Raw genomic sequence first — 230,686 nt, 5'->3', positions numbered from 1 at the left:
GGATAAAGTTCATAGGCAAGAGTTCCGTCCGGTAACCTTAAGTTAATTACATCATATGCCGCATTTGCCGCACGCTCCCAACGAGCACGTTCAGGCGATGCATAGCGTTGCAACTCGGTTGTATTAGCTATTGGTGATTCATTAAACAAGGGACTGGCAGCGTAAAGCAGAACTCTGGCTTTCAACCCTAAAGCGGCTCCTTTCGTTAAACGTCCATAATCATTGTCCGGATAACGTAAAGGCAGTCCTGCAGCAGCCTCGTCACATAAACGAACAATATATTCCACACACTCCTCAAAGGTATTACGAGGAATATTGATATCACCTCCTTCAAATAGTGCATCCATAATAGAAATTCCTCCATAACGCTTCAACATCTCATAATGTAGTATTGCCTTATGCAATTTGGCTTCGCCAATATACTGTGCCATTCTTGCTTCCGACAAAGTCTCGCAATAATGAATGTATTCCAAAACAATGTTTGTCTTACGTATCAACTGATAAGTCTCCGCCCAACGTGCGTCTTTATTACCTCCCGATCCAGAATGAAAAGTAGCACGTGTAAAACTATTAACCTCTGTATTAGTACTTATAGGAGAAAGTACTCCCAAATCTGTTACACAATCGAAGAAACTATTTTGGTTAGCAGAACCTCCGCCAAACCGATTATATCCTCCTAAGCCTGTATTCAGTCCAACATACAGCTCATTTACAAACATCTCTACCTTTATACTATCCTTAAAGGCTATCTCCGGTGGCATTCTCTCTAATGGGACCTCGTTTATTGCATCATAACAAGAGGATAATAATGCCAAACCAGCAAATAATATCATTATCTGTTTTTTCATATTCATAACTATTAAAATTGAAGACTCAAACCAAAGCTTGACACTTTTTGTACCGGATAATTACATGCCCCTGGTTGGCTCTCCGGGTCAATAACACGCATATTATGCCAAGTAAAAAGGTTGTATCCTGTATAAAAAATACGTGCCTTTGAGATTTTGACTTTCCGAGTCCAGTTCTGCGGAAGCGTATAACCGATTTCCAAAGTTTTCAATCGAAGGAAGTTTCCATTGTCTTGCCAAAAATCCGAATCCAAACGATTATGAGTTCCTCCTAATAGAGATAAACGAGGGTATTTAGCTGTGCGCCAAGTTGAAGGATCTTGCGGATTATAACGATTTTCCAAATGGTACTTCTGCACACTACCGCCTCCCCATTCATTTCCATTTCCAGCTTCATTCTTAAAAGCCATAATATTAAGGTCACCATATGTATAGTCTCTATTAGCTACTCCCGTAAACAGAGCCTTTACATCAAACCCTTTATAAGCAGCACCAACAAAAAAACCATAACTCCATTCTGCCAAATTTGCATCTCCAATTTTACGCTGGTCCTGTTCATTAATAACACCATCACCATTCAAATCACGATACTTTATATCACCCGCATATGCAGCTCCAGAATCTGTCTTTGGACTATTCAGACGATCCTGTTCATCAAGATAAAGCCCATCCGAGACATAACCAAATAAATCATTTATAGAGTTTCCTGTTCGTTTTTGGTAATCATATGGATATGGTTGTTCATCGTTAAATAGAATCGTATTATCAATAAAACTAAAATTACCCCCTACTGTCCAGTAAAAATCTCCCCTTCTATCAGCGTAAGCAATACGTGCCTCATATCCTTTGTTTTCCGTTTTTCCGATATTTTCCAAAGGACCTCCAAAGCCATACCCCGAAAGAGTAGATACAGTATAACGAGTCGTTAATATCTGTGATGTTTTTTCCTTAAAATAATTAAATCCTAAACTTATACGATCTTTCCATAAACGAATATCAGTACCAAGATTTAATTTCAATGACTCTTCCCAAGTTACATTAGGATTGAACACACTATTTTCTCCCCATCCACCAACATTAGATCCATTTACACCAAAATGATAGCGGCTTGAACCTTTATTGGACATGGTAGGTAAATAATAAAAATAAGGGAGTCCATCATCAGTAGCTGTCAATCCATATGAACCATAAAATTTCACAAAACTCAGCAAATCATTTCCAATAGTATTTTTCACGAAAGGTTCTTCCGACAAAACCCACCCCAATGAAACTGCAGGGAAAAAGCCATAACGGTTCTCCTTTGGTAATTGTTCCGTCCCCTGATATCCGAACGAGAACTCAGCCAAGTAACGAGAATCAAAAGCATAAGACGCACGTCCAAATAGTCCTTGATGATAATTAGCCATTCGTTGCGTATCCGTAGTCTGCTGATTACGATTAAAAGTCAATAATCCTGAAACATCATGTTTCTTTCCAAATATACGCGCATAATTCACTCCTGCCTCTACATCAAAGATTCTAACTTTACTGTCACCGAAAGAATTATTATTTACTTGCTTACCAGGTTCACCCCACGTAGTGAATAAATCTTCACCAGTAGCCACATCTTTACCAGTATACTCATATACCATATATGCTTTGCTACGATCAATTGTGTTATCAAAACGAGCATCGAAGGCTAATGAAGCATATACACTTAAGCCCTTGGTAATAAAGTCCAGTTTTTGATTTGCCTTCATTGAAGCTTCCATGGTACTGTGAATATATTTTGAATATCCACTATGATTCAAAATACCATAAGGATTCTTGCGATAATCATTTGTACCCGCAACCTTATCTGGACCATAATTCAACGGGAAAATATTAGCAGGAAGCGAATAAAGCGTCTTAAACAGCGCGTCCGCACTCATTGACCCCCCTGGGTTATTCCTCAATTGTTGCCGTCCGAAAAGATCAACAGACAATAACAAGTCTTTAGTCAATGACACATCGACATTAGAACGAACCGAGTATGCCTGAAAGTTTGCATTCGTATTATAAGTGTTCAAACCGGCAGTCTTATACAAGCCATCATTATGAAGATAAGAGAAATTTACAAAATATTTAGCTTTAGAACTTCCTCCCTGAATACTTAAATTATATCGTTGAGCAATTGTCTGCTTTTTCATGAGTTCACCAATCCAGTCTACATTCGGATGAGTATAAGGAGATTCGCCACTCATATACAAATCAAAGTCTTCTTGCTTATATACCGGCTCTGCCCCCGGATTGTCATTAAGAAAAGCTTCATTATACAATTGTGCATAATGATACGAGTCTAGATATTCCGGCATTTGTGTCGGTTTTGAAATACTCAATTGCGCATTGAAACGTATAACCGGCTTTCCCTCTTTACCACGGCGAGTAGTAGCCATAAATGCTCCATTAGCCCCCCTAAGTCCCAAAATAGAAAGAGAGCCTGCATCCTTGTATACCGAAATAGATTCTATTTCATGTGGATCGAGCAGAGAGAAAGAGCGCAAATGTCCATCCACATATGCAACAGGAGAACCACTGCGCCAAGAACGCTGCCCACGCACGTACAAACTAGCGTTATCCGCTCCGGGCAAACCAGTAGTTTGAATTGTTTGAACCCCCATCATCAAACCGGCAATTGCTGCATTTTGAAACATGACCGGAACATTTTCTATTTGTTCCCCACGCACTGTTTCTACAGCCGTTACTAGCCGAGACTCTTTCTGTGTACCATACATTAAGTTTATGGTTCTATCTTCATACTTTTCTACGGCTTTAAAAAGAGTCAGACTCAAGTCCCTTTTTTTCCCTACTTGAACAGTGGCCTTTTCATATTCATCTAATGTAAATATGAGACTTGATTCTTCATCAGGTACGGCAATCGTAAATCGCCCTTCTTTATCCGTAAGAACAAACCCTAAATTTTCTTTCACATCTACCAACACATCTTGTAATGCTTCACCTTTAGGGTCAACGACTTTACCTCTTATTATTATTTGCTTCTTTTTCTGTGCAAATACATCCGAGGCATAAAAGCTACAATTACAAAAAACAACAAAACAAAGCAATTTTAAAAAAACAGTTTGTTTTGACAATAAGTGAAACTTAATACAGTTTTTCATCATCTATAAGGCTAAATTATTGTTTTTTTATTCCAAAAAAAAGATAGCTATGCTGTGGAGCCAGCTCATAATGAGAGACCGATTTCATATACAAAGGCAAGACATATCGTTTTGCCGGATCTAAATTGGTCGTATGAAAAACGACTTGCAGATCCCCCCTAGTAGTATTTTCCTTTATTACTGCAACCATATCCGCCGGAGTAATTTCATAACTATCTTCAGGGAGTAATTCATAATCAGCCAAAGAAAGATCTTTCGCTTGGAGTCTCCTTAACGAATCAGTTGCCAAACCAATAGAGACTTTCACATCTTGAGGTACAGGAATACTTCCCCCACAATACGCCCCAATAACAAAGGTCGTATCTTTCTCATAATTAAAGTCAGCAACAAAAAAGTCGTTTTTTTCTGCCCGCGTGGCTAGCGGGAAATAGATCTTTGCATACTGCATCTGCTCATCATCATTACAACTGATAAACAGTAGTGCGCACAGCACAAATATGACCGTGTTAATCCTCATAATACAAGTTAACCATTTATAATTAATAATCGAATTATTTCACAAGCACAAAAGTATGGTATTTGATTATTTGAGAATGAAATAAACATCCCAATAAATAGAAAATATGTCTCAAAAAGCATCTATAAGATATAAAGAAAGCTACGTGTAGCACTACACGTAGCCTTCCCGTAAGTCATTATTAATTTTTATATATAATTCGAGACTTTTATTTCGCCTTTGTCGGCCTTGGTCCTAAATATGAACGTTTCATTCCTCCAAAATCCAATACAACTTTCTGCAATACAGTACCGGCGTCACCACACAAAACTTTTACTGTATGTTTTCCCGGTTTATTAATATGCAATGTCGTTTTATTAATACGGCAATTTTTCAAAGCGCTCTCATACCAAATTTGCGCATACTCGAAAGAAGAAGTCGAGGGGTTCATTACTGGACCATCATCAATACATACACCATATCGTGTTTCAATATTAGTAGCTTCATGACCTGCATAACCCTTATCAGCAGCCAATGTAAAGGTTGGCAACACATAAGTATATACATCCACCGATCCTTGCCCGAAAGTATAGAAGTCATATTCAACTCTCGGTACAATACTACTTCCTGTTCTTTGCATAGGTGCAATAGGATTACCTAATTGAACAGAAGCATTTTCAAAGCCTAAATTAGGAATTGTCATAATCTTAATAGCGTCATTCTCTACCTTTCTATGATAATCAGCCGCATTTATTGAGACATATCCATTATGTTCGACAAACAAAGTATCCATTTCTGCTACTGAAGGAGAAACAGGATTAAAAACAGAGACATATATATTTTCTTTTCCCACACCATCAGCAACGACCTCAATCAGACCAGAGATACGTTCTCCCGACGGCACCTTTGCCCAATCTACAGAAACCCATATCCGATCTTCAAAAGCCGTACTTCCTTTTTCCTTATTTACTTGTATCCAATTTTCTGAGGTTTTAATATTCCAGTTCAATAAGCCCTTACCTTTATTAAAGACATCAAAGAAATACGATTGACGTAAATAAGTATTAAACGCAGGCAACATATGAAAACTACTTTTTCCTTTCAACACATCTTCCTCTTCTATCCACACTCCTAAAGAAGGAGTATCGGACAATGTTACCGTCTCCAACTTAGGTAACTCAAAATAGGAAGCAGCAAATCCTTGACGTGTTGTCATTATATGATTCCATTTTCCATTCAACAAAGAATTATACCCTTTAGTAATCGTTTGCAAACTATCATAATAAACCTTTACCTGATTTTTTAATTCATTTGCCGCTGCTCTTTGTTGCAAAGCATACCATCTATTTTTCTGCCCATTCAGGATCATTTTATTCATCAGTTCACAACCTTTCACCGGATAATAAAGCAATTGATAAAAACCTGCTTTCTGTTCTTCCGGCAGTTCACTCAAAATACGCTCAACCTTTGCCCCAATACGGTCATAAGCAGCTAATCGTGAATCCGCTTCCTGATAGTTGACAAATGAAAAATCCGTATCTGTATTACGTTCTTTTCCATGCCTATTAGTTGACCACTGATATCCCCATCCCATAAACTCGGGCTTACGAGAAAATGCCTGGTGATAAAACGTATTCGTTATATCTACAAAATCATTATAATATTTATTACCAAACATATTGGACAACCAGCGAGCCTGATAAAGAGAAACATTATCATAACTAAATGAATTAATATCATAGGCCATTGTCAAGAACAGATCCATAGAAGATTCGCATGATTTTATATCCCCGACATTCAACAACCAAATCCTGTCAGCCGTTGCATCATAAGCCTTGCGAAGCTCTTCATACATCAATGCCGGCGGAGTAGTACTCATCCACAGATAATCGTGAGGCTTACCCAAATAAGAAACATGATAATAAACTCCAGCACGCCCTGAACGCTTTTGCTCGCGAGGACTACTTAAACGCTTCATATATCCATAATTATCATCCGGCCAGATGATAGTTACATCCTCCGGCAAATCCAAACCGGCACTATATACATCCAACACCTCTTTATAAGGAGTGAAAGCTTGCGGAATTTCATTAGCAGGCTTTTTAATAACATCAACCAAAAGCTGACGCTGATCTTTTAAAGCCTCACCCAACATCTTCACACGCTCCTTCATATCATTACTTCCTCCCATCGCTTTATCGTGAAGTCCGCGTAAAGCAAGCGTATAGACATTCTCATAAGGAGAATTTTCTGTAACACGCTGCTTTAACACCCTGTTAAGTGTTTCTTTGTTATTAACATAATCCCACTCTCCCATTGTTTTCTTATCCCATTCACTAGCATTATTAAACAATAATGGTTCACAGTGTACAGACCCCATAACAATAGCAAAGCTGTCGGCAACCAGTTTATTTTCTGGTATTTTATTAAATGCAGTAGAAGCCTCGTGCATTGCCGGACATAAATAATTAGCTTTCAAACGCAAAAGAAGTTCACAAACCTTGGCATACGTTTTAGGACCAATATTTCCACGTTCTTTTTCAAATGTATTCTTTGCCCAACGTAATAACCCCCAGTCTTCATCATTAATAAAAATACCACGATACTTCACCGTAGGTTCATTAGAGACTATTTTATTTACTTTAAGATTTAGTTCTGCATGTCTGGCTACAGGAGCATCCGCCCACCAATACCAAGGAGAAACACCTATTATCTCAGATATAGAAAACAATCCATAAGCAGTACCACGACGATCACTACCAGCAATAACTAAAGCCTTATTTACTCCAGGGAAAGGATTACGAACGACTTCTATCAAATAACTCTCCCATCGATTTTCTAATGCCTTGACATCTAATTTATTTTTAGCAACTAATTTGTCTATTAATTCATTATGTCCAAGTGTTCCTACAATGATACTATTCGAAGCTAACTTATTTTTTGTAACTTCTACTTGTATTTTCTTTCCAGTCACTAATTGCACATCATTTGCAAACAAATTAGCAGTTTTTTTTACCACTTCAAAGTCTTGTTCATCAAAATAAAGATGGGCATTACTTTTCCGATTTATTATGCTAAATTCGTTAGTTTTTCTGCTACCTTCAGTCAAGACTACTTGACCAAAGGTAACAGGCATACAAACTATTGCAGCTAACCCCCATAATATCAATCTCAATTTTGTCATATTTCTTCTAATTCCTTTTAATTTATTCTAGTCGATTCAGGCCCCATATACGATTTCTTCAATCCACCGAAATCAACTACAATTTTTTGCAACATCATTCCGGGATGGCCACAATAAATCTTCACTGTATGTTTACCTGGTTTATCAATAAAATGAGTTGTCTTATTGATTCTACAGTTTCTTAGCACACTCTGAATCCACAGAGTACTATAATAAGGCGCACCTGCCTCCGGCAAATATACAGGACTATTATCCACCATTACACCATAACGTGAACCATGTTCATTATCCAATGGGAAAATAGGTAACATATAAGTATATACATCTACAGGACCAGTTTGGAAAGAATAGAAGTCATATTCCAGTACTGGGAACTTGTTACCACGCACTGGAGCAACATAATTAGACGTGAGCAACAACCCGTCATAATAAGGTGTTTTCGCAAAAGGATCTCCCAAACGAACAACCTTATTGTCGAATCCAAGCCCATCTACTATATCGAACTTAATTTCACCAATTTCCTGCTTTCTATGAAACTTTGCAGCATCAATGGATACATAACCGTTATTCTCGACATATAATCCTTTCAAATCTTCAACTGAAGGACCAGCCGGATTAAACACAGACACATATACCGTTTTCTTTTCATTATTATCTGTATAAATATCTACAAATCCAGAACCGTTTTCACCAACTGGAGCTTTACTCCAATCTACGGAAACCGTAATTCGATCCTCATAAAGTGTTTTCCCAGCTTTTTTATCAATCAGAATCCAAGGCGCAGAAGGAGTAGCCTTCCATTCCAAACTTCCCACCCCTTTATTAAAGACATCAATATAATGAGCATCCGGAAGATATTTATTGAAGCAAGGTATTGTATGAAAGTTCACTACACCTTTCTTATTATCCTCCCCTTCACAAGATACACCTAATGTAGGGACAGATTCTAATGTCACTGAATCAACCTTTGCACGCCCGAAAGAACGAGCTCCACCATGAATCAAAGACATCATACCTTTCCATTTACCATTTAATAATGAATTGTATTGTTCTGTTATCAAGACCAAGCTATCTCCATACACTTTAACTTTATCTCTCATCAAATTAGCAGTCGCTCTTTGTTGAGCAGCATAAAGACGATTCTTCTGCCCGCCTAATGTCATCTGATTCACTAAAGCAGCTCCTTTAACATTATAATATACCAATTGGAAAAATGCCGGTACTGCCTCTTTATCCAGTTCTTTCAATATTCTCTCTGCTTTTGCGGCAATACGTTTATAGGCAGCTAATCTCCTGTCAACCTCCTTGTAATTCTGAATAGAAAATTCCGTATCCGTACTCCGTTCCATATATTCAGGTTTCCGGGCAAAGGCCAACTGAAAATAAGTTTGCTGGATATCAGTCAGATCTTCCCTATATTTTTCACCGAATATACGGCAAAGGAAATCGACACTATGTGCATTAATATTATCATAGTTAAAGCTTTCAATATCATAGGCCATATCCATGAATAAATTTATATGATATTCCGCCGGCTTAATATCACCCACATTCACAACCCAAAGTCTGTCAGCAGTAGAACGATAGGCCTTTTCCAACTCCTCATACATCAGTGTAGGAGGAGTAGAAGCTATCCAAAGATAATGTTTTGGAGGTCCCCAATATGAAACATGATAATAAACCCCTGAACGCCCCGAACGTTTACGTTCTTTTGAATTGCTAAGACGCTTCATATATCCAAAGTCATCTTCTGACCATACCAAAGTAACATCATCAGGCAAACTCATTCCATGATCATACGTTTCCAATACTTCTTTATAGGGAGTAAATGCCTGCGGAATTTGATCAGCCGGTTTATTAATTTCGCTAGACAAAATCTCGCGTTGGTCATCAAAAGCTTTTTCCAGTACACGTGCTTGTTCTTCCAATGTCAAATTACCGGCCATCACCGCATCATGAATTCCACGCATAGCCAGGGTGTACACATTCTCAAATTTACCATTCTCATTCACCCGCTTACGCAAGACCTTATTAATACCGTCCCGGTTAGTCACATAGTTCCATTCTCCCATTGTTTTCCGATCCCATTCCGAAGCATTATTAAACAATAATGGTTCACAATGCACTGACCCCATGACAATTGCAAAACTATCCGCTACTAATTTATTATCCGGATAATGATTGAATGCTTTCGTGCATGAATGCATGGCCGGACACAAATAATTAGCTTTCAAGCGAAGCAACAACTCACAAATCTTCGCATAAGTTTTTGGTCCTATATCTCCGACCTCCGGTTCAAAATTCTTAGAGGCCCACGGTTTTAACCCCCAATCCTCATCATTAATAAAGATTCCCCTATATCTGACAGAAGGAGTCTTAGACGAAAAGGTACTAACATTCAAGCATAAAGATTTCTTTTTGTTCACCGGAACATCCGCCCACCAGTACCAGGGAGATACTCCTATGGTTTCAGAGATAGAGAACAATCCATAGGCTGTTCCCCGGCGGTCAGAACCGGCTACTACCAATGCCTTTTTTATTCCCGGGAAAGGATTATCTATTAAATCAATCACATATTGTTCCCAGCCATTACGAATTCTACTAATGTCAATCTTCTTATTCGCCACTAAACGATCTATTGCTTTATTCTTTCCCAAAGTTCCGGCCAGAATAATATACTCTTGTTTAGACGGCAAATCAGATACCAATTTCAATTTTTTATTAGTGACTCGATTTACATCTTCCACCAACAGCCCTGCCGTTCTTCTGACCACTTCCGCATCTGCTTCATCATAACAAACCACTGCTTTAGCAGCAGAAGTAACGATTGGAAAACTTTTTTTGTCCTGCTGTTTATCTGACAGAGTTACCTGTGAATAACCAGTAGTTACAAGACAGAACAACAATAAAAATAAGGTTGCTTTCTTCATTATTTCAAATCTATCTGAGTTTATAAATGTTTTCATGTTATTAGTACTATTGGGAGTTTGTTCCATGTTACAAATGTAGGGAATTCGAGCATTCCAAGATAAAATAAATATCCCAATTAATAAAACAAACGTCCCATACACATTCCTCTAGAATATATATATATAGCTATTCACACAGGTCATATACCATGTATTGAGTGATTATTCTTCTTACCCAAAGCTTCTGCCAGAGCATCAAGCATTCCGTATCCGAAACGATTGTCCGGTAACAAGTAATGTCCTTCAGTCCATTCGTTAAAACAGGCAATAGTCAAAATTGGTGGTACATCTTTATGTTTGTTCAAATAGGCAAAAGCCGACTGTACTAATGCCTTAAAAGATGCCGGGTTCTCACCTTCCAAAATCACACAAGCAGGCCATTTATCCCGATTAGGCTTATCAGGCCGTGCTAATGGCGGGATATATCGAGGAGTGGAATCCCACCCCGGAGAAAGAGAAGGCAAGTAAGGAATCTCAAAATCATGATGATGTTTCGGCCACAACTTAAAAGCTACATCCGCAGCCGCTATTCCATAGTCCGGTAATTCTACATCTTTAGGCTGATAATTATCAGCAACCCATGTAAAAGGATTGTAAGAGCCTGCTGTACTATAGCCCACATATTTAGAATTAGGAGAATAAAATCCTGAAGAATGAAAATGCAAGCCTTTATGTCCCAGCTTCCTGGCAAATTCTGTTAATTCTGCAAATAATTGTTTAGTCTGAGCCACTCCTATCTTCTTCTCCAAACGGTTAGGATCCCAAATACAAATCACGGGTTTTCCATCTATTCTCCAATAATTTTCCAAATGACAATACCTGGATATAATATATGATAAGCTTTGCCAACACTCTTTCAAAGAACTATCCGCAGGTGCAAAACTGGGTGGATAAGCATTATGCCCATTCGTCATTGAAGTAGGGTATAGCACATACCAGGGATGATTGGTCCACATACATGCAAACTTCACGTCATTCCTGTTGGAAGCACGTAAAAAGCCATTCTCCAATGCTTCATGCAGACAAGGTTCATTACCGTACCAATACCAGTCCCAGATAAGCACATCAATTCCACTCTGTTTACATAAATCATTATATTTCTCCCAAGTCTCCGGTTTACTTTCATCGAGTTCACCCAACAATGGCCCCCTAGGCTGAGCATGCCCCGGATACCATGGGCGAGCACTCCTTACAAGATTATATTCTGTCCATCCCGGCCCATAAATTTTATCATGTATGGCAGAAGCATGATAATTAGGGAATGTATAGCATGCTACTGTCAGATTTTGAGGTTTATCCAATAAAGTCACATCGCCTACCAACGTATTCAGGTCTTCTGGCAGCCGAGTCACTGTCGCTTTTTGTTTAGGCGTTGAAATAGTTCTTTCCTCTAAGACTTCTGTTGCATGTAACATTTCCGTACCCACAACAGAAGCAGCCATTACAGCCGCCCCCTTAGCTCCTGCAGATTTTAAAAACGTCCTTCTATCCATAATTATAAGATGATTTTACAGTTATTAAAAGAGAGTTATTCTACTCAATTACAACAATAGGAATATTCAGAAGGAACGCAAGTTTTTTTAGTTCCGAAACTTTATGTCCTACCCCAATCGCACAATGATGTGATGGTCCCGCCTTGCTCCACATATCCATAAAACGACGAGCTCCGCATGGAAAGCGATAACGGCTGTTAGTATTACCGATATGTAAAGTTTCTCCTTGTACAGATTCTCCTTCTGCCGCTAACAAGAAGACTCCGTCTTTTCCTTCACAAACGGATAATAACGTAACATTTCCCGGCTTTACAGTCATTTGAATGGACAATCCTTTTCCCGGCTTACCATGATACAACGGAAGTGGCACCAGCTTTACCTTTTCTTCGGCAATGGCAAAGTGCGCCGGCCCATCATGCCCCAGCATAACAATGTCATCATTAAAGTCCATGGCATAAAATTCAGAGAAAGAGCCGCCAGCTTTCAATAATGACATTATTTTCATCGCTTGTGCGTTCTTTACTTCACATTCTCCTGCAACAGGTATTCCATACCCTGTCAGTAGAGTGTTACCCGCAATAACCGAAGTGACAATATTCTCATAATCATTTCCATTGAAACCCTCATAATAATAAGCCATCGCTCCCAATCGATGAGTTTCCACCAGCTTATCCAAAGCAACAGAAGTACGTGCCGCCCTTACTAGTTCGTCCGACTCACACGACGTTTCTACATCAAATTTATCATAAAACTCATTCAACTTACGTTTCAAATCAACATCCGTCACTTCATCCCTATAAGCTTTTAATTCGCACATTTCCAACAATTCCACATGCGTTCCGAATATTGCGCTTTGTTGCATTACATCGGTATAAACGTCCAGCATTCCACAATAATAATGTCCTAAAATCCCCAGGCGATTCTTACGCATTCCATCTACCGCACGTGCAGCATCTACCCAGGAAGCAATCTCTTTCCATGCCAATTGGTCAGACAAATACCCTGTTATGATATCATATCTAATGCCTGATCGGTTAAATACACTTGCAAACTCCGGAACAGAACAAGCCTGGCAATGAGCTAACCATTCTCCAGTCATCTTTCCCCGATCGCCCATCGAATTGACTTTCTGATAATCAATAGCGGGAACAGGCTGCATATTCAACATGATTACAGGCTTCCCGACTTGTTGTGCAACAGGCAAAACTGTAGACGAAAGAGCATAAGTAGAAATAAACAAAAATACAAATTCGACATCTGCCTGTTTGAGTAATAATGCACTTTCCCCTGCTTTTTGTGGGGAGTCCACTATTCCTACGTTAACTACTTCTACATCCATCTGCTCAATACCCGCACATATTTCCTCCTGATAAGCCAATAAACGGGGAAGAAGTCCCTCAAACTGTCCCCAATATGTATCCAACCCAACTCCCAAAAGCCCTATTCTCACTTTATTCTGCATCATAATTCTGTTTTTTAGTTACGATACAAACTTAGGAACTATTCTACAAAAGAACTTTCAATTATTGCCAGAACAATATAACTATTTGCTACAAAATTCGTCCCGATATTCAACAGGAGATCTCCCCGTCTGTTTTCTAAAGCGGGCAGAGAAATAAGCAGGCGATTCAAAGTTTAGTTGATAAGCTATTTCTTTTATAGGAATAGCTGTAGTAGTTAATAATTCAATAGCTTTTTGTATTCTAAGATTCTGGAGATACTGTACCGGAGCACAATGCATTCGCTCTTTAAACAATTTACGGAAAAGAGAATATCCCATTCCCGTTTTTTCCGCTATCTCTTGCATAGAAACGGATTGGTCTATTAATTCCCGCATAAGTACACAAGCATAATCTATTTTAGAAGAAAAATCGTCGGTTTCTACCCGACGATTCTTATCAATGCTACACATCAATGCTACCAAATAAGTTACCAGCCCACCAAGCACCTGTTGATATAAACTCAGCTCCTCATTGGCTATATTAATAGCTTTTCTAAACAAAAAAACAATCTCATCATTAATGCCTACTCTAAAAACAGGACTTTTTCGCGAACAGTACTCATTTCTCATCCAATTATCAACTTCGGAACCGCAAAACCCAATCCAGTAATGGCTCCAACCCGTTTGATAATTTGGATAATACGTGTGCCATTCTCCTGGAAACAGCACAAATATCATCCCCCGTTTAATCGCAAATACGCCCCCACTCCCCGTTTCAAGTACTCCTTCCCCGTCTGTGACATATATTAACTGATATTCTTTCAAAACACGCCCTTTATCAGGATTAAAATAATAGCCGGCAGAGTGATTATACGTAGGATAAAAAGTATTAGGAGGAATCTCTTCAAACCCCACAGAGGAAATATTCCTATCTAATCCCAAACTATTATTCACAAAATATTTAATAGAAGTTCGTTCCATAATATCCGATATTTATCCAACGAAATCTTTTGGTGATACTCCAAACTGCTTTTGAAAGCACTTAGAAAAATAAGACGGAGAATTAAATCCTACCGTATAGCAAATTTCATTAATCCGATTTTCTCCTTCTTTTAGCAATTGGGCAGCTTTTTTCAAGCGTTCCAAACGAAGATACTCATTCGGGCTTAAGTCCAAAACACCTTTTATCTTACGATAAAAGTTAGAACGACTCATATTCATACCATCCGCCATATTTTCCATACAGAAATCCGGATTACTGAGATTCATTTGAATCACTTCATTCAATCTTTGTATAAACTCCTCGTCAGCCTTAGTTAATGCCATTGTATTAGCTGCCACAAAAGGAGATTGCGTAAATGCCTGCCGCAGTTTTTCCCGATTCTGAATTAAATTAGAAGCACAAGCATGTAAATATTCTACAGAAAAAGGTTTTTCAATATAGGCATCCGCACCTAACTCCATCCCTTCGATTTTTGACTGAATATTCGTTTTGGCTGTCAACAGAATCACCGGAATATGACTATAAGTCAAATCAGATTTTATCTTCTTACATAGTTCAAAACCATCCATAACTGGCATAACAACATCACTAATCACCAGACTTACATAATGCCCATCTAATATCTCTAATGCCTCAGAGCCATTAGTAGCAGTCAAGACAGCATAGCTATCCGCCAATTGCCGAGCCACAAAAGCAAGCATATCAGGATTATCTTCTACAATCAACACTGTCGACCTATCTTCCCTATCTTCAGCTTGTTCTGTATGTGCCTCTATTACAGATTCGACTCCGACAGTTACTTCAGAAGCTAATTTAATCGTCGTGTTTTGGACTACTGGAAGTGTCAGATAAAAACAATTCACCTCTTCCCCTTCCAACATGGCCAAGCTTCCCTGGTGCAACTCTGCCAATGAACGAGATAAAGCCAATCCAATACCAGTGCCAGTAGTAACTCTGCCGTCATCTTTTTCATTAAAGCGCACAAATGGCTTAAATATCTCTTCCTTCATTTCATCCGGAATAATCACTCCATCGTTTATTGTACGAAGATGGAATACCTTTTGCTCTTCACTATCATCGATCTCCAAAAAGATATGCACGTAAGTTTCCGCATACTTTACTGCATTATTAAGCAAATTACTTACAATCTTAGTAAACGCCTCTCTATTAATATGTGCATAAAAATCCTGTGCAGGCACATTTAGTAGAAATTTCAAACCTTTCTGCTTAGCCAAAGAAGTAAAACGCCTGTGGGTTTCCTTTAGTACCTCTGTGATATTGCATTCAATAAAATTCAATCGAAACTCCTGACTCTCCGTTTTCCGGAAATCCAATAGCTGATTCGTCAGGTTTAACAAACGTTCCGTATTCTGTTTCATAATATCCAGATCTTCACGCGTCTCCTGATCAACTTCTTTCTTTAAAATAATATTTTCCAATGGTCCTTTTATCAAAGTCAAAGGAGTGCGTATTTCATGAGCTACATTCGTAAAAAAGTCAATTTTTGCATGGTATACTTCCCTTTCTTTCTCCTGTTCAAATTTCTCCATTTGCCGACGATGCTTTCTATTACTCCGCCGTTTAAAATAAAGGAATGTATAGACAGAGCAACCAACAATCAACAGTGCATAAACAAAATAAGCCCAAATAGAAAAATAAAAAGGAGGAAGAATATGGATGCTCAAGGTTATCCCTTCTTCATTCCATACCCCGTCGCTATTGGAAACTTTCACCCGGAAAGTGTAGTTACCATACCGCAGGTTGGAGTAAGTGACGATGGGGCTTTCACCAACCGTCAACCAGTCTGCATCAAAGCCGTCCAACTTATACATAATCTTGCTCATCTTGGGAGCTTGAAAATCCAATGCAGCCAAACGGAAAGAGAATGAGTTCTGATTGGACTGAAGCACAAGTTCGTCGGAAAAGGTGATGCTCTTCTCCAACGGAGAACCCGGTTCGCCTACATATACATCTTTACCAAAGAGCAGAAAATCCGTAATTACGATAGACGGAAGCGACTTGTTCTCTGAAAAATTCTTGGGATTGAAAGCTACAAAGCCGTCGATACTTCCCAGATAAATCGTACCGTCTTCCGTCTCGAAGCTTGAACGATAATTAAACTGGTCGCCCAGCAGACCGTTGGAAGTGGTATATACTTTTATCGCTCCGGTAGTGGGTTGGAAACATACCAGACCATTATTGGTTGTCAGCCAGAAAAGTCCGTCCTTGTCTTCTACAATTTGGTAAACGACATCATTCGGCAATCCGTCAGCCAGATTATAGCTAGTGAAGGTTTCCGTTTCCGGATGGAACCGGCAGAAGCCACCACCCTGCGTTGTCAGCCAGACCTGTCGATGGGAATCTTCGAAGATACTTACCACTTTATCATAAGGAAGGCTCTTCGGATTATTGTCATCATGCAGATAATTCTTCCATCTTTTCTCACTTACATTATAACAGTAAGCACCGTTTGCATAAGTTGCCAGCCAAAGATTCCCGCCGGAATCCTCCTTTATATCATATACAAATTTACCGTTCAACTCCGGTATGCGGTCGAAATCATCAGTCTGTTTGTTGTAACGCAACAGGCCAAATAATGTGCCTAAATAAATATCTCCCGTCGTTGTCCGGCAAATGGAGAAGACACTGTTGTCTATCAATGAACGGGGCGAATCTGTTTTCTGATAGGTTTTCACAATCGCTCCCGTGCGTGTGTCTACCACTTTTACTCCTTTGGAGAAAGTGCCTACCCAAAGGTAGTCATTGACCAGACATAGCCCGTGCACATTGGTGAAAGCATTGCTCGGGGTGAAGAAAGAGAAAGTCTTGGTCTTCGGGTTAAAGCGGTTCAAGCCACCGTCTTCCGTGCCAATCCACAAGATTCCCTGATTATCCTGGCAGAATTCACGTACCCGCTTTCCATGCAGCCCGTTTTCTGTCCCCTTCGGATAATATTTCTCAAAATTCGTATAGAAACGGGGGTAATAGTTTACGCCGCCGAAATAAGAACCAATCCAGATGCCACCTTCACGATCTTTGCACAGCGAATAAATAGCATTATCGGACAAGGAGTAAGGGTCATTGATCGAACTGCGCAAATGAACATATTTTCCCAACCTGAGATTATAAATATAAAGCCCTGATTCGGAAGCGATCCACAATTCATTGTCAGAGGCAACAAGCAGTTCCCGACAAAAGACCGACTCCCCATGTTCATCTGCCAGGAGCAAATCGTGCAATTTGTTTGAAGTCAGATTCAGTTCCTTTACTCCACCTTTCAAGGAACCCACATACAGGCAGTTATATGCTCCTTTCACAAGGCTTATCACTACGTCGTTCGCATAAGTTTCTTTATTCTCAGTAGGGGAAAGATAAGGATGGAGTGTCTTCAGCCGGTCTTTCGAATAGAAAAGTCCGTCACCATAACAACCTATCCAAAGGGTTCCGCTATTGTCGAAAACGAACGTCTGCACATTGGTGGTGAGGAAAGAGAAATCTTTTAAGGTATAATTCTGAAGTTGCCTTTTCTCCAAATCATAGCAAAAGAGTCCTTGAGATTCAACCGCTACCCAAACGCATCCTTGATTGTCTCCTGATATTGCGGTTACAGTATGTTCTATCCTTGTACTCTCTGCACTCAGTTCCGTAAAATGCCGGAAAAAGTCTTTCTCCGGATCGTAGATATAGAGCCCTACGTCCGTACCTACCCAGATATTTCCTTTCGCATCTTCATAAAGCGCAGTGATGAAGTTATTTCCGATACTCCGTTGGCTACGGTCGTCGTGTTTGAATTTGCGAAATGATAATCCGTCATAGCGGTTCAGTCCGTCTTTCGTACCGAACCACATAAAACCTTGCTTGTCCTGCAAGATTGCATTGACGGTATTCTGGGATAATCCGTTCTGTACGCTTAAGTTCTTGAAATAATAATGATCATCTGCTACTTGCGCACAGCAGAGTATCGGATAAAAAATGAGACAGATTAAAAGTATCAGGACTTTCTTCATAATACGTGTTTTCTAGCTTTCCGTTTGAGTTACCAAATGTAGGCAAAATTACAACAGAAAGATAGAAAATACGTCTCAATGAATGAAAGAATCGTCCTATTTCTCTATTCTGATACGGGCATCGACAGCTACAACAGCCTTTTCAGTTGCCAGAAGCGGGTTTATATCCATTTCTTTGATTTCTGTCGCAAAGCGGAGCAAGGTAGAAAGACGGACTATAATTTCCGCGAATTTATCCTCATTCACTCCTTTCTGTCCACGTGTCCCCTGTATGATTTTATAGGTGCGCAGCGAGTGAATCATCGAATAAGCTTCTTCGTAAGAAAGCGGAGCCAAACCGGAAGAAACGTCTTTCAGCACTTCCACAAAGATACCGCCCAATCCACAAAGTACCACATGCCCGAACTTCTCTTCGTACTTCGCACCGATAAAGAGTTCCGTTCCCCGCAGCATCGGTTGTACCATGATTGCCTTCGCGTCAGCAATCTGCATCATACGTTCAAATTCCAAAGCCAAGTGTTGCTCGCTTTTGATATTCAACACCACTCCGCCAACGTCTGATTTATGCACGGGGCCGACAACTTTAACCACTACCGGGAATCCGCATCGACGTCCGAAAGCCACTACTTCTTCCTTGTTATCCGAGACGAACTCGTCTACAATCGGAATGCCGGCTGCATGAAGCAAGGCCTGTACATGGTGAGGTTCGATATACCCATCTTCCGGAATAGAATCAATAACCCGACGAATCCTCGGAACATCGACTCCGAACAGTTCAATCTCAGGAGCGGCAGGTTTAGGGGCATTAACGATACGCGAAAGAGCTGTTCCCAATGTTACTTCATCCGCAAAATTCACGTGTCCTTTCGCCAAAAATGCCGCAACTTCGGCTCCGGCTGTATTGATGGAAGGAAGAATCGGGAAAATCGGTTTGCTGCACACTTGCATCTTCTCATGGAGTACGTCGTACATCTCAAACATGGTGACCAGTCCCGGTGTTCCGAAGATAGCCATCATGGCATCTATATTTTCAAATTTCTCTTCGCAGTAATCAATGCAGAGACGCAGATGTTCGGGAGTTCCCGTAGCGAGAATATCAATCGGATTTCCAACGGCAGCACCCGGAAAGAGTTGTACTTTCAAATCTTCTAACAACTCGCCTTCCAGTTTCGGAACGTTCAACCCGCCTTTGCTTAGTGCATCCGTCAACATCACTCCCGGCCCTCCGGCATGCGTGATAATGGCAAAATTCTTTCCTTTCAGTTCAGGCAGAGTAAATACACAGCCAACCGTAGTCAATTCCTCACGGGAGAAACAGCGTACAATCCCCGCTTTACGGAACAAAGCCTCAACTGCTGAATCCGAACTGGCAATAGCTCCCGTATGTGACGAAGCCGCCCGACTTCCGCTTTCAGAACTTCCCGCCTTTATCGCTGCAATTTTGCATCCTTTCCTTATCAGCGAAGAAGCATGAAACAATAGCCTGTCAGGATTCTGGATACTTTCAATATAGAGTAGTTTGATATGGGAGTCTTTTTCCGGATTGAAGTTTTCATCCATGAATTGCAGTACATCTTCCACACCAATTTGCTTGGCATTTCCCACCGACCAGACGGAATTGAACTGCAAACCTTTCGTTACGGCACTTTCCAAGATGAATACCGCCGTAGCCCCGGAACTGGATACCAAATCTACGCCTTTCGGATTCAAATTGGGAATCGGCTGGCTGAATACGCTGTGATGCCATGTGTTCATTAGGCCGATACAATTAGGGCCAATCAATGAAGCTCCATATTTATTGACTGTTTCCAGAATCCGTTCTTCCAGTAATGCTCCCTCATGGGTTTCCTCGCCAAATCCGGCAGAAAGTATGATAAACGCACGAGTTTGTTTTGTACCAGCCAATGTTTCCACAATATCGGGACACATCACGGCAGGCACAGCCAATACTGCCAAGTCCGTATCAGGCAGTTCTTTCACGTCTGCAAAGGCAGGCACTCCCTGTACTTCCTTCTCTTTCGGGTTTACTGCCCGAAGTTCTCCCTGATAACCTCCGTTTATCAAATTCTTCAATATTGCGCCACCCGGCTTATGTACATTATTCGATGCCCCTACTACAACAATGCTTTCGGGACGAAGCAACTGGGTTGTTATCATATCATGCTCTTGTTTTCGTTTAACTCAGGTACAAATATATTCTTTCTTATGAGAAAAAAGAAAGAAAAAGGGGAGAAATATATGCGAAAATATAGGATAAGAGAAAGAAAGATTAGAAAATCTGATTAATTATGCTGACTTATTGATTAATTAAAGAACTACTCTAATATAAATTGGTGATTAGTCAACTTTAATCAGGGTAATACAGTACAGCCACTATCACCAGGTTATCAAGCGTGTTCTTCACATCACCTATGGAGAGAGACGAGTAAGCGGCGATCTCTTTGGCGAGTTGGGTGGTTGTCACGTTGGCCGTGTATATCACACAGGGATGAAATAGTTTCTTTTTGTTCTTGTCTTCCAGAACCGACTGGAAGGGTTTGTACAATACTGGCATAATTGTAATAGTTTTTTATGTTGATAAATTAGTTTAGTTTTGTCCTCAAGCTTAATGACACTGCAAAGATAAGGGCTTTATTCAGACTGACCCAATCATTTTTTCAAAGTGCGTTCATAAATTAATTAATCACCACAGAAAGTGTTGTAGCCCATTGTTCGATAGTTGCAGGTTCGTAATATCTTCCTGCATCAAGGCTTTCCTTCTTTTCAAAATTCTCTCCTCCTTCGTCCCCTCCTTGAGGAGGGTTAGGGAGGTGGTTTATTTTGTTTTTGTTTGTTTTACTTTGTTTTGTGTACTCAATGTTACAATTTTGAGCTGTATTGTTACAGAATCGACACTTCATGTAACATCATACGCAGTTTTATTAACAGTATCCCGGTTTTTGATTACCGAATCCAAAGTGCATCAACTTCCGTGTTCTTGTTATGAAAAATATGGAAATATCGCCGGCAAGTTGGATGTATAGATGTTGGAAACAGCCTATATAGTTGCTGAAGATTGGATATATAGATGCTGGAAATAGCCCATATAGTTGCTGTAAGCAGGACATATAGATGCTGAAAACGGCCTATATAACTGCTACAAATCGGGCAATAACTCCTCATGGCTATCCGGCAAGTTTCTCTCCGCATCCGGCAAGCATTTGAGAACGTACAATAATGTAAACTTTCACTACAAAAAAGCATTAAGTCACATTGATTTCTTTTTACCTGTTTTTTATTCCGAACGTTTCTGTTTCATTCCGCGACCACTTCGTCATGAAATAATCTGTGTAAATCCGTATAATCTGTGGTGAAAAATCAATATCTTTGCACATTGCAAAGCTGAGAGCAACAAAATCAGCAAAGCTGAAAACAATAAAATCACACTATACAATGGAAAAGAAATTCAAGAGAACCACCGTCACATCGGCATTGCCGTATGCGAACGGGCCTGTCCACATCGGTCACTTGGCCGGTGTATATGTACCGGCAGATATCTATGTGCGTTATCTGCGTCTGAAGAAAGAAGATGTATTATTCATCGGCGGTTCGGACGAACACGGGGTGCCCATCACTATCCGCGCAAAAAAAGAAGGAATCACTCCGCAAGATGTAGTAGACCGTTACCATACGCTGATAAAGGAATCATTCAAAGAGTTCGGTATCTCATTCGACGTATACAGCCGCACCACTTCACAGACGCATCACGACTTGGCTTCGGATTTCTTCAAGACATTGTATGACAAGGGAGAATTTATCGAAAAAACTTCCGAACAATATTACGACGAGGAAGCAAAGACATTCCTTGCCGACCGTTATATCACCGGAGAATGTCCGCACTGCCACTCGGAAGGAGCCTACGGCGACCAATGCGAGAAATGCGGAACCTCACTCTCGCCGACAGACCTTATCAATCCGAAAAGCGCCATCAGCGGCAGCAAGCCGGTGATGAAAGAAACCAAGCACTGGTATCTCCCTCTCGACAAGCACGAAAGCTGGCTGCGCAAATGGATTCTCGAAGACCATAAAGAATGGCGTCCGAACGTGTACGGCCAATGCAAGAGCTGGCTCGACATGGGACTGCAACCACGTGCCGTAAGCCGTGACCTCGACTGGGGTATCCCTGTTCCCGTGGAAGGGGCGGAAGGAAAGGTGCTTTACGTATGGTTTGACGCTCCTATCGGATACATCTCCAACACGAAAGAACTTCTTCCCGATAGCTGGGAGACATGGTGGAAAGACCCTGAAACCCGTCTGCTGCACTTTATCGGAAAAGACAATATCGTGTTCCATTGCATCGTGTTCCCCGCCATGCTGAAAGCGGAAGGCAGCTATATCCTGCCGGACAATGTGCCAAGCAACGAGTTCCTGAACCTGGAAGGAGACAAAATCTCCACTTCACGCAACTGGGCTGTATGGTTGCACGAATATCTGGTGGATTTTCCGGGCAAACAAGATGTGCTCCGCTATGTACTGACCGCCAATGCCCCGGAAACAAAAGATAACGACTTCACCTGGAAGGATTTCCAGGCACGTAATAATAACGAACTGGTTGCCGTATACGGTAACTTCGTGAATCGCGCCATGGTACTGACTCAGAAATACTTCGACGGGTGCGTGCCCGCACAGGGCGAGTTGACCGACTACGACAAGGAGACACTGAAAGAATTTGCCGACGTAAAAGCGGAAGTGGAAAAGCTGCTCGACGTATTCAAATTCCGTGACGCACAGAAAGAAGCGATGAACCTGGCACGTATTGGCAATAAATACCTTGCCGACACCGAACCGTGGAAACTGGCAAAAACAGACATGGAACGTGTGGGAACCATCCTGAACATCTCCTTGCAACTGGTTGCCAATCTTGCCATCGCTTTCGACCCGTTCCTGCCGTTCAGTTCGGAGAGACTCCGTAAAATGCTGAACATGGATACTTTCGAATGGTCTGAACTGGGAAGAGACAATCTGCTTCCCGTAGGTCACCAGTTGAACAAGCCGGAATTGTTGTTCGAGAAAATCGAAGATGCCACTATCGAAGCGCAGGTACAGAAGTTGCTCGATACGAAGAAGGCCAACGAAGAAGCCAACTACAAAGCCAATCCGATTCGCCCGAACATCGAATTCGATGATTTCACGAAACTGGATATCCGTGTAGGCACTATCCTCGAATGTCAGAAAGTTCCGAAAGCTGATAAACTGCTGCAATTCAAGATTGACGACGGACTGGAAACACGTACCATCGTGTCGGGCATTGCCAAACATTACCAACCGGAAGAACTGGTAGGCAAACAGGTTTGCTTCATCGCCAACCTTGCTCCGCGCAAGCTGAAAGGCATCGTCAGCGAAGGCATGATTCTGAGTGCCGAGAATAACGACGGCAGCCTGGCAGTTATCATGCCGGGACGTGAAGTGAAGCCGGGTAGCGAAGTAAAATAACAACCAACATAATCAGAGAATACATGAAAAGCTATCCATGCGCGTAGCCTTTTCATGTATTCTTTGCTAATAATGATATGAGCGAGGGACAATCACTAAAAGAGAAAACAGCAAAAGGATTATTCTGGGGCGGGTTCAGTAACGGCATACAGCAGTTGCTTAATTTACTTTTCGGGATTTGCCTGTCCCGCCTTCTCAATGCCTCTGATTATGGAATGGTGGGAATGCTCACCATCTTCTCATTGATAGCGGGTTCACTGCAAGAAAGTGGTTTTGTCGCAGCACTAACTAATAAAAAGGAAATCACTCATCAAGATTACAATGCTGTATTCTGGTTCAGTAGCGGATTAAGCCTTTGCCTATATACCTTATTATTCTTCTGCGCCCCTCTTATTGCCGACTTTTACCAAATTCCGGAACTGACCGCATTGGCCCGTTTCTCGTTTCTAGGTTTCTTCATTGCCAGCCTGGGGACCTCACAAAGCGCGTATCTGTTCCGCAATTTACAAGTAAAACAAAAAACAACAGCCTCTCTCATCGGACTGATTATATCCGGTATCATCGGAATCCTAATGGCCTACTGCGGCTTTTCATATTGGGGAATAGCCACACAAAGCCTAGTCTACGTAAGTGTGACTACAGCCTATTTTTGGCATTACTCACCGTGGCGTCCTACCCTGCATATAGAATTATCACCCTTGAAAGAGATGTTCTCTTTCAGTGCCAAATTATTAATAACCAATATATTCAACAATATCAACAACAACTTATTTTCCATCATCCTAGGAAAATTCTACTCAGAGAAAGAGGTAGGTTATTTCAATCAGGCCAACAAGTGGAACATGATGGGATATTCTTTTATTGCCGGAATGATAAGCAATATAGCGCAGCCCACATTTGTGCAAGTGTCCGAAAACAGAGACCGCCAGTTACGTATTTTCCGTAAAATGCTTCGATTCACAGCCTTCGTCTCCTTTCCACTCATGCTGGGATTATCATTAATTGCTCCCGATCTTATCATTATCGCCATTACGGATAAATGGGCAGAGAGTGCCCGAATACTGCAAATCATAAGCATTGGAGGAGCTTTCGTCCCCATTACCACATTATACACCAATCTGATAATCAGCAAAGGGAAATCCAACATTTACATGTGGAACACGATATGCCTGGGACTACTGCAACTGTTTTCAATGCTTATGCTTTATCCTTATGGCATCCATACTATGATTGTCTTCTATATAATCATTAATACTGGCTGGCTCCTCATTTGGCAGTACTTTGCATGGCGCGAAATACGAATCACACTGTTGATGACCATCAAAGATGTTTTCCCATTTTTCATCATTGCCCTGAGCAGCATGCTGCTAACTTATCTATTCACTCAGAATATCAACAATATCTACTTCGCATTAATAGCCAAAATCAGTATTGCGGCCATCTTATATATAGGGGTCATGTGGGGAAGCAACTCCGTCACCTTCAAAGAATGTCTGAACTATTTATTAAAAAAAGTATAATCATATGATAAGAATCAGTATAATCATACCTTTATACAATAAGGAGCCATATATCAAAAGATGTATTCAGTCCATCCTTGACCAGACATACCAGTCGTTCGAAATCATCATCATCAATGATGGAAGCACCGATAGGAGCATTGAAATAGCAAAAGAATTCAATGATAAAAGAATCCGGATTTTCAATCAAAACAATGCCGGCGTATCAGCCGCACGCAACCGGGGAATCAGAGAGGCACAATATCCGTATATAGCTTTCCTGGATGCAGACGATGAATGGGCTCCCCCGCACCTGGAACAAATACATACACTGATGCTCAAATATCCGGCATATAATGTTTACGGCACATTCTACAAAAACATTGAAAAGGGAACAGCCAGCAGCCCCGTCCTCAAAGGTATCCGCTTGCAGAAAAATGAAGGTATCATCACCAATTACTTCCGGATATGTGCCTTAGGAGAATCACCAATTCACATTGGTTCCATCGTTGCCAAAAAAGACATATTCAATGATTTTGTTTCATTTCCCACAGGAATCACATCAGGAGAAGATATCTATACATTAGCCTGTATGATGCTTGACAATGACCTCGTCTATTCCAAATCGCCAAGCTATATCCGGCATATGACGCCAAATGACCGTATAGCCCCGAGAAATAACCCTATAGACAGAAAATTCGATCTGCTTATAAAGATAGCTCCGCACAAGAAATACATTCGGCAGTTTGTTGCTTCATGGCATAGACGAAGAATGGTAGCGGGCATTGAGAAAAAAGATATGCGCCTATTTCTGAAACATCTCATTAAGTCATTAACTATATATCCGTTTCAAAGAAAAGTATACACAACAAGCCTGATTATGTTCTATCGTTCAATCTCCAGGTCAGTCACTAATAAACAGAAATAAGTATAAAGAAGCGGAAAGCACTTTATACGCGTACTTTCCTTCATCCGCTTTATTTGTGCATATGCTATACACGTATTTCAAACTATAATCACTACTTTTGTACAGTCTTAAAAAATAAATGCATGAAAAGGAACATAGCTATTATACTGGCAGGCGGAGTAGGCAGCCGATTGGGACTGTCGACACCTAAACAATTTTTCAAGGTAGCAGGCAAAATGGTAGTGGAACATACTATCGACGCATTCGAAGGCAATCCGCATATAGACGAAATAGCCATTGTCTCCAACCCTTTCTATATCTCCGACATCGAATCCATCATTATCAAGAACGGATGGAAGAAAGTGAAGAAAATACTCAAAGGAGGAGAAGAAAGATACCATTCCAGCCTGTCGGCCATCAACGCTTACGAGGGAGAAGACGTTAATCTGATCTTCCACGACGCCGTACGCCCTCTGGTCAGCCAACGGATTATCAACGACGTAATTGAAGCACTGAAAACTTATAAAGCCATTGACGTGGCGATGCCGGCTACGGACACGATCATAGAAACCGAGGGGGATTTCATCCGGAGCATCCCTGACCGCAGCAAGCTGAAACGCGGTCAGACCCCACAGGCATTCCATATAGAAAGCATCCGCCGGGCATACGAGAATGCCCTGAAAGACCCGCATTTCAAAGTGACCGACGACTGCGGTGTGGTCGTGAAGTACCTGCCCGAAGTGCCCGTCTACGTCGTAACGGGTGAAGAAAGTAATATGAAGCTGACCTACAAGGAAGATACTTACCTGCTGGACAAGTTTTTCCAATTACGCAAAAGCGAGTTGAGCAACCTTCCCCGCGAAGAATCACAACTCAACAATAAAGTGGCGGTCATCTTTTGCGGAAGCTACGGTATCGGAGCGGATATCGCCCGCATCTTGCAGGAAAAAGGAGCACAAGTGTTCTGTTTCTCCCGCAATCTGAACGGAACGGATGTAGGCTGCAAAGAACAAGTGGCGGATGCGCTCAAGAACGTATATCGGCAGACGGAGCGGATAGACTACATCATCAATACTGCCGGCGTACTGAACAAAGAGCCGTTGGTCAGCAGTGACTACCGGACCATCAGCAATGCGGTGAACACCAACTACATGGGAACAATCAACGTGGCACTCGAAGCCTATCCTTACCTGAAAGAGAGCAAGGGGAAGCTGATATTCTTCACTTCCAGTTCCTACACAAGGGGCAGGGCTTTCTACAGCATCTACTCGTCCACGAAAGCCGCAATTGTAAACTTCGTACAAGCCATCGCACAAGAGTGGGAATCGTTCGGCATCAGTGTCAACTGCATCAACCCCGAACGAACCAAAACCCCGATGCGCGTCCACAATTTCGGGATCGAACCGGAAGACAGCCTGCTCTCTTCCGAAAAAGTGGCTATGGCTACCGTACAGTCGCTGCTCACCGAATTTACCGGTCAGGTGATTGACATTAAAAGAAATGAATTATGAGCAATCCGTACTTATCCGCCTACGTAGCGCAAAACCTGCGCGCCTGCCAATTGAAGCAGCTTTCCATCCTCGAAGAGGTAGACCGTATCTGCCGGAAGCACCAGATAAGCTATTGGCTGGATGGCGGCACGCTTCTCGGAGCTGTACGCCACGGCGGATTTATCCCCTGGGACGATGACATTGATTTGGGAATGCTCCTGCCCGACCTGCAACGGTTCATCAAAGTGGCCCCCGCCGAACTGTCCGAATCTTTATTCCTGCAGACTCCGGAAAGCGACCCGCTGAACAAAGAGCCTATCATCAAGATACGTGACTTGAACTCACTTTACATAGAAGCGGGAGATACATTCGACGTCAGTTATGAGAAAGGGCTTTTCCTGGATATTTTCCCGTTTATCCCTTACCCAAGCATTCCGCGGTCGTGGGTGAAGAAGCTGTGCAAAGGCATATCCACCAGTTATTCCATCCTGCACGCACGTCATTATTACAGTTTGCGCTCGTTTGTCGAATTCTTCTATTTCGGCGCAAAGAATATTGCGTACAGAAGTATATGGGGCCTTTTATGCCTGCTCTACAAAAAAGACACTTACCTGTCCAACGTATTGATAAACAACGGTTACGGCATCATGCACCGTAATGACTCCGTATTCCCCCTTTCGGAAATCACCTTCGAAGGGAAAACGTTCATGGCTCCGGCCGATCCGGATGCCTATCTGAAAGATTTATACAGGAACTATATGGACATCCCGCCCAAGGAGAAGCAGATGGTCCATGCCATTTATATTCATCCGGAATTAACAAAGAAACCATGAAACCCGCCCTCGTAGATGTCGCAGTATTGATACTGTTCTTCAACCGCCCGCAACAGTTGTCGCAAGTGTTCGGGCAAGTAAGGAAAGCACGTCCGTCCCGGCTGTTCCTCTATCAGGACGGAGCGCGGGACGAGCGCGACCTGCCGGGGATAGAAGCCTGCCGTGAAATCGTGTCGCAGATAGACTGGGAGTGCGAGGTGGAGCATCTTTATCAGGAAAAGAATTTCGGCTGTGACCCTTCGGAATACCTTTCGCAGAAATGGGCTTTTTCGAAAATCGACAAGTGCATCGTACTGGAAGACGACGATGTGCCGTCCGTCTCCTTTTTCCGCTTTTGCAAGGAGATGCTGGACAAATACGAGCATGATACGCGTATCAGCATGATTGCCGGATTCAATCCTGAAGAAATCACGAAAGATATCCCTTATGATTATTTCTTCACCACTACCTTCTCCATATGGGGGTGGGCGAGCTGGCGGCGTGTAGTCGACCAATGGGACGAGTTTTACAGTTTCCTGGACGACTCTTTCAATATGAAGCAGCTTGAGCAGCTTATCAAGGAACACAAGTTCCGGAGTGACTTTATCTATATGTGCCGGCGCCATCGTGAGCACCAGAAGGCTTATTATGAAACGATTTTCCATGCTTCCATCCTGTTCAACTCAGGGTTGAGCATCGTGCCTACACGCAATATGATTAATAACTTGGGGGCGACGGCAGATTCCACCCATTTCGCCGGTTCGGTTCATACGCTGCCCGAAGGATACCGGCGTATCTTTACGATGAACCGCTACGAAACGGATTTCCCGCTGAAACATCCCCGCTACGTCATCGAGAATGTAGCATACAAGGAAAGCGTCTACCGCATCATGGGATGGGATCATCCGTGGATCAAGATAGGACGTTCGTTCGAAGAACTGTTCCTCAACCTGAAATACGGCAATTTCTCTATCATTACGAAAGCTGTCAAAAACCGGATAAACAAATGGCTGAAAAGAAACAAGCATCATTAAACAACCTGCTTACCATCTATTTTTATCATACCCGCCTCACACGGGAAAGTTACGAGGAATGGAAAGAGTATAAATTCCCCGGACATATTCTGTACGGACTCCCTTTACTGGAGAATCACGGGATACGCTCCGTGATGCACAAATACAAATTCTTCCCCAGCCGCCTGAAGCTCATGCTTTATACAGCCAAAGAGATTCTGTTCTGCAAAGAAAAATACGATGTACTCTACGCCACTTCCTTCCGGGGGATAGAGCCCGTCATCTTCCTTCGCGCCCTGGGGCTTTATCGCAAGCCGATTGTTATCTGGCATCATACGGCAGTTGTCACCAGTCCCAAACTCTGGCGCGAACAGATTTCCCGGCTTTTCTATAAAGGTATAGACAAGATGTTCCTGTTCAGCCAAAAGCTGATTCAGGATTCACTGAAAACACAGAAAGCTCCACTCCGCAAACTAAAGCTCATACATTGGGGGCCGGATCTTCCTTTTTATGACCATCTGCTTGCGGAAATGCCGAACCGGAAACCCGAAGGATTCATCTCTACTGGCAAGGAGAACCGGGATGTGGCCACGCTTCTTCAGGCATTCTCCCCGACAAAAGAGGAACTGGATTTATATATCGCCGTCTCATGCGGAAATATCAATTACAAAAATAGAATCGACCGCTATTCATTGCCCAGTTCCATCCATATTCACTACACGGACGGAGTGATTCCCTACGAACTGGGCAAACTCGTGGCACGCAAAAGCTGTATTGTCATCTGCTGCCTGGATTTCCCGTATACGGTAGGACTGACCACGCTTGTAGAAGCATTCGCCCTCGGCATCCCCGTGATCTGCTCGCGCAATCCCAACTTTGAAATAGACATCGACAAAGAAGGAATAGGAATCACCGTAGAATACAACGACGTGCAAGGTTGGACAGACGCCATCCTCTACATCGCCAACCATCCCGAAGAAGCACGCCGCATGGGTGAAAAAGCCCGCAAACTGGCGGAAGAACGCTTTAACCTCGAGATCTTTTCGCGTGAAATAGCAGAAAGCTTACTGGAAATATCCGACATTTCCTCTAAAAACCGTAACTTTGCATAAACTTTTATGCCCATGAGAGTCCTGATTATAAATACATCCGAGCGAATCGGCGGAGCAGCCATCGCGGCGAGCCGGCTAATGGAATCACTGAAAAACAACGGTATCAAGGCCAAAATGCTGGTACGCGACAAGCAGACTGACCAAATCAGTGTGGTCAGCCTGAAAGGGAACTGGCTGCAAGTATGGAAATTCATGTGGGAACGCATCGTTATCTGGAGTGCCAACCGTTTCCGCCGTTACCACCTGTTTGACGTGGACATTGCCAATACGGGGACGGATATTACATCACTCCCTGAATTTCGCCAGGCCGACGTTATCCACTTGCACTGGATTAACCAGGGAATGCTCTCATTGAGTGACATACGGAAGATACTCGTATCCGGCAAACCCGTAGTGTGGACGATGCATGATATGTGGCCGTGTACGGGCATCTGCCATTACGCACGGGAATGCACCAACTATCAGCAGGAATGCCACAACTGCCCGTACATCTATAAAAACGGGTGGCAGAAGGACTTGTCTTACCGCACTTTCCACAAGAAACAAAAGCTATACAGCCAGGCTCCCATTCATTTCGTCACTTGCAGCCGCTGGCTGAAAGAACAGGCTAAATCCAGTGCGCTGTTTGAAGGGAAAAGTGTCACTAATATCCCGAATGCCATCAATACCAATCTGTTCAAGCCAATGGACAAGCAGAAAGCACGGGCTAAGTTCATGTTGCCGGAAGACAAGAAGCTGATTCTATTCGGCTCGCTGAAGATTACCGACAAACGCAAAGGGGTGGATTATCTCATTGCAGCCTGCAAGCTACTGGCAGAGAAGCATCCCGAATGGAAAGATTCACTGGGAGTCGTCGTATTCGGCAATCAGTCGCAGCAACTGCAAGAAATGCTTCCTTTCCGCGTCTATCCGCTCCCTTATATGAAGAATGAGCACGAGATAGTAGATATCTACAATGCCGTAGACCTCTTCGCCATCCCATCCCTGGAAGAGAATCTTCCAAACATGATTATGGAAGCGATGGCTTGCGGAGTGCCCTGCGTAGGATTCAACGTAGGCGGTATCCCCGAAATGATTGACCATCTGCACAACGGCTACGTAGCCCGATATAAATCTTCGGAAGATTTAGCCAACGGCATATACTGGATTTTGACAGAGCCGGAATATGACGAACTTTCCGCACAAGCCCGCCGCAAGGTAGTGGCCAACTACTCGGAAAGCATTATCGCCAAGAAATATACAGATGTCTACAACAAAATAACGGGAAAATATGCATAGCGTCCACCCTACTCCCAAGTTCTCGATTATCACGGTGACATACAACGCTGAAAAGGTACTGGAAGACACGATTCAAAGTGTCATCTCGCAAACGTACCATCACGTGGAATATATCATCGTAGACGGAGCTTCCAAGGATGGGACTTTAGCCATTATCGACCGCTACCGTGAGCGGATACACACCGTAGTGAGCGAGCCGGACAAAGGATTATATGACGCCATGAACAAAGGAATCGCCCTTGCCGGCGGTGATTACCTCTGCTTCCTGAATGCAGGCGACTGCTTTCACGAAGACGATACGCTGCAACAGATGGTGCACAGCATCAATGGCAACGAACTTCCCGACGTACTCTACGGAGAAACCGCCATTGTAGACAAGGACAGACACTTCCTGCGCATGCGCCGGCTGGCCGCCCCGGAAACACTGACCTGGAAAAGTTTCAAGCAGGGAATGCTGGTCTGCCATCAGGCTTTCTTCCCCCGCCACACACTGGTGGAACCCTACAATCTGAACTATCGCTTTTCCGCCGACTTCGACTGGTGCATCCGCATCATGAAGAAAGCGCGTACACTCCACAATACCCACTTGACGATTATCGACTATCTGGACGAAGGAATGACTACCCGCAACCGGAAAGCGTCTCTCAAAGAAAGATTCCGTATCATGGCTGCACACTACGGGCTGATTGGCACTGTGGTACGTCATGCCTGGTTTGTCCTGCGTTAGTAACCCGACACTGATTATGACCTATTCAAAAGAGAAGAAGTACAAAGACTTTGAAGCATTGTTCCGGGCGAACTATACCCGGCTGTATTTCTATGCGTTCAACCTGGTCGGCGACCAGGAATGTGCAGAGGATATAGTGGGCGACACCTTCAGCTATTTATGGGAAAACTATGATACGGTAGTGGGAGACGTTTCGCCACTGCCTTTATTATATTCCCTCGTCCGCAACAGTTGCATCGACCACCTGCGCCACTGCGACGTGAAGAGCAGATATGCTTCCAATATCTCGCAAAACGCCGAACAGTGGGAAGAAAACAGTGACGACGAAGAACATCAGGAACGTATCTCCCAAGTGATGTCCGCCATCAACCAACTCCCGCCGCAGACCCGCAAGGTCTTTGAAGCCTGCTTTCTCCACGGAAAGAAATATAAAGAAGTGGCGGAAGAAATGGGCATCACGGTCAACACTGTGAAAACACTCATATCCAGAGCCTTATCTTTCGTCAGATACAAAACCGGGAAATAGTAATTGCACACGGAGACAAAAAAAGAGTTTTTATTGTCACCCATTTCTTATAGCACAACGTAATAATATATAGAATATGAAAACTGAAGAGCAACACATGCAGGAGCAAGATTACGAATATGCCTTACGGGCATTGGACGACCGGAAATTCCGCCGGTCGGAAGAGTTCATTGCCTGGCTCGAAGAGGAATCCCACCACACCCTGTTCCGTGAAATGATGGACAGCCGGGAAGCCTTGATGAACCTGAGCCCGCAGATGGCGCCGGATGTGGAGAAAGCCTGGAAACGGGTAGACCCGCATCACCAGACGTCCTCATTCAGAAAGTATTATTTATGGGCGGCAAGTGCGGCAGCTATCGCCTTGCTCGCCATAGGTTATTCATTCTTCTCTACCACAGAAGAAAATCCGTATACAGAAGTGGCGGTTGTTTTCCCCGCTTCTGAAAGAGTGCAGAGCATAGAACTACAAACCGGTGACGGACAGATTGTGCCTATCACCAGTGAAGCAAACAAACATTTATTAGCGAAGACAGGGGCTCAACTGGAAAATGAGTCCCTAAGATACCGACACGCCACCGAAGCGGAAGAGCCGGTGACTACACATATATTAAGCACGCCGAGAGGTAAGAACTTCAAAATCGTACTGGAAGACGGAACGGAAGTCTGGCTGAACGCGGAAAGCAAGCTGCACTATCCCAACCGGTTTGCCGGCAAAGAACGGAGAGTGGAACTGGAAGGGGAAGCATTTTTCCATGTGGCCAAAGACGCCGCCCGTCCTTTCATCGTAAAAAGCGGAACTGCGGAAACACGTGTACTGGGAACCGAATTCAACTTCCGATCTTACCCGCATGAAAGCAGGCATGTCACACTGGTATCGGGCAGCGTCATCGTATCCGACACCCAAAAGGAGAATGAATTGCAGCTTCATCCCGGCGAGGATGCTCCTCTGGATGAAAACGACTTGATGCTCATCCCGCGCAAGGTAGACATCAACGAGTACGTATCCTGGAAAGAAGATTTATTCTGTTTCAGGGAAGCGCAGCTCGTTGAAATCATGAAAGCTATCGGACGCTGGTACAACCTGTCTGTCGTTTTCACGGACGAAGCATCCATGCACTATCATTTCAATTTCTGGGCGGAACGTACAGACCGGCCGGAACAAGTTCTCAAGCTTCTCAATCAGGTAGGAAAAGTGAAGGCTACCCTCGAGGGTAACCGGATTACGATAAGTAAACTATAAAAAAGAGAACGATGAAAATGAAAAGATTTTATGGACTTTGTTTTTTCTTGCCAGTTGTTTCTATGGCTGTGGCGCAAGTGCCCTACCAGATTGAAGGAACCTGGGAGAACGGAGCCGGAAAAACGGTTTATCTGCAGAAATACATCACGGCCGACAGCCTGCAAGCAGTCGACTCGGTAAAAGTTACCCCCGATTTTTCTTTCTCACTGAAAGGAAAGGTAAAAGAGGAACAACGGATGGCTATCAGTTGCAGCCCCAAGAATAAAGCCGAAATCTTTGTCAGCACAACCCCTCTTCAAGTTACTATCGAGGAGAAAACAACCACCGACAAGAAAGGGAAAACACGCAACACCACTCATATAGAAGTCAAAGGTGACCGCGAACAAGAAGTCCTGAAATCGGGGCAGACGCTCTCCACCACCGCTTCTTTCTTCCAACTGGGGAAGATGATAACACTGTCACAAGCATTGAACTCAAAAGATACGACGGCCATTGATTCGGCCAAATACAAAGTAGCCATGATAGACAGCCTGATTGCAAGGTCGGTGCAGAACTATATGGATACTACCCGCAATGACGTTGCTTCCACCTATTTCTTCGAGCGTTATCTAATGACGAACCAAACACTGGACGAGGTGCTTTCTTTCTACGACAAGCTGACAGACCGGGTAAAGAAATCGGCTCCGGGGGTGGTTTTGAAGCAAAAGATAGAAGATATGCAACAGGTCAACATAGGCGGTATCGCACCCAATTTTGAACTGACCACTCCCGAAGGGAAGAAACTTTCCCTGCATGAGCTCCGCGGACACATTGTATTGTTGGACTTCTGGGCGTCCTGGTGCGGCCCCTGCCTGGCGGAAGTGCCCAACTTGAAAGCAATCTACGAGAAATATCACAGCAAAGGACTGGAGATTCTCGGCGTGTCGCTGGACGAGAAAGAAGCTGCCTGGAAAGGTGCCATCGAGAGAAAAGGACTGACCTGGAAGCACGTATCCTCACTGAAAGGATGGAAATGCCCCATAGCGCAAATGTTCAAGGTGACGGGCATCCCCCGCATGTACATCATTGACGCACAAGGAAAAATCATAGCGCAAGACCTGCGCGGAGAAAAACTTTCCCAAAAGATGGATGAGCTTTTCGCAAAATAGTTTTTTAACTCTGTGATACCGTAAACTGTCATATAGCCACACAAACATGGCTGTATGGCAGTTTTAGTCTATTAACACCTTTCATTTTGCTACACAATTCAAGTGTTTACCTGTTGCATAATTATTCGGAAAGTATAAATTAAAACCAATTGCCCGCATTTTCTCAAAAAAAGTTTCTTTTCTGTCACCCATTCCCCAAGATAAAACGTAATAAACATATAGAAGGCTTAAAAAAGCTTACGAGAGGGTTTAAACAGGAGTAAAAGAACAAAGTTTGTCAAACACTAAATGCATAATCATGGTGAATATTTGGACTAATTCCTTCAAAAGGAGCAGAATGAATCACTTTGCGGTTAAAATGTTCTGGCTATTCTTAGCCTTAACAATGTTCAGCGCCAATATCCGGGGACAACAAAGTGAAAAGAGAATCTCACTTGAGTTCAAGAATGAGCGGCTTGCCAATGCTTTCAAGAAAATTGAAGAGGCAAGCGGATATAAGTTTATCTTTAACCATGAAGATATCTTTGCCTATGGCGTCACGGGGAGTATCAAGAACAAGACAATCAGCGAAATGCTGGATGAAGTAATCGGCAAAAAGCCGTTGGTATATAAGATAGACGGCAATTTTATTACAATTGCCCTGAAACCCGGAAGTCCGGAAGCCGAAGCAAAAGCCAGGCTATGCCAGTTGGACGGCATCGTCATAGACGAGAACAGACAGCCGCTTCCCGGAGCGCATGTCATCATAGAGGGGACGAAATGGGTGACAACCACTGACATAAACGGAGCGTACAACTTTTTAATTGAGAACAACGCAACCTACACACTCCGGTTTTCTTATCTGGGAATGCAGACAAGGCAGGTCAAAGTATCTGTCGAAAAGGGGCTTGGCAATAAGAAAGTATCTCCTGTCATCCTGAAAGAGAGCGATGCCGCCTTGAATGAGGTTGTCATCACAGGTTATCAGGTGATGGATCGCCGGGAGTCTGCCAGTGCCGTCTCATCCATAAAAGCCGCGAACATCATGGTGCAGGGAGTCAGTTCCATCGACCAGATGCTTCAGGGCACTATACCGGGCATGGCGGTAATGAATACTTCGGGTGAGCCTAGTGCCACTCCTAAAATCCGTATTCGTGGTAATGCTACCATCAACGGTAATAAATCGCCGGTATGGGTGGTGGACGGAGTGATCTTGGAACAGGACGTGCCTTTCACCGCTTCGGATATCAATAGTGAAGATGCCGAATATCTGATAGGTAATGCCATCTCGGGAGTAAATCCGCAGGATATTGAAAGTATCACCGTATTGAAAGATGCGTCGGCAACTGCCATTTACGGTGTGAAAGCCGCCAATGGGGTGATTGTGGTAACTACCAAGAAAGGAAAAGCAGGACGTCCCGTCATTACTTATAATGGTAATGTCACACTGAACACCCGTCCTTCCTATTCCAATTATCATCAGATGAATTCGCAGGAGCGTATCGCTTTCTCCAAACAACTGGTCGATGCCGGATACAACTTCGGACGTACGCCGTATGGCCCGACATACGAGGGCGCTTATGAAGCATTGATGAACAAAGACATGACTTTGGACGAGTTCAAATCGGAAGTCGGCGCCATGCAGACAAGGAATACGGACTGGTTCAAGCATCTGTTCCGCAACAGCATCACGCATACGCACAACGTCAGCGTGTCCGGTGGTACGGAGAAAATGACTTATTACATCTCTGCCGGTTATCAGAATATCGAAGGCGCGGCGAAAGGTTCGGATACTGAAAAGATCAGTACGCTGGCCAAGATGACGATGGATATTAACAAGCACATCAGCTTTACCGCCAAAGTCGACTTTACCAACACGGCCAATAACGGATACAGTTCTTCTGTCAATCCTTTCAACTATGCATATAGCAAGTCAAGAACCATTCCTGCTTTCAACAATGACGGTTCATACTATATGACGTATGAGAAAGCCGGAAACACCGGCACAAAGTCTATCGGCTACAATATCCTCAAAGAACTGGACAATACCGGAAAGTCATCGCAACTGGATGATTTCAACGCCTTGCTCCAACTGGATGTGAATATCATCAGCGGACTGAAATATACAGGCACTTTCTCTTACCACAATACCAATACGGCACAAAGGGACTGGGCTACCGAACAGTCTTACAACATAAGCGATATCAGAGGATGGGATTATGGCATGTACACTCCCTATGATACGGATATCTACAATGCATCCGCACTTCCCTACGGTGGTATGCTGTATCAGTCCAATCTACGTAAGACGGGTTATACCATTAGGAATCAGGTAAGTTACACCGGAATATTCGGCGGATACCATCATATCAACATCATGGCAGGTACGGAAGCGCGGCGGAACGCTTACAAAGGCGTAGGAATCACGGGGTACGGCTGGACACCGGAATTCGGTGAGAAGTTCAATCCGGTGATAACCGAGCTATTCACCAGGCAGTATATACAGACGGGAAAGACACTTCCTGCCAATACCAACTCCTTCACACAGGTTGCCTCTTTCTACGGAGTGGCTTCCTACTCTTATGACAACCGGTATATCCTGAACACCAATATCCGGTCGGACGGTTCCAACAAATTCGGCAGTAACCCCAAATACCGCTGGTTGCCTACCTACTCGTTTGCGGTGAAATGGAACTTGATGAACGAAGCATTCCTGAAAGATGTTTCCCTAGTAGATAATCTGGCTCTCAGGGGGTCTTACGGTATTCAGGGAAATATACACGAAGATTCATCGCCCTATCTGATAATCACGACCGGAGACAGGGTGGAGAATATTCCGACTTCAAGTATCCGCCTATTGCCCAACCCCGACTTGAGATGGGAGAAAACACGTTCGTGGAACGCCGCCATTGACTTCTCCTTGCTCGAAGGACGGATAAGAGGTGGAGTCGATGTCTACGGCAAGAAAACATCCGACTTAATTATGAGTAAAACGGTAGCCTCATCCAACGGAAGGACGCTGCTATATTATAACGCGGGAGAAATGACCAACAAGGGGGTGGAAGGCTTTGTCAACGTCGGACTTTTAAAGAGGAAAGACTGGGAGTGGAGAGTCGGCATGAACTTCAGCCGCAACATCAACAAAATCACTTATGCCAACCCTGAAGATTTAAGCGACGTTGAAATTGTCGAAAAGATGTTGAGCGGCAGTCTGGCAATAGAAGGAGCCCCTATCGGTTCGCTTTATGCTTATGAGTTTGCCGGCATCAATCAGGACAACGGCTATGCCATGTTCTATACAAGGGATGGAAGAGAGTCGATCCGGGGCTCAAAGACGGACATGAGACTGGTGCGCTGCGGATCCATCTTCCCCAAACTGACCGGCGGATTCGACACGCAACTTCGTTATAAGGATTTCTCTTTATCCATGAATTTCACGTATAGCATCGGAAGCGTGGCACGGATTCCCAATTATTACGCAGATAATACACATTACATAGATCCGTTGAGCAACCTTTCCACCGACTGGCTGAAGTGTTGGAACAACCCCGGCGACCAGACCATCTACCCGGCACCGTATAACAGCACCGCATTGACCAACTACTTCGGGACGGAAGCGGGAGCCGCCTACGATACTTATGACGCAACAATAAAAGGAAAAACGATTTATCCATACGAAATGTATAATTACAGCAATATCAGGGTGGCGAAGGCTGATTTCCTCAAACTGAAACTCGTTTCGCTCAGTTATAATTTCCCCAAGAAGATGTTGCAACCGTTGAATGTCAACAGCCTGATGCTGCGTTTTCAAGCAACCAACTTATTCACTATCGCGGACAAGAAGTGGAATGGACTGGATCCGGAGACAAACGGAGCCAATATCCCCGCTTTACCGACGTTCAGTTTAGGAGTAAATGTATCATTTTAACATCAAACAGCTAGAAATCATGAACAAGAAACTTATACACATAGCATCTTTCATGGCTATCCTGTCGCTCTTTTCATGCGACGACTATCTGAAAGAGGACTCGGCAGACTTGCTGATACCCGAATCCGTAACCGACTTCACCCCGCTGCTCCTGGGAGAAGGATACCCCGACAAATTCGGTTCGCAAATCTCTTTCGTCAACTTAATGACGGATGATGTGGAAATGGGGCCTCTCTACTATGACGCCGAACAAAAAAACGACAGGTATTGCACCACCTGGCGCGAAGGCATAGATGCCAAGGCAGGATATGGTGAAGCCGCTTTTGTATGGCAGAGTGATTTCTCGGAGAATATCAGAGACGGTTTCTGGAGCGGACGTTACAGCAATATCCTGGGATGCAACACTATCATCAATGCCTTGCCTGAGATGACTTATGCGGAGACGGAAGAAGGACTTTACCGGGCTTTGGCGGCACAGGCGTACGCACTGCGCGCTTACCATTACTTCTGCCTGATAAACACATATGCCCTTCCCTATTCGACAGCCAACCTTGACAAACCGGGTGTCGTGATAAAGACCAGCCCCGAAATACAAATTGCTCCGCAACCGAGAGCTACTATCAGGGAAGTGTATGCATTAATCAATGACGACATAAAGAAAGCCCAGGAATATATGGCGGGAGCGGTATTCCAGTGCGAAAAGTACAACGGCCGGAAACCGGAAATCACTTCTGCTGCCATCTACTTCCTGGCAGCACGAATCGCCTTGTTCCAACAGGATTGGGATGGGGTAATCTCGGCAGCGGAGAAGTTTCTGGCCAAGAATTCTTCTATCTACGACTTGAATACTGAGGACGCAACGTTATTCGGATATGTTTCATCTGTAGAGAAGAACAGTTTTTGCGTCAACAATCAGGAACTGGACGAAGTGGTCTTCGGATTCGGGCGGAGTGACGGTGGTTATGATTACCTTGCGCCGAACAACCCTGTACTCATGTACTACGAATATGGTTTCCACACTTCGTGGACAGGGGAAAATTCTTTAATCGGGCTGTATGACGAGGACGACTTGCGGCTTCAGGCTTATTTCCAAAGAAGATATAATAAATCCGGCAGCACGCGCAATCCGACTTATTATGCGGGACAATATCACCCTCATAAATACGACCAGAGATCGGGTACAAACTATTCCAGTCAAGCCTGGAGAACTCCTGAGCTTTACCTGAACCTGGCAGAAGCATATGCACAGAAAGCAAGCGGTGTCAGCAATGATGCCATCGGGTTGCTCAACCAACTGCGGGTAAAGAAATACAAATCGGGAAGCCCGGATGCCGAAAAGCAAGTCTCGGACTTCGCGACAAAAGACGATTTGATTCAATTCATCTGGCAGGAACGCCGCAGGGAGTTATGTTTTGAAGAAATCATGCGTTTTTGGGATATGCGCCGCCAAGGGATGCCGGCTGTGGAACATCGGCTTTTCAGTTCGCCCAAAGAGTACTCGGCATATCGTCTGAAAGCGGAAAGTCCGAACTATGTGCTTCCTATTCCCGAAGATGAGACTAATTATAACAATGCTATTGAGAACAACCAGCGGGAAGTTATCGCTTCTTCTTCGCAGGGAACACTTGAATAATACAACCATTAAAAAAGTACTATTATGATAAAGAATATACTATATGCATGGTGCATCGTCATGACGGTAGCTATAACCGCCTGCTCCGAGGATTCGCTGACTCCTATCGACGAGCTCAACAGCACGATCTATGATCCGGAAAACACGGGAAATGAAGCGATTGATAACCAGATTAATGCGTTCTACAAGAAATACAGCAGCAAAATATTGTATGATTTTCCGGCAAGCGACCTGTATTTCGGATGGAGCAACAGTGATATCAAGTGGTATGTCCCCGTGAAGCAGGAAGGAAGCGAAACGTATATCAAACGCATGGTTTCCTTTCTGGAGAACGATGCGTTAAATGAATATCCGCCTGCATTTGCAAAGAAGTTTCTCCCATACAGAATCTTCCTGGTAGACTCCGTATGTGACAATAAGGAATATCTGAAAAGCAAACTGGTGGATGTACTGGAGTTGAAGACACACGGCATAGTTATCGCCCATGTAAGCAAAGACATGGATGACCTGGACGAGGATGACTGGCAGGGAATGAAGTCTTCCATCAACACGGCATTATTAAATTCCATTTATACCGCCGTAGGCGTGGAGCCGACAGATTTTAATGCTTCCAGTGAGGCTTATTTTATGATAGATGTTCTTGAGGATCCGCTAGGAGAATTTACGGATTTGGAGTATTCATGCTATTCGGCGACAGTTATCAACGCCAATCCTGTCTATTTTGAGGATGAACTGTACTACATTATGAAGCCCAGCAACAACGAAGACTTCGGCTATTATGTATCTTTCATCATGAAAACACCCAAGACCCAAATAGACAGGGTATTCGAGCGTTTTCCGAAAGTAAAGAACCGGGCTTCACTAGCTTATAAGTTCATGTTGGAAAGAGCCGGAACCGACCTGATAGAATTTCAGAGGAGCACTTGTCCGGATGACCCGCTTCCGCTCGATTATTTCTCCAGATAAGTATAGACATCAATGATAAACCCAATAAATATGTATATGAAAAGTTGGATTATAAATACCATAATCGCCATCTGCCTGGCAACGGGAATGGGATTTGCCCAGGTTCCCTATCAAATCGAAGGGAAATGGGCTACCGGAATAGGGAAAAAGGTCTATTTGAGTAACTTCCCTGCGGATACCCCCGAAGCGGTAACGATTGATTCGACCATCGTAGCCCCGGACGGAAGTTACAAGTTGTCGGGGAAACTGGACAAGATGCAACTCTTGTCCCTCACCCATGAGGGTAGCAAAGGCTTCCGACCGCTGATGGGTGACGGCAAACCCGCGAATATCCTCATAAGGGATATGGAGTACTCTTATAAAAAACCGGCAGCCGCTTATGAAATAATAGGGGATTCAATAGAGCATAAGGCTTCTGAAGCTATCCTGGCATACTGGGGGCATGATTTTATACGCAAGATGAGCGAAGGTATGTTTGCCGCCGGTATAGAGAAGAGTGCCAAAGAGAACAACCTGTCGAAGAAAGCTGAATGTGAGGAGAAGCTCAAGGCCGTTCTACAGGAGAGGGAGAACGAAAAGAATGATTTTCTAAGCCGGTATGGGAATTGTCTCGCCGCACCTTACTTCATTGTGATGAATCTGCTGAAAGGCATTCCTGTGGATGAGACGGAAGCATTCTACAACGGTATGGGAGAAAAGGCGAAAAAGACGCCGAAGGGAATCGAACTGAAGGAAAGCATTGCAAAGATGAAGGCTTTGGCACCGGGAGCGAAAGCGCCGGATTTTACGTTACCGACTGTGACAGGAGAGGAATTTTCGCTTGCAAGCCTGCAAGGGCATATCGTCATCCTTGATTTCTGGGCTTCATGGTGTGCGCCTTGTATTGCAGAAATGCCTACCGTCAAGGAAATCTATGCGAAATACAAAGATAAAGGGTTAAAGGTAGTAGGTATCTCTATGGATAACTCAAAAGCGGCATGGATGAAATCCATTGATAAAATACAGATACCGTGGCTTCATGTTTCATCCCTCAAAGGTATGAAAAGATGCCCGGTCGCGGAACTTTATCAGGTGTATGCCATTCCTAAATTATATATCATAGACAAGGAAGGAAAAATCGTAGACAAGGACTTGCGCGGAGAGGATTTGAAGAAAAAGGTGGACGGGCTTTTCGCCCGTCAGTAGAAGCGGGGTCAATGTCCATCCGGCACATAAAGCATCACCTGATCCAGTACCACTCCTTCATCCAATGCCTTAATCACCAGTTGGTGGGATTTCTTCCCGGACACAGGAAGCGTTATCTTCCGGATAGCCTGATTACGTAATACATTCTCCTTCCATTCTTCACTGCGCCCTTTCGTTTCATAAGAAACCACCTGAGGCGCCGCATTGTCCAATGATATGGAGAAACGTAATTGTTCTCCGCGCACAGGATGATTCGGTAGCAAACGAATATCGACTTCTACCGAATCCGCTTTCCAGTTATCAAAAGAGAAAGTCAGCGCATCGTTCATACGGATACCTGTCGCACGGCCTTCATAACCCAGACCTTCATAGTCCGAGTTTTTATCCGGCTTATTCTTGCCGTCCAGTCCGTTCCACTTATGGATAGCGGTTCGTTCTTCCACCATCGGAGAAGTAGCTGTTGCTCTCTCCACCCGGTTGAATACAGGAAGTTTGCGGGGTTTGAAATCCATCATCCGGTTCCATTTACCATCTTCCAAAGAATTATAATGCTGTGTCAACACGGCAATGCTGTCATAAGCCGCATCACTCTTTTCCCAATCTGCCTTTCCGTGACGGGCAAGTTGGGCATACAATAGTTTCCGGTTCATCTGCGCGGCAGCCTGTACCGGATATTTCACCAGTTCGAAATAGGCACTTTGTCTATTGGCCGGTACTTTCGTTGCCGCCCGTTCTACAGTTTCCGACAGTTCATTATAGGAGCGTAAACGCCCGTTTATCTCTTTCTCGTTCCACGGCAAATCCTTGACAATACGATAGGCGGGATCTTTTTCTTCTTCCCGCGTGTTCCCCATAAATTCCGGTTTGCGGATGTGAGCCAGTCGATAATGTTCCTGCATTGCGGGCAATACGGCCTTTGCGCATGAAGTGCCAAATTCCCGTGTCAGCCAGTGTTTCAGGTGGTTAGTCACACCTTCCGCAGTAACCGCATTCAGGTTCCACGCCATATCCATAAATAGTTCAATCTGATATTCGGCAGGCTTGATGTCTCCCACATTCAGTATCCACATCTTCTGTATGCCTTCATCATAAGCCAGTTTCATCTGCTGATAAATCAGCGAAGGGCTCATTGTGCCCAGCCAAAGATGGTCGTGCGGGCGTCCCCAATAGGAGACGTGATAATAAATTCCGTTGCCCCCTTTACGCGCGCGTTCTTCTGCCGTAGGGAAATGACGGATATAACCGTAATTATCATCACACCACATCAATGTAACGTCATCGGGCACCTGCAATCCGGCATGATAAATATCGAGTACTTCTTTATAGGGAATAAAGACTTGCGGAACTTTGGTAATATCTTTATTGACATATTTCTCAATCAACCCGCGCTGGTCTACAAATACGCGGTCTATCACCGCCTTCTGCTCTTCCACCGTTTTGGCTCCCTGCATCTTGCCATCGTGTACGCCACGCATTCCCAACGTATAGAGTATTTCCTGACCTGCAACCTCTTTCACACGGTCTTCCCAAAATTTATAAACGGCGGCACTGTTGTTTACATAGTCGTATGCGCCCTCTCCTCTCCGTTTCCACTCACCGGCGGCATTACAAGCCATCGGTTCGCAGTGGGAAGCTCCTATAAATATCCCGTATTTCTTCGCGGCTTCCCGATTGCCTTTGGTCAGAAAGAAAGGAAGCGTACATTCGTGCATAGCCGGCCAATAGGTGTTGGCACGCAAGCGAAGCAGCAGTTCAAAGATACGTTCGTTTGTACGCGGCCCGATTTCACCTTTTACAGTCGAAGGTTCGTAAGTCCTGCTGCTCCATGGCATCAGTCCCCAATCTTCGTCATTGATAAAAATACCGCGATATTCTACTGAAGGCGACTGGAAGTTCCGGAACTTTCGGGAAAGCTTGAAGAGTTTCTTCTTCTCCGGAGTTACATCCGCCCACCATTCCCAGGGAGATACTCCCAACAAACGGGAGATTTCGAGTATGCCATAGGCCGTACCGTGCTTGTCGCTGCCTGCCACTATCAGTTTCCCTTCCGGAGAGACTGCAAGCAGAAAAGCCTGTTTCTTACCTTTCAGTACAGAAACATCTATACCGGCTCGTTCGATAAGTTCACTCTGTCCCAGTGTTCCTGCTATAATCGTTCCCATTTTCTCATTCACCCGGGTTGTCGCCGATAACACAGTCTGAATGTCACGACCCAGCATTTCTAATGCGGTACGTACTACTAACTCTTCCGAGGGGCTGCAAGCTATCTCAACCTTTTGACCGGAAGTTAAAATAAAATCTTTCTGCTTGCCTTGGATTGGCAAGGCAGCTACCCAGAAAATAACAAAGGAAAACAGGAATATATGTCTCATTGGTTCTATTATTTATAGAATGCAAAATTAAGGATTTGATAGAGAAACACTATGTATCTGCGTACAATCTCATAGAATTCTGTCCGGTTTCTTTTAGAATCCTACCGGCAGTGTAAGTAACTGGTACATTAATGTACGTGCCATCCGTATCTGTCCTTTCGTATTGGGGTGCAAACGGTCATACCCCGCATCATAAAAGTAAACCAACTGTTCTTCCACCATCGGATTCAGTCCTGTCACCGCATTAAAGTCTATCACAGATACTCCCCATACATTTCCGGCTTCCTTAACCGCTTGCACATAAGCATCCACATATTCACCACAGCTATTCTGATAGTTTTCGTCCGGCTGCACATTCGTTTCTCCAAAATCCGCCAACGAGCGATGCAACGGAGTCAACAGCACAATCTGCTTATCCGGAAAAAGCTGTTTCAACCGTTTCATTCCGATATTGATGCGCCCCTTATACGTATTTCCATCCATTACAGGAGTGCGTTTCTTACGTGTTTCCATCTTTTTAGTCTCGCCACGAGCCGCCATCACCCGTTCTTCCGTTTCCGTAAACCATTCTCCGATAGGAACACCCGCATTAAAATCATTCGTACCCATGAAAACAATGATTGCATCCACTTCCCCGCCATGTTCTTTCTTCAACTGTTCCGCCTGACGAGGCACGTCATTCCATTGCCTGCCGCTTATGCCATATACATAAGGAGTAATCCCCAACCATTCCTGCAAGAAATCCCAGTATTTCTTAATCTTATCGCCATAGCAATTCGGGTCTGTGATAGAATCTCCTATATATCCTACTCTCTTCCCCTGCCACGGATGCTGAACCCATCCGTTATTATTTTCACCAGAGTTTACGACTTTAGAAGACTGACTCTGTCCAAGTACAAAACAAGAACAGAAAAATAGAACTGTACATGTGAGTAATAGCTTGCTTTTCATTGGTATTTATCTATTAAATGAGACATTTGTATTCAATATCCGGCAAATGTAACTCAAAAAAATATAGTTTCAAGCAATTTTATTACATATCCTACTCAAAAACGAGCAAATATCCATCATCATAGCTCGCTGCTCTTGCCATTATGGCGGGGCGAACACTCAATAACCATTACGTCTTATTTGGCTTGTATTATTCCCAATCTCCATATTCCCTTCTCTTTATGAGTAATATATTCTGCTTCATTACTCAGTAAGACTCTAGCAAAGCCCGAAGTTCAATCCGTATTACTTCGACAGTAACCTTACAAAGCCGGCTTATAAACAGATTTATTTGACGATTCTTGCTAAAATGCACGTTCACAGTATTTTTCTTCCAAGAATCTATGGACGTTTATTCCTAAAAACATATCTTTGTCACGAACTAAAAGAAGAAATTGGATGTTTAACTCATTTTCATATCGTAAGGATTCCGTTCTGTAAATAATCTGTAAGCCTTCCTCTCATTACAGATTATCCCTTATGTTTTCTGACATATTCATGTCGGAGTTATCTTTTATATTTGAATTTTTAAACAACTTGTATGGTCAAATACTCATAAAGCATCATTGTATGCCTCCATTTGCCATATACCTAAAACATTAAAAACAATGAGTAACGAATTAAAGTCAATCCACGATTTCGATTTCACAATGATATGTAATTACTTCAAGTTATTGGAACGTCAAGGTCCCGGAAGCCCCGAAGTCACACAAAAAGCCGTAAGTTTTATCAACGAGCTGTCAGACGAGGCCAAAATAGCCGATATTGGTTGTGGCACAGGCGGACAGACAATGACACTGGCCAACTATACAAAAGGACAGATTACAGGTATTGACCTTTTTCCCGATTTTATCGAGATATTCAACAGGAATGCAGCTAAATTACATTGCGATGACAGAGTAAAAGGCATTGTCGGTTCAATGGATAATCTGCCGTTTCAAGATGAGGAACTCGATCTAATCTGGTCAGAAGGCGCTATCTATAATATAGGATTCGAACGCGGAATGAATGAATGGAACAGATTCCTTAAAAAGAACGGATTCATCGCTGTAACGGAAGCATCCTGGTTTACTCCGGAACGCCCTGCCGAGATAGAAGACTTCTGGATGGCCAATTATCCGGAAATCGATACGATTCCGAATAAAATAGCACAAATGGAGAAAGCAGGATATACGCTGACAGCCCATTTCATTTTACCGGAAAACTGTTGGACCGAGCATTTCTATGCTCCCCAGTTCCCGGCCCAGGAAGCTTTCCTGAAAGAATATTCGGGAAATGCCGCGGCTGCAGACCTCATTGCCGGACAACGGTACGAAGAGAGCCTATATTATAAGTACAAGAAATACTATGGCTACGTATTCTATATAGGACAAAAAAGATAATTAACATCTGCCGGAGAAGTTAGCAAGATAGGATAACTCTCCGGCACTTATTATCCTTTACTTTGCAAAAAGATATGGAAACGAAAGAACTAAATAGGCAAGAATACCAATTACGGATTGATAAAGTCACAGACTATATCCATAATCATATAGACCAGCCGCTCTCTTTACAGAAAATGGCCGGTATCGCATGCTTTTCGCCTTTCCATTTTCACCGTGTCTTTGTATTTCTGACAGGTGAGACGCCTACGGATTACATCAAACGCATCCGGATTGAAAAAGCAGCCCTATTATTAAAACAAGACAAGGAACTTTCCGCCACCGAAATTGCCCGCCTTTGCGGCTTTAGCAGCCTTTCACTTTTAAGCCGCAATTTCAGGCAACATTTCGACATGACTATCCGGGAGTTCCGTTCACTATAATAAAACTCTAAAAAGACATGGAAAATAAGATTCTGATTTTTCGAACTTCTATCACCAGAAGATGTGACATCAAACGGATAGGAAAGCTTTTGGCCCAATACCCCCAAATAGATAAATGGAACGTGGACTTTGAAGACTGGGAGAAAATATTAAGGATAGAGTGCAGCGGAATCACTGCACTCGAAATCACGGAAACTCTCCGGAACAATCATATTTTTGCCATCGAGCTGGAATAAAGTCGAATTGGAATAAAGAAAAGAAGGTTTCAAACTCCCAACAATTGTTTCAGTTCCGACACTCCCTCGGAAGCCCCTTTCTGAATCACATGTATCGAGCGGGAAGTATGTGTATCTACCGGTTTCGGATCAATCAGATACACCTCTGCCCCTCTCGGTACATAATGAAGCAACCCTGCTGCCGGATATACATTGAGCGAAGTTCCGATTATCACAAAGATATCCGCCTTCTCCACATACCGGATAGCCGTTTCAATCTCCGGTACAGCCTCGCCGAACCATACGATAAAAGGTCGCAGTTGAGTCCCGTCTCCGGCTTTATCTCCCATCTTCACTTCATATTCTTCAGGCTTCAATTCCTTTATATAATGGGGATTATACGGATCTCTACTCGAACAAACTTTAGTCAGTTCGCCATGCAGATGGATGGTATGGCTACTTCCGGCACGTTCGTGCAGGTTATCTACATTCTGCGTCACTATTGTCACTTTGAAGTCCTTTTCCAGTTCCGCCAACAATTCATGCCCGCGGTTCGGCTTCACTTCCAGCAACTGTTTCCGGCGTTCATTATAGAAATTAATCACCAAAGCCGGATCACGCTGATACCCTTCGGGAGTAGCCACCTGCTCCACAGGATATTTATCCCACAAACCACCTGCATCCCTGAACGTACTGATTCCACTCTCGGCACTCATACCTGCCCCCGTCAAAATTACCAGATTCTTCATATTTGTTCCTCCTTCTGTTCGTTTTAAGATATACAAATGTAATCAGAATCATCGGAACAAAAGAATAAATTCTCCAAAGAAAAAGAGCTATCTTTCACGGATATAAGAATTTTTAAATACCAAATGCTAAATCATTCAAATAAAACACGTACTTTTGCGATTCATAAATTTGCAATTGATTGGAAGCTAAAACTATGAAGGTGATGCCTTTCAATCGCCAACAAAAAACATTATATGGATAAATTCAGTTACTCTATTGGCCTGGGAATCGGTCAAAACTTATCAAGCATGGGGATTGGGAATCTCTCGGTAGAAGACTTTGCACAGGCAATCAAAGATGTATTGGAAGGCAACCAGACGGCTATCAGCCATCAGGAAGCCCGCGAAATAGTAAACAAGTATTTCGAAGAACTCGAAGCTAAGATGGGTGCTGTCGCCATCGAACAGGGAAAAGCTTTCCTCGAAGAAAACAAGAAAAAAGCAGGTATAGTGACTTTACCCAGCGGATTACAATACGAAATTATCAACGAAGGTACAGGCAAAAAGCCCAAAGCTACCGATCAGGTAAGATGTCATTACGAAGGTACGCTGATTGACGGCACACTGTTCGACAGTTCTATCCAACGTGGTGAACCTGCTGTATTCGGTGTTAACCAAGTAATCCCGGGATGGGTGGAAGCACTGCAACTGATGTCTGAAGGCGCTAAGTGGAAACTGTATATTCCGTCAGAACTGGGTTATGGCGCAAGAGGTGCAGGAGAAATGATTCCTCCTCACAGCACACTGGTATTTGAAGTAGAATTACTCGAAGTATTATAAATAAAAAATTTCAAAGCAAAATGAAAAAAGTTAGTATTTTTATGGCAATCGCCGCTGCTGCAAGCCTTGCTTCTTGTACAGCTCAGTCTCCTAAAGCAAATCTGAAAACAGATCTCGACTCACTGTCTTATTCTATCGGTATGGCTCAGACTCAAGGTCTGAAAGGTTATCTGACAGGTCGTCTGGATGTAGATACTGCATACATGGCAGATTTCATCAAAGGTTTGAACGAAGGTGCAAACAAGACCAGCAAGAAAGACATCGCTTACATGGCAGGTCTGCAAATCGGTCAGCAAATCAGCAACCAGATGATGAAAGGTATCAACCAGGAATTGTTCGCAGGTGACTCTACCAAGACTATCAGCAAAGACAACTTCATGGCCGGTTTCATCGCAGGTACTTTGGAAAAAGGCGGCATGATGACTATGGACGAGGCTCAGACTTATACTCGTACAGCTATGGAAACTATCAAAGCAAAAGCTCTGGAAGAAAAATATGCTGACTACAAAGCTGAAAACGAAAAGTTCCTTGCTGAAAACAAAACTAAAGAAGGTGTAAAAACAACTCCGAGCGGTCTGCAATACAAAGTTATCACTGAAGGTAAGGGTGAAATTCCTGCTGACACTTGCAAAGTGAAAGTGAACTACAAAGGTACTTTGATTGACGGAACTGAATTTGACAGCTCTTACAAACGTAACGAACCGGCTACTTTCCGTGCCAACCAGGTAATCAAAGGTTGGACAGAAGCCCTGACTATGATGCCTGTAGGTTCTAAATGGGAACTTTACATCCCTCAAGACCTTGCTTATGGCGCAAGAGAATCAGGCAACCAAATCAAACCGTTCTCTACTTTGATTTTCGAAGTTGAATTGGTAAGCATCGAAAAAGATAAGAAATAAGAAAGTTTCTTTCTAAATAGAAAAAGGAAAGAGGTGCAAAGCGTTTGCCCCTCTTTTTTTTGCTTTTTCCTATTTTTTTTCTCGGAAAAGAAGAATAATTAAAATAAATCTCTATATTTGCTTACTATTTGATAACAACTGGAAATTATAATTTATTATTATGGAAAGAATAGACAACCTCGACAGGCAGATCCTAGAGATTATCTCCCAGAATGCCCGCATCCCTTTTAAAGACGTAGCAGCCGAATGTGGAGTGTCACGTGCAGCCATTCACCAACGTGTGCAAAGACTGATTGACCTAGGTGTCATTGTAGGCTCAGGTTACCATGTTAATCCGAAATCCCTTGGCTACAGAACTTGTACCTATGTCGGTATCAAGCTGGAAAAAGGCTCTATGTACAAATCTGTTGTGGCAGAACTTCAAAAAATTCCCGAAATTGTGGAATGTCACTTCACCACAGGCCCGTACACCATGCTGACCAAGTTATACGCATGTGACAACGAGCACCTGATGGATTTGCTGAACAACAAAATGCAAGAGATACCGGGCGTAGTAGCTACCGAGACGTTGATTTCTCTGGAGCAGAGCATCAAGAAAGAAATTCCTATTCGCGTAGAGAAATAAGCGTATCATGGAATTTCTAAATGAATATCACCTTGCAGGATTATCCATCGGAATTTGCACCTTTTTGATTATCGGCCTTTTTCACCCTGTCGTGGTAAAGGCCGAATATTATTGGGGCACAAAATGCTGGTGGATATTTCTGATACTTGGCATAGCCGGAGTCATTGCCTCATTAAGCATTGATAATGTGATACTGTCTTCCTTGCTTGGTGTCTTCGCTTTCTCTTCCTTTTGGACGATCAAAGAGGTCTTTGAACAGGAAGAACGGGTAAAAAAAGGCTGGTTTCCCAAGAACCCGAAACGGAAATATAAGTTTTGAGAACAAAGAATAGCAGTTTTTTATCGAAAGGATTTGCATAATTCGACAGAAAATACTACTTTTGTCACCGCATCCAACAAATGGATACATCGGACTTGTAGCTCAGTTGGTTAGAGCAACAGACTCATAATCTGGAGGTCCCTGGTTCAAGCCCAGGCTGGTCCACAAACTAAGAGGCTCATTCCTAAGGGAATAGAGCCTCTTTTAGTTTGTAGAACCTCACAGATATAAGTCTGTTGCTTGGGTAATATTAGCCTTAATTTAGGTAGTTGTTGACCTATTGTTGACCCCAAATTAATAGGTTAAAATGCTAACAATTAAAGCAGAAGTCCAACAGGACAAACAGAGGAGTGATAAGACATACAATGTCAAGGTAAGGTTTACAATGAATAGAAAGGTAAGAAGATTATCTACAAACCTATTCATAACACCTAAAGAACTTACTAAAGACTTCAAATTCAAGGAAGGTACTCCTATTAAGAAGGAGATTGATAATCTGGTAGTATACTACAAAGAACGGTGTAACAAACTTCAAATAGACCAGAATAATTACACATTAGAGGACATATTGGAGTTATTAAACCATGAACATGAGAAGAACCAAGTAATAGATTTCATTAAATTCAGTCATGAATGGATAGCCTCAACTACAATCAAAGGTGCACCCAATTATACAACTGCCATTAATGCTTTAGTGCGTTTCATAGGTAAGGAGGAGTTGGATATTAATCTAATTACTCTTGACTTCTTAGAAGACTTCAAATCATTCTTGAATAAAGAACGTGAGATACGGACTAAAAGATTAATGCAGCAAGGCAAACGTGTACCTTCCAATCGTTCACTCTCCCTTTATTTGATAAGTATCAAGAAGTTGTTCAATGAAGCCAAGAAGAGGTATAATAAGAAGGATAAGAATTTAATCTTAATTCCCAACTCACCCTTCATAGAACTTGAAATACCCAAACAAGAAGCTACCCGTAAAAGAGCTATATCCGCAGATATTATAAAGAAGGTATGGAAGTTACCATATAAGGACATGAAGAAGGGTTACAAAGCTACGTGCCGTTATAATTTGGCTAAGGATTGCTTCATTCTCTCATTCTGCCTTATGGGTATGAACTCAGCAGATTTATACAATGCCACTGAAATGAAAGGTAATACAATTACATATAATCGTACAAAGACTAAAGACCGCAGACTGGATAAAGCTCAAATGAAGGTTGATATACCTAAATTAGCCCAACCTCTCATTGAGAAGTATAAGGATAAAACAGGTAAACGCCTCTTCAATTTCTATCAATATTACGTTGACGAGAAAGGTTTTAATAAAGCCATAAACTATGGTTTAAAGGAGATTGGAAGATTATTGGAGATTGATGACTTGGAATATTATGCAGCGCGCCACTCATGGGCTACCATAGCACTCAATAAAGTGGGAATTGACAAATATACAGTCCATGCAGCGTTAAACCACGTTGATGAAACAATGAGGGTAACGGACATCTACATTGAGCGGGATTTCGCCAACGAGAACAGGGCTAATGCGAAGGTCGTGAAGTACGTATTTGGTAGGATGTAATTACATTCTGTAGTAATTTGTAATGCTGTTCTATTGTGTAATGGAGCAGCATTATTTATCTTTACAGCATAATATTGAGAAGCGATATGAGAGATTACATACTACCAATTCCAGAATTAAAGAAGATAGAACCCATACTCACGGAATACTTTGGCTATAAGCGTGCCATGTTTGAGAATGAGTTGTCAGCTACTTACTACCATAAATATCCCAACGGAATCAGTGAAGATATTTGTAAGAACTACATGACAGACTATTCATTTCTAAATACTATCGCAGTAGATAACGGAGTATTTGATTATAAACGGTATGCTCCCAAATCTACTTCTATCAGTAAGGCGTTTAATCCAAGTAGCTTCATTATGGATTCAGAACACAATATACTTATCACCCTGCCAAGTGATAATTTATTGGAACGGCTGACTGATTTATTACAGAAGCATGGTGAAACTGATAATGACGGAGTAATTGGAATAAGTATGCTTGTTGTAGCTGCCATATATGAGAAGTATAAGAATGGTGAACTTTACACAGAAGTTGTCATATCAGAGAACACACTACCTTATCTGAAACAAGTTCGTCCAGAGATGTTAAAGCTATATGAGTTGCTGAATACCAAGAGATACTCACCTTCCAAGAAGAAGGAACTAAGGGTATTCAGTCCTATAACCATTGATAACGGAGTTAAGAAGATTACTCTTGATAACTCTTGCTATTGGCTGACTGATTTATTGGATAACTACCTTCACATCTATTTAGGAGTAAACAGTTTGGAAGAAGCCCAACAGGAATTGAAGGAAGTATATTCACAGAAGAAGGGCAGGAAAGCCAATAATGCAGCCCATAATCTAATCATGTATGGTACATTCCACCTGTTACAAAGATATTCCTCAATAAAGACCAAGAGTGAACAGATACGCATGACTTTAGACTACATGGAATTATTATTTGAAGCAGGCAGTTTCAATAATGATGAGAACTACACCAATGCAACAATAGCCTATTTGGTGAAACAAGGCTATAAACCGCAATGGAAGACCAAACAGACAGAAGACTACAACTTCTCACCCAATAATCAATCTACAGAACATCTCTGGTAATTAATAATCCACCAATCCTTACAGACTACCATGTAATCACGTGGTAGTTATTTTTATGTCTTTAAATTAGCTAATTCGCTGATATTCTTACATCTAAAGAATACACTTCAAATCGCCTTCTATTCTTTATAACACACCTTCTGACTATTCCTCACCTTTGCAATGTAATCAGAAACGATAAGGCGCCAAGTTGAAGATTGCACCAACTTAATTATTAATTTAAATTTAAACAATTATGAAGAAGATTTATTTGACAATTAAAATTGTAGCCAATAATGAAGTAAGAAACGTAGCTTTCGCTAAGGGTATTAACCGTGCCATCAACTTGGGTAATGTAGAGAAGATATTAGCCATGATGAAGGTCAAGGGTTATAGAAAGGCAGAAATGGTACAGGTCGTTAAGGCAGAAGATGTAATCACAACAGGTGACATTCGTCTGGTTGACATAAACGGACAGGATATAAATCCAGAGGATGCAGCCAAATACTTCCTTGTATTGGACGGTCAGCACAGAACCATTGCCGCATCCCTCTATAATGAATGGGCAGCGGAGAACGGAGAGGAAGCAATAAATGTACCCGCCATTGAAGTTGAACTGCAAGGGAATGAAACTATTGCAGAATACATCAACGAGATTAATATTACCAAGAAGGAATGGACTACCCCAGACTATGTGCGTGGTGCAGCCAATATTAACCCAGACAATGAATTTCTGCAACGGTACAACGAATTAATAAAGAGCGAGAAGAACCCAGACGGTTATCCAATCTCAACACTGAACCTTATCTTTTGTGGCAATAATAACGCCATATCAAAGTCTGACTTCTCTTTATTATGCTCTGGTAAGGATGAGAAGGGGAAGAAGGTGAAGAAGCCTATCATTCCAGCCTATAACATGGAGACAGGTAACAAGTTCATCCAAATCTGCAAGGATAAAGGCTTTGATGACAAGGATATTGCCAAGAGATACTTAAGTAACCAATTCAATAATATCAAGACAATTACAGGAGACGTCAAGGAAGCTGTCAAGATATTCCAGTCCATTACACAGAACGACAAGGCGGCAATGTTCAATACACACGGAAATCTGGACGAGAATTTAGTAATGGAACAGTTTGAGAAGATAAGAGAACGGTACAATCGCCCTACTACTGTCATCTCAATTAAAGACGGCAAGGAAGTGACCGCCAATGATGACACAGAGGACATTCCTTATCTGGAAGCGGAAGAAGTCTAACCATGTAAAGAGCCTATGTGACAGGTAGGCTCTTCTACTCCAGATTCTTCCAGAGTGGTGAATTTCCATTATATAATAATACGGGTTACCCTAATAAATGAAGCTGAGAGTAACTTAAAGTCTGATTATTGAGGTGACAGGTAGCTGTTTTCCAATCACCAAGCAGAAGTGGGGATAAAGTTGGAATCTCCAAAGAGTGGTGAATTATCCCTATATAAAACGGTCAGTTACCCCAATATTCAGAGTTTAGGATTATTTAAAGTCCAATAATTAGGGGCATAGGTAACATATTTAAAATCACAAAAGATAACTTATGGTAAAGTTAGAAATTCAAGAGCGGGACGGCTTCCTCATTATGAAGGACTTCCCAAAGAACTGTATCTTCAACAAGGTGAAGACAGGATGTGGTGCTACTACGATAGCACTTACCAATGACGAGAATTATATAATTGCCGTACCTACGACGGAGTTAGTAATTAATAAATGTTATCCACCTAAGGATAAGAATGGTAAGGACATTACTTGGAAGAGGTCACAGATTCAAGCAGGCGTAAGTCCTACTAATGACAAACTGTTCGGCTTGTATGGCAGTTTCAATAAAACAGTGCAAGCCAAGTTAAGGAAGTTTCTTGATAAGGACGGAGTGAAGAAGATAATCTGCACTTATGACAAGGTTGACAAGTTGATTCCTGTTATCAATCCACTGGAATTTAAAATACTTGTGGATGAGTACCACAACCTGTTAAAACAGTACGGGTTTAGGACAATGGTGATAAATCAAATCATAGAGAACTTCAAATGTTTCAAATCCCATTGCTTCCTGACCGCAACCCCTATCCCAGAACTGTTCAAGCCCAAAGTCTTTGCTGAAATGACAGAGTACGTGGCTGACTGGAAGACAGTGGATAAGATTACAGTCTACCCCTATCCATGTAAAAGCGCAAGCAGTACGGCTGCCAAGATTATAAGGCATTATAAAGACAACGGTCATTTTGTACTGGACGGGATTAAGAGTGAGGAAGCTTACTTCTTTGTTAATAGCGTAAGAGAGATTAAGGAGATACTTGAAGAAGCCAGACTGACTAATGATGATTGCAGAATTATATGTGCGGATGACGAGAAGAACCATTACAAACTGGAAGGCTTTGAAATCTCCAGTTCAACAGCTCCCGCCAAACGGTTTACATTTGTAACCTGTAAGGCGTTTGAAGGAGTGGATTATTATTCTGAAACGGCAATATGCTTCATTGTCAGCAACGGTTACAACAAGCATACCCTAATCAGCATTGATATGGATATTCCCCAGATTGCAGGACGTATCAGAACCAAATCCAATCCGTTCAGAAACAAGATAGTCCATATCTTTAATCCAAAGGTTATGAACTACTACCTTCCATTTGCTGAAATGAAGCAGAAGATAGCTAAGGAACTTGCAGCGGCAGAGGAACGGATACAGGTATTGAATGAGAGCAAGTTAGGGGAAGCTGCAAGGAAACAGCAGGACGATGAACTTAAGAAATTGGGGGCTGATACATATATCATCAAGAAGGGTGACAGGTATGAAGTCAATGACATGGTTGCCCAGTTAAAACTCTACCAACACTGGACTACACGTATAGTGTACAGGTCGGCAGAAGCATTGCAGGAAGGCTACAGACAGTTGGGCATGGCAATAGTCCAGACGTATGAATGGAACATTGCAGACGAGAATATTATCAAAGGCATACTTACCACTCCCCAATTCAGAGACAGGCTCAAACGCTTCTGTGACTTGAAGGAGAAATCCGCTCTGACTGATAACGAGCGGCAGGAGTTGGAAAGCCTTATGAAGAGAGACCCAATATTAGAACAGGGATATCAGCAGCTTGGATTAAGCCAACTAAGGAGAACAAGAACCAAGAAGGCTATCAAGGCTTTGATTGAATAAGAATAAAACTCCAGACCACTAATACGGTTTGGAGTTTCTTATTATATACCCCAACCCAAGAATAGGGTACTCTAAATTCATACCCCCGCTCTTAAGATTTAGGTCGTGTTTCTATTTGAACTTTATGCAGTGATAGAGTGAAATATTTGATTTGTCAGTGAACAGGCTGACATATATCAGATGTATATCATGCGCTAAGCTTTATTGTTACTCCTAACGTCCCCCTTACCCATTATTGGAGAAATGAAAGGATAACATGAATCGCTATTCAGCCCACAAACGCTTTGAACTTCTGAAATGTGCGGACTTATCAATGATTTGTATATGTCTACATATAAAGATGCACAAAGATAAGTGAATGAATAGAACTTCATGTTAAGCCCTCATTTTGTCCTCAAATGCAGTATTTACTAATCATATTAACTTAATAATTTATCAGATTATGGAATCAACATTACAGATTATGCCAGTGCAGAGAATTAGTAGAAACTTTGGTGAATTTGCAGAAGAAGCGGTAATAATTGAAGAGCCAATTATCAAACAGAAACGCCCGTTATTTATTGAAGCCAATACGATTGAAGCCAGTTTGGAACATCTACGGAATGATTGCATTATCCCTGTATTTGCCAAAGATAACGAAGCTACATTATCTCATGTGGCTTTTATCGAAGCGGTACAGGATGCAACCAATACATTCTTTAGCGGTGAACAAATTGAATTGCCAGATATTCGTGTAAGCCATGTAATCAAAGGCAGGATTCCTGAAGCCATACATAAGCCCGCCAATCAGTTATTAGAGAGTGACAAGACTATCTATTACGAGAGGTGCGCTTTTGTTATTGAAGTTCCTACTATCTATGAGACAGTACACGGTAACAGGCTAACACTTACTATTGGCGGTGTCAGAGCTTATAACCACACCAATCTTTATTCAAAGAAGGGTGCGGAGCGGTTTAAAGTGTTTATTGGCTTTACTTGTAAGGTTTGCACAAATCTATGTGTATCTACAGACGGTTATCTTAGTTGCTTGGAAGTTACCAATACAAGGGATTTATATCAAGCGGTATTGGAGATGTTCCACAAATACGATGCAGCCAAACACATACATTTGATGCAGTCTTTAGGCAATACCAGTATGACAGAGCATCAGTTCTGCCAGTTACTTGGAAGAATGAGACTTTATCAGTCATTACCACAAGGCTATCAAAAGGATATTCCTAAAATGTTGCTTACTGATACACAGGTTAACAATGTGGCTAAAGCGTATATCAATGACGAGAACTTTGGCAGCTTGGGAAATGACTTGTCCATGTGGAAGTTCTACAACTTGCTCACAGGTGCAAATAAGAGTAGCTATATAGATTCATTCTTGGATAGAGCCTATAATGCTACAGAACTTGCAACGGGGATATGTTCCGCTTTACACGGTGATGACAAATACCAATGGTTTCTTAGTTAGTGGTATTACACACAGTATTTAACAGGGACATCCATATAATAAGGGTGTCCCTTATTTTATTCATTACTTAATTAATAATTAAAGATTTATGTTAGTAGCATTATTCGCTGTTATATTTTGGACTATTATGTTCTTTATTGCATGTGCAGTTTCGCCTATTGTATTCTTCTTCATGATTATTTGGACTATATATCAATATTTCAAATTATTATGTTGAGGTAGTACATGAAGTACTAATAAGGGTATCTATATACTATATATAGGTACTCTTTATTAGCTATAGCCAGTAGTATAATATTCACTTTGATAATTAGTGAATGTTTAGCTAATAATCAGTAAGTTAGATATTCCAGTTTAAAATTAATATTCACTTATATTAGTTTCACTATAAATCAGAACGTTATGTCACTTAAATATTCAAGTACAACAGCAGATTATCTGCAATGGAGCGAAGCAATGAACCTAATAAGAAAATTGGCAAGGGATAGTAATTATAAGATGTCACTTCTTATTGCTTTAGGTTGCTTCACAGGTTTAAGAATTTCTGATATTCTTGCTTTAAGGTGGAATCAGATATTAGATGCAGAAGAATTTACCATTACAGAGATTAAGACAGGGAAGCAAAGGACAATTAGGATTAACATGCAGCTACAACAACATATTAGGGATTGTTATGAGCATATAAATCCAGTTGGCATAAATGCGCCTGTATTGATAAGTCAGAAGGGGACAGTGTACACAGTTCAGAGAATCAATGTCATGTTGAAGGAGATTAAGAAGAAGTACAGGTTGCATATAGGCAATTTCAGTTGTCATTCTCTTAGGAAGACCTTTGGCAGACAGGTTTATAACATGAATAACGATAATTCGGAGCTTGCACTTGTCAAGTTCATGGAACTATTCAATCATTCCAGTGTGTCAATTACTAAGAGATACTTGGGATTAAGGCAAGAGGAATTACTTAATACCTATGATTGTCTTAGCTTCTGATAATTGGGTTGGTATGGAAGTTCAGAATTTCTACTTATATGGGGATTTGGCAAGTTTCATACCAACCTTGAATTATTGAGTAGAGACAGCTCTCAACATTTAATAAACAATAGTTCTTGCAAATATAAACATCTTTCGTAACTTTGTGGCAGTTTCAGATACCTAATGTGTTAGGGCTGAAGGGACATAGTTAACGAAGAGCGTTTAAAATATTATCTTGTACTGGAATCTCGACAATTCTATTACCCAAGATAGTAGGCAAGAACGCTCACGTCAATGTTATATATTCGCTTCAATAGGTGAACTATATATCATATGGCGTGGGCTATTGTTTATTATTGGGTAAGGGCAGTCGAGAGCCTCAGTACAGTAATATTCGATAGTTCCCACGCTTCTTGTATGTAGTAGCCAACTATAGGGAACAGGTTGGCATAAATACAGGTATATAAGAAACAGACAGTCTATTTTACTACTCAACAGTTCTTTGTCAAAGAAGTGTGCAACTCCGTGTTGTGTTCCTCACACTTATATCTCAATTATTAACGCTCTCTATTAGGAACGTAGAAGCACAAACAGATTATTACAATGAAGATATTCAGATTAATTGGTATGCTTCTCTTAGGAAGTAGTACTCTATTCTCTTGTAGTAATAATGAGGATGAACTACCACCTAAAGAACAGGAGCAGACTAACCAAGAAACCTACACTATCTCATTCAATTTGGGCGGAGAATTTATCTCCACTTCTGAAACTCCTTTAAGCAGAACAGAAGTTGCGCCAAAGAAGATATATGGGATTAATGTGTACTATAAGAAGGACGGAGATACGAATTATCAGAATTATGCTTATGGACTGTTTGATAATATTGAAGATATGACTATTTCTTTAATTGGTGGATATAAATATAAGTTTGAATGTTCTATGGTAAAGAATGATACTGATACGTTATATCACGATATTGAAACATATTATGCTCCATTCCATACATGGTGTATCAATCATAAATATGAAGGTAGAATTTTAGAAAATAAGTTCAATATTTCTACAACAAATCAGATTACGCCAATGCAAGGATTAAAGGAAGGAACAACGAGTGTTGAAGGTAGATGGGAATACGAATCCTTTAATTATCCTAAAACAGATAGATTCTATGGCGAGCTAATCGATTATACTCCTACTAAAGACGGAGTTGCTAATATAGATTTAAAGCGTACAGCCTTTGGAATTAAATTTATAGTAAACCCACCTGTAGACGGAACATTATTTATTAATAATATTTATACAAATAACGGTTCTATAAATTCTGATATTAAACTATCAGCAGACGATAACATATTGGAATATTCTTCCATGTACACCTTCTATGAGGTTTATAAATGTTGGCAAGTAGAGAAGTACAGCAAAGATTTTACCATACAACTAACATGGGAGCGGGCTAATGGAGCTACCCAAACGTTTGAGAAGATAATTACTGCCAAACGTAATGTATTGACTACTATTAATATAAATGTGAATGGTGGTACTACAGATTCTTCTTTAGGAGTTAAAGAGGATGATACTCCAATGGGAAACGAGAATGTTGATATGAATTTCAACGGTGGTGATTTAGACGATAATGAAGTGAACCCTAATATATAATTTATTAATTAACTAAAACAATTCAAAGATGAAGACATTAAGATTTATTGGTATGGCTATAGTAGCCATTATTATGAGTGTAAATTTCGTTGCTTGTAGCGATGACGATGATGACATTGATGTAAGTCAGTTAGAGGGAACTTGGGGATTGGTGCGTAATGCAGGTTGGGATGAATCTGATGGAGATAAAGACTCTTGGGATGACACTCATACCCCTAATCCTCCCTGTTGTGGTGATTGCTACAAACTGATTATTAAGAAGATATCAGATAATATATATTCTGTAGACTCGTATTATTATGATTATGACCGTTCTCATAACCTTTCTTTGACTTATGATGGTAATCAAACCATATCAATAAATGGTAATACTGTAACGATAAATAAGACTAACACCGCTTCTGGCTTCTTTGAATCTGATGAGAATACTACTATAGAATATTTAACATCAGACAAATTGGCACTTCGCTTTAAGAATGAGAATACAGAAACAGAGAAATATAATTATGTAATGGAGTTCGTCAGAATGGAATAGAGGTACCATTATGAATTAATAAAGGCAGCATTTGAAGTAACATCCACTTGCTGCCTTATTAATTACCTCCTTCTCTTCTTAACTAATTTATGCTTATTCTTCTTAGCTGAATTTGAGAATAGTTGTTCTAACATTTCCCTTGTAATAGGTAAGTATGTTACTTCTGTGAGTTTGGTTTCTTTAATCTCTTGTGGTAAATAGTGAATTGTGTTATTCCTCTTTGGTGTTACTTGCATATTTGTGTAGCAATAAATAGGTTGGTAATTGATTTATCTACAGTAAAGGTACTAAGAAGCAGTGGAAGAATATAATACATGGAGCGAAGTTTTAAATATAGCATAGCAGGTACACATATAAATAAAATTCTGCATTTGGGTATAATAAGAAACAGTGATTTAATTCTTGATATGAGGAATTATTATTAACTTTGCAGGGTAAGTTCAATGTTGACCTATTGTTGACCTCTGGACTTACATAGAGATAATTAATGTGTTGACAATCTGCCTTATACAAGGTTAGTATTAGAGTCTCATAATCTGGAGGTCCCTGGTTCAAGCCCAGGCTGGTCCACGAAAAGAGGTTGTGTCAAAACGCTGACACAGCCTTTTTTTATGCGCAAAGCCCAGACTTTCTCAAGCCCGGGCTTTGTTATTACCCAAAGTTTTCGTATCTTTAGGTATAAAGTTTTTCGTTATGGCAAAGTTACATTTTCGTCCTTACATTCCCAACCAAACCGTTCTTTTTCCACAAAGAATTGATGAAAACATAGCTGCGACCGACCCAGTCCGCATCGTGAATGCTGTTATTGACAATCTCAATCTTGAGAGTTTCAAGAAGCTTTATAAGGAAACGGGCCGTTGTCCTTATCATCCTAAAATGATGCTTAAGGTGATAATCTACGCCTACATGAATAATATCTATTCTTGCCGTAAAATAGAGAAGCACCTCCTTCGTGACATTCATTATATTTGGCTTGCCGGTAATGAGCATCCGGATTTTATCACGATCAACCGTTTTCGTAACCGTGTAAAGGAGGAAATAAATAATGTATTTACCCAGTTGGTTCTTGTCCTTGCCGATAAAGGTTTCATCAGCCTTGATGTAGAGTATATCGACGGCACCAAGATTGAATCCAAAGCCAACAAATATACTTTTGTCTGGCGCAAGACAGTCGAACGGAACCGTACGATACTAATGGATAAAATCCGTATTCTCTTGGAGCAGGTGGATCAAGCCATTGCACAGGAGAACTCTATAAAAGACACATCCGTGGAGTTTACTCCCTGCAGGCTCTCTGACATAGTGGATGAACTTAAAGAAGCCCTGGAACGCCAGCCTGCAACAAAGGATAAGGAAGAAAAGAAAGCCCTGCGCAAAAAGAAGAAGCAGGTCATGGAACTTGAAGGGTATCGTGACAAGCTGATAGAATACAACAATCACCTTGATACCCTTGGAGAACGTAACTCCTATTCCAAAACCGATCCTGGTGCCACATTCATGCGCATGAAAGAAGATGCCATGAAGAACGGGCAGACCAAACCCGGATATAATCTGCAAATAGGTACTGAAAACCAATTCATCACAGACTTCCGTCTGTTTCCCAACCCTACCGATACACTGACCCTCATACCTTTTTTCCACTCTTTCCAGTACCGCTATAACCGTTTACCGAATATCTGTGTGGCAGACTCCGGTTACGGTTCGGAAGAAAATTACCGGTTCATGCAGGAGAATGGGATAGAAGCCTTCATCAAGTACAATTACTTCCATAAAGAACAGCGTCCTCGTTATACTCCCAACCCGTTCCATGCCGAAAGTCTCCATTACAATGCCCAAGAGGATTATTACGTTTGTCCTATGGGACAGCACATGAACCGTATAGGAACCAAACGTGACAAGACAGCGAGCGGATACATCATCGAAAGTGCCCGGTATAAAGCAAAAAGATGCGAAGGTTGCCCTTTGCGTGGCAGTTGTTTTAAAGCTCGGGGGAACCGTATTATAGAAGTCAACCACCGATTAAATCAATACAAACGGCAGGCACGGGAAAGGTTGCTCTCAGAAGAAGGTATCAAGCATAGAGGCAGGAGGTGTATAGAACCAGAGGCTGTGTTTGGACAAATGAAATACAACATGGCATACAGAAGATTCCGGCATGTGGGAGAAGACAAGGTTACAATGGACTTTGCTTTCTTTGCTATAGCCTTTAATATCAAAAAAATGTGTGCTAAACTGATAAAAGAAGGAAAGGGGCTCATTACAGTTGCCAAATATATGTTTATGGGACTATTTATAACCCGATATAATTGGAATATAGCAACTTGTTGCCAAATGCATGAGGAAAAAGCAGCATAGCCAAAAGAAAATATAGCAGAACTGTAAAATATAAAAGAGGTTGTGCCAACGTTTTGACACAACCTCTTTTCTTTATGCAATCCTATTCAATTCTTTTTTACCCTAATACCTATTAATATTGACTGAAAAGCTATAGTTAAAGTTTAACGGAAGTCTTTCAAATCTTCCTGCAATTTCTGGCGAGTAAAGAAGATACGGCTCTTTACTGTTCCCAATGGAAGATTCAGTTTATCTGCAATCTCTCGATATTTGAATCCGGCTACATGCATAGCAAACGGTACTCTATATTCTTTAGGCAAAGCGTTGACTACACGGCGCATCTCTTTTAGGTCATAAGCACTTTCTGTACTTTCATATGCGGAGTCCTGCGGCAGGTTGATATGATAAAGATTATCAGTCTGATCAACAAATGTCTGATCGCGTACAACCTTACGATAATTATTAATAAAGATGTTACGCATGATCGTGTACATCCATCCTTTAAAATTTGTGTCAGGGGTATATTTATCTTCGTTGTCCAATGCCTTTAATGAGGTTTCTTGTAACAGATCGTTTGCTTCTTCACGATCGGTCGTCAGTTTATATGCGAAACGAAGTAATTCTTCCTGTACTCCTACCAGGTCTTTTTTGAAGCTTAAACTTTTCATATGCGTTACTTTTAATGTGTAAATACTCGTCGTAATAATTTTGATGGTGCAAGTTTACGGGATTTCAACAGAAGTGACAGGTTAAGAACAAACATTGTTTAGGGGAAAATCTATCAGCGGATAGTTTTTAGGTCATTTTAGATAGATTTTAGGTGGTATTTGGGTTGTTTCGAAATAAAAAAAATCCCATTTTGATGTCACACCTGACTCAAAATGGGATAACACAAACAAAACAAACAATATTAGCGATTTTCACAAACAGCTGTACCTTATATTTTAAAATTCATAAGACTTATTTAGATTATGTCGCCAAAACATTTTTATAGGAACAAAAGTATTACTTTATTGCAATATGAGACACAGGATTTAAGAATAGTTATAAAGAATAATTGTTTTATGTGTAAATAATGGTATCAGGATATAAAGAATTATTTTTAATACCTGTTTATAACAATCCATAACAGGCTCATTTCTTGAAAGTTTCTTCTTTTTCAGCGTTTGAGTAAGATAATTCCCGCATAACTTCTTTCCTTACAAGAAATAAATTTCTATATTTGGGCAATAAGCAACCAAATACCTATTTATTCAACTATGGCTGATACAATCTCTTATCAATATGCCGCTCCTTCCGCATTGCAACGCTCTGCCGACCAGGACGAACTATTCCTCGCCAAATACAGCGAAATTGAGAAAAAAGACGCTCCCTGTTTCTTCTGGGGGAAGTTGACACAACCTTATATGACAGCACGCTGTCTCATAGCCTTATCCAACGTAGTGCAGTCCAGTTTTAATCTGACACCTGCCCAACTTTCGATGCTGAAAGACCCGATTGTGACGGCAGGCAACAACCGTCTGCGCTTTGAAGGCTTTTCCAACTGTGCAGGCGTATATGCCAGAGTCGATGTGCTCCCCGATGGACACGACGGGGAATTTCTGGAGAATGGAACGACGAATGTAGACTTCAATGCAGGGATGATTTCCGCTTTAGGGAGTATCGGCAGGCAAGAGAAAGTGGTGATGTCAGTCGGCCCGAAAGAAGTGGGACTATATAATAAAGGTGAGAAAGTGATAGAACGCAAAGTCCCTCTCCCCGTGAAATGGATAAAGGGACTGACTACGGTACAAATCTATCAATCCGCAGCCGAACGGCTCTATTCTTTCAACCGCATACAGACTTTGCAACTCTTTCAGACTCTCCCGAAAAGTACCGTAAAATGCGACTATTATTTAGTAGTCCGTGGTCAAAAACCCGCCTTTTCACCGGTGAAAAGTCTGAATTCCGTATGTATCGGCGGACTTCATCGCTTGCGGTTGCTTGAGCCTTTACTTCCGTTCGCTGACGAGTTAAGAGTCTTTGTCCACCCCACCATGCAATCGACCACCTGGCAACTCTATTTCGGCCCGGTTCGTTTCAGCCTTTCTCTCTCGCGGGAATGCTGGCGTGGTTTCTCCGGAGAAGGAGCCGCTTTGGATGCCCTGCTCGAAGACATTCCGGAAAGATGGATAGAAGCCATGGACAAATACAGCTATGCCAATCAACAGTTCAATTCTACTCTTTTTGCTATTGAGGAACATATCGACCTGGATAGGGTGGATTCCCTTTCGGCACGATTGGCGGCTATGGGACTGCTGGGGTTCGATTTGGATGAAAACAGTTTCTTTTATCGCCGTCTGCCTTTCAAGACCGAACGGATTATGAGTCTCAATCCCCGAATGATAGCTGCGGAGAAACTCCTGGAAGAAGGGAAAGTCGAAGTTATATCCAATGACGGAAACCGGGTGGAAGCCCGTGTCGCAGGCAGCGGCGGAGTAAGACATACCGTCATTTTAGACAGAGAGAACGAAAAAGAGCGTTGTACTTGTACCTGGTTCAGCAGTAACCAAGGCGAACGGGGAGCTTGCAAACACATCTTAGCAGTAAAGAAATCAACACAATGGAAGAATTAAAACATGAATTGGAGAAGCTGTCCAAGGCTTACAAAGATACTCCGGAGAAAGAAGAAAAGGTATTGATTCCTTTTATCAAGAAATTATTGGAACTCCCGATGAAAGAGCGGCGCAAGTTACTACCCGTCATACGGGACTTACAATGGATAAAAGGCAAGTTTTCAGGTTTCAGCAGTCAGACGTTTTGCAGCCATGACAGGGCGCGTTTCCTGGCGGCCGTCCAATTCGTATGTGCCAACAAGAAAGAAATGGATATGGCATACGATATAAACTTCGACCTGATATGCAAACTACTTCCACTCTATTGCCCCATCTGGCTCACAGACTTTATCAACGATGACAAAAGCTGGAACAATTTTGGCCTTGGCTACGAAGAGCTCATATCACTCATGGATATGGGGTATCTCAAGGAACTCGCTCCGAGCCACATTGCACACGTACTCCCCGGATGTATCCGTACAGCAACCGACGACCCAAAAAAGAAAGATTCTTTCGACAGCAACTTATTACTCAAACGGGACATCATACTGAAAGAGCATATATGGACTATTTTTGAATACGACTCATCTGTCAGTTATCAGGATGACAGTGCCAAAAGTGCCTACAAAGAAGGCACTACGCCACAGGACGAAAGTATCAGCACCGCCCTCTACCGCTTTTCCCTTGACGGACATATAGACAGAAACCGACTACTGAAAGCTACGCTCGCCACATTCCACCGAGGTTTCAAGAAAGACATGGCAGGATGGTTTGCCGGATTCTTCGAGACATTGCAGCCTACTACCGAAGAGCTGTTATCCCTACAAGAGGAGATGATGCAAGTATTCACCTCTTCCTATACCAAACCGATAAATGTAATGCTGCAACAATTCAAGAAGATTGCGGCTGAGGACAGATTCTGTTATCAGGAGTTCGTAGAACGGGCAACCACGCTCTTCTTCTCCAGCCCCAAGAACTCGCTATCCACCATTTACGCCATCTTCGAAAAAATAGCCGCACAGCATCCTGAAATGGGAGAAACATGCTGCATCACCCTCTGCCAGTTGTTCCTGAAGAAAGACGAAAGCCTGCAAAAGAAAGCCGCCGGATTTATCGCAAAATATGGTGACGCTTCCTCATCCGTTCTTCAAGAAACGCTGCAAGCTTATCAACCGGAAATGTTTCAAAGTGCGCAAACAACTATCGCCACTTTCAATGCACAATCCACAGAAAACGCACAATCCATAAACAAAACAAACAACACAGAAACAGCCTACATAGAAGCTGTAAATACAGAAACAACCACAACAGCCGCAGATTTCCTTTCCGAGGAACCATCTACGGAAACCATCCGTATTTGCCGGGAAGACAACCGTATCCCCTTTCCTGCCAACAAAGAAGATTTCCTGTTCCAGCTCAGCCGCTTGTTCGACATGGAAGAGAGCTGGGAGACGGACACCACGATTGCGGCCATCATCGCTTTCCATCCCCAACTGGACGAAGAAGATTTCAGCCGGATGGAGCCCATATTCCAACGGGCAGCGAACATCGTAGCCAGCAGTTGGATGCCCTACGAAGACCTTCTTGCTACTTTCCTGCTGGAATACCAACGTTTATGGGCACAGGCAGACACTACTCCCCAGGGATTCCTGCGCAATATGTTCACCCGCCTGGAAGAAAAGCTAAAAGGAATAGATTCAAACAGGGGCGCTTATGACGAACGCGCCTTCAAACGGCTTGCCGACTGGAAACCGGGTTACAGTAACGCAACCTGCTTTATCCCTTTCAAAAAGCTATGGATAGACGTCATCTGCCGAATCAAAGGCGGCAATACGCTTCCCCTGCTTTCTGCTCCGACCCACACTCCGGCATACATACAGGCTACAGAACTTATACAGCGGCTTGCCGCCTATCAGAAAGCAGGCACAAAGCCCAATACATGGGATTTCCAACTGGCTATCGCCCGCTGTGCCATGGAAGACAAAGAAGAAGCCATCGCCACTGCCCGGCAATTATTGAAAGACGAGTACCTGCATCTTTTCCTCTTCCTGCTGAATGAAGACACTCAACCCGAGCCGCCCTACAACCATCAGCCCGCGTGGATAACGGCCGGACTAGTAAAAAGCCCGGAAACAGAATTCAAAGCATTCAAATCCTTCTCCTGCAACACATTGTCCCACAATTATCTGTCAGGGGATTACGGATGGAAAGAACCGAAAGAGAATGCATACGAGACAGACAAACACTTGCAACTGGAGTTCTACAAATGGCACGAATATGCTGAGCGAAACAGCCATCAATTATGGCAGGAACATCTGATTATCAACAGTAAATACAACATGGATGATTCCCGCTACATGGAACCGCTGCTATGCTGCTTTCCCAACCGTCCGGAGCCGTTAATCGCACAAATCATCACCTGCTATATGTCTTTCGGCACTCCACAGGAAGACAGCAAACGCAGCATTGCCCACGCTCTGCGCATGCTTCTCTCCTTCCATTGCCCGCTCAGGGAAATGAGTTTGCTGTTACTAGGCGGCTCACTGCTCTTTGCTGACAAAACAGTCCGTTCCTATGCAGCAGAATTATGGGTGGAAGGGCTCACTGCCGGAAGAATAAACAACCGCCGTGTAGGAGAAATCCTCGCCCGCCTTGTCTGCATGGAACTTGCACCGCTGAAACGCTTCACCACACAAGTGTACGAAAGCATGTACAAGCGAAGCAACTTCCACAACCGCCAACTGGAAGAACTGCTCACCGTATTTATCTGTGGATTGCCCGACAAACCCGTCACCGGACTCAAACAGCTACTCGAACTCCACCTCGAACTGCTGTCCAACAACCACAGTAAAGTTACGGACGAACAACTCCGCCAACGCCTGCAGGAGTGGACGGCAAGCAGCAACCTGAAGAAAGTAATAACCACACTGAACAACCTCTAAAAATCCCTACGATTATGACCATAGAAGAACGCCTCAACGAAATAGTAGAAAAACAACAGGGTGATGCCATCATCCCCTTTCTGCAAGGATTAACGCAGGAAGAACGAAGAAGTCTCGTCCCCTGCCTCAACAAACAGGAAGAGCATTATAATAAGTTTGTCCAGCTAGAGCCAAACACATACGGTACACGCGCCACTCCCGAACAACATCGTATCCTCAACCTTACCGCCTTCGTCATCTATTCTCAGAAAGAATATAGTAAATACTATTGGGGGATAAATGTCGAACGACTGAATGAATTGATTTCGTGGCACATCCCTTCCTGGCTGAATACCTTCTTCAAAGAAGGTGAAGGAAAAGATTCCCGCGGCTTCTATAATATGGATTATGAGATACTAATGGACTGGTTGGAACAGGGAATTCTCACTGTCAGCCCAACACCACAGACCATAGTAGGCTATCTGGTGAACTATATTAACAACACCAGCATATTGCAAAAACGGGAAATTACATTGAAAGAGCACATTTGGTACCTCTTTGAATACGACTGCGGCCAAAACTGGATGGATAGCCGAAATGGCGGTTCCCCCTACTATCCCTACAGATACCTCATCGAAAATGGACTGCTGAACCGTATGCGCGTACTGAAAGAATCCCTGCTTGCCGTCAACCGGAACATGAATAAAAACCTGTGCAGTTGGTTTGCCGGCATGTTCGAAGCACTCACTCCCAGCGTAGAGGAACAATTGGAGTTACAACCGGAACTATTTGCCGTCCTGTCGTGCCCCCACAGCCGTCCGACAAATATCATACTCAAATTGCTAAAGAACCTGTGCAGTCACCCCCAATTCCCGACAGAAGAATTTCTGAACCAGACTTCCGTCCTGTTTGCTTCGGACGTAAAGGCAGTCCATCAAAATACGTTGGCCATCCTCAACAAGCTGGCGAAAGAAAGAAAAGAATACTGCGACGCCATCTGCTGTGCCGCCGCACAAGGGCTAATGAGCCGTGAAGAATCTATCCAAAGTAAAATAGTAAAACTGATTCAGACCTACGGAGACACAGAATCGGCAACATTGAAAGAAGCCCTTTCCGTTTATGTAGATACCATGTTGACCGGCATCAAACAAGAATTGAAACCTTATCTGGAAGGTAGCTCCTCTGACATCACCCCGGCAAACCCGACAACCAACAATGCTTCCTTTATCAGTGAATCCTATGAGCCTATCCCGCCCATCATCAGCGAAGAGAACCGGATACCGGAAATCACCTCTACCGAAGACCTGATATTTTTAGCCAGCCAAGTGTTGGAAGTAAACGAAGTGTATCACTTCGAACAATTTATCAGTTCGCTGATACAATGGGACGACCAACTGGAAGCCGGGCAAGTCCCCCAATGGACGCCCATTTTTCAACGTGCCTATAAACTAATTCTAAGCGGTGGGAATTCCCGCACCGGTATATTGGACGATATGATGGCAACCTTCCTTGTCGACTATTCAAAGCTACTAATCAGACGCTTCCCTGAAGAAGGGAAAGAGCTGAAAGTCCTGCACGAGAAAATGGTGCAGAAAGATGAAGTACAACGAGGACATTGGGGATTCTGCAATTTACAATCGCTTACCATCCGAAAAAAAAGAAATAAACAAATAGAGCACCGCGTGCACAGGCAATTACTATGTCATACCTTAGATATGCTTGAAAGCAACAAGCCCCGCCTGCCGTTGCTTTCCACGCCTACGCATATACCCATGTTTATCGACCCGGCAATCCTCATACAAAGATTGAAGCAATATCAACAGGCAGATGTCGAGCCTAATAGTCAGGATATGCAAATAGCACTGTCGCGTACGGTACTGGATGAAACCACCGCTCAACTACTCTCCACCATCACTCAGGAACTGGAAGGAGAATACCGGAATCTGCTTCTCTTCCTGTTCGGAGAGAAAGAGTCTGCTCCCCAGTCCCCCTTTACGCATCCGGCATGGTGGATGACAGCAGGACTTATCAAATCACCGGAAACGGCCTATCCCGAATTTAAGGACTTCCCCTACAACGAAAGTCCACGTGAATTTCTGACTGGAAACTTCGCATGGAAAACGTATCTGGAATCTCATTCATATATAGATTACACCAAGAAAGTGGTAGAATGGACTTCCTCTACAATCAGTATTCATCTTCCGGAAGGACAGAACGTCCGAATCATCAACAAAGGGAAATATAACGAGAGAGCAGAGTATCACCCGCGCACTCCACATCCGTTGCTTGTAGAAATATATTATCCTCAGGGACAGTATTTCGACGAAATATCAAAAGATTTGCCGCGTCTGTTATGGCTGGCACCCAATACGCCGGAGCCATTATTAGCATGGTGCATCTGCCAAGCGATATACGACCCGATGTTAAATGAAGTAAGAGAGGTCAACGTGACCCGGACTACGATAGCAACATTCCACCAGTTCAGGCACACATGGCACGAGATATCTTATCTTCTGGAAGCCACTTGCATGTTGGTAGCAGACAAAACCAGTCGTGCCTATGCTGCCGAAATATGGATAGAACGTGCAAACACAGGATGCATGGACAGCTCACGCATAGGCAGGATTCTAGGCTCGCACCAATGCACTGGATGGGGCCCTCTGAAAAGATTAACCGACCTGATACAGCAACAGATGATGAACGTCAGTCCGCTACACAACCGGGAATTGGAGAAACTGCTTGTCGCACTACTCGCCGAACTTCCTGAAAAGCCTGTCAAGGATTTAAAGAAGCTATTGGAAATCTATGCGGAAATACTTTCTATCAATAACAGCAAAGCGGAAGATGAACGTGTCTTGCGTCTGCTGAATGTATGGAAAGGAGTAGCCAACCTGAAAAAAGCAGTTCAGAATATCAAATGCTAAAAGCAAAAAAGAGTACCTTTGCCATCGAAAAAACAAAAGTACAATGAGATTTCTGAAACACTGTCTGCCTGCTTTTTGTGTTCTGCTGATGTGGTGTTCCTGTATTTCCGGGACAAAGGAAGGAAAGGATTCCACAAAAGCAGGGACTGAATATATAGATACCGTACAAGTCTGTGAAGCCGTCCTTCCCGCCCCGCAACCGGAGAAAAGTCCGATGGCTCGCTATATGGACTCTTTAGGACTGGTAGACGTGACCGAACTTGACAGCAGTCTTGCCGTGAAGCTGATGTACACACAAGCGGATAATTTCACAGGAGAGGTTCTTTACGATGATTTATCGGAAGCCTATCTGCACCCGGATGCGGCACACGCTCTTGTAAAAGCACAAAGAGCATTGAAAAAGCTGCATCCGTCGTATAGTCTCCTTATTTATGATGCCGCACGCCCGATGTCCGTACAAAAAAAGATGTGGAATGTAGTGAAGGGAACAGCTAAATGCAAATACGTCTCCAATCCGAACCGTGGCGGTGGGCTCCACAATTACGGACTGGCAGTAGATATCAGTATCCAGGACTCTTTAGGCCAACCACTGCCCATGGGAACGAAAGTAGACCACCTGGGTGCAGAAGCTCATATCACACAGGAAAGCGAACTGGTACGTAACGGAAAAATGAGTGAAACAGAACGGCAGAACCGGATACTGCTGCGAAAAGTAATGAAAGAAGCCGGATTCCGTGCATTGCCCAGTGAATGGTGGCACTTCAACTTTTGCAGCCGGGACGTAGCCAGACAGAAATATAAATTAATACCATAAACCGCTACTTAACGATTCATCGTACTATCACAATAACGTAATAACACCCTTATGGAAATCTCCCCCGAAACTCAACAATTCATCCGCGAACACCTATCGGACAATGTACGCACCCTGGCTCTGCAAGCTAAAAAATATCCGGATGTGGATATGCCGACTGCCATCACTCAAATTGCAGGACGACAGACCGCCGCCGAAAAAATCCCATCGTGGAAGGAGATAGAAGATATATGGTATCCGAAACATTTGTCATTGGAACAATGCTCTTCGGAAATCACCGCCCGCTACAAGGCAAGTCTCCTGCAAGGCGAATCCCTGACTGACCTTACCGCAGGATTCGGAATAGACTGTTCTTTCCTTGCTGACGGATTCAAATCAGCCACCTACGTAGAACGTCAGAAAGAACTTTGCGAAATAGCGGCACATAACTTTCCCATACTCAACCTGAACCATATTACCGTCAGAAATGAAGACGGCGTAGCCTACCTGCAAACAATGTCTCCCGTAGACTGCATCTTCCTCGACCCCGCCCGCCGCAACGAGCATGGCGGCAAAACCGTAGCCATCTCCGACTGCGAACCGGACGTAGCCGAGCTGGAAGAACTTTTACTAAGCAAAGCCAACCGGGTAATGGTCAAACTCTCCCCCATGCTCGACCTTTCATTGGCATTGAAAGAACTGCGACATACACAAGAAGTCCATATTCTGTCCGTCAATAACGAATGTAAAGAACTGCTGCTATTACTCGGACAAGAGCCGCCGGCAGAAGTCCCAATCCACTGCGTGAACCTCTCCACAAAAGGAGAACAGGAAGAACAACACTTCGTATTCACCCGTGAACAGGAGCAGCGCAGTGAATGTACCTACACGGATACATTAGAGAACTACCTGTATGAGCCGAATGCATCCCTTCTGAAAGCCGGCGCTTTTCGCAGTATCGCCGCAAGCTATCCGGTAAAGAAACTGCATCCCAACAGCCATCTTTATACTTCCGATACGCTGATTAGCGGCTTTCCCGGAAGAATCTTCCGTATCGTCAACCAATGTAGTTTTAATAAGAAAGAAATAAAAGAAAGCCTGGCAGACCTTAAGAAAGCGAACCTCACCGTCCGCAACTTTCCGGCTACCGTGGCTGAACTACGCAAACGCATCAACCTGGCAGAAGGGGGAGATACCTACCTATTTGCCAGCACATTAAATAATGGGCAAAAAATTCTGCTCCGATGTGAGAAAGCTTGAGATATTTACTACTTTTGTAACAAACTAACTATCTGAACTAATTTCACATGAATCAAGCACAACTAAAAACGGTTTTAATAATAATCGTGCTAGCCGCCTGCCATGGTACACTTTTCTCGCAGAGAAATTTCGAGAGACATGAATTCTCCTTCCATGCCGGATACGGTAATATGTTCAAAGGAACTCCCACACTGACCATGAGTACCCACAGTTACCAACGCAAGCTTGCACAAGGTGTCACCTGGGACGGACAGTACCACTTCCGCCCTCTCAAACGTTTCATCTTCGGGGCAGTCTATACCGGATTCTCTTCCAAAGGCAGCCATCCCGAAGGAAAAGACCATTTATTGATTCATTTCATCAGTCCCCAAATCGGAATGTGCAACGCCAATACCAGGCATTGGCAGATTCGTGGGGGAGTAGGACCCGGCGTACTCTTTTTACGGAACAACAGCGAGGTATTCGGCAAAACACGGAGAGTGAAAGCCAGAAGTATCGGTTTTCTAATCAACAGCAATGCCACCTACAAACTGACTTCCAACCTGGGACTCGGAGTAGGAGTGCAATACCTGTTCAGCGGACTTGTCAGGATGAAAACTCATTATCACGGAGAAACGACCATCGTCAGATTTGATGAAAACCATGACGCCAATCTTTCCCGCCTGAATCTCACTGCGGGATTATCTTATTATTTTTAACCTTAACTTCAATGAAAATGAAAAAATATATACTCATTCTTTTCTCTATTGTCAGCCTTTGGAGCTGTACGGAAGACAACACTGTCGATATCACAGTAATGCCGCCTGCCACAACCACAGGTGCCAACACATTCGGATGCCTTGTAGACGGCTGGATTTATGTGGGCGGACGATATCTGGGCTGGGCCCCTTCACCGCTATGGACGCACGATTCGTTCTTCTATTACAAAAACGAAGAAGAGGATAAACTATCCGTTTCAGTCAGGACAAAGGAAGACGGTTTCTGCATAAAATTCACAATCTTAGCTCCCAAAGAAGGAGAAGAGTCCGTCATCACCAATGTAAAAGCCGGAGAGGAAGAACTGGAAGACGGGACAGCCTTTATAAGCCGCTTTGACACAAGCGCGAAAATAATCAGCGCGACATTCGGCAATGGCAGCCGTCTGACCAACGGACGTTTTGATATTCATTACGCCACACCCGACAGTAATGAATATCAGTAAACACACACAACATCAGGTGTCTCTCTCCTGTAATGGAAGAGACTCCTTTATGGCTTTTCAGTAGTCTCCCCTTGTCCCGCCTTATTCACAGGATTACCATTTCTCCAATCATCCTTAGGCATTGTCGTCGCATTTCCGTCCCGTACAGCCATGTAATGCGGTGACATGATTTCAATTCCCGCTTCATTGAATTTATCCTGTATATTCTGATGCAAGTCCGAATAAATTTGCGCCATCTTATCCGCCTCTTTGATATAGGCATTAATCTGATAGACCGGATACCAGTCACTCAAAGACGTTTCCAACACAAAGGGGCGCGGGTCGCCCACCACTCCGGGAGTATTCAACGCAGCATCAATCAATATCTGATTGACTTGCCGCCACGGAATGTCATATCCGATAGACACTTCCGAATGGATAATGAGTCCGTACTCGCGTGCCGAAGTGCTGTAATTCACGGTATGCGAAGACATGATAAACGAGTTGGGGACAGTGACCACCTCATTTTTCGGTGTACGGATGCGGGTGACAAGCGGTGTTTTCTCAATAATATCTCCGGTAGTATCGTTCAATTTAATCCGGTCGCCCATCTTGAACGGACGCATATAGGTAATCACCAGTCCGGCAATGATATTACCGATAACCGTGCTTGAACCGAGCGAAACAATCAATCCGACAAAAACGGAGATTCCCTGGAACACACCTGAACTAGCCCCCGGCAGATAAGGGTAAATCATCGCAATCATAAACGCATAAAGCAAGAAACGGATGATATGGAAAGTCGGCATCGCCCAGTCCGGATAGAAACCGTTGATTTTGAGACGTCCAGCTTCCACTTCACGCGCCAGATAAAGTACCAGACGCACCAGATACTTCACCGCATACCAAATAACAATAATAGTAAACAACTTGGGAATATAATCCACGATACCTATAAAAATATTCTTAATCGGATTCCATATATATCCCAGCAAGCGATATGCCAGCCCTTCTGTCTGCGGAAATATGATAAAGATAAGAGGTACGGTAAACAACAGTTGCAACGCCATCAGGATATACCGCCCTACACTAGCGAGAAAGACCAGCAGATTGGCTTGCTTCTGTGTATCAAGCAATTCATATCCTTGAATGGAGACAGGCTTTATCTTCGTATCCTTCAACCGCAGGATTCGTGCTTTCACTTTACGGAACAACCAGTTTGTGAGACGGAAAAGTAAATACTGTCCGACAATCACCAGTACGAAATAAAGAATCCGCTTTACCATCCGCCAGATGCTATGTTCAGCCTTCATCTCATGCAGTTTGGAGACAACATTCTCCCGTCTCTCTTTGGCAAGGGAGTCACGGGAAACACCTTCCCACAATGCATCCTGGTCTGTGAGTGAAAGCAGCACCTTATTGCCGTACATCAAATCGGAGACAATATCCGAATGGTCGATAGAAACGGAATCGGGACGGAGATTGAAGCGTTTTCCCAGTTCCTCAACTGCCGCACCTGTCATTTGCGCCCGTTGCTGGGGAGTATATCCGCCACGTTTGGTAAAAAGATAGAATAAGGTATCGCCATCCGCCACTACAGGTATTCCCTTCGTGAACTGGCGCAAAGAATCAATGCGCTGTCGTTGCTGTGCGTATTTCACGGAATCGGCGGTAGCCATCTGGAGTTTCATTTGCTCCATCTCCATACGCATATTCGCTTCATTGAGCCGGGCTTCTTCCAATGTCTTTTGCAAATTTGCCACATAAGCCGAGTCTGAATCCCGCTTCAAGGCGGGATGTGTCTCGGCTATGGTATCTCCGGCAAATATCTTTTTAACAGCTTGTTCCAACTGTGCCTGCGCCCCCATTGCAAAGGAAGACACCAGCAACACCAGTACTAATCTTTTTATTCTATTTATTTCCATATCCTTTTATTCTCAGATAGTGAATGAAGGTTAATCTATTTTTTAATTAAAACAGAGCAAACATACGGATTGTTTTTGACATATCAACTCCCAAAATGATTATCTTTGCCACCAAACGGAAAAAATTATGAATATATTGTTTCTTATAGGAGGACTTATCCTCATTCTTTTAGGAGCTAACGGATTGACGGACGGCTCGGCTTCAGTAGCCAAACGCTTCCGCATCCCGCCCATCGTCATCGGACTTACCATTGTCGCATTCGGTACTTCCGCCCCGGAACTGACAGTCAGTGTCGCTTCCGCCCTCAAAGGCAGCGCGGACATTTCCATAGGCAATGTGGTGGGTAGTAATATCTTCAATACATTGATGATTGTAGGTTGCACCGCCCTGTTTGCCCCGATTGTCATCACCCGGAATACGCTAAGAAAGGAAATACCGCTCTGCATCCTTTCTTCTGTCGTCCTGTTGGTCTGTGCCAATGATGTCTTTCTTGACAAGGCTTCGGAAAACATCCTGAACAGAGTAGACGGTTTATTATTGCTTTGTTTTTTCGCCATCTTCATGGGATATACCTTCGCCATTGCCCGTACTCCTTCCACGCCTGTGGCAGGTGATGCGCAGCATCCCGCTCCCCCTACCGAAGAGGACGACATCAAATTGCTTCCCTGGTGGAAATCCGTTCTTTATATTCTTGGCGGGCTCGCCGCACTTATTTATGGCGGACAACTATTCGTCAATGGAGCCACCGGTATCGCCCGCAATCTGGGTGTAAGTGAATCCATTATCGGCCTGACACTGGTAGCCGCAGGAACTTCCCTGCCTGAACTTGCCACGTCCATCGTAGCGGCACTGAAGAAGAATCCCGAAATTGCCATCGGAAATGCTATCGGCAGCAATCTCTTTAATATCTTCTTCGTACTGGGATGCAGCGCCAGCATTACCCCGCTCCGCCTAAGCGGAATCACCAACTTCGACTTATTCACGCTGGTAGGTTCATGTGTCCTGCTTTGGTTCTTCGGGCTGTTCTTTGCCAAACGGACGATTACGCGGATAGAGGGAAGTATCATGGTACTTTGCTATGTGGCATATACAGCGGTGCTGATTTATAATACATAAAATTAGAAAAGCTTCCGGCATGACTACCGGAAGCTTTTTCATTCATACTAACAAATTTAAAACGAACCTTATTCCACCTCAACATCAGTTAAGACATTCACGCCATATTTTCCATCTTCAGACACCCACCAGGTAGTATCGCCATTTGCGCAACGGATAGCATACCGAGGATTATATTTCAGCCTGTCCGACTCATCCGGTATCCACAAACCCAGTTTATACTCTCCGGGCACAACTGAATCCGGCAAATCAAGGGATAAACCGATGGAATGTGTCAATGATGTATAGGTAGTATCACCCGGTTGATACGGTTGCCAGTCCAACGGATTGGCTTCAGTCAGAAATTCCGTAACTTTTCCTTGATTATCAATCAATACAAAATAAACAGGGTGTTCTCCAAATACAGTAGCAAAGCCTCTGTTTACCAAGTTCAGTTTCAACAGGTTTTCTTTTCCGGCTTGCAGTTGGTTCGGTAACTGAAGAGATTGCAACTCAATACGATAACCCAAATGGTCACGTATATAATCGAACATATTACGCTCCACTTTCGTTCCGTCCTGCTTTTGGAAATAACTGTCCGACACAGGCATATGGTGCTGACGAAGGGAATCTTCCGTTATCATCGTTTTCTTCCAGACTATCATGGAATATTCGGGTGGATTATTCTCGTCAAATCTGTTATTGGGATGCTGCTCCTTATAATTATGGATAATGCTCAAGGAAGTATAATGCTGAAGGAACAGGCGTCTTGCCGCTTGCAGACCGTCAATAATCCATCCGGCAGAAGGGCTGTCAGGGTCTGCACCTACGCTCCAGAATCCCCAGGGGAGTTCTCCGTCCACTACGAGATAAGGCGATTCCGCCACAATCTGGTCGAACTTGGCAGTTCCTTCGTGCATATCGGCATCCCATCTGTCGGGACGTATGACAATAAAGTCATCGTGGAACGAAAGCCGTTTATATAATTCCGGTTTATCCTTCAGCAGGTTCTTGAATTCAGGAAGCCTCACTTGTACGTTTCTTTCTTCGGGGACTACTGAAAGTAGCTTTTCCAATACCGCAGCCTTTGTCTCTTCCGAGTTTTCCAATCCTTGGATAGAGCTATGCCATTCGCCCCATGCACCAATCATTCCGGCTTGCACTACCAAAATCAAGTCTTTATTCTTCTCCAAAAAAGGTTTCAACTGCTCCAAATGTTCCAGTATCTGTTCTCCGGTCGGCCCTGCGGCAGCCCTTCCCATAAAATCCCTTTCATAGGCAAAACGCAACACAGCTTTCTTTCCCTGCTTCTGTAATTCGTCAAAGTACGTCTGCATGGTTTGGAAATTCTCTTCTGACAGTTTCTCTCCTATCAGATAAGTAAGATAGAAATAACTTTGGGCAAGCGAGACACTATCCGCCACATACTTTTCCGACAGCTCCAGCAACTCTTTTGTAGGAGTATCTTTCTCATGCAGCACATCTACCGCCGTCTCCAGCCGGAATCCCCTTCCGGGATTATAGAGTCCGTTTTCACCATGCGTGTCATCTACACAGATTCCGCGAAACTCGACCGTCCGCCGGGAATCACCGCAACCGCTTGCCATCAAGGCAAACAAAGCAGCCATCACACTGCCATACATCCAATTCTTCTTCATAGTAATATTTCGTTTGCCGGCAAATATATAACAAATAGGGATATAACGCCCCGTTGCAAGTCATTTCGCACAGTAAAGTATCAGTTTCGGATAAAAAAAGCAAAAGTATTAGATAATGCTAAGATTGTATTTGTCCCGCCGACGGAATTGCCCTACCTTTGCCTTTGTCTCAAAAAAAAATTGTCTCAATAAAGAAAGTAATACATGAAAAAACAGAATTGGCTACTCTTGCTTATCATTCTCCTGCTTCCGGCAGAAAGTATCATTGCTAAAAAGAAAGCGGAAAAAAGCGACAGGGAAATCTGGTGTGAAGTAATGTACCGAATGGCAGTTCCTGTACTAAGCAACATGAGCGAAGGCCGGTTGAAACAGAACATGCTTGTAGAACTAAGCCCGACGTGGGATGGCCGCAATAAGGATGTCACTTATATGGAATGTTTCGGACGGCTGATGGCGGGACTGGCTCCCTGGTTATCATTGCCGGATGACAACACAGCCGAAGGAATCCAACGCAAACAGCTTCGGGAATGGGCTTTGAGCAGTTATAAACATGCTGTCGACCCTTCTTCAGCGGATTATCTGCTATGGCGTCAGGAAGGACAGACATTGGTCGATGCAGCCTATATCGCAGAGAGTTTTCTAAGGGGCTACGATGCCCTATGGCTTCCTTTGGACAGCCTGACCAAGCAGCGTTATATCAATGAATTTATCCAACTCAGACGAGTTGACCCGTCATACAGCAACTGGTTATTGTTCAGCGCAACTGTCGAATCGTTTCTTCGAAAAGCAGGTGCGCCCAGCGACACCTATCGTATCAGCTCCTCTTTACGGAAGATAGAAGAATGGTACGTAGGTGACGGCTGGTATTCCGACGGCCCCCACTTTGCGTTCGACTATTACAATAGTTTCGTGATACACCCCATGTATATAGAAGCCTTGGAGATATTCACCGAAGCCGGCAAACATAAAAAGATATGGAATATGCCCGGCTGCAATTACCACACAGCGATAGCACGGGCACAACGCTTCGGAATGATTCTCGAACGGCTTATCTCCCCGGAAGGAACACTGCCCGTCGTCGGACGTTCCATCACTTATCGCACAGGTTCTTTGCAGACGTTGGCATTACTAGCATGGCGAAACTGGCTTCCCGAAGAACTGTCAAACGGGCAAGTACGTGCCGGCATGACAGCCGTCATCAAACGTATGTTTGGAAACAACCGCAATTTCAACGAAAAAGATTTCCTCACGCTAGGCTTCAACGGTTCGCAACCCGGCATCTCGGATTATTACACCAATAATGGAAGCTTATATATGGCTTCACTCGCTTTCCTGCCATTAGGTCTTCCCGCAGACGATCCCTTCTGGACAGATGCTTCACAGCCCTGGACTTCGAAAAAGGCATGGGATGGAGAGGACTTTCCGAGAGACCACTCTTATCATGAAGAGTAAAAAATAATCAGTTTCAAGAAAGAATCGTTTAATAACAGCCAACTCTTGACTTTTCCTTTTTTATTTCGTATCTTTGAAGAAATAAAAAAGAAGAAAAACAAGATGAATCATACAAATATCAAGACATAACGAAGTATCATCAAACATATATTTCCATATATAAAGGAAGTCGAACGGGAGAAAATCAGCACTGATTTTCTCCCGTTTTGTATATATAATTCACAAACAATCAAGAAATTCATCAAAAATAGTTTTTAATAAACTCGGATACCGTTTATAATAAACCCCTCAACTATTTATTAAAAACAACACTCGGGTTTATTATAAAACCGTAAAGATATTATCACTAGGAAGAAAGAGACTTATTCATATATGAACAAGTAGGATCATAGAATAGTTAATATTGCATACAAATGGAGCATAATATTTTCCTTACAACACCGTCTTTTGAAAAAAAAGTATTAGTATCTGCTAATATTATATTTGCCTCTCTTTCAAAATAGTCCTACCTTTGCCTGTCAACAGCTACACGCTCTCGCCAAACAAACGAATAAAACATTAACCATTTAAATAAAAGTATCATGAATAAACAGATTTCATTAACACTACTTGCTACATTTGCCTTACTCTTCAGTCTCACTTTCTCTTGCAATGCCAAAGGAAAAGACAAAGCCAAACATGTTGTCCTCATCGGTCTGGACGGCTGGGGCGCATACAGTCTTCCGAAAGCGGATATGCCCAACGTAAAAAAACTGATGGAAGACGGCTCTTATACATTAAAGAAACGTTCGGCACTTCCTTCTTCAAGCGCCATCAACTGGGCATCCATGTTTATGGGAGCCGGGCCGGAACTTCACGGATATACCGAATGGGGCTCCAAAACACCCGAACTTCCGTCGCGTGTATTAAACAAGAACGGCATCTTCCCGACCGTATTCCAACTATTGCGTGACGCCCGTCCGGAAGCAGAAATCGGTTGTCTGTACGAATGGGAAGGAATCAAATATTTAGTGGACACCCTTTCTATGAGTTATCATTATCATGTGGCCGATTACAGCAAGACTCCTACAGAATTGGGTGACATGGCATCCGCTTATATCAAGGAGAAGCATCCGGCTCTCGTTGCCATTTGTTATGACAGTCCCGACCATACCGGCCATACCGAGGGACATGACACTCCTGCATATTATGAGAAACTCAAAGAACTGGATACATACGTGGGCCAAATTGTCCAAGCAGTAAAAGACGCAGGAATCCTTGATGATACTATTTTCATATTGACTGCCGATCATGGTGGCATCAACAAAGGACATGGTGGAAAGACGATGCAGGAGATGGAAACTCCGTTCATCATTTCCGGCAAGAATATCAAGAAAGGGCTTCGGTTTGACGATGTAAGCATGATGCAATACGATGTAGCTTCCACAATAGCATCTATCTTCAACCTCGAACAACCGCAAGTCTGGATTGGCAGACCGATGAAGATTGTTTTCAAATAGTCTCACTCCGGGATTATTATATGTTGAAAAAGAAAAAAAGCTTTTTTAATACAAACCATTAATTAATAAACAATGAAATTCAGCAACGTAAGATTATTAGTAAAAGATTTCGCCAAATGCTTCAGATTCTACACCGAACAGCTCGGATTAGAGCCAGCCTGGGGAGATGAAAATAGCGGATATGCCAATTTTAAGGTAGCCGACGGAATAGAAGGCTTCGCCCTTTTCAGTTCCGACAGTATGGCACCTTCGGTAGGCAATGCAGACAAGCAGCAGCCCGTTGCGATGCGCGAGAAAATGATGGTTTCATTCAGTGTGGATAACCTAGACGAAACCTTTGCCGCCCTAAAAGCAAAAGGCGTGACGTTTATTAGTGAACCTACGGATATGCCCGATTGGGGGATGCGCACCCTGTACCTGCGTGATCCTGAAGAAAATCTTATAGAACTCTTCACTCCTCTGGCACTGGAGGAATGTAGCCCGGAACTTCTCGAGGAAGACAAGAAATTCCACTAAGAGATGAAGGCAGACGAAGGGTAGTTTGCTAAAGTAACATACAATTATGGAAATTTGCGGAGAATAGCATTATTATTCTCCGCAAAACTTTTATAAAGCCAATTGAAGCATTTTATTGGCAGTTCAAACTTAATTTGCTACTTTTGTTTTAGAATTCAACAAATTAGAGCAAAATATATGGCTTCTATTGAAATCAAGCATGTAGGCCCATTGAATGAAACCGGCAAGATAGACCTGAAAATGGTCAATCTATTCATTGGAAAACAGAGTACGGGAAAAAGTACCCTGATGAAAATTCTTAGTTATTGCCGATGGTTGGAAAAGACGATTATGACGGGAAGTGATACGGTACTTTCTGCCTATACTCACAATAATAAATTTCTTAAAGAATTGATGCAGTTTTACCGTTTCAACGCAGGGTACTTTTCAAATGATAGTGAAATTCATTATCAGGGAGATTGCGTGACTATACATTTAAATGGCACTCGGAGCAATGCCCGCATAGAACGTTTATCCGCATTCGATGATGGACGTTATAATACAAAACTAAGTTTTATCCCATCGGAAAGGAATCTGCTTTCCGCCATAAAAAATATAGACCGGTCTTATCGTGCATCAGATTTGGATGTACTCTTCAACTTTGTTTTCGAATGGGGGGAAGCCAAAGACCTCTATACAAATTCCGAACCCAAGACACTGGCCATTGCTCCTAATATGGAGTATTATTTTGATAAAGAGAAAGGAACGGACATTATACGCTTGAAAGACAAGAAAAAGGAGTTCACTACTTTTTATGCTTCAAGTGGTGTACAGTCTGCTCTTCCTGTAGAGATATTAGTTGAATATGTGTGTGGAATGGCCGGTCAACCTGTTTCCCTTAGCAAAGGGGAACTCTATGATATGATGACTAAATTTCTTCGCGAACGGACATCGGGTGATAGGCTGACTGAAACTAATGGAGAAATCTTGTCGTCTCACTTACTCAATTACCAGTCTGCGCAGTTATTCATTGAAGAACTGGAACAAAATCTTTATCCTGAATCGCAATGGAACCTGGTACGGAGCATTATCAATGCCATAAAGAAAGCTTCTGTACGCACCGGACATAACAGTATGGTAACACTGACAACACATAGTCCGTATGTTTTGACCGCTTTGAATGTTTTAATGGTAGCCTCTGCGGCATGGGAAAAAGACAGCAAGGCTACTTCAGAAATTGTTCCGGAAAATTATATCCTGCCGACAGGAAGCATCGGTGCTTATTATCTGACAGAAGAAGGAACATTGAAAGACATTGTGGATGCCGAACTACATATGGTAAGCGGTTTGGAGCTTGACGGAATATCCGATTTAGTAGACGAGAGCATTGCCGCATTAAATTCGATTATTTATGGCTGATACAAACTTGCACGAGAAGCTAAAAGGAGAGGGATATATTGTTGAACAACCATTGACAGTACGAAAAACTGTAAGTACGTCTGAAAAAGGTAAACGCTATACCCTTGAAGTCAGCAATTCAAAAGAGTCTGTTGTTTATCAGATAGACGGGCATATTATCACCCGGGGTAATAAATGCGACAAGATGGTGCTGGTAGAAAGAGCGAGCAATGACTGGATACAGATATTGGTAGAATTGAAAGGTGTCGATGTCAGTCATGCAATAGTACAGTTGGAAAGCACGCTTCAGAATGAAAAACTCAAACATCCAACCAATAAAGAAAAACGTGCCAGAATCGTTGCGGCTTCCTTTCCGGCAAACCGTGGTAATACTGTATTGGAGAAAGCTAAAATCCGTTTCCGTCAAATGTATCAATGCGATTTGCGTGGGTTAAAGTCGAATCAACCGGATAATAAGACTTAGGAAATAAAATGCGGAGAATAAAACATGTCTTATTCTCCGCAATACTTTTATAGAGCCAATTCATAGTTAGTGCTTCGTCCGCCTTCTTCCGTTTTACGTAATATTCCTTTATTTATTAAATCCTGTATATCACGCAACGCAGTGTCAGGAGAACATTTTGTGATTTTTCCCCATTTGGAAGAAGTCAGTTTTCCATCGAAACCATCCCAAAGCATATTCACCATCCTTATCTGCCGTTCGTTGATACATCTAATCTTCATATCAATAAGCACATTCATTTATAGCATTTCAGTATGACATCAAAGAGATTACATCACTCTTTTTACTCATTATTATGCTTTTTGTTAATTTTGTATTAGTATTTGATAAAATTATATTTGTCCCTCGTACTAAACCACCCTACCTTTGCTCCCAGATTCAAACAATATAAAATTATATATGCAATGAAAAACAAATTATCTTATCTTATTAGTGTAGCATGCTTCTTGAGCTACACAAGTACATTTACTTCTTGTGTAAATGGTGTCGATGACGAATATCTGGAACAGAAAATCACAGAAGGTACTGGTTCGGAAGAGGAAGGCGAAGAACTTCCCGATTTGAACGGTGAATATAGTATGCAGGGGGACTTTGACCTGAAAATGATTTGCAATGGCGATGAACTTGAAGGACAGAAGGTAGTTATGGCCGTAGACGAAAATAACGAAACAGCTACAATTACATTTAGTGCTCTCGAAACTGATTTGGAAAGTGTAATTGGATTGATTCCGGGTGCGAACTTAATTCAAGGTATGGGTCTTAAGTACACAGGAAGCTGCGTAATTCCGGGAGAAAAAGAACTTACCTTTACTAATGTTCCTTTATACAAAAATGGATCAAGCTATATCTTTAAAGGTAGTCTTATTGAGCCTACATATACCATGAAGTTTGAAGGTAAAATGGCTGATGAGAAAATGTCTATGGAGGTTAATTATGAACTGACAAATCAGACCTTAGCTGGTACGTGGATGTTACAAAAACCTAATCTAGAATTGCCTAGTCCATCAATGACCCCATTATGGTTTGATTGGGATACAGATATACAAATAAGATTTGGAGAAATTAATATGCCAGGTCTCGGTAATATGAGTATTGATACTTATACTCCAAATGAGCTTCAAGGTTTATTATATCTAGCTAAGATGATCGGGGTATTTGATGCCCAGCAAATGATTGCAGATTTACTGCAAAGTATCACAGCTATGCCGAATGGAAGTTTATATGCTACTTACGCATGGGACAATGACACATCCAACCCCGACAGATGGAGTTCAAATATGAGTCGTAATATTGTGCGTTATTATTATGATGAAGAAAAAGCTGATCGTCTTTATTTAGACATCAATGGTCAATTCTTAGTAAATACTATAAAAAGCCTTGTACAGCCATCACCCGGTACCCGTGGAGCAGCGGAAGACCTTAAGGCACTCGGTACAGAATTGATTGAGTTTCTGAAACCGGCACTTGAAAAGGGTATTCCATGTACCTACAAGCTTGATGGTAATAAAATGTCTATTAACATTGACGGTGAATTTTTATTAGGTGCTCTTAGATTAATAGCAAAAGTAGGTAATAACGAAGCTGCTCTAGGCTTTCTCATGCCATTAATACAAAGCGAACCATCAATAGCTGCATACGTACCAAATATCAAGATTTTCTTAAAGCGCTTGCCTGACTTATTGACATATAAAACAGAGAAAGGAAATGGAACATTCGAAGGAGAATGCAAATATGTCAAGATAGGATTACATTTAGAAAAGTAATAGCCAAATGACAACAAACAGATTTCTAATGAATAAGTACAGTTTAATCACTCAAGTAGTATCATGAAAAAAATACTTTGTTTTTTCTTCTTGTGTCTTCTCACCCTCTCCGGGTTTGCACAAGAAATAAATATAACGGGTACAGTTACCGAAGCATCGACCAATGAGCCGATGCCCGGTGTCACTGTCCAAGTGAAGGGAACCACCACCGGCACTATCTCAAATGTAGATGGTCAATACACCATACAGGCAAAGATGAACGACATTCTCGTCTTCTCTACTATAGGTATGAAGACTATTGAAAGAAAAGTTTCTTCCAACGCTCCCCTCAACGTATCAATGGCAGAAGATAATGTTCAACTAGACCAAGTGATAGTTATCGGTTACGGTACTGTGAAGAAAAGCCATCTCTCAGGAGCAGTTAGTTCTGTAGGAAAGAAAGAACTGAACGGAGATGTCACTACTTCTGCCGCTAATGCACTGCAAGGAAAGATTGCCGGTGTATCTGTAATGACTTCAAGCGGTAATCCGAACGATGGAGCGACCATCAACGTGCGTGGTATCAGTTCATTATCAAATAACGATCCATTATACTTAATAGACGGTGCATTCGGTGATCTCAATATGGTAGACCCTAACGACATCCAGTCTATCGAAGTACTGAAAGATGCGGCTGCGGCTGCCATCTACGGTTCTCGTGCAGCAGGTGGTGTAGTACTGATTACTACCAAAGGTGGGCGCAAGGAAATGCCGACTAAAGTTGACGTAAACTTCTTTACAGGCATTCAACAGAACCCTAAAAAACTGAACGTACTGAATGGCGAACAATACAGCCGCTTTGCAAACTACTACGGCTTGGCAGCCGATGGTTACGGTGCAGAAACCGACGCTGTGCCCTTCGTTGGCGAAGGAACAGATTGGCAGGACATTATGCTGAACACAGCTATGGTGTACAAAGCAAATGTAGGCGTTACAGGAGGTTCTAAGAACGCATCATTCAGCGCTTCCGGAGGTTATCTGAATAAAGACGGTATCATGCGCAATAGCAGTCACGAATCTTATAACATCCGATTGAAAAGTGACTTCAGCTTCCTCAACAACCGTGTTACAATAGGTGAATCATTAATTCTTCGCCTTGCCAAAGGTATAGGCGGTATGGATCAAGACACTATGAACGGCATACTACGTTTCCCGACTGTGGTTCCTGTGTTCGATCCATCCAATGCTACCGGATGGGGAACATCAGCAGATATCAACCTACCGAACCCCTATGCTTTGTCCGAAGTGAATGATATCTCTAGCGAAAATACGCAAATCTTCCTGAACGCTTATATTCAGGCGGAAATCATCAATGGACTGAAATACAAGTTGAACTTGGGTCTGCGAAGAAACCATACGAAAAACCGCAATTATATGGATTCGTATGACTTGGGAACCTACGGTATCAATGAAGAACCGGATCTTTCGGAAAATTTCTCAAGCTTCGACTCATGGGTACTTGAAAACACCGTGAATTATGACCGCACTTTCGGCAAACATACAATCTCGGCTATGGCAGGTTATTCTGCACAGAAAGATTATGTCTACAACCTGAATGGCAGTAACTCCGACATTCCGAAATTTATCGACACCATGACCGGTAACGTGACTACCATGAAATCAAGCAGTTCACGCGGCGAATTGGCTTTAGTTTCTCTCTTCGGACGTGTGATGTATTCTTACGACGACCGTTATTTGTTCTCTGCTTCTATCCGTCGTGACGGATCGTCACGCTTTGAAGACGGACACCGCTTCGGCAGCTACCCTTCCGTATCTGTAGGATGGAATATCAACCGTGAGAAGTTTTTCCGCCCGTTAGAAAATATCTTTGACCAGTTGAAACTACGTATGAGCTATGGTAAGCTGGGTAATCAGGAAATGGTGAGCTATTATCCTACACAAAGTATAGTAAGCGACGGCATGAACTACCTACAAGGCAATACGATATGGTTTGGTAAATTGCCTTACGTACAAGCTAAATCACCAATCAACCTGTCTTGGGAAAATACGGAAACTTATAACATAGGTCTGGATGTGATGTTGCTTAACGGAAAATTGGCTCTGACTGCAGATGCCTATATCAAAAACACAAATAACGTATTATTACCCGTTCCTGAACCATCTTCTACTGGTCTCAGCGGGATGCCTGACAAGAATGCAGGACAGGTACAGAACAAAGGTATAGAATTATCTGCTACATGGCGCAGCTCTATCGGCGACAAAGTCAACTATTACATTGGTGCCAACATGAGTACGGCAAACAACAAGGTTACTAAAATCACAGCAGGAGGTAGATATATGTCTATTTCGGGTTATTCGGCTCATGGAGCAGGCGGACGTGGTATCAATATGTTCAAAAATGGTCATTCCATGTCTTACTTCAACTTGATAGAAACAGATGGCATCTTCCGTAGCATGGAGGAAATCGAAAACTACAAAGGCAGAAACGGTGAACTGATTCAACCAGGTGCACAGGTAGGTGATGTTCGCTACAAAGACTGGAACGGTGACGGTAAGATTGACACCAATGACCAACACGATGTAGGCAGCCCGCTTCCTAACTTCAATTTCGGTTTGAGACTGGGTGGCGACTGGAACAACTTCGACCTCAATATCTTCATCGACGGTGTGGCTGGTAACAAGATTTATAACTACCCGCGCTATTGTCTCGAATCAGGAGCATTCAACGGTAACCTGAGCACAAACGTAGCCAACTCTTGGAGACCGGACAATACAAATACCGATATGCCACGTTTCTCTAAGTCAGACGGTACGGACAACAAGCTGGCTTACACAGACAGATGGTTGGAAGACGGTTCTTATGTACGCCTGAAAACAATTGACCTGGGATATACATTCCCCAAACAATGGGTGCAAAAAGCAATGATTCAGAACTTGCGTCTTTACGTATCAATGGAAAACCTGCTGACACTGACAAAATATAAAGGCTATACTCCTGACTTGGGTGAAAGTTCAGCCACCGGTGTAAGCTACAATGTGTTCTCCAGAGGAATCGACCAAGGACGCTACCCTATTCCTCGTACATTCTCATTCGGCATTCAGTTAGCTTTATAATACACTAAGATTAATACACTGAAAATTTAAAATATGAAAAAGAATTGGTTATCATATATGCTTGTATCAGCTCTCCTTTCGGGAGCGCTGACATCGTGCAGCGACTCTTTTCTGGATCTGAAAGACCCGAACCACTTTACCAATGAAAACTTCTGGAAAGATAAGGCAGATGCAGAAAGCGCATTGGCTGCGGCTTACTCGCCTATCAAGTATCAAATGTATGGATATTACGGCGCATTCGACGGATGGTTAAACCTCAACAGCCGTGGAGACGATATCTTTACGATACTAAACGAAGAAGCCAGTATGTGGGATATTGCTAATTTCCAAAACTCTGCAACAACAGGTAATGACCCTTTCGGTGCACTTTATGCCGGTATACAGCGTGCTAATATCGTGTTGAGATATATCGACAATGTTCCGGCAAGCGGCATCACAGAAAGCGACCGTGCTACGATTAAAGGAGAAGCACTCACACTAAGAGCATATCAATACTTCCTATTGGTGAATAACTACGGAGATGTGCCTTTGCGCCTGATTCCGTCTAATGAAGATGATCCAAACAAAACGTCTTCTCCCCAAGCTGAAATCTGGGCACAGATTGAAACGGACTTGATCACTGCCATCAACGACGGAAACTTGCCCGAGAATCGCCCTGCAGAACAAAAAGGACGCATTGAGAAAGGTACAGCCATCACCATACTTGGAAAGGTATACGCAACGCAGCACAAGTATGCCGAAGCCAAAACGCTGCTGAAAGGTCTGATAGATTCGTCTTACGATCCATTCGGTCTTCCTTCTACGGGAAAACGCTATAGACTGATGGAAAACTTCGTGGACAACTTTACTACTGCCCACGAAAACAATGCAGAATCGGTATTTGAATTACAATATAGCAGCGACGGTGATATGTCGTGGGGTAATGAAGGCGGTATCAGCCTGGGAAGCTCACTGGCACAGTTTATAGGTCCTGCAAAATCGGGTGGATGGGCTAAGTTAATGCCTTCTGCATTCCTTGTGAGCGAATTTACTGCCGAAACACGCGGGACAGATTCAAAACTTGTCGATTCAAAGTATGACAAACGTATCTATGCCAGTATGTTCTTCACTCCAAGTGAATACGGAGACTGGGTATCAGAGAAAAATGGCTGGTATGACGGAAAGTTCTATGGCGGTCTATTCACAATGGACGATCTTTGGACAGGTAATGCCTCCAAAATGGCTGGTGGTGCTCCTATCTTTAATGTAAGCCAATCGAGCGGTGCACAAATCGGTAAGTTCCTTTTGAAGAAGTACACCGCACACTACGTAAAATCAAAAAGTGCCGATAACATGGGCAACGTAGAAGGAAGAGCAAACAATGTACGTGCAATACGTTTCGCCGAAACATTATTGCTATACGCTGAGGCTTGCGCCAAAGAAGCAGATAAAGATCAGGCCAACTGGGCATTGAACGAAATCCGCCAAAGAGCAGGTTTACCGAAGAAAGACTTCGAACAAATCGACCTGATGAAAGAGATTGAACATCAATGCCTATTAGAGTTCTTCGGTGAAGGTCACCGTTTCGACGACCTCAAACGTTGGTATACTACCCCTCAAATCTCAATGATATTGAAAGGTAACGATAAACAAGGAGCTTCTAATTTCAAAGAAAAATATAAATATTTCCCTATTCCTTCCGGCGAACTGAACAACTCTTCAGTTGAACAGAACCCATTATGGAAATAATTAATAACACTATAAGAAACGAATTTATGAAGAAGATATATTTATTTGTAAGCACGTCTTTGTTCTTGCTGCTCGGAGGCATCACGTCTTGTGACGACAATAGCCTGAGCAATGATGAAGTGTATATTCCGGATCCGGTAGTCCTATCTGACGAGGATGATGGTCTGTCACCGGAGCCTGCTACGGAATCAGTTATCAGAATCCTACCTGAAGGCAAGCATCAGGAGATCGACGGATTCGGATGTAATTTCGGTTGGGCGGAAGCCGTTTACGGATGTACTAAGCGTGAACAGATTATGGACGACCTATATGGTGAAGATGGATTAAGATTCAATGTCTATCGTGGTGAGGTATGCGCCTCATCCGCATCAGCTGACGGAAAGACTTTCAATTTCAAGACACAAGAGAACTATCATCTGGGAGCACATTCTTCTGAAGCAAAAACACTCTATAAGTCGGATGCAGACAAATTTAAAGAATATGCGCAACTGTGGATTATCGACTATCTATGTAAGAGAAAACGGATGGACATCTATTACTTCTTCTCCGTGTGGACTCCCCCGATTGTATGGAAATCTTTTGGCGAAGGCGAAGAACAGAATGGTGGAAGCGGCTCTTTCAACAGCAAATATAGCGATGAATACGCTAACTTCCTGGTCAGTTTCGCAAAAGCTTTTAAAGACAAATTCGGTATCAACGTTTATGGTATCTCCGGGTGGAATGAACCTGACCAAGCCATGGGCGGATGGGACGGTTGTATATGGGATAACCAGCAAATGGCAGATTTCACGATGAACAACCTACGCCCGGAACTGAATAGACAAGGCTTAAAGGATACAAAAATCATTTATGGAGAATTACCTTGGTGGGCAAATGCTGTAACATGGGTAGAAAATGCACTGAAAAGCAATCCCGGTTTAGTGGATGCTAATATTGTTGCAGCAGGACACGGTTATTCTACAGTTGATGACAACATACTTCCAATGAAAGCAGCCCAAGATAAAGGTATTCATGTATGGCAGACAGAAACTTGCGATGACAAGACTCGCGACGAAACTTGGAATGATGCAATGAAATGGGCGAAGAACTATAGTGATTACCTGACTAAAGCGAACACTAGTGCTGTTGTATGGTGGGCAGGAGCACGTCAATGTTCTACAACTGGAGAAAATCTTCTTCAAACCAATGCATATGATTTCAGTGATAACTTTTATCGCGTAGATCGTTATTACTCTATCGGACAGTTTTCCAGATATATCAAAAGAGGTTCAACACGCGTAGATGTAAAAACCGTATCGACAACGGCAAACAGAATCCCGAGAGAATTGAGTGCGTCAGCATACATTAAAGACGATACATATACCATCGTATTGGTAAACAAGTCACAAACTAAAGGATTCGACGCGCTGCTGGAAATTGATGGTAAAGAGTTTGATAGTATGATTTCATACACTTCCAATTCCAGTGTAAAATGGTTGCGCAAGAAACTGAATCCTTCATCAAGCGGCAAACGTTCTGTTACTGTACCTAAATATAGTGTAGTAACTATCACTGGTAGATTCAAATAAAAGTAGCTGTTGAATATTTAAAAAGAAGTAATACGAATGAAAAAGAATATTATGAATTTGGCAGGAGCTTTATTAAGCTCCGCCATACTGATGTTCGGTTGCTCAGAAGATCTCCCGTCATATAGTGATCTTAAAGTGGATAAGACAGAAGTATTTATCCAAGCAGACGGAGAAAATCCTACAGCAATAGTAAACATCACAGAAGGAAACGGCAACTATAACGTAACTGTAGCTGACGAGAATGTAGCAACAGCTACTCTTAATGGCAATCAAATTACGTTGAATGGTTTAAATAATGGAGTTACAACTGTCACTATCACGGACTGGTCTAAACATTCTGCTGTTATCAATGTAAATGTAAAGGAAGATTTTGAGTTAACTTTGGATAAAACAGAGTTAGTGATGACGAAAGCTACAAAACCCATTGAAGTTAATATTATCGCTGGCAACGGAGGCTATGAGGTAGAAAGCAGTAATGGCGAAGTGGTAACGGTCAAACTGATTTCAGAAGGAAAAGTGCAGGTTACTGCCGTGGGCAACGGTTCCGCCACCATCAAAGTGACTGATGCTGATGGTAAAACAGCATCAATAAATGTAACTGTATGCGACCAGTTGGTACTCGAAAAGACTTCAGACATAATAGCGATTAATGGAACTCTAAACATTGCAATCATAGCAGGTAGCGGTGAGTATAGTGTTACCAGTGACAACGCAGAGATAGCTACTGCCGTAGTTTCCGAATCGGGTGATGTAATCAGCATTACTGGAGTTTCAAAAGGTGAAGCTAAAATCACGGTTACCGACAAGTGGGAATTCTCAGCCACTATCGCTATTAAAGTTGTAGACGAATTTAAATTAGAAAAGACGACCATTACTCTCTTGGACATCGAAACTCCACAAACTATTAAAATATTGGAAGGTAGCGAAGATTATACCATTAGCACAACTAGCGAGTCATTAGAATGTGTTATCTCTGATGACAAAAAGGCACTGACCATAAGTGGTATAGAGAAAAAGATGGCTTTCAACCAAACAATTACAGTGACAGACAACAAGCTTAACAAGTCTTTGGAAATCATTGTGAAAGAGGTAAATTATAAAGCTGATGCATACGGATGTGCAAGATGGTATATTGATGGCAACATTGGTATCCCGACTAATAGTAAGTTCGAAACGAAAAACGGACGCGAATACCTGACTATAGGAACAAAATCCGGTTCGAAATATATAAACGGCTTCGTCCTTTCATTTGAAGGCAACCGCCTTATATATGGTTACAAAGATAATCCGACCTTATATCATCTCAATTCAGAAGGTGAGGAGGTAGAACCAATCTCTATTAACAATTTGGAAGTGTACAAAACAGAAACTGGTACAGATGGTAATGGTAAATATTGGATCAGATTCTATGAAGGAACTAATTATCTTTGGTCATATATTGTAACTGAGACCAAATAATACTTACACATTAGTATAAAAGAATTCCGGATACTATTAACAGCACCGGAATTCTTTTATAAAGAGATAAGAATATGAACAAATCATATAGCGATAGACTACGTCTTCTACAAGAAACGCATGAAACTCTGATAACCCGCCCGAACAAGAGAATTCTTCCAGGCAACGGGATTTTTGAAAGATACGAATATCCGGTTTTAACAAACGAGCACACTCCTTTGGAGTGGCGTTATGACCTGAATCCGGAAACGAATCCCTGGCTTATGGAACGTATAGGAGTCAATGCTGCCATGAATTCGGGAGCCATCAAATGGAACGGAAAGTATCTGATGGTAGTCCGTGTGGAAGGGAATGACCGCAAATCATTCTTTGCCATTGCCGAAAGCCCGAATGGCATAGACAATTTTCGTTTTTGGGAATACCCGATACAACTACCGGATACAGACCCGTCGGAAACGAACGTCTACGACATGCGCCTGACGGCACACGAAGACGGCTGGATTTACGGTATTTTCTGCAGCGAAAGCCTTGATCCGAATGCCGCACCGGGCGACTTGTCTTCCGCCGTAGCGAAAGCAGGTATCGTCCGCACCAAAGACTTGAAGAATTGGGAACGCCTGCCGAACCTGATTTCCCAAAGTCAGCAACGCAACGTCGTCCTGCATCCGGAATTTGTCAACGGCAAATATGCTTTGTACACCCGTCCGCAGGACAGCTTTATTGACGCCGGAAACGGCGGAGGTATCGGCTGGGCATTAATAGATGATATGACTCATGCAGAAGTAAAAGAAGAGATTATCATCAACCACCGTCACTACCACACTATAAAAGAGGTGAAGAATGGCGAGGGACCTCATCCTATCAAAACCCCAAAAGGATGGTTGCACCTCGCCCATGGCGTGCGTGGTTGCGCCGCCGGACTGCGCTATGTTCTCTATCTGTACATGACGTCTCTCGAAGACCCGACAAAGATTATTGCCGAACCCGGAGGATATCTGCTCGCACCCGTAAGAGAAGAAAGAATAGGAGATGTATCGAACGTACTCTTCTCCAACGGATGGATTGCAGATGAGGACGGAACGGTATATATCTATTATGCATCTTCGGATACCCGCATGCACGTAGCAACTTCCAGCCTAGACAGATTGATAGATTACTGCTTTCACACACCGGCAGACGGCTTACGTTCTGCCGCTTCTGTAGAAAATATCTGTAAGCTCATAGAAGCTAACAAATATGTAACGGCAGAAAAGGTTTATTTTTAAGATAACACAAGTTAGATATAGGTCTTAGAATAATAGTAGCTGCTCGTCATTGACAAATTCCACGTCAATGGCGGGCTTTTTTATAAAGCAGGGCAATAACTGATACAAAAAGTGCGCATTGCAGAATATATCATTAAATTTGCGTATTAATAAGATGATAAATAGAGAGAATGTTATGTGATTCATCCGAAGAACCTGTGCGTAAAGAAAGGAGTAATGTATCTCTCTGCCTATATGACCTTCTATTTGTAGTTTGTTCATTCCTAAATAGAAATATTTCCATTCTTTATTGCAATTAATGGAAAAAGTTCCTATCTTTGTACTAGTCAAACAGAACAAAGAAAAAATGAAATATACAGAATTTCATCGGAAAATCACTAAAAACGATTGGACATTCAGCCATGCATCAGGCAGTCATTATTTCTATAAAAAAGAAATAAAAGACAAAGAAGGAAAGGTTATTGAGGTTATTTGTTCACCACCAGTACCTTATCATGGTGCTAAAGAAATGCCTGAACCTCTAAGAAGAGCAATTGCCAGAGATATGAACTTAAGATAAAGGAGAGACTTGTATGGAAAAACTAATTATCAACATCGGAGCAAGTAAAGACCATTTTGGTGCGTATGCAGAAAATGCGAGCGGTATTTATGCAGCAGGTAATACTGTTGCCGAAACCAAAAGAGATGTATTGGAAGCTATACGGTTGATTAAAGAGAATCTTCCGGAATCACAATGGCCTACTATTATTAAAGGAGAATATTCCATTGAATGGAAGTACGATACACAATCATTATTACAACATTACAGTGGTATTTTTACTAATGCAGCGTTGGAAAGAATGACTGGAATCAATCAAAAACAATTGTGGAATTATGCTAACGGGATCTCAAAACCACGCGAGAACGTACGTCGCAAAATAGAAAAAGCCTTGCACTCATTAGGAGAAGAACTAATAGCTTTATCTCTTTAATTTGTCTGATGACTTTTCAAAATAGAAAAGTAAAGAGAGGGTATCCCCGCAAGGATTTCCTCTCTTTTCATAATAAAGATAACGGATTTCTTCAAAAGAAGTCGCTACAGCTCAAGCAAAATGATAGCAATTTTTTTGTCCTAAAAGGGTTCTCCCGATATAATCTTATACAACTAACTGCAAAATAGTATCATTAATAAAAACAAATTAATACTACTATTCTTTGTTCTAATACCATATTACCTTTCTCGAAAACAAGTAATAAGACAGAATCGTCCGACACACAAGAAATATCATCACAGTACATAACCCTCACACAGCCTACAAATAAGCTTTTTCAGTCCTACATGCAACCCACACGTGTCTTATTAAATAATTATTACATCAAAAAATACAGGCAAAATTGTATCAGAACGAGCTAAGATATCATTTGCCTTGCAGAGCATTATCCTCTACTTTTGCATCAGACGATTATCAATTGAAATTTCCATGGATCAATTGATAATTGAACTGGAGTTATAAATCTAATGCAATAAATTATGAGAAGAAAAATTCATTTCTTACTATTCTTATTTCTCTGCATGGCTAGTATTCCACTGGCAGCCCAAGACATTGAAGTAAAAGGAGTAGTGACAGAAGCTACAACGAATGAACCTTTACCTGGAGTTACGGTCAGAGTCAAAGGTCAAGACACCGGCACAGTAACAGACGCGGATGGGAAATATTCCATCAAGGCAGGCAGAGGGAATACTTTGATATTCTCGACAATAGGTATGAAACAAATAGAAAGGGCCGTTACATCCGGAGCACCCATCAATGTCGCGATGGAAGAAGATAATATAGCCCTCGAGCAAGTAGTGGTTATCGGTTACGGCACAGTAAAGAAAAGCCATCTTTCGGGAGCTGTAAGTTCGGTCAGCGCAAAAGAGCTGAACGGGCAGGTGGCCTCCAATGCCGCAACGGCTTTACAAGGAAAGATTCCCGGAGTATCGGTGGCAAGTTCCAGCGGTGACCCTAACGGAAGTATGACCATCAATGTGCGCGGTATCAGTTCATTATCCAACAACAATCCGTTGTACGTCGTTGACGGTGCATTCGGTGACATCAGCATGGTAGACCCTAATGACATCTCCTCCATCGAGGTATTGAAAGATGCCGCCGCAGCAGCCATTTACGGTTCACGCGCAGCAGGCGGCGTGGTATTAATCACAACGAAAAGCGGGCGGAAAGACATGCCTACCAAACTGGACGTCAATTTCTTCACAGGTATCAGTCAAGCCCCCAAAACACTGAAGGTTTTCAATGGAGAAGAATATAGCCGTTTCGCACGTTACTATCGCCTGGCGGGTGATGGTTACGGTTCGGAAAACGGAGCAACGCCTTTCATCGGTGAAGGTACAGACTGGCAGGACGTAATGCTGCGCACCGCCATGACTTACAAGGCCAACGCAACCATCAGCGGCGGTTCAAAAAATGGTTCTTACAGTTCGTCCGTAAGTTATCTCAATAAGGAAGGTATCTTGCGCAATACAGATCATGAATCTTACAACATCCGTTTGAAGAGTGATTATTCTTTCCTGAACAACCGGTTGACGATAGGTGAATCCATGATTGTAAACCTGACCAAAGGAAGCGGATATATCCATCAGGATACCATGTTCGATATCTTCCAGTTCCCGTCGGTAGTGCCGGTATATGACTCTACAAATTCGGGCGGTTGGGGTACTTCCAACGATATAAACCTGCCCAATCCGTTGGCGGAAATGACCGTGAATGACGAACGTACCGAAACTACCAGAATCTTCCTCAATGCTTATCTGCAGGCGGAAATCATCAAAGGATTAAAATACAAGCTGAATGTAGGTATCCGGAAAGAACATACCAAATACCGCAAATATACGGATGCGTATGATTTAGGAACATTCGGAAAGAATGACAAGCCCGACCTGGAAGAGAAATCATCCACCTGGGAATCATGGGTATTGGAAAATACGTTGAATTACGACCGTACGTTCAACAAGCATAACCTGTCGCTCCTTGCGGGCTATTCGGCACAAAAGGACAAGAGCCACAGCCTGTACGGGAAGAACAGCGACATGCCCCAGTTTATAGAAACGATGCCGGGCAACGTGGATCCTTCCAACCTGAAAGCATCCAGCAGCCTGAACGAACTGGCATTGGTATCTCTGTTCGGACGTGTAATGTACTCCTATGACGACCGTTATTTATTCTCCGCGTCCATCCGCCGCGACGGTTCGTCACGCTTCAAGAAAGGGCATCAGTACGGCGCATTCCCGTCTGTTTCCGTGGGATGGAATATCAACCGCGAGAAGTTCTTCAAACCGTTGGAGAATGTATTCGACCAGTTGAAACTACGTTTCAGCTACGGTAAACTCGGTAATCAGGAAATGACCAGTTATTATCCTACGCAGAGTGTCGTATCGGACGGGATGAACTATGTATCGAACAATGCGCCCTGGTTTGGCTCTATGCCTTATGTACAGGCTATTTCACCCGCCAACCTGACATGGGAAAATACGGAGACTTACAACATCGGTCTGGATGTCAGCCTGCTGAACGGACAATTGACTTTCACTGCGGATGCGTATATTAAAAATACGAATGATGTATTGCTGCCTATTCCATCGACCGCTTCCACCGGTATCAGCGGAAACTCGATCCAGAACGCAGGTCAGGTACGGAATAAAGGATTTGAATTTGCCGTGAATTACCGTGGTTCCATCAAGGAGAAGTTCACTTATTATGTAGGCGCCAATATCGCTGCCGACAAGAATGAAGTGACTAAGATTACATTGGGCGGACAGAACCTGATGATCTCCGGATATAGCGCACACGGTGCCGGCGGTCGTGGTATCAACATGTTTGCCGAAGGTCATCCGATGTCCTATTTCAACCTGATTGAGACGGACGGTATATTCCGTTCGGCGGAAGAGATTGCCAACTACAAGAACAAAGACGGCGAACTCATCCAACCCGGAGCGCAAGTAGGCGACGTACGTTACAAAGACTGGAACGGCGACGGCAAGATTAATACAGACGACCAGCACGATGTAGGAAGTCCTTTCCCCGATTTCACGTTCGGAGTAAGAATGGGTGGTGAATGGAACAATTTCGACTTCAACCTTTTCTTTGACGGAATGGTGGGCAACAAAATCTACAACTACCCGCGTTACCGTCTGGAATCAGGAAACTTCAACGGGAACATGAGCACTGTACTTGCCAACTCATGGCGGCCGGATAATCAGAACACCGACATCCCACGCTTCTCCAAGACAGATGGCGCGGACAATAAATGGGCATATAGCGACAGATGGCTGGAAAACGGTTCATACCTGCGCCTGAAGACACTGGATATCGGTTATACATTACCCAAAAACCTGACAAAGAAGGTAAAGCTTGAAAATGTAAGAATATACACTTCAATGGAAAACCTCTTCACACTGACCAAATATTCGGGCTACACGCCGGATTTGGGTGAAAGTACTGTCGCGGGCGTTGACTACAACGTATTCTCGAGAGGTATCGACCAAGGACGTTATCCGTTGCCCCGTACCATCTCATTCGGAATACAAGTGAACCTGTAATACCTTAAATTAATATTAAACATTAAATGTCTATAAACATGAAAAGAAATTGGTTATCATATATGTGCATGGCAGCTCTTCTCACCGGAACGCTGACATCGTGCGACGAATCCAGCTTTTTGAACCTGTCAGACCCGAATCATTTCACGGAAAGTAATTTCTGGAAAGATAAAGCAGACGCGGAAAGCGCTCTGGCCGCCGCCTATTCTCCCATAAAGGGGGCAATGTACGGGTACTTCGGCGCATTTGACGGATGGCTGAACCTGAACGGTCGCGGGGACGATATCTACACAATCAAAGGAGAAGAAGTCCCTATGTGGAATATCGCAAACTTCCTGAATTCACCGTCTACCGGCAACGACCCTTACGGAGCACTTTATTCAGGCATCCAACGTGCCAATATCGTATTACGTTATATCGACCAGATACCGGCATCGGGCATCACTGAAGACGACCGTTCGATGATTAAGGGTGAAGCGCTTTTCCTGCGCGGCTACCAGTATTTCCTGCTAGTCAACAATTACAGGGAAGTTCCTTTGCGCCTGATACCTTCCAACGAAGATGAAACGAACAAAGGCCCTGCCAGTGAGGCTGCCTTATGGGCACAGGTGGAAGACGATTTGGGCAATGCCATCAAATGCAACTTACCGGTGGAACGTACTACGGCCAAAGAGCGGGTAACGAAAGGCGCCGCTATCGCAATGTTGGGTAAAGTATATGCCACCCAACATAAATATCCGGAAGCAAAACAGTTGTTGGGAACGTTATTGACATCTCCTTATTCTTATGAATTAATCGACGACTTCGGAAAGAACTTCACGAATGAAGAAGAATTCAACAAAGAATCCGTGTACGAAATAGCATACAGCCCTGACGGAGAATACTCCTGGAGTAATGAAAGCGGTATCTGCCTGGGTTGCTACATACCACAGTTTATCGGCCCGGTAAAATCCGGCGGATGGGCCAAGCTGATGCCGAACTCTTTAATCGTAGGAGAATTTACGAAAGAAACCCGTCCGGGTGATGCGGATACCAAGTTTGACAAGCGTATGTATGCCAGTCTTTTCTTCGACGCGGCCAACTATGGCGATAAAGTGCCTAATGAGAAATGGTATGGCAACAACTATTCTATGGACGACCTTTGGGAAGGCAACGAAGGTAAAATGGCAGGTGGTGCTCCCAGTTTCAATGTCAGCGGAACAGCAGGTAAATTCCTGATTAAAAAAAACGTCGCATACTATGTGGACGATAAAGCGCCGGACAACATGGGCAACAAGGAAGGAAGATCGAGCAACTTACGTGTGATGCGTTTTGCAGAAGTACTGTTGCTTTATGCTGAAGCATGTGCCAAAACGGACGATGCGGACGGCGCCAACTACGCCTTGAAACTAATCCGCAAACGGGCGGGACTTCAGGAAAAAACCTTCGCGCAAGCCGACCTGATGGCTGAAATCGAACACCAATGCTTACTGGAATTCTTCGCGGAAGGCCACCGTTTCGATGACCTCAAACGTTGGTATTCCGTTAGTGAAATCCAGTTGATACTCAAGGCTAATGGAAAGCAAGGTGCGGAAAACTTCCAGGAAAAACACCTGTACTATCCGATACCGACCAGTGAATTAAACAATAATACTGCGATGGTGCAAACCAGCCTATGGAGATAATGCCCGGGCAAGATTAACTTAATAAAGAAACAATATGAAAAAGATATATTCATTATTATTCGTATCCCTCTTCCTATTTCTAGGATACTCTTGTGAGGACGGAAGTTTGAGTCACGGTGATGTCTACATTCCCGACCCGGTAGAAGAAACAGACGAAGACGACGGTTTCTCTGCCGAACCGACTACCGAAGCTGTCATCAAAGTACAGCTCGGAGATGGGCACGAACATCAGATTATTGATGGTTTCGGATGTGCTTTTGCCGAATGGTCACACCGTATATGGAACCATATGCAACGTGAAGATGTAGTAAACGACTTGTTTGGCGAGAATGGTTTGAAACTGAATATCTTCCGGGGTGAGGTATTTCCACACTATCAGAACCCGACTACCAATGTTATCGACTTCGGTATTAACCGCACATTCAACCTGGCTCCGAATGACCCGTCCATGATTAATGATTATTGGAGAGACTTCAACGGTTCGGGATGCGGCGAACAGGTGCAGTTGGGACAAATGTGGCTGGTGGACATCCTTCAGAGAAAATACAAAGATGTAAAGTTCATGTTCTCTACATGGAGTCCTCCCGGGACAATGAAATCCAACGGAAAACCTTCCGGCGGTAGTTTGAAGACCGGTTCGGGAGACGAATTCGCCGACTATCTGATAGACTTCATCAATACATATACGAATAAATTCGGTATTAAGATTTATGCCATTTCACCGTCCAATGAGCCGAACAGTAGCGGAACAGGATGGAACGGATGTAGCTGGACTTATGGTAACTTGGCCAATTTCTGCCAGGATAATCTTCGCCCGGCTTTAGACAAGGCAGGTTATCAGGATATGAAAATTATCTTCGGAGAGCATTCATGGTGGAAAGCGGGAGTCACCTTCCTCGAAAACGGTTTGAAGGCTCGCCCCGAATTAGCAAATTCCAATATCATTGCTGCCGCTCACGGATATACATTAATCGGTAACACGGAATTTGTACAATCTCCCCTCTGTGCAGAAAAGAATATTCATCTTTGGAATACAGAAACCAGTTCTACGGATACGTATGACCCGTCTTGGAAAAATGCGATGCAATGGGCCACCACTTTCCACAATTACCTGGCTGTTTCCAACCTGAATGCATTTGTATGGTGGGCAGGCGCACGTCCTTGTACCAATAATGAAGCACTTATCAGACTGGAAGAAGCACTGCCCGGAACAAACTATGAAAGAGCCGCCCGCTATTACAGCTACGGACAATTCACCAAGTTTATCCCGGAAGGAAGCCGCCGCGTGGATGTAAAAACGATTGCTCCTGAAAATGACGACGAAGCCTTCCCCAAAGAACTGTTAATGACAGCTTACGTGAAAGACGATGGCACCTATACTATCGTATTAGTAAATAACTCTACCAGCAAGGCTTTCGAAACGAAACTGGAGATTGAAGGAAAAGAATTCCAGACGATGATTGCATATACATCGGACGAAGGCGTGAAATGGCAACGCAAGAAAATAAACCCGTCTCTTAGCGGACTGCGTGCCATCACCGTTCCCAAGTTTAGCGTTGTTACCATCACCGGTAAAATGAAAGATATTGAAGCAGAATAAATGTTCCAAATAAACAATGAATAGTATGAAAAGAAATCTATTATATTTAGCAGGATTCCTGCTTGCAGCCGTTACCGTATTCTCCGGCTGTAACGATGATGTTCCTTCCTACCATCAACTGGTGCCGGATACGCAAGAGCTGATCATCAACTTCGACGAGACACCGGAAGGGACAATCCGGATGCTTCAGGGAAATGGGAACTACAAGATTGCCAGTTCGGATGAAGATGTAGTGACGGCCATCGCCGAAGGAAACACGATTAAAGTAACTGCATTGAAAGCCGGTAGCGCCAACCTGACAATCACCGACTGGGCGAAAATGAGCATCAGTGTAAAAGTAATCGTTGACCAGTTAAGTGAATTGGTATTGGCGGTTTCTTCCACCAAGATGTATCCGAACGAAAGCAAAGCAATTCAGATACATACGGGAAACAGAGGATACAAAGTGACTGTCGATAACGAATCAGTAGCCAAAGCTACGGTAGATGAAGAAGGACAGATCCGGGTAGAGTCCCTGTCACCGGGTACTGCAACGGTTACAGTGACCGACAGGCTGAATAAGAGTGCGGAACTTTCCGTAAAAGTCATCAAGAAACTGGCACTCGACAATAATGAAGAAATCTCTTATCTGACGGTCGGCGAACCCCTGACGCTTAAAATTCTGAATGGTAACGGCGGCTATACCTGTACAAACAATGGTTCTGCCACGTATCTGAAATGCACAATAGCGGAAAGCGGAACAGAAGTCATTGTCGAAGGGCTCAGAAGATACCGTTTCAACAAAACGATTACTATTAGTGACCAGGAAGGCGAATCAATCAGTATCAATGTGCTTTATATAGATAGCCCTTATATGCAAGATCCGTCTTATCGTTACCTGATTAAAGGCTCCAGTTCTTATCAAAGCCTGTCTACTTCGGCCGTAGGTATCATTACTCATTCGGAAGAGTTCAATATGTCCGAACTGGTTATAAAAAGCTCCGGAACTTCTGCCAGCGGTTTTGCCGTGCAATTCTCAGGAGACTTGAAAGAAGGCGATAAGAGTGCCCCTGTACTATATAAGGTGACGAGAAACGCAATCGACAAGAGTGTAAAATATCCGATAGAAGACTGTCGCATTGATAAAGCAGAAGATGGCTGGTATTGGGTCAGCTTCCTGGAAGCCGGCTGCACTGTCCGTTCTTATATGATAACCAAGCAATAATTTATAAACCTGACACATGGATTTTGAAAGTACCCCCATACTTTTGAAATGACCAACATAAAAAGAGACTGTCCGCGCAACACAGTACGTTCCTTATTTCTGTCTGTATTGTAGCCAGTCTCTTTTTATAAATTCTTGAATAGATATGAATAGATATGATAACAGATTACGTATTCTTACCGAAGAATTCGAATCGCTCATCTCACGTGAAAATGAAAAGATACTGCCCGGCAACGGCATCTTTGAACGTTACAAATATCCCATATTGACAGCCGCCCACACTCCGTTGGAATGGAGATACGACTTTAACCCCGAAACGAACCCTTTCTTTATGGAACGCTTCGGCATCAATGCCGTATTCAATGCAGGAGCTATCAAATTCAACGGAAAGTACCTTGTCATGGGACGGGTGGAAGGATATGACCGCAAATCATTCTTCGCCATCGCCGAAAGCCCGAACGGAATAGATAATTTCCGTTTTTGGGAGTATCCGGTTCAATTGCCGGATTTATATCCTGAAGAGACGAACGTGTATGATATGCGCCTGACAGCCCATGAAGACGGTTGGATTTACGGTATCTTTTGCAGCGAAAGCCTTGACCCGGACGCCACCCCCGGCGACTTGTCTTCTGCCATAGCCAAAGCGGGTATCGTGCGTACCAAAGACTTGAAGAACTGGGAGCGACTGCCGAACCTGATTTCCAAAAGCCAGCAACGAAATGTCGTTTTGCACCCGGAATTTGTAAACGGCAAGTATGCCCTGTACACCCGTCCGCAAGATAATTTCATCAATGCCGGCAACGGCGGCGGTATCGGTTGGGCACTGATAGATGATATAACCCATGCGGAAGTGAAAGAAGAAACCATTATCAACCACCGCCATTATCATACCATCAAAGAGGTGAAGAACGGTGAAGGGCCTCATCCTATCAAAACCCCAAAAGGTTGGCTACATCTGGCTCACGGAGTTCGTGCCTGCGCAGCCGGCTTGCGTTATGTACTCTATCTGTATATGACCTCTCTGGAAGACCCGACTAAAATCATTGCCGAACCGGGCGGTTTCTTGCTTGCCCCTATGGGAGAGGAAAGAACCGGAGATGTATCCAACGTACTTTTCTCGAATGGTTGGATTGTTGATGAGGACGGAACAGTATATATCTATTACGCCTCTTCCGACACCCGTATGCACGTGGCAACCTCGTCAATCGACAGGCTGACGGATTATTGTCTCCACACACCGGCAGACGGATTCCGTTCCGCTACGTCTGTGAAAAGCATCTGTAAGCTCGTAGAGACGAACAAGCTGGTCATGACAGAGCAATACGTTTAAAATTAAAAGCGCAAAGTTATCCGGTTGTCATATGACAGAGCCGGACAACTTTGCGCTTTTCTTTTTTGCAGAAGAGGAACGTTTTTTATTCCAAAACCGGGGAATATCAACATAGTATCAGAATGAGTTAAAATAATATTTGTTTCCTTACCTCTTTCCCCCTACCTTTGCCGCAAAGAACATATAAATCGAATCAAAACAATAATATGAAATTACACACTACCGACCTTCTCATCATATGTGCTTATCTTATCGCAATGATTGTCATCGGACTTATTCTAAAGAAACGGGCTGCCCAAAATATGGATTCCTATTTCTTAGGCGGGAAATCATTGCCTTTCTATATGTTGGGATTATCCAACGCATCCGGAATGTTCGATATTACAGGCACAATGCTGATGGTATATTGGGCATTCGCCTATGGCTTCAAAAGTCTCTGGATTCCCTGGTTATGGCCGGTATTCAATCAGATATTCCTCATGGTTTACCTGTCCGTGTGGCTGCGCCGTTCTAACGTGCTCACCGGCGCGGAATGGATTAAGACCCGTTTCGGGAAAGGTAAAGGGTCAACTCTTTCACATACGATTGTTATTGTATTCGCATTATTGAGCGTACTCGGTTTTTTAAGTTATGGATTCATAGGTATTGGTAAATTTATGGAGATATTCATCCCCTGGGAAGTGGTATCTCCATTTATTCCTTTCAATGTTCCTGCAGAATATGTACCTCATGTATATGGTATCTTCTTTACCACAATCGCCACTTTCTATGTGATGCTCGGCGGAATGTTGAGTATCGTATGGACGGATGTCGTCCAATTCCTGATAATGACCGTGGCGGGTATCGTTATCGTCGTCATCGGCATGCAGATGGTAGCACCGGATATGATTCACTCATTTGTTCCCGCCGGCTGGGATTCGCCTTTCTTCGGGTGGACGCTCGATATTGACTGGAGCAGCCGGATGAATCTCCTCACCGAACGAATGGCGAACGAACCTTATAGCCTGATAAGCATTTTCGTCATGATGGCTTTGCTGAAAGGTATTTTTATGAGTATGGCAGGCCCTGCCCCCAACTATGACATGCAGAAGATTCTGTCCTGCAAGTCTCCGAAAGAAGCGGCTATGATGAGCGGCTCTGTATCAGTAGTGTTATTAATCCCCCGTTATCTGATGATTATGGGATTTGCGTTGCTGGCTATCTACTTCTTCAAAGAGGATGGCGGAATGACGCAGATGGAAGTTACACGGACGGACTTTGAGACGATTCTTCCTCACTTAATCACACGTTATGTTCCGGCAGGACTGGCCGGGTTGTTGTTGGCCGGACTATTGGCAGCTTTCATGTCTACTTTCGCTTCTACGGTGAATGCAGCCCCTGCCTATATCGTGAATGATATTTACTTGAAATATATTAATCCGAAAGCGAGTGTAAAAACACAAATCCGCAGCAGTTATGTCATTTCTGTTGCCGTAGTAGTAATCAGCACTGTTATCGGATTCTTCCTGAAAGATATCAATGAAATCTTCCAATGGATTGTAGGCGCGCTCTTCGGTGGATATATCGCTGCCAACGTACTGAAATGGCACTGGTGGCGCTTCAACGGTGAAGGCTATTTTTGGGGAATGACTGCCGGAGTACTGGCGGCAATCGTGATGAAATTCACCGTTCCCGATGCATGGGTGCTCTATTTCTTCCCGGTGTTGTTCGGTGTTTCCCTGATAGGATGTATTGCAGGAACATACAGCGCATCTCCGACAGACGATGAAACACTTATCAATTTCTATACCCGTGTACGCCCCTGGGGATGGTGGAAGCCGATTGAAGAAAAAGCTCTGGCCCGTTACCCCCATATCCGGCCAAACAGAAACTTCAAAAGAGATGCTTTCAACGTGGCAATCGGTATCGTTTGGCAATGTACGCTTACTATCATTCCGATGTATCTCGTTGTCCGTGAGCAACTGGGACTCTGGAGTTCCATCGCCCTGTTGCTGGTTACTACACTGATATTAAGAAAGACATGGTACAAGCCTTTGTGCAAAGAAGAAGCACGCTACAATGAAGAAATGAAACAACTGAAATAAAAAGAAATAATTAGCTTAACACACTAAAAAACGGAGAACTGACCATGAAAAGACTATCTGTCATACTAATCTCATTTTTACTATATCTGCCACTAAGCGCTCAATTCAAAGGAACAGTCTATATCGACGCCGACCAATCGGGCATATTTAATAAAGGCGACAAGCCGCTGGCGGGAGTTATGGTAACAGACGGATTGAATGTAGTAAAGACAGATAAGAAAGGTCGGTTCTCTTTACCCGGATTCGAAAAGACACGGTTCATCACTATCACCACTCCTGCCGGATACGAAACACAGCATTTCTACCTGCCCGTAAAAGAAAACAGGAAAAGCTATGATTTCCTGCTGACAGAGAGCGAACGGACTAAATCGGAAGAGCACTCTTTCGTTCAAATCACCGATACCGAAGTGACCGGCGGAATGGGGCGTTGGGTGACAGACCTTCAGCAATATATAAAGAACGAGAAACCTGCATTCCTAATTCATACCGGAGACATCTGTTACGAACCGGGACTTACCATGCACAATCAAGTAGTCAATGCTCAAACTATGAACTGCCCCGTTTATTATTGCATCGGCAATCACGACCTGGTGAAAGGCAAGTATGGCGAAGAGCTTTACGAGTCTCTCTACGGCCCGACATGGTATTCATTCGATGTCGGCAATATCCATTACGTAGTCACCCCCATCGACCACGGAGACAACCCGACTGACTATACCCTGAAAGACGTATATAACTGGCTGAAAAATGACCTCGCCCTGATGAAAGAAGGGCAAGCGCTGATTCTTTTCAACCATGACCTGTTCACCGCAAGCGACACTTTCGTATTCAAAGCCGACAATGAACATATACTCGACCTGCGTGATTTCAATACCAAAGCCCAGATATACGGACATATGCACTACAACTACGTGCGTAATCAGAATGGAATTTATACCATCTGCACCGGAACGTTAGACAAAGGCGGCATTGACCATACACCTTCTTCTTTCCGTGATATTAAAGTAGATGCCAATAATAACATCAGCACAGAACTGAGATACGCTTTCATCGAACCGCAAATTGCCATCGTCTCTCCGATGGACAATCAGACTACCGCTTCTCCCGTTGCCGCTTCTACTGGCGAAAACCAGCTTCCTGTTTCCGTCAACACCTATCATTCGCAGGCAAAAACATCACACGTTTCTTATATCTTAAGCGACGCAGAAAGCAATCAGGAAATAGCCAAAGGCAATCTTACCTCTCTCACCGACTGGAACTGGAATGGAAACATTCAAATACCGGCGAATGAAAACGGGAAAAGACTGAACCTTACAGTAACTTCATTCTTCAACGACGGAAAGAAAGCGACTGCTACCAGCCAATTCATTTATCAAAAAGATTTCAAGCTGTCCTCTATTCCCGGCGAAGACTGGAACACCCTGCTTCAAAACACCGCTCACTCCGGCGGAGTCAATGATTCTCAAATCAAGCTCCCTCTACAATTGCAATGGACAGCCAACACAGGCAGCAATATCTTTATGAATTCCCCCATTATCGCCGGACAAAAAGTATTCATCGCCACCACCGACGATAATGTATCACTGAACACATTCATCTGCGCATTCGACTTCAACTCCGGCAAACTATTGTGGAAATTCCCTACTGCAAATTCAGTAAAGAACACAATAGCCTATGAAAATGGAATTGTAATAGCCCAGGATGCCGCCTGCAACCTCTATGCCTTAGACGCAGAATCAGGGAAATTACTTTGGAAACAATACATCAATCTGAACAGTTACCCCTATCTGACAGAAGGAGTGACCGTAGATAAAGGCGTAGCCTATGCCGGAATCGGCGCCGGACTATCCGCCTATGATTTAAAAACAGGACAAACAATATGGACTAACAAAGACTGGAAACAACGGGAAGGCGCTACTACCACCCTGACCGTTGCCGGAAATGTATTAGTCAGCGGAACGCAATGGGGCGGATTATACGGCAATGACATCCGCACCGGAAAACAACTATGGAAACTCTCCGACAACGGGCTCGGCAACCGGGGAGCATCGCCGGTCTATAAAGACGGAAAACTATGGATTATCTCTTCCAAAAGCTTCTTCACCATAGAGCCGCAAACCGGAAAAGTACTTCAACAAAAAGAACTCTCTGCCAATCTGGACGTTACATCCACCCCGCTCGTCACCGAACAGGAGATTATCTTCGGCACTGCCGACCGTGGAGTCTTCGCACTGGACAAATCCACACTTTTCAACAAATGGAAAGCAGAGACATCACCTTCACTCGTCTACACCGCCCCTTACTCCAGTACCCCGCAAGCCGGAGTGGAAACAAGCCCCGTAGCGTCACAAGGAGTTGTCTACATCGGAGCTTCCGACGGTTATCTATACGCTATCGACCAGGCAACGGGAATCATAAAAGAGAAATATAATCTCGGAGCACCCGTATTCTCCACCGTAGCCGTATCCGGTAACCGGATGATTGTTTGCGACTTTGCAGGAAACGTGTATTGCTTCTCTTCGAAGTAAACTCTCTCCTCGATTCTGTAAAAGCAAAAGGCAGATATTTTATAGAACTCCCCTTCATTCATTCAAGATGCCAAATTGGTATCTTGAAAGTTATTTGAGATAACCTATCTTATACAGTTTTTCTCACCCCGCGCGTTGTAATTTGAAGATTATCACGTATCTTTGCCCCTCAATCATAAATACGAGATATGGCTATTACAATCAAGAAAGTCACCACAAAGAGTGAGCTAAAGAAATTTATCCGTTTCAATTACAGGATGTATAAGGACAATCCTTATTCCGTGCCCGACCTCTATGACGATATGCTCAATACGTTCAACAAAAAGAAAAACGCGGCATTCGAGTTCTGTGAAGCAGATTATTTCCTGGCATACCGGGACGATAAAATCGTAGGGCGCGTAGCCGCTATCGTCAACAACCGTGCCAATGAGAAATGGGACTGTAAGAACGTCCGTTTCGGATGGATAGACTTCATTGACGACCCCGAAGTCTCTGCCGCCCTCATCAAGACAGTAGAAGACTGGGGAAAAGAACGGGGCATGACGCACATTGCCGGCCCTCTCGGATTTACCGATTTCGACGCAGAAGGAATGCTGGTTGAAGGATTCGACCAACTCAGCACGATGGCTACCATCTACAACCACCCCTACTATCCGGTACATATGGAGAAACTCGGTTTCGAGAAAGACGCCGACTGGGTGGAATACCAAATCTACATTCCCGATGCCATCCCCGACAAGCACAAGCGCATCTCCGAACTGATTCAACGGAAATATAATCTCAAGATAAAAAAATACACTTCCGGAAAGAAAATAGCCAAAGACTACGGACAGAAGATTTTCGAGCTGATGAACGAAGCATACAGCCCGCTCTACGGCTACTCCCCACTGACACAGCGGCAAATCGACCAGTACGTAAAAATGTACCTGCCTATTCTCGACTTACGTATGGTGACACTTATCACTGATGCCAACGATGAACTGGTCTGCGTAGGTATCTCCATGCCTTCACTTGCCGAAGCCCTGCAAAAGTCGCACGGACGCTTGCTGCCTCTCGGATGGTTCTACCTGCTGAAAGCACTGTTCATGAAACGTCGTGCCAAAATGCTTGATTTACTACTTGTTGCAGTGAAGCCGGAATACCAGAACAAAGGTGTTAACGCTTTGTTATTTTCCGATTTAATTCCAGTTTATCAAAAATTAGGTTTTATCTTTGCAGAAAGCAACCCCGAACTCGAACTGAACGGAAAGGTTCAGGCTCAATGGGATTACTTTGAGACTAAGCAACATAAGCGCCGCCGTGCGTTCATCAAAGAGATAAAATAAAAAACAGCTATGGAAGAGAACGAATTGATACCTGTAGACAACAACAATGCAGTAGAGTACACTGACGACAACATCCGCCACTTGAGCGACATGGAGCATGTCCGCACACGCCCCGGTATGTATATCGGTAGGCTGGGCGACGGCGCGCATGCCGAAGACGGAATCTATGTCCTCCTGAAAGAAGTAATCGACAACAGTATTGACGAGTTCAAGATGCAAGCCGGTAAGAAAATTGAGATTACCGTTGAAGAAAACCTTCGTGTCAGTGTCCGCGACTACGGACGAGGCATTCCGCAAGGAAAGCTGATTGAAGCGGTCAGCATGCTGAACACAGGTGGTAAGTACGACAGTAAAGCATTCAAGAAGAGTGTCGGACTGAACGGTGTCGGTGTGAAAGCCGTCAACGCATTGAGCTCCCGTTTCGAGGTACGCAGTTACCGCGACGGCAAAGTACGTACCGCCACTTTCTCCAAAGGAAACCTGCTGACTGACAATACGCAAGATACCGAAGAGGAAAACGGAACTTATATCTTCTTCGAACCGGACAACACATTATTCCTAAATTATTGTTTCAAGCCCGAATTTATCGAGACGATGCTACGTAACTACACGTACCTCAACACCGGGCTTGCCATTATCTATAACGGTCACCGCATCCTGTCGCGCAACGGTCTTGTAGACCTCCTGAACGACAACATGACGGCAACCGGACTTTATCCGATTATCCACCTGAAAGGCGAAGACATCGAGATAGCCTTCACCCATACCGGACAATACGGAGAAGAATACTACTCTTTCGTCAACGGTCAGCACACCACGCAGGGCGGTACGCATCAAAGTGCTTTCAAGGAACACATCGCCCGCACTATCAAAGAGTTCTTCAACAAGAATATGGACTACACCGACATCCGTAACGGATTGGTTGCCGCCATCGCCGTCAATGTAGAAGAACCTATCTTCGAGAGTCAGACCAAAACCAAACTGGGTTCTACCAATATGGTTCCCGGCGGCGTGACGGTTAATAAATACGTAGGTGACTTCATCAAACAGGAAGTGGACAACTTCCTGCACAAGCATGCGGACGTAGCCGAAGCAATCCAACAGAAGATTCAGGAATCGGAAAAGGAACGCAAAGCCATCGCCGGCGTGACGAAACTTGCCCGCGAACGTGCCAAGAAAGCGAACCTGCACAACCGTAAACTGCGCGACTGCCGCATCCACCTCAACGACCCGAAGGGAAAAGGACTGGAAGAGGACTCCTGCATCTTTATCACCGAGGGTGACTCCGCAAGCGGTTCCATCACCAAAAGCCGTGATGTTAACACTCAGGCGGTATTCAGTCTACGCGGTAAACCGCTGAACTCTTTCGGACTGACAAAGAAAGTGGTTTACGAGAACGAAGAGTTCAACCTGCTTCAGGCAGCCTTGAATATAGAAGACGGCATAGAAGGACTGCGTTACAACAAGGTCATTGTAGCAACCGATGCCGATGTGGACGGTATGCACATCCGCCTGCTGCTGATTACCTTCTTCCTGCAATTCTTCCCCGACCTCATCAAGAAGGGGCATGTATATATCCTGCAAACTCCCTTGTTCCGCGTGCGCAACAAGAAAAAGACGCTCTATTGTTACAGCGAGGAGGAACGTGTCAACGCAATCAACGAATTAAGCCCGAATCCCGAAATCACCCGATTCAAAGGATTGGGAGAAATCTCGCCGGACGAGTTCAAGCACTTTATCGGCAAGGACATGCGTCTGGAACAAGTATCATTGCGCAAGACGGACGCAGTAAAAGAACTACTTGAATTCTACATGGGCAAGAATACCATGGAACGACAGAACTTTATTATAGATAACTTGGTTATAGAAGAAGACTTGGCATCATGAGAAAAGCAATATTCCCGGGTACTTTCGACCCTTTCACCATCGGACATTATTCGGTAGTGGAACGTGCACTTACCTTTATGGACGAGATTGTGATAGGAATCGGTATCAACGAGAACAAGAATACATATTTCCCCATCGAGAAAAGGGAAGAAATGATTCGGGAACTTTATAAAGACGAACCTCGTATCAAAGTGATGTCATATGATTGTCTGACGATTGATTTTGCGCAGGAAGTAGGAGCACGGTTCATCGTCCGCGGCATCCGTACCGTGAAGGATTTCGAGTACGAAGAGACGATTGCGGACATCAACCGCAAACTGGCGGGCATTGAAACCATCCTGCTCTTCACTGAACCCGAGCTGACTTGTGTCAGCTCTACGATTGTACGCGAGTTATTGACCTATAATAAAGATATCAGCCAGTTTATTCCTGAAGGAATGAGGATAAGTTGAGAATGGAGCAAAGTAAGATTATGAGTAAGATTAAAATATACGTCCTTTTGGCTTGCCTGTGGACAGTATCAGCCGTACAGGCTCAGAATTTCGGTTCGGCTGCCATGCGCAAGCTACAAATGGCAGAATTTGCAATCTCCAACTTCTATGTAGACAAAGTAGATGAGGACAAGCTGGTAGAAGAAGCCATCATCAAAATGTTGGCACAACTCGACCCGCACTCCACCTACTCGGACGCAGAGGAAGTGAAGAAAATGAACGAACCTCTCCAAGGCAACTTCGAAGGTATCGGGGTACAGTTCCAAATGATTGAAGATACATTACTGGTGGTGCAACCCGTCAGCAACGGCCCTTCCGAGAAAGTCGGCATCCTTGCCGGCGACCGCATTATCGCCGTCAACGACAGCGCCATTGCCGGAGTGAAGATGAGTACGGAAGATATTATGAAACGTCTTCGCGGCCCGAAAGGTTCCAAAGTCAACCTGAAGATTGTCCGTCGTGGCGTAGAAGACCCATTGGTTTTCACCGTAAAAAGAGACAAGATTCCTATCCTCAGCCTTGACGCTTCTTACATGATTCAGCCCAAGACAGGCTATATCCGCATCAACCGCTTCGGAGCAACCACCGCCGAGGAGTTCAAGAAAGCAATGAAGGAACTTCAGAAGCAAGGCATGAAGGATATGATTCTCGACTTGCAAGGCAACGGCGGGGGATACCTCAACGCTGCCATCGACCTTGCCAACGAATTCCTGGGACAAAAGGAACTCATCGTCTACACCGAAGGCCGGACTGCCAAACGCAGCGATTTTTATGCCAAAGGTAACGGGGACTTCCGTAACGGCCGCCTCATTGTATTAGTAGATGAATACACAGCTTCCGCCAGTGAAATCGTCAGCGGTGCGGTGCAGGATTGGGACAGGGGAATCATCGTCGGCCGCCGTTCTTTCGGCAAAGGACTGGTGCAGCGTCCCATCGACCTGCCGGACGGTTCCATGATTCGTCTGACTATCGCCCGTTATTATACTCCTGCAGGCCGCTGCATCCAAAAGCCTTATGACAGCTCGACAGATTACAATAAAGACTTGATAGAACGCTTCAACCATGGCGAACTGATGAATGCCGACAGCATCCACTTCCCGGATTCACTGAAAGTACAGACTAAGAAACTGGGACGCACAGTCTATGGCGGTGGCGGTATCATGCCAGATTATTTCGTACCTATCGACACTACTTTGTACACGGATTATCACCGGAACCTGGTAGCCAAAGGAGTCATCATTAAATTTACGATGAAGTTTATCGAAGGCCACCGGAAGGAATTGGCGGGCAAGTACAAGAAGTTCGAATCATTCAATGAAAAGTTTATCATTGACGATGACATGATGGCAACTTTACGCGAAATGGGCGATAAAGAGGGCGTGAAGTTTAATGAAGAGCAGTATCAGAAATCGCTCCCGCTCATCAAAACTCAACTCAAAGCATTGATAGCACGTGACCTTTGGGATATGAATGAATATTTCCGGGTGATGAATACAACGAATGAGAGTGTACAAAAGGCATTGGAGATATTGAATTCGGACGAATATCAGAAGAAACTGAAAGTAAATCAGCACTGATATTCATCAACTCTCCCCTATATTAAAAACGCACATTTCTCTTTCACCTATCACCGACGGCAATCAAACGCTTTATTCATCGAGGTTTCCGGCGGTGATAGGTTGTTTTTTAACCTATCACCTCATCTATCACCTATCACCGTCAAGGCCGTTTTCCTTTCCTACACCGTATCTGTCAATCGGGACAAGGCTGATAAATTCCTCAAACAAGTAGGAATACTTTGTTTTTCTCCCTTATATAGTTTATCTTTGCCGCTGATATAGTTCATCTACCATAGCCGTGACGAATTCCTACCACGGCCATGAAGAGAAGCTACCACAGCCATGGCAAGATCTTACCACGGCCGTGACAGACTAATGATAAAGGCACCGGAACATAACTATCCCTACGTCTTAATCAAAGAATAAAGGCAGGACAACTTATATAAAGCCGCTTGATAACAAACAAACAACAGCTATATAACACAATCCCCTCTAACGAAGTCCAACGATAACTAATTTGTTTTGCAACAACAAAACACGATGTATTTACGATAAACTAAATAGAGAACAATGGCAATACAATTTGAATTGTACAAGACTCCCCATCCCAAGGATGAGGAAGGCAAAGAGACGTATCACGCACGCGTAGTCAACTTCCAGCACATCGACACGGATTATCTGGCAAAGGAAATCCAGATAGCCACCTCGCTGACCGAAGGAGACGTAAAATCTGTCCTCGATTCCCTTAGTCACTTTATGGGCGACCGGCTTCGGGAGGGAGAAAGCGTCCATCTGGACGGTATCGGCTATTTTCAGATAAAACTGAACAGCAAAGAACCTATCACTTCACCCAAACTGAAAGCGAATCAAATCAAGCTCAAAGCCAACATCAGCTTCAAGGCAGATATCAAACTGAAAAAGTCAGTCAGCGTCGTACACCTGGAACGAAGCAAATTGAAACCCCATTCGGCTTCCCGCTCGAACGAAGAAGTAGACAAACTGCTGACCAACTATTTCAACAATAACCCGATATTGACCCGCTCCGACTTCCAAAGGGTCTGCGGTTTCACTCCCACCACCGCCGCACGGCACATCAAACGGCTGAAAGAGGAAAAGAAATTGAAGAATATCCATACGTATTATAATCCGATTTATATGCCGATGCCTGGGTATTATGGGATGGCGGAAATAAAAGAGGATGAAACAAATGTAATACAGAAATGAAGAAACTAAATAGCTCCTCAAAAACAAAAAGATAATCATTATTAATACCTCATAGGTGCAAATTCTGCACTTATGATAATAGACTGTCACATTTCTTTGTCCCACTATCCAAGCTATTATAAACAAGGATACAATATAAAGAAAGATTAAAAAAGAAATTCAGTTGTCGCAAAATTTGCGACAACTGAATTTCGTGCTGTTTCCACCCCTAACTTGTGCAAGAACTACCCAGATTGATTATTGTCTTAATTAGCAAGGATAAACACATAAATGTATTATTTTCCTCAGAAAAAAAGAGAATAAGGCTACTTTTATTATTTACTTTGAAGCGTTATAATAGAACGCGCCGGAATCTGAACAATCTTTCCACTTTTCACTGTCCCTACCGGAAGCAAATCTTCCCCTTCTTTATCTGAAGTACGATAAATCTGCCATTGTGCATTTCCTACTTTTTCTTCATTAATAGAAAACTCTTTTTCTTCATTAGCATAATTGACAACTACCATCACATACGTTCCATCTGTATTCTTATAAGCAGAACACATCAATCCTTGTTGATCGGTATCACCATCGGGAATCAAAGCCCCCGTTTTATCGAAAGTCGAAACGGACAGCCGTACTGCACCCGGACGGATAAAGCGGCTGTAATTTCCCAAAGCCCACATCAGTTTGGAGTCTTCTACTCTGCCATCCAGAAAGTTGCCATCCGTAGTATATTCACGAATCAATCCGTCTTTGTAATCGCCGCCAATGGCACGCCACCACTGCCAACTCTTTGCTCCGGCATATACGATGTCATGATGGATAATACGGGCTACATAAAGCGCTGTCTTCATCGTACGGTCGAATCCGTTGCCGCCACCGATTTCTTCGTCATTACCCATGATGCAAGTCTCCGTCTGCCAGAAGTCAACATTGTGTTTATCCAATGTATCACGCAATTGACAACGTATATTACGCAATTCGCTTAATGGCGTAGTAGTCCAATAGCTATGTCCGAGCATCAGTCGGGGAACGTTCGGAATATCTCCCAAATATGTATCCACACTATCGGGACAGAAGAAAGCCTGAATCTGATAGCCACGCTGCCAGTCCGTCTCGTGAGTGCGGAACATACAGCGGTAATCGGAAGATTCATTCACCAGAATCTGCGTATCCATATCCCGGCTTACAAATTCTTTGCTTAACAAACGGACGGTATGGGCTACTTCCCTGTTGGTTGCCGGACAGCCTTCCTGCTTCGGGCCTACCCAGTTCCAATGTCCGTCCGGTTCGTTGAAAGGACATATATAGTCGAACTTGATACCGTCATGTTTTTCTACTCCTTGCACTACATCCGCCAGAAAACGGGCATACTTTTCGTAACAGTCCGGCTTCAAGTTAGCCGTGCCGCCACGACCGGTATTGGTAGCCAGCCCGTTCTGCGTATAATACACAGGGGGAGAGTTCAGGAAAGCAAGGAATTTGTTCACTCCCCGTTCTTTTGCCAGTTTGAGGAAGTTACGCTGTCCCTGTTGTTTGTCCCAGTCATATGTTCCGTCAGCGTTGAGGAAACATTCGGCACGCGTCCAGAGGGAAGCAATCTGACTGGCTTCGCCCTGTTCAGTGCTGCCCGCCCCGACGTTGAAACGCCAGAGGGACAGCCCGATACCTTTCGGCTTTCCGTTCGCATCATTCCCGGTGCTGAACAGCCAGTCGGCAACCTGATTCTGCTTTTCCTGCGGCCAAAGTCCGATGAATTGCATACTCCAGGCGTCAGAAGCGCCGAAATATGCCATCGTTTGACAGGGTTTGTCCGTTTCTATCTGAAAATTGATATCGGGGGCAGGACGGGAAGAACATCCACCCGCCATACCTGCGATTGAGAAGAAGCCTAAAGCGGCTAAGAGCGTTTTACCTTTCATACTTTAATAACCTAATACCTTATATAAATCTAATACCTATCAAAACTTTATCCGGTTTATTGCAGGTCATAGACCATTGTTACCACTGATTTCGATGGAATATATCCGGTCAGATAATCAGCTTCTTCCTTCAAGTCTCTTGTTTCAGAAGTTGTATATTGACGAACTGATTTCACAGTCTTATCTCCTATTCCTTCCAGTGCAGTATCCATGTGAATGGTTTCTACTCCCATGTTGGTGTATACTACTACCAGTCTATCCTGTTCGGGAGAAATGTAGGCCGAACCGAAAAACATACGTGAACCATTAGGAATATTAAGGTCTACACGTTTATAGCCCGGACGAACGAAAAGGCTATAGTTACCCAATACCCACAGGTTCTTGCTGGCAGAATAAGTACCATCCAAAGCAATGTCACCATAATCACCATCACCCGGAATCAAACGAATCATATAGAAGCGGCTTTTTTGGCTATATACTTCTACGCTGGCTGTTGTCCAGTATGACCATGAGCTTACATTGGCTGTAGCCAGATCATGATGGAGTACCTTTGCCATAGAGAGCGCCAAGTCCATGTAAGTAGCATCATCAAAACTGTCGTAATCTTCGTACATGGTTTCTCCTGCATTATGGAGCATACTCCATTCTGTCTGATAAACTTTGAGGTTATTCTTCTCTGCTGCCTTACGCAATTCAGTACGTGTTTCCTGCAATTGATTCCAGGTTCTGTCAACCCAATAGCTATGTCCGCAAACGACATTAGGTTGCATATGTTTTAAATTGCCAATATAGTATTCACCTGCTTTATCTTCAAAGAACTGAAGTATCACCTGCGACTTTTGTCCCTGTCCATCAAAACCATAAACCGATTTCCATGAGCCGGACTCAGCTATCAGGATATTTGTTCCTTCCAAATTCTTATCAGTCAGTTTCTTATCCATTTCCCTAGCCAGATTGGCAATCTCCCAGCTCATCCATCCGCAGCCTTCCTGAGCGGCTTTGCCGTCGCTTCCCGGCCCCCAATCATATTGCGGCTCGTTCAATGGGCTGATAAATGGTATATTATAACCTTCATCTACAAAGTGTCTTGCTACCGTAGCCATATAGTCGGCAAATAGTCCATAGCCGTCTACACCATCATCATTCGTATTTTTCAGATTCGCATACCAACCGTTGTCTGAATATCCTTTTCCATTCTTTGTATAATAAACCGGGGGAGTATTGCTGAATAGTACGAACTGGTTGCATCCATATTCTTTCGCTTTCTGCATAAAATATTGCTGACCGGAGCATTTACCCCAAGTGTAAGTTCCGTCGGCGTTCAGGAAACATTCTGCACGGTTTACTTTGCTGGCTATATTACTGGCCTCACCTTGCTCGGCAGTCCCGCCGCCGAGATTGACACGCCACATGGACAGGCCGATTCCTTCGGGTTGATTGTTCTTGACTTCTTGAGAGAATAATAATTTAGCGATTCCTTCTTTGTTGTTGTCGCTCCAATATTTGCCTACATAGTCCATTGTCCATGCATCGGACGAGGCAAAGCCGTCGATGGTTTGATAAGTTGTGGCGGCATTCACCGTAGCTGTTTCATTTTTGGCTTTCAACACCGGTTCGTAGTCCGGTGAGAAAGTCAGGTCGTCGCTGCAAGCGGAAAGGGCGGCAGCCAGACAGGAGATTCCGAATAAGATATATTTATTTTTCATACGTCACATTCTTTAATAGTTAGTTGATTTTTAGTAACCGGGGTTCTGTTCGATACTTCCGTTCGACATGGTTATTTCCGTAGTCGGTATCGGGAAAAGCAAATCGCGGGTTTCGTTGAAGTTGATACCCTTATCACTTCTTTCCTTTTGGTTGTTTGCTTCGTAACTGTCCGTATACGACAGGTTGTATCTCACAAATGAACCATTCTTGCCCATGATATTGCAGATTGCCGGTTTACCGTTATCATCTTTCCAACGGCGAAGGTCGAACAAGCGGTTGTTTTCCAAAGCCAGTTCCAAGCGGCGTTCCTGACGGATTGCGTCACGAAGTTCGGTTCCCGAACTTTGAGCATCTTCCAAACTGGCACGCTTACGTACCCTGTTCAATGCCCAGCGGGCTTCAGCATCACGACCGAGTTTATTTTCCACTTCGGCGTACATTAATAATACGTCAGCAAAACGAAGCAAACGGTAGTTCAACGGAATATGAGGTGCATTGTACGGGTCAGGACGTTTACTCTTCGGGATATACAATTTGCGTGTCACACGTGCGGATTTGTGTTCGTCCGCTTTGATGGTGTAACCTCTCGCTTCTTCATCGCCGGCTACATCTTGTCCGTTTTTGATTATTGTCCATTTCAGACGGACATCGCTGCTGCTATATGCTTTTTCCAGATTACTGGTAGGCAATCCCCAAGCCCAACCACTGTCATTTCGCGAACCGCAGACAATAGAGATACGTTCGCCCAGTGAATAAGATATATCACTATTGGTCTGTATTTCGAACAGGGATTCTTTGTTGTTGTTATAATCTATGTTCCACACTTGGCTGAAGTCTTCCATCAGGTCGTATTCACAAGATGTTCCGGCATATTCTCCACGGCAGATCAGTTCTTGCAGTACCTTCTCTGCTGCTTCATATTTTTCCTGATACAGATATACCTTTGCCAACAGCCCTTGTGCGGCTCCTTTGGTGGCACGTCCCAAATCTTTTGAACTATATTCGCTACGCTTAGGCAAGTCATTAATAGCATCAAGTAAATCTTGCTCTACAACTGCGTAACTATCTGCTATGCTGGAACGTTGGATGCCTTGTACTTCACTTGGCAGTTTGACTCCCATCACTAATGGAATGCCGCCGAAGTTACGAATCAAATCGAAATATTGGAAGGCACGAAGCATCTTCGCTTCGGCTATATAGCGTTTCTTCAGATTATCGTTTTCAAAAGATACTCCGGGAATACGTTCAATAGCCACATTACAGCGCAGGATACCTTTATAGCGGTATTGCCAGAAATTCTGACAGCAGTTTCCCGCATTGTAAGTATTGCCTGTATAATGCGCCAGGTCACGATATTCGCCCGGGTCTTGGGTAGTATTACCCATCCACATATCGTCGGTACACATATCGGCAGCCAGATAGAACTTATAAATCTGCCACCAGTCATCGAAAGCAAGGGATTGATAACAGCCTGTTATTTGCTGCGCGCATTCATCTTCATTCTTGAAATATTCGTTCAAGTCTTGCTGTCCTCTCAGCGGTTCTTCCAGGAAGTCGGCGCATCCGGTGAAGGATAGAGTCATGGCAGCCATTGAAAGACCTAATATATATCGTTTCATATTTATACTGATTTATGTTGGTTTAAAAATTGATGTTCAATCCGAAGAGATATGTACGTGGGTTAGGATAACTTGCCCAGTCGATACCCATTTCCGTCACACCCTTACCCACTGATACCGCTTCCGGATCCATGCCGGAATAGCCGGTGATGGTAAACGGATTTTGTGCGGAGAAAGAGAGACGCAATACGATGTCTTTAGTCCACCGCTTCGGTAAAGTATATCCTATTTGCAACATCTTGCAACGAAGGTAAGAACCGTCTTCCACGAAGAAGCTCGACGGACGTTTCCAGTTCATGTTAGAGTCGTTCACTGACAAGCGGGGCAATGAGTTGCTCGTTCCTTCACCGTGCCATGAACTGTTGTATGTTCCGGCATACACATTCTCACCACCGGCACCGGAGTAGCGGCCTTTGGTCGTGTTGAACACATCGTTGCCGATAGTGCCGTAGAAGTTGGCCATGAAATCAAGGTTCTTGTAAGAAACACGTCCGTTGATGCCGACCATCAAATCGGGGAATGCCGAACCGATGTATGCCTTATCCTTATCATCCAGTATGCCGTCACCATTCAAATCTTCGAAGCGGATGTCACCAGGTAGTGCATTGGGTTGGATGACCGAACCATACTCGTTGGTATGGGCGTTTACCTCTGTCTGGTTCTGAAAGATACCATCGGCTACGTAACCATAGAAGCGGCTGATTTCTCCGCCTTCTTCATTACGGATAATGTAATCACCATTGAAAGAGCCTGTATAAATAGGAGTGTCACCACCCATCAGTTTCTTAGCTTTGTTCTTTACGGAAGAAAGGTTCACGCCTACTTCATAGCTGAAGTCTCCTTTATGGTCGTTCCAATTGACGGAAAGTTCCCATCCGGTAGCTTGCATACTGCCTACGTTCTCCCACATTTCTCCATTCCACATGGGGTAGCCGAGAACCAATAGATTAGCTTTTTTCATCAACATGTCCTTCGACTCTTTGCGAAACCATTCAGCAGTAACACTCAGACGATTGTTCAAGAAAGCCATGTCTACACCGATGCTATAATTTTCGACTGTCTCCCAACGAACACTGTTGTTTCCAATAGAAGCCACACTTGTTCCAATCACACGGTCGGCATTCGGGCCAAAGACATAATCACTTCCACCGATAGAGGATTGATAAGCAGAATTATCAATATCTTCATTACCTACACGTCCCCATCCGGCACGCAGTTTCAGATTGTCAAAGATATGCTGGTTTTTCATGAAAGGTTCGCCCGATATACGCCATGCAGCAGATACAGCAGGGAACGTAGCATATTTATTACCCTTAGGGAATCTTGAAGAGCCATCCACACGTACGGATGCTGTCAGATAATAACGGTCATTATAATTGTATATGATACGTCCCAGATAAGAAATCATTGAATTGTATTCGTTCAATCCCTCTGCCTGAGGTTTTTTTGTTCCCCCCTTTACATATTGCAGAAGTTCGTCATTATTCGTCGGAACACCATCACGTGAGCCGGTCAACCAATAATACTGGTAACGTTCCATCGTATAACCGCCCATCAGATTAATATTATGCTTTTCATTGAACGTTTTCATCCATGTGATTGTGTTCGTCCAGTTCCAGTCCACCCAGTTCTTCATTTCGCGTTTGGCTGTATTCGCAGTAGCTTGTTCCAAGTTGTCCAAATGAAACTCGGGACTAAACTCATCGAAAAGGCGGAAACGCGCGTTTATTCCGAACTGGCTGCGTACTACCAACCCTTTGATTGGTTCAATGCTTATATAAGGGTTGGCAAGCAATCCGTACTCATCGGTGTTCTTTGACAGACGTGCCATACTTGCCACCGGATTCCACACTTGGCTATTGTGGGAGCGGGAATAATTATCGTATTCATTATCCGTCCATTCATTTTCGGGTCGCATCACCGGAGTAGTCGGATCCATTGCCATGACAGCACCGAGCAAATCCGGAGTATCTTTCCAGTTCTCATATTTAGGCGTAAAGTCGATACCTGCTTTTACTATCTTGTTGAAGTTGTATTCCATGCTGAAACGGGCGGTAAACTTCTGCCAGTTGCCTGTCTTATATTGTGAATCTTGTCCGAAATAACCAATACTGGCTGAATAGAGGAACTTATCAGTGCCACCGGAGAAACTAAGGTTATAGTTATGAATCAAGGCTGTTTTATTCAATGTCTCTTTCCACCAGTCGGTGCCTTCGGCATCAGTAATATTAGCTTTTCCACTATATACAGGCATACTGTCATCGTTGATATAACGTGCTCTCTGAACATATTCGTATTCTGAAGCTTTTGCCATATCAGGTTGTTGCAATGTCTGGAAACCGGCAGAAGCGGAGAAAGAAAACTTGGTGTCGCCTTTCTTTCCTTTTTTGGTGGTAATCAGAATGACACCATTCGACGCACGTGTACCATAGATAGCTGCGGCAGAAGCATCTTTCAAGACTTGCATGCTTTCAATGTCATTTTGGTCGAGGAAGTTGATATTTCTACCTACCGGCATCCCGTCCACTACATACAAAGGGTCGGCGGCATTGACAGTAGACACACCACGGATTATTACACGAGGAGTAGTACCCGGTCCGCCGCTGCTTTGTACCTGTACGCCATTGATTTTCCCCTGCAAAGAGTTCATGGCATTACCCGTGCTCATTGTTTTCAGTTCTTCACCTTTTATGGCTGCGATGGAACTGGTCAGATCACCTTTCTTTACCGCACCATAGCCGATAACCACCACTTCGTCCAATGCCTGCATATCATCATGCATCACTACATTGATAGCAGTGCGGCCATTCACTTTGATTTCCTGAGTTTTGTATCCAATCATAGAGAAAACGACAGTAGCATCTTTGGATACATTGCTCAATGTATAATTACCATCCAAATCGGTCACAGTACCGTTCGTCGTTCCCTTCACCAAGACTGTAAGACCAATCATCGGCTGCTTGTCACTCGCTGCAACGGCATTACCGGTCAGCTTCATTTGCTGGGCATTTAAGCCCAGCGCAAAGAACGATAATAAAAGGAATAAGTATCGTTTCATGTTTTTATAGCATTATATTAGTTATTCTTCTTTAGTAATTTAGACTGTACAAGATGTGTGTCAAAGATAAAAGTGTATTTCCCGGCAGGAATATTATATCTTGCCCCATTAGGTTCTGCATCACCTATACAGAAGTGTTCATCCACTCCATTGCCGCCATTTACAAATCGCCATGATGGAGACGGCCAGCCTGGGCCAACAGCAGTGAGTGTACAGTTGAAAGAATTATGACTTGCATCAAAAGTCAGAGTTGTAGTATAAAGATATGGATTATCCGTATCCCGATCCAGTACAGGACGAGGGTCAGAAGAATTCCATCCATTAGTACCTACCCAATTATCACCAGCAAGGCCGAACTGGCCGCTATAAGGTTCTTCCGACGGCTTATAAGCAGTAACTGTATATTTCTGTGTTTCAATATTAAAGATAATTTCATAGTATCCTATTTTTGGAAGAATGATAGGTTGTATATTTTCTTGCAAATTTGTCAACTGTCCCGGATTATTCTTGTCTTCGCCAAAACAGATATTAAAATTTCCTTTATTGGCAACAAACCGAACCGGAGTATTTTCCGCAGCAGAATAATAACGGGCTTTATATTCATACATACCACTATGCTCTATTGGCATTGGGACTCCCCATAAATCTCCATCAGTTAGTGCAGTATCATCATATCCTTCAAAATCAACCAAATACATATTATTGTAATCCTTTGTTTGAGAAATCAGCATAGTATAATCTTTTTCCGTAATATTATTGAATGCATCAACGGCACGGATGGTCATGATATATGCACCTATTCCATCTGAAGGAAATGTTATAGCTTTCTCAAAAGTTCCTTGAGTAATCCCTTCACCCTCTAAATCCACACGTTCTGAAATATTCAAATCGGGAATACCCAACTCTAAATAAGCTAATCCTTTGTTGTCTTCTGCAGTAAAGCGGAATGTCATAGGATTATCTTCAGACAAAACTATTTTAATGTTATCAGGGAAACTAGTAGATACGATTTCCGGTTCCGTATAATCACCGTCCATTGTAATCAGCACATTGCTTTCCATTGTGCGTCCACCTAAATCCGTTACGGTTACTTTTACAGTAAATTCGTCTCCTTCGGTTTCTTCGGGAATGGTAAATCCATAGTTCAAGTCATATTCATAAAGAGTTTCCGGGTAGAGAGCCACCAGGTCAATAGTCTTATCCAAATATAAGTCTGGTGATTGTAAACGGATAGAACGGATACCATCCTTATCCGCTACTTTCCCTGCAATCTTAAACTCATATCCGTTTAATGTACGCACATGTTCGGAAGCCAGTTCGAGAGACGGCTTCTGCCCGTCTACATCTTTGTAGTCATTATCGTCGCTACATCCGGTAGCCAACGTTGCAGCAAAAAGAAAAGTCCATAACGCTGCGCCATGCAAAAATCTTGCCTTCATAATAATAGTATTTAATGATTAAAACTTCTAGGTTCGCTGCGAAAGCCAGGGTGCTTTTTCCGCTTTCACAATGCAAATATAAGTGAATAAGGCACATAGGAGAGATAAAAATCATGCAGAGAAGCATCACAAATCATGCAATGCACGATTTGCATACGCTAAATAAAATATTTATTCCTATTTTTGAATCTGTAAATGAAACGAATAGGCACGAGTTATGAGAAAACACATTGCGTTTGGTATTTTATTTCTTTTCCTGTCTTTATTATCAGTCTCCCGACTGATTGCGCAACCTTATTCTGTGAAACGGTTGGGGATTGAGCAGGGACTTTCTAATAATTATGTAGTCAGTGTCGCGCAGGACAAGCAAGGGTTCCTGTGGTTTGCCACGGAAGAAGGGCTCAATAAGTTTGACGGTACCCGTTTTATCACCTTTTATAAGAATGACCCGTCCAAGAATTCCCAAAGTATCACCGGGAATGAACTTAACCGGATATATGCCGACCCGGAACGGCCCGTTGTATGGATTGCCACGCAACGTGACGGGTTAAATGCCTACAATTATCATTCGCAGACATTTACCGCTTATCAGCATGACCCGCAGAATCCGCACAGCCTGATGACAAATGACGTCACGGATATTGCCGCTTCCGCACAAAGTACGGACGGATTATGGATCAGCACTTATTATCGGGGCATAGACTATCTGGATATTACCACCGGACAGTTCACGCATTACAACAAGACAACTGTTCCGGCATTGGACTGTGAACAGACATGGACTGTGTTGGACGGTGGAGACGATAATCTTTATATCGGACATGTGAACGGCGGTTTCAGCATACTTTCCTTGAAAGATAAGAGTGTAAGGAACTTCAAAAATGAACCGGACAATCCCAACAGTCTGCCGGGGGATGATGTACGGACGATATTAAAAGACAGTAACGGGAATATATGGCTCGGGACGGATAAAGGACTGGCACTCTATAATGCCGCTACCCGGAACTTCGTAACTTTCCGGCAAAATCCGAACGACAAATACGGCACACTCTCCAGCCGTATTTTCTCCATCAGGCAAATGAATGACAATAAATTATGGATTGCTTCGGAATTGAACGGCATCGCCATACTCGACCTGAAACAGAGCCAGTTCCTTTCACCCAAACAGATTACTTTCGAATTTCTGCGGGAAGGGGACGATAACCGTAGCCTTTCCAATGCCAGTGTACGGTATATCTATCAGGACTCTTTCAATAATATCTGGATTGGGACATGGGGCGGCGGAATCAACTTTATCAGCAGTGAGCCCCCTTTATTCACGACTATTGATTATTCTCCTATCCCCGACAATGAGAACAGTCTGAACAATAAGGTGGTAAGCAGTATCTGCACCGACAGGCAGGGGCGTCTGTGGGTAGGTACGGACGGCGGCGGAATCAATGTTTTTGAGAATAACAGACGGATTGCCATTTATAAGAAAGAGACGGGAGATTTACAGGCAAACTCTGTGCTGAGCGCTTTCCGTGATTCCAGGGATAATCTATGGTTCGGCGCTTTTCAAGGAAGTATCAGCCATTATAATACCCGGACAAAGACATTCCGTTCAATCTCCCCGATGGGTAAATCGAATCTGGATGTACGTGTCTTTTACGAAGACAACCGGCACCGTATCTGGATAGGGTGCAGCGAAGGGATATTCGTCTACAATCCCGACAATATGGAAGTTGTGCAACATTACCACACCGGTAACAGCGAGCTGCATGGCAACTTCATCCGAAGCATCGCACAGGATGACAAAGGACGTTTCTGGATCGGCACATTCGGCGATGGAATGGGGGTTTATTCACCGGATTTCCACTTAGTCAGGAAGTATATCCAAAGAGAAGGCTTCTGTTCCAACACTATCAATCAAATCTACCGGGACAAACAGGAAAGAATGTGGATAGCTACCGGAGACGGACTGGTATGTTTCAACTCTCCGGACGATCCGGATTACAAGACTTACCAGCGTAAAGACGGGCTCGTCAATACGTGCATCCAGGCTATCACTGAAGACCAGGCAGGGAATATCTGGTTCAGCAGCAACAAAGGTATCGGTTGCTACGTGACGAAGAAAGATTGTTTCTATTACTACGGTCACTCGGACGATGTGCCTGCCGGAAGCTTCATGAGTGCCAGTGTGGCAAGGAATACAGACGGTTCCATCTACTTCGGCTCTATCAACGGCGTGTGCTGTTTCACTCCCAACATCACGATGAGCGAACTCAAAACACCGCCGGTTGTCATCACGGAAATGAAAATATTCGAGCGGCTGGACAATCAGGAGAGCAATGACACCTTCGTCTCCCTATTGGAAGGAAAAGAAGTGGAGCTGACTCATGCCCGGAATACATTCAGCCTGACATTCAATGTGCAGAACTACTCCCTTGTCAACCAGATGGAGTATGCCTATATGCTGAAAGGGCTCGAAAACTCGTGGTACACGGTGAATGAGAACAACAGCGTCACTTTCCGGAATATCCCGCCGGGGAAATATGAGTTCCTTATCAAGGCGCGGGTGCATAATCAGGAGTGGCCGGACGAAGCGACTTCGCTCACCATCCGGATTAATCCCCCTCTTTGGCTGACATGGTGGGCGAAGTTGGTTTATATACTGGCATCTATCAGCATCATCTACCTCATCCTGCACGCTTACAAGAAGAAGCTGGATTTGGAAAGCCTCTATACTCTGGAGAAGAAGAACCACGAACAAGAACAGGAGTTAAACCAGGAACGCCTGCGTTTCTATACAAATATCACCCATGAACTGCGGACGCCGCTGACTCTAATTCTCGGCCCTCTGGAAGATATGCAGAAAGACCAGTCTCTTCCGGCAAGACAGGCGCAGAAGTTGTCCGTCATTCATCAAAGTGCGCTCCGGTTGCTCAACCTGATTAATCAGATATTGGAGTTCCGCAAGACGGAGACACAGAACAAAAAATTATGTGTCTGCAAAGGCAATATCGCCCCCCTTATCTACGAGACAGGGCTTAAATACAAGGAGCTCAACCAGAAAACTAAAATTGACTTCCGGATTCAGATAGAAAAAGAGGAGATGCTTCTTTTCTTTGACAAGGAAATCGTTACCATTATTCTGGATAATCTGATTTCCAACGCCATCAAATATACGGAGCAGGGGCGCATCACTCTGAGCCTTTATCAAACGATGCGTAATGAAGTGGCTTATACGGAAATTAAAGTCAGTGATACCGGATACGGCATCTCTGCTGAGGCTTTGCCGCATATTTTCGACCGTTATTATCAGGAAAGCGGTTCGCATCAGGCATCCGGAACAGGCATCGGTCTGGCTTTGGTCAGAAATCTCGTGGAATTGCATGAAGGCGAAATCCGCGTTGAAAGTACGCAAAACGAAGGAAGTAGTTTCTATATCAGTCTATTGACGGACAATATTTATCCCAATGCATTACATGCCGATTCGACGGAACAGGCTGAAAAAGAGGAAGAAGTACAGAATGTTTCTTCGGATGATGTACAGGATGCGGCAATGGACAGCGGCAAACCTATCCTGTTGATTGTAGAGGATAACGAGGAAATACAGAATTATATTGCCGAGTCTTTCTCCGATTCCTTTGAAGTAATCACAGCCAACAATGGCGAGGAAGGGAAACAACAGGCTCTCAGCCGTATCCCGGATATTATAGTCAGCGATATTATGATGCCTGTCATGGACGGTATCACCTTGTGCCGGCAACTAAAAGATGATGTACGCACAAGTCATATTCCTATAATCCTGCTGACCGCAAAAGACTCTTTACAGGATAAAGAGGAAGGATACGAGGTAGGGGCAGATTCTTATCTGACGAAACCGTTCAGTGCTTCTTTGCTGCGCAGCCGCATCAATAACCTGCTTGAATCAAGAAAGAAGCTCGTCGCACAATTCCAGTCGCAGCCTACTCCAAGCAGCCATGCAGACATAAACGAGAAACGTACGATGATTACCGAAGCGCTGAGTAAACTTGACAATGAATTTATCGGGAAGATTACGCAATTAATTGAAGAGAACCTTTCTTCGGAAAAGATTGACATCACTTACCTTTCAGACAAGATGTGTATGAGTGGTTCTACCCTTTACCGGAAGATGAAAGCGTTGACCGGACTTTCGACCAATGAATACATCCGGAAGGTGAAGATGGAAAATGCAGAACGCCTGCTGCTCGAAGGGAAGTACAACATTTCTGAGATTGCCTATAAAGTAGGAATGAACAGTTCAGGATACTTCCGCCAATGTTTCAAAGATGAGTTCGGCGTCTCTCCTTCGGATTACTTGAAACAAATCAAGCAGGCATAGAGAAAGGAAGTCGTCAAAAATAAAATCCAATGTCGTAATAATATTCAGGCACGGATAACACGGATTTCACGGTTTTTAGAAATATGACTGCATAAAGCAACAGCGTAATCCGTGTTATCCGTGCCTAAAGACCTGCGGGAATACTCAATTCCTTGACTCTTCAATCATTGCTTCAATCTTTAACTATCGTGTCAGTTCCGCAATCATGGTTTCAGCTCCTCAATAATCGCCTTAAGCAACGACCTGCTGTCACCCAACGGCAAGTCCGTAGCCAAGTCCCAGCTCATCATACCTTTCAAACCCTGCTCTTTGGCATAACGGGTTTTGATACGGATATTATCCTGTCCGTCAAATACATATATATATCCCTTATAGGTCACCTCATTCTGCGCCGGAGACGTAATCAGTCCTTCCTGTACAAAACTGAAATAAGCCTCTGTCTTCTTCGAATTATCTTTCGTCACGCCATAGAAAGGAACACCGGCCACCAGTTTCTCTTTCGGAATACCATAATCCAGTACCATTCGTATATCCGAACAATACTTTTCTATTGGAAAGCGCATCGGAGAAGGACCATAACACTGAAGCGAAATAAAATCAACGGCAGCAATCGCTTCCTTACTAATCTTATAGCAAACAGGATGCAGCGACACACTGAATATATATTTATCTCCCAGTACTTCACGCATCTTCAAGATAGCCAGGCTATAATCTTCATACTCTTTCGCGTTTTCCGCCCATTCAAAGTCCAGGTCAATGCCATCCAGTTTATGCTGTTGAAGCACCTTCTTGATATTCTTGGCAAATACCGTACGGGCAGCCTCATCAGCCACCATTGCTTTCCATTCGCCACTGGAAGCACCCAAACGCAGTTTGGCATTTGTTCCTTTTACCTTGGCACGAACAGATTTAACCAGTCCTTCCCACGTTGTCACTCCCTCTCCCTGAAATACACGGGGATTCTCAAAAGAAAGTGCCCCATCCTTATTCGGATGAACATTCAAGAAGATAAGATCATCGCTTGCCCGCAGGCTTTCGGTAGAAATACGCCCGCGATTATAGAAGTTTCCACGGACATACGAACTGACAAATGAACTTTGTTGCGCATAAAGAGATACTCCTATCAACAAAAAAAGGGAAAACAGAATTTTTCTTGGCATTAGCATAATGATTCTTTTTTATTGGATTCAGAACACAAAAGTACGCAGTCTCAAGGTAAAAGCATGTTCAAAAATGACTATAATACTTCCAAAAATCAACATAAAAAGTTTACGTGTAGAACTTTGAATTAAAAGATTCTTCAAAATAATGTTAGGAAAAACAAAATAAAGTATGTTTCTTTGCAATCAAAATGCATGAGCCTTATCGTATTAATAAAAACTATGAATAATAAACAACGTATCGAAAATGAACAACAGATATTAAAACTTATATCTGAAGGTGATAGCCAAGCCTTTCGTACGTTATATATGCATTATTATAATCGATTGTTTCAATTTGCGATTATGTTTCTCCATTCCGAAGATGCTTCCGAAGATGTAGTAGAAGATGTATTTTTCATTCTGTGGAAAGAACGAAGTATGCTCACCGCCATTCCCAATTTTCACGCTTATATATACCAATCAGTCCGTAATGGATGTCTGAATGTACTAAAAAGCGGGTATATCTCCAAAAGAGATGATATTCCTGAACACGAGTTACAAATTAAAATCTCAGATAATACCCCGCTAGACGAACTTTCTTATAAAGAGTTGCACACTACTATAACAAAAACAATAAATGCACTCCCGGAAAGATGTCGTATCATATTTAAAATGGCTAAAGATGACGAATTGAGCCATCGTGAGATTGCAGAAGCACTAAGCATCAAAATATGTACAGTAGAACGCCAATTATTGCTTGCCAAAAATAAAATAAAACAAGCAATTAAACCTTTCCTCGAAAAAATTTAAAAAAAAATGGTTTTTCCTTTTAGTGTTTTTGCATCTTGAGTTTTCTATATAGTATAAAGCTTTAGAAAACAAGAAAAAATGCGCATAGAAAAACAAAAAGAGACAATTGATTTGGATAAGTTGATTGACAACATTACCCTTCAGTCACCTAATCCAAGCAAAGAACATTCAGCAGAGAATTCATTCTCAAGGTTAATGGCAAGAATTCAAGCGGATAATAATTCTATTGATATATTCCGTCGCAAAGCCAGCCAATATCGGGTATGGCTGGCAGCCGCCACAGTAGCCCTATTAATCGCAATGAGTGGGTGGCTATACATGATGCTGGATACCGATCCTTCATTTATTGTCACAGCAAACAATAGTGGAATCGTACAGCATGTGATACTCCCGGATGGAAGTAATATAAAATTAAATAACCGTTCCAAGCTTATTTACCCGGAACATTTTAGTAAAGACTCAAGAGAAGTATTTCTCGAAGGAGAAGCCTATTTTGATGTAGCACATGATAAACGGCATCCGTTTATTGTACGTGCAGGAGAACTGAATATTAAAGTATTGGGAACAAAATTTACTGTCAATGCAAGTTCACAGATGCCGCAGATCACCGCTACTTTATTGGAAGGTTCTATTGACGTGGCTGACAAAAAGAAACATATGTTGATGAAGCCGAATCAACAATTGACATACAATGTCGGTAGTGGTAAAATGCTACTTACAGAAGTCACAAATGCCAGCCGTGAAACACGATGGACAGAAAACATATGGGTATTATCAAATACACCTTTACTTGACATCTGCCAACGTTTGGAGCAGCAATTTAACGTAAAATTCATTATTATGAATGATGAGCTGATTGGCAAGTCTTTCACTGGAGAATTTTATACAAATGAGTCACTTGACTCTATATTAAAGACAATGCAGATGAGCACCCCGTTCAAGTATGAAAAGAAAGAAGGAAATATAATCATCAAATAAACATATTGTAAAACTTTAAAAACATAATTGCCTATGAGATAGTACTGTAAAGGACACAAAAAAGCGAGAAAATAGTACCAGTATTTTCCCGCCTCTTACTCTTGTAAAGTTCATGGCAATATCGATTGCCACAAATCCTTAATTTCTAATTTATAAAAGTATGACAAACTTAAGAAAGTACCAAATTTCTTACCAAAAATGTTGCCGTATATTTGAAAAAGTGCTCAATAAAAGCCGTTTTATGGCAATATTATTTTTAATGTTCTCTTGTTTTGCATTCGCACAGACTACAAAACAAAATATCAAGCTTGAATTTTCCAATGCTCCTATAGCTAAAGTGATCGAAAGTATCGAGAAGCAAAGCGGATATTCATTTTTTTATAATAATGATATCAATGTCAATCAAAAAACGTCAATACAGATTACTTCGAATGACATTAACAGAATTGTAAATATGCTACTGAAAGACACATCCATAGCATATCGGATTTCCGAAAAACGCATCGTTTTATATCTTCGAAAAAACAACGAAGAACAGAAACGTTCCTATAGTATTTCAGGAACGATACATGATGCGTCAGGACCAATTATCGGTGCGTCTATTGTAACCAAAGATGGAAAGGGAACTATTACATCCATGGATGGCGATTTCCGGTTGGACAACATACATATAGGGGATGTTTTGACAGTGTCCTATGTTGGCTATCAAACACAGAATATTGTATTCAATGGACAGTCTAAGTTAAACATCGCCCTGCAAGAAGAAGCAACCGAATTGGATCAAGTGGTAGTTACAGCTTTGGGTATCAAACGTTCAGAGAAAGCTTTGAGCTATAATGTGCAACAGATTACTTCAGACGAGATTACTGCTGTAAAAGACCCCAACTTCATGAACTCATTAGCCGGTAAAGTAGCTGGAGTGACAATCAATGCCTCCGCTTCCGGTGCAGGTGCCGCTACCCGTGTAGTAATGCGTGGTGTAAAATCAATCACAAAGTCCAACAATGCCCTTTACGTAATTGACGGTATTCCAATGTTCAACATTGTAAACGAATCTTCTGACACAGGCGTCCTGACGGACCAACCCGGCACAGATGCCGTAGCCGACATTAATCCGGAAGATATTGAATCAATCAATATGCTGACAGGTCCTGCCGCAGCAGCACTTTATGGCAATGCCGCAGCTTCAGGCGTGGTTCTCATCAATACAAAAAAAGGTACGGAAGACAAAACAAGTGTCAATGTATCAAGCAGCACCACTTTCTCCACTCCCACCTTACTACCTAAACTGCAAAGTAAATATGGCAACAAGGACGGACAATTTGCCAGTTGGGGAGATCCTGTAAACAGTAATTACGATCCTAAGAATTTCTTCCGCACAGGAGTCAATACAATCAATTCGATGTCGCTTTCTACCGGAACCTCCAAGAACCAGACTTATGTTTCGGTCTCAGCCACAAACTCTACAGGTATCATTCCTAATAATAATTACGACCGCTATAACATTTCAGGCCGTAATACCGCCAATTTCTTGAATGACAAACTGGTTCTGGATTTCGGAGCCAATCTTATTTTCCAGAAAGACAAAAATATGATAGGACAGGGTCGTTACTTCAATCCGCTCACATCTCTTTATCTATTTCCACGTGGGGGAAACTTTGACGCTGTCCGTATGTATGAAACGTATAACGAGGGACTGGATATCTACGAACAATATTGGCCCTACGGTACACAAAGCCTGGAACTTCAAAACCCTTATTGGACAATCTACCGTAATATACGTGAGAATACTAAAAAACGTTTCATGACAAACGTATCCCTCAAATGGAAAATCACCGACGGAATTGATATTACAGGACGCTTGAAGTATGACAAGACAGATATGCGCTCAACCGACAAACGTTATGCAAGTACCATCGAACAATTTGCCAGTTCTTACGGTGGATATTATGATATACGTAAAGAATATAGCAGTTTCTATGGTGATGTCATGTTGAACATCGCAAAATCGTTCTATGACAACCAACTCTCATTGAGCGCCAACATCGGTTCTTCTATCAACGACCAACGTGAAGAACAGATCGGTCACGGTGGAAATCTGGATGGCATCTACAATTTTTTTGCTATTCACAATATAGACACATCCGCTAAATACAGAAGAATTCAATCCGGGTATATACAACAATCACAAAGCATCTTCTACAATATAGAAGTAGGTTACAAGAGTATGATATACTTGACAACTACCGGACGTAACGATTGGGAATCGCCATTGGCATTTACCGATACTCCCTGTTTCTTTTACCCGTCCATAGGTTTGTCAGGTATCATCTCCAGCATAGTGAAATTACCTGATTGGATTTCTTATCTGAAAGTACGCGGTTCGTATACAGAAGTAGGTAGTTCACCAGCACGCTTCGTGACTCGTCCCACTTATGAATTTAATATCGCTTCCGGAAAATGGAATTCAACTTCCATCTATCCGATGCGAGACCTAAAACCAGAAAGAACCCGCTCGTGGGAAATCGGAATCAACTCCAAATGGCTGAACAATCATTTGTCTTTCGATCTGACTTACTATCGTTCAAACACTCTTAACCAGACATTTACTGCCAGCCTTTCTACCTCGTCAGGCTACTCAAATGCGTATGTACAAAGTGGTAATGTGCGCAATGACGGTATCGAAATGGCATTGGGATATAACAACAAATGGGGTAATTTTGCCTGGGACAGTAACTTCACCTTATCGTGGAACAAGAATGAGATAACCCAACTGACCGAAGGGGCTGTAAATCCGGTAACCGGAGAACTTATCAATAAAGACACTTATGATATGGGACAATTCGGTAACCTGGATTCACGTATCATCCTTAAAAAAGGCGGAACTATTGGAGACGTATATGCCAATCACCTGATCAAAAGAGATGGCAACGGAAAAGTATTCGTCGATCCTAAAAGCGGAGCCATTTCCGTTGAAGCAGTAGATGAGTTCAAACTAGGCTCTATCCTTCCCAAAGCTAACATGGGATGGAATAATAACTTCTCATATAAAGGCGTCAACCTCGGTATTACGCTTACTGCCCGTATTGGTGGTATCGCCATGTCTGGAACACAAAGTATGCTTGACCAATATGGAGTGTCACAGATAACAGCCGATTGGCGTGATGCAGGTGGTATCCCCATCAATAATGGTATAATAACTGCCGAAAACTATTTTGATGCCATCAAAGGGTATGCAGCTTATTACACCTATAGTGCAACAAATGTACGCCTGTCAGAATTGAACTTAAGTTATACTCTACCTAAAAAATGGTTTCGTGACAAACTGAAAATGACTGTCGGGTTGGTAGGAAAAAACCTTTGGATGATTTATTGCAAGGCACCATTTGATCCTGAAGCTACCGCTTCCACCCAATCGAACTATTATCAAAGTTTCGATTATTTTATGCAACCTACTACTCGCAATATCGGATTTAGTCTAAAACTCAATTTCTAAACGAACGATTGTAATAATATGAAAAGAATTAATCAATTTATATATCTTGCCCTGAGTATTCTTTTAATGAGCAGTTGTATTGGTAAATTTGAAGAATATAATACCAATCCCTATCAACCGCCTACATTAAACTCACGGCTTTTATTCGCACAACTAATTTCATGTATGTCCTCAGTAGAAGAAAATCCTGCACAACGCAACATCACATTTTGGGCAGGTCCGTTCGGTGGTATGCTCACCCCATCTCACAACTGGAGCCGTTCACAACATTTCTACACATACAATATAGATGATGACTGGAACAAATGGTCGGTCGACTGGTATTTTAAGACTTTTTATCCAAACTATTTCTCTATCGAACGTTTCACCGAAGGCTCAGGACATTATTATGCACTAGCTAAAATCATGCGTGTACATATTATGCAAATCGTAGCTTCCATGCAAGGTCCACTCCCTTACACTCAAGTACAAAGCGGACAGTACGCGGTAGGCTATGACAATGAAGAAACAGCATGGAAAGCCATGATGGACGACTTGGATTACGGAATTGGCGTGTTGACTGCACTAGTAAACACTAATCCAAGTTTTAATGAGTTGACTACAGAAGACCGTATCTATGGTGGTGATTATAAGAAATGGATCAAGTTTGCCAACTCACTGAAATTACGCATTGCCGTGCGTATCAGCAATGCTCTGCCGGAATATGCACAAGAAAAAGCAGAAGAAGCCGTATCTCATGCCTATGGCGTCATGGACAGCAATGAATCTGACGCTTATGATAACTTAACCGGAGCTAACTACAAAAATGGTTTGGCAAGTGTAAATAGTTGGGGAGAAGTTCGTGCAAACGCTTGCATTGTGTCTTTTATGAATGGATATAAGGATCCGCGTCGTGACCAATACTTCACCAAAGTAAAAATTAACGGAGAAGAAGGATTTTTTGGAGTACGTTCAGGTATTAAAGGCATTTCAACAGACTGGTTTAAAGATTATTCTACTGTAAAAGTTGAGACGAAATCTCCAATGTTGATTTTCAATGCGGCAGAAGTGGCATTTCTGCGCGCTGAAGGTGCTTTAAAAGGATGGAATATGGGTGGAACTGCCCGCCATTTCTACGAGGAAGGCATCCGTCTCTCATTCAGCGAACACAAAGTATCCGGCGCGGACGCATATATAGCCAATACAACAAATATTCCGGCCAACTACGAGTGTCCACTCAATGTTTCTTACAATTATACTAATCCATGCAAACTATGTGTAGCTTGGGATACTCGTGAAAGTGCAAGTGCTAAAGAAGAAAATCTGGAACGTATACTAACGCAAAAGATGATTGCCAATTTCCCGATTGGAAATGAAACTTGGGCAGATTTCCGTCGTACGGGACATCCGGCTGTATTCCCGGCGTATAATAACCTTTCTACCCAAGGAGTTACAACCGAACGCCAGCAACGCCGTCTGCGTTTCTCCATAGATGAATACAGAAGCAACGAGGCCGCTGTATCAGAGGCTTGTACATTCTTGTATGGCGGACAGGACACAGATGCTACCGACCTTTGGTGGGCTAAGAAAAACTAAGGTTTAATCATTCTAAAGATAAAAACAATATGAAACATTTGTTATATATAGCATGCATAGCGATATTGGGCATTACATTCAGTTGTAGTGACTGGACGGAAATGGAGCCTTTAAATTTTGATAAGCCGGAACCTACAGACGAATACTATGCCCAACTGAGAGCATACAAAAACACTGATCATCCGATTGCTTTCGGATGGTACGGAGCTTGGAGCGGAGTAGGTGCTTCTCTCTACACAAGTTTGGCAGGAATTCCTGATAGCGTAGACGTTGTTTCTATTTGGGGAAATCCTTACGGGCTTTCGGAAGCACAAAAAGCCGACTTGAAATATTGCCAGGAAGTAAAAGGCACAAAGTTTATGACTTGTTGTCTGCTAGGTTCCATCGGTAAAGGTTGTACTCCCCCGGAAGTAACCGCCAATTGGGCGGAAAACGGTTTCAGTTCCGCGGATGAAGCAGAAAAAGCTTTTTGGGGATATTCTGACGGTGCAGCAGAAGAACTTTACGAAAAAGCGATTCGTAAATACGCCAATGCAATCTGCGACTCTATTGACAAATATAACTATGACGGATTCGACATTGATTTTGAGCCGAATTTTGGTGCCAAGGGTGACTTGGTTAAAAATAATGCCCGTATGAAAATCTTCGTAGAAGAACTAAGCAAACGTGTAGGTCCCAATTCAGGTACCGACAAGATTCTGGCAGTTGACGGTGAACCGCAGTCCATGCCGAAAGAAACAGGAAAGCTCTTCACTTATTTTATTGTACAGGCTTACTATAGCACAGGTGACAGTGATCTGGACAGCCGTCTGAACCGCACAATCCGTAATTTCGAAGGCAACTTGACAGCAGAAGAAGTGGCTAAGAAATATGTAGTAACAGAAGATTTTGAAAAAGGCGGATATGCAACCAATGGCGGTAGAGAAGGTTTCAAAGACCGCGACGGCAACACCATGCCTTCCTTGCTCGGCATGGCACGCTGGCAACCCATTATCAATGGAGAGAAAGTACAAAAGGGTGGTATTGGTACATATCATATGGAATATGACTATAACAATGTACCCGAATACAAATGGTTACGCCAAGGAATACAAATTATGAATCCTTCTAAATAAAATCACATATTATGAGAAAAAATAAAATATACTCATTACTCATCGGATTGGCAGCATTGATTGCTTTAATCAGCTGCAAAGAAGAATATGAACCTATCAATAACCGGATTTATATCAGCGATGCTCTTACAAAGAATGTAAAAAAGGTTCCTGTCAACGTAGGTGAAATAACACAGACAAACTTCACTGTCCGTATAGCGGACAAGGTAGCCAATGATGTTCATGCTACTTTGATCGTTGATGAAACGATACTGAAAGAATATAATGAAAAAATGTCTGCCACTTATTCATTGCTGCCTACTGAAAGTTTTTCATTCGACAAAGACATTGTAATCAAAAGCAATACAGTGTCGGCTACTCCCACTGTAGTAACCATCAATCCATATGAAGCAGCAGAAGGTGTAAAATATGCCTTACCTATCAAAGTGGTAGGAGACGGAAGTGTGCAGGAAGAGGCATCAGGCTCTCAATACCTGCTCTTATTAGACAAACCTTGGTCGCAATCTACTCCATATCTAGGCAGCGGAAGCGGATTTAAATCCGACAGTGATTTTGACCCGATACCCTTGGACAACTTCACCATTGAATTTTGGCTATGGATAGACCGTCTCAATGTCACCAATCAAGCTATTGTCACCAATGACGCTTTTTATATTCGTATAGGTAACGATAACGGGCAGATCACGACCAAACAAATGCAAATCAACATTTTCGGTCCCAACGGAATGAATGAGAAACTGTTCTTCAACAAAGCCGATTTACAAGTAGAGACATGGACACACGTAGCGATGGCTTACGATCAAGAGAAGTGTTATTATTACCTCAATGGAGAAAAGGCTATGGAAATCGCAGCTACCGGAGTACCATATGCACACAACGGGATTACTTTCTTCGACCAAAGTATCAAAGCCAACCATATGATGGGACAGGCCCGCTTATGGAATAAAGTACTTTCGCAAGCTGAAATCCAAGAAAATATGACTGGACCTATTATGGCTAATACTCCGGGGCTGGTAGGCTATTGGAAAATGGATGAAGGAGAAGGAGATGTTGTGTATGACAGTACTAACAATGGTAGACATGCCACAAAAACATCCGCCTCACCTGTGTGGAAAGCTGATCAATGTTTCACGAAGAAATAACGACTCACTAAGTATTTTATAGTTTATCCGTAATAATAAGAAGGATATCTATATATATTTACTAACTTTGGACGCAGTTCAGACAAATTGTTGATATTATTTTTATCTTCATCCTGTCAAAACTGCGTCCATTTATTATAAAATTTCATTTATCTTTACTCTTTATCTAAATTATGAGAATACTTCCCTTCTCCCTTGCATCTGTCTCTCGTCTATCACTGGTCCTTTTGCCACCAATAGTTGCCGGATGCCAGCCGAAAACAAAGGAAACGCCTGCGCCGCAGCCAAATATACTCTTTATATTAACAGACGACTTGCAGGCTTCTTCCATTCATGCTTTGGGAAACAACGACGTGCACACACCGGCTATCGACAGTCTTATCGCCGAAGGTGTCACTTTTACAAATACTTATACCAACGGGGCTTTGTGCGGAGCCTTGTCAATGCCCAGCCGCGCCATGCTTATGACTGGGCGCGGACTGTTCAGCATCCAGGCAGACGGCATGAAAATCCCGCAGGCACACACCACCTTCCCGCAACAGTTCAAGCGGCATGGCTACCGGACTTTCGCCACCGGAAAATGGCATTCGGACTATGCATCGTTCAATCGTTCTTTTCAGGAAGGCGATAATATTTACTTCGGCGGAATGCATCCATACGAACTGAACGGACACTGCTCACCGCATTTGCATCATTTCGATTCTACGGGCGTGTACGGACCGGAAACGGCATTCACAGGAGAAGAGTTTTCTTCAAAGATGTATGCCGACGCTGCTATCCGCTTCCTTCAAAAGCAGAAAGACACCAAACGTCCTTTCCTCGCTTACGTCGCTTTCACTTCTCCGCACGACCCGCGCAACCAGCTTCCAGATTACGGTCGGAAATATGCTCCCGACACGCTGAATCTTCCTCAAAACGTTCTTTCCCGACACCCGTTCGACAATGGGGAGATGGAAGTACGCGATGAATTACTGGTACCCGCCCCACGGACAGGGGAACAGGTACAAAAAGAACTGGCCGATTATTATGGTATGATTAGCGAAGTAGACGTACAGATAAGGCGCGTCATGCAGGCACTGCAAGCAACAGGGCAGGCAGACAACACCATTGTCGTCTTTGCTTCGGACAACGGACTGGCAGTCGGCCGGCACGGGCTGCTAGGCAAACAGAACCTCTACGACCACAGTGTAAAAGTGCCGCTTGTCATCATAGCTCCGGCTTACAAAAACCGGAAAGGAGAACAAAACAGGTCGCTATGCTACCTGCACGACATTTCCCCGACCCTCTGCGAACTGGCGGGCATCCCCTTGCCGGAAAGCATGAATGCCCAGTCATTCTATCCCGTACTGGAAGATTCTACGGCAACTCACCGCAAAGACTTGTTCCTGGCTTACTCCAACCTACAACGGGCATTCGTCAACGAAGAGTATAAGTACATTATCTACCACGTAAACGGAAAAACGACGGAACAATTATTCAACCTTCGGAAAGACCCGTTGGAAATGCACGACTTATTCTCCGAGAATAAGGAAGAAGCCGGAAAACTGAAAGAGCAACTGGCTTTCCGTATGGAAGAGGAAAATGATTTCTGCGATTTGGACAACCCGGACTGGTGGCAGGACGGGCACAAACTTACATTTGAGGAAATGCAACACTTATATATTTATGAATAAACTGATACTTACCGGCTTGTTGGCAGCCGGAACAATGACACACATCCAGGGCGTCCAACCAAACGGACAGCAATCTGCCGGACAAGAGAGCCTGCAAGGAAGCCAACAAGGGAATCAACAAAAAAGCCGACAGGAGAACCAACAAAAGAACGGGAGTGATAAAGGCCAGCGCCCCAATATCCTTTTTATCCTGAGTGACGACCATACCTCCCAAGCATGGGGTATCTACGGCGGAATCCTGGCCGATTACGCTCACAACGAGAATATCCGCCGATTGGCAAACGAGGGCGTAGTGCTTGACAACTGTTTCTGCACCAACTCCATCTCCGCCCCCAGCCGCGCCAGTATCCTCACCGGGCTATACAGCCACCGGAACGGGCTTTACACGCTAGCCGACTCGCTGGACACTTCCATCCCCACACTGGCAACCGCCCTGCAAGCCAACGGCTACAACACAGGACTTGTCGGCAAATGGCATATCCAGTCGCAACCACAAGGGTTCGATTATTACTCTATCTTCTACGACCAGGGAGAATACCGCGACCCTACTTTCATCGAAAGCACCGACCCGTGGCCGGGCAACCGCCGGTTTGGTGAGCGTGTACTCGGCTTTTCCACCGACCTTGTCACCGAAAAAGCCATCAACTGGATAAAGCAGCAGGACAGCAACGAACCTTTCCTGATGTGCTGCCACTTCAAAGCCACCCACGAACCATACGACTACCCGACGCGTATGGAGCACCTTTATGACGGTGTCACCTTCCCCGAACCGGAGAACCTCTTGGACTGGGGGCCGGAAACCAACGGACGCTCTTTCGTCGGACAAACCATCGAAGAACTGGAGCGTCGCTGGAGAACCGCCTCGAAAGACCCGGACAAATGGTGGTGCCGTTACCCCGGACTGCCGTTCAGCACCGAAGGGATGCAACGGACTGCCGCCCGACGCGCAGCTTATCAGAAATTCATCCGCGACTATATGCGTTGCGGAGCTACCGTAGACGACAATATCGGCAAACTTCTGAAAACTCTCGATGAAATGGGTATTGCCGATAACACCATCGTTGTCTATGTCTCCGACCAAGGCTATTTTCTCGGCGAACACGGATTTTTCGACAAACGAATGTTTTATGAAGAGTCAGCCCGCATGCCTTTCGTCATCCGCTATCCTAAAAAGATTCCCGCAGGGAAACGCCTGAAGGACTTGGTACTCAACGTCGACTTTGCGCCGACACTGGCCGAGTTTGCCGGAGTAAAGATGGAGAATGTACAAGGACACAGCTTCACCGGCAACCTCGAAGGAAAAACTCCGACCGACTGGCGGAAAGAAATCTATTACCGCTACTGGACGAACCATGCTGTCCGCCCGGCACATTTCGCCATCCGTTCCGACCGGTACAAACTTATATTCTACTACGCCAGGAATTTGGATATGACCGATACGGAAAACTTCGATTTCACTCCGGCATGGGATTTCTATGATTTACAGAATGACCCGCACGAGAATCATAACCTGTATAATGACCCGAAATACGCTTCTATCATCAAGCAGATGAAGAAGGATTTATTAAATCTTCGCAAGGAAGTGGGTGATACTGACGAGAAATATCCGGAAATGCAGGAAGCGCTTGAGAAGTACTATCAATAATTAGCTCATAACGGTACAGGAATGAACTAAATGATAATTTTTTAGCAGACAGACTAATAAATTTCTTTTTAGACATAAGAACATAAAAACAAAAGATGAAACAGTAGTAGTTTAATGACCGGCAGAAATAATTTTCCAAGCGCAGCCTTTATGTTCTTTTGTTCTTATGTCTAAATTAAATTCCCATTTAGCTCAAAACCGTACGGATTTGATTCATAATCGTACTATTATGAACTAATCTACCCTTATCTCATCCACAAACAGGAAAGGCCGTTCGCCCTCACCGGAGTGTCCTTTGGGAAGCCCTTTAAAAGGCACTGCCACCACTTTTACATAACGAGCGGATACCGTGTCAAAAGAGAGACGGTTCAGTTCGCTTCGTTTCTCCCCCATGGCATCCGTCGGTGCCTCATATGTCTGACGGGCTACCATCTCATATTTTTCTCCATCCGAAGAGACGAATACGGAAATAGACTGCGGCCCCATAATCCATGCACTCAAATCGGTCAAAGCGGAAACTTCCACCGAAGAAATAGACTGTAAAGACTCTAGGTCAATCACTGCACTCAAATCAGAGGAATGACACCCTACCCACAAACCTGTATTATGGAAGTTTATGCTCCGAATCCCGTCTACCAAAACTTTTCCGTTCTCTCCCTGATAACGCTCGGAAGGAGCATTCAATAACCGGACAGGGCGGAATGTCGCTTTATTCACGACCACCTCTTTTGTCAGTTCATCACTGGAAAGCCCGTTGGACAAATAAGAGATAGCTTTCAACGTACAACTTTTATCTACCCGGATAGGATTCTTATACAAAGAGCCGGATTTCGTAGGTATGCTGCCGTCCAGCGTATAATAGATTTCCGTATCAGGCAGACTTTCCATTGAGATTTCAAGGCTTTTATCAGCAGGAATAGATTTATAAGTGGCGGAAACTGTAAAGAAATGCTTTGCATAATCGTAGCCTAGCCGGGTATAACAATCTAAAAGCATAGGCAAGCGATGCAGGAAACCGATATAAGCACCGCGTCTCCCTTCGCACCACGCAGCTTCGGCAAAAGCAGCCAGACGGGGAAGGAGCATATAATCAAGTAACGAATCACTGTTGATAAACGAAGTCCACAGGCAAGCTTCCGCGCCCAGTACCCTTTCTTTTTCAGCCGCCGTCAGTTGCGGAGAGAAGAAAGGCGTCTCAAAGACTTTCTTCATTTCTACCAGTCCGCCGGTCGCACGGGGTTCCTGTTCCGAGCTTATCGTTTGATAATGATTCAGGTACAGATGGGAATCTGCGGAAACAATCACAGAGTGCCCTTTGCGAAGGGCGGCGGTGGCACGTCCCAGCCCACGCCAGGACATAATGGTAACATCCCGGCTCAAACTATCGGTAAGTACTTCATCCCAACCAATCATCCGCTTTCCCAATCCACGCAGATAACCTGCTATTTCTTCATTGAAAGCATTTTGCAGAAACTCCTCTGCCGTATGCCGGCCGATGTCTTTCAATCCGTGCTTCGCGATTGCCTTCTGGCAAGCGTTGCACTCCTTCCAACGGTCTTTAGGCACTTCGTCACCTCCGATATGGATAAACTGCCCCGGAAATAAGCCGGCAACTTCTTTCAAAACGTCCTTTACAAAGGGAAGGGTAAAGTCATTCCCTACGCACATCACATCCTTATGAACGCCACCCGCTTCCGTAGCCACTTCATAAGCCTTCCCCGTACAGCCCAGTTGCGGATATGCCGCTAATGCCGCTTGTGTATGTCCGGGCATATCTATTTCCGGAATAATCGTTATAAATCTTTCGGTAGCATAAGCCACTACGTCCTTTATATCTTCCTGTGTATAGTAGCCACCATATCTGTCCGTCCCTCTCCATGCACCGACTTCGGTCAGCTTCGGATATTTTTTTATCTCTATCCGCCATCCTTGGTCGTCTGTCAGATGCCAGTGAAAATGATTCAGACGGTGAAAAGCCAACAAGTCAATATAGCGTTTCACCTGCGCAACCGAGAAAAAATGACGGCTCACATCAAGCATGGCTCCCCTGTATGACAGAGAAGGATAATCTTCCAACGCCACAGGGGGAAAACTCAGTTCCTTTCTTTGCACGGCTGCTTCTCCCGCTGCTGTCGGAAGCGACAACTGCCGCAACATCTGAACCGCATAAAAAGCTCCCGCCAGGTCTGCCGCTTCAATTACCATATTATCTTCCGTGACTTCTAATTTGAATCCCTCTTTTCGTAGCAAGGGATTCTTTTTGAAGATAATTTCATTAGAACGCAGCAACTTCTTTGTCTTTCCAACAGCCACCGAATATCCGGTACTTTCCGAAAGACAGGCAGCCAGCAAGTCCGCAACAGATTTCCATTCGGGATGATTCCCCGAATAAAGCACCCTTGTCTGTCCATTCACGATGAATGGAGCCCCTTCTTTTTCCACTACCGACACAGGTTCGGGAATTAAGTTCCGATAGGAAACCGATGCCATTGAATCCACAGCGAAAAGCGAGAAAACTCCCCAAACTAACAGGATAATTAATATAGGTGAAGATAATGTATCCCGACAGATATTGACTTTAATCATATACTTTCCGGATTTATTTGGCAGCCTTGCCCGACTTGGCGGTTTTATTCGACGTGGCAGTCTTCTCTGATTGGATAGTCTTATCCGATTTACCGGCTTCCCTTCTCGCTTTTCCCTGATGTCCGGTCAGGTCGTCTCCCAGTTCTTCACGCCATGCGTCAGCTTCCCTCATCAAATCCTGTACTACTTCCGAATGCTGGGTAATTACATTCACACGCTCACCCATATCCCGTCGCAGGTCATACAGTTCGCACTCCTTAACTTCACCCTGCCCCAATTCTCCGGGAAGTCCGTCATTGCCGGGCACCTGGCTGTCATAAGACACATATTTATGAGGAAACACCAGTTTATAGCTCCCGTCGGTAATCGCTTCCAACGAATTCTTATGATAATAGAAACAAAGATATTTGCGCACCGCAATCGTAGGGTCGACCGTCAACGTGGGCAGCATACTCACCCCGTCTATCTTCTTTTCAGGCATTTTCGCCCCTGCAATCTCTACCAAGGTCGGCAGAATATCAATATTGGAATACAGACTATTGCATACACCGGACGGTTGGATTTTCCCTTTCCAATAGAAGAAACAAGGTACGCGTGTACCGCCATTGAATGTATTCGCCTTTGCTTCCCTCAATCCGCCGGACGAACCGGCATGGTTGCCGTAATTAGCCCACGGGCCGTTATCCGAAGTGAGAATCACCAGCGTATTGTCCTCAATCCCTTCCTCACGGATAGTCCGCAGGATTTCTCCCACGCTCCAATCCAACTCCATCATCACGTCTCCGTACAAGCCTTGCTTGCTCTTTCCCTTAAACTTATCGGAAACCGCCAACGGTACATGAGGCATCGAATGCGCCAGATACAAGAAGAACGGTTTGTCATTTGCATTCCGGTGAATGAAATCGACCGCATAATTCGTGTAATCGGTCGTCAACCGCGACTGGTCGGTATTATAGCCGATAATATCATTCCCTTTAATTAAAGGAAGGTCGGGAAACTTATATTGAGGATGGTTAGGCCACATATCATTCGAATAAGGCAATCCGTAGTATTCATCGAAACCATGCTGAAGCGGCAGGAATTTCCGCTCATCTCCCAAATGCCATTTTCCGAAGATAGCCGTAGCATACCCCTTATCACGCAGCAACTCCGCCACCGTCTCTTCCTGCTCATTGATGCCATAAGGCGAACCCGGATTCAAGGCATAGGCAAACCCGATACGGTTCGGATAGCATCCCGTCATCAACCCTGCCCTCGACGCGCCACTGATAGGCTGAACCGCATAAAAGTTGTTCATTGACATCCCGTTGGCAGCCATCCAGTCGATATGCGGAGTCTGATAACCGATTGCCCCCCGGCAGGAGAAATCACCGTTCCCAGCATCGTCCAAATTAATAAGAATAATGTTTGCAGGCTTTTGGGCGATAGCCTCGGCAGACAACATAGCCATGCCGGCCATAGCCAATAAAACGTTTTCGTTTTTCATAATATAATCGCGCATTTAGTTATAAATATACATTTCACTATAATAAAGACAATCATATAAAGCTTTTCACTAAAACATAAATGTAAGAAATAGTTTCATTTTCCGCAAAAAAGCTTATCTTTGTTCCCCGAAGATAACAATTCATGAAATAAAACTCATGCCAGGAGATTCTTTTTGCATACAATATACAAACTGTGAAGGATGCCCCAGAGCCACTGAAAATATCCTTGTACATCGGAACTTACCAAAAGGAGAGCATATCCCGAAAGATAAGTGTACGCAAAACTGTATGCTTTTTATGATAAAAGGCGAACTGCTTATTAATAGCGAAGAATATCCGGGAAATACACTGCGTGAGAAACAGTTTATCCTGCAAGCTATCGGCTCGAAGATAGAAATGCTGGCACTTACAGATGTCGAATACATTGTGTTCTGGTTCAATGAGCTGCCTCTGCTTTGCGAGGAACGTTATAAAGAAATATTGGAACAGACAGAAACACCTCTGACCTATACTCCATTGATTATGAGCGAAAGGCTCTATCATCTGATTACCAGCATGCCCGAATTTCTCAGTGAAGAAGCCCCTTGCAGCAAATATATCGAGCTGAAATGCAAAGAACTGGTTTTCCTGATTACCAACTTCTACCCGCTACCGCAGTTAAGCGCTTTCTTCTACCCGATAAGCACTTACACGGAAAGTTTCCACTACTTTGTGATGCAAAACTACAGTAACGTGAAAAACGTGGAAGAGTTTGCACATCTGGGGGGCTATACGACCACCACTTTCCGCAGGCTTTTCAAAAACCTCTATGGCATGCCCGTGTACGAATGGATACTGGAAAAGAAACGCGAGGGCATCCTCGAAGACCTGCAACACACTAAAATGCGCATCACAGAAATCTGCAACCGATACGGATTCGATTCCCTGTCCCACTTTGCACACTTCTGCAAAGACTCTTTCGGCGACACTCCCCGCGCGCTGCGTAAGAAGGCAGCCTGCGGTGAAAAAATCGGAAAGATTGCCGATTAAGGAATTATTTCTTTAATTCCTTGCTCAATCAATCTATTTCCCCTATTTTTGCAGTCTGTAAGAGGTGTAAAACGTCGAAATTTTAGTTCTAACAATTAAATAATTTAAATTCAATCATTTATGTGGTTAAGTAATTCATCTGTAGGAAGGAAAGTGGTGATGAGCGTTACCGGTATCGCCCTTGTCCTGTTTCTAACATTTCACATGGCGATGAACCTGGTTGCAATCATCTCGGCTGATGGTTACAACATGATTTGTGAATTCCTGGGAGCAAACTGGTATGCGTTAGTGGCTACCGCAGGATTGGCTGCTCTTTTCATCATTCACATCATCTATGCGTTCTGGCTGACAATGCAGAATCGCAGAGCGCGTGGTAGCGAACGCTATGCAGTGACCGACAAGCCTAAAACTGTAGAGTGGGCTTCTCAAAACATGTTAGTGTTAGGTATTATCGTAATCGTAGGTCTTGGCTTGCACCTCTTCAACTTCTGGGCAAAAATGCAGTTGCCGGAACTGATGCACAACATGGGCATGCACGCTGACACGCTGACGCTGGCTTATGCCGCTAACGGCGCTTATCACATCCAGCAGACTTTCTCCTGCCCGGTTTACGTAGTTCTTTACCTCGTTTGGCTGTTTGCGCTGTGGTTCCACCTGACTCACGGTTTCTGGAGCTCCATGCAATCACTGGGATGGAACAACAAGGTATGGATCAACCGTTGGAAATGCATCTCCAACATCTACTCTACCGTTGTTGTACTCGGTTTCGCCCTCGTAGTAGTGGTATTCTTCGTGAAAACACTGATTTGCGGTGGTGCTTGCTAAATAGGATATTGTAAATGATTAAATTGTAAATAATATTATGATCAAGATAGATTCAAAGATTCCGGAAGGCCCAGTGGCTGAGAAATGGACTAACTATAAAGCTCATCAGAAATTGGTGAACCCCGCTAACAAGCGTCGTTTGGATATCATCGTTGTGGGTACGGGTCTGGCAGGTGCTTCTGCCGCTGCTTCACTCGGTGAAATGGGTTTCAGAGTATTCAACTTCTGTATCCAGGACTCTCCGCGCCGTGCACACTCTATCGCTGCACAAGGTGGTATCAACGCTGCAAAGAATTATCAGAATGACGGTGACTCCGTTTACCGCCTGTTCTACGATACGGTAAAGGGTGGTGACTACCGTGCCCGCGAAGCTAACGTATATCGTCTGGCTGAAGTATCCAACGCTATCATCGACCAATGTGTGGCTCAAGGTGTTCCTTTCGCCCGCGAATATGGCGGTACGCTGGACAACCGTTCTTTCGGTGGCGCACAGGTATCACGTACTTTCTACGCTAAGGGTCAGACCGGTCAGCAGTTGTTGCTGGGCGCTTACTCTGCACTGAGCCGCCAGGTAAACGTGGGTACTGTAAAACTGTACACCCGCTACGAAATGCAGGACGTTGTCATCGTTGACGGACGTGCCCGCGGTATCATCGCTAAAAACTTAATCACAGGTAAACTGGAACGTTTCGCCGCTCACGCCGTAGTTATCGCTACCGGTGGTTACGGTAACGCTTACTTCCTGTCTACCAACGCTATGGGTTGTAACTGTACGGCTGCTATCTCTTGCTACCGCAAGGGGGCTGTATTTGCTAACCCTGCATATGTTCAGATTCACCCGACTTGTATCCCGGTACACGGTGACAAACAGTCCAAACTGACTCTGATGTCCGAATCTCTCCGTAACGACGGTCGTATCTGGGTTCCGAAGAAGAAAGAAGACGCTGTGAAACTTCAGAAAGGTGAAATCAAAGGAAGCGATATTCCTGAAGAAGACCGCGACTACTACTTGGAACGCCGCTATCCGGCATTCGGTAACCTCGTTCCGCGTGACGTTGCCAGCCGTGCCGCTAAAGAACGTTGCGACGCAGGTTTCGGTGTGAACAACACTGGTCTGGCTGTATTCCTCGATTTCTCGGAAGCTATCAACCGTTTGGGTATCGACGTTGTTCTTCAACGTTACGGCAACCTCTTCGACATGTACGAAGAAATCACTGACGTGAACCCGGGCGAACTGGCAAAAGAAATCAGTGGTGTGAAATATTATAACCCGATGATGATTTATCCGGCTATCCACTATACAATGGGTGGTATCTGGGTAGACTACGAACTGCAAACCACTATCAAAGGTCTGTTCGCTATCGGTGAATGTAACTTCTCCGACCACGGTGCAAACCGCCTCGGTGCTTCTGCATTGATGCAGGGTCTTGCCGACGGTTACTTCGTATTGCCTTACACTATCCAGAACTATCTGGCAGACCAGATTACCGTTCCGCGTTTCTCTACTGACCTTCCCGAATTTGCAGAAGCAGAAAAGGCTGTTCAGGCTAAGATTGACAAGTTCATGAAGATTCAGGGTAAAGAATCCGTTGATTCTATCCACAAGAAACTGGGTCATATCATGTGGGAATACGTAGGTATGGGACGTACGGCTGAAGGCTTGAAGAAAGGCATCGCCGCACTGAAAGAAATCCGCAAGGAATTCGAAACTAATCTGTTTATCCCTGGTTCTAAAGAAGGCATGAACGTAGAGCTTGACAAAGCAATCCGTCTGTATGACTTCATCACTATGGGCGAGCTTGTCGCTTACGATGCACTGAACCGTAACGAAAGTTGCGGCGGTCACTTCCGTGAAGAATACCAGACTGAAGAAGGAGAAGCAAAACGTGATGACGAAAACTTCTTCTACGTAGCATGCTGGGAATATCAAGGTGACGATGAAAAGGCTCCGGTATTGTACAAAGAACCGTTGGTTTATGAAGCTATCAAGGTTCAGACCCGTAACTACAAGAGCTAATCGGTGAAGTTAAACATTAAAAAGAATTAGAAGAAAATGGATAAGAATATATCATTTACACTGAAGGTATGGCGCCAGGCTGGCCCGAAGGCTAAAGGTGCTTTTGAAACCTACCAAATGAAAGATATCCCCGGTGATACTTCATTCCTTGAAATGCTGGATATCCTGAACGAACAGCTTATCAGCGAAAGAAAAGAACCGGTTGTATTTGACCATGACTGCCGTGAAGGTATCTGCGGTATGTGCTCTCTGTACATCAACGGACATCCGCACGGTCCGGCAACAGGTGCTACTACTTGCCAGATTTATATGCGCCGCTTCAACGACGGTGACACAATCACTGTTGAGCCGTGGCGTTCGGCTGGTTTCCCGGTTATCAAGGACTTGATGGTAGACCGTACTGCTTATGACAAGATTATGCAGGCTGGTGGTTACGTAAGCGTCCGTACGGGTGCTCCTCAGGATGCCAACGCTATCCTGATTGCAAAACCTATCGCTGACGAAGCTATGGATGCCGCTTCTTGTATCGGTTGCGGTGCTTGTGTAGCTGCATGTAAGAATGGTTCTGCCATGTTGTTCGTTTCTGCAAAAGTCAGCCAGTTGAACTTGCTGCCGCAAGGTAAACCGGAAGCTTTGCGTCGTGCAAAAGCCATGCTGTCAAAGATGGACGAATTGGGCTTCGGTAACTGTACCAACACCCGCGCTTGCGAGGCTGAATGCCCGAAAAACATCTCTATCAGCAACATCGCCCGCTTGAACCGTGACTTCATTATCGCGAAATTAAAAGACTAAAGACTGCTAGTTTTCGAGTTTGAGAGACAATTTGATTAATGACAGAATCCCCAGTCGGCATGCCGGTTGGGGATTTTTTTGTCAGCACCCATATCCTTACATTATGATATATAACATATCTATATTCGCATATTTTTGGGCATACAATTGACTATATGTCACAATTATCCTTTATATTTGTATATGTGAAGTTAACCAAAGAAAGAACGTTTAATACTGACTACAATGAAAAAGGAAATTAAGTTTAGTCTTGTTTATCGGGACATGTGGCAGTCCTCAGGCAAATATCAGCCACGGGTCGACCAACTGGTACGTATAGCTCCTTTAATTATTGAAATGGGCTGCTTCGCGCGAGTTGAAACCAATGGTGGTGCTTTCGAGCAAGTAAACCTGCTATATGGTGAAAATCCCAACAAAGCCGTCCGTGCCTTTACCGAACCTTTCAGAAAAGCCGGTATCCAGACACATATGCTTGACCGCGGATTGAATGCGTTGCGAATGTATCCCGTTCCCGCAGATATACGCAAACTGATGTATAAAGTCAAACATGCGCAAGGCGTGGACATTACACGTATCTTCTGCGGACTGAACGAGACTAGAAACATAATTCCTTCCATCAAATATGCTCTGGAAGCAGGTATGATACCGCAGGCAACGCTCTGTATCACTTACTCTCCGGTGCATACCGTTGAATATTACGCCCGGATTGCCGACCAGCTAATCGCTGCCGGTGCACCGGAAATCTGCCTGAAAGATATGGCAGGCGTAGGACGTCCGGGTATGTTGGGACGCCTGGTCAAGACCATTAAAGAAAAGCATCCTGAGATATTGATACAATACCATGGCCATAGCGGGCCGGGATTATCTATGGCTTCCATCCTCGAAGTCTGTGAGAATGGCGCGGATATTATCGACGTAGCCATGGAACCCATGTCCTGGGGTAAGGTTCATCCGGACATCATCTCCGTACAGGCAATGTTGAAAGACTTAGGCTTCCAAGTTCCCGACATAAATATGAAGGCATACATGAAAGCCCGTGCCATGACGCAAGAATTCATTGACGATTTCTTAGGCTACTTCATGGATACCACCAATAAATATATGTCCTCACTCCTGTTGAAATGTGGTTTGCCCGGCGGTATGATGGGTTCCATGATGGCAGACTTGAAAGGGGTACATTCCGGCATCAACATGATATTGAGAAGCAAGAACGAACCGGAGCTTAGTATTGACGACCTGCTTGTCATGCTTTTCGACGAAGTGGAATATGTATGGCCCAAGTTAGGCTATCCCCCTTTGGTGACCCCTTTCAGCCAGTATGTGAAGAATGTTGCCTTAATGAACCTTATGCAACTGGTAAAAGGTGAAGAACGCTGGACAATGATAGACAACCATACCTGGGACATGATTTTAGGCAAGAGCGGGCGTCTCCCCGGCACACTTGCACCGGAGATTGTGGAACTGGCCCAATCCAAAGGATATGAATTCGTCGATACCGACCCGCAGTTGAACTACCCGGATGCCTTGGATAACTACCGCAAGGAAATGGACGAAAACGGCTGGGAATATGGAGAAGATGATGAAGAACTTTTTGAACTGGCTATGCACGACCGCCAATATCGTGACTACAAGTCGGGCGTTGCCAAGAAACGTTTCGAAGAAGAGCTGCAACGTGCCAAAGATGCGTCCATGGTAAAGAACGGTTATTCGGAAGAGGAAATAAAGAAACTGAAACGTGCGAAAGCAGATCCCGTCATCGCTCCCGCCAACGGACAGGTACTTTGGGAAGTCTCCGTAGAAGGACCATCAACCGCACCGTTCATCGGATGCAAATACCAACACGATTCTGTATTATGCTACCTTTCCACTCCATGGGGAGAATACGAAAAGGTATTTACCGGATTTACCGGACGTATTGTTGAAGTATGTGCACAGCAAGGGGATAATGTCCATAAAGGAGATGTGATAGCGTATATCCAGAGGAGTGATATTTTCGCATGACAATCAAGAAGTAAAACAATCCCCTGCCGACAATGCCGACAGGGGATTTATTATGTTACACTCTTCTACAAAGTTCATACTAAGGTTTGGATAAATGCCAAGCGTCTTTCAGAATCATCATTCGGTATAAATAAAGTAAGATAGCTATCTGACATCAGCCACTTGTCTAGTTTCTTGTCATATTCAAAACTATCGTTACAATAATTAATATAATGTACAATATTAAGCAGATCATTGAGATAAAGGATAGATTGCTTACAAATGTCGTTATCAAAAACACATACTAAAGTAGCATCATCTACAACAATCTCAATGCCCTTGCTTGTTTCTTCTTTAAACAAATATTCATATACGCACATCTCTTTTCTAGAAAATCTTTTTCGAATATAATCACTTGTGTTATCTAAAACATTTCTGCCCATATAAAGTAAGTTCTCAAAGTGCAAATCTAAATTAGGAGTATCCATTTCATTATTATTATATCGTTATTATTCCAATAATAGTATCAAGCGCCTACAATCATATATGATTGCGAATATGCAAATATAAATACTTTTCTTTGGGAAACAATCATATATGACAGACTTTATGCTTAATAAACAAGAAACTTTAAATGAGATAGGTGCCCAAATAAGAAAATTACGAGAAAAGAAAAACCTATCTATCCAAGATTTTGCAGATAAACTTGAAATGGAATACAATAATGTTATTCGGATCGAGAAAGGAAGAACCAATTTCACAATTGGTACTCTTGTGAAAATTGCCAATACATTAGAAGTAAACTTAAAAGATATAGTATAACTATTTCAAGCAATTCTTAAATATACAGACTATTAACTATATACACAATTTTCCTGAATACGCTTATACTGTATGTATCAACAAAGAAATAACATATGAAAATTAACAGTAGCAGCAAAGAATTCATATACTAGCGGCAATATCATTTCTGACCTGCTAAATTGCAAGAAGCAATCCAGGCAAAATCAGGATATAACCACCTTATATTCAACGCAACAAACAATCATTTTTCCTTTTAAACCAATGAAGTGGTGCTTTTTCAGTGCTTATTCAAGCATATTTTTCCAAGATACAGCCTATTGTCCGATAGTAATAGATTACTTCCGGATTTATACGGATAGAATCAACAAAAAGTGCCACAGAAACATATCGTGTCCGATAACAGTGAAAATCAGTGAAAGAAATCAAAAGAGAAACAAATACAAAAGAATTATTTGGAAATTAATTCATGAAGACATACATTTGTCATGTGATTTTTTTCATAGTATTAGATTTAAGGTTAACAAAGGTTGGAGCAAGGCGTTGCTCCTTTTTTTATGCCTATACGCGCGCTAAGCCAGTAATTGGTACATTCCTCCTGCCAGCACACGAACCACTCCTTTCATTTCCAGTTCAAAAAGAATAGCATTCAACTTATGTACAGGAATATCCGCTTCTACTACGAGAGAGTTGATTTGCAGGTTTCCCTGTTTTTCCAAGATAGTAACTATTTTCTGTTCCTCATCAGACAGTTCGAGGAAAAGGCTACGTTGTACATTTACTTTTTCGGAAGGGGTTACCGGCATATTCCAGCCTATTGCCTGCACAAAATCTTCGGCAGATAACAGCAAAGAGGCCCTGTTGTCCCTGATTAGCAGATTACATCCTTTCGAGTATTCATCATTCACACGACCGGGAAAGGCAAAGCAATCACGGTGATAGCTTTCAGCAAGTTCGGCAGTAATCAGCGAACCGCCTTTCTCTGCCGATTCAATGACGATTGTAGCATCACACATACCGGCGACAATACGGTTACGGCTTACAAAATTATGACGGTCGGGATTGGTGCCGGACATAAACTCGGTAAGCAGCCCGCCTCTTTCAAGCATATCGACAGCCGTTTTCCGATGAACATAAGGATAGATACGATCCAAGCCATGTGCAAGGACACCTACTGTAGGGAGTTCATTAGCCAATGCTTCACGGTGTGCATGGATATCAATCCCATAAGCAAGCCCGCTGACCACCAGTACGTCAGGACAAAGCGTTTTCAAATCCCGCAAGAAAGAAGCACAGAGTTGAGTTCCATAATCCGTGGCATTGCGGGTTCCTACCATATTAATGATATGAAGGGAGTTTAAATCGGTATTTCCTTTAAAGAAAAGAACGACAGGAGCGTCCTCACACTCCCGCAAACGGGAAGGGTAAGCCTCGTCATGAAAAGTAAGACATGAAATCCGGTTCTTCCGGACAAATTCGTATTCCTGCTCAGCACGTGCAATAGCCTGTGGACAGTCCAATGCTTCCACCACCCGCCTACTTATTTCAGGAATACGTTCCGGCAGTTCTTTGCGCAACCGGAAAACATCAACGGCATTATCCATTCCGTCGATAAGGTGTTTCGCCCCAATATGCCCGATACCGGGCACCATTGTCAGGGCGATGCTATAAATTTGTTCTTCTTCGGAGCTGTTCATTTCAGGTAAGGAGCAAAGACGTTGTCAAACAATTCGCTGTCACTCAAACGTCCATTTACTACACATACCGTTTCAACAGTGGATTTCACTACTACTTTATTATCACTTTTGCGGAAGATATCCTGATAGAACACGTATTTGATACCTTCTTTCTTCATATATAGCTTGGATACAAACTCGTCCCCACTCTTCAGCGGAGTTTTGAAAGCCATATTGATACGCGCCACTACCGGGTCTACGCCCTGCTCGTGAAGTGCCGCAAAGCTCACGCCTACCGAAGTCAGGAATTCATGGCGTGTATGTTCCAGATAATGCTGATAATTGGCATTGTTCACGATGCCCTGAAGGTCGCATTCATAATCGCGTACCTTCATTTCCAATTCATAAATATAGTCCATTCAAATTGAGAATTAAAAATTGAGAAACAGCGGTTATCCTCTTTTCTGTTCGATATCGAGCCCTTTGAATCTCTTTAATTCTTCGGTGGATACCAGTTTGTACAATTTATCACTCGGACGTATCTTGTCCGACTTCATAGAGAAGTGTTCTCCTTTCTTTACCGTCTGCACCGGTTTCAGGTCGACACGCGCTTCATCCAAAGTCATGAAAACCGCACCGGTAGTCGGGCCTGTAATCAGCAGTTTATCACCGACACTCACTTCGGCAGCTTCTACCAGGAATTCGGAAACACCGATGTTGGAATAGTATTTAATGCCTTTACCCACATAGATTTTGCGTTCCGTTGCGGCAGAGCCATAATTGCGGGTCCATTCTCCCAAACGTTGCCCCAGATAATATCCATCCCAAAAACCACGATTGAAAACAGTTTTCAGACGTTCATCCCAAGCTGCAATCTTTTCATCGGTAAATGTACCTTCCAGATAAGCTTTAATGGCTTCTTTATAACATTCCACCACCGTACGCACATACTCAGGGCCACGGGCACGACCTTCAATCTTGAATACACGTACACCTGCGTCCATCATCTTATTCATAAAGTGGATGGTTTTCAAGTCTTTCGGCGACATGATATATTCATTATCAATATCAAGTTCTACGTCTGTCTCCTTATCACGGACAGTATAAGAGCGACGGCATACCTGCATACAAGCACCCCGGTTGGCAGAATGGTTCATCTCATGCAGGGAAAGATAGCACTTGCCGGACACTGCCATACACAATGCCCCGTGGCAGAACATCTCGATACGAATCTGTTCGCCACTCGGCCCGCAGATATGCTCTTCCTGTATCTGGCGGTAAATCTCCGATACCTGATCCAAGTTCAACTCGCGGGCTAATACCACCACATCGGCAAATTGCGCATAGAATTTTAATGCTTCCGCATTGGAGATATTCAACTGTGTGGAAAGATGCACTTCCTGCCCTATCTGACGGGCATAGTTCATCACCGCTACATCAGCCGCAATCACAGCCGAAATCCCCGCTTCCTTAGCTGCATCGACAATGGTGTGCATCAAAGGAATATCTTTATCATAGATAATGGTGTTGACCGTCAGATAACTTTTCATCCCGTGTTCATCGCACGTACGGGCGATTTCCCGCAAATCATCAATCGTGAATGTGTTGGCCGAACGGGCACGCATATTCAAGTTTTCTATACCGAAATAGATAGAATCGGCGCCTGCCTGAATGGCCGCGGCAAGGGATTCGCGCGAACCGACAGGAGCCATTATTTCAAAATCTTTCAAACTAAGACTCATAGAATATATACTTATTTGTATCAGTTAAGCAAATGAATGCGTACAAAGGTAGGCTTTTTTCCGTATTTTTGCAGCGAAAACAAGAAGTTACTTCAATCATAAACAGTAAATAGCAAAATCATATATGAAGATTAACCATATAGACCTGGGTGAACACCCTATCCTGCTCGCTCCCATGGAAGACGTGACCGACCCGGCCTTCCGCCTGATGTGCAAAAAGTTTGGAGCGGACATGGTATATACAGAATTCGTATCGAGCGATGCGCTCATCCGTGCCGTCAGCAAGACTGCGCAGAAACTGAGTATCAGTGACGAAGAACGTCCTGTCGCTATTCAGATATACGGAAAGGATACGGAGACAATGGTAGAAGCTGCCAAAATCGTGGAAGAGGCGCAGCCTGATATTTTAGATATTAATTTCGGATGCCCGGTGAAAAGAGTTGCCGGAAAAGGGGCAGGGGCAGGAATGCTACAGAATATTCCTAAAATGCTGGAGATTACCCGTGCCGTGGCAGATGCTGTGAAGATACCTGTGACAGTGAAAACCCGTTTGGGATGGGATGCTAATAACAAGATTATCGTGGATTTGGCGGAACAGTTGCAGGACTGTGGTATTGCAGCCTTGACCATACACGGTCGTACACGGGCACAGATGTACACCGGAGAAGCAGACTGGACACTGATAGGCGAAGTGAAAAACAATCCGCGAATGCATATTCCCATCATTGGCAACGGAGATGTGACTACCCCCCAACGCTGCAAGGAGTGTTTTGACCGTTACGGAGTAGATGCTGTAATGATTGGTCGTGCCAGCTTTGGTCGTCCGTGGATATTCAAAGAAATGAAACATTATTTGGAGACAGGTGAGGAACTGCCACCACTAAGCTTTGATTGGTGCATGGATGTTCTTCGTCAGGAAGTGATTGACAGTGTAAATTTGCTCGATGAGCGTAGAGGTATTCTGCACGTGCGCCGCCACTTGGCTGCAAGTCCGTTATTCAAAGGGATACCAAACTTCCGGGATACCCGCATTGCAATGCTCCGTGCAGAAACCAAGGAAGAACTGTTCCGGATATTTGAAACGATTTCCGAAAGGATGAATTCTTCGACCATAGCAGATAATTAGCAGATAATTAAATGCACACAGATAAGTTGCTTTTGGGGGTTCACTGTTTTCACCGCTATCGACAGTTCATGTTCTACTTATGCGAATCAGTAATTGAAAACAAATTCTCATTCATTTCCGCACCTATTTGAACATCGGCTGCGCAAACCACTTCTTAAACATCCAAGTTGCCACCACATACAACAGAAATGCGGAGAAGAATCCTACGATAGCATCAATGACATAATGCGCCTGAATATACACGGTAGCTCCACAAAGTAACATATAGAAAGGAATCAAGCAGACAAATAACCTCTTACTTCCACGCCAGGCCATAATCATCAGAATGGTAGAAATGCCGACATGTGAACTTGGGAATGCCGCTGTAGGGCGCTCGCCTACTTGCTGCGAACCTTCCACCAGATTATAAAAGAACCCGTGCTGATATCCCGGTCCGGGAAGCAATTCCTGATGGTGATTGAAATAATCACCGATAGCAGGGAAAATCCCTTTAGATACATTATCAAATCCAATGGCAGGAAAGTAGAATTGAGGGCCTGCAACGGGAACAAAGATATAAATCAGATAATATATAAAGAAAGAAGTGACAAGCACAAAAGACATCTTTTCAAACCACTCGAACTTATAGATGAAATAGAACAACGCCACAATCAACATCATCGGATAATAGAAGAAATATCCCATATTAAATGCTTCACTGACCAGAAGATGCGGGAATGTATGACAGAACCAGATGGCAGGTTGCCCGTTGAAAATAAACTGTTCGGCGGTAGCAAAGATATGATCCAAATTGGGAAAGAAACGGTTGAACTCAAAAGTATCCGGATACCAATAGGAAAGCAGACTCATCTGAATGACAATACGTACAAACGCCGAAAACTTACAAGGAGCGAGGCGGTAAAGATACATCAACAAGAAAGTCATCGCAGCAATCATAGCCCTATCCAGCAACATGTGCCATGGATGATCCATCCGCTGAAACAGGAACAGAATCAATATGGAAGTCAGCAGATTATAAATCAATGTAATCTTTTCCACAGCAAACAACCCTTTCCGGGTTTCTACGCGCTTAAATAAGTCTAAAGCCATCCTTCATTTTTATACCAGGCAATAGTTTCACGCACACCTCTCTCCAAATCATATTCGGGCGCATATCCCAATTCATTGATTGTGGGGGTTATATCACATTGCCAGTTGCGTTGTTTCATTATCTTATATTTATCAGAATTCAATGTGCTGCACTTTCTGGAACGCGTAGCAACGAATTCAGCGAGCAAAGATATAACTTTTAGCACAATTAACGGGCATTTCATATGAAGAACAAATGGATTCCCCAATTCTTTTTGTATCAGGTCCGAAAAAGCACGACTCTTATAGACCTTTCCATCTGTCAGGAAATACGTTTTTTGGGCAACTTTCTTCTCCATTCCCAAGAAGATAGCTTTCACAATGTCTTTCACATAAACAAAAGTCAGGTCTTGGCGCCGGAATCCCACTGAGAAATCAACATGCTTCTGAATAGATTTTGCCATCAGGAAATAATCCGATTCGCGAGGGCCATACACTCCCGTAGGACGATAAATGACATAGGGGAATCCGGGAATACTCTGAATATATAGTTCGGCTTTCAACTTGCTGAAGCCATAGGCAGTATTAGGAGCAGGAAGGTCATCCGCTTCTATCGGAGTGTAATCTTTCTCACGCACAGGGCCGAATACACTAAGCGTACTTATATATATGAACTGCTTTGGAACCATATTCAGGGCTTTCAACGTGTCAATAAAATATTTGGTCTGGAGATAATTGACATAATCAAAAGTCTTCTTGTCAGAGCATTTTGTCACACCGGCACAATGGATGATATAATCAAATTTGTTGTAAGTGCCTTTATGGCCGGAGAGTTGGGCACGAAGTTCATTGGGATGCGCAAAGTCCAGTTCCAGAAAATGAATTTTCCGGTTCTTCAGATACTGTTTGCTACTGGTAGAGCGGATTCCCGCCCACACGCCATACTTCCGTTTCAACGCTTCCTCAACGATGAAGCTTCCGATAAAACCGCTTGCGCCCGTAATTAAAATACTCTCCATTATTATTTTCTAGGTTCTGCGTGAATAATTGACTAAAGCATTCTCACCAAACATTTTTTGATTATGCCACAAAGATACAATAAATATAAAACAAAAAGCATTTTGTATTTCTCAATTATTATTTGTTTATTTGCAGCGCAATTTATTTACTATTCAACACTTTAAAGCACGTGGAAGATAAGGCAGATTTTGATTTTCTTTTTAAAGAGTACTATCCTCAACTTTATTATTACGCATTTCACTTGATTAATAATATGGAGGCTAGCAAAGATATCGTAAGCGATGCCTTCGAATTTATATGGGCCAATTACGCAAAAATAGATAAAGCCACTGCCAAATCTTATTTATACATATATGTCCGTAATAAAAGCATTGATTTCCTGAGGCATCAAAATACACATGAGCAGTATGTTCAAATCTACTCCGAACTAACTAAAAGTTATGTAGAAACGGAATATCAGGAACAAGATGAGAGAATGATGCACATCAGTAAGGCTATGGAAAAACTCACCCCACACACAAGACATATTTTAGAGGAATGCTATATCCAACGTAAAAAATATCAGGAAGTAGCGGAAGAACTGAATATCAGTGTCAGCGCAGTAAGAAAGCATATTGTGAAAGCTCTGCAAGTAATACGTGAAGAATGTGTAAAAAAAACATAAAGCAGGTGTCTTTATATAGGTGATTAAACGTAATATAGTAAGATTGATATAGAATCTGAAAGCAATGAATAAACATATTGACAATATAAACTGCACAGAGGAATCTGTAGAGAAAGCGCTCGACATCATGGAAAGTCCGGCGGAAATAAGCGACAAGCAATTACAAGAACTGTTTGAGGACGAGGAATGCCTGCAAACTTGCCGTGATATAATGGACAGCAGTCTCTTCCTGCAACAGCAAGATAGAACCAAACTACCTGATGTGGAAATGGAACTTAAGCGATTCAAAAAGAGAAAGTCCTCCTCACGCATGCGTTCTATTCTGTGGAAAACCGGAATCGGCATAGCCGCCATGGTTGCCGTTCTTCTAGGAACTTATTACTTTATTGACACCCTGACAACATCCCCTGTCGAGCCTATTACAGTTTTCACGGCCGATACCGCCCCCCAGCATATCATTCTACAAAAAGATAACGGAGAGAAAATTATGTTGGACGAACCACTATCCAATAATCAGGTTCATCACAAAACTATACCTGCAAAACCCGAAAAGAAAGAGTTAGATTACAGGCAAATCATCTCGAAAACGACACAGACTCATGTACTAACCGTCCCGAGAGGTGAAAGTTTCAAGGTCGTATTATGTGACGGAACAGAAGTATGGCTCAACGCCAATAGTAATTTTGTCTATCCCACAGCCTTTGTAGGTAAAGAGCGTGTTGTCACTTTAGAAGGAGAAGCCTACTTTAAAGTGACCAAAAACCCTGACCGCCCTTTCATCGTAAAAACCCCAACTGTTCAAACCAGAGTTCTTGGCACTGAATTCAATATTCGCAGTTACTCTCCCGAAGATACCCACGTAGTACTTATCAATGGGAAAGTGGAAGTCAGCAATACCCGGGGAGGTTCTTATACCAGACTTTATCCGGGAGAAGACGCACATCTGCAATCTGACGGCAACTTTGTGCTTACTGAAGTTGACCTGGATTCATATGTCTATTGGAAAGACGGTTATTTCTACTTTGATGATATCACATTAAAAGACATCATGCAAAGTTTGGGACGTTGGTACAACGTAAACATCGAATTCAGAAACAAAGAAGCGATGAACTATAAGATGCACTTCGTTTCCGACCGCTCCAAAGACTTGGAACACACCATTTCATTACTTAACAGAATGAAAAAAGTAACAGTAACCTTGCAAGGCAACACGCTTACTGTAGACTGATTTTTTATTGCATAAGTATAACAAATTCATGCAACAAGCAGCAAATTATCACTTTTATTAAAAAATAAGTCGCAAAAGGGGTGTCCATTTTTTAAGCTCATACGCACTAGTATTATAAACGTATTCAAACTAGTGTTATTAAATTAAAACGTATGAGAAAAAATTGGAAGCTACTCATTGTGTGTTTTCTATGCGTATTATGCTTTTTACCTTATCAGGTAAATGCCCAGGCACAACCACAAAAGAAAATCACAATTGAATTTAGTAACGAACGATTGCCGTCCGTACTAAAACGTCTGGAAAAGATCTCAGGATACAAGATCCTTTTTACGTACGATGATGTCAAAAAGTACACAGTCTCGGGGGCTGCTAAGGATAAAAGTATCGAGCAAGTTCTTGATATTATTTTAAACAACAAGCCATTGGAATATCACATTGAGGACCAATTTGTCACCATTAGTCTCAAAGGACCTTCCAAACAGGCAAAAGTATTCAATGTAAAAGGTGTAGTCATTTCCGGTGACGACAACCAACCGCTCATTGGCGCAACGGTTCTCATCAAAGGGAGCAAATCCGGTGTATTGACAGATATTGACGGAAAGTTCTCGATAGAAAATGTATCAAACAAATCCATACTGCAATTTTCCTATATAGGGATGAAAGCGCAAGACCTTACTCCTTCCCCTACGATGAGCGTTACGTTGATGCCTGATGTACAAACGCTATCAGAGGTTGTGGTTACAGGTATGCAGAAAATGGACAAACGCCTGTTCACAGGAGCAACCAACCAATTAACAGCAGACAATGTAAAGCTTGACGGTCTGCCCGACATCAGTCGTGGGCTCGAAGGACGTGCAGCAGGTGTATCCGTACAAAATGTATCAGGAACATTCGGTACGGCACCGAAGATTCGTGTGCGTGGAGCCACCTCCATCTACGGAAGTTCTAAACCGTTATGGGTTGTCGATGGCGTTATCATGGAAGATGCCATTGACGTAGGACCGGACGATCTATCTTCCGGTGATGCGGAAACCTTGATCAGCTCTGCTATTGCCGGATTGAACTCCGACGATATCGAAAGCTTCCAAATACTGAAAGACGGTTCGGCAACCTCTATATATGGCGCACGCGCCATGGCGGGAGTTATTGTAGTAACTACCAAGAAAGGAAAAGCAGGAGTTAGCAAGATTAGCTATACCGGCGAGTTCACTACCCGTATGATACCTAGCTACAATGAATTCAACATTATGAATTCACAGGAACAAATGGGTATCTATAAAGAAATGGAACAGAAAGGTTGGCTGAACAGCGGGGATCTCTTCCGTGCGAAAAACAGCGGTGTATATGGTCGTATGTATAAACTGATAGACGAATTCAACGAAAGCAGCGGACAGTTCGGCTTACCCAACACTCTTACTTCACGAAACTCCTACCTACGTGAAGCCGAAATGCGCAACACGGACTGGTTTGATGAACTCTTCTCAAACAACATCTCACAAAATCACTCGGTCAGCATAACATCCGGATCAGAAAAGTCCTCTTTCTATGCTTCACTAAGTGCCATGCTTGATCCGGGATGGTACAAGCAGAGCGAAATCAAACGTTATACAGCGAATATAAACACCAGCTATAATATATATAAGAATTTATCCATCAACCTGATATCCAACGCTTCTTACCGCAAGCAGCAGGCACCCGGAACGATGAATTCATCATTAGACGTTGCATCAGGAGAAGTGACTCGTGACTTTGACATCAATCCGTATTCATACGCATTAAATACCTCACGCACACTAGATCCAAGTGCAGATTACATAGCTAACTATGCACCGTTCAACATCCTGCGGGAATTAAACAACAATTATATCGAACTCAATGTAGTGGATGTAAAATTTCAAGGAGAGTTAAAATGGAAGGTTCTCCCCGAATTAGAAGTCAGTGCTTTGGGAGCCGTCCGCTATCAAACTTCTTCGCAGGAACATAATATACTGGATGATTCCAACCAAGCCATAGCCTACCGTAGCGGACTGGATGACGCTACTATCCGCAAAGAGAATGACTGGCTCTACATAAATCCCGACAACCCTTATGCATTACCAATCTCCGTGCTTCCCGAAGGTGGTATCTACCAACGTCAAGACCGTAAAATGCTGGGACTCGATTTCCGTACCACTCTTTCATGGAATCATTTGTTTGCCGACAAACACATCACCAATTTCTTTGCCGGAATGGAAATCAACGATCTGCAAAGAACCTATTCTTCTTTTCAAGGTTGGGGAATGCAATATTCTATGGGAGAAATTCCATCATACGTATATCAATTCTTCAAACAAGGAGTTGAAACCGGAAACAAGTACTACTCATTAAGCCATTCTCAGACCCGAAGTGTAGCAGGATTCGCCAACGCGACCTATTCATACGACGGACGCTATACCATCAACGGAACTTTCCGGTACGAAGGAACCAACCGCATGGGACGCAGCCGATCTTCCCGCTGGCTGCCAACCTGGAATGTATCCGGTGCCTGGAATGTGCATGAAGAAAAGTTCTTCAAATCTTTAGAACCAACCATATCCAACCTGACTCTGAAAGCCTCATATTCGCTGACAGCAGACCGCGGACCGGCTGACGTCACCAATTCGCAAGCTATTATCCGCAGTTATTCGCCTTACCGTCCTTTCACCGACATTCAAGAAACAGGACTGTATATCGAAGACGCTGAAAACAGTGAACTGACTTACGAAAAGAAACACGAATTAAATTTGGGAATCGACATCGGATTTATTAATAACCGGATCAATTTCTCTGCCGACTGGTACACTCGTAATAACTACGACCTGATTGGTCTGATTCCAACCCAAGGGGTAGGAGGAAGCGTCTATAAATTCGCCAATGTAGCCACCATGAAATCTTATGGCACAGAGTTTACCCTCTCAACCAGGAATATCAAGACAAAAGATTTCTCGTGGAATTCAGACTTCATTTTTGCACATGCAAAAAATGAAGTAACCGATCTAAAAGGCCGTACACGTATGATGGAACTTGTTTCCGGAAGCGGGTTCGCACGTGAAGGTTATCCTGTACGGGCACTTTTTTCTATCCCCTTCGCAGGATTGGATGAAAACGGAATACCACAATTCAACATCAATGGGACTGTAACTTCAACAGATATAAACTTTCAGGAACGTGAAAAGTTGGATTACCTGAAGTATGAAGGTCCTACAGATCCGACTGTCACAGGAAGTTTTGGCAACATTTTTACATACAAAGGTTTTAAACTGAACATATTCATGACCTATTCATTCGGTAATGTAGTCCGTTTAAATCCCTATTTCAATTATAAGTATAGTGACTTGAGTGCCATGCCGCGTGAGTTCAAAAACCGCTGGACACTTTCCGGTGATGAAACTAAAACCAATATTCCTGTAATATTAAGCAATCCGCAATATGAAGCCAACCGAACTTTGTATCGCGCCTACAACGCATACAATTATTCTACGGAACGTATTGCAAAAGGAGACTTCATACGTATGAAAGAAATATCAATAGCCTATGATTTCCCGCAAAAATGGATTACTCCGGCTAAGATTTCCAACTTATCCCTGAAGTTGCAAGCCACCAATCTATTCTTAATTTATGCTGACAAGAAATTAAACGGTCAAGATCCGGAATTCTTTAACACAGGTGGAGTAGCCTCACCTGTACCCCGCCAGTTTACATTAACATTAAGACTCGGTCTATAATTATTATATACAGATAAACATGATCAATATGAAACATAAAAATATATTTTACTCTTTGCTGCTAATAACCGGAATAGTCATGAGTTCCTGCAACGACTTCCTTGACAAACTTCCGGATAACCGTACGGAACTGGATACGGAGCAGAAGATTGCAAAGCTGCTTGTCTCGGCTTACCCGCAAGCAACGGCAAATGCCCTATTCGAGCTTTATAGCGACAATACAGATGATAACGGAGCCAGATACCCCTATTACAAGATTGCGGAAGAAGATTGTTATAACTGGAAAGACACTCAAGAAGAATATCAGGACACCCCCAATTATCTGTGGGAAACATACTATGCAGCTATCGCCGCAGCCAATATGGTCCTGGATGCCATTCAGCAACGGGGCAATCCGGCATCATTAGCCCCACAACAAGGAGAGGCATTAATATGCCGTGCTTACAGTCATTTTATGCTAGCCAATATTTTCTGTAATGCTTATAATTCCCATGCAGGTCAGGAGTTGGGAATCCCTTACATGGAAGAAGTGGAAACAACAGTACTCCCTCAATACAAACGTGGTACACTGGAAGAGGTATATCAAAAGATAGAACGTGACTTGTTGGCCAGCTTACCATTAATCTCTGACGACAGCTACACCGTCCCCAAATATCACTTTACCAAGAAAGCCGCTTATGCTTTCGCCGCACGCTTTTATCTTTATTATATGCAGCCGGACTTCTCCAACTGTGATAAAGTAATAGATTATGCCACCCGTGTATTGGGAAGCGATGCAAGTAACCAGTTGAGAGACTGGGAGTCATGGGGGAAACTGACAGCTAACGATAACGTACAACCTGATGCCTACATTGCATCAACCAACAAGGCGAACTTGCTTATCAGCAGTACAGTATCCAATTGGGGAATCCTTATCAGCAACTACATGACCGGAAAACGTTATATGCACAACAAACTAATAGCCAGCAATGAAACGGCACAATCATCAGGTTTGTGGGGAAATGCCAATAACTTATATGTGAAACCATTTACCACCAGTGGATATGAATGCAGTTTCATTCGTAAAAGCGGCATGTACGAAGGAAGTGATTATTACTATTATATGCCGGTAATCTTCAGTACAGATGAAATATTACTCTATCGTGCCGAAGCATATGCCTTAAAGAAAAACTATACGCAAGCAGCCTTCGATATCACAACCTGGCAAAAAGCATACACGAACAACAAATCTACATTAACACCGGAAAGTATTAATGCATATTATGAGGAAATGCCATATTACAGCCCGCTAAAATCACTGACACCCAAAAAGGAACTGCATCCGGAGTTCACAATCGAAAAAGGCATGCAGGAAAATATAATTCAATGTATACTTCATATACGCCGCATAGCCACTCTGCATGAAGGAATTCGCTGGCCCGACATCAAACGTTATGGCATTGTCATTTATCGCCGGTTAGTCAGCGACGGCTATATGACGATAACAGACGAAATGCCTGCAAACGATCTGCGCCGCGCCATACAGATTCCTGGAAGTGTTATTCTGGCCGGTATGCAACCTAACCCGAGAATCAATGAATAAAGGAAAGGAGAAAGATATGAGAAAATATATTATATATACATTGATAAGTATATCAACCTTCGGTATCATAGCCTGCAACAACGATGATGAAATCGACCGTGGCCACAGCATATTTACTACCGAACCGGTAGAGTATAACGAATTCGACCAGTGGCTCCTCAAGAACTATACATATCCATATAATATCGACTTTAAGTATCGGATGCAAGATATAGAAAGCGATCAGAAGTATAAGTTGGTTCCCGCCGATTACGATAAAGCTATCATGCTTTCCAAAATTATAAAACACGTGTGGATGGAAGCCTATACCGAACTCGCAGGTCCTAATTTCGTGCGTTCATATGTACCGAAAACATTCCACCTGATAGGCTCGCCGGCCTACGACAGTAGCGGCACCATGGTACTTGGCACAGCCGAGGGAGGAAAGAAAATCACCCTCTACAATGTCAATGACCTTAATGTAAACGAGATTGATATAGAACTGCTCAACAAATACTATTTCGAAACCATGCATCATGAGTTCGCGCATATCCTGCACCAGAAACGGAACTATGACCCTTCATTCGAAAGAATCTGTGAAGGAAAATATATAGGAACAGACTGGTATCAGGAATCAGACCGGGATGGCGGCAACACCAATGCATGGAAACAGGGATTTGTTACGGCCTATGCAATGAGTGAAGCCCGCGAGGATTTTGTTGAAAACATTGCCATGTACGTCACACACGATGAAGCATACTGGAGCACCATGCTGGCTAAAGCCGGAGAAACCGGTGCTGCCATCATCAATGAAAAATTTGCCATTGTCTATAACTATATGTTTGAAACCTGGGGAATTGACCTTAATGACCTACGCGCCATCGTACTGCGTCGCCAACAAGAGATTCCCGAACTAGAATTAAACACTATTGAATAAATGTCTATGATTATGAAGAAAATATTATATTTCCTGTTAGCTTCCTTATGCATCAGCTTACAGTCATGTCTATATCAAGAAGACAATTATTTTGATGATTCCTCTGCCAACCGGGCTACCGGAGACGTAGAACGATGCAGTGAATTATTAAAAAATGCCCCCAATGGTTGGAGGTTGGAATATTATGCCGGGAAGAACTACTCAATGGGCGGAATTACACTACTTTGCCGATTTGACGGGAAGAATGTAAGAATCATGTCCGAAACCGGTTCTATCAATACAAAACCCGGAGTCGAAACCACCTCACTCTACAAAGTGGTATCCGAGCAAAGCACCCTATTGACATTTGACACCTTCAATGAATTGATACACTGTTTCTCCGAACCTATTTTAAAGCAGAACAGTAATTTTCAAGGTGATTATGAATTCGCAATCATGAGTGCTTCCGAGAATGAAATCATACTGCAAGGCAAGAAGTTCCAAAATAAAATGGTTATGACTCCCCTGCCGGCGGACACCGACTGGAATACATATATCAACAACCTCAACAAAATTGCCAACGAAGCTTTTCTAAATACTTATATCTTGAAAGCAGGTGGAGAAAAAGTGGGAGAAATGGAACGCTACTCACGGGTTTTCGGCATTTCTACCCAGGCAGAATATCAGGAAGCACCGTTTGTTTACACTCCGGAAGGGTTTCACTTTCGCCAACCGATAACAATCGGCGGAAAAGCATTACAAAATTTCAAATGGAATAAAACCAGAATGGCTTTTACCTGTACAGATACAGGAGCCGAACATGTCAGTATCGAAGGAGTTTATCCCGAAGGATACAAGAAATATGAAGATTACACCGGTTTTTACTATTTCTACTACAAAACACTGGAAGTAGACGACGCAGGTAACTTTGAATTTGTAGATGCCATGCCTTTCATAGTACAGCTCAAACAGCAGGTAGACCAGGAAAGCTATATAATGATAGGTTCTGACCTGGAAGCAGACATCATAGTTACTTATGAAAAAGCGATGGGCAGACTAGCCCTCAAACCTCAAAAAGCAGGTGATATCACAGGAACCGGCCAATTTTACGGAACATATATCCTGGGGAACAACGAGGCTTATGCAATACCGGCACATCTGGGAGCAGATTTCGGTTATATCGCATCTTATGTAGGCTATGACTATGGTTTGGTTTCAGAAACATCGGACGACGGCATCTTGTCCTTTGTTGAATATGGCACACTCTTCAGTTCATTAGTAGGAGAGCCGGCCACCTCTTTTGTCCTGACAGCTTATAACTCCGACAAATTCTCCGGCAGCACATATCTCGGATATTTAAGTTGGATGGATTCTATCAAACTAATGCCTTATTGAAATAAAGTTAAAGTAAACAGACAGATAAAATATGAAGAAAGCAATTAACATATTCCTATTCATCCTCTGCTTCGCCGTTATCAGTTGTCATGACGATGATACCGCCATTCCGGCATTGTCTATCATTAAGACAGACACCAATCTAAAGGCAATCGGTGGAGAAGCAAGTGTACAGATACAAGCTGTCGGGGAAGTCAAGGCCACGACGGATGCAGAATGGTGCAAAGTTATAGAAGTTACCACGGAAATCGTAAGACTCTCCGTTCAGGAAAATAAAGATTATCCGGGCCGTTCGGCACAGATCATTATTACCAATGGCGACCAAAGCAGGGAAGTCACCCTTATTCAGGAAGGTGCCATATTAATCTACAACAAATCCGAACAAATACAAAGTACGGATAACGAAGCGGCGGTTTTACCCATAAAGCTGTCAAGCTCATTTCCCATACAAGTGTCAATCCCCGAGGAAAATAAGGATTGGTTGTCATTCTCCCCTTCAGCAGATGGCAAAGGTGGTAGCTTTGTTGTCAGTGAAAACAAAACAGGAAAAGCACGTGGCAGTGACGTTACAGTGACAGCAGGAAAGCGTACGCTAACCTATCAGATAATGCAATATGACGCTGAAAATTTTGTAGGCGATTGGAAAGGGACGTATGTCAACCAAGGAAAGCAGTACAGCTTACCTGAAGTTTCAATTTCAGCTCCGGACGAAAACGGAATATATACTATTTCCGGCCTTTATAAGACCAGTGCCTATGATTATAAGATACAAGCTACATATCAAAACAATATGTTCAATGTAGCAGCCGGGCAATTCGTGGGTAGTAACGTTTCATCCGGTTTGCCATTAAGCGTATATTTCTGTATCGTCGATGGCATGGGGCTTCCTCTGTTCACAGCAGATAACAGCATAGGATTAATTCCTGTCCTTTTATCCGACGGATCTTTTGTACTTGCATTTGCAGATAACGGCGGTGTTCCCGGTGGAGTAGCGACCAAAATATCGTTTGCCGGTTTCCTCGGCGAACCTAGCCTCAACTCCTTCCAAGGTAATATAAGAATTTTAAGTAACTGTTTCTTCTTCTAATGCCCAAAAAGAAACAATAGAAATAAACGACTAATATTAATCTTTTAATAATTTACATTATGACAAAGAAGTATACATTTTTTTTCTTCAGTGCTTTACTGGCACTTTGTGTCATCACAGGTTGTGATGATAAAGATGATGACGCACCCGCAATGACAGTATCTTCCAATTCTGTCACAATCCCGGCTATCGGCGGAGAAGAGTCCATTGAAATTACCACCAACCAATCAGAATGGAGTGCTACACGTCCTGAGTTGGATAGTTGGTGCACACTAAAGACAAATGGCAATGCATTAAAGATCAGCGCATCTGCCAATGAAACAATAACCCCTCGTTCAACAATGGTTACAGTTACTGCCGGAGTTGGTTCCAATGCTAAAACGCAAGAAATTACCGTGACACAAAAGGCGGCAGCTCCTTCTTTGGAAATTACAGGAACACCTGTACATTTGGATGCAGCCGGAACTGCTATTGAATTGACAGTTACTACAAACACCGGTGTCTGGAGTGCCAGCCGTCCCGACGGTGATACTTGGTGTATCTTATCACAAGAGGGAGACAAACTGACTGTTTCAGCAGAAGCATATACAGTCAATGCAGAACGTAAAACAACTGTTACAGTAACTTATGGAGAAGATGCTTCTCTCACTCCAAAAACATTTGAAGTCACACAACAGGGGGCAGCTCCGGTATATGCTATTGAAATACCTTCTGATTTCTCGACAGGTGATGTACAGAAAGTAATGTATCAGAATGTAAAAGTAGCAGAGGTTTGTCGGGAATATATCAGAATAGCATCAGCTTCTATTGACAAACAAATGGTTGTAATTTATCCTATGACAACGGAAGGAAAAACCGACCTAACCAAAGGAGTTACTATTCCTGATGGTGGTTCAATTGTTTGGGATGTAGAAACTAACACATGTACCTATACTGAAGGAACCGAATCTGCCCTATCCAAAATCTATCTGGCAGACGGAGTATTCTCTGCAACTACTACAGCAAGCTCTCCAATTACAACAATTGTGGAAGCAGATTTATTAACTGACACCCGACCTAATGACACTAAATTCAATTATAAAATAGTAAAGATTGGCACACAATATTGGATGGCAGAGAATTTGAAAGCACAAACCTATTTAGATGGGACTGAGATTCCGCGTGTTACAGACAAGACAGAATGGAATGCTAATACAACAGGTGCATACCGTACTCCATTCTCTGATACACAAACTTTCCTTACACATGGAGCTTATTATAATGGCTATGCCATATTCAATGAGGCAGGTTTGGCACCCGAAGGATGGATTGTTCCGTCAAAAGCCGAATGGACAAAACTACAAAATTATATCGGTACCCCTTATGGAACAAAACTAAAATCAGCTTCTACCGCATATTGGAGTAAAGGAGCCGGAACAAATATCACCGGTTTTAACGCACTATCCAGTGGTTACTATAGTTCTGCAACAGGAGACGCCGGAAGTGGTACAGATATTTATTTCTGGAGTTCAACAATAGAAAAAGATTGGTTAGGAAAAGAAGGAGCATATAGCTATCGCTTGACAACGGCCACAAGTATGCCGGGCGACGTACATACCTTCATTTTTGGTCATTCCATCCGTTGCGTCAGAAAATAACTATAAAGCGAGCGAGCTCAGCTAAATTCTCTCTCTAACAAATAAAATTTAGCATTAATTGTTTCTTTAGAAGAGTTGCCTCTGTAATGGAAGCAACTCTTCTTTCTTACTATGCTTCTCCAAGTTACAATTAGTTCAATTCAAGCAACAAACTCCCTGTCACCAAACATGAAATACAAGCCCGCACCATTATTTTTCTTCCCCCAAAGTTTCCATAAGGAAAATAATCGTCTATCTTTGTAACTAGATATTTTAAAAGACTACATTTATGGCGAAAAAGAAAGAAAAGAAAGAGAAAAAGGCCGGCAAGAGAATGAGTAAGAAAGAGCTGGCGGCGTTGTTAATAGACTTTTTCCATGCCAAACCCAATGAGACTCTAAGCATGAAATTCATTTTCTCGGAATTGCATCTCACCACCCATCCGCAGAAAATGCTATGCGTCGATATACTACATGACCTTTTGGATGATGACTATATCAGTGAAATAGAAAAGGGGAAGTTCCGCCTGAACAATCACGGAACGGAGATGACAGGCACTTTCCAACGGAAGAGCAATGGCAAGAACTCGTTCATTCCCGAAGAAGGGGGCGACCCGATATTCGTGGCCGAACGTAATTCCGCCCATGCGATGAATAACGACAAGGTAAAGATAACCTTCTACGCCAAACGGAAAAACAGGGAAGCCGAAGGAGAAGTCATCGAAATACTGGAACGTGCCAACGATACATTCGTCGGAACGCTGGAAGTTGCCAAGTCCTATGCATTCCTGGTGACGGAGAACCGTACACTTGCCAATGACATCTTCATTCCGAAAGAGAAGTTGAAAGGTGGAAAGACGGGAGACAAGGCCATCGTAAAGGTAACCGAATGGCCGGACAAGGCAAAGAACCCCCTCGGACAAGTCATAGACATATTAGGCAAAGCCGGAGAAAACACTACGGAGATGCACGCTATTCTTGCAGAATTCGGCTTACCGTATGTATATCCGAAGGCCGTAGAGACGGCTGCCGACAAGATTCCTGCTGAAATCTCTGCCGAAGAGATTGCCAGACGCGAGGACTTCCGCAAAGTGACAACCTTCACCATTGACCCGAAAGACGCCAAGGACTTCGACGACGCGCTATCCATCCGTTCCATCAAAGACGGCCTGTGGGAAGTAGGCGTACACATCGCCGACGTGACACACTACGTAAAAGAAGGCGGAATCATCGACAAGGAAGCCGAGAAACGTGCCACTTCCGTTTACCTCGTAGACCGTACCATCCCGATGCTTCCCGAACGTTTGTGTAACTTCATCTGCTCACTCCGTCCGAACGAAGAAAAGCTCGCTTTCTCCGTCATCTTCGACATCACCGAAAAGGGAGAAGTCAAAGACTCACGCGTCGTACATACAGTTATCAATTCCGACCGCCGCTTCACCTACGAAGAAGCGCAGCAGATTATTGAAACCAAAGAAGGCGACTTCAAAGAAGAAGTGCTCATGCTGGACACCATTGCGAAAGCACTTCGCGAGAAACGATTCGTGGCAGGAGCCATCAACTTCGACCGCTATGAAGTGAAATTTGAAATCGACGAGAAAGGAAAACCCGTCAGCGTATATTTCAAAGAATCGAAAGACGCCAACAAGCTTGTGGAAGAATTCATGTTGCTTGCCAACAAGACCGTGGCTGAAAAGATAGGACGTGTACCCAAGAACAAGAAGCCCAAAGTGCTTCCTTACCGTATCCACGACCTGCCCGACCCCGAAAAGTTGGAGAACCTGTCGCACTTCATCGCCCGCTTCGGCTACAAAGTACGTACAAGTGGAACAAAGACGGACATATCCAAATCCATCAACCACCTGCTGGACGATATTCACGGAAAGAAAGAAGAGAACCTGATAGAAACCGTGTCCATCCGCGCCATGCAGAAGGCACGTTACTCCACGCATAATATCGGACACTACGGACTGGCATTCGATTACTATACGCATTTCACCTCGCCCATCCGCCGATTCCCGGACATGATGGTACATCGACTGGTAACCAAATACATGGACGGTGGACGCAGCGTATCCGAAGCCAAGTATGAAGACCTCTGCGACCACAGTTCGAACATGGAACAAATAGCAGCCAATGCCGAGCGCGCTTCCATCAAATACAAACAAGTGGAATTCATGAGCGAACGACTGGGACAGATTTACGACGGCGTCATCTCCGGCGTCACCGAATGGGGACTATACGTCGAACTGAACGAGAATAAATGCGAAGGCCTCGTACCTGTCCGCGATTTGGACGACGACTATTATGAATTCGACGAAAAGAACTATTGCCTGCGCGGACGTCGCAAAAACAAGATATACAGTTTGGGGGACGCTATCACCGTCCGTGTGGCACGTGCCAATCTGGAGAAGAAACAGCTCGACTTCGAACTAATTGAAAAATAACGAAAGTCGCTGTCATTAGCTTTGCTCAAAACATGCTTTGATTTTTAGTTCAAAGTATAGTCAGACAGCCACAGAGGAAGGAAGAATCCGCTCTTCATATAAACATCAAGAGCAGATTCTTCACTACACTTGAATGACAGAGGCTACGTTCTATCCTAATTATCAAGATAACTCAGAATCTATGAAAACCCTTATTATCGAAGACAAACAACGAATCGAATCCATTATCCTTCACTGCGATGCCTGTTTTGTAGGTATTATAGACCTTGAAGGTAATCCATACGTAGTTCCCATGAACTTCGGTTATGAAAACGGCGTCATCTACCTTCACTCCGGCCCCGAAGGCGGTAAAATAGAGATGTTGGAACGCAACAACCATGTCTGCATCACCTTCAGCCTCGGACACAAACTCGTCTACCAGCATGAGAAAGTAGCTTGCAGTTACAGCATGCGTTCCGAAAGCGTCATGTGCCGCGGGAAAGTAGAATTTATAGAAGACATGGACGAAAAACGTAGTGCACTGGACATCATCATGCGCCACTATACAGACAACGAATTCACTTATTCCGACCCCGCCGTGCGCAACGTCAAAGTGTGGAAAGTAGCGGTAGAGCAAATGACAGGAAAAGTATTCGGCCTTCGTGCCGATGAGAAGCCATGAAACGGTTTCTGATTTTCTGCTTACTTACTATCACCCTTCTGTTACCTGTTTTTCCCATTCCCTCGCAATCAGAAAAGCAGGTAAACAGTCATTCTTTTACCTATCAGTACCTCACAACCAAGGAAGGACTCAGCAACCAGCGCGTCTTTTCCATCCTCGAAGACAAGAAAGGCTTCATATGGATTTCCACCCGTTCAGGCGTAGACTGCTTCAACGGAAGAACCGTGAAGAACTACAACCTCTTCGGAGAAGACATCATCGTGGACGGAGCCGGTCGCATGATTTACCTGACCAAAGACCTGCACGAAACACTTTGGGCATACACAAGCGCCGGCAAAGTATTCAAATACGACCCCATATCCGATGCTTTTACACTCGAGATTGATGTAGCCGAACTGACTGAAAGCGGAATCCTATTGAATGACCTCTTCATAGATTCGTCCGACCGTTTCTGGTTCGGACTGAAAAACGGCCTGTTCTGCTACGCCCATTCCAGCGGCAATATAGAGAACATATTAAAAGGGAAATGCATCAATTCCATACACTTCTCCCCGGCAAACGAAGTCCTATACATCGCCACCACCGAAGGACTTTACGAACGCAACCCGCAGAACGGAGAAATCACTTCCACATTGCCCGATTTCTACGTCCAGTCCGTATTCTACGACTCTGCAACATCTCTTCTGTGGATAGGGACGTTCAATTCCGGAATAAAAGTGCGGGATACCCGCACGGAAAACTACCTGTCCAATGAAGCACTGAACCAGTTGCCGCACCTTCCTTACCGTTCCGTCATTATTTACGACGAACAAACGCTACTACTAGGGATAGACGGAGCAGGTGTCTGCGCAGTCACCCGCGACGCAAAAGCCTCATGGTCTTTCCTCAACGCCAATCAGGAAGAAGAAGGCGAACTGAAAGGCAACGGCATCTATGCCCTCTGCAAAGACAGCTCTTCCAACCTATGGATTGGAAGCTACACAGGCGGTGTCGCTTGTGCCAACCCGAAAAGATATTTCTTCGAACTCACCCGGCACGAATACAAAAACCCGCAATCACTGACGAACAACCACGTCAACGCAATTCTCGAAGACAACGAAGGTGACCTGTGGTACGCCACCAATCAGGGTATCAGCGTACACCTGACAAAGTCCGGCAACTGGAAACACTTCCTGAAAGAAAACGTATTCCTCACACTCTGCAACGACGGAGACGGCAACGTATGGACAGGCGGTTACGGCACAGGCGTGTATTGCCTCAACAAACACACAGGTATCCGCCGCCACCTCACCACCGACCAATCGGGCACGCTGACCACCAACTATATCTACTCCATCCTGAAAGATGAAAACAACAAAGACCTGTGGCTGGGCGGCATGTACGGTAATCTTGTCAGATACACTCCATCCCAAGCGGGAAAGGCAGAAGAATTCACATCATACGACATCACGCTCATAAACTCGATAACCCAAGTCAACAAAGACACCCTGGCACTGGCCACAGCCAACGGCCTTTATCTATTGGACAAGCAGACGGGGAACTTCCGCCAATACTTCACCTCGCCTTCCAACGCCGACACCCGCAGCAACAGCTTCATCTATTCCATGTACTTCCCCGCCCCCGACAAAGTATGGTTCGGTACAGACGGCGGCGGTATCAATCTGCTTGACCTGAAAACCGGAAAAGCCGTCACCTACTCCACCGCAGACGGACTGCCTTCCAACTACGTCTACAGCATCCTGCCCGACAACAAAGGACATCTATGGCTCAGCACCGACAAGGGACTGGCTTACATCACCCCTTCCCCCACACCTGAAATCACCAACATCGGCTTCCTCGACGGACTGGCAAACGAATTCAACTTCATGTCCTACACCCGCCTGAGAAACGGTGACTTCGTCTACGGAAGCACCAACGGCGCCATACGCTTCAATCCGGAGAACTTCACCCGTCCTCTCTACGAAGCCCCCTTACACTTCACCTCTTTCGAAGTGCCGCAGAAATCACGCGAAAAGACCGAAGAGAAGAAGATACAATTCAACCGCATGCTGAACGAAGGAAAGACAATCCGACTGAAATACAACGAGAACTCATTTCTCATTTCCTTTATCTCCGTCTCCTACCAGTATCAGCAGGACATTCAATACAGTTACCAACTGAAAGGCTTCGAACAGAACTGGAGTGCCCCAACCAAGGAACTTGGTATCCGATACACCAACATTCCCCCCGGCGACTATACTTTCCACGTGAAAAGCATGAGCAAGAACGGCGGTCAGCAACTGGACGAGCAAACCATCCGCATACACATAGCGCAGCCCTACTGGAACACTGCATCCGCCTGGCTGATATACATCATCCTGCTGGCGGGAATCACCTATTTCGTATGGCGTTTCTTCGCCAACAAAATGGAAAAGAAGCACTTCTCCGAAAAGATACAGTTCTTTATCAACACCGCCCACGATATCCGCACCCCGGTGACGCTTATCATGGCTCCCCTCGGCGACCTGAGCAAAGAAGAAGGGCTCTCCAAAGAAGGAAAAAGATACCTGCAAATCGCCCGCAAGAACACAGAGAAGCTGTACAACCTGATAACGCAGCTACTCGACTTCCAAAAGATAGACACCACCCACCTCACCCTGCAAGTAGCCGAATACGACCTGAAATCGTACTTACAGGAAAAGGTTCTCAACTTTCAGACACTCTGCGAAAGCAAGCAAATCCATATGCAACTGCTTCTGCCCGATTCTCCTATCTCCCTTTGGATGGATAAGGATAAAGCGGATAAAATCTTCGACAATCTTTTCTCGAACGCAGTGAAATATACTTCCGCTGATGGAGAAATCACCATCAAGGTAGAACAGAACGACAAGAAGATAACCATCGCAGTGAAAGACAACGGTATAGGTATCCCGCGCAAAGCGCAGCGTTATATCTTCTCCAACTTCTACCGTGCCGAAAATGCTGTCAACTCCAAAGAAACGGGTAGCGGTATCGGTCTGCTCCTTACCCGCCGTCTTATGAAACTGCACAAAGGACACATCTCTTTCAGCAGTAACGAGGGAGAAGGTTCCACCTTCCTGCTCACTTTCCGCAAGGGGAACCGGCATTTGGCAAGATACATTGTCCCTGCCCGGATAGACACTTCCATCCTTCCCACAGCAGAACCGGTTACGGAAGTCATCGAACCGTCCGACTTATTATCCGACTTTCCTGACTTGTCCGACACCGACACTAACAACAACCTGCAAACGGATAAATCCAAGGAACGGATTATGATAGTAGAGGATAACGACGAACTCCGCTTCTACCTCAAAAAGACATTCGCGCCTATCTATTCCGTCATTGACAAGCCCGACGGCGAATCGGCTCTCGAATACTTAAAAGATAAATCCGTGGAACTGATAATCTCCGACGTCATGATGCCGGGCATTCAGGGGGACGAACTCTGCCGCCGTATAAAATCGGACTTCGCCACCTCGCATATCCCCGTCATCCTGCTGACGGCCAAGACAGAGAAAGATGCCATCCTCGAAGGACTGGAAAGCGGTGCGGACGACTACCTGACGAAACCTTTCGACACGGAAATCCTAAAGACTAAAATCAAAGGAGTATTGCAGAACCGCAAAATTATGCGGGAGTATTTCCTCTCTCATTCGCTCAGTCCTGTTCCTGCTGCCGCTACTCCAAACGAAGAAAAAGAAAACGCAGAATGTGCCGCCAGTCTCTTGTCCCCCATGGACAAGGAATTTCTCGAACGCTGCACCAGACTCGTCACGGAGAACCTGGCAAACCCGGACTTCACCATCAACCAACTCTGCCGCGAAGTAGCACTCAGCCGCACCCTGTTCTACGAAAAGCTGAAAGCCCTGACAGGACAAGCGCCCACCGAGTTTATCAAGCTGCTGCGTATGACGGAAGCTGCCAACCTATTGAAACAGCAGATTCCGGTACAAGAAGTCGCCCTCTTGGTAGGCTTCACTGATGCAAAGTATTTCAGTACGGCATTCAAGAAGCATTATGGGGTTTCTCCAAGCAAGTTCCTCTAACACACAATTCATTTTTCATGCGAGTTTAGCTCATCTTGTTTCAATATAATCCAATAACTTAGGATATACACTCCCCAAAAAAAGTTTGCACGATTTTACCCTCATACCCTCATAAATCTCCTCAAATCCCTTATTCATCGTAACTTCAACTATGAGAGCAAGTCATATTAGCACCCTGATAGTAAAAGTTACCCTAAGGGTTGTATCACCCAAAGTCCCTACGAAACATAGGATATACTACCGCTATACTTCCATTATCCCGCCTTTATTCTTACATTAAGTCACCGATATAGTTAGTTTACCACGGCCGTGGTAACTATTCGTCACAGCCATGAAGAGTTCTCGTCACGGCCGTGGTAAGAAGTAACCACGGCCGTGACAAATGAATGATATCGGTGACTTAACGTATGAACAACGGGGAGATAACAGATTCATTCCTACTTCATAGCTTAAGTTTCCCTATACATCATAGCCAGAGAACCCACATTAGAATACAACAAACATAAAAGATACCCCAAACAAGTACCTCTAATGCTACCGATAGGGTATAATCTGCACTTTCAAGAAAGCCATTATCCTCGAAAGGGTATAAATCTAAATAGAATTACTGCCTTAACACCTGAAATAACATATCACATTCTCCCGGTTTCCGCTGTTTATTCCACCATTTTCACTATACTTGCAGCACAAAAAGGGTGGGAAAACGCAATTCCGATAGTTTTTCAACCTATTCCGATAGCTTTCAAACCTGGCTAGAGGGGGTTACGTCCTATATTTGCGACGTAAATCAACAATCTAATATCATAATTAAGATGAAAAAGCAGTTAACCCTAATTCTCTGTCTGTTGCTATTCATACCTATATATGGATACGCGGAAGACGAAGTAACCCACCAAGTTGTACAGCAGACTTCCAAAGTGAAAGGTACAGTTACGGATGAGCAAGGCGAACCTCTGATAGGAGCCAGTATTGCCGTCAAAGGTACTACGCAGGGAGTCATCACCGATTTCAACGGTCAGTTCAGTATTGATGCTTCCAAAAGCGCTACATTAATAGTAAGTTATGTAGGTTACCGCTCCGAGGAAGTACAGGTAAAAGGACAATCCAACCTTAAAATCGTCTTGAAAGAAGATAGCAAAATCATCGACGAAGTAGTGGTTACCGCATTGGGTATCAAGCGCGAAAGGAAAGCGCTCGGTTACTCCATCGGTGAAGTGAAAGGCGAAGAACTGGAAAAAGCCAAGGAGACGAATGTCATCAACTCACTGGCAGGTAAGATTCCGGGACTGGTTATCAGCCAGACTGCCGGCGGGCCTTCCGGTTCGTCCCGCGTCATCGTTCGCGGTAGCACGGAAATGACGGGAAACAATCAGCCGCTTTATGTAGTGGACGGAGTGCCTTTGGATAATTCCAATTACGGAAGTGCAGGCACTTATGGCGGTTATGACTTGGGAGACGGTATTTCAAGCATCAATCCGGACGATATTGAAAGCATGTCCGTGTTGAAAGGGCCGGCAGCCTCGGCACTGTATGGTAGCCGCGCATCTCACGGTGTGATTCTTATCACTACGAAGAAAGCAAATACCAAGAAGAAATTCGCGGTAGAGCTGAACAGCACTACCACTTTCGAGAAGCAGTTGACGAAATGGGACGATGTACAGTATGTATATGGCCAGGGAACCGGCGGACGCATCAACGGTACGGACGACCAATATTCGTCCAACAAGAACTGGGGGCCTAAAATAGACCCGGGACTGAATCTGACTTATTTCGACGGAGTGACCCGCCCGTATGTAGTCATTCCCAATAATATCGACGGTTTCTTCAGAACCGGTATGACTACGACGAATACAATCGTTGTCAGCACGGTGAAAGACGATACGGGTATCCGCGCCACTTACACGGATATGCGTAACAAGGACATTCTTCCCAATACAAAGATGAGCCGCAACACTCTGAACCTGCGTGCCAACACCACGATAAACAAAAAGGTAGACCTTGATTTCAAAGTGACCTACACCCGCGAGGACGTAAAGAACCGCCCCGCCCTGTCCGACCACCGCGCCAATCCTGCGAAGAACCTGATGTCGCTGGCAACAACCTACGACCAGAAATGGCTGCGCGACAACTACAAGGACGCCGACGGCAACTACTACGACTGGAACGGACGCGACGTATGGAACCTTAACCCTTACTGGGTGCTCAACGAAATGACGAACGAATCGGGAAAGGACAAATTCATGGGTTCGGCACTGGTACGCTACAATGTCAACGAGCACTTCAAGATTCAGGTGACCGGCGGCGCGGACATCAACTTCATGAACTTCGAGGACTATGCCGCCCCGTCCTCACCGGGATTTGAACAGGGACAGTTGCAAATCAGCGACTTCAAGAACCGGATGTACAACGTAGAAGCACTGGCTATCTACAACAACAGCTACAAGAAGTTCGACTACGGAGTAACCATCGGCGGAAACATCTATAAAGTAGACAACAAAACCCAGATTGTGACTGCCAAAGAGATGGTGATGCGTGACGTAATCGCCCTGCAAAGTTTCACAAGCAAGGAAATCACCGAAGGAACCTATCGCAAACAGATTAACTCGCTCTACGGTTCTGTCAACCTCGCCTACGGTAACTTCGTCTACCTTGACGCAACGCTGCGCGGCGACCATTCGTCTACCTTGCCTTCGGGAAACAACACCTATCTGTACCCGTCGGTATCAGGAAGTTTCCTGTTCTCCGAATTCTTCAAAATCAATCCGACGATACTTCCTTACGGTAAGGTCAGAGTTTCATGGGCACAGGTAGGTAGCGACACCGACCCTTACCAACTGGGATTGTCCTACGAACTGTCTCCCAAGAACTATGCGGGCTATGCATTGTCACAGATTGCCAATACCACCATCCCGAACAAAGACCTCAGACCGACCAAGACCAACTCCGCCGAAGTGGGACTGGAACTGAAATTCCTGAAAAACCGTATCGGACTGGACTTCACCTACTATACCCAAAAGAGCAGCAACCAAATCATGCGTCTGAACACTACCGGAACTTCCGGTTACAACTCCATGCTGATTAATGCCGGAGAAATAGAAAACAAGGGTATAGAAATCGCATTGAACACACGCCCCATACAGACCAAGGATTTCTCGTGGGACTTGAACATCAACTTCTCAAAGAACAGCAATAAGGTAAAAAGACTGGCTTCAGGCATTAAGGAATTTGAATTGGAATCGGCACGCTGGATTAACGTGAAAGTAGCTGCCGTAGAAGGCCAGAACTACGGTTCTATCCTCGGAAAAGACTTCTTGAGAAACGATGCCGGACAAATTATCGTAGACGCCACCACGGGACTCCCGAAAGTGACGGAAGACCTGCGGGTACTGGGTAACGCCACATGGGAATGGACAGGCGGTATCACCACCAACCTGACTTACCGTGACATCTCCCTGTCCGCCATCTTCGACATCAAGGTAGGAGCAGACGTTTACTCCATGTCTTCCCGCTCTTCCTACATGACCGGAAAGGACAAGGCAACCCTCGCGGGACGTGACGGCTGGTACGAATCGGAAGAAAAACGTCTGCAAGCCGGAGTGACGGAAGCCAAATGGGAAGCGACGGGCGGTTATCTCGTAGACGGAGTCGTAGAGATGCCGGACGGAAGTTTTGTGGAAAACAAGAAATTCGTAGACCCCGAAGTATATTGGAAACACATAGCCGACCAGACTCCGGTTCCGTTCATCTACGACAACTCTTACGTAAAGGTACGCGAAATCACACTGGCTTACCGTTTACCCAAAAGGTGGGTAAGTAAAGTATTCGATGCCGTATCCGTATCGTTCGTGGCGCGCAACCCGTTCATCATCTACAAGAACGTGCCGAATATCGACCCTGATTCCAACTACAACAACGGTTCGGGCATGGGACTGGAATACGGCTCGCTGCCATCCAGAAGAAGTTATGGTTTCAACGTTAACGTAAAATTCTAATAAGTAAGCAATCATGAAAACAATCTATAAAATAACTTTCGGTATCCTATGTATATGCAGCCTTCTGCTGGGAGCCTGCACCGACTTCGAGGAACTGAATACAGACCCTTCCAAGTCTTCGTCTACCGACCCGAATCATCAACTTTCCATGATTCAGTTGCAAACATGCGGACACTGGCAGATGTGTCAACCGTATCCTTTCTACCTCGCCGCCTTCGCACAATATATGCAAGGCGACTGGAATACCACAAACTACGGCGGACAGTATCGCAAAAATGACGCGGAAATGGGGAATACATGGAATCTGATGTATCCGGCGCTCATCAAGAATATTGTCGACATTCTGGATAAGACCAAAGACAATGAAAAAGAGGTCAACATCCACTCCGTAGCCCGTATTTACAGGGTATATCTCTTCTCCATACTGACGGATATGTACGGCGACTGCCCTTACTTTGAAGCCGGAAAAGGCTTTATCGACGGCAATGTAAAGCCCGCCTACGACAAACAGGAACTGATATACAAGGACTTCCTGAAAGAACTCGGCGAAGCGGCGGAAGCCCTGACTGCCGATGGCGACAAAGTGACGGGGGACATTATCTATCAAGGCAATATTGACAAATGGAAACGTTTCGCCAACTCCCTGCACCTTCGCTATGCCATGCGTATCGTGAACGCGGAACCGGAACTTGCCAAACAGGAAGTTATCAAAGCCATTTCCCAAGAAGCCGGATTGATGCAATCCGCTGCCGACGATGCTCTGATTGCCTACACCGACATCGTTGACTGGGCATCCGATGAATACCGCAGAAACGGGCTTGCCCAAATGTGGCGGGGACGCGAAGCGTATCCTACTGCTTATATTTGCAGCACCTTCTGGAAACAACTGGACACCACTTCCGACCCGCGGCAGTTCGTATTCGGACGTTGCTATGACGAAAGTTCGGCCAACAATCCATTCGGACGCGTAGACTTGACAGAAGAAATGATTGCTACGGAAGCAGCCCAATTCCAACCGTGCAACCCCGGATACTTCTGGTATAGCAACGGCACATGGCCGCAAGGTTACTGGAGCCAACTGACCAACAAATGGCAGGATAAAGCTACCCGTCCGCAACTCAACAATATTTTCCTGAAAGGCGATATGCCCGGAGTTATCATGACATACGCGGAAGTCGAGCTATTGCTGGCAGAAGCCAAAGCCCGTTGGGCAGGTGAAATCACAACCGGAGCAGATGCTTCCGCACACTATGAGAACGGTGTACGTGCCGCCATCCACTTTCTTGAGAAGTTCGGAGCGAAGGCTTTTGACGAACAGGCTATCGACACCTACTTGCAGGCCAACTCACTCCCCGCCGGCGGACTGGACGCGCAACTTACCGCCATCAACACCCAACTGTGGATTCTGCACTTCAACAATATCCCCGAAGGATATGCCAACTGGAGAAGAACGGACATTCCCGTACTGCTTCCTTCGCCCCACTACGGAGCAGTGACGATTGATTCGCAGACTACGCCGCTGCGTCTCTGCTATCCGCTGTTCGAGAGTTCGTACAATCCCGAAGGCTATCAATCCGCCATACAGGCGATGGGCGGCAAAGATGACTGGAACTCACCGGTATGGTGGGACAAATAAAACCTGATAAGCAACAATAAAAAGTAAAACGATTATGAAAAGAATTCTATTTATATGCACATTACTGGTATCACTGTTTGCCATAAGCGGTTGCAGTGATGATATAGACACTCCGGTACTGACCACTGACGAATATCCGCGCATATTGGGACGCTGGCCGGACAAGCAGGAAGACGGCACACTGGGGAAATTCAGTATCCCGCTGAATCAGGTACTCAATATCAACGTACAATACACGCCTGCCGAACTATGCGAAGGCACATGGTATCTGGACGGAAGAGAAGTCCACAAAGGTGTGGGATGGACATACGTACCTTCAACCATCGGTACTTTCCATCTCGAACTGATTGTCAAGACACCGACCAAGGAAACCAGCCGTGAAGCCACTATCGAAGTGACCGAACCAACGGAAGAAGCAGAATAAACCATTAAAAGTAAGAATTGTATGAAAAAAAGACTTATAATCTATCTGGCCTCTCTGTTTGCATGCCTGATAGCATCCTGTTCCGAGAAAGAAGAAACAGCCAACGGCGGCGGTGAACCGCAAAGTTATATTCCCTTTGCCATCAGTAAAGGGGTCAATATCAGCAACTGGCTGTCGCAAAGCGACGTCCGCGGCGAAGAACGGAAAAACTATTTCACGGAAGCGGAAGTACAACAACTGGCGGGATTCGGCTTCGACCATATCCGCCTGCCGGCAGACGAGGAACAACTGTTCACCGAAGACGGGCAAAAGATTCCGGAAGCCTTCGAACTGCTGCACAACGCTATCAAATGGTGTGAGAAGGCAAACATGAAAGTGATTGTGGATATGCATATCTTACGGTCGCATCACTTCAACAACAACGAAAGCGGTGAGCCAATCAAAAGCTTCTTCGACACATTCGAGAATGGAGCGACTTCCTACTGGTACTCTACTCAAGGTTCCAGCGTAACGGTTCAGGTTGTCGACAACCCGGAAAAGGATGCTGTTAATTCTAGTGACAAAGTACTCTATATCAACAAGCAAAACTCCGGTTTTGACTGGCCTGCGGGACAAAAGGGCGGCTTTGAACTGCCAATCGGCCCCGGAAAGACTCAGTTCAAATACTTGCGGATGAAGTTCCGCAAAGATAAGGTAAGCACCATGACCGTGGTTCTGACAGACCAGAACAATAAGGACTACTATACCGGCTACGCAAACCAGGAAGCTAACAAATGGGAAGAAATAGCCGTCGAACTTCAAGGCAAAATGGATGGCATCTGTACAAAGATTACCCTTCGACCGGACAATACAGAAGGTGTGCTGTATATTGATGATGTCTTCCTTTCAGACAGCCCGACAGGTGACAATATGGAACTGACTCCCGAAAGCACCTCTTCCGTTCCCAAGCTTTGGACGGATAAGGACGCCCAATATAAGTATCTCGACCTATGGAAATCGCTGGCAGACGAACTGAAGGACTATCCGAACGACCTGGTAGCTTACGAACTGCTGAACGAACCGGTAGCCCCCTACTCTTCCCAGTGGAATTCCCTGTCGGCACAGTTGATTAGAGAACTCCGCCTGACGGAGCCGGAACGCAAACTTGTCATCGGCTCCAACAAATGGCAGGGAGTGAATACCTTCGGCGAACTGACTGTTCCTGCCAATGACCCGAACATTATCCTGAGCTTCCACTTCTACAACCCGCATCTTTTCACGCATTACAAGGCGGAATGGACGGACATGAAGAACTTGAACGTAGCGATTCATTATCCGGGCGAACTGATTGCACAGGAAGAGTACGCCCAGTTATCGGATGACGACAAGAAAATTGTCGACCCGTATATGGGCACGTATAATCGGGCTGTCCTCGAATCGCTGGTGCGCAAGGCTATGAACCAGGCCGGCAAATATGGATTGCAGTTGCATTGCGGAGAGTTCGGCTGTTACAACAAGACACCGAGAGCGGATAAAATAGACTGGTTGCAGGACGTTATCTCTATCTTCCGCGATAATAATATTGCTTATTCTTACTGGGAATACAAGGCGGGATTCGGTTTCTGCAACAGCAAAGGGGAAGTGACCGACCAGGAAGTTCTCAATTTATTAACCAAATGACACAACACCACTATTTTTTATGCGTAACATATTTATAACAATGGGAATTAGTTGCATGATGGGACTTTCCGCAGCATCCTGCCAGAGTGGGGATAAAGACTACACCAATCCCGATTTACCTGTATCTGAGCGTGTATCCGCCTTAATGTCTCAAATGACATTGGAAGAGAAAGTAGCCCAAATGTGCCAATACGTAGGATTGGAGCACATGAAGAAGGCAGAAAAGGACATGTCCGCCGAGGACTTGAAGCACAGCCATTCGCAGGGATTTTATCCCGGACTGCACTCTTCGGATGTAGAGGAGATGACAAAGAAAGGAATGATTGGCTCGTTCCTGCACGTCGTGAAAGCGGAAGAGGCCAACTATCTGCAATCACTGGCACAGCAGAGCCGTCTGAAAATTCCACTCCTGATTGGTATTGACGCCATTCACGGAAACGGTCTGTATTGTGGTTCAACCATTTACCCCACTCCTATCGGACAGGCCGCCACGTTCGACCCTGCGCTCATTGAACGGATGTCTCGTGAGACGGCTGTCGAAATGCGGGCAAGCGGCATGCACTGGACGTTCACCCCGAACGTGGAAGTTGCCCGTGACGCCCGTTGGGGACGTGTGGGTGAGACATTCGGGGAAGACCCTTATCTGGTTGGACAGATGGGAGCGGCTACCGTACGCGGATTCCAGACGAAAGACTTTACGGGCGATGATAAGGTTATCGCTTGCGCAAAACATCTTGTAGGCGGCAGCCAGCCTGCCAACGGAATCAACGGTGCGCCTGCCGAATTGTCGGAAAGAACGCTGCAAGAGATATTTTTTCCACCTTTCAAGGATTGCCTGGAAGCAGGGGTGTTTACGGTAATGACGGCTCATAATGAGTTGAACGGGATTCCTTGTCACGGAAGCAAATATCTGATGACGGAAGTGCTGCGCAACCAGTGGAAGTTTGACGGGTTCGTAGTCAGCGACTGGATGGACATTGAGCGTATGCACGACTATCACAGCGTGGCAGAGACGCTGAAAGACGCATACCGAATAAGCGTAGACGCGGGAATGGGGATGCATATGCACGGGCCGGAGTTCTACGAAGCCATCATCGAGTGTGTACATGAAGGAAGCATCTCCGAAAAGCAGGTAGATGCCGCTGTATCCAAAATACTGGAAGCCAAGTTCAGACTCGGACTGTTCGAGAATCCGTTTGTCGACTTGAAGAAGAAAGATGAAACCGTATTCAACGCGGAACATCAGAAAACGGCATTGGAAGGGGCACGGAAGTCCATCGTCCTGCTGAAGAATGAGGGTAATATGCTGCCGTTGGAAGCCTCTAAATACAAGAAAGTATTCGTCACCGGACATAATGCGGACAATCAGTCTATCCTGGGAGACTGGGCTATGGAGCAACCGGAAGAGCATGTCACTACTGTGTTGGAAGGCCTGAAAGCTATCAGTCCCGAAACGGCTTACAACTTCCTCGACTTGGGCTGGAATGTCCGTTTATTGTCCGACAGCCAGATTAAGGATGCAGTGCAACGGGCACGCAACTCTGACTTGGCAATTCTTGTGGTAGGAGAAAACTCCATGCGTTACCACTGGAACGAGAAGACTTGCGGAGAGAACAGCGACCGTTATGAGCTTTCTTTGCCGGGACGTCAGCAGGAATTGGTGGAAGCCGTAGCGGCTACGGGTGTTCCTACGGTGGTGATACTTGTCAACGGCCGCCCGCTGACTGCCGAATGGATTGCCGAAAATATGCCTTGCATCATCGAAGCATGGGAGCCGGGAGTGGCAGGCGGACAGGCATTGGCGGAGATTCTCTACGGAAAGGTGAACCCGAGCGGCAAACTGCCGATTACTATTCCAAGAAGCACGGGACAGATTCAATGTATGTACAATCATAAATTTACCAACCATTGGTTTCCGTATGCAACAGGAAATTCATTACCTTTGTACGAGTTTGGTTACGGTTTGAGTTATACGACGTACAAATATGATAATCTCAAACTGTCTGAAGCGGCAATCACTCCCGACAAAAGCGTGGAAGTAACCATAGACGTCACGAATACCGGAAAGATGGACGGTGAAGAGACTGTACAGCTTTATATCCGTGACGAATATAGTTCGGCTACCCGCCCTGTGAAGGAGTTGAAAGACTTTGCCCGCATACCTTTGAAGGCGGGGGAAACGAAACAGGTTTCGTTTACTCTTACTCCCGAAATGCTGTCGTACTATGACGCTGATATGCACTATGGTGTAGAGAAAGGGACTTTCAAGATTATGGTGGGAGCTTCTTCAAGGGATACCGACCTGCAAAGCGTTATACTTACAGTGAAATAGAGATAGATATGAAGAAATTACTATGTGGACTCACCTTGTTCTTATCTGCCGGCAGCCTTTTTGCCGGCAGTAGCCTTGCTAGTAACAGCCTTGCCGGTAACAAGCCTGCGGGCAACGCAAAGGACATGTACAAAAAGACTTGGATTGACTTTAACAAGAACGGAGTAAAGGATGTATATGAAGACCCTGCCGCTCCCATCGAAGCCCGTATCGCGGATTTGCTTTCGCAGATGACGCTGGAAGAGAAGACTTGCCAGATGGCTACTCTGTACGGTTCGGGACGGGTGTTGAAAGATGCCTGGCCTACCGCCGGATGGTCACAGGAAATCTGGAAAGACGGTATCGGGAATATTGACGAGCAGGCAAACGGACTGGGTAAGTTCGGTTCCGAAATTTCTTATCCGTATGCTAATAGCGTGAAGAACCGTCATGCTGTTCAGCGTTGGTTCGTAGAACAGACGCGGCTGGGTATTCCTGTCGATTTTACGAATGAGGGAATACGCGGATTATGTCATGACCGCGCAACGATGTTCCCGGCTCAATGCGGGCAAGGTGCCACGTGGAACAAAAAGCTTATCCGGGAAATAGCGAAAGTCACTGCAGATGAGGCGAAAGCGCTCGGATACACGAATATTTATTCTCCGATTCTGGACATTGCGCAAGACCCTCGCTGGGGACGTGTCGTGGAGAGTTACGGGGAAGACCCTTATCTGGTGGGTGAGTTGGGCAAACAAATGATTCTCGGTCTGCAAGGTGAAGGAATCGTTGCCACTCCCAAGCATTTTGCCGTGTACAGTATTCCGGTTGGCGGACGTGACGGTGGTACACGTACCGACCCGCACGTGGCTCCGCGCGAAATGAAAACTTTATATTTGGAACCTTTCCGCAAAGGTATCCAGGAAGCGGGCGCATTGGGTGTCATGAGTTCATACAACGACTATGACGGCGAACCGGTGTCCGGCAGTTATCATTTCCTTACGGAAATCCTGCGCCAGCAATGGGGATTCAAAGGATATGTCGTTTCGGACAGTGAAGCGGTGGAGTTCCTGCACACGAAGCATCGTATCACCCCTACCGAAGAGGAAATGGCGGCACAAGTAGTAAACGCGGGACTGAATATCCGTACGAACTTCACTCCGCCACAGGATTTTATCCTTCCGTTGCGCCGTGCTATCAGTGAAGGTAAAGTGTCTTTGCATACGCTCGACCAGCGTGTCGGTGAAATTCTCCGTGTCAAGTTTATGATGGGACTTTTCGACAATCCGTATCCCGGTGATGACCGTCGCCCGGAAATGGTGGTACACAGTGCCGCCCACCAGAATGTTTCCATGAGAGCCGCCTTGGAGTCTATCGTGCTGCTGAAGAACGATAAGGATATGCTGCCGTTATCAAAAAGCCTCAGCAAGATAGCCGTTATCGGCCCGAATGCGGAAGAAGTGAAGGAACTGACTTGCAGATATGGCCCTGCCCATGCGCCTATCAAGACGGTATATCAGGGAATCAAGGAGTATCTGCCCGGTTCGGAAGTACGCTATGCGAAGGGGTGCGATATTATTGATAAGTATTTCCCGGAAAGTGAATTGTACAATGTTCCGTTGGATGCACAGGAGCAGGCTATGATTGATGAAGCGGTAGAACTGGCTAAAAACTCGGATGTAGCTATCCTTGTGTTAGGCGGAAATGAAAAGACTGTCCGTGAAGAGTTCTCACGTACTAACCTCGATTTATGCGGACGTCAGCAGCAACTACTGGAAGCTGTATACGCTACGGGGAAACCTGTCGTACTGGTAATGGTGGACGGAAGAGCGGCTACTATCAACTGGGCAAACAAGTATATTCCTGCAATCGTTCATGCCTGGTTCCCCGGTGAGTTTATGGGAGATGCCATTGCCAAAGTTCTTTTCGGAGATTATAATCCGGGCGGTCGCCTTGCTGTCACTTTCCCGAAATCCGTAGGGCAAGTTCCTTTTGCCTTCCCGTTCAAGCCGGGTTCGGACTCTAAAGGTAGAGTACGTGTCGATGGTATGCTTTATCCTTTCGGATATGGGTTGAGTTATACTACTTTCGGTTATTCAGACTTGAAAATCTCGAAGCCTGTCATCGGGCCGCAGGAAAACATCACTGTTTCGTGTACCGTAAAGAATACGGGAAAAAGAGCGGGAGATGAAGTGGTTCAGCTTTATATCCGGGATGATTTCAGCAGTGTGACTACCTATGACAAGGTACTGCGTGGCTTTGAACGCATTCATCTGCAACCGGGAGAAGAACAGACGGTTCATTTCACCCTTACCCCGCAAGATTTAGGATTGTGGGACAAGAATAACCAGTTCACCGTAGAACCGGGAAGTTTCTCGGTGATGGTGGGGGCTTCTTCGCAGGATGCCCGGTTAAAAGGAAGTTTTGAAGTTCAGTAAAGCCCCAAAAATCCGATAAATCCAAACCTGTTTACAATGAAGAGTGGGGAAGCACCGAACCAATCCGGTTCAGGCTTCCCCACTCTTCATTTCTCTCTATTTATTCCTATTTTCCTATATATCTTTTTCGCCAATATTTGCCTTACAAGGGATATTCCTCAAAAGCATACAAGATGGTAGACAAATAACGTTCTCCCGTATCTGGCAATAATGCCACAATCATCTTCCCTTCATTTTCGGGACGCTTCGCAAGTTCTGCAGCAGCATATACGGCAGCTCCCGAAGAGATGCCCACTAACAAACCTTCCTGCTTTGCCAACTCACGGCTCGTGCGAATAGCGTCATCATTCTGTACCTGGATGACTTCATCCACAATGGAAACCTTATAATTCTTCGGAACAAAACCGGCGCCGATTCCCTGAATCTTGTGCGAACCGGGCTTTCCACCGGACAGTACCGGAGAATCGGATGGTTCCACCGCCACTATTTTTATACTCGGGTCGCGCATCTTCAGTGCTTCGCCTACACCGCTAACTGTCCCGCCAGTACCTACTCCGGCCACAAAGATATCGACTTTCCCCTCGGTATCTCTCCATATTTCCAGGCCGGTTGTGCGTAAATGCGTGGCGGGGTTAGCAGGATTCTCAAACTGCTGCAAGATAACAGACCCCGGAGTGGCTGCTTTCAACTCTTCCGCTTTGGCTATGGCTCCTTTCATTCCGTCCGCACCGGGCGTCAGAACCAGTTCCGCCCCCAAAGCCTTGAGAAGATTACGCCGTTCGACACTCATTGTGTCGGGCATAGTCAATATCAGCTTATATCCCTTGGCGGCAGCTACGAAAGCCAACCCTACCCCGGTATTCCCACTGGTAGGCTCGATAATGGTAGCTCCCGGCTGCAAAACACCTTTTACTTCGGCATCTTCAATCATTGCCAACGCCACACGGTCTTTTACACTCCCCGCCGGATTGAAGTATTCGAGCTTCACTACCAGGCGAGCCTTCAGACCATTACTCTTATTATAATTGCTGAGTTCCAACAACGGGGTATTACCTACCAAATCCGTCAATTTTCTTGCTATCTTTTCCATATATATCTGTTTTTAATTTCCTCTGTTTTAATATAGTACAAAGATAGGACGGATTCTGTTCAGGGAAAATACCACAGATGTGGTAATTTCATACCACATCTGTCTGAGTGAAAAGCCGGTTATACCTAAATCTTCTTATTTTCTAAGATTCTTTACCGATTTTCTGATAACGCAGTAAAGCTTCCAAGAAGTAATAATCGGCATAGACCAAAGGAACATCTATCTCTTTTCCATGCGGCAGACTACCCGTAGAATGCATTAATAAAAAACCTGCATTACTCCCCGGTACTGCCCTGTACTGCTCTGACGCCAAACTATGAATCATCGTAACAGCCGAATCATAATATTCCGGATTCTTCGTATATTGATATAGCTCAAAAAGGGCAGAGGCGGCAATAGCGGCAGCAGAGGCATCCCTTGGAATATAGCCTATCCTTGTCTCATCAAATTTCCATTTCTTTGTATATCCGTCTTGTCCCGCATTAAAATCCCACAAAGGAACCTTGTCTTCCGGCAAGGACGGGTTATGCAAGAAGAAATCAGCCATCTTCTGTGCAACGGACAAATACTTTGAGTCTCCGGTTTCCCTATATACCATTGTAAAACCATAGATTCCCCATGCCTGCCCTCTCGCCCAAGCCGAATTGTCGGCATATCCCTGGGCAGTGGCACGGTCCCTGACTTCGCCCGTTATGGTGTCATAATCGACTACATGGTAACAACTGAAATCCTCACGGAGATGATTCTTGATAGTCGTGTTGGCATGTGTGACAGCCACATCATAATACTTTTTGTCCCCGGTTTCCCTGGCTGCCCAAAAGAGCAACTCAAGATTCATCATATTGTCAATAATCACAGGAAATTGCCAGATTATCGTGTCATGATGCGATTTGCCCCCTTCCCATGACTGAATGGAATGGACGTTCGGATTATACCGCGTCATCAATGAATTCGCCGTCTGTACCAGAATGTCCCTGTAACTCTCATTCTTTGTCAAGGCAAAGCCTTTGCCAAAGCTGTTGTACATCATAAAACCGACATCATGGTCTTTCGTATTAGTTCGGTTCGGTTCAAGAGGCAATGTCCATTCCACTGCCTTCTCTTTCCAACAGCTATCATTGGTGAACTCGTATAAGAACCACAAAGTGCCCGGAAAAAAGCCGCTTGTCCATCCGTAAATATCCGTCGTAGACAAACTGCCGTCTTTTTTCGTACTCCTGGGATACCGCCCGTTCGTATCACCCAAAGACTCCAGCATATAGCGGGTTTGTTCACATGCATAGTTCATATTTTCCCCGATAAATTGCTTTTTACTATCTGTACCCGTACAACCCGCCAGTAAAAGCAATATCAAGCTATAAAAAGCGAATCTGCTATTTCTCATTTTCATTCCTGTCATTATATTCCTACTCACTTTCGTTAAACAAAAGCGTTCCTAATCCCAGACATTGCGCGTTCCAGCTCTCACCACCTTGCCCGCGTACTTTCTCCACCACTTGGCGGGTATATTCCAGTTCCGATTCCGGAAGACCTTTCCTGTTATAATAATGATTGTACACCATCTCATAGATAGGTTGGAGTTTTCCCCTGTCCGTAGCCGAGATAGAACTTCCGTACACATTTCCCTGGAAAGGGACATCGTCATTGCCCAGATTGTATTTCGCCATATATTCAAAACCTTTCAACAAGCGGTTGTCCATGCTTCCATACAAATCAAGCCCCTGCTTCCATGCCACTTCACAGGATTCTGCCAGTCCGCCTATTCCGTATTGGGCATGTGTCTGATCCCTGCCACTTTCAAAATTCTGTCCGGTTTCATAGATGTTATTCTGCAATGTACCGTTGCTGCCTTCGGTTGTTGAAGTATAGAAAGTTATCGCCCTGTCGAAAATCTCCTTATCATCCAAAAATACGCCGACTGCCAGATGCATTTTGGTAATCGCAGTATCCCAGTTTCCTGCACGTCCGCGTTTCCAGTCTTTAATCAGCTCGTAAAAGACATCTTTAAACATCTTTTCCGCCCGCGCTATATCTTCTTCTTTCCATCCTGCCTCCGTATAACGAAGTATTTCGGCTGCATTTATCAGATTGAAACCATACCATGCCGACATCAACATATCATCTCCGCCGGTGAAAGCCTTCAATGTGCCCGACCAGGCATTCAATATCTCAATCGCCTTGTCTGCATAACGCTGTTCTTCCGTGATAACCCACATCAAAGCACAGTGGTATGCCATCTGCGAATCACCGCTCATCGCTCCCGCAGCAGTACTGTTCACCCCTTCCGTCCTTTCCACTTCCGCATAAGGTCCCTGTACCACATAATTTACGTTCGCATCGCCTTTCAGCAGTTCATAACCCAGTTTCCAGGGTTTTGCATAATAAAAAGCCTGTTTCTTTATCCTTGCCATATCCTCATAGGTGAACAGGATGCCCGGATGCGAGAAAACCTTGACCACTTGCGGCTTCACTTCCTCTTTCGGAGAAATGATAATATCCTTCATATCATCGGATGAATCACAACTTACCGCTGCGAAAAGCAATAATAGAAATGCCCAATATCTAATAATCTTATTCATATTCAAGTATATTTTAATAGTTTACTTCCACTCTTTCAACGGAGTTATTTTATACTTCGCTTTTGTATTCCGGGGAATCAGTTTCACGCAATATCTGGCTTGTGCCAAGGCAGGAATCGAAGTTTCAAAACCAATCAAAGTTACTCCGTCATTAGGTTCATCATAGGAGTTGGAAGACTTGGCAGGAACACTTCTCAACTTTATCTTCTGATTGGACTCTACTTTAAATATCATTTTCTTACCTTTCTCGGTTAGTTCCAAAGTACAATCATTGAGTTTTCTGACAGCGGCTCTGGTAACCATCGTCCAGGTCAGTTCCGTCGGTTTGTCCAGTGTTTCGATTTCATCCTGCACTACGACAAAACGATTATCAACAACGGCAATTCCTCTGTTGCACGATTTCACCTGACTCTTATAGGCATTCGACAAGTCTGAAACAAGATGCATGAAGCCGGCAGAGTCTCCGTAACTGTCAATACGGATATAACCGTTCACATTCTGCTTCTTATGGTCAAACGCCAATGTGTTGTGCGAGAAATTGTTGTACCGGTAAACATCCCATCTCTGTGAGTGCTGCTTTCTGTTCCACAAGTCAATTCCTACGGTTTCCAAAGATGTATAGTCCTGCGGCCCGAGGTCAATCGCCCAACGTACGCCGTCCGCTTCCATAATGAATGAACCTATATCCATATGGGAATGGTTGGCTCCGGCACGTCCGGTCTTAAGCCCTACAAATATGGCATCAGGGTCAGTCCAGGAAGTTCTCATAGAGCCTACCGGAGTCACGCCCTGTCCAACCCATAAGTTGCGAGACGGCGGAAGAATATGTTCCAAGTCGATATTCTTTCCCCATATCATCAATGCCGGCAGGATTCTGTTCTTAGCGAATGAGCTGCCTTTCTTTTTTGTGAGATAGTGGTACTGGCTCCACAAAACAGTCGAATCATGCATCTTGTCCGCAAACCAGAAAAGGGTAGGATTCAAAGAGGTGGCATCGCCACTGTCACCATAATTGAAGCTCTCCTTTGAAGGAGTAATCATATTCTCTATGAAATAAGCGGAAGGCAGGAAACCTTCCATTGAAGACAGTCCGAAGTCCGTATGAAAGAGCTTTTCGACAGCAGACAGGAAGAGTACATTGAAACTGGTGCCGTAAGACCAGTAGGTAAATCCTTCAGGATAAGCACCGTCCGGCGCATATCCTTTCATCGGCAAGGCAATAGAGGAAACAGCCCTGTCCACAACTACTTTTGCAATCTCCGGCATGTCTTCGTAAACCGCTATAGCACCATACGCCATTCCGGCGTTGCACACTTGATTCCAGTTATGACCGGAAGAAAGCCAACTATTATTGTCTGTACTGAAAGAAGTGTCTATCCCTTTCTTGATAATGGCATCTTTGATTTTAGTCCTCGACGACTCCGACAAATCATGGTATAGCCAGTCGTAACCAATTGCCATAGCCAGGGTCATTTCCGCCACATCTAAAAAGTGGGAAGGGTTCCAGTCTTCAAAATCAGCAATGGCAAGCATCTCCTTTTCCGCCCTTGCTTTAAACTGCTCGTCCGAAGTGATGCGGTAGGAATAAGAGAGATAGAAAATCCGTCGCAAAGCTTCGCGCGAGACTGCCAAAAGCCTGCGCCCTGTCTTTATCCGCTTCACAGCATCGACTTCAAACAGTTTCCGGGATTCCGACTGAATCACATCATCTATCTTTTTCCATAGCTGATTCTTTTCAATATTACCTTTTATTTGCTGAATATCACTGTCGAACAGCAATAACCGGGGATGCTCTCCGAAATCTGCCGCCTTATCCAAATGCTTCAATTGGGCACTGGCTTCTATCCCCCCACAGAGGGATAGAAGTATGTATAATAATAGAAATTTGATTGTTCTCATATTGTATATCCGATTAATAAAGTGTTCCTTCTATCGTGAGATTATAGATACCCATATTGTGAGTATAATCAGGATGTTGTATAATCCGTAATGCAACAGGCTCGTCCGAGATATTTTCCAACTCCCATGATAAGACCGTTACTTCATCTACCTCGTCACTAACGGCATAATCCTTCCATTTGTCATCGCCTACGCCTTTTATTTGAAGTACGGCTTTACTTTTCCGCTCAGTATCACCTGCAGTAATCTTCGCCACTATTGACTTGACTCTACCAAAAATCGGTGTTTCCAAAGCGCCGCCTTCAGCAAAGTTCTTCAACAACAGGCGCCCTTGTGTCGCACCGTTTGCATTCGCAGGGGGACGCGTAGTACTCTGCACACGTCCCTGATAAATCTTGGTACGTATGTTTCTTCCTTCCACTTCACGGTCAAAATACAACTCTTCGTAGAAAGTATTCCGGTCCGGATCCGCTCCTGTTTCAGTTACCTTATACAAATTCAGTTCCCTAAACCGTTCATCCATCAACGTCACATCGACTGCTTCTTCCGGCAACAAGTCTGTTGCTCCTTCTATCACCAAATCATAGATAGCCAATGAATTTCCCTTGGTAATAGCAGGGTCTTGCATAATACGAATAGCTACCGGATTGGCGGAAACATCATTCAATTCCCATTTTACAGGTGAATTTGCCGTAACATCCTCACTCATGGCAAGGTCTTTCCAATCGCTGGTTCCTTTATCCCGATACTGTATCAAGGCACGGGTAGCTACATCTCCGGCAGTTCCGGCAGAAAGAGCCAAAGAGATTTTACTTACTGAACCCAACACGGGGAATTCAATATATCCTCCGCCTGTCCCTATCTGCAAACGCCCCTTAGAGGTATTCTCTCCATAAATGGAAATACGATTCTCCGTATAATCAATACGGCATCCGTGCAGCCGCACTTTCAATACCTGTTCGCCTATGATCCTTTCGAAATAGCCCTCTTTGGTATTCCAGTTTCCTCCGGGGAAAACCGAACCGTCGCTAGCCTTAAAGATCTTTATACCTTCACCGTCATTATAGAACCCTTCATTGAACAAGGTGTTTTCAGGTGACGGCCCCGGCTCAACAGGAGATTCGCATAAAGTCCCTTCCAGCTTAAAATCATAGATTGCCAAAGCGGTGGAAGAGGTTGCCCCATCCGCAACAATCTTCACGTAAATCGGATATTTCATAATTTTCTTATCCAATACCCATTCACAAGCATTTGTGCCGGAAAGGAGCGGGCTTGTTGCGTAGACTTCCCAGTTTCCACCTTTTGCCTTAATCATCAGCACGACTTTTGTACCTGTGTTATCGACAGAACCATTGGCGGCTACCAGTGAGATTTTCGAAACACTGCCCAACAATCCCGTCTCTATGGCTCCGGTATTGGCATCCAACAGAATACGTCCGTCCGAGGTCGTACTGCCATTCACTGAAACGCCGGGAGCATCCGGTTCCAGACGACACTGTGCCAAAAACACTTTCAGATTCAAATCCTGAATAACCTCGTCGGATATAGTTCTTTCAAAATAACCGTTGGAAAAAGAAGCGGGAAACGGCTGGCCACCCGATGTCAGATAATTATTCTTATCATCAAATTGCTCATCCAGTACAGTTACAGGCTCAACCACTACCGGCGGTATCACCTCTCCGAGCTCATCTTTCTTTATCACATCGTCATTATCACTACAAGCTACTGCAGCAAAGAGAAAGATGATTAACAGATAGATATTTTTTATATAGTTTTTCATATCAGACTATTTTAAAGTTAAACGCTTTATCGCAAAACTCATACGTTTCAGATTACTACTTGTCTCGTTGATATACAAATAGGCGATATACTTCCCGTCATGACTTTTTATCAAGACTCCCTGGTCTTGTCCTAACTCGTAAGCATGTGCGGTCACTCCGTCCAATGCAGCCTGGCGCAAATCTATCTCATCGACATAGATAGTAGGCACTCCGCTGGTCTTCAGTTGACCGTCAGGCCAATACCTTTTCTCCATCAACGTGCGGTTGGCTGCTCCCGACGGGATTTCAACAGGATACAAATACCCTTTTTCATTGGACGGAGATACCAGCCCGTGGGCAAACGACCATCCGGAACCCATTGTCGGCTTGTAAGTATAGATAAAATCAATCTTGCCGGCAATACCCATTTCTTCTACTTGAGCCACGGAGTAAGACTGCATCGTCTCCAAAGAGAAACAACTTCTTTCTCCGGACGACAATGACAGATTCTTAAAGATTTCCACATTGCTCACTGTATATTCAGGAGACTGGACAGTAGCTTCACCTGTTCCGGTAATACTGCGGAAATGGAATTTTATCTTACTGCCCCGGGCAACTTCGGGCACAACATAGAAATAACGTATAGTCGCAGCAACCGTATCAACAATATAGGCTTTGGAAACAGTTCCTTCCGTGCTTGTCTCCGTAGCAATACGCACTTCCTCTTCTTCACCGTTATCCGGATTGGTGTATCTGCTATTTATGGCAATCCCGGTTCCTTCGGCACCCGGGAAAGACGCTGTAACCTCCACTGCTTTTATCGGAGTGCCATCCGTAGAACCTATTGCGTAGGCAAATTCCAATGTATTTCCTACCAGAACCGGTCCTACATCTTTCCGTAAAAGGTCATTTCTCAAAGGACTCTCATCATCAGAACAAGACGAACAGAACGCTACTGCAACAGCATAGAGCAGTAAATACAGCGAAAACCAACTTATCTTTTTCATATCTTTCTTTATTCCTTTTCAACAACAATAATCTTATATTCCTTATAAACCTCCCCGCTTCCGGAGATAACAGTATATTTCACCGGTACGCTGAAGTCAGTCCATACTCCCATTTTAGGAGTGACGGTCGCTTCGGGAGCCAGAGAGCAACGAGGTTTCAGGTGAGCCCGGTTCACTCCGTTCTTGACTTCCACATTGATAATCCCGTTCGCGTCGTCAATGTTCACCTGCGTAGCGACATTGCGGTTGTCAGCCGTGTATAACTGTACAGAACTTATGTAAGCATCTGCCCGGTCTGTCACCTGATACACTTCTTCGTCGGTATCGCAAGCTCCCAGGACAACGGTCAGGAATAACACCTTTACAATTGATATGATATGTGTTTTCATTTCTCTATATTTTAATTATAACCATGGTTTATTCTGAGTCAGATTAGGATTCAACACACGCTCATCCTCAGGGATATTATAGATATAATACCTGGGGAATGTACGGTCTGTCGCGTTCTTATATTGGTCTTGAATAAAGTCATTCAATGTGCTGCGCAATTCCCTTCCGTTCGGATAGTCCCATACCTTTTCCGCAAGACGCCATCTCCGCAGGTCAAAGAAACGCTGCCCTTCGGCCACAAACTCAACGGCTCTCTCCTGCTTGATAGCATCAAAGAATGTCTCCTTAGTCTTGAATTTTTCACGGTTCAAAGCCGGAAGTTTTCCTCTTCCCCTAATCTTATCAACCAGATTGAACAGTTCGTCCGATGGCCCGTAAAGCTCGTTCATCGCTTCGCAATACATCAGCCAGACATCCGGCAAGCGCATCAGATAGAAATCCTGCGGGCCGTTAGACCTGGAATAGCCGGCATATTGTCTCACGAATTTGCGAAACATATATCCCGTCCTGCTATCATTATAGTCCAGATAGCCATTCTTATTACCGAACATAAAAGGCACGCTGTCCCCAATCGTCATTCCATCGGGAGTGATGGTACGCATTTTCTGTCCGTTCCAAACGATAGTACTACGCATGCGGTAGTCACGCCCATCGTATGTTTTAGGGTTCGCTGAACCATTGGTCAAGTTTTGGTTCTTATTCAGAATGACCGGTTCGACATAATCACCGGTTTTAGTACTTTGATACAAGTTTACCAAGTAATTTGTCGGTTGCATATTTGCCCATCCATTCAGGACGCTCCGGTTTCCGAAGATTTTGACGAATTCTTCACCTTGCCCGATATTAGGCCCGCCATACTGGATGGAGAAAATGACTTCCGAGCATTTTTCATTTTCCAGTGTAAAGAGTTGGAGATAGTTCGGATTTACATATTCTCCGGGAGCACCGTCCTTAAACAGTTGGAGATTATAGGCAGGTTTCATCACCTCTTTAAAATTACCGATGGCTTTCTCATAATATTCTTTCGCTTCCGACTCACTTTGCTGGAAGTTATCCACTTCAGGACGTCCGTTTTTCTTCCAGCAAGCCCAAAACAATTCCAATTTACCTTTGAATGCATAAGCCGCCACTTTAGTTGCCCGCCCCTGGTCGTCACTCGATTCATAAGAATCGGGAAGCACTGATATGGCATAATCATAGTCATCCATTATAAAATCCCTGACTTGGGTAATCGGTGTTCTTGCAATGCTATACGCTTCTTCCTGCGTGGGTACATGATCCAGATACTGGACATCCCCATATAAGTCAATCATAAGCGCATAATGAAGAGCCCTGATAAATCGTACCTCTCCCTCGTACCGTTTCAGCAGGTTCAGGTCTTTTTCCGTAACCGCTTCCGACTGCATCCTGCGTAGCTGCATAATGGCATTATTTGCCCTGTTGATAGAAGCATAACACTTATTCCAATAATCGGAAGTTATCGACTGGCTGTTCGCATTCTGAAAATAAACGAGGTCTGCATTAGGATAACAATCCAGCCTATAAAACAGTCCGAATGCATTCCTCATTGCGTTATAAACAGCGTTCACCCCTTTCTCCGCATCTTCGGTCGTTTCCCAAAAAGTGTCCGCACTAATTTTTGTTGTAGCCGGATAGTCAAGCAAATTATTAATGCAACTAGCCTGCACTAATAAAACGACCAGTAATAATATACTATTGATATGTCTTTTCATATTATATAGTTTTAAAGCGTTACATTTATACCTAAAGAATAATTCTTCATGAGCGGATAAGGTATTTCCGAACCGCTTTTAGGAAGTTTCTCCGGATCCAAACCCGGCCATTTAGTAATCGTAAACAGATTCTCCGCCGATATATGGATACGTGCCGAGCTCACACCTATATATTTAAGGAGTTTCGAGGGTATCCGGTATCCTAACTGGATATTCTTCAGTCTGATATAATCACATGAATACAGCCAGAAAGTGGATTGTTCCTGATTGAATCCGCCGTTACTGCCTGATGTCAGGCGCGGGAATTTCGCTCCCCGGTTATCGGGCGACCAGGTATCCAGATGGTGTTCCTGAAAAGCATAACGGGACGTGTATACGTTTACATTATTGAAGTTATCCAGCCAGAAGTTCTTTCTTCCCGCATTACCCTGAAAGAGCATGCTCAAATCAAATCCTTTCCAGTCTGCATTGAAGTTGATACTGAAATCACTCGTAGGGATGTAACGCATGCTATTGGGCATGGCTACCTTGTCATTGCTGTCAATCACTCCGTCGCCATTGATATCTTCCATCAATAAATCTCCGGGAGCCAGGTTATCATTCTGATAAGGAGCATTAGCTATCTCTTCCCATGTCTGCGCGATTCCGATAGCCTTGTACGTATAAACCATTTCGTAGGGATATCCCAGGAATTTATCTCCGCGCCCTAACCGTTCATTCCATTTAAGCAACTTATTCTTATTATATGAATAGTTGATTCCGATACCATAGGAGAAGTCACCTATCTGGTCTTGCCAGGAAAGGGAGATTTCGGCTCCCCGGTTTCTCATTTCCCCAATATTCCGGTCAGGTGCTTCCAGCCCCGACAGGAGTCTGGATACTTGTCCCGGACGAATCATGCTCGTTGTCAGTTTATTATATAAGTCCAGTTCCATCTTCAGGCGGTTGTTAAAGAAAGAGAGTTCCAGGCCCAAGTTGGTCATAGCGGTAGATTCCCAGGTAAAGTTCGGGTCAATCAGTTTATAAGGGGCATATCCTTCTACCAGTATGTTATCTCCGAATGTGTATGGATAAGAGTTATAGGTATCTTTCTGATAATAACGGTCTACACCGGAATTGTTCCCGACTTTTCCCCAGGACATTCTGATTTTCGCGTTAGAAACTACATCCTTCAACGGTTCAAAGAATCCTTCTTCCGAAAAACGCCATGCGGCAGATACGGAAGGAAATGTTCCCCATTGGTGTCCCTTAGAAAATTTGGACGACGCGTCCCAACGTACCAATGCCTGCAACATGTATTTGTCATGTATATCATAATTCAATTTGGTGACAATAGAACGCAAACCTTCTTTACTGGACGAACCGCCGGTAGACTGGGTAGTCACTCCCGCACCATCTATTTCCGTCAGGTTCGGGTGGAACCTGTCATTCCGCGAACTGCTTTGTGACCTTTCGTGCCAGTACTCCTCGGAGTATATAAACTGGAAACGCAAATTGTGTCCGCTGAAAATTTCCTGGTTATAGATAGCGTGCAAGTTCAGAATTGTTTTTGTACGTTCGCGCGTATAATCCGTGATACCGGTACTCTTTGTCACAGTCTCATAGCCAGGCAATCCTGTCTGGAAATTCTGCAGAATAGTAGGCATACTCCACGATTTTGTAAAGTCATTCCGGTAGGTCAGGCCATAATCTGCCCTGAACTGGAGAAACGACAAGGGTTGCCACTCCAGAAAAGCCATACCGTTAAAGTCCTTACGCTCCAGCTTATTATTGTTCACGCTATACTTAGACAAAAGGTTAGTAGCCAGAATATCTTCACCATATGCCATCGCACCGCCATACTCTCCCGTAACCGGGTGTTGCGGCAAGATACCCGCCACTGTTCTGACCATCTCCCATGTAGAAGCATTTCCATAAGAGAGCAATCCTTCGTCCAACGGATATACCTGGTCCGACCACTGTCCTGCTGCGTTCAAGCCTACCTTAAAGTGGTTGCCTACTTTTTGGTCTACATTCACGCGGAAAGAATAGCGTCTGTAATCATTGTTAATCATCAAGCCTTCCTGGTCCAGCAAACCGATAGACAGATAATAAGTCCCTTTCTCATTTCCGCCTGTAGCAGACAAGCTATGATTTTGTGTAAAAGGAGAACGGAAGATAACATCCCACCAGTCGGTATTAGGATACAGCACCGGGTCTACCATTCCCTTGGCCATCCATTCGTCAATAGTTCCGTCCTTATAAATAGCACCGCTATTACCGTTTGTCGCTGCCTGGTTATGCAATGTCAGTGCCCTCGGATAGTCAGCAAGGAAATCATAGAAACCGGTAGCTTTTCCAACGGAGAAATTACCCGAATAATTCACATTCACCCGCCCGGACTTACCTTTCTTCGTTGTAATCAAGATAACGCCATTAGCCGCTCTTGAGCCGTAGACCGCTGATGAAGAGGCATCCTTCAATACAGATATGCTCTCTATGTCGTTCATGTCAATTCTGTCTATTTCTATATCGGGAATACCATCCACCACAATCAAAGGAACCGAGTTATTGACCGTACCCAATCCGCGTACTCTCAAAGTAGCTCCATCCTTACCTGCCATGCCACTGGACTGCTGTACCATCAATCCCGGCACTAATCCGCTTAATGCAGTGGAAGTGCTTGAAATAGACCTGCCGGATAACTGCTCGTCAACGGATACCATCGACACCGCCCCGGATAAGTTTACTTTCCGTTGCGCACCATAGCCGACTACTACCACTTCTTTCAGCAAATGAGAGTTTTCTTTCAGAATAACGGTCAGTTCCCTTTTCCCATTCACCGGTTTCTCTATCGTTTCATATCCTATATAGGAGAAAACGACAGTAGATGATGGCTCTACATTATCCAAATGGAACTTTCCGTCAATATCAGTGATTGTACCTTGCGAGGTTCCCTTTATGAGTACGGACACACCAATCAGGGGCGTTCCTTTCTCATCAATAATAGAACCGTTCAACCGTTGCAGCTTTTCTTTCGACTGAGTTTTAGGAACAATTGAAACAACCCGGTTCTCATTTATCTTGTAATCCAGAGAAGTGCCGGACAGGATCTTCTGCATTGCGTATTCTATCCCTGCATTCTCACATTTGACAGAAACCGGTCTATCCAAATCTTTCAGGTTCTCCGAATAGAAGAAACGATAATCAGTCTGCTTTTCAATATTCCCGATTACCTCTCTGACAGGGAGATTAGTGACATTCAAAGTTATTTTTTCCCGTTTCGACTGTTGCCCGTAACATTCGGAAGTGAACATGACAAGGCAACAAAACAGGCATAGGAATCCCGCAATTCTTGACTGCAAGAATTTTACTTTCAGATATTTTTTCATATCTTTGTGAATAAATTGTTTTTAATAATTAGTGATTAGGACAATTTAATTAAGGTCGAAGGAATTACCCTTTTCTTCGACCTTGCATTTTTCTCGGTCAGATGTGTCTCATAGGCGTCATATTAATTTATAAAGTTAAACATTTTAAGGTCAATTGCTCATTATCTTTTCAAAGTCTCTACTTCGCTGCTTATCCATTCTGATCTTAATCACTCCCTGTTCCCAGCAATAGTCAATAGGAGCCGTATCCCTCATCAAGTCGAGTGTTTGCTGTATCGTTTCATCCATCAGGATTCCAGTAAACTTATAGTGTTTCAACTGTTCGTCCTGGATACTTATCTCTACTTTATACTTGCGTTCCAGTTTCTTGACTATACTTTCTAATGTCTCCTTCTGAATTATCCATTTAGGGTCTTTCCAGGATGTGTATAACAGGGTATTCACATCTTTCTTAAGTTCTACCTGTATATCATCCTTATTTTTCTTACAAATCAGGACGGTTTCGTTCGGTTTCAAGTAGACTTCAGGAATTTCCCGGCCCGTATCAGGCTTCACTTTCACAGAGCCTTTAACCAGCGTCGTTTCTACAATATCCTCGTCATCATATGCTTTCACATTGAAGCTGGTTCCCAATACTGTTATCTCCGTTCCTTTGGCGGAAACGATAAATGGCTTCTTATCTTTCTGTACTTCCAGGAAAGCTTCTCCGTGCAGTTCAATCTTCCGCACTTCAGTTCCGAAAGATTTGGCGTATGCGATGCTACTACCCGAATTCAATGTCACAACAGAACCATCCGGCAAACTTAAAACGGACTTGGAACCTAAAGGGGCATTTACTTCAGTAATGCCGTCTATAAGACTATCAGTACGACTTCCCCATTCATAAGCAGCCCAGCAAGATACTGTGAACAAGATGACTGCAGCAATATTCTTCCACACCAACAAATACCTTCTCTTTTGCACAGGGCGGGCATGAGATTTTCCCTTGATAGTATCCATCACCCTGTCGTAGGCAGAATCCATATAATTATCAGGTTTCATATTCCTTGCGACCAGTTCGATGGTATAGGCTTCCCTGAAATAGCGTTTATTCTCCGGATTTTCCAGTATCTTTTTCAGTTCAGTCCGTTCCTTTTCCGATAATCCTTTTTCAAAGAAAGAAGATATCAGTTCATTTATCCTATTTATGTTATTATTTTCCTGCATATATATTAAAGACGATGTTGGTTAGAAAAAGGGTGGGTCTAAATCTGAAAAAAAATAAAGATTAGCAAGATTCCCAGTTTTTTCCTTAAAATAAGGATGGCTTCACGCAGATTGGATTTCACCGTATTTACGGATATATTCATCTTTTGGGCAATCTCACTATATTTGAGTTTTTCAAAACTTCGGAGCTTTAAAGTTTCCTGATAGCGTTGTGGAAGTTCTTTTATGGCAGTAATGATACGGGATTCATCTTCTTGGGAGATAAGATAGTCTAACGGATTCTCATCCAAATCTGCCAACGTATAACATTCTTCCACCGGGAAAAATTCTTTCTGAGTGCGCAGATAGTCAATGCAGGCATTTTTCACTGTTTGCAGTAAATATCTTCTCACAGCAAATTCCTGGATATTCTCCATATTTGCCCACAACTTGACGAAAGACTCGCTGACGATATCTTCTACAATACATGTATCTTTCACATATCCACAGGCGAAATAATAGAGCTCTTTGTAGTATTGAGTAAAGAAGGATTTAAACCTCTCTTCCTTCATCCAATCTGCACTTTTTCCCATTCCAATAGTATAACAACTTAAAGTTCAACGTGAATTCGAGATGAAGCAAAGTTACTTAAATATATTATTTAGGGAAGACTTTCTATACTTTTTTTGCTTTGATGAAAAAGATGATGCTTATAGAAACATTCTAAACGACAATCTCCCACCCGAAAATATACCCGAAAGTATATCCCGGACAGGAGACCACCATAATAGACAAAACTACCAGTCTGTCCTTTTCTAAGGTTTTCTTTAAAATCCCTCTCTAAAGCTTCTTGATGGAGAAGTCGGCAAAACGGATTTCTTCGTCACGCAACTGGTCTTGCCAACTCCGGTTCTCGCCCAAATAACGATAAATACCCCATTTGGGACGAAGTCCCGTACAGTCCGTGCGCCACATATCCATTTTTTCAGGGCCGAACTTTAAGAGTACCTTTCCGTCTTTGATACGTGTGATGGTTACTTCATACGAACCGTCTTCACCGAAGCAGGCTTTTTCTTCTACCTCTACCCAGTTGCCGAGAAAACCGGCAAGGTCTGTATTGGCAAGGGTAGTAGTGCTTCCGCCACGTTTGTCATAACGTACGCGCAGTTGCTGACCACCCTTGCTGCCGCTGTTGGAATAAGCAGTCAGGGTGATAAGCGGAGAGCCGACGTCTGCCGTGCCCGATGAATTATCAATGCCCTTCAACTGGTGAAGATGGGAGAATTTGGTCGTCGTCTGAAATCCTGCCGGCAAACAGAATTTCCAACGGAATGCCATAGTCTCCCCATTTTGCCCGACAAGGCTTTTGGGTGATTTGTTATCCGTCTTTATCTCATTACGCTGACGGTCGGTGATATTTGCCAGTCCACGGTCATCATCTATCGCAGCATGAATAAAGAAAGCGAATACATACTTATCCAACTGGTTGTCATGCACCTGCTGAATATGCTGAAAATGCGCAGCCTTATGTTCGCGCGAAGAGTCGGGAGCTTCATGGTTATAGCCCGAACGTTTAATCAGATCATACGTTTTTTCGCTATTGCCGTCGGCAATCAATGTGCCGTCCACCGGTTGCTCCGGTTTTGGTTGTTCTTTATCATCTATCACTTCCGACGAACTGTTGGAGCAGGCGATAAAGGCAGAAAGGGCCAAGAACAGGATTCCTTTTCTCATCTGGATTTATTTAATATGATTGGTCAGGAAATCTACCGACTTGAAGAAAATCTCTTCCATCTTGTCCGAAGTCTTCGAACTGACGTTATGGTCATAGTACTCATACTTCAACAAGTCACAGACTCCCCCTCTTTTCTTTAAAGCCGATGCAAACATTTCGCTCTGCTCGCACTCTACTGTAACATCGCATGTGCCACATACCAACATGGAAGCGGGAACATTCTTCTTCGGAATCAGATTGACCGGAGAAGCTTCACGAAGCACTTTCGGATTCCGGTCACAGAAATATGCGATGCGTTGAGGATCTTTCGTCTTCATGGTGATAGCAGCCTTTTCCAAGTCATAAATACCGGAATAGCCGACAAAAGCCTTTGTTCCGGGAACGATCATTGCAGCCACCGCAGCCAAATGCGCGCCGGCAGAAGTACCCAGAAATCCGAAACAGTCGGGGTTAATGTTCAATTCTGCCGCATGTTCACGGACATACTTCACTGCGTCAAGAATATCCTGAATAGAGACTTTCACAGTTGCATCGGATTGCGGAGCCAATGTGTAGGAGACACGAACACCTGTTATACCTCTCTGTTTCGCCAAATACTGGGATAAAGACCTAGACGAACCGTTATTGCCCCGTGCCCATCCGCCACCGTGGATGTAAACCACAAAAGGAGCAGGTTTATCCGTCTCTGCAAAGTCTACTGTGAGTGTCAGTTCATAATCCTTATGTTTCTTGTAAACAATGTCCTTGGTGGTTACTCCTTTGTAGTCCTTGCTTTTCAAGCGGTCTGCCTGATAGGTATAGGGAACCATCACGTCGGGAATGGTATTCACATCAATGAACTTTGCATATTTCTTGGCATACAGCAACGAATAAGAACCGTCGTCGTTCCGCGTCATCTTCATGCCGTAACGGTTGGAGAACTGCTGTAGTTGAGCTTCCTGCGCAAGGCAGAGAAGCGGTAGCATACACAAACAAAGAATCAGTTTCAATTTCATGTTATCACTTTATATTAGGTGAGGATAATTTTATTTCTTCTTCAGATTTTATTTCTTCTTTAAAATCAGATACGGTATCGTTTCCACATCAGACGTACTGTATTTCAGACCGATGCGCTTTGCCGTATCGACATATTTCTGATTGCCCAATGCCGTTCCCGCTTCATAGAGAAGAATGGCAGCACGGGACTGGTCGAAAGGCTTAATCTGTTTGAATTTCCAGCTTTCGGGATTCAGGTAATAGGGGTACAGATACTCTACTGCCTGTGAAGCCACTTTCCCGTTCGAAGCGGGGGTGCTCCATAAGTTGATGCCTATCTGGCTCGTGATCTGGTTGGCTTCCATCAAGGCTTCCAAAGCGAAAGTTGAATAATGCAGGGAGAGAGTTCGTTTCAACTCCTGAGGCAACGAACCGTCATCGGCAATCTGCGCACCCATTTTGGGAAGGATACTTTGTTCAGCCACTTCGCGGATGCGGTCGGTACGATCCAAGTAAGCCAGTACCATCAAATGGATGGCTTCGTACCACAAGCCATGATTGTTGGCTGCATGAGATTCCCTTTGCCCTTGCGTGCTGTTCTCCATCCAGTAGCAGAAAGCGGTAGCCCATTCATCGAGTTTTTTCTTGTCCGAGGGAGTCCAACTTTCAGAGCCTTCTATCAGTTTGGCAATACCCAACGCACGGCTGAAACGGCGCGAGTCAATAAAGCCCGAACCTCTCATTTTCTTCATGCCCGGCACGGTTTGGGCGTAAGTCATATTCGGGTTCATGCCTAGTTCCGGGTCTGTGAACCATGTTCTTAAATGATCGGTACATGCTTTGGCGTAGACTTCTTTTCCAGTGATATAATAGAGCACCCCCAGACAGAAAGCGGCATCGCCAAAACGGTTGGCATTCTCACGTTCGGGGTATTCGTAGACTTCAGGATTGCGTTCACCGTCTTTCCGGATGTAGGGAAGTCCGTCTATTTTTGTAGAATCAGGCCACCAGTAGGGAGATAAGGTCATATAATCCCGAGGATCTTTACTGGGGGGTAGTTTCTTTTTGGCAGTTACCGACAGAGGAGTCATCTTTATATATTTCTCTGCCACCTTTTCCTGAAGTTCAATGTACCGGGTGACTTCCTTGTCACCTTTCTGATAGTCGTTTTTTAGCTGTTCAAGCAATGTTGCATTAAACGGGCCTAAGGGGGCGGCATTCAGTATCCCCCAACAGAGGCATACAGCCCATATGGCAAAGATTCGTCTCATAAATATTTTCTTTAAAGTAGGTAAGTATGTCATTCGGAACGAAGCGATGAACCTGCTCCCGGTATCTGCCAAAGAGCAGATTCTTCACTATGTTCAGAATAACGGTATCAGATTTCTTCCTTAAGAGAAGAAACAACCACCGTTAATATCAATGTTCGTACCTGTCAGGTAAGAAGATTCGGAGCAGGCGAGGAAGCAAACCAAGTCGGCAACTTCATCGGCAGTTCCTTCACGACGCAATGCGTAGGAAGCCTTCATACGTTCGCGGTTTTCCGGCGTATTGAAGCGGTCGTGGAAAGAAGTGGCAATCGTACCCGGACAGATAGCGTTGCAACGGATTCCCTGAGGGCCGAGTTCCTTCGCCATGGAACGGGTAAATGTCATTACCGCACCTTTCGCGGTTGCATACATGGAAGCTCCGTTGCCACCGCCGTCGCGTGCAGCCAATGAAGAGAAGTTGACGATAGAGCCGCCTGCCGGCATCATCGGAACCACTTCACGGGTACAGAGGAATACGGAACGCATATTGACATCCATCAGGAAGTCATACCAGTCTTCGTCCTGTTCGGTGATTTTCTTACGGCCTACAATTCCGCCTACTACATTCACCAATACATCTACCTTGTCGCCAAATGCCTTGTTGCACTCTGCAAAAAGATTCTTTACCGCAGCAGCCTTTGTCATATCACCCTGAACAGCGATTGCTTCGCCACCGACGTTTTTAATCAATGCCAGTGTTTCCTGTGCATCGGCTTCATTGTCGAAATAGTTCAGGCAAACTTTTGCGCCTTCTGCTGCCAGTTTCACTGATATTGCACGACCAAGGTCGCGCGCGCCACCTGTCACGATAGCTACTTTTCCTTCTAATTTCATAATTGTCTTGTTTTTAAAATACGTTTATTTATCTATTTGTTTAATCTCTCCTACTGTCAGGAAGATGGAGCACAGCGATAGCGGCACCAAAGCTCCCAACAGGCTGAATAATAATATCCAATTCGTAATATAACTGGCAAAAAGGATTGCCAGAATAGTGCCCAATACGGCCGAAGCGCCACCCAGTCCTGCCAGTGAACCGACAGACTTGCCGCTGTGCAAATCGCTCGGAATGGTCTGCAAGTTCGTCATGAAAAACTGGAAGCCTCCCAATACCAAAGCCATAAAGATGATGGCAACCGGAGCGGTAGTCGACATGATAGCCGCCAGAATGGACGGGATGATGATAATCCCGCCAATCAGCATAGCCGCCTTGCGGGCATAGTTCACCGTATGTCCCCGATTTATCAGCCAACCGGAATACCAGCCGCCGGCAATACTTCCCAATGCCGCACCTACATACGGAACCCAGGCGGAGAATGCCACTTCCTTAATATTCAGATGGAATACATCTGCCAGATAAAGCGGCAGGAACGTCACGAACATCCACCAGATAGGATCGAGGAAGAATCGTCCTAAAATAACAGACCAGTTCTTCTTCACCCGGAGCAGTTCGCCCCAGCTCTTTCCTTTTTCTTCTGTCTTCAGTTCCTTTTCAGGCTGACCGCTCAAGATATAAGTCCGTTCTTCTTCTGTAATCCAAGGATGTTTCTTCGGGCCTTCCTTGTTGATAATCAACCAGGGAATCAACCAAATCAATCCTAATCCGCCGACTACAATAAAAGTCAGTTTCCAGCCGAAGGCAATGAACAGCATCAGGATAATAATCGGTGCAAGGATAGAGCCGATGGAAGCCGCCGCCCCGAACAATCCCTGTGCAAAGGCACGTTCTTTCTGCGGGAACCATTCGGCGTTGCTTTTCGTCGTACCGGGCCACGGGCCGGCTTCACCCAGTCCGAGCATCATCCGGAAGAAGGTCAGCGAGAAGATTCCCCGTGAAAGAGATGCCAATGCATCCGCCGTACCCCAGACGAGTACGCTCCAGAAGAAACCTTTCCGGCACCCAATCCTGTCATACAGTTTTCCGGAGACAAGCTGACTGATACCGTAGGCTATCATAAAGAAGATAGTTATCAGACCGAGAATATCTTTCGCTTTCTGCGAAGCGTCAGGGTCATTGCGGTCTATCAGTCCGAGGTCGATGGCGATACCTTCACGATTGGTCACGAACGTAACGCCGTTTTTCTCTTTCATCTGCACGTTGGCTACGCTGACAGAATCCTTATTACCGTTTGCGGCTGTCAGGATATACTGCTCTCCTGCCAGAACGGCATGATTACCTTTGTCTGCCGGTGCATCCGCTTCGGGAATCAGACGATAGTCGATATTAGCCACCCACATATAGTTGAGCGTACCTCTATCCAGATAGTTGATAATGGTTATCAGCATGATTAATCCGATAACCATCCATCGGAGTCCTTTTACCTTCATACTTTTATAAGTTTAAGAAGTCTGCACGCACAGGGCTGAATGTATCAATCAGGATACCGGCTTCGAGACAAACACATCCGTGCAGCTCATCGGGGGCTACATAATAACCGTCGCCGGCAGAAAGGATTTCTTTCTTGTCGCCGATGGTTAGTTCGAACTTGCCGCTCACCACATAAGTTGCCTGACTGTGGTAATGCTCGTGCATACTTCCTATCGCACCTTTGTCAAATTTTACTTTGACCATCATCAACTGACCGTCATAGGCCATTATCTGACGATTCACACCCGGAGCAGGGTTTTCCCACTTCAAATCTTTCTCAAACTGAAAAGTTTCACTACATGTTTTCATACTTTTGTCTATTAATGGTTTGTTTATTTCATAAATATTCCGCAACGGCCGTTCCATGTATAATTAAGACCGTCGATGCTCAGATTATGTTTCTTCTCTTTACTATTATCTGTATTGCTAAGGCAAAGCATTACAAAATGTCCACCTTTATATATAGCCTTTACAACTGTATAGGAAGCTGTATCCATCACTACTTTTACTTCTTCGCAAGAGGAAGTCAGGTTACTGGAAGTTTCCCTTACTACGTCATATTCTCCATGAGTTTCGATGGAAGTGGCGAATGTATGGTTCTTCCGTGCTTTTTCCCTTATCAGGAAGGCAGTCTCGTTTCTCAGATTAAAGTCCGGGTCATTAGCTCCCAGGCGAAGCATTTTCATCTCTGTCTGCGGAGTGGTCGCCGTACTGATAGTATAGAAACGATTCTTATTAACGAAGGTGAAGCTCGATGTATTCTTGTTCTCATTCTGTCCCCAAGCTTCCAGCCAAAGATGCTGATAGCCATCCTTTGTTCCAAGAGTTTTCAGTTCGTTACCGGCTTTGGTATAGGGGAAGTTCAGAGAGACGAAATGTCCGTTATACCATAAAGGGTAATCGTATTGGTGCTCTTTGTCCGCATTTGCTTGCAGTACATCCAGGATTAACGGGAATTGCAGGAAAGGAGTAGTCACGTAAGCCAGTGTACGTTTCATCTCCACTCCGGGATAGGCATTGGTGTCTTTTGCCACCATTACCTGAAAATGTCCGCTGTTGAAATCATGGTAGATGATGTCCGAGTGATAACGGGAAGAGATTTTCATATCTCCGGCAAAGTTGGATGTTTCATCTACAACCAAAGTATTGTGCGCAATAGTCTGTTTGGCAAACGATTGGTTTTCACGGGTATAATGTCCTTTGTACTTGGCTTCGATGTTCAGGAAGCGGGAAGCGCCGTAGTCTGGCAAAATCTCGTTTCCATTGTCGTAATAAGCCATTGTTAGTTTATCAAAATGCCCGTGGCTCAAGCCGTGTGAGGTAGCTTTCAGTGTCAAAGCACTATTCAGATTAGAGTCTGTAGAGCGGATTACGGCTATGCCGCCTTCATCCCCCTTGCGTCCGTCACGAAATACACTACTGCGATAAATAATCGGAGTAGCTTCCCCGCAGGCAATATCACGGGCTACCTTGAAGCCACCGATAGTAGGAAGATAAGTATGCTGGTACTTATTTGCAACGGACAATAATGATTTGTCCGAAGGATTGACGTTATACAATATGTCTACCGCATATACCAGTTCCTGTGCGGAAAGCCCTTTCAGCAAGGCATCATTAATATGAAAGAATTCGCCTTCATAAGAAAGTTGTACCAATGTGGAGAGGGCTTTTGAAAGAATGTTGTCCCGGTAGTTGAAGATTTTCAAGTCCGGCAGTTTGTTTTCGATGCATTGGGCGAAGATGACGAAAGGCCAAATGGCATAACGTTGATAGTAGGCTCCTTCCGTGAAGTAACCGTCGGGAGAGAACAGGTAATCCATCTGGCGGATAAAGCCGCCTCGTTTACCTGTTTCGTCAGAGCCGTAAAGTGCTTTCTTTACGTAGTCTTCACGGTTCATCGCAAAGCCAATCATGCCAACGGCGGCCGTAGCCCATGTGGCATGGTTGTGCATTTTATTGAAAGTCTTGTTATTTGCATGGTTGTCCTCCATACCGTCCATGATGAAGTCCGCCATCGGAACAAACAGGTTCTTCTCGATAGTGGAACGCTGTTTGGGTGAAAGTGTGTTATAGATACAGTCATAAGCGACCGCTGTATGTACCAGCCATACACTTTCATTCAGCGTCTGCCAAAACAGACGTCCCGGAACAGGGGAAAGTTGTAAGGGGTGGAAACCCAAAGTGGGATATAGTTTTGCATAGGCTTCCAACATATCAGCTACGTAAGCGGCATATTTCTTATCACCGGTCAGTTGATAGGCAACTCCGCAATGGAACATCGCATAATAATTGGATTTATGCTGTTCGTGTACCACGCCCCCGCCGCCGTCTATCGGAACCGGCACGGAGACAGGATAGTTTATTGCCGCATCGGCTGCGGTCAACACTTCCGAAAGAGATTTGTCGAATGCGGGTACCGTCCCCTTTCCTGCCCTAATCTCGTTCACTTCTTCCTGTGTGAAAAGAAGGGACGGATGTTGGGCAAATGAAAAGAGGCATCCACCTAAAACCATGAATATGCAAATAATAAGTTTTCTCATCTTATGTTCATAATAAATATATGTAATAAATCCAGGCACGGATTACGCAGATTACACGGTTTTTGGACTGATGGTTGGCATAAAGCAACCGTGAAATCCGTGTAATCCGTGCCTGATAATACTAGTTCAGACCGATAGAAAGTCTTTCCAGTTCGCTACCCTTCACCGGAGTATAATCGTATGCTTCGGCATTGATATAGGCGGGACGGATATTGTACATCTTTCCCTGTATGGCTTGAGAAGTGGTAGTCATCATTCTACCGGAGTTCCACAGATTACAGTTTGCAATGCGTACTTTCTCCCAAGTCGCCTCATCCAGACGGATAGTTGCCCCACCGCGTCCGCTATTATCAAAGTTACAGTTTTCCACTGTCAGCACTTGCGGGCCAATCAGACGCATGACGCTTCCACGCTCCTTGTTGCAGCAGTCTACAAAGGTACAATGCCTGATAGTTATATAAGGGCCTGCCGTACTTTCATCACTTCCACCGCGATAAATATTAATAGGTAAACCCAACAAGCGGTAGAAAGAGCAGTTCTCAATCAACATATCATCAGCGTTATAGCGGCCTATATCGTCTTTCTCTGCTGCATAGTTGATAGCATCTCCTGACAAATCACGGAAGAAGCAGTTTCTGATAGTAACGCTTTTGGCAAAAGTAGCTTTTGTTCCTTTAATGGCAAAGAATCCGCCTTCTCCAAAATTTTGGAATTCGCAGCCGTCTACTGTCAGTGTATAAGGCTGTATCATATCAAAGGCAGTAGAAATTCCTGCTTTAGCCAGTGCTTTTCCGGGCTCCAGAACTCCATCGAATGTAATATTCTCAATGACCAGTTCGCCACCATCGGCAATAGTTACCATATTATCCGGCTTATCTCCGTTGAAACGGACAATCGGCTTATTGGCTGCATCAGCAGCACGGATTGTCAACGGTTTATCAACGAGCATAGCACATTGGATAGGATATGTGCCTTTCGCCAGAATAATGATACCGCCCGGTGCTGCCGACTGAATGACTTCAGACAGGTTCGTTCCCGGAGATACATTATATTCTTTATGGTCATTGGCTATGGATTGTGATACCTGGTTTTTAAACCATGAAGCACCTTTGTCCTTACGTATCACAGCATCATCGGGCAACTGGGGAGTTTTCACTTTTTCCGTAGTGAATCCCGGTGCTGAGTAATTCTTGCCCAATTGCACTTTGTTACCTTTGAACCGGATACCCGATACGTCGTCAACGGCTATATAAGGTTGGTCGAGTTCTTTATTGATGATGATATTATCCGTGAATGAGACTTTTTCAGGTGCAAGAGTACGTTCCATATCCTTGCCTGTACCAAACTCTATATTCGTGCAATCTACGAATGTGTTACGGTACATCTTGACATCAACAACTTGACAATATCTGTTAGGTAACGAATTGGGTACAGCGTCCATGACTCCCAAAGCGGAGAAAAAGCGGGTGCCTGCCAATCCGACCAATACATTATCGTACACCTGATGTCCGGCATCAACTATGCGGATACCGCCTGTATTACGACGCCCGTTACCGATAAACAGATTGTCATTCACCGTATTACGGACACCATGGCGCAAAGCTACCACTCCTTCACATTCCAACAGCGTGTTGTTGCGGATGATGTTGTCACTGGACTTGATAGAGATTACTTCCACTTCACCGGAGCAACGTTCGAACAGGTTATTTTCAATGATTGTATTTGAGGAGCTATAAGCCTGTTGAGAAGTTCCCACACGCATTGTCTCGGCTCCGTTCGAACCATATACAGGTCTTTCACCAAAATAATTATGGTCAATCAGGTGATGATTTTCCAGACAACGTTCGTCGTTGAGGATGACAATCAATGTCACCCCCAAGTTAAGTTTTCCTGTCAACGAACAATGGTCTACTCTGTTGTGACGACCATAAAGCAATATATAGCTGTAAGCCTGGTCTCGGCGGGACGGATTGAATTTGTCTATCACACAATTCGTCAGGCGGCAGTGATTGGCCAGTTCCTGTCCGTTACGGAATTCTATTACAGAACCTTTGGGAGCGTAGCCGTCAGTGAAATGTAATCCGCTGACAGACATCCATTCGCCTGCTATCCGCAAGGTAGAGCCACCTTCTATCTTTACCTTTCCGGGGTTCAGAGCTTCTATGGTGATAGGAGCTTTTTCGGTTCCTTTACCCATCCACTTCAACTGCATGTCTTTGTACTGACCGTCCTTGATGTAGATCTGGTCACCCGGTTGCGCAGTTTTTAAGCAGGAAGCTACTTCGGGAAGCGTTACGTCATATCTTTTTGCAAAAGAGACTGACGATAGCCCGATGAACAGGAGCGATATAATTGCCTTATGTATATTTCGTGTCATCATTAATTATTGAACTTTTGAGTAATCGTAATCTTGTTTCTGCCAGTACATATCAAAGGTAATAGAACTTGCGGAAGGGTCTTTTTCCGTACCTTCTTTCATCTTGAAATCAGCACTCTTGATATACATCAGCCCTATACGCTTCACATCCCTAACCGGATTCTTATCAGCTGCCTTATTGTCATATCCTTTCACATTGTAATAGAATACCAGGAACACAGCATCAATTGTCACATTAGTTTTCTCCACACCTGCTTCAAATTTATCTTTTGCCCAAGCATCAGTAGTAGGTGCAGCACTCACTGACGGTTTAATGCCGGCGCATGTTTTCTTTTCTACATCAAGCGGGAAAGTTATTTCATCAATCTTTTTGATATTGCCAGCTTTCACATTATTGACCAGCTCCGCACAATCCGGGTTAGTCTCCGGATCCAAATATGCAAATGATAATGCAGGGGTGCCATAATAGCTGCTTCCCCCCGTAATGGAAGCCTTACCAGAAGTTTTAAAATTCTTCAACTGCCCGTTAGAGTTCGCCGGACTATTGATAGCTAAATTGAATTTAGAAGATGAGCCGGAAATGAAAAAATAAGGATTTACAGAATTATAGTCTGTTTCGGACACAACCGGAATATTCGCTGTCTTACAAGTATTCTTTCCCGCAGCAGCAATAATATCCACTTCCTGGCTCCATACATCATTAGAATAAACCCGTCCTGTTTCCGGTGAGAAGAATGCAGAAGTCTCTCCAGCCTGTGCATGAATAGTCCTGTTCTCCCAATAATATACAAAAGCCACCCTTACAATAAATTCGTCCGTTAATGTCGGTGTCTCACGACCGTCAAAATAAGAAATCTTCAACGGTAGTATATTATCACCGTTCTTAAAGCTATCAGATGTGGGAACAACAAACTTTAATTCAGTTTCAGTCTGCAACGTAATAGTACACTCAATATCACCTAACAGCACTTTATCAATCTTATTAAGATATGCTCCCTCCAGCACTACCATATCTCCCACGTTGGCTGGTTCAAACACAGTAGTCGTAACCTCCGGCTGATAACGTTTCACCGTGAACTTGGGTGCGGACGAACTTGACGTCTCCACTTCCTCTGTACCATTAAAATACTTGAATGTTACAATAGCCTTGTCACTTTCCACATAAGGAACCTTCACTACTATCTCATTCTCACTTTGTGAGATGATCTCCGCCTCATTTCCCTCTGTCCCGCCTTCGGCAGTGAAAAGAACAGCACTCACCACATTCATGGAACTACCGGAGAGCAACAAATTATTGCCCATTTCAACTTCCGAGGGCATTCCGGCCTGTGAAACGACAGGAGCCGGATATTCAAGGGTAAAATCTCCTTCGGACACACCCTCACCTATCGAATTTACCAATACAATTTTACCACTGCGTGCCTGATTTGTCACTTTCAAAGACAAACGCCGGTTGGACACTTTCTGTAGGATAACGGCTTTTCCACCACCGATAGTAGCACTTACCACATCATCCAAATATTCTCCGGTAACAACAATCTCACTACCTATGCTTCCACTCTCGGGCGAGAAAGAAAGGATTTCCGGTGAACTAACCGCCACATCCTTCATCGATGTAGAATCACAACCACACAAAAAGAATAAACAGACAAACAATGATGCCAGACTCCATTTTCTATATTGTTTCATATTCGTAAGCATTTAAAAGATTAATAACCCGTGTTCTGTGCTATCTCTGGATTAATGTCAATCACACTCACCGGAATAGGCAGAAATGTTTGCCAATCTTCTATATCATTCACCGTATAAGAATATTCCGTATAAAGAAGTTCGCTGTTCAAGTAGTTGTTTACTGTCTGAGTAGCGATACCCCAACGAAGAAGATCAAACCAGCGCTGGTTCTCAAAAGCCAGTTCAAGCCTGCGCTCATTACGTACAGCCTTTCTAAAATCATAAAGACCAGGCAGGTCGGTCAATGTATACGTAGAAACACCGGCACGTTCACAAACCATATTCAAATACTTTAGATTGTCTGCCGAAGGCCCCGAGATTTCATTTGTCAATTCAGCATAAAGTAAAGCAATATCAGCCACACGAATCACAGGCCAGTCACTTTCGCCATCATACTGTGTAGTTACAGGATTTACATACTTCTTACAGTAACGGCAATTACCTTCCGTCACCCACGTCTGAGTAGTTGTATTGAAATATTTCTGGGCGATATTCACATCCAGACGTTTATCAGCCCCCGCACCTCTTTGCTCGTAAGCTGCAATAATATTGTCAGTAGGAGTATTATAACCGGAAGAAGTACCGATAATCACATTTGCACCATTATTGACCGGAGCAAACATATTGCCGAACGGCGAACCGATACCGGCATTTCCCGAAAGGTAACGAACCGCAAAGATTATCTCCTTATTCATCTCATTGCCAATATCAAAAACCTTATCATAAGCCACAAGATCACTACCCGACTGCGGATTTCCCACAGATTCACTTTCGAGTACTTCCTTACACAGTCGGGCGGCACGGGCATATTTCTCGTCACCCGCCCGGTAGTGCGTAGCATATACCTTGGCAAGCAACGCTTTTGCCGCGTTCAGGTCAGCACGTCCCAAGTCACCGTCCGCCATCTTGCGGGGCAACAGTTCATTATTGACAATATTCTCCAAATCTCCTTCGATAAGGGCATATACTTCATCCACCGTAGAGCGTTGCATATCACGGGCCACTTCAGAAGGAACCTTGGAAGTAACGATAAATACCGGCCCCCATAAACGAACCAGATTGAAATACTCCAATGAACGAAGAAAAAGCACTTCTCCCTCATATTGGTTCCGCAATGTCTCGTCCGTCACCACATCAAGGTAAGATATAACATTGTTTACCCGTGCAATTGTGGCATAACAGGCATTCCAGTACGTTTCCACCCATTCGTTTTCCGGTACGATAGTACCTTGGTCGAGCTGTTCCACCAGTCGTGTGGTATTCGAAGAAGAACCTGCAGCATACATACGTCCGTTATCCGAGCGCAATTCTGTCATGGCCCATTCGTAATACATCACATCATGCAGGGAATTATAACAACCCAGCACCAGATTATTTACCGACGAAGCATCCTTCACATACTTATCTGCCGCCACTTCCGAATAAGGATATTGATCCAAATCACAAGCAGAAAATACCATGACGATTAACAATAATCCTATATAATTTATTTTTTTCATCGTTTTCCTCCATTAAAAATTAATATCAAAACCGGCAGAAATGGTAGAAGTCAACGGGAACCCACCACGCTGATACCCCGAAATCATTGCACTGGAATAATTACCGGATGTTATACGCGACTCCGGATTAATGCCTTTGTAGCCACTTCCCCAAATATAGAGCAAGTTACTGCCCGACACATAAAAACGCACACCTGATAACTTAATCTTACGGGCAGCAGTTGCCGGCAAGGTATATCCCACTGTAAAGTTACGCAGACAAGCATAAGAAGCATTTTGCAAAGGATAATCAGTAAGCATGAGGTCATGTCCCGTTTTCACATTCTGATAAGGCGTTTTTCCATCACCCGGATGTTCTGCACTTACCCAGCGGTTCTTTGTGTACTTCTTGTTCCACTTCTTTGTTTCATTATAATATACATCACCATTAAGCACTGTGATGCCCTGTACACCCTGAATAAGGAATGAGATGTCGAAATCTTTAATTTGGAAAGTATTGGTGATGCCCCATGTGAAATCCGGGTAAGGAGTGCCCAACGCAACCCGGTCTTCAGGAGTCAAAGAACCGTCATTATTGGTATCGACAATGCGTATCCCTCCCGGTGCGTCGTCTGAAAAATGAGGATTAGCTGCAATCTCTTCCGCACTATTCCATACACCACACGTTTTGTATCCATAAAATTGAATCAACGGCTCACCCACTTTAGCAAGATAACCCTCATTTCTTTCACCCAAAGAAATCATTTGTTGTTCACCGCCTAACTCCAATAATTTATTACGCGAAAGTGAGAAATTTATATTAGTATCCCATGAAAACTTACGGCTTTTCATATTATGCGTATCAAGCTGGATTTCCAAACCTGAGTTACGGACTTTTCCTATATTATTCCAATAGTGTGTGTAACCGGTAAACGATTGCGTCGGTTGTTCGAACAATAACGCACGTGTCACTGAATAGTAAGCATCTATCGCCAGATTGATACGGTTGTTGAAAAGTCCCAAATCCAGACCATAGTTAAACTCATCAGTCTGCTCCCATGTAATATTAGAATTAGCCAGCGAAGAAGAGATATTCGCAGAACCATTCACCAATGAACCCGTACCCTTACCGGTCACATAATTCGCACTGTTCAATACCTCGAGGGCTGCATTATAACTGATACGGTTATTTCCTGTCACACCATACGATGCACGAAGCTTCAAGTTAGAAATAGCCTTGATACCCTTCATGAATTTCTCTTCACTCACGCGCCAACCCAGTGATACGGAAGGGAACCAGGCATTACGGTTTCCTTTGGAAAAGAGCGATGAACGATCCAGACGCAAAGAGGTAGACAACAAATAACGCCCCAGATAACTATAATTGACACGTCCCAGATAAGATTCCAATACAACATCCGGATATCTGAAAGTTCCCGTACCCGCCGTATTTCCATTACCCTCACTAGCCAACTCGTAAACAGTGGCAGCATTCAAAGTATGAATGTCATCCGTAGCAAATCCCGTCGCAGCCATAGCCACCCGCTGATTCCGTGTCTTTTCTACAGTATATCCCAATAAAGCGTCAAGACTATGGTCTTTATTCTTTCCAAAGTCCAAATGGTAACTCAAGGTATTCTCACTCAACAAATCAATATAAAGTGCACTGGAATAAGTGGCACGGCTTGCTTCCTTGTCTTTCGTAGCGTCCTTATTTGCATAATAATAAGAAGGGGCAAAACGAACATTCAAGCCGTTGGATGTCTTAAACTGCAATCCTTTACAAAGATCAAGCGTGAGATACATGCTGGCCAATCCTTGCATAGTCTCGCTCCAACGGAAAGTATTAGTCATTACGCTCGCCGGATTATTATTGGCAGAGCTAAATGGAGACGATTTTTCCAATACCCGGTTACCGTCGGCATCCAACAACGGATTTCCATCGGCATCCACGGCAGTCGGTGTCATAATATTGTTAAAATGGCTACCTCTTGCAAATCCGGTATATCCGGTCAGGTCTGTGCTATATGCATTGTGATAGACCGGTAAAAAAGAGGGAGTACGATAGAAATCAATAAAGTTATTTTTCGGACGTTCCGTCTTGCTATATGTACCGGATATATTAACACCCACCGTAGCTATCTTTGAGAGTTTGGTATCCACTTTTGTACGGAAATTCAGTTTGTCCAGTGAATTGTTGAGCATCACCCCCTGGTCTTTAGTATAGGCTGCTGAAATAAAATATTTCGTCTCTTTGCGTCCACCGGAAACACTCATCTGCACATTCGTGATACCTGCCATATCACGCAAGCCCTCTTTCTGCCAGTCGGTAGTCCCCATCTGGCTTTCCAAATAAGCAGCCCCGCGAGCAGCACTCGGAACTTTCGGCCCACCTAAGGCAGCTTCTTCTTCCAATAAGCCCAACCATTCGGAAGAAGTCATCATATCATGCAACTGATAAGCGTATTTAAATCCCTGATAGAACTTAAAAGAATATTTCGGCTTGTCCGGCGTACCGCTTTTTGTAGTCACCATAATCACTCCATTGGCAGCGCGCGACCCGTAAATGGCAGCCGAAGCCGCATCTTTCAAAATTTCAATAGACTTCACATCCGCAGCATTGATAGACGACAAACCACCGGATACGGGAAATCCATCTATGATAACCAACGGTTCACTATCTGCGGAAATGGAACCCGTACCGCGTACCCGGATAGAAGGAGTCACACCCACTTCCGATGTCTCATTAGAAACCGTCAATCCAGTCATAGCACCTTGCAAGGCAGTAGTGACATCACTCACCGGAGCATTAATCAGTTTCTCACCTTCCAACTTTGAAATCGAACCCGTCAAATGAGATTTCGCCTGTGTACCGTAACCGATTACCACAACATCATCCAACATTTTCGAATCTTCTTCCAACGTCACATTCACAACTGTGCGTTTACCAACCGCTTCCGCCTTATCAACATAACCGATATACGAATAAACCAGAATCGTCTTGGAATTAGGAACTTTAATGGAGTATTTACCTTCAGCGTCCGTCACAGTACCGGTAGGAACGGCAGCATCTTTCACTGTCACCGAAGCTCCAATCAACGGACCCTGTTCATCTATCACCTTACCAGTAACTACATGCTGGGAGTAAACGTTCAATGCTCCTACCAACAACAGGAACATCATCACGACTTTTTTAAAAATACAGGAGTTGTTCATAGATTAGTGTTTTAATTTCTGTGACAAACGTAACGATTAAAATTGGTAAACCAAAATTTTGGTCTACCAATTAATATTTATTAATAATTCGACATAAACAGCTTATAAATAACACGTTACGCGTACCTCTATATAAAAGGGCAGGAGAATATTTTTACTAGAAAGCTTTACTTTGAAAGATAATATTCGTACTTTTACAGCCGAAACGGAAAAGGTCATCTTTTTAAAATATTTATATCTTATGAAAGACGAAATCAATTCGCAGCCAGTTAAGCATGTAATAGAACACATAAAAAAACAAATATCAGAACGTCAGATTTTACCGGGAGAGCGTCTCCCTTCTGAGCGTAAATTATCCGAACTTTTGAAAGTCAGTCGGTCACATGTTCGCGAGGCATTGCAGAAACTGGAATTATACGGTATTGTAAAAACATATCCTCAGAGTGGAACAGTGGTATCCGAATTCTCCAAAGACCAGTTGGATACTATGATTACCGATGCATTGAAAATCAGCAGATATGATTTTTCAAGCTTGGTTTATGTACGTGTACTTCTGGAAATAGAGGTCTGCAAATTATGCGCAGTAAACCGCACAGAAGAGGATTTGAAGAATATAGAAAACACGCTTGTCGAACTGGAAGAAAAGTTTGATACAGACCTTCGTGTCGAAAAAGATTTTGCCTTTCACCAGGCCATTGCGCAAGGCGGACATAATCCGGTTATCAGTTCACTCCTGCTTATTATCACTCCTGATATTTTAAAATATTATCAAAAATACAAAGTTTGTGCCGTTCCTCAAAAAACGGTTCATGCGGAACATAGGGAAATGCTACAGAAGATAAAAGATAGAGACAAAGAAGGAATGAAAGAACTGGTGCTCCGCCACTTGGCCAATCTGATTGATTTTGCTAAAATGTCCGCGAAAGGCGATATCCCGGAATTCGAATACGGACATATCTAGGATACGTAAAAGAATAGATTTAATTAGTTGTATGCAAGAAACTATCCAGTCTCTTGTATACAACTAATTTCGTTTATATATAAAATTAATCGTCTGACAGTTGTAACTCTTTCGTCTGACAGTTGTCAGACGAAAAGTCAACAGTAGTCAGACGAAAGTTCAACAGTAGTCAGACGAATAAATTTATTCGATTG

General features: G+C 43.9%; 152 protein-coding genes, 1 tRNA gene and 1 pseudogene (1 of these 154 only partly in view). 100 read left to right on the top strand and 54 right to left on the bottom strand.

The genetic code is table 11. The annotated features are described in order from the left end of the window. The 11 genes and pseudogenes from BQ7997_RS16075 to BQ7997_RS16025 form a co-directional block, all read right to left on the bottom strand. Positions 1–848, bottom strand: partial view of a RagB/SusD family nutrient uptake outer membrane protein gene (locus tag BQ7997_RS16075; RefSeq protein ID WP_073347475.1) — the 5' end (the start) only. The gene continues 868 nt to the left of window position 1, outside the view; 848 of the gene's 1,716 nt are visible here — the first part of the coding sequence; it begins with the start codon at positions 846–848; its stop codon lies beyond the left edge, outside the window. Positions 849–859: 11 nt separating this feature from the next. Then, positions 860–3,988: a SusC/RagA family TonB-linked outer membrane protein gene (locus BQ7997_RS16070; protein ID WP_073347212.1), complete on the bottom strand. Its 3,129-nt coding sequence runs from the start codon at positions 3,986–3,988 to the stop codon at positions 860–862. Positions 3,989–4,001: 13 nt separating this feature from the next. After that, positions 4,002–4,433, bottom strand: a complete 432-nt coding sequence (locus BQ7997_RS16065) for a DUF1735 domain-containing protein (RefSeq protein WP_235817307.1) — start codon at positions 4,431–4,433, stop codon at positions 4,002–4,004. Positions 4,434–4,710: 277 nt separating this feature from the next. Then, complete coding sequence (locus BQ7997_RS16060) at positions 4,711–7,665, bottom strand: glycosyl hydrolase 115 family protein (protein ID WP_073347210.1); 2,955 nt, start codon at positions 7,663–7,665, stop codon at positions 4,711–4,713. A gap of 17 nt (positions 7,666–7,682) precedes the next feature. Further along, on the bottom strand, positions 7,683–10,595 hold the full coding sequence (locus tag BQ7997_RS16055; RefSeq protein WP_073347209.1) for a glycosyl hydrolase 115 family protein: 2,913 nt from the start codon (positions 10,593–10,595) through the stop codon (positions 7,683–7,685). 179 nt (positions 10,596–10,774) lie between these two features. Then, positions 10,775–12,127: a glycoside hydrolase family 99-like domain-containing protein gene (locus BQ7997_RS16050; RefSeq protein WP_073347208.1), complete on the bottom strand. Its 1,353-nt coding sequence runs from the start codon at positions 12,125–12,127 to the stop codon at positions 10,775–10,777. A 40-nt stretch (positions 12,128–12,167) separates the two neighbouring features. Then, on the bottom strand, positions 12,168–13,592 hold the full coding sequence (locus BQ7997_RS16045) for an L-fucose/L-arabinose isomerase family protein (protein ID WP_044656686.1): 1,425 nt from the start codon (positions 13,590–13,592) through the stop codon (positions 12,168–12,170). A 78-nt stretch (positions 13,593–13,670) separates the two neighbouring features. Beyond that, positions 13,671–14,549, bottom strand: coding sequence for an AraC family transcriptional regulator (locus BQ7997_RS16040; protein ID WP_073347207.1), 879 nt, complete (start codon positions 14,547–14,549; stop codon positions 13,671–13,673). Between the two features lie 12 nt (positions 14,550–14,561). Beyond that, positions 14,562–18,578 (bottom strand): hybrid sensor histidine kinase/response regulator transcription factor, encoded by a 4,017-nt coding sequence (locus BQ7997_RS16035; protein WP_073347206.1) that lies wholly within the window; start codon positions 18,576–18,578, stop codon positions 14,562–14,564. A 96-nt stretch (positions 18,579–18,674) separates the two neighbouring features. After that, a complete protein-coding gene (locus BQ7997_RS16030) occupies positions 18,675–20,735 on the bottom strand; it encodes an acetate--CoA ligase family protein (protein WP_073347205.1) in 2,061 nt (686 codons plus the stop codon). Between the two features lie 211 nt (positions 20,736–20,946). Next, positions 20,947–21,132: pseudogene (locus tag BQ7997_RS16025) on the bottom strand (HU family DNA-binding protein); the annotation flags it as partial. A gap of 878 nt (positions 21,133–22,010) precedes the next feature. Between BQ7997_RS16025 and metG the strand changes: the two are divergent. From metG to BQ7997_RS15940, 16 genes are all read left to right on the top strand, one after another. After that, complete coding sequence (gene metG, locus BQ7997_RS16015; RefSeq protein ID WP_073347203.1) at positions 22,011–24,050, top strand: methionine--tRNA ligase; 2,040 nt, start codon at positions 22,011–22,013, stop codon at positions 24,048–24,050. A 77-nt stretch (positions 24,051–24,127) separates the two neighbouring features. Beyond that, on the top strand, positions 24,128–25,570 hold the full coding sequence (locus BQ7997_RS16010) for a lipopolysaccharide biosynthesis protein (RefSeq protein ID WP_073347202.1): 1,443 nt from the start codon (positions 24,128–24,130) through the stop codon (positions 25,568–25,570). A 4-nt stretch (positions 25,571–25,574) separates the two neighbouring features. Next, complete coding sequence (locus BQ7997_RS16005; protein ID WP_073347201.1) at positions 25,575–26,477, top strand: glycosyltransferase family 2 protein; 903 nt, start codon at positions 25,575–25,577, stop codon at positions 26,475–26,477. Between the two features lie 122 nt (positions 26,478–26,599). Continuing rightward, positions 26,600–27,967 (top strand): bifunctional cytidylyltransferase/SDR family oxidoreductase, encoded by a 1,368-nt coding sequence (locus BQ7997_RS16000; protein WP_073347200.1) that lies wholly within the window; start codon positions 26,600–26,602, stop codon positions 27,965–27,967. Beyond that, positions 27,964–28,779, top strand: a complete 816-nt coding sequence (locus tag BQ7997_RS15995; protein WP_073347199.1) for a LicD family protein — start codon at positions 27,964–27,966, stop codon at positions 28,777–28,779. The genes BQ7997_RS16000 and BQ7997_RS15995 overlap by 4 nt, the downstream gene beginning before the upstream one ends. Beyond that, complete coding sequence (locus BQ7997_RS15990; protein WP_073347198.1) at positions 28,776–29,792, top strand: hemolysin activation protein; 1,017 nt, start codon at positions 28,776–28,778, stop codon at positions 29,790–29,792. The genes BQ7997_RS15995 and BQ7997_RS15990 overlap by 4 nt, the downstream gene beginning before the upstream one ends. After that, positions 29,765–30,883, top strand: a complete 1,119-nt coding sequence (locus BQ7997_RS15985; RefSeq protein ID WP_073347197.1) for a glycosyltransferase family 4 protein — start codon at positions 29,765–29,767, stop codon at positions 30,881–30,883. The genes BQ7997_RS15990 and BQ7997_RS15985 overlap by 28 nt, the downstream gene beginning before the upstream one ends. 12 nt (positions 30,884–30,895) lie before the next feature. Continuing rightward, entirely contained in the window at positions 30,896–32,161 is a 1,266-nt protein-coding gene (locus tag BQ7997_RS15980) for a glycosyltransferase family 4 protein (RefSeq protein WP_073347196.1), read from the top strand. Continuing rightward, complete coding sequence (locus BQ7997_RS15975) at positions 32,154–32,888, top strand: glycosyltransferase family 2 protein (RefSeq protein WP_073347195.1); 735 nt, start codon at positions 32,154–32,156, stop codon at positions 32,886–32,888. Before BQ7997_RS15980 ends, BQ7997_RS15975 begins: the two co-directional genes overlap by 8 nt. Positions 32,889–32,904: 16 nt before the next feature. Further along, positions 32,905–33,414, top strand: a complete 510-nt coding sequence (locus BQ7997_RS15970) for an RNA polymerase sigma-70 factor (protein WP_073347194.1) — start codon at positions 32,905–32,907, stop codon at positions 33,412–33,414. Positions 33,415–33,490: 76 nt separating this feature from the next. Next, entirely contained in the window at positions 33,491–34,654 is a 1,164-nt protein-coding gene (locus tag BQ7997_RS15965; RefSeq protein ID WP_073347193.1) for a FecR family protein, read from the top strand. Positions 34,655–34,671: 17 nt separating this feature from the next. After that, positions 34,672–35,802, top strand: coding sequence for a TlpA disulfide reductase family protein (locus BQ7997_RS15960; RefSeq protein WP_159436776.1), 1,131 nt, complete (start codon positions 34,672–34,674; stop codon positions 35,800–35,802). A gap of 337 nt (positions 35,803–36,139) precedes the next feature. Next, positions 36,140–39,709 (top strand): SusC/RagA family TonB-linked outer membrane protein, encoded by a 3,570-nt coding sequence (locus BQ7997_RS15955; protein ID WP_159436775.1) that lies wholly within the window; start codon positions 36,140–36,142, stop codon positions 39,707–39,709. A gap of 19 nt (positions 39,710–39,728) precedes the next feature. Next, positions 39,729–41,342 (top strand): RagB/SusD family nutrient uptake outer membrane protein, encoded by a 1,614-nt coding sequence (locus tag BQ7997_RS15950; RefSeq protein ID WP_159436774.1) that lies wholly within the window; start codon positions 39,729–39,731, stop codon positions 41,340–41,342. Between the two features lie 24 nt (positions 41,343–41,366). Continuing rightward, positions 41,367–42,308 carry a hypothetical protein gene (locus tag BQ7997_RS15945; RefSeq protein ID WP_073347189.1) on the top strand — a complete coding sequence of 314 codons (942 nt, stop codon included), beginning with the start codon at positions 41,367–41,369 and terminating at the stop codon, positions 42,306–42,308. A 36-nt stretch (positions 42,309–42,344) separates the two neighbouring features. Next, positions 42,345–43,493 (top strand): TlpA disulfide reductase family protein, encoded by a 1,149-nt coding sequence (locus BQ7997_RS15940; RefSeq protein WP_159436773.1) that lies wholly within the window; start codon positions 42,345–42,347, stop codon positions 43,491–43,493. Between the two features lie 8 nt (positions 43,494–43,501). Here BQ7997_RS15940 and BQ7997_RS15935 read toward each other — a convergent pair whose 3' ends face one another. Together BQ7997_RS15935 and BQ7997_RS15930 are read right to left on the bottom strand one after the other, a co-directional pair. Then, positions 43,502–45,865 carry a glycosyl hydrolase 115 family protein gene (locus BQ7997_RS15935; RefSeq protein ID WP_073347187.1) on the bottom strand — a complete coding sequence of 788 codons (2,364 nt, stop codon included), beginning with the start codon at positions 45,863–45,865 and terminating at the stop codon, positions 43,502–43,504. 93 nt (positions 45,866–45,958) lie between these two features. Next, on the bottom strand, positions 45,959–46,816 hold the full coding sequence (locus tag BQ7997_RS15930) for an SGNH/GDSL hydrolase family protein (RefSeq protein WP_073347186.1): 858 nt from the start codon (positions 46,814–46,816) through the stop codon (positions 45,959–45,961). A gap of 647 nt (positions 46,817–47,463) precedes the next feature. On the opposite strand from BQ7997_RS15930, the gene BQ7997_RS15925 reads away from it, so the two are divergent. The 3 genes from BQ7997_RS15925 (at position 47,464) to BQ7997_RS15915 (ending at position 48,895) form a co-directional block, all read left to right on the top strand. Next, positions 47,464–48,237, top strand: a complete 774-nt coding sequence (locus BQ7997_RS15925) for a class I SAM-dependent methyltransferase (RefSeq protein WP_073347185.1) — start codon at positions 47,464–47,466, stop codon at positions 48,235–48,237. 74 nt (positions 48,238–48,311) lie between these two features. After that, positions 48,312–48,659, top strand: a complete 348-nt coding sequence (locus BQ7997_RS15920; protein WP_022140417.1) for a helix-turn-helix domain-containing protein — start codon at positions 48,312–48,314, stop codon at positions 48,657–48,659. 17 nt (positions 48,660–48,676) lie between these two features. Then, entirely contained in the window at positions 48,677–48,895 is a 219-nt protein-coding gene (locus BQ7997_RS15915) for a hypothetical protein (RefSeq protein ID WP_073347184.1), read from the top strand. 29 nt (positions 48,896–48,924) lie between these two features. Here the strand turns inward: BQ7997_RS15915 and BQ7997_RS15910 are convergent, their stop codons facing one another. Next, positions 48,925–49,623, bottom strand: a complete 699-nt coding sequence (locus tag BQ7997_RS15910; RefSeq protein WP_073347183.1) for an SIR2 family NAD-dependent protein deacylase — start codon at positions 49,621–49,623, stop codon at positions 48,925–48,927. A gap of 234 nt (positions 49,624–49,857) precedes the next feature. Between BQ7997_RS15910 and BQ7997_RS15905 the strand changes: the two genes are divergently transcribed. The 14 genes from BQ7997_RS15905 (at position 49,858) to BQ7997_RS15835 (ending at position 65,105) form a co-directional block, all read left to right on the top strand. Then, positions 49,858–50,442, top strand: a complete 585-nt coding sequence (locus BQ7997_RS15905; RefSeq protein WP_073347182.1) for a BamJ family beta-barrel-assembly machinery protein — start codon at positions 49,858–49,860, stop codon at positions 50,440–50,442. Positions 50,443–50,462: 20 nt separating this feature from the next. Next, positions 50,463–51,341 (top strand): BamJ family beta-barrel-assembly machinery protein, encoded by an 879-nt coding sequence (locus tag BQ7997_RS15900; protein WP_022140413.1) that lies wholly within the window; start codon positions 50,463–50,465, stop codon positions 51,339–51,341. Positions 51,342–51,501: 160 nt separating this feature from the next. Then, positions 51,502–51,966, top strand: coding sequence for an Lrp/AsnC family transcriptional regulator (locus BQ7997_RS15895; RefSeq protein WP_004302580.1), 465 nt, complete (start codon positions 51,502–51,504; stop codon positions 51,964–51,966). 7 nt (positions 51,967–51,973) lie between these two features. Next, on the top strand, positions 51,974–52,285 hold the full coding sequence (locus tag BQ7997_RS15890) for a DUF4491 family protein (protein WP_073347181.1): 312 nt from the start codon (positions 51,974–51,976) through the stop codon (positions 52,283–52,285). A gap of 91 nt (positions 52,286–52,376) precedes the next feature. After that, positions 52,377–52,450: transfer RNA gene (locus tag BQ7997_RS15885), tRNA-Ile, on the top strand. Between the two features lie 142 nt (positions 52,451–52,592). Beyond that, on the top strand, positions 52,593–53,864 hold the full coding sequence (locus BQ7997_RS15880) for a phage integrase SAM-like domain-containing protein (RefSeq protein ID WP_004323952.1): 1,272 nt from the start codon (positions 52,593–52,595) through the stop codon (positions 53,862–53,864). A gap of 86 nt (positions 53,865–53,950) precedes the next feature. Beyond that, positions 53,951–54,964: a hypothetical protein gene (locus BQ7997_RS15875; protein WP_073347180.1), complete on the top strand. Its 1,014-nt coding sequence runs from the start codon at positions 53,951–53,953 to the stop codon at positions 54,962–54,964. A gap of 235 nt (positions 54,965–55,199) precedes the next feature. Continuing rightward, the gene (locus BQ7997_RS15870; protein ID WP_073347179.1) at positions 55,200–56,201 is read left to right on the top strand and encodes a hypothetical protein; all 1,002 of its coding nucleotides are present in this window, start codon (positions 55,200–55,202) and stop codon (positions 56,199–56,201) included. Between the two features lie 313 nt (positions 56,202–56,514). Continuing rightward, a complete protein-coding gene (locus BQ7997_RS15865; protein ID WP_073347178.1) occupies positions 56,515–58,128 on the top strand; it encodes a hypothetical protein in 1,614 nt (537 codons plus the stop codon). A 442-nt stretch (positions 58,129–58,570) separates the two neighbouring features. Beyond that, positions 58,571–59,587 (top strand): DUF3871 family protein, encoded by a 1,017-nt coding sequence (locus BQ7997_RS15855; protein ID WP_073347176.1) that lies wholly within the window; start codon positions 58,571–58,573, stop codon positions 59,585–59,587. A 402-nt stretch (positions 59,588–59,989) separates the two neighbouring features. Continuing rightward, entirely contained in the window at positions 59,990–60,577 is a 588-nt protein-coding gene (locus BQ7997_RS15850; protein WP_073347175.1) for a tyrosine-type recombinase/integrase, read from the top strand. A gap of 585 nt (positions 60,578–61,162) precedes the next feature. After that, positions 61,163–62,215 (top strand): hypothetical protein, encoded by a 1,053-nt coding sequence (locus tag BQ7997_RS15845; protein ID WP_235817306.1) that lies wholly within the window; start codon positions 61,163–61,165, stop codon positions 62,213–62,215. Positions 62,216–62,243: 28 nt separating this feature from the next. Then, positions 62,244–62,750 (top strand): hypothetical protein, encoded by a 507-nt coding sequence (locus BQ7997_RS15840; RefSeq protein ID WP_073347174.1) that lies wholly within the window; start codon positions 62,244–62,246, stop codon positions 62,748–62,750. 693 nt (positions 62,751–63,443) lie between these two features. Then, the gene (locus BQ7997_RS15835; RefSeq protein WP_073344447.1) at positions 63,444–65,105 is read left to right on the top strand and encodes an IS1182-like element ISBf3 family transposase; all 1,662 of its coding nucleotides are present in this window, start codon (positions 63,444–63,446) and stop codon (positions 65,103–65,105) included. Between the two features lie 143 nt (positions 65,106–65,248). Here BQ7997_RS15835 and BQ7997_RS15830 read toward each other — a convergent pair whose 3' ends face one another. Then, a complete protein-coding gene (locus BQ7997_RS15830) occupies positions 65,249–65,752 on the bottom strand; it encodes an RNA polymerase sigma factor (protein ID WP_073347173.1) in 504 nt (167 codons plus the stop codon). A gap of 591 nt (positions 65,753–66,343) precedes the next feature. Here BQ7997_RS15830 and BQ7997_RS15825 point away from each other — a divergent pair. Genes BQ7997_RS15825 through BQ7997_RS15795 form a run of 7 tightly spaced genes read left to right on the top strand, consistent with a single transcriptional unit; the run spans position 66,344 to position 76,777 of the window. After that, positions 66,344–67,699 (top strand): SWIM zinc finger family protein, encoded by a 1,356-nt coding sequence (locus BQ7997_RS15825; RefSeq protein WP_073347172.1) that lies wholly within the window; start codon positions 66,344–66,346, stop codon positions 67,697–67,699. Continuing rightward, complete coding sequence (locus tag BQ7997_RS15820) at positions 67,687–70,620, top strand: DUF6493 family protein (protein WP_073347171.1); 2,934 nt, start codon at positions 67,687–67,689, stop codon at positions 70,618–70,620. The genes BQ7997_RS15825 and BQ7997_RS15820 overlap by 13 nt, the downstream gene beginning before the upstream one ends. A gap of 14 nt (positions 70,621–70,634) precedes the next feature. Further along, a complete protein-coding gene (locus tag BQ7997_RS15815) occupies positions 70,635–73,523 on the top strand; it encodes a DUF6493 family protein (RefSeq protein ID WP_073347170.1) in 2,889 nt (962 codons plus the stop codon). A 43-nt stretch (positions 73,524–73,566) separates the two neighbouring features. Then, complete coding sequence (locus BQ7997_RS15810; RefSeq protein WP_073347169.1) at positions 73,567–74,337, top strand: M15 family metallopeptidase; 771 nt, start codon at positions 73,567–73,569, stop codon at positions 74,335–74,337. Positions 74,338–74,388: 51 nt separating this feature from the next. After that, on the top strand, positions 74,389–75,576 hold the full coding sequence (locus tag BQ7997_RS15805; protein ID WP_073347168.1) for a THUMP-like domain-containing protein: 1,188 nt from the start codon (positions 74,389–74,391) through the stop codon (positions 75,574–75,576). A 47-nt stretch (positions 75,577–75,623) separates the two neighbouring features. Continuing rightward, positions 75,624–76,274: a hypothetical protein gene (locus BQ7997_RS15800; RefSeq protein WP_044653665.1), complete on the top strand. Its 651-nt coding sequence runs from the start codon at positions 75,624–75,626 to the stop codon at positions 76,272–76,274. Between the two features lie 17 nt (positions 76,275–76,291). Continuing rightward, entirely contained in the window at positions 76,292–76,777 is a 486-nt protein-coding gene (locus BQ7997_RS15795; protein ID WP_073347473.1) for a Riean_0653 family protein, read from the top strand. A gap of 47 nt (positions 76,778–76,824) precedes the next feature. On the opposite strand, the gene BQ7997_RS15790 is transcribed toward BQ7997_RS15795, so the two are convergent. Beyond that, positions 76,825–78,681 (bottom strand): mechanosensitive ion channel family protein, encoded by a 1,857-nt coding sequence (locus BQ7997_RS15790; RefSeq protein ID WP_073347167.1) that lies wholly within the window; start codon positions 78,679–78,681, stop codon positions 76,825–76,827. Between the two features lie 127 nt (positions 78,682–78,808). Between BQ7997_RS15790 and BQ7997_RS15785 the strand changes: the two genes are divergently transcribed. After that, positions 78,809–79,798: a calcium/sodium antiporter gene (locus BQ7997_RS15785; RefSeq protein ID WP_073347166.1), complete on the top strand. Its 990-nt coding sequence runs from the start codon at positions 78,809–78,811 to the stop codon at positions 79,796–79,798. Between the two features lie 68 nt (positions 79,799–79,866). Here the strand turns inward: BQ7997_RS15785 and BQ7997_RS15780 are convergent, their stop codons facing one another. Continuing rightward, positions 79,867–81,435, bottom strand: coding sequence for a DUF4832 domain-containing protein (locus BQ7997_RS15780; RefSeq protein WP_073347165.1), 1,569 nt, complete (start codon positions 81,433–81,435; stop codon positions 79,867–79,869). A 204-nt stretch (positions 81,436–81,639) separates the two neighbouring features. Here BQ7997_RS15780 and BQ7997_RS15775 point away from each other — a divergent pair, with 204 nt between their 5' ends. The 5 genes from BQ7997_RS15775 (at position 81,640) to BQ7997_RS15755 (ending at position 86,763) form a co-directional block, all read left to right on the top strand. Beyond that, on the top strand, positions 81,640–82,887 hold the full coding sequence (locus BQ7997_RS15775; protein WP_073347164.1) for a DUF2264 domain-containing protein: 1,248 nt from the start codon (positions 81,640–81,642) through the stop codon (positions 82,885–82,887). A gap of 581 nt (positions 82,888–83,468) precedes the next feature. Beyond that, positions 83,469–84,386, top strand: coding sequence for an alkaline phosphatase family protein (locus tag BQ7997_RS15770; RefSeq protein WP_073347163.1), 918 nt, complete (start codon positions 83,469–83,471; stop codon positions 84,384–84,386). A gap of 72 nt (positions 84,387–84,458) precedes the next feature. Further along, a complete protein-coding gene (locus BQ7997_RS15765; RefSeq protein ID WP_022140397.1) occupies positions 84,459–84,902 on the top strand; it encodes a VOC family protein in 444 nt (147 codons plus the stop codon). A gap of 177 nt (positions 84,903–85,079) precedes the next feature. Next, positions 85,080–86,300 (top strand): ATP-binding protein, encoded by a 1,221-nt coding sequence (locus tag BQ7997_RS15760; protein WP_073347162.1) that lies wholly within the window; start codon positions 85,080–85,082, stop codon positions 86,298–86,300. After that, positions 86,293–86,763 (top strand): hypothetical protein, encoded by a 471-nt coding sequence (locus tag BQ7997_RS15755; protein ID WP_022140395.1) that lies wholly within the window; start codon positions 86,293–86,295, stop codon positions 86,761–86,763. The genes BQ7997_RS15760 and BQ7997_RS15755 overlap by 8 nt, the downstream gene beginning before the upstream one ends. Before the next feature lie 47 nt (positions 86,764–86,810). Here BQ7997_RS15755 and BQ7997_RS15750 read toward each other — a convergent pair whose 3' ends face one another. Next, complete coding sequence (locus BQ7997_RS15750) at positions 86,811–87,023, bottom strand: hypothetical protein (protein WP_235817305.1); 213 nt, start codon at positions 87,021–87,023, stop codon at positions 86,811–86,813. A gap of 183 nt (positions 87,024–87,206) precedes the next feature. Between BQ7997_RS15750 and BQ7997_RS15745 the strand changes: the two genes are divergently transcribed. From BQ7997_RS15745 to BQ7997_RS15640, 20 genes are all read left to right on the top strand, one after another. Next, the gene (locus tag BQ7997_RS15745) at positions 87,207–88,565 is read left to right on the top strand and encodes a DUF4925 domain-containing protein (RefSeq protein WP_073347161.1); all 1,359 of its coding nucleotides are present in this window, start codon (positions 87,207–87,209) and stop codon (positions 88,563–88,565) included. Between the two features lie 63 nt (positions 88,566–88,628). After that, positions 88,629–91,679: a SusC/RagA family TonB-linked outer membrane protein gene (locus tag BQ7997_RS15740; RefSeq protein ID WP_073347160.1), complete on the top strand. Its 3,051-nt coding sequence runs from the start codon at positions 88,629–88,631 to the stop codon at positions 91,677–91,679. Between the two features lie 33 nt (positions 91,680–91,712). Beyond that, positions 91,713–93,407 (top strand): RagB/SusD family nutrient uptake outer membrane protein, encoded by a 1,695-nt coding sequence (locus BQ7997_RS15735; protein WP_022140390.1) that lies wholly within the window; start codon positions 91,713–91,715, stop codon positions 93,405–93,407. A 26-nt stretch (positions 93,408–93,433) separates the two neighbouring features. Continuing rightward, on the top strand, positions 93,434–94,975 hold the full coding sequence (locus BQ7997_RS15730; protein ID WP_022140389.1) for a glycoside hydrolase: 1,542 nt from the start codon (positions 93,434–93,436) through the stop codon (positions 94,973–94,975). A 51-nt stretch (positions 94,976–95,026) separates the two neighbouring features. Beyond that, entirely contained in the window at positions 95,027–96,433 is a 1,407-nt protein-coding gene (locus tag BQ7997_RS15725; protein ID WP_159436772.1) for an Ig-like domain-containing protein, read from the top strand. A 74-nt stretch (positions 96,434–96,507) separates the two neighbouring features. Further along, complete coding sequence (locus BQ7997_RS15720) at positions 96,508–97,698, top strand: glycoside hydrolase family 130 protein (RefSeq protein ID WP_022140387.1); 1,191 nt, start codon at positions 96,508–96,510, stop codon at positions 97,696–97,698. Positions 97,699–97,996: 298 nt separating this feature from the next. Then, the gene (locus BQ7997_RS15710) at positions 97,997–98,257 is read left to right on the top strand and encodes a type II toxin-antitoxin system HicA family toxin (protein ID WP_083589260.1); all 261 of its coding nucleotides are present in this window, start codon (positions 97,997–97,999) and stop codon (positions 98,255–98,257) included. A 13-nt stretch (positions 98,258–98,270) separates the two neighbouring features. After that, a complete protein-coding gene (locus BQ7997_RS15705; protein ID WP_022140385.1) occupies positions 98,271–98,669 on the top strand; it encodes a hypothetical protein in 399 nt (132 codons plus the stop codon). Positions 98,670–99,208: 539 nt separating this feature from the next. Beyond that, entirely contained in the window at positions 99,209–102,274 is a 3,066-nt protein-coding gene (locus tag BQ7997_RS15695) for a SusC/RagA family TonB-linked outer membrane protein (protein ID WP_044656347.1), read from the top strand. A gap of 38 nt (positions 102,275–102,312) precedes the next feature. Further along, positions 102,313–103,938, top strand: coding sequence for a RagB/SusD family nutrient uptake outer membrane protein (locus tag BQ7997_RS15690; RefSeq protein ID WP_073347156.1), 1,626 nt, complete (start codon positions 102,313–102,315; stop codon positions 103,936–103,938). A 34-nt stretch (positions 103,939–103,972) separates the two neighbouring features. Then, a complete protein-coding gene (locus BQ7997_RS15685; RefSeq protein WP_073347155.1) occupies positions 103,973–105,538 on the top strand; it encodes a glycoside hydrolase family 30 protein in 1,566 nt (521 codons plus the stop codon). A 25-nt stretch (positions 105,539–105,563) separates the two neighbouring features. Beyond that, positions 105,564–106,742 (top strand): pilus assembly protein N-terminal domain-containing protein, encoded by a 1,179-nt coding sequence (locus BQ7997_RS15680; protein WP_073347471.1) that lies wholly within the window; start codon positions 105,564–105,566, stop codon positions 106,740–106,742. Positions 106,743–106,887: 145 nt separating this feature from the next. Beyond that, complete coding sequence (locus tag BQ7997_RS15675) at positions 106,888–108,072, top strand: glycoside hydrolase family 130 protein (protein ID WP_073347154.1); 1,185 nt, start codon at positions 106,888–106,890, stop codon at positions 108,070–108,072. A gap of 206 nt (positions 108,073–108,278) precedes the next feature. Next, the gene (locus tag BQ7997_RS15670) at positions 108,279–110,156 is read left to right on the top strand and encodes a sodium:solute symporter family protein (protein WP_073347153.1); all 1,878 of its coding nucleotides are present in this window, start codon (positions 108,279–108,281) and stop codon (positions 110,154–110,156) included. Between the two features lie 44 nt (positions 110,157–110,200). Further along, positions 110,201–112,684 carry an outer membrane protein assembly factor BamB family protein gene (locus BQ7997_RS15665; RefSeq protein ID WP_073347152.1) on the top strand — a complete coding sequence of 828 codons (2,484 nt, stop codon included), beginning with the start codon at positions 110,201–110,203 and terminating at the stop codon, positions 112,682–112,684. Between the two features lie 188 nt (positions 112,685–112,872). Then, on the top strand, positions 112,873–114,009 hold the full coding sequence (locus tag BQ7997_RS15660) for an N-acetyltransferase (protein ID WP_073347151.1): 1,137 nt from the start codon (positions 112,873–112,875) through the stop codon (positions 114,007–114,009). Positions 114,010–114,018: 9 nt separating this feature from the next. Further along, positions 114,019–115,896 carry a DNA topoisomerase IV subunit B gene (locus BQ7997_RS15655; RefSeq protein WP_073347150.1) on the top strand — a complete coding sequence of 626 codons (1,878 nt, stop codon included), beginning with the start codon at positions 114,019–114,021 and terminating at the stop codon, positions 115,894–115,896. Continuing rightward, complete coding sequence (gene coaD, locus BQ7997_RS15650) at positions 115,893–116,348, top strand: pantetheine-phosphate adenylyltransferase (protein WP_044653937.1); 456 nt, start codon at positions 115,893–115,895, stop codon at positions 116,346–116,348. The genes BQ7997_RS15655 and coaD overlap by 4 nt, the downstream gene beginning before the upstream one ends. Positions 116,349–116,368: 20 nt before the next feature. Beyond that, positions 116,369–117,964 (top strand): S41 family peptidase, encoded by a 1,596-nt coding sequence (locus BQ7997_RS15645; RefSeq protein WP_073347470.1) that lies wholly within the window; start codon positions 116,369–116,371, stop codon positions 117,962–117,964. A gap of 552 nt (positions 117,965–118,516) precedes the next feature. Then, complete coding sequence (locus BQ7997_RS15640) at positions 118,517–119,170, top strand: HU family DNA-binding protein (protein ID WP_073347149.1); 654 nt, start codon at positions 118,517–118,519, stop codon at positions 119,168–119,170. A 314-nt stretch (positions 119,171–119,484) separates the two neighbouring features. Here BQ7997_RS15640 and BQ7997_RS15635 read toward each other — a convergent pair whose 3' ends face one another. From BQ7997_RS15635 to BQ7997_RS15615, 5 genes are read right to left on the bottom strand one after another with little or no spacing between them, the layout of a single operon-like run. Then, a complete protein-coding gene (locus BQ7997_RS15635) occupies positions 119,485–121,074 on the bottom strand; it encodes a glycoside hydrolase family 30 protein (RefSeq protein WP_073347148.1) in 1,590 nt (529 codons plus the stop codon). A gap of 56 nt (positions 121,075–121,130) precedes the next feature. Beyond that, positions 121,131–122,780 (bottom strand): glycoside hydrolase, encoded by a 1,650-nt coding sequence (locus BQ7997_RS15630; RefSeq protein WP_073347147.1) that lies wholly within the window; start codon positions 122,778–122,780, stop codon positions 121,131–121,133. Positions 122,781–122,810: 30 nt separating this feature from the next. Continuing rightward, entirely contained in the window at positions 122,811–124,400 is a 1,590-nt protein-coding gene (locus tag BQ7997_RS15625; protein WP_073347146.1) for a RagB/SusD family nutrient uptake outer membrane protein, read from the bottom strand. A 22-nt stretch (positions 124,401–124,422) separates the two neighbouring features. Continuing rightward, positions 124,423–127,458: a SusC/RagA family TonB-linked outer membrane protein gene (locus tag BQ7997_RS15620; protein ID WP_073347145.1), complete on the bottom strand. Its 3,036-nt coding sequence runs from the start codon at positions 127,456–127,458 to the stop codon at positions 124,423–124,425. Between the two features lie 17 nt (positions 127,459–127,475). After that, complete coding sequence (locus BQ7997_RS15615) at positions 127,476–128,897, bottom strand: hypothetical protein (RefSeq protein ID WP_073347144.1); 1,422 nt, start codon at positions 128,895–128,897, stop codon at positions 127,476–127,478. Positions 128,898–129,114: 217 nt separating this feature from the next. Between BQ7997_RS15615 and BQ7997_RS15610 the strand changes: the two genes are divergently transcribed. Beyond that, a complete protein-coding gene (locus BQ7997_RS15610; RefSeq protein ID WP_073347143.1) occupies positions 129,115–133,245 on the top strand; it encodes a hybrid sensor histidine kinase/response regulator transcription factor in 4,131 nt (1,376 codons plus the stop codon). 203 nt (positions 133,246–133,448) lie between these two features. On the opposite strand, the gene BQ7997_RS15605 is transcribed toward BQ7997_RS15610, so the two are convergent. Beyond that, the gene (locus tag BQ7997_RS15605; protein ID WP_073347142.1) at positions 133,449–134,411 is read right to left on the bottom strand and encodes a glycoside hydrolase family 18 protein; all 963 of its coding nucleotides are present in this window, start codon (positions 134,409–134,411) and stop codon (positions 133,449–133,451) included. 216 nt (positions 134,412–134,627) lie between these two features. Here BQ7997_RS15605 and BQ7997_RS15600 point away from each other — a divergent pair, with 216 nt between their 5' ends. The 8 genes from BQ7997_RS15600 (at position 134,628) to BQ7997_RS15565 (ending at position 146,821) form a co-directional block, all read left to right on the top strand. Beyond that, entirely contained in the window at positions 134,628–135,197 is a 570-nt protein-coding gene (locus BQ7997_RS15600; RefSeq protein WP_073347469.1) for an RNA polymerase sigma-70 factor, read from the top strand. Positions 135,198–135,275: 78 nt separating this feature from the next. Further along, positions 135,276–136,175 carry a FecR family protein gene (locus BQ7997_RS15595; RefSeq protein WP_073347141.1) on the top strand — a complete coding sequence of 300 codons (900 nt, stop codon included), beginning with the start codon at positions 135,276–135,278 and terminating at the stop codon, positions 136,173–136,175. A gap of 241 nt (positions 136,176–136,416) precedes the next feature. Then, positions 136,417–139,671 (top strand): SusC/RagA family TonB-linked outer membrane protein, encoded by a 3,255-nt coding sequence (locus BQ7997_RS15590; RefSeq protein ID WP_073347140.1) that lies wholly within the window; start codon positions 136,417–136,419, stop codon positions 139,669–139,671. An 18-nt stretch (positions 139,672–139,689) separates the two neighbouring features. Continuing rightward, entirely contained in the window at positions 139,690–141,246 is a 1,557-nt protein-coding gene (locus tag BQ7997_RS15585; protein WP_022137658.1) for a SusD/RagB family nutrient-binding outer membrane lipoprotein, read from the top strand. A 29-nt stretch (positions 141,247–141,275) separates the two neighbouring features. Further along, a complete protein-coding gene (locus BQ7997_RS15580; protein ID WP_022137659.1) occupies positions 141,276–142,361 on the top strand; it encodes a glycoside hydrolase family 18 in 1,086 nt (361 codons plus the stop codon). A gap of 11 nt (positions 142,362–142,372) precedes the next feature. Continuing rightward, positions 142,373–143,503, top strand: a complete 1,131-nt coding sequence (locus BQ7997_RS15575) for a DUF1735 and LamG domain-containing protein (RefSeq protein WP_022137660.1) — start codon at positions 142,373–142,375, stop codon at positions 143,501–143,503. Positions 143,504–143,676: 173 nt separating this feature from the next. Further along, positions 143,677–145,176 carry a sulfatase family protein gene (locus tag BQ7997_RS15570; protein WP_083589257.1) on the top strand — a complete coding sequence of 500 codons (1,500 nt, stop codon included), beginning with the start codon at positions 143,677–143,679 and terminating at the stop codon, positions 145,174–145,176. Beyond that, complete coding sequence (locus BQ7997_RS15565; RefSeq protein WP_073347139.1) at positions 145,169–146,821, top strand: sulfatase family protein; 1,653 nt, start codon at positions 145,169–145,171, stop codon at positions 146,819–146,821. The genes BQ7997_RS15570 and BQ7997_RS15565 overlap by 8 nt, the downstream gene beginning before the upstream one ends. A 234-nt stretch (positions 146,822–147,055) precedes the next feature. On the opposite strand, the gene BQ7997_RS15560 is transcribed toward BQ7997_RS15565, so the two are convergent. After that, on the bottom strand, positions 147,056–149,407 hold the full coding sequence (locus BQ7997_RS15560; RefSeq protein ID WP_073347138.1) for a glycoside hydrolase family 20 protein: 2,352 nt from the start codon (positions 149,405–149,407) through the stop codon (positions 147,056–147,058). Positions 149,408–149,420: 13 nt separating this feature from the next. Continuing rightward, positions 149,421–150,893 (bottom strand): sulfatase family protein, encoded by a 1,473-nt coding sequence (locus BQ7997_RS15555; protein WP_073347468.1) that lies wholly within the window; start codon positions 150,891–150,893, stop codon positions 149,421–149,423. Positions 150,894–151,050: 157 nt separating this feature from the next. Between BQ7997_RS15555 and BQ7997_RS15550 the strand changes: the two genes are divergently transcribed. The 5 genes from BQ7997_RS15550 to BQ7997_RS15530 all read left to right on the top strand — a co-directional run bounded on the left by BQ7997_RS15550 (position 151,051) and on the right by BQ7997_RS15530 (position 157,558). Beyond that, entirely contained in the window at positions 151,051–151,923 is an 873-nt protein-coding gene (locus tag BQ7997_RS15550) for a helix-turn-helix domain-containing protein (RefSeq protein ID WP_022138868.1), read from the top strand. A 120-nt stretch (positions 151,924–152,043) separates the two neighbouring features. Beyond that, positions 152,044–152,748 (top strand): fumarate reductase, encoded by a 705-nt coding sequence (locus tag BQ7997_RS15545; RefSeq protein WP_044654738.1) that lies wholly within the window; start codon positions 152,044–152,046, stop codon positions 152,746–152,748. Between the two features lie 37 nt (positions 152,749–152,785). Further along, on the top strand, positions 152,786–154,765 hold the full coding sequence (locus BQ7997_RS15540; protein ID WP_073347137.1) for a fumarate reductase/succinate dehydrogenase flavoprotein subunit: 1,980 nt from the start codon (positions 152,786–152,788) through the stop codon (positions 154,763–154,765). Between the two features lie 36 nt (positions 154,766–154,801). Further along, entirely contained in the window at positions 154,802–155,557 is a 756-nt protein-coding gene (locus BQ7997_RS15535; RefSeq protein ID WP_004298485.1) for a succinate dehydrogenase/fumarate reductase iron-sulfur subunit, read from the top strand. A 225-nt stretch (positions 155,558–155,782) separates the two neighbouring features. Then, positions 155,783–157,558, top strand: coding sequence for an oxaloacetate decarboxylase (locus tag BQ7997_RS15530; protein WP_073347136.1), 1,776 nt, complete (start codon positions 155,783–155,785; stop codon positions 157,556–157,558). Positions 157,559–157,632: 74 nt separating this feature from the next. On the opposite strand, the gene BQ7997_RS15525 is transcribed toward BQ7997_RS15530, so the two are convergent. After that, positions 157,633–158,025 (bottom strand): hypothetical protein, encoded by a 393-nt coding sequence (locus BQ7997_RS15525; RefSeq protein WP_073347135.1) that lies wholly within the window; start codon positions 158,023–158,025, stop codon positions 157,633–157,635. Positions 158,026–158,134: 109 nt separating this feature from the next. Here BQ7997_RS15525 and BQ7997_RS15520 point away from each other — a divergent pair, with 109 nt between their 5' ends. Next, on the top strand, positions 158,135–158,359 hold the full coding sequence (locus BQ7997_RS15520) for a helix-turn-helix domain-containing protein (protein WP_073347134.1): 225 nt from the start codon (positions 158,135–158,137) through the stop codon (positions 158,357–158,359). A gap of 551 nt (positions 158,360–158,910) precedes the next feature. On the opposite strand, the gene dprA is transcribed toward BQ7997_RS15520, so the two are convergent. The 3 genes from dprA to BQ7997_RS15505 are packed head-to-tail and all read right to left on the bottom strand — an operon-like array spanning position 158,911 to position 161,756. Then, the gene (dprA, locus tag BQ7997_RS15515; protein ID WP_073347133.1) at positions 158,911–160,035 is read right to left on the bottom strand and encodes a DNA-processing protein DprA; all 1,125 of its coding nucleotides are present in this window, start codon (positions 160,033–160,035) and stop codon (positions 158,911–158,913) included. Then, a complete protein-coding gene (locus BQ7997_RS15510) occupies positions 160,032–160,433 on the bottom strand; it encodes an acyl-CoA thioesterase (RefSeq protein WP_022138673.1) in 402 nt (133 codons plus the stop codon). Before BQ7997_RS15510 ends, dprA begins: the two co-directional genes overlap by 4 nt. Before the next feature lie 33 nt (positions 160,434–160,466). After that, the gene (locus tag BQ7997_RS15505; protein ID WP_073347132.1) at positions 160,467–161,756 is read right to left on the bottom strand and encodes a peptidase U32 family protein; all 1,290 of its coding nucleotides are present in this window, start codon (positions 161,754–161,756) and stop codon (positions 160,467–160,469) included. A 124-nt stretch (positions 161,757–161,880) separates the two neighbouring features. Between BQ7997_RS15505 and dusB the strand changes: the two genes are divergently transcribed. Continuing rightward, a complete protein-coding gene (dusB, locus tag BQ7997_RS15500) occupies positions 161,881–162,882 on the top strand; it encodes a tRNA dihydrouridine synthase DusB (RefSeq protein WP_073347131.1) in 1,002 nt (333 codons plus the stop codon). A gap of 123 nt (positions 162,883–163,005) precedes the next feature. On the opposite strand, the gene BQ7997_RS15495 is transcribed toward dusB, so the two are convergent. Both BQ7997_RS15495 and BQ7997_RS15490 read right to left on the bottom strand, forming a co-directional pair. Then, positions 163,006–163,971, bottom strand: a complete 966-nt coding sequence (locus BQ7997_RS15495; RefSeq protein ID WP_073347130.1) for a phosphatase PAP2 family protein — start codon at positions 163,969–163,971, stop codon at positions 163,006–163,008. Next, positions 163,962–164,969 carry an NAD-dependent epimerase/dehydratase family protein gene (locus BQ7997_RS15490; protein ID WP_073347129.1) on the bottom strand — a complete coding sequence of 336 codons (1,008 nt, stop codon included), beginning with the start codon at positions 164,967–164,969 and terminating at the stop codon, positions 163,962–163,964. The genes BQ7997_RS15495 and BQ7997_RS15490 overlap by 10 nt, the downstream gene beginning before the upstream one ends. 170 nt (positions 164,970–165,139) lie before the next feature. On the opposite strand from BQ7997_RS15490, the gene BQ7997_RS15485 reads away from it, so the two are divergent. The 17 genes from BQ7997_RS15485 (at position 165,140) to BQ7997_RS15400 (ending at position 196,790) form a co-directional block, all read left to right on the top strand. Beyond that, positions 165,140–165,634, top strand: a complete 495-nt coding sequence (locus BQ7997_RS15485) for an RNA polymerase sigma-70 factor (protein WP_073347128.1) — start codon at positions 165,140–165,142, stop codon at positions 165,632–165,634. A gap of 64 nt (positions 165,635–165,698) precedes the next feature. Continuing rightward, positions 165,699–166,862, top strand: coding sequence for a FecR family protein (locus tag BQ7997_RS15480; protein ID WP_073347127.1), 1,164 nt, complete (start codon positions 165,699–165,701; stop codon positions 166,860–166,862). Positions 166,863–167,014: 152 nt separating this feature from the next. Further along, complete coding sequence (locus BQ7997_RS15475) at positions 167,015–170,605, top strand: SusC/RagA family TonB-linked outer membrane protein (protein ID WP_073347126.1); 3,591 nt, start codon at positions 167,015–167,017, stop codon at positions 170,603–170,605. Positions 170,606–170,633: 28 nt separating this feature from the next. Continuing rightward, the gene (locus BQ7997_RS15470; RefSeq protein WP_073347125.1) at positions 170,634–172,187 is read left to right on the top strand and encodes a RagB/SusD family nutrient uptake outer membrane protein; all 1,554 of its coding nucleotides are present in this window, start codon (positions 170,634–170,636) and stop codon (positions 172,185–172,187) included. Positions 172,188–172,203: 16 nt separating this feature from the next. After that, positions 172,204–173,103, top strand: coding sequence for a zinc-binding metallopeptidase (locus BQ7997_RS15465; protein WP_073347467.1), 900 nt, complete (start codon positions 172,204–172,206; stop codon positions 173,101–173,103). Positions 173,104–173,115: 12 nt separating this feature from the next. Beyond that, the gene (locus tag BQ7997_RS15460; protein WP_073347466.1) at positions 173,116–174,477 is read left to right on the top strand and encodes a DUF4302 domain-containing protein; all 1,362 of its coding nucleotides are present in this window, start codon (positions 173,116–173,118) and stop codon (positions 174,475–174,477) included. A gap of 31 nt (positions 174,478–174,508) precedes the next feature. Further along, positions 174,509–175,564 (top strand): BACON domain-containing protein, encoded by a 1,056-nt coding sequence (locus BQ7997_RS15455; RefSeq protein WP_073347124.1) that lies wholly within the window; start codon positions 174,509–174,511, stop codon positions 175,562–175,564. A 59-nt stretch (positions 175,565–175,623) separates the two neighbouring features. Then, on the top strand, positions 175,624–177,201 hold the full coding sequence (locus tag BQ7997_RS15450) for an FISUMP domain-containing protein (protein ID WP_073347123.1): 1,578 nt from the start codon (positions 175,624–175,626) through the stop codon (positions 177,199–177,201). Between the two features lie 268 nt (positions 177,202–177,469). Continuing rightward, positions 177,470–179,626, top strand: a complete 2,157-nt coding sequence (gene rnr, locus BQ7997_RS15445) for a ribonuclease R (RefSeq protein WP_022138667.1) — start codon at positions 177,470–177,472, stop codon at positions 179,624–179,626. A gap of 181 nt (positions 179,627–179,807) precedes the next feature. Beyond that, positions 179,808–180,287: a pyridoxamine 5'-phosphate oxidase family protein gene (locus BQ7997_RS15440; protein WP_073347464.1), complete on the top strand. Its 480-nt coding sequence runs from the start codon at positions 179,808–179,810 to the stop codon at positions 180,285–180,287. Next, positions 180,284–184,333, top strand: coding sequence for a hybrid sensor histidine kinase/response regulator transcription factor (locus tag BQ7997_RS15435; protein WP_083589254.1), 4,050 nt, complete (start codon positions 180,284–180,286; stop codon positions 184,331–184,333). Before BQ7997_RS15440 ends, BQ7997_RS15435 begins: the two co-directional genes overlap by 4 nt. 812 nt (positions 184,334–185,145) lie before the next feature. Then, entirely contained in the window at positions 185,146–188,325 is a 3,180-nt protein-coding gene (locus BQ7997_RS15425; protein WP_073347121.1) for a SusC/RagA family TonB-linked outer membrane protein, read from the top strand. A gap of 13 nt (positions 188,326–188,338) precedes the next feature. Beyond that, positions 188,339–189,961 carry a SusD/RagB family nutrient-binding outer membrane lipoprotein gene (locus BQ7997_RS15420; protein ID WP_073347120.1) on the top strand — a complete coding sequence of 541 codons (1,623 nt, stop codon included), beginning with the start codon at positions 188,339–188,341 and terminating at the stop codon, positions 189,959–189,961. 34 nt (positions 189,962–189,995) lie between these two features. After that, positions 189,996–190,385, top strand: a complete 390-nt coding sequence (locus tag BQ7997_RS15415) for a hypothetical protein (protein ID WP_073347119.1) — start codon at positions 189,996–189,998, stop codon at positions 190,383–190,385. Positions 190,386–190,406: 21 nt separating this feature from the next. Further along, positions 190,407–192,044, top strand: coding sequence for a cellulase family glycosylhydrolase (locus BQ7997_RS15410; protein WP_073347118.1), 1,638 nt, complete (start codon positions 190,407–190,409; stop codon positions 192,042–192,044). 19 nt (positions 192,045–192,063) lie between these two features. Beyond that, the gene (locus BQ7997_RS15405) at positions 192,064–194,376 is read left to right on the top strand and encodes a glycoside hydrolase family 3 N-terminal domain-containing protein (protein ID WP_073347117.1); all 2,313 of its coding nucleotides are present in this window, start codon (positions 192,064–192,066) and stop codon (positions 194,374–194,376) included. Positions 194,377–194,384: 8 nt separating this feature from the next. Continuing rightward, positions 194,385–196,790, top strand: coding sequence for a glycoside hydrolase family 3 N-terminal domain-containing protein (locus BQ7997_RS15400; protein WP_073347116.1), 2,406 nt, complete (start codon positions 194,385–194,387; stop codon positions 196,788–196,790). Positions 196,791–196,932: 142 nt separating this feature from the next. Here the strand turns inward: BQ7997_RS15400 and cysK are convergent, their stop codons facing one another. The 22 genes from cysK to BQ7997_RS15290 form a co-directional block, all read right to left on the bottom strand. Next, positions 196,933–197,880 (bottom strand): cysteine synthase A, encoded by a 948-nt coding sequence (gene cysK / locus BQ7997_RS15395; protein WP_044654537.1) that lies wholly within the window; start codon positions 197,878–197,880, stop codon positions 196,933–196,935. Positions 197,881–198,022: 142 nt separating this feature from the next. Beyond that, on the bottom strand, positions 198,023–199,264 hold the full coding sequence (locus BQ7997_RS15390) for a glycoside hydrolase family 88 protein (RefSeq protein ID WP_073347463.1): 1,242 nt from the start codon (positions 199,262–199,264) through the stop codon (positions 198,023–198,025). Between the two features lie 22 nt (positions 199,265–199,286). Continuing rightward, the gene (locus BQ7997_RS15385) at positions 199,287–200,459 is read right to left on the bottom strand and encodes an alginate lyase family protein (RefSeq protein ID WP_073347115.1); all 1,173 of its coding nucleotides are present in this window, start codon (positions 200,457–200,459) and stop codon (positions 199,287–199,289) included. 21 nt (positions 200,460–200,480) lie between these two features. Beyond that, complete coding sequence (locus BQ7997_RS15380) at positions 200,481–202,358, bottom strand: heparinase II/III domain-containing protein (protein ID WP_073347114.1); 1,878 nt, start codon at positions 202,356–202,358, stop codon at positions 200,481–200,483. A gap of 13 nt (positions 202,359–202,371) precedes the next feature. Then, positions 202,372–204,138 carry a hypothetical protein gene (locus BQ7997_RS15375; protein ID WP_073347113.1) on the bottom strand — a complete coding sequence of 589 codons (1,767 nt, stop codon included), beginning with the start codon at positions 204,136–204,138 and terminating at the stop codon, positions 202,372–202,374. Between the two features lie 6 nt (positions 204,139–204,144). After that, on the bottom strand, positions 204,145–205,125 hold the full coding sequence (locus BQ7997_RS15370; RefSeq protein ID WP_022137446.1) for a DUF4466 family protein: 981 nt from the start codon (positions 205,123–205,125) through the stop codon (positions 204,145–204,147). Positions 205,126–205,133: 8 nt separating this feature from the next. Beyond that, positions 205,134–205,514, bottom strand: coding sequence for a hypothetical protein (locus BQ7997_RS15365; protein ID WP_022137447.1), 381 nt, complete (start codon positions 205,512–205,514; stop codon positions 205,134–205,136). Between the two features lie 15 nt (positions 205,515–205,529). Further along, the gene (locus BQ7997_RS15360) at positions 205,530–207,248 is read right to left on the bottom strand and encodes a RagB/SusD family nutrient uptake outer membrane protein (RefSeq protein WP_044655818.1); all 1,719 of its coding nucleotides are present in this window, start codon (positions 207,246–207,248) and stop codon (positions 205,530–205,532) included. An 11-nt stretch (positions 207,249–207,259) separates the two neighbouring features. Next, on the bottom strand, positions 207,260–210,619 hold the full coding sequence (locus BQ7997_RS15355) for a SusC/RagA family TonB-linked outer membrane protein (RefSeq protein WP_210436307.1): 3,360 nt from the start codon (positions 210,617–210,619) through the stop codon (positions 207,260–207,262). A gap of 150 nt (positions 210,620–210,769) precedes the next feature. Further along, positions 210,770–211,825 (bottom strand): FecR family protein, encoded by a 1,056-nt coding sequence (locus tag BQ7997_RS15350; RefSeq protein ID WP_073347112.1) that lies wholly within the window; start codon positions 211,823–211,825, stop codon positions 210,770–210,772. 38 nt (positions 211,826–211,863) lie between these two features. Then, entirely contained in the window at positions 211,864–212,397 is a 534-nt protein-coding gene (locus tag BQ7997_RS15345; RefSeq protein ID WP_083589253.1) for an RNA polymerase sigma factor, read from the bottom strand. Positions 212,398–212,644: 247 nt separating this feature from the next. Beyond that, complete coding sequence (locus tag BQ7997_RS15340; protein WP_073347111.1) at positions 212,645–213,538, bottom strand: polysaccharide lyase family protein; 894 nt, start codon at positions 213,536–213,538, stop codon at positions 212,645–212,647. A gap of 6 nt (positions 213,539–213,544) precedes the next feature. Next, positions 213,545–214,534: an alpha/beta hydrolase gene (locus tag BQ7997_RS15335; RefSeq protein ID WP_073347110.1), complete on the bottom strand. Its 990-nt coding sequence runs from the start codon at positions 214,532–214,534 to the stop codon at positions 213,545–213,547. Positions 214,535–214,582: 48 nt separating this feature from the next. Next, complete coding sequence (locus tag BQ7997_RS15330; protein WP_073347109.1) at positions 214,583–215,785, bottom strand: alginate lyase family protein; 1,203 nt, start codon at positions 215,783–215,785, stop codon at positions 214,583–214,585. 120 nt (positions 215,786–215,905) lie between these two features. Continuing rightward, a complete protein-coding gene (locus BQ7997_RS15325; protein ID WP_008641349.1) occupies positions 215,906–216,658 on the bottom strand; it encodes an SDR family NAD(P)-dependent oxidoreductase in 753 nt (250 codons plus the stop codon). Positions 216,659–216,682: 24 nt separating this feature from the next. Then, positions 216,683–218,149, bottom strand: coding sequence for an MFS transporter (locus tag BQ7997_RS15320; RefSeq protein WP_073347108.1), 1,467 nt, complete (start codon positions 218,147–218,149; stop codon positions 216,683–216,685). 4 nt (positions 218,150–218,153) lie between these two features. After that, entirely contained in the window at positions 218,154–218,498 is a 345-nt protein-coding gene (locus BQ7997_RS15315) for a cupin domain-containing protein (RefSeq protein ID WP_044654309.1), read from the bottom strand. Between the two features lie 23 nt (positions 218,499–218,521). Next, positions 218,522–220,729, bottom strand: coding sequence for a heparinase II/III domain-containing protein (locus tag BQ7997_RS15310; protein WP_073347461.1), 2,208 nt, complete (start codon positions 220,727–220,729; stop codon positions 218,522–218,524). Between the two features lie 121 nt (positions 220,730–220,850). Further along, positions 220,851–223,109: a chondroitinase-B domain-containing protein gene (locus tag BQ7997_RS15305; RefSeq protein WP_073347107.1), complete on the bottom strand. Its 2,259-nt coding sequence runs from the start codon at positions 223,107–223,109 to the stop codon at positions 220,851–220,853. 3 nt (positions 223,110–223,112) lie between these two features. Then, positions 223,113–224,795: an IPT/TIG domain-containing protein gene (locus tag BQ7997_RS15300; protein WP_073347460.1), complete on the bottom strand. Its 1,683-nt coding sequence runs from the start codon at positions 224,793–224,795 to the stop codon at positions 223,113–223,115. Positions 224,796–224,815: 20 nt separating this feature from the next. Continuing rightward, a complete protein-coding gene (locus tag BQ7997_RS15295; RefSeq protein ID WP_073347106.1) occupies positions 224,816–226,336 on the bottom strand; it encodes a RagB/SusD family nutrient uptake outer membrane protein in 1,521 nt (506 codons plus the stop codon). A gap of 12 nt (positions 226,337–226,348) precedes the next feature. Then, positions 226,349–229,531, bottom strand: coding sequence for a SusC/RagA family TonB-linked outer membrane protein (locus BQ7997_RS15290; protein WP_073347105.1), 3,183 nt, complete (start codon positions 229,529–229,531; stop codon positions 226,349–226,351). 241 nt (positions 229,532–229,772) lie between these two features. Between BQ7997_RS15290 and BQ7997_RS15285 the strand changes: the two genes are divergently transcribed. Continuing rightward, positions 229,773–230,492 carry a FadR/GntR family transcriptional regulator gene (locus tag BQ7997_RS15285; protein WP_008641360.1) on the top strand — a complete coding sequence of 240 codons (720 nt, stop codon included), beginning with the start codon at positions 229,773–229,775 and terminating at the stop codon, positions 230,490–230,492. Positions 230,493–230,686 lie beyond the last annotated feature (194 nt).

The organism is Bacteroides congonensis (genome assembly GCF_900130125.1).
Taxonomy (GTDB): Bacteria; Bacteroidota; Bacteroidia; order Bacteroidales; family Bacteroidaceae; genus Bacteroides; species Bacteroides congonensis.
This window is presented reverse-complemented; position numbering and strand designations above follow the sequence as displayed.

Bases quoted from the DNA above. Each gene is read 5' to 3' on its own strand.
- BQ7997_RS16070 (WP_073347212.1), bottom strand. From the start codon at position 3,988: ATGATGAAAAACTGTATTAAGTTTCACTTATTGTCAAAACAAACTGTT.
- BQ7997_RS16065 (WP_235817307.1), bottom strand. From the start codon at position 4,433: ATGCAGTATGCAAAGATCTATTTCCCGCTAGCCACGCGGGCAGAAAAA.
- BQ7997_RS16060 (WP_073347210.1), bottom strand. From the start codon at position 7,665: ATGACAAAATTGAGATTGATATTATGGGGGTTAGCTGCAATAGTTTGT.
- BQ7997_RS16055 (WP_073347209.1), bottom strand. From the start codon at position 10,595: ATGAAGAAAGCAACCTTATTTTTATTGTTGTTCTGTCTTGTAACTACT.
- BQ7997_RS16050 (WP_073347208.1), bottom strand. From the start codon at position 12,127: ATGGATAGAAGGACGTTTTTAAAATCTGCAGGAGCTAAGGGGGCGGCT.
- BQ7997_RS16045 (WP_044656686.1), bottom strand. From the start codon at position 13,592: ATGATGCAGAATAAAGTGAGAATAGGGCTTTTGGGAGTTGGGTTGGAT.
- BQ7997_RS16040 (WP_073347207.1), bottom strand. From the start codon at position 14,549: ATGGAACGAACTTCTATTAAATATTTTGTGAATAATAGTTTGGGATTA.
- BQ7997_RS16035 (WP_073347206.1), bottom strand. From the start codon at position 18,578: ATGAAGAAAGTCCTGATACTTTTAATCTGTCTCATTTTTTATCCGATA.
- BQ7997_RS16030 (WP_073347205.1), bottom strand. From the start codon at position 20,735: ATGATAACAACCCAGTTGCTTCGTCCCGAAAGCATTGTTGTAGTAGGG.
- metG (WP_073347203.1), top strand. From the start codon at position 22,011: ATGGAAAAGAAATTCAAGAGAACCACCGTCACATCGGCATTGCCGTAT.
- BQ7997_RS16010 (WP_073347202.1), top strand. From the start codon at position 24,128: ATGAGCGAGGGACAATCACTAAAAGAGAAAACAGCAAAAGGATTATTC.
- BQ7997_RS16005 (WP_073347201.1), top strand. From the start codon at position 25,575: ATGATAAGAATCAGTATAATCATACCTTTATACAATAAGGAGCCATAT.
- BQ7997_RS16000 (WP_073347200.1), top strand. From the start codon at position 26,600: ATGAAAAGGAACATAGCTATTATACTGGCAGGCGGAGTAGGCAGCCGA.
- BQ7997_RS15995 (WP_073347199.1), top strand. From the start codon at position 27,964: ATGAGCAATCCGTACTTATCCGCCTACGTAGCGCAAAACCTGCGCGCC.
- BQ7997_RS15990 (WP_073347198.1), top strand. From the start codon at position 28,776: ATGAAACCCGCCCTCGTAGATGTCGCAGTATTGATACTGTTCTTCAAC.
- BQ7997_RS15985 (WP_073347197.1), top strand. From the start codon at position 29,765: ATGGCTGAAAAGAAACAAGCATCATTAAACAACCTGCTTACCATCTAT.
- BQ7997_RS15980 (WP_073347196.1), top strand. From the start codon at position 30,896: ATGAGAGTCCTGATTATAAATACATCCGAGCGAATCGGCGGAGCAGCC.
- BQ7997_RS15975 (WP_073347195.1), top strand. From the start codon at position 32,154: ATGCATAGCGTCCACCCTACTCCCAAGTTCTCGATTATCACGGTGACA.
- BQ7997_RS15970 (WP_073347194.1), top strand. From the start codon at position 32,905: ATGACCTATTCAAAAGAGAAGAAGTACAAAGACTTTGAAGCATTGTTC.
- BQ7997_RS15965 (WP_073347193.1), top strand. From the start codon at position 33,491: ATGAAAACTGAAGAGCAACACATGCAGGAGCAAGATTACGAATATGCC.
- BQ7997_RS15960 (WP_159436776.1), top strand. From the start codon at position 34,672: ATGAAAAGATTTTATGGACTTTGTTTTTTCTTGCCAGTTGTTTCTATG.
- BQ7997_RS15955 (WP_159436775.1), top strand. From the start codon at position 36,140: ATGAATCACTTTGCGGTTAAAATGTTCTGGCTATTCTTAGCCTTAACA.
- BQ7997_RS15950 (WP_159436774.1), top strand. From the start codon at position 39,729: ATGAACAAGAAACTTATACACATAGCATCTTTCATGGCTATCCTGTCG.
- BQ7997_RS15945 (WP_073347189.1), top strand. From the start codon at position 41,367: ATGATAAAGAATATACTATATGCATGGTGCATCGTCATGACGGTAGCT.
- BQ7997_RS15940 (WP_159436773.1), top strand. From the start codon at position 42,345: ATGAAAAGTTGGATTATAAATACCATAATCGCCATCTGCCTGGCAACG.
- BQ7997_RS15935 (WP_073347187.1), bottom strand. From the start codon at position 45,865: ATGAGACATATATTCCTGTTTTCCTTTGTTATTTTCTGGGTAGCTGCC.
- BQ7997_RS15930 (WP_073347186.1), bottom strand. From the start codon at position 46,816: ATGAAAAGCAAGCTATTACTCACATGTACAGTTCTATTTTTCTGTTCT.
- BQ7997_RS15925 (WP_073347185.1), top strand. From the start codon at position 47,464: ATGAGTAACGAATTAAAGTCAATCCACGATTTCGATTTCACAATGATA.
- BQ7997_RS15920 (WP_022140417.1), top strand. From the start codon at position 48,312: ATGGAAACGAAAGAACTAAATAGGCAAGAATACCAATTACGGATTGAT.
- BQ7997_RS15915 (WP_073347184.1), top strand. From the start codon at position 48,677: ATGGAAAATAAGATTCTGATTTTTCGAACTTCTATCACCAGAAGATGT.
- BQ7997_RS15910 (WP_073347183.1), bottom strand. From the start codon at position 49,623: ATGAAGAATCTGGTAATTTTGACGGGGGCAGGTATGAGTGCCGAGAGT.
- BQ7997_RS15905 (WP_073347182.1), top strand. From the start codon at position 49,858: ATGGATAAATTCAGTTACTCTATTGGCCTGGGAATCGGTCAAAACTTA.
- BQ7997_RS15900 (WP_022140413.1), top strand. From the start codon at position 50,463: ATGAAAAAAGTTAGTATTTTTATGGCAATCGCCGCTGCTGCAAGCCTT.
- BQ7997_RS15895 (WP_004302580.1), top strand. From the start codon at position 51,502: ATGGAAAGAATAGACAACCTCGACAGGCAGATCCTAGAGATTATCTCC.
- BQ7997_RS15890 (WP_073347181.1), top strand. From the start codon at position 51,974: ATGGAATTTCTAAATGAATATCACCTTGCAGGATTATCCATCGGAATT.
- BQ7997_RS15880 (WP_004323952.1), top strand. From the start codon at position 52,593: ATGCTAACAATTAAAGCAGAAGTCCAACAGGACAAACAGAGGAGTGAT.
- BQ7997_RS15875 (WP_073347180.1), top strand. From the start codon at position 53,951: ATGAGAGATTACATACTACCAATTCCAGAATTAAAGAAGATAGAACCC.
- BQ7997_RS15870 (WP_073347179.1), top strand. From the start codon at position 55,200: ATGAAGAAGATTTATTTGACAATTAAAATTGTAGCCAATAATGAAGTA.
- BQ7997_RS15865 (WP_073347178.1), top strand. From the start codon at position 56,515: ATGGTAAAGTTAGAAATTCAAGAGCGGGACGGCTTCCTCATTATGAAG.
- BQ7997_RS15855 (WP_073347176.1), top strand. From the start codon at position 58,571: ATGGAATCAACATTACAGATTATGCCAGTGCAGAGAATTAGTAGAAAC.
- BQ7997_RS15850 (WP_073347175.1), top strand. From the start codon at position 59,990: ATGTCACTTAAATATTCAAGTACAACAGCAGATTATCTGCAATGGAGC.
- BQ7997_RS15845 (WP_235817306.1), top strand. From the start codon at position 61,163: ATGAAGATATTCAGATTAATTGGTATGCTTCTCTTAGGAAGTAGTACT.
- BQ7997_RS15840 (WP_073347174.1), top strand. From the start codon at position 62,244: ATGAAGACATTAAGATTTATTGGTATGGCTATAGTAGCCATTATTATG.
- BQ7997_RS15835 (WP_073344447.1), top strand. From the start codon at position 63,444: ATGGCAAAGTTACATTTTCGTCCTTACATTCCCAACCAAACCGTTCTT.
- BQ7997_RS15830 (WP_073347173.1), bottom strand. From the start codon at position 65,752: ATGAAAAGTTTAAGCTTCAAAAAAGACCTGGTAGGAGTACAGGAAGAA.
- BQ7997_RS15825 (WP_073347172.1), top strand. From the start codon at position 66,344: ATGGCTGATACAATCTCTTATCAATATGCCGCTCCTTCCGCATTGCAA.
- BQ7997_RS15820 (WP_073347171.1), top strand. From the start codon at position 67,687: ATGGAAGAATTAAAACATGAATTGGAGAAGCTGTCCAAGGCTTACAAA.
- BQ7997_RS15815 (WP_073347170.1), top strand. From the start codon at position 70,635: ATGACCATAGAAGAACGCCTCAACGAAATAGTAGAAAAACAACAGGGT.
- BQ7997_RS15810 (WP_073347169.1), top strand. From the start codon at position 73,567: ATGAGATTTCTGAAACACTGTCTGCCTGCTTTTTGTGTTCTGCTGATG.
- BQ7997_RS15805 (WP_073347168.1), top strand. From the start codon at position 74,389: ATGGAAATCTCCCCCGAAACTCAACAATTCATCCGCGAACACCTATCG.
- BQ7997_RS15800 (WP_044653665.1), top strand. From the start codon at position 75,624: ATGAATCAAGCACAACTAAAAACGGTTTTAATAATAATCGTGCTAGCC.
- BQ7997_RS15795 (WP_073347473.1), top strand. From the start codon at position 76,292: ATGAAAAAATATATACTCATTCTTTTCTCTATTGTCAGCCTTTGGAGC.
- BQ7997_RS15790 (WP_073347167.1), bottom strand. From the start codon at position 78,681: ATGGAAATAAATAGAATAAAAAGATTAGTACTGGTGTTGCTGGTGTCT.
- BQ7997_RS15785 (WP_073347166.1), top strand. From the start codon at position 78,809: ATGAATATATTGTTTCTTATAGGAGGACTTATCCTCATTCTTTTAGGA.
- BQ7997_RS15780 (WP_073347165.1), bottom strand. From the start codon at position 81,435: ATGAAGAAGAATTGGATGTATGGCAGTGTGATGGCTGCTTTGTTTGCC.
- BQ7997_RS15775 (WP_073347164.1), top strand. From the start codon at position 81,640: ATGAAAAAACAGAATTGGCTACTCTTGCTTATCATTCTCCTGCTTCCG.
- BQ7997_RS15770 (WP_073347163.1), top strand. From the start codon at position 83,469: ATGAATAAACAGATTTCATTAACACTACTTGCTACATTTGCCTTACTC.
- BQ7997_RS15765 (WP_022140397.1), top strand. From the start codon at position 84,459: ATGAAATTCAGCAACGTAAGATTATTAGTAAAAGATTTCGCCAAATGC.
- BQ7997_RS15760 (WP_073347162.1), top strand. From the start codon at position 85,080: ATGGCTTCTATTGAAATCAAGCATGTAGGCCCATTGAATGAAACCGGC.
- BQ7997_RS15755 (WP_022140395.1), top strand. From the start codon at position 86,293: ATGGCTGATACAAACTTGCACGAGAAGCTAAAAGGAGAGGGATATATT.
- BQ7997_RS15750 (WP_235817305.1), bottom strand. From the start codon at position 87,023: ATGAAGATTAGATGTATCAACGAACGGCAGATAAGGATGGTGAATATG.
- BQ7997_RS15745 (WP_073347161.1), top strand. From the start codon at position 87,207: ATGAAAAACAAATTATCTTATCTTATTAGTGTAGCATGCTTCTTGAGC.
- BQ7997_RS15740 (WP_073347160.1), top strand. From the start codon at position 88,629: ATGAAAAAAATACTTTGTTTTTTCTTCTTGTGTCTTCTCACCCTCTCC.
- BQ7997_RS15735 (WP_022140390.1), top strand. From the start codon at position 91,713: ATGAAAAAGAATTGGTTATCATATATGCTTGTATCAGCTCTCCTTTCG.
- BQ7997_RS15730 (WP_022140389.1), top strand. From the start codon at position 93,434: ATGAAGAAGATATATTTATTTGTAAGCACGTCTTTGTTCTTGCTGCTC.
- BQ7997_RS15725 (WP_159436772.1), top strand. From the start codon at position 95,027: ATGAATTTGGCAGGAGCTTTATTAAGCTCCGCCATACTGATGTTCGGT.
- BQ7997_RS15720 (WP_022140387.1), top strand. From the start codon at position 96,508: ATGAACAAATCATATAGCGATAGACTACGTCTTCTACAAGAAACGCAT.
- BQ7997_RS15710 (WP_083589260.1), top strand. From the start codon at position 97,997: ATGGAAAAAGTTCCTATCTTTGTACTAGTCAAACAGAACAAAGAAAAA.
- BQ7997_RS15705 (WP_022140385.1), top strand. From the start codon at position 98,271: ATGGAAAAACTAATTATCAACATCGGAGCAAGTAAAGACCATTTTGGT.
- BQ7997_RS15695 (WP_044656347.1), top strand. From the start codon at position 99,209: ATGAGAAGAAAAATTCATTTCTTACTATTCTTATTTCTCTGCATGGCT.
- BQ7997_RS15690 (WP_073347156.1), top strand. From the start codon at position 102,313: ATGAAAAGAAATTGGTTATCATATATGTGCATGGCAGCTCTTCTCACC.
- BQ7997_RS15685 (WP_073347155.1), top strand. From the start codon at position 103,973: ATGAAAAAGATATATTCATTATTATTCGTATCCCTCTTCCTATTTCTA.
- BQ7997_RS15680 (WP_073347471.1), top strand. From the start codon at position 105,564: ATGAAAAGAAATCTATTATATTTAGCAGGATTCCTGCTTGCAGCCGTT.
- BQ7997_RS15675 (WP_073347154.1), top strand. From the start codon at position 106,888: ATGAATAGATATGATAACAGATTACGTATTCTTACCGAAGAATTCGAA.
- BQ7997_RS15670 (WP_073347153.1), top strand. From the start codon at position 108,279: ATGAAATTACACACTACCGACCTTCTCATCATATGTGCTTATCTTATC.
- BQ7997_RS15665 (WP_073347152.1), top strand. From the start codon at position 110,201: ATGAAAAGACTATCTGTCATACTAATCTCATTTTTACTATATCTGCCA.
- BQ7997_RS15660 (WP_073347151.1), top strand. From the start codon at position 112,873: ATGGCTATTACAATCAAGAAAGTCACCACAAAGAGTGAGCTAAAGAAA.
- BQ7997_RS15655 (WP_073347150.1), top strand. From the start codon at position 114,019: ATGGAAGAGAACGAATTGATACCTGTAGACAACAACAATGCAGTAGAG.
- coaD (WP_044653937.1), top strand. From the start codon at position 115,893: ATGAGAAAAGCAATATTCCCGGGTACTTTCGACCCTTTCACCATCGGA.
- BQ7997_RS15645 (WP_073347470.1), top strand. From the start codon at position 116,369: ATGAGTAAGATTAAAATATACGTCCTTTTGGCTTGCCTGTGGACAGTA.
- BQ7997_RS15640 (WP_073347149.1), top strand. From the start codon at position 118,517: ATGGCAATACAATTTGAATTGTACAAGACTCCCCATCCCAAGGATGAG.
- BQ7997_RS15635 (WP_073347148.1), bottom strand. From the start codon at position 121,074: ATGAAAGGTAAAACGCTCTTAGCCGCTTTAGGCTTCTTCTCAATCGCA.
- BQ7997_RS15630 (WP_073347147.1), bottom strand. From the start codon at position 122,780: ATGAAAAATAAATATATCTTATTCGGAATCTCCTGTCTGGCTGCCGCC.
- BQ7997_RS15625 (WP_073347146.1), bottom strand. From the start codon at position 124,400: ATGAAACGATATATATTAGGTCTTTCAATGGCTGCCATGACTCTATCC.
- BQ7997_RS15620 (WP_073347145.1), bottom strand. From the start codon at position 127,458: ATGAAACGATACTTATTCCTTTTATTATCGTTCTTTGCGCTGGGCTTA.
- BQ7997_RS15615 (WP_073347144.1), bottom strand. From the start codon at position 128,897: ATGAAGGCAAGATTTTTGCATGGCGCAGCGTTATGGACTTTTCTTTTT.
- BQ7997_RS15610 (WP_073347143.1), top strand. From the start codon at position 129,115: ATGAGAAAACACATTGCGTTTGGTATTTTATTTCTTTTCCTGTCTTTA.
- BQ7997_RS15605 (WP_073347142.1), bottom strand. From the start codon at position 134,411: ATGCTAATGCCAAGAAAAATTCTGTTTTCCCTTTTTTTGTTGATAGGA.
- BQ7997_RS15600 (WP_073347469.1), top strand. From the start codon at position 134,628: ATGAATAATAAACAACGTATCGAAAATGAACAACAGATATTAAAACTT.
- BQ7997_RS15595 (WP_073347141.1), top strand. From the start codon at position 135,276: ATGCGCATAGAAAAACAAAAAGAGACAATTGATTTGGATAAGTTGATT.
- BQ7997_RS15590 (WP_073347140.1), top strand. From the start codon at position 136,417: ATGGCAATATTATTTTTAATGTTCTCTTGTTTTGCATTCGCACAGACT.
- BQ7997_RS15585 (WP_022137658.1), top strand. From the start codon at position 139,690: ATGAAAAGAATTAATCAATTTATATATCTTGCCCTGAGTATTCTTTTA.
- BQ7997_RS15580 (WP_022137659.1), top strand. From the start codon at position 141,276: ATGAAACATTTGTTATATATAGCATGCATAGCGATATTGGGCATTACA.
- BQ7997_RS15575 (WP_022137660.1), top strand. From the start codon at position 142,373: ATGAGAAAAAATAAAATATACTCATTACTCATCGGATTGGCAGCATTG.
- BQ7997_RS15570 (WP_083589257.1), top strand. From the start codon at position 143,677: ATGAGAATACTTCCCTTCTCCCTTGCATCTGTCTCTCGTCTATCACTG.
- BQ7997_RS15565 (WP_073347139.1), top strand. From the start codon at position 145,169: ATGAATAAACTGATACTTACCGGCTTGTTGGCAGCCGGAACAATGACA.
- BQ7997_RS15560 (WP_073347138.1), bottom strand. From the start codon at position 149,407: ATGATTAAAGTCAATATCTGTCGGGATACATTATCTTCACCTATATTA.
- BQ7997_RS15555 (WP_073347468.1), bottom strand. From the start codon at position 150,893: ATGAAAAACGAAAACGTTTTATTGGCTATGGCCGGCATGGCTATGTTG.
- BQ7997_RS15550 (WP_022138868.1), top strand. From the start codon at position 151,051: ATGCCAGGAGATTCTTTTTGCATACAATATACAAACTGTGAAGGATGC.
- BQ7997_RS15545 (WP_044654738.1), top strand. From the start codon at position 152,044: ATGTGGTTAAGTAATTCATCTGTAGGAAGGAAAGTGGTGATGAGCGTT.
- BQ7997_RS15540 (WP_073347137.1), top strand. From the start codon at position 152,786: ATGATCAAGATAGATTCAAAGATTCCGGAAGGCCCAGTGGCTGAGAAA.
- BQ7997_RS15535 (WP_004298485.1), top strand. From the start codon at position 154,802: ATGGATAAGAATATATCATTTACACTGAAGGTATGGCGCCAGGCTGGC.
- BQ7997_RS15530 (WP_073347136.1), top strand. From the start codon at position 155,783: ATGAAAAAGGAAATTAAGTTTAGTCTTGTTTATCGGGACATGTGGCAG.
- BQ7997_RS15525 (WP_073347135.1), bottom strand. From the start codon at position 158,025: ATGGATACTCCTAATTTAGATTTGCACTTTGAGAACTTACTTTATATG.
- BQ7997_RS15520 (WP_073347134.1), top strand. From the start codon at position 158,135: ATGACAGACTTTATGCTTAATAAACAAGAAACTTTAAATGAGATAGGT.
- dprA (WP_073347133.1), bottom strand. From the start codon at position 160,035: ATGAACAGCTCCGAAGAAGAACAAATTTATAGCATCGCCCTGACAATG.
- BQ7997_RS15510 (WP_022138673.1), bottom strand. From the start codon at position 160,433: ATGGACTATATTTATGAATTGGAAATGAAGGTACGCGATTATGAATGC.
- BQ7997_RS15505 (WP_073347132.1), bottom strand. From the start codon at position 161,756: ATGAGTCTTAGTTTGAAAGATTTTGAAATAATGGCTCCTGTCGGTTCG.
- dusB (WP_073347131.1), top strand. From the start codon at position 161,881: ATGAAGATTAACCATATAGACCTGGGTGAACACCCTATCCTGCTCGCT.
- BQ7997_RS15495 (WP_073347130.1), bottom strand. From the start codon at position 163,971: ATGGCTTTAGACTTATTTAAGCGCGTAGAAACCCGGAAAGGGTTGTTT.
- BQ7997_RS15490 (WP_073347129.1), bottom strand. From the start codon at position 164,969: ATGGAGAGTATTTTAATTACGGGCGCAAGCGGTTTTATCGGAAGCTTC.
- BQ7997_RS15480 (WP_073347127.1), top strand. From the start codon at position 165,699: ATGAATAAACATATTGACAATATAAACTGCACAGAGGAATCTGTAGAG.
- BQ7997_RS15475 (WP_073347126.1), top strand. From the start codon at position 167,015: ATGAGAAAAAATTGGAAGCTACTCATTGTGTGTTTTCTATGCGTATTA.
- BQ7997_RS15470 (WP_073347125.1), top strand. From the start codon at position 170,634: ATGAAACATAAAAATATATTTTACTCTTTGCTGCTAATAACCGGAATA.
- BQ7997_RS15465 (WP_073347467.1), top strand. From the start codon at position 172,204: ATGAGAAAATATATTATATATACATTGATAAGTATATCAACCTTCGGT.
- BQ7997_RS15460 (WP_073347466.1), top strand. From the start codon at position 173,116: ATGAAGAAAATATTATATTTCCTGTTAGCTTCCTTATGCATCAGCTTA.
- BQ7997_RS15455 (WP_073347124.1), top strand. From the start codon at position 174,509: ATGAAGAAAGCAATTAACATATTCCTATTCATCCTCTGCTTCGCCGTT.
- BQ7997_RS15450 (WP_073347123.1), top strand. From the start codon at position 175,624: ATGACAAAGAAGTATACATTTTTTTTCTTCAGTGCTTTACTGGCACTT.
- rnr (WP_022138667.1), top strand. From the start codon at position 177,470: ATGGCGAAAAAGAAAGAAAAGAAAGAGAAAAAGGCCGGCAAGAGAATG.
- BQ7997_RS15440 (WP_073347464.1), top strand. From the start codon at position 179,808: ATGAAAACCCTTATTATCGAAGACAAACAACGAATCGAATCCATTATC.
- BQ7997_RS15435 (WP_083589254.1), top strand. From the start codon at position 180,284: ATGAAACGGTTTCTGATTTTCTGCTTACTTACTATCACCCTTCTGTTA.
- BQ7997_RS15425 (WP_073347121.1), top strand. From the start codon at position 185,146: ATGAAAAAGCAGTTAACCCTAATTCTCTGTCTGTTGCTATTCATACCT.
- BQ7997_RS15420 (WP_073347120.1), top strand. From the start codon at position 188,339: ATGAAAACAATCTATAAAATAACTTTCGGTATCCTATGTATATGCAGC.
- BQ7997_RS15415 (WP_073347119.1), top strand. From the start codon at position 189,996: ATGAAAAGAATTCTATTTATATGCACATTACTGGTATCACTGTTTGCC.
- BQ7997_RS15410 (WP_073347118.1), top strand. From the start codon at position 190,407: ATGAAAAAAAGACTTATAATCTATCTGGCCTCTCTGTTTGCATGCCTG.
- BQ7997_RS15405 (WP_073347117.1), top strand. From the start codon at position 192,064: ATGCGTAACATATTTATAACAATGGGAATTAGTTGCATGATGGGACTT.
- BQ7997_RS15400 (WP_073347116.1), top strand. From the start codon at position 194,385: ATGAAGAAATTACTATGTGGACTCACCTTGTTCTTATCTGCCGGCAGC.
- cysK (WP_044654537.1), bottom strand. From the start codon at position 197,880: ATGGAAAAGATAGCAAGAAAATTGACGGATTTGGTAGGTAATACCCCG.
- BQ7997_RS15390 (WP_073347463.1), bottom strand. From the start codon at position 199,264: ATGAGAAATAGCAGATTCGCTTTTTATAGCTTGATATTGCTTTTACTG.
- BQ7997_RS15385 (WP_073347115.1), bottom strand. From the start codon at position 200,459: ATGAATAAGATTATTAGATATTGGGCATTTCTATTATTGCTTTTCGCA.
- BQ7997_RS15380 (WP_073347114.1), bottom strand. From the start codon at position 202,358: ATGAGAACAATCAAATTTCTATTATTATACATACTTCTATCCCTCTGT.
- BQ7997_RS15375 (WP_073347113.1), bottom strand. From the start codon at position 204,138: ATGAAAAACTATATAAAAAATATCTATCTGTTAATCATCTTTCTCTTT.
- BQ7997_RS15370 (WP_022137446.1), bottom strand. From the start codon at position 205,125: ATGAAAAAGATAAGTTGGTTTTCGCTGTATTTACTGCTCTATGCTGTT.
- BQ7997_RS15365 (WP_022137447.1), bottom strand. From the start codon at position 205,514: ATGAAAACACATATCATATCAATTGTAAAGGTGTTATTCCTGACCGTT.
- BQ7997_RS15360 (WP_044655818.1), bottom strand. From the start codon at position 207,248: ATGAAAAGACATATCAATAGTATATTATTACTGGTCGTTTTATTAGTG.
- BQ7997_RS15355 (WP_210436307.1), bottom strand. From the start codon at position 210,619: ATGAAAAAATATCTGAAAGTAAAATTCTTGCAGTCAAGAATTGCGGGA.
- BQ7997_RS15350 (WP_073347112.1), bottom strand. From the start codon at position 211,825: ATGCAGGAAAATAATAACATAAATAGGATAAATGAACTGATATCTTCT.
- BQ7997_RS15345 (WP_083589253.1), bottom strand. From the start codon at position 212,397: ATGGGAAAAAGTGCAGATTGGATGAAGGAAGAGAGGTTTAAATCCTTC.
- BQ7997_RS15340 (WP_073347111.1), bottom strand. From the start codon at position 213,538: ATGAGAAAAGGAATCCTGTTCTTGGCCCTTTCTGCCTTTATCGCCTGC.
- BQ7997_RS15335 (WP_073347110.1), bottom strand. From the start codon at position 214,534: ATGAAATTGAAACTGATTCTTTGTTTGTGTATGCTACCGCTTCTCTGC.
- BQ7997_RS15330 (WP_073347109.1), bottom strand. From the start codon at position 215,785: ATGAGACGAATCTTTGCCATATGGGCTGTATGCCTCTGTTGGGGGATA.
- BQ7997_RS15325 (WP_008641349.1), bottom strand. From the start codon at position 216,658: ATGAAATTAGAAGGAAAAGTAGCTATCGTGACAGGTGGCGCGCGCGAC.
- BQ7997_RS15320 (WP_073347108.1), bottom strand. From the start codon at position 218,149: ATGAAGGTAAAAGGACTCCGATGGATGGTTATCGGATTAATCATGCTG.
- BQ7997_RS15315 (WP_044654309.1), bottom strand. From the start codon at position 218,498: ATGAAAACATGTAGTGAAACTTTTCAGTTTGAGAAAGATTTGAAGTGG.
- BQ7997_RS15310 (WP_073347461.1), bottom strand. From the start codon at position 220,729: ATGAGAAAACTTATTATTTGCATATTCATGGTTTTAGGTGGATGCCTC.
- BQ7997_RS15305 (WP_073347107.1), bottom strand. From the start codon at position 223,109: ATGATGACACGAAATATACATAAGGCAATTATATCGCTCCTGTTCATC.
- BQ7997_RS15300 (WP_073347460.1), bottom strand. From the start codon at position 224,795: ATGAAACAATATAGAAAATGGAGTCTGGCATCATTGTTTGTCTGTTTA.
- BQ7997_RS15295 (WP_073347106.1), bottom strand. From the start codon at position 226,336: ATGAAAAAAATAAATTATATAGGATTATTGTTAATCGTCATGGTATTT.
- BQ7997_RS15290 (WP_073347105.1), bottom strand. From the start codon at position 229,531: ATGAACAACTCCTGTATTTTTAAAAAAGTCGTGATGATGTTCCTGTTG.
- BQ7997_RS15285 (WP_008641360.1), top strand. From the start codon at position 229,773: ATGAAAGACGAAATCAATTCGCAGCCAGTTAAGCATGTAATAGAACAC.